This window comes from Microbulbifer sp. JSM ZJ756, from assembly GCF_044383805.1.
In the GTDB taxonomy this organism is placed as follows: domain Bacteria; phylum Pseudomonadota; class Gammaproteobacteria; order Pseudomonadales; family Cellvibrionaceae; genus Microbulbifer; species Microbulbifer zhoushanensis.
On the sequence record NZ_JBISER010000008.1, the window covers coordinates 1 to 230,686 of the forward strand.

The 230,686-nt window shown below is 60.9% G+C and carries 180 protein-coding genes, 3 tRNA genes and 1 pseudogene (1 of these 184 cut by a window edge); 76 read left to right on the forward strand and 108 right to left on the reverse strand.

From position 1 onward, the window contains the following. Window positions 1–418: 418 nt before the first annotated feature. The 18 genes from ACH6CX_RS13250 to gltX form a co-directional block, all read right to left on the reverse strand. Window positions 419–2,512, reverse strand: coding sequence for a capsular polysaccharide biosynthesis protein (locus ACH6CX_RS13250; RefSeq protein WP_396675538.1), 2,094 nt, complete (start codon window positions 2,510–2,512; stop codon window positions 419–421). After that, window positions 2,503–3,447 carry a glycosyltransferase family 1 protein gene (locus tag ACH6CX_RS13255; RefSeq protein ID WP_396675539.1) on the reverse strand — a complete coding sequence of 315 codons (945 nt, stop codon included), beginning with the start codon at window positions 3,445–3,447 and terminating at the stop codon, window positions 2,503–2,505. Before ACH6CX_RS13255 ends, ACH6CX_RS13250 begins: the two co-directional genes overlap by 10 nt. 987 nt (window positions 3,448–4,434) lie before the next feature. Then, window positions 4,435–6,168 carry an SLC13 family permease gene (locus tag ACH6CX_RS13260; RefSeq protein ID WP_396675540.1) on the reverse strand — a complete coding sequence of 578 codons (1,734 nt, stop codon included), beginning with the start codon at window positions 6,166–6,168 and terminating at the stop codon, window positions 4,435–4,437. Between the two features lie 131 nt (window positions 6,169–6,299). Next, complete coding sequence (locus ACH6CX_RS13265) at window positions 6,300–8,537, reverse strand: glycosyltransferase (RefSeq protein WP_396675541.1); 2,238 nt, start codon at window positions 8,535–8,537, stop codon at window positions 6,300–6,302. A 26-nt stretch (window positions 8,538–8,563) separates the two neighbouring features. Continuing rightward, window positions 8,564–9,661: a hypothetical protein gene (locus ACH6CX_RS13270; protein ID WP_396675542.1), complete on the reverse strand. Its 1,098-nt coding sequence runs from the start codon at window positions 9,659–9,661 to the stop codon at window positions 8,564–8,566. Next, window positions 9,658–11,748, reverse strand: a complete 2,091-nt coding sequence (locus ACH6CX_RS13275) for a glycosyltransferase (protein ID WP_396675543.1) — start codon at window positions 11,746–11,748, stop codon at window positions 9,658–9,660. Before ACH6CX_RS13275 ends, ACH6CX_RS13270 begins: the two co-directional genes overlap by 4 nt. A gap of 322 nt (window positions 11,749–12,070) precedes the next feature. Further along, window positions 12,071–13,174, reverse strand: a complete 1,104-nt coding sequence (locus ACH6CX_RS13280; RefSeq protein WP_396675544.1) for a hypothetical protein — start codon at window positions 13,172–13,174, stop codon at window positions 12,071–12,073. Window positions 13,175–13,220: 46 nt separating this feature from the next. Next, window positions 13,221–16,505 (reverse strand): glycosyltransferase, encoded by a 3,285-nt coding sequence (locus ACH6CX_RS13285; RefSeq protein ID WP_396675545.1) that lies wholly within the window; start codon window positions 16,503–16,505, stop codon window positions 13,221–13,223. 126 nt (window positions 16,506–16,631) lie between these two features. Further along, entirely contained in the window at window positions 16,632–17,774 is a 1,143-nt protein-coding gene (rfbB, locus tag ACH6CX_RS13290) for a dTDP-glucose 4,6-dehydratase (RefSeq protein ID WP_396675546.1), read from the reverse strand. Between the two features lie 69 nt (window positions 17,775–17,843). Then, window positions 17,844–18,713, reverse strand: coding sequence for a dTDP-4-dehydrorhamnose reductase (gene rfbD, locus ACH6CX_RS13295; RefSeq protein WP_396675547.1), 870 nt, complete (start codon window positions 18,711–18,713; stop codon window positions 17,844–17,846). A 168-nt stretch (window positions 18,714–18,881) separates the two neighbouring features. Beyond that, window positions 18,882–19,430, reverse strand: coding sequence for a dTDP-4-dehydrorhamnose 3,5-epimerase (gene rfbC / locus ACH6CX_RS13300; RefSeq protein ID WP_396675548.1), 549 nt, complete (start codon window positions 19,428–19,430; stop codon window positions 18,882–18,884). 90 nt (window positions 19,431–19,520) lie between these two features. Beyond that, entirely contained in the window at window positions 19,521–20,450 is a 930-nt protein-coding gene (rfbA, locus tag ACH6CX_RS13305; RefSeq protein WP_396675549.1) for a glucose-1-phosphate thymidylyltransferase RfbA, read from the reverse strand. Between the two features lie 223 nt (window positions 20,451–20,673). Continuing rightward, on the reverse strand, window positions 20,674–22,311 hold the full coding sequence (locus ACH6CX_RS13310; protein WP_396675550.1) for a polysaccharide biosynthesis/export family protein: 1,638 nt from the start codon (window positions 22,309–22,311) through the stop codon (window positions 20,674–20,676). A gap of 85 nt (window positions 22,312–22,396) precedes the next feature. After that, window positions 22,397–23,656 (reverse strand): hypothetical protein, encoded by a 1,260-nt coding sequence (locus ACH6CX_RS13315; protein ID WP_237063475.1) that lies wholly within the window; start codon window positions 23,654–23,656, stop codon window positions 22,397–22,399. A gap of 22 nt (window positions 23,657–23,678) precedes the next feature. Continuing rightward, window positions 23,679–24,395, reverse strand: a complete 717-nt coding sequence (locus tag ACH6CX_RS13320) for an ABC transporter ATP-binding protein (RefSeq protein WP_237063477.1) — start codon at window positions 24,393–24,395, stop codon at window positions 23,679–23,681. Continuing rightward, window positions 24,392–25,183, reverse strand: a complete 792-nt coding sequence (locus tag ACH6CX_RS13325; RefSeq protein WP_237063478.1) for an ABC transporter permease — start codon at window positions 25,181–25,183, stop codon at window positions 24,392–24,394. Before ACH6CX_RS13325 ends, ACH6CX_RS13320 begins: the two co-directional genes overlap by 4 nt. A gap of 1,058 nt (window positions 25,184–26,241) precedes the next feature. After that, window positions 26,242–26,317, reverse strand: a tRNA-Ala gene (locus ACH6CX_RS13330). Between the two features lie 278 nt (window positions 26,318–26,595). Beyond that, window positions 26,596–28,071: a glutamate--tRNA ligase gene (gene gltX, locus ACH6CX_RS13335; RefSeq protein ID WP_237063480.1), complete on the reverse strand. Its 1,476-nt coding sequence runs from the start codon at window positions 28,069–28,071 to the stop codon at window positions 26,596–26,598. 288 nt (window positions 28,072–28,359) lie between these two features. On the opposite strand from gltX, the gene ACH6CX_RS13340 reads away from it, so the two are divergent. The 3 genes from ACH6CX_RS13340 to ACH6CX_RS13350 are packed head-to-tail and all read left to right on the forward strand — an operon-like array spanning window position 28,360 to window position 32,369. Beyond that, window positions 28,360–28,884, forward strand: a complete 525-nt coding sequence (locus tag ACH6CX_RS13340; protein WP_237063482.1) for a hypothetical protein — start codon at window positions 28,360–28,362, stop codon at window positions 28,882–28,884. A 46-nt stretch (window positions 28,885–28,930) separates the two neighbouring features. After that, window positions 28,931–31,432, forward strand: a complete 2,502-nt coding sequence (locus ACH6CX_RS13345; RefSeq protein ID WP_396675551.1) for a TcfC E-set like domain-containing protein — start codon at window positions 28,931–28,933, stop codon at window positions 31,430–31,432. Further along, window positions 31,425–32,369: a hypothetical protein gene (locus ACH6CX_RS13350; RefSeq protein WP_396675552.1), complete on the forward strand. Its 945-nt coding sequence runs from the start codon at window positions 31,425–31,427 to the stop codon at window positions 32,367–32,369. The genes ACH6CX_RS13345 and ACH6CX_RS13350 overlap by 8 nt, the downstream gene beginning before the upstream one ends. 6 nt (window positions 32,370–32,375) lie before the next feature. Here the strand turns inward: ACH6CX_RS13350 and ACH6CX_RS13355 are convergent, their stop codons facing one another. Both ACH6CX_RS13355 and ACH6CX_RS13360 read right to left on the reverse strand, forming a co-directional pair. Beyond that, a complete protein-coding gene (locus ACH6CX_RS13355; protein ID WP_396675553.1) occupies window positions 32,376–33,101 on the reverse strand; it encodes a fimbria/pilus periplasmic chaperone in 726 nt (241 codons plus the stop codon). 50 nt (window positions 33,102–33,151) lie between these two features. Further along, on the reverse strand, window positions 33,152–33,499 hold the full coding sequence (locus ACH6CX_RS13360; RefSeq protein WP_396675554.1) for a hypothetical protein: 348 nt from the start codon (window positions 33,497–33,499) through the stop codon (window positions 33,152–33,154). Between the two features lie 239 nt (window positions 33,500–33,738). On the opposite strand from ACH6CX_RS13360, the gene ACH6CX_RS13365 reads away from it, so the two are divergent. The 5 genes from ACH6CX_RS13365 to ACH6CX_RS13385 all read left to right on the forward strand — a co-directional run bounded on the left by ACH6CX_RS13365 (window position 33,739) and on the right by ACH6CX_RS13385 (window position 38,273). After that, window positions 33,739–34,428, forward strand: coding sequence for a glycerophosphodiester phosphodiesterase family protein (locus ACH6CX_RS13365; RefSeq protein ID WP_232941216.1), 690 nt, complete (start codon window positions 33,739–33,741; stop codon window positions 34,426–34,428). Further along, window positions 34,412–35,620, forward strand: coding sequence for a glycerol-3-phosphate dehydrogenase/oxidase (locus ACH6CX_RS13370; protein ID WP_232941215.1), 1,209 nt, complete (start codon window positions 34,412–34,414; stop codon window positions 35,618–35,620). The genes ACH6CX_RS13365 and ACH6CX_RS13370 overlap by 17 nt, the downstream gene beginning before the upstream one ends. Before the next feature lie 89 nt (window positions 35,621–35,709). Next, window positions 35,710–36,687 carry a tRNA dihydrouridine(20/20a) synthase DusA gene (gene dusA / locus ACH6CX_RS13375; RefSeq protein WP_232941214.1) on the forward strand — a complete coding sequence of 326 codons (978 nt, stop codon included), beginning with the start codon at window positions 35,710–35,712 and terminating at the stop codon, window positions 36,685–36,687. 157 nt (window positions 36,688–36,844) lie between these two features. Continuing rightward, on the forward strand, window positions 36,845–37,828 hold the full coding sequence (tal, locus tag ACH6CX_RS13380) for a transaldolase (RefSeq protein ID WP_396675555.1): 984 nt from the start codon (window positions 36,845–36,847) through the stop codon (window positions 37,826–37,828). After that, window positions 37,809–38,273: a TerB family tellurite resistance protein gene (locus ACH6CX_RS13385; protein WP_232941212.1), complete on the forward strand. Its 465-nt coding sequence runs from the start codon at window positions 37,809–37,811 to the stop codon at window positions 38,271–38,273. The genes tal and ACH6CX_RS13385 overlap by 20 nt, the downstream gene beginning before the upstream one ends. Before the next feature lie 336 nt (window positions 38,274–38,609). Here ACH6CX_RS13385 and ACH6CX_RS13390 read toward each other — a convergent pair whose 3' ends face one another. The 7 genes from ACH6CX_RS13390 to hrpA all read right to left on the reverse strand — a co-directional run bounded on the left by ACH6CX_RS13390 (window position 38,610) and on the right by hrpA (window position 48,480). Beyond that, window positions 38,610–39,128 carry an STAS domain-containing protein gene (locus ACH6CX_RS13390; RefSeq protein ID WP_232941211.1) on the reverse strand — a complete coding sequence of 173 codons (519 nt, stop codon included), beginning with the start codon at window positions 39,126–39,128 and terminating at the stop codon, window positions 38,610–38,612. A gap of 220 nt (window positions 39,129–39,348) precedes the next feature. Further along, the gene (locus ACH6CX_RS13395; RefSeq protein WP_232941210.1) at window positions 39,349–40,530 is read right to left on the reverse strand and encodes a PP2C family protein-serine/threonine phosphatase; all 1,182 of its coding nucleotides are present in this window, start codon (window positions 40,528–40,530) and stop codon (window positions 39,349–39,351) included. A 36-nt stretch (window positions 40,531–40,566) separates the two neighbouring features. Beyond that, window positions 40,567–41,784: a VacJ family lipoprotein gene (locus ACH6CX_RS13400; protein WP_232941209.1), complete on the reverse strand. Its 1,218-nt coding sequence runs from the start codon at window positions 41,782–41,784 to the stop codon at window positions 40,567–40,569. A gap of 157 nt (window positions 41,785–41,941) precedes the next feature. Further along, window positions 41,942–42,745: a DUF2063 domain-containing protein gene (locus ACH6CX_RS13405; protein ID WP_232941208.1), complete on the reverse strand. Its 804-nt coding sequence runs from the start codon at window positions 42,743–42,745 to the stop codon at window positions 41,942–41,944. Then, the gene (locus ACH6CX_RS13410; RefSeq protein ID WP_396675556.1) at window positions 42,732–43,625 is read right to left on the reverse strand and encodes a DUF692 domain-containing protein; all 894 of its coding nucleotides are present in this window, start codon (window positions 43,623–43,625) and stop codon (window positions 42,732–42,734) included. Before ACH6CX_RS13410 ends, ACH6CX_RS13405 begins: the two co-directional genes overlap by 14 nt. Window positions 43,626–43,706: 81 nt before the next feature. Further along, window positions 43,707–44,042, reverse strand: a complete 336-nt coding sequence (locus ACH6CX_RS13415) for a hypothetical protein (protein WP_232941206.1) — start codon at window positions 44,040–44,042, stop codon at window positions 43,707–43,709. Window positions 44,043–44,544: 502 nt separating this feature from the next. Continuing rightward, the gene (gene hrpA, locus ACH6CX_RS13420; protein WP_396675557.1) at window positions 44,545–48,480 is read right to left on the reverse strand and encodes an ATP-dependent RNA helicase HrpA; all 3,936 of its coding nucleotides are present in this window, start codon (window positions 48,478–48,480) and stop codon (window positions 44,545–44,547) included. A gap of 395 nt (window positions 48,481–48,875) precedes the next feature. Here hrpA and ACH6CX_RS13425 point away from each other — a divergent pair, with 395 nt between their 5' ends. Next, window positions 48,876–50,351: a peptide MFS transporter gene (locus ACH6CX_RS13425; RefSeq protein WP_232941204.1), complete on the forward strand. Its 1,476-nt coding sequence runs from the start codon at window positions 48,876–48,878 to the stop codon at window positions 50,349–50,351. Window positions 50,352–50,422: 71 nt separating this feature from the next. Here ACH6CX_RS13425 and ACH6CX_RS13430 read toward each other — a convergent pair whose 3' ends face one another. The 11 genes and pseudogenes from ACH6CX_RS13430 to dnaX form a co-directional block, all read right to left on the reverse strand. After that, window positions 50,423–51,604, reverse strand: a complete 1,182-nt coding sequence (locus tag ACH6CX_RS13430; protein ID WP_232941203.1) for a VWA domain-containing protein — start codon at window positions 51,602–51,604, stop codon at window positions 50,423–50,425. 14 nt (window positions 51,605–51,618) lie between these two features. Next, window positions 51,619–52,464: a MoxR family ATPase gene (locus tag ACH6CX_RS13435; RefSeq protein ID WP_232941202.1), complete on the reverse strand. Its 846-nt coding sequence runs from the start codon at window positions 52,462–52,464 to the stop codon at window positions 51,619–51,621. Between the two features lie 132 nt (window positions 52,465–52,596). Continuing rightward, complete coding sequence (locus tag ACH6CX_RS13440; protein ID WP_232941201.1) at window positions 52,597–53,298, reverse strand: YEATS-associated helix-containing protein; 702 nt, start codon at window positions 53,296–53,298, stop codon at window positions 52,597–52,599. A 226-nt stretch (window positions 53,299–53,524) separates the two neighbouring features. Beyond that, complete coding sequence (locus ACH6CX_RS13445; protein WP_232941200.1) at window positions 53,525–53,905, reverse strand: hypothetical protein; 381 nt, start codon at window positions 53,903–53,905, stop codon at window positions 53,525–53,527. 26 nt (window positions 53,906–53,931) lie between these two features. After that, a complete protein-coding gene (locus ACH6CX_RS13450; RefSeq protein ID WP_237063502.1) occupies window positions 53,932–54,387 on the reverse strand; it encodes a YcgN family cysteine cluster protein in 456 nt (151 codons plus the stop codon). Window positions 54,388–54,390: 3 nt separating this feature from the next. Then, entirely contained in the window at window positions 54,391–54,678 is a 288-nt protein-coding gene (locus ACH6CX_RS13455) for a YcgL domain-containing protein (protein ID WP_232941198.1), read from the reverse strand. A gap of 8 nt (window positions 54,679–54,686) precedes the next feature. After that, the gene (gene rnd, locus ACH6CX_RS13460) at window positions 54,687–55,817 is read right to left on the reverse strand and encodes a ribonuclease D (protein WP_237063504.1); all 1,131 of its coding nucleotides are present in this window, start codon (window positions 55,815–55,817) and stop codon (window positions 54,687–54,689) included. 7 nt (window positions 55,818–55,824) lie between these two features. Beyond that, window positions 55,825–56,430: a recombination mediator RecR gene (recR, locus tag ACH6CX_RS13465; RefSeq protein ID WP_232941196.1), complete on the reverse strand. Its 606-nt coding sequence runs from the start codon at window positions 56,428–56,430 to the stop codon at window positions 55,825–55,827. A 15-nt stretch (window positions 56,431–56,445) separates the two neighbouring features. After that, window positions 56,446–56,790: a YbaB/EbfC family nucleoid-associated protein gene (locus ACH6CX_RS13470; RefSeq protein WP_232941195.1), complete on the reverse strand. Its 345-nt coding sequence runs from the start codon at window positions 56,788–56,790 to the stop codon at window positions 56,446–56,448. A 4-nt stretch (window positions 56,791–56,794) separates the two neighbouring features. Next, window positions 56,795–57,280, reverse strand: a complete 486-nt coding sequence (locus ACH6CX_RS13475) for a DNA polymerase III subunit gamma/tau C-terminal domain-containing protein (RefSeq protein WP_396675609.1) — start codon at window positions 57,278–57,280, stop codon at window positions 56,795–56,797. A 120-nt stretch (window positions 57,281–57,400) separates the two neighbouring features. Next, window positions 57,401–59,227: pseudogene (gene dnaX / locus ACH6CX_RS13480) on the reverse strand (DNA polymerase III subunit gamma/tau); the annotation flags it as partial. A 246-nt stretch (window positions 59,228–59,473) separates the two neighbouring features. Between dnaX and ACH6CX_RS13485 the strand changes: the two are divergent. The 8 genes from ACH6CX_RS13485 (at window position 59,474) to ACH6CX_RS13520 (ending at window position 76,872) form a co-directional block, all read left to right on the forward strand. After that, entirely contained in the window at window positions 59,474–59,998 is a 525-nt protein-coding gene (locus tag ACH6CX_RS13485) for an RNA polymerase sigma factor (protein WP_232941193.1), read from the forward strand. Window positions 59,999–60,509: 511 nt separating this feature from the next. After that, complete coding sequence (locus ACH6CX_RS13490; RefSeq protein ID WP_232941192.1) at window positions 60,510–61,559, forward strand: FecR domain-containing protein; 1,050 nt, start codon at window positions 60,510–60,512, stop codon at window positions 61,557–61,559. 135 nt (window positions 61,560–61,694) lie between these two features. Continuing rightward, window positions 61,695–64,592 carry a TonB-dependent receptor gene (locus ACH6CX_RS13495; RefSeq protein ID WP_232941191.1) on the forward strand — a complete coding sequence of 966 codons (2,898 nt, stop codon included), beginning with the start codon at window positions 61,695–61,697 and terminating at the stop codon, window positions 64,590–64,592. Between the two features lie 231 nt (window positions 64,593–64,823). Then, window positions 64,824–67,601 (forward strand): TonB-dependent siderophore receptor, encoded by a 2,778-nt coding sequence (locus tag ACH6CX_RS13500; RefSeq protein ID WP_232941190.1) that lies wholly within the window; start codon window positions 64,824–64,826, stop codon window positions 67,599–67,601. A gap of 306 nt (window positions 67,602–67,907) precedes the next feature. Beyond that, window positions 67,908–70,526 carry a TonB-dependent siderophore receptor gene (locus ACH6CX_RS13505; RefSeq protein ID WP_232941189.1) on the forward strand — a complete coding sequence of 873 codons (2,619 nt, stop codon included), beginning with the start codon at window positions 67,908–67,910 and terminating at the stop codon, window positions 70,524–70,526. An 82-nt stretch (window positions 70,527–70,608) separates the two neighbouring features. Next, a complete protein-coding gene (locus tag ACH6CX_RS13510; RefSeq protein ID WP_396675558.1) occupies window positions 70,609–71,538 on the forward strand; it encodes a class I SAM-dependent methyltransferase in 930 nt (309 codons plus the stop codon). 513 nt (window positions 71,539–72,051) lie between these two features. Continuing rightward, the gene (locus ACH6CX_RS13515; RefSeq protein ID WP_396675559.1) at window positions 72,052–74,961 is read left to right on the forward strand and encodes a TonB-dependent receptor domain-containing protein; all 2,910 of its coding nucleotides are present in this window, start codon (window positions 72,052–72,054) and stop codon (window positions 74,959–74,961) included. Window positions 74,962–75,048: 87 nt separating this feature from the next. Beyond that, a complete protein-coding gene (locus tag ACH6CX_RS13520; RefSeq protein WP_396675560.1) occupies window positions 75,049–76,872 on the forward strand; it encodes a tetratricopeptide repeat protein in 1,824 nt (607 codons plus the stop codon). Between the two features lie 53 nt (window positions 76,873–76,925). Here ACH6CX_RS13520 and ACH6CX_RS13525 read toward each other — a convergent pair whose 3' ends face one another. Continuing rightward, a complete protein-coding gene (locus tag ACH6CX_RS13525; protein ID WP_232941185.1) occupies window positions 76,926–77,651 on the reverse strand; it encodes a 2OG-Fe(II) oxygenase family protein in 726 nt (241 codons plus the stop codon). A gap of 126 nt (window positions 77,652–77,777) precedes the next feature. Here ACH6CX_RS13525 and ACH6CX_RS13530 point away from each other — a divergent pair, with 126 nt between their 5' ends. The 4 genes from ACH6CX_RS13530 to ACH6CX_RS13545 all read left to right on the forward strand — a co-directional run bounded on the left by ACH6CX_RS13530 (window position 77,778) and on the right by ACH6CX_RS13545 (window position 84,337). After that, entirely contained in the window at window positions 77,778–79,664 is a 1,887-nt protein-coding gene (locus ACH6CX_RS13530; RefSeq protein WP_396675561.1) for a tetratricopeptide repeat-containing sulfotransferase family protein, read from the forward strand. 25 nt (window positions 79,665–79,689) lie between these two features. Beyond that, the gene (locus tag ACH6CX_RS13535; RefSeq protein ID WP_396675562.1) at window positions 79,690–80,394 is read left to right on the forward strand and encodes a 2OG-Fe(II) oxygenase family protein; all 705 of its coding nucleotides are present in this window, start codon (window positions 79,690–79,692) and stop codon (window positions 80,392–80,394) included. Between the two features lie 238 nt (window positions 80,395–80,632). Then, window positions 80,633–81,217 (forward strand): MarC family protein, encoded by a 585-nt coding sequence (locus ACH6CX_RS13540; RefSeq protein WP_232941182.1) that lies wholly within the window; start codon window positions 80,633–80,635, stop codon window positions 81,215–81,217. A 504-nt stretch (window positions 81,218–81,721) separates the two neighbouring features. Next, on the forward strand, window positions 81,722–84,337 hold the full coding sequence (locus ACH6CX_RS13545; protein WP_232941181.1) for a TonB-dependent siderophore receptor: 2,616 nt from the start codon (window positions 81,722–81,724) through the stop codon (window positions 84,335–84,337). Window positions 84,338–84,535: 198 nt separating this feature from the next. Here the strand turns inward: ACH6CX_RS13545 and ACH6CX_RS13550 are convergent, their stop codons facing one another. Next, a complete protein-coding gene (locus tag ACH6CX_RS13550; RefSeq protein ID WP_396675563.1) occupies window positions 84,536–87,517 on the reverse strand; it encodes a TonB-dependent receptor domain-containing protein in 2,982 nt (993 codons plus the stop codon). 330 nt (window positions 87,518–87,847) lie between these two features. On the opposite strand from ACH6CX_RS13550, the gene ACH6CX_RS13555 reads away from it, so the two are divergent. Then, window positions 87,848–88,678, forward strand: coding sequence for a hypothetical protein (locus ACH6CX_RS13555; protein WP_396675564.1), 831 nt, complete (start codon window positions 87,848–87,850; stop codon window positions 88,676–88,678). Between the two features lie 20 nt (window positions 88,679–88,698). Here ACH6CX_RS13555 and ACH6CX_RS13560 read toward each other — a convergent pair whose 3' ends face one another. Beyond that, window positions 88,699–89,919: a CDC27 family protein gene (locus tag ACH6CX_RS13560; protein ID WP_396675565.1), complete on the reverse strand. Its 1,221-nt coding sequence runs from the start codon at window positions 89,917–89,919 to the stop codon at window positions 88,699–88,701. 420 nt (window positions 89,920–90,339) lie between these two features. Between ACH6CX_RS13560 and ACH6CX_RS13565 the strand changes: the two genes are divergently transcribed. After that, window positions 90,340–91,875, forward strand: a complete 1,536-nt coding sequence (locus ACH6CX_RS13565; RefSeq protein ID WP_232941177.1) for a peptide MFS transporter — start codon at window positions 90,340–90,342, stop codon at window positions 91,873–91,875. 349 nt (window positions 91,876–92,224) lie between these two features. Here the strand turns inward: ACH6CX_RS13565 and ACH6CX_RS13570 are convergent, their stop codons facing one another. The 6 genes from ACH6CX_RS13570 to ACH6CX_RS13595 all read right to left on the reverse strand — a co-directional run bounded on the left by ACH6CX_RS13570 (window position 92,225) and on the right by ACH6CX_RS13595 (window position 98,589). Beyond that, the gene (locus ACH6CX_RS13570) at window positions 92,225–93,049 is read right to left on the reverse strand and encodes a sulfite exporter TauE/SafE family protein (RefSeq protein WP_232941176.1); all 825 of its coding nucleotides are present in this window, start codon (window positions 93,047–93,049) and stop codon (window positions 92,225–92,227) included. A gap of 166 nt (window positions 93,050–93,215) precedes the next feature. Further along, entirely contained in the window at window positions 93,216–93,995 is a 780-nt protein-coding gene (locus ACH6CX_RS13575; RefSeq protein ID WP_232941175.1) for an MBL fold metallo-hydrolase, read from the reverse strand. 10 nt (window positions 93,996–94,005) lie between these two features. Next, window positions 94,006–95,175 carry an outer membrane protein assembly factor BamC gene (gene bamC, locus ACH6CX_RS13580; RefSeq protein WP_232941174.1) on the reverse strand — a complete coding sequence of 390 codons (1,170 nt, stop codon included), beginning with the start codon at window positions 95,173–95,175 and terminating at the stop codon, window positions 94,006–94,008. A 73-nt stretch (window positions 95,176–95,248) separates the two neighbouring features. Then, window positions 95,249–96,124 (reverse strand): 4-hydroxy-tetrahydrodipicolinate synthase, encoded by an 876-nt coding sequence (gene dapA, locus ACH6CX_RS13585; protein ID WP_232941173.1) that lies wholly within the window; start codon window positions 96,122–96,124, stop codon window positions 95,249–95,251. A 104-nt stretch (window positions 96,125–96,228) separates the two neighbouring features. Then, window positions 96,229–97,194, reverse strand: coding sequence for an LpxL/LpxP family Kdo(2)-lipid IV(A) lauroyl/palmitoleoyl acyltransferase (lpxL, locus tag ACH6CX_RS13590; protein ID WP_334078799.1), 966 nt, complete (start codon window positions 97,192–97,194; stop codon window positions 96,229–96,231). Window positions 97,195–97,284: 90 nt separating this feature from the next. Further along, a complete protein-coding gene (locus ACH6CX_RS13595; protein WP_334078800.1) occupies window positions 97,285–98,589 on the reverse strand; it encodes a polysaccharide biosynthesis C-terminal domain-containing protein in 1,305 nt (434 codons plus the stop codon). A gap of 136 nt (window positions 98,590–98,725) precedes the next feature. Between ACH6CX_RS13595 and ACH6CX_RS13600 the strand changes: the two genes are divergently transcribed. Beyond that, window positions 98,726–100,339: a CoA transferase gene (locus tag ACH6CX_RS13600; RefSeq protein WP_237063522.1), complete on the forward strand. Its 1,614-nt coding sequence runs from the start codon at window positions 98,726–98,728 to the stop codon at window positions 100,337–100,339. Between the two features lie 29 nt (window positions 100,340–100,368). Next, complete coding sequence (locus ACH6CX_RS13605; protein ID WP_396675566.1) at window positions 100,369–101,658, forward strand: carbohydrate porin; 1,290 nt, start codon at window positions 100,369–100,371, stop codon at window positions 101,656–101,658. Window positions 101,659–101,818: 160 nt separating this feature from the next. Here the strand turns inward: ACH6CX_RS13605 and ACH6CX_RS13610 are convergent, their stop codons facing one another. Continuing rightward, the gene (locus tag ACH6CX_RS13610; protein WP_232941168.1) at window positions 101,819–102,052 is read right to left on the reverse strand and encodes a DUF2789 domain-containing protein; all 234 of its coding nucleotides are present in this window, start codon (window positions 102,050–102,052) and stop codon (window positions 101,819–101,821) included. 414 nt (window positions 102,053–102,466) lie between these two features. On the opposite strand from ACH6CX_RS13610, the gene ACH6CX_RS13615 reads away from it, so the two are divergent. Beyond that, on the forward strand, window positions 102,467–105,115 hold the full coding sequence (locus ACH6CX_RS13615; RefSeq protein ID WP_232941167.1) for a TonB-dependent siderophore receptor: 2,649 nt from the start codon (window positions 102,467–102,469) through the stop codon (window positions 105,113–105,115). 113 nt (window positions 105,116–105,228) lie between these two features. Here ACH6CX_RS13615 and ACH6CX_RS13620 read toward each other — a convergent pair whose 3' ends face one another. After that, a complete protein-coding gene (locus ACH6CX_RS13620) occupies window positions 105,229–106,272 on the reverse strand; it encodes an NADP(H)-dependent aldo-keto reductase (RefSeq protein ID WP_237063526.1) in 1,044 nt (347 codons plus the stop codon). Between the two features lie 209 nt (window positions 106,273–106,481). Beyond that, window positions 106,482–107,660 carry an enoyl-ACP reductase FabV gene (gene fabV / locus ACH6CX_RS13625; protein WP_232941165.1) on the reverse strand — a complete coding sequence of 393 codons (1,179 nt, stop codon included), beginning with the start codon at window positions 107,658–107,660 and terminating at the stop codon, window positions 106,482–106,484. Between the two features lie 540 nt (window positions 107,661–108,200). Between fabV and ACH6CX_RS13630 the strand changes: the two genes are divergently transcribed. Next, a complete protein-coding gene (locus ACH6CX_RS13630; RefSeq protein ID WP_232941164.1) occupies window positions 108,201–108,614 on the forward strand; it encodes an acyl-CoA thioesterase in 414 nt (137 codons plus the stop codon). A gap of 22 nt (window positions 108,615–108,636) precedes the next feature. On the opposite strand, the gene ACH6CX_RS13635 is transcribed toward ACH6CX_RS13630, so the two are convergent. From ACH6CX_RS13635 to ACH6CX_RS13645, 3 genes are all read right to left on the reverse strand, one after another. After that, window positions 108,637–109,347, reverse strand: a complete 711-nt coding sequence (locus ACH6CX_RS13635; RefSeq protein ID WP_396675567.1) for a hypothetical protein — start codon at window positions 109,345–109,347, stop codon at window positions 108,637–108,639. Between the two features lie 146 nt (window positions 109,348–109,493). Then, window positions 109,494–110,396, reverse strand: a complete 903-nt coding sequence (locus tag ACH6CX_RS13640; RefSeq protein WP_232941160.1) for a universal stress protein — start codon at window positions 110,394–110,396, stop codon at window positions 109,494–109,496. Next, window positions 110,396–111,889, reverse strand: a complete 1,494-nt coding sequence (locus ACH6CX_RS13645; RefSeq protein WP_370636671.1) for a SulP family inorganic anion transporter — start codon at window positions 111,887–111,889, stop codon at window positions 110,396–110,398. Before ACH6CX_RS13645 ends, ACH6CX_RS13640 begins: the two co-directional genes overlap by 1 nt. A 405-nt stretch (window positions 111,890–112,294) precedes the next feature. On the opposite strand from ACH6CX_RS13645, the gene ACH6CX_RS13650 reads away from it, so the two are divergent. From ACH6CX_RS13650 to ACH6CX_RS13685, 8 genes are all read left to right on the forward strand, one after another. Continuing rightward, on the forward strand, window positions 112,295–113,575 hold the full coding sequence (locus tag ACH6CX_RS13650; RefSeq protein WP_232941158.1) for an efflux RND transporter periplasmic adaptor subunit: 1,281 nt from the start codon (window positions 112,295–112,297) through the stop codon (window positions 113,573–113,575). Between the two features lie 49 nt (window positions 113,576–113,624). Continuing rightward, the gene (locus ACH6CX_RS13655) at window positions 113,625–114,326 is read left to right on the forward strand and encodes an ABC transporter ATP-binding protein (RefSeq protein ID WP_232941156.1); all 702 of its coding nucleotides are present in this window, start codon (window positions 113,625–113,627) and stop codon (window positions 114,324–114,326) included. A 13-nt stretch (window positions 114,327–114,339) separates the two neighbouring features. Beyond that, the gene (locus tag ACH6CX_RS13660; RefSeq protein ID WP_237063528.1) at window positions 114,340–115,653 is read left to right on the forward strand and encodes an ABC transporter permease; all 1,314 of its coding nucleotides are present in this window, start codon (window positions 114,340–114,342) and stop codon (window positions 115,651–115,653) included. A 28-nt stretch (window positions 115,654–115,681) separates the two neighbouring features. Further along, entirely contained in the window at window positions 115,682–116,887 is a 1,206-nt protein-coding gene (locus ACH6CX_RS13665) for an ABC transporter permease (RefSeq protein ID WP_232941153.1), read from the forward strand. 70 nt (window positions 116,888–116,957) lie between these two features. Further along, on the forward strand, window positions 116,958–118,313 hold the full coding sequence (locus tag ACH6CX_RS13670) for a sigma-54 dependent transcriptional regulator (protein ID WP_237063530.1): 1,356 nt from the start codon (window positions 116,958–116,960) through the stop codon (window positions 118,311–118,313). Continuing rightward, entirely contained in the window at window positions 118,313–119,650 is a 1,338-nt protein-coding gene (locus tag ACH6CX_RS13675) for a PAS domain-containing sensor histidine kinase (RefSeq protein ID WP_237063532.1), read from the forward strand. The genes ACH6CX_RS13670 and ACH6CX_RS13675 overlap by 1 nt, the downstream gene beginning before the upstream one ends. A 372-nt stretch (window positions 119,651–120,022) precedes the next feature. Then, the gene (locus ACH6CX_RS13680; protein WP_334078802.1) at window positions 120,023–122,350 is read left to right on the forward strand and encodes an immune inhibitor A domain-containing protein; all 2,328 of its coding nucleotides are present in this window, start codon (window positions 120,023–120,025) and stop codon (window positions 122,348–122,350) included. Window positions 122,351–122,548: 198 nt separating this feature from the next. Continuing rightward, window positions 122,549–122,818 (forward strand): high-potential iron-sulfur protein, encoded by a 270-nt coding sequence (locus ACH6CX_RS13685; RefSeq protein ID WP_232941148.1) that lies wholly within the window; start codon window positions 122,549–122,551, stop codon window positions 122,816–122,818. A 19-nt stretch (window positions 122,819–122,837) separates the two neighbouring features. Here ACH6CX_RS13685 and ACH6CX_RS13690 read toward each other — a convergent pair whose 3' ends face one another. After that, entirely contained in the window at window positions 122,838–123,797 is a 960-nt protein-coding gene (locus ACH6CX_RS13690; protein ID WP_232941146.1) for an AraC family transcriptional regulator, read from the reverse strand. Window positions 123,798–124,200: 403 nt separating this feature from the next. On the opposite strand from ACH6CX_RS13690, the gene ACH6CX_RS13695 reads away from it, so the two are divergent. The 3 genes from ACH6CX_RS13695 to ACH6CX_RS13705 all read left to right on the forward strand — a co-directional run bounded on the left by ACH6CX_RS13695 (window position 124,201) and on the right by ACH6CX_RS13705 (window position 130,086). Beyond that, a complete protein-coding gene (locus ACH6CX_RS13695) occupies window positions 124,201–125,343 on the forward strand; it encodes an efflux RND transporter periplasmic adaptor subunit (RefSeq protein WP_334078803.1) in 1,143 nt (380 codons plus the stop codon). A 113-nt stretch (window positions 125,344–125,456) separates the two neighbouring features. Next, a complete protein-coding gene (locus ACH6CX_RS13700; protein ID WP_396675568.1) occupies window positions 125,457–128,666 on the forward strand; it encodes an efflux RND transporter permease subunit in 3,210 nt (1,069 codons plus the stop codon). Continuing rightward, window positions 128,659–130,086: an efflux transporter outer membrane subunit gene (locus ACH6CX_RS13705; RefSeq protein ID WP_237063542.1), complete on the forward strand. Its 1,428-nt coding sequence runs from the start codon at window positions 128,659–128,661 to the stop codon at window positions 130,084–130,086. Before ACH6CX_RS13700 ends, ACH6CX_RS13705 begins: the two co-directional genes overlap by 8 nt. 42 nt (window positions 130,087–130,128) lie before the next feature. On the opposite strand, the gene ACH6CX_RS13710 is transcribed toward ACH6CX_RS13705, so the two are convergent. From ACH6CX_RS13710 to ACH6CX_RS13765, 12 genes are all read right to left on the reverse strand, one after another. Beyond that, window positions 130,129–130,539, reverse strand: coding sequence for a hypothetical protein (locus ACH6CX_RS13710; RefSeq protein ID WP_232941138.1), 411 nt, complete (start codon window positions 130,537–130,539; stop codon window positions 130,129–130,131). After that, complete coding sequence (locus tag ACH6CX_RS13715; protein WP_232941134.1) at window positions 130,529–131,155, reverse strand: carbonic anhydrase; 627 nt, start codon at window positions 131,153–131,155, stop codon at window positions 130,529–130,531. The genes ACH6CX_RS13710 and ACH6CX_RS13715 overlap by 11 nt, the downstream gene beginning before the upstream one ends. Window positions 131,156–131,403: 248 nt before the next feature. After that, entirely contained in the window at window positions 131,404–131,718 is a 315-nt protein-coding gene (locus tag ACH6CX_RS13720; protein WP_232941133.1) for a hypothetical protein, read from the reverse strand. Next, window positions 131,708–131,986 (reverse strand): hypothetical protein, encoded by a 279-nt coding sequence (locus tag ACH6CX_RS13725; RefSeq protein ID WP_232941132.1) that lies wholly within the window; start codon window positions 131,984–131,986, stop codon window positions 131,708–131,710. The genes ACH6CX_RS13720 and ACH6CX_RS13725 overlap by 11 nt, the downstream gene beginning before the upstream one ends. Window positions 131,987–132,157: 171 nt before the next feature. Then, window positions 132,158–132,427: a hypothetical protein gene (locus ACH6CX_RS13730; protein WP_232941130.1), complete on the reverse strand. Its 270-nt coding sequence runs from the start codon at window positions 132,425–132,427 to the stop codon at window positions 132,158–132,160. A 298-nt stretch (window positions 132,428–132,725) separates the two neighbouring features. Further along, on the reverse strand, window positions 132,726–134,399 hold the full coding sequence (gene aceF / locus ACH6CX_RS13735; RefSeq protein WP_232941128.1) for a dihydrolipoyllysine-residue acetyltransferase: 1,674 nt from the start codon (window positions 134,397–134,399) through the stop codon (window positions 132,726–132,728). Between the two features lie 27 nt (window positions 134,400–134,426). Then, the gene (gene aceE, locus ACH6CX_RS13740; RefSeq protein WP_232941127.1) at window positions 134,427–137,096 is read right to left on the reverse strand and encodes a pyruvate dehydrogenase (acetyl-transferring), homodimeric type; all 2,670 of its coding nucleotides are present in this window, start codon (window positions 137,094–137,096) and stop codon (window positions 134,427–134,429) included. 739 nt (window positions 137,097–137,835) lie between these two features. Further along, window positions 137,836–138,417, reverse strand: a complete 582-nt coding sequence (locus tag ACH6CX_RS13745; RefSeq protein WP_232941125.1) for a class GN sortase — start codon at window positions 138,415–138,417, stop codon at window positions 137,836–137,838. Further along, window positions 138,417–140,792: a marine proteobacterial sortase target protein gene (locus ACH6CX_RS13750; RefSeq protein WP_396675569.1), complete on the reverse strand. Its 2,376-nt coding sequence runs from the start codon at window positions 140,790–140,792 to the stop codon at window positions 138,417–138,419. Before ACH6CX_RS13750 ends, ACH6CX_RS13745 begins: the two co-directional genes overlap by 1 nt. 186 nt (window positions 140,793–140,978) lie before the next feature. Further along, entirely contained in the window at window positions 140,979–142,082 is a 1,104-nt protein-coding gene (locus ACH6CX_RS13755; protein WP_232941123.1) for a phosphoribosylaminoimidazolesuccinocarboxamide synthase, read from the reverse strand. A gap of 154 nt (window positions 142,083–142,236) precedes the next feature. Then, window positions 142,237–143,349 (reverse strand): AI-2E family transporter, encoded by a 1,113-nt coding sequence (locus tag ACH6CX_RS13760; protein WP_232941122.1) that lies wholly within the window; start codon window positions 143,347–143,349, stop codon window positions 142,237–142,239. Window positions 143,350–143,358: 9 nt separating this feature from the next. After that, window positions 143,359–143,652 (reverse strand): sulfurtransferase TusA family protein, encoded by a 294-nt coding sequence (locus ACH6CX_RS13765; protein ID WP_232941120.1) that lies wholly within the window; start codon window positions 143,650–143,652, stop codon window positions 143,359–143,361. A gap of 237 nt (window positions 143,653–143,889) precedes the next feature. Here ACH6CX_RS13765 and ACH6CX_RS13770 point away from each other — a divergent pair, with 237 nt between their 5' ends. After that, entirely contained in the window at window positions 143,890–145,419 is a 1,530-nt protein-coding gene (locus ACH6CX_RS13770; RefSeq protein WP_232941119.1) for a M48 family metalloprotease, read from the forward strand. A gap of 273 nt (window positions 145,420–145,692) precedes the next feature. Here the strand turns inward: ACH6CX_RS13770 and nadA are convergent, their stop codons facing one another. The 18 genes from nadA to ACH6CX_RS13860 all read right to left on the reverse strand — a co-directional run bounded on the left by nadA (window position 145,693) and on the right by ACH6CX_RS13860 (window position 159,667). Next, the gene (gene nadA / locus ACH6CX_RS13775; protein WP_232941118.1) at window positions 145,693–146,751 is read right to left on the reverse strand and encodes a quinolinate synthase NadA; all 1,059 of its coding nucleotides are present in this window, start codon (window positions 146,749–146,751) and stop codon (window positions 145,693–145,695) included. Window positions 146,752–147,086: 335 nt separating this feature from the next. Further along, window positions 147,087–147,162: transfer RNA gene (locus ACH6CX_RS13780), tRNA-Lys, on the reverse strand. A 126-nt stretch (window positions 147,163–147,288) separates the two neighbouring features. Continuing rightward, a tRNA-Lys gene (locus tag ACH6CX_RS13785) sits at window positions 147,289–147,364 on the reverse strand. 142 nt (window positions 147,365–147,506) lie between these two features. Continuing rightward, window positions 147,507–148,187 (reverse strand): 7-cyano-7-deazaguanine synthase QueC, encoded by a 681-nt coding sequence (gene queC / locus ACH6CX_RS13790; RefSeq protein WP_232941117.1) that lies wholly within the window; start codon window positions 148,185–148,187, stop codon window positions 147,507–147,509. A gap of 52 nt (window positions 148,188–148,239) precedes the next feature. Next, entirely contained in the window at window positions 148,240–148,899 is a 660-nt protein-coding gene (gene queE / locus ACH6CX_RS13795) for a 7-carboxy-7-deazaguanine synthase QueE (protein WP_232941115.1), read from the reverse strand. A 191-nt stretch (window positions 148,900–149,090) separates the two neighbouring features. Then, window positions 149,091–149,870 carry a YbgF trimerization domain-containing protein gene (locus tag ACH6CX_RS13800; protein WP_232941113.1) on the reverse strand — a complete coding sequence of 260 codons (780 nt, stop codon included), beginning with the start codon at window positions 149,868–149,870 and terminating at the stop codon, window positions 149,091–149,093. 78 nt (window positions 149,871–149,948) lie between these two features. Next, window positions 149,949–150,431 (reverse strand): OmpA family protein, encoded by a 483-nt coding sequence (locus ACH6CX_RS13805; protein WP_232941111.1) that lies wholly within the window; start codon window positions 150,429–150,431, stop codon window positions 149,949–149,951. Window positions 150,432–150,544: 113 nt separating this feature from the next. After that, window positions 150,545–151,840: a Tol-Pal system beta propeller repeat protein TolB gene (gene tolB / locus ACH6CX_RS13810; protein WP_232941110.1), complete on the reverse strand. Its 1,296-nt coding sequence runs from the start codon at window positions 151,838–151,840 to the stop codon at window positions 150,545–150,547. Beyond that, window positions 151,837–152,619, reverse strand: coding sequence for a cell envelope integrity protein TolA (gene tolA / locus ACH6CX_RS13815; RefSeq protein WP_334078807.1), 783 nt, complete (start codon window positions 152,617–152,619; stop codon window positions 151,837–151,839). Before tolA ends, tolB begins: the two co-directional genes overlap by 4 nt. Before the next feature lie 20 nt (window positions 152,620–152,639). Beyond that, on the reverse strand, window positions 152,640–153,071 hold the full coding sequence (tolR, locus tag ACH6CX_RS13820; RefSeq protein ID WP_232941107.1) for a protein TolR: 432 nt from the start codon (window positions 153,069–153,071) through the stop codon (window positions 152,640–152,642). Window positions 153,072–153,089: 18 nt separating this feature from the next. Further along, on the reverse strand, window positions 153,090–153,779 hold the full coding sequence (tolQ, locus tag ACH6CX_RS13825) for a protein TolQ (RefSeq protein WP_232941106.1): 690 nt from the start codon (window positions 153,777–153,779) through the stop codon (window positions 153,090–153,092). A gap of 3 nt (window positions 153,780–153,782) precedes the next feature. Then, the gene (gene ybgC / locus ACH6CX_RS13830) at window positions 153,783–154,187 is read right to left on the reverse strand and encodes a tol-pal system-associated acyl-CoA thioesterase (protein WP_232941104.1); all 405 of its coding nucleotides are present in this window, start codon (window positions 154,185–154,187) and stop codon (window positions 153,783–153,785) included. Between the two features lie 41 nt (window positions 154,188–154,228). Next, entirely contained in the window at window positions 154,229–155,251 is a 1,023-nt protein-coding gene (gene ruvB, locus ACH6CX_RS13835) for a Holliday junction branch migration DNA helicase RuvB (protein ID WP_232941103.1), read from the reverse strand. A 114-nt stretch (window positions 155,252–155,365) separates the two neighbouring features. Next, window positions 155,366–155,977 (reverse strand): Holliday junction branch migration protein RuvA, encoded by a 612-nt coding sequence (gene ruvA, locus ACH6CX_RS13840; RefSeq protein ID WP_232941102.1) that lies wholly within the window; start codon window positions 155,975–155,977, stop codon window positions 155,366–155,368. Window positions 155,978–156,051: 74 nt separating this feature from the next. After that, complete coding sequence (gene ruvC, locus ACH6CX_RS13845) at window positions 156,052–156,582, reverse strand: crossover junction endodeoxyribonuclease RuvC (RefSeq protein ID WP_232941100.1); 531 nt, start codon at window positions 156,580–156,582, stop codon at window positions 156,052–156,054. Between the two features lie 111 nt (window positions 156,583–156,693). Further along, window positions 156,694–157,437, reverse strand: coding sequence for a YebC/PmpR family DNA-binding transcriptional regulator (locus ACH6CX_RS13850; RefSeq protein WP_232941098.1), 744 nt, complete (start codon window positions 157,435–157,437; stop codon window positions 156,694–156,696). A 113-nt stretch (window positions 157,438–157,550) separates the two neighbouring features. Beyond that, on the reverse strand, window positions 157,551–159,332 hold the full coding sequence (aspS, locus tag ACH6CX_RS13855) for an aspartate--tRNA ligase (protein WP_232941096.1): 1,782 nt from the start codon (window positions 159,330–159,332) through the stop codon (window positions 157,551–157,553). 74 nt (window positions 159,333–159,406) lie between these two features. Continuing rightward, window positions 159,407–159,667 carry a zinc ribbon domain-containing protein gene (locus ACH6CX_RS13860; RefSeq protein ID WP_232941095.1) on the reverse strand — a complete coding sequence of 87 codons (261 nt, stop codon included), beginning with the start codon at window positions 159,665–159,667 and terminating at the stop codon, window positions 159,407–159,409. Between the two features lie 279 nt (window positions 159,668–159,946). Here ACH6CX_RS13860 and ACH6CX_RS13865 point away from each other — a divergent pair, with 279 nt between their 5' ends. The 5 genes from ACH6CX_RS13865 to ACH6CX_RS13885 all read left to right on the forward strand — a co-directional run bounded on the left by ACH6CX_RS13865 (window position 159,947) and on the right by ACH6CX_RS13885 (window position 165,055). Continuing rightward, window positions 159,947–160,375, forward strand: coding sequence for an HU family DNA-binding protein (locus ACH6CX_RS13865; protein ID WP_232941094.1), 429 nt, complete (start codon window positions 159,947–159,949; stop codon window positions 160,373–160,375). A gap of 183 nt (window positions 160,376–160,558) precedes the next feature. Continuing rightward, on the forward strand, window positions 160,559–162,286 hold the full coding sequence (locus ACH6CX_RS13870; RefSeq protein WP_237063554.1) for a proline--tRNA ligase: 1,728 nt from the start codon (window positions 160,559–160,561) through the stop codon (window positions 162,284–162,286). A gap of 125 nt (window positions 162,287–162,411) precedes the next feature. After that, window positions 162,412–162,978, forward strand: a complete 567-nt coding sequence (locus ACH6CX_RS13875; protein WP_232941091.1) for a lytic transglycosylase domain-containing protein — start codon at window positions 162,412–162,414, stop codon at window positions 162,976–162,978. A gap of 34 nt (window positions 162,979–163,012) precedes the next feature. Next, complete coding sequence (locus ACH6CX_RS13880; RefSeq protein ID WP_232941090.1) at window positions 163,013–164,080, forward strand: helix-turn-helix transcriptional regulator; 1,068 nt, start codon at window positions 163,013–163,015, stop codon at window positions 164,078–164,080. Window positions 164,081–164,242: 162 nt separating this feature from the next. Further along, entirely contained in the window at window positions 164,243–165,055 is an 813-nt protein-coding gene (locus tag ACH6CX_RS13885) for a sterol desaturase family protein (RefSeq protein ID WP_232941089.1), read from the forward strand. An 89-nt stretch (window positions 165,056–165,144) separates the two neighbouring features. Here ACH6CX_RS13885 and ACH6CX_RS13890 read toward each other — a convergent pair whose 3' ends face one another. Beyond that, complete coding sequence (locus ACH6CX_RS13890; RefSeq protein ID WP_232941088.1) at window positions 165,145–165,546, reverse strand: DUF4345 family protein; 402 nt, start codon at window positions 165,544–165,546, stop codon at window positions 165,145–165,147. A 292-nt stretch (window positions 165,547–165,838) separates the two neighbouring features. Between ACH6CX_RS13890 and ACH6CX_RS13895 the strand changes: the two genes are divergently transcribed. Then, window positions 165,839–166,693, forward strand: coding sequence for a peptidyl-prolyl cis-trans isomerase (locus tag ACH6CX_RS13895; RefSeq protein ID WP_396675570.1), 855 nt, complete (start codon window positions 165,839–165,841; stop codon window positions 166,691–166,693). Beyond that, window positions 166,690–167,730: a HupE/UreJ family protein gene (locus tag ACH6CX_RS13900; RefSeq protein ID WP_396675571.1), complete on the forward strand. Its 1,041-nt coding sequence runs from the start codon at window positions 166,690–166,692 to the stop codon at window positions 167,728–167,730. Before ACH6CX_RS13895 ends, ACH6CX_RS13900 begins: the two co-directional genes overlap by 4 nt. 43 nt (window positions 167,731–167,773) lie before the next feature. Here ACH6CX_RS13900 and ACH6CX_RS13905 read toward each other — a convergent pair whose 3' ends face one another. The 6 genes from ACH6CX_RS13905 to ACH6CX_RS13930 form a co-directional block, all read right to left on the reverse strand. After that, window positions 167,774–168,250 carry an Lrp/AsnC family transcriptional regulator gene (locus ACH6CX_RS13905; protein ID WP_232941083.1) on the reverse strand — a complete coding sequence of 159 codons (477 nt, stop codon included), beginning with the start codon at window positions 168,248–168,250 and terminating at the stop codon, window positions 167,774–167,776. Between the two features lie 97 nt (window positions 168,251–168,347). Then, window positions 168,348–169,541, reverse strand: coding sequence for a pyridoxal phosphate-dependent aminotransferase (locus ACH6CX_RS13910; RefSeq protein WP_232941082.1), 1,194 nt, complete (start codon window positions 169,539–169,541; stop codon window positions 168,348–168,350). Window positions 169,542–169,716: 175 nt separating this feature from the next. Then, on the reverse strand, window positions 169,717–171,900 hold the full coding sequence (locus ACH6CX_RS13915; protein WP_396675572.1) for an autotransporter outer membrane beta-barrel domain-containing protein: 2,184 nt from the start codon (window positions 171,898–171,900) through the stop codon (window positions 169,717–169,719). Window positions 171,901–172,071: 171 nt separating this feature from the next. Continuing rightward, a complete protein-coding gene (gene phrB / locus ACH6CX_RS13920) occupies window positions 172,072–173,535 on the reverse strand; it encodes a deoxyribodipyrimidine photo-lyase (protein WP_232941080.1) in 1,464 nt (487 codons plus the stop codon). Further along, the gene (locus ACH6CX_RS13925; RefSeq protein ID WP_396675573.1) at window positions 173,532–174,521 is read right to left on the reverse strand and encodes a MerR family transcriptional regulator; all 990 of its coding nucleotides are present in this window, start codon (window positions 174,519–174,521) and stop codon (window positions 173,532–173,534) included. Before ACH6CX_RS13925 ends, phrB begins: the two co-directional genes overlap by 4 nt. Before the next feature lie 14 nt (window positions 174,522–174,535). Continuing rightward, a complete protein-coding gene (locus ACH6CX_RS13930; protein ID WP_232941078.1) occupies window positions 174,536–175,513 on the reverse strand; it encodes a DUF523 and DUF1722 domain-containing protein in 978 nt (325 codons plus the stop codon). A 156-nt stretch (window positions 175,514–175,669) separates the two neighbouring features. On the opposite strand from ACH6CX_RS13930, the gene ACH6CX_RS13935 reads away from it, so the two are divergent. The 3 genes from ACH6CX_RS13935 to ACH6CX_RS13945 all read left to right on the forward strand — a co-directional run bounded on the left by ACH6CX_RS13935 (window position 175,670) and on the right by ACH6CX_RS13945 (window position 180,359). Next, window positions 175,670–178,714 carry an FAD-binding and (Fe-S)-binding domain-containing protein gene (locus ACH6CX_RS13935; protein WP_232941076.1) on the forward strand — a complete coding sequence of 1,015 codons (3,045 nt, stop codon included), beginning with the start codon at window positions 175,670–175,672 and terminating at the stop codon, window positions 178,712–178,714. Window positions 178,715–178,783: 69 nt separating this feature from the next. Continuing rightward, complete coding sequence (locus ACH6CX_RS13940) at window positions 178,784–179,464, forward strand: tetratricopeptide repeat protein (RefSeq protein WP_232941071.1); 681 nt, start codon at window positions 178,784–178,786, stop codon at window positions 179,462–179,464. Window positions 179,465–179,948: 484 nt separating this feature from the next. Beyond that, window positions 179,949–180,359, forward strand: coding sequence for a 3D domain-containing protein (locus ACH6CX_RS13945; RefSeq protein ID WP_232941069.1), 411 nt, complete (start codon window positions 179,949–179,951; stop codon window positions 180,357–180,359). 136 nt (window positions 180,360–180,495) lie between these two features. On the opposite strand, the gene ACH6CX_RS13950 is transcribed toward ACH6CX_RS13945, so the two are convergent. Together ACH6CX_RS13950 and ACH6CX_RS13955 are read right to left on the reverse strand one after the other, a co-directional pair. Beyond that, a complete protein-coding gene (locus ACH6CX_RS13950) occupies window positions 180,496–181,062 on the reverse strand; it encodes a hypothetical protein (RefSeq protein ID WP_232941067.1) in 567 nt (188 codons plus the stop codon). Between the two features lie 181 nt (window positions 181,063–181,243). Next, window positions 181,244–181,498, reverse strand: a complete 255-nt coding sequence (locus ACH6CX_RS13955) for a baseplate wedge protein 53 (protein ID WP_232941062.1) — start codon at window positions 181,496–181,498, stop codon at window positions 181,244–181,246. A 240-nt stretch (window positions 181,499–181,738) separates the two neighbouring features. Between ACH6CX_RS13955 and ACH6CX_RS13960 the strand changes: the two genes are divergently transcribed. Then, window positions 181,739–182,752 carry a rhodanese-related sulfurtransferase gene (locus ACH6CX_RS13960; RefSeq protein WP_232941060.1) on the forward strand — a complete coding sequence of 338 codons (1,014 nt, stop codon included), beginning with the start codon at window positions 181,739–181,741 and terminating at the stop codon, window positions 182,750–182,752. Window positions 182,753–182,840: 88 nt separating this feature from the next. Here ACH6CX_RS13960 and apbC read toward each other — a convergent pair whose 3' ends face one another. Further along, window positions 182,841–183,995 (reverse strand): iron-sulfur cluster carrier protein ApbC, encoded by a 1,155-nt coding sequence (gene apbC, locus ACH6CX_RS13965; RefSeq protein ID WP_233006727.1) that lies wholly within the window; start codon window positions 183,993–183,995, stop codon window positions 182,841–182,843. 239 nt (window positions 183,996–184,234) lie between these two features. On the opposite strand from apbC, the gene metG reads away from it, so the two are divergent. The 4 genes from metG to ACH6CX_RS13985 all read left to right on the forward strand — a co-directional run bounded on the left by metG (window position 184,235) and on the right by ACH6CX_RS13985 (window position 188,405). Further along, window positions 184,235–186,262: a methionine--tRNA ligase gene (gene metG, locus ACH6CX_RS13970; protein ID WP_396675577.1), complete on the forward strand. Its 2,028-nt coding sequence runs from the start codon at window positions 184,235–184,237 to the stop codon at window positions 186,260–186,262. A 111-nt stretch (window positions 186,263–186,373) separates the two neighbouring features. Further along, window positions 186,374–187,309: a D-2-hydroxyacid dehydrogenase gene (locus ACH6CX_RS13975; protein ID WP_396675579.1), complete on the forward strand. Its 936-nt coding sequence runs from the start codon at window positions 186,374–186,376 to the stop codon at window positions 187,307–187,309. A 295-nt stretch (window positions 187,310–187,604) separates the two neighbouring features. Beyond that, window positions 187,605–187,853: a hypothetical protein gene (locus ACH6CX_RS13980; protein ID WP_232941053.1), complete on the forward strand. Its 249-nt coding sequence runs from the start codon at window positions 187,605–187,607 to the stop codon at window positions 187,851–187,853. A 72-nt stretch (window positions 187,854–187,925) separates the two neighbouring features. Continuing rightward, window positions 187,926–188,405: a hypothetical protein gene (locus ACH6CX_RS13985; protein WP_237063564.1), complete on the forward strand. Its 480-nt coding sequence runs from the start codon at window positions 187,926–187,928 to the stop codon at window positions 188,403–188,405. Here the strand turns inward: ACH6CX_RS13985 and ACH6CX_RS13990 are convergent. After that, complete coding sequence (locus ACH6CX_RS13990; protein ID WP_232941050.1) at window positions 188,398–188,571, reverse strand: hypothetical protein; 174 nt, start codon at window positions 188,569–188,571, stop codon at window positions 188,398–188,400. The genes ACH6CX_RS13985 and ACH6CX_RS13990 overlap by 8 nt on opposite strands. A 185-nt stretch (window positions 188,572–188,756) precedes the next feature. Next, window positions 188,757–189,860, reverse strand: a complete 1,104-nt coding sequence (locus ACH6CX_RS13995) for a hypothetical protein (RefSeq protein ID WP_237063567.1) — start codon at window positions 189,858–189,860, stop codon at window positions 188,757–188,759. A 409-nt stretch (window positions 189,861–190,269) separates the two neighbouring features. Between ACH6CX_RS13995 and ACH6CX_RS14000 the strand changes: the two genes are divergently transcribed. Next, window positions 190,270–191,154 (forward strand): NAD-dependent protein deacetylase, encoded by an 885-nt coding sequence (locus ACH6CX_RS14000; RefSeq protein WP_232941048.1) that lies wholly within the window; start codon window positions 190,270–190,272, stop codon window positions 191,152–191,154. A gap of 12 nt (window positions 191,155–191,166) precedes the next feature. Here the strand turns inward: ACH6CX_RS14000 and ACH6CX_RS14005 are convergent, their stop codons facing one another. The 6 genes from ACH6CX_RS14005 to ACH6CX_RS14030 form a co-directional block, all read right to left on the reverse strand. Further along, window positions 191,167–191,496 (reverse strand): hypothetical protein, encoded by a 330-nt coding sequence (locus tag ACH6CX_RS14005; RefSeq protein ID WP_232941047.1) that lies wholly within the window; start codon window positions 191,494–191,496, stop codon window positions 191,167–191,169. 18 nt (window positions 191,497–191,514) lie between these two features. Continuing rightward, a complete protein-coding gene (gene yghU / locus ACH6CX_RS14010; protein WP_237063569.1) occupies window positions 191,515–192,396 on the reverse strand; it encodes a glutathione-dependent disulfide-bond oxidoreductase in 882 nt (293 codons plus the stop codon). A 213-nt stretch (window positions 192,397–192,609) separates the two neighbouring features. Further along, entirely contained in the window at window positions 192,610–193,059 is a 450-nt protein-coding gene (locus ACH6CX_RS14015; protein ID WP_232941045.1) for an SgcJ/EcaC family oxidoreductase, read from the reverse strand. Between the two features lie 342 nt (window positions 193,060–193,401). Continuing rightward, a complete protein-coding gene (locus ACH6CX_RS14020; RefSeq protein WP_237063571.1) occupies window positions 193,402–194,256 on the reverse strand; it encodes a GNAT family N-acetyltransferase in 855 nt (284 codons plus the stop codon). Window positions 194,257–194,434: 178 nt separating this feature from the next. Continuing rightward, window positions 194,435–195,310 (reverse strand): glutathione-dependent disulfide-bond oxidoreductase, encoded by an 876-nt coding sequence (gene yghU, locus ACH6CX_RS14025; RefSeq protein WP_334078817.1) that lies wholly within the window; start codon window positions 195,308–195,310, stop codon window positions 194,435–194,437. Window positions 195,311–195,479: 169 nt separating this feature from the next. Next, the gene (locus ACH6CX_RS14030; RefSeq protein WP_396675583.1) at window positions 195,480–196,025 is read right to left on the reverse strand and encodes a GNAT family N-acetyltransferase; all 546 of its coding nucleotides are present in this window, start codon (window positions 196,023–196,025) and stop codon (window positions 195,480–195,482) included. A gap of 259 nt (window positions 196,026–196,284) precedes the next feature. Here ACH6CX_RS14030 and ACH6CX_RS14035 point away from each other — a divergent pair, with 259 nt between their 5' ends. Further along, window positions 196,285–197,589: a lipase family protein gene (locus ACH6CX_RS14035; protein ID WP_232941036.1), complete on the forward strand. Its 1,305-nt coding sequence runs from the start codon at window positions 196,285–196,287 to the stop codon at window positions 197,587–197,589. Between the two features lie 55 nt (window positions 197,590–197,644). Here ACH6CX_RS14035 and ACH6CX_RS14040 read toward each other — a convergent pair whose 3' ends face one another. Further along, window positions 197,645–200,530 carry a hypothetical protein gene (locus ACH6CX_RS14040; RefSeq protein ID WP_396675585.1) on the reverse strand — a complete coding sequence of 962 codons (2,886 nt, stop codon included), beginning with the start codon at window positions 200,528–200,530 and terminating at the stop codon, window positions 197,645–197,647. Between the two features lie 413 nt (window positions 200,531–200,943). On the opposite strand from ACH6CX_RS14040, the gene rsxA reads away from it, so the two are divergent. From rsxA to ACH6CX_RS14085, 9 genes are all read left to right on the forward strand, one after another. Further along, a complete protein-coding gene (gene rsxA / locus ACH6CX_RS14045) occupies window positions 200,944–201,519 on the forward strand; it encodes an electron transport complex subunit RsxA (RefSeq protein WP_232941032.1) in 576 nt (191 codons plus the stop codon). A gap of 9 nt (window positions 201,520–201,528) precedes the next feature. Continuing rightward, window positions 201,529–202,119, forward strand: a complete 591-nt coding sequence (gene rsxB, locus ACH6CX_RS14050; RefSeq protein WP_232941030.1) for an electron transport complex subunit RsxB — start codon at window positions 201,529–201,531, stop codon at window positions 202,117–202,119. Between the two features lie 68 nt (window positions 202,120–202,187). Continuing rightward, complete coding sequence (rsxC, locus tag ACH6CX_RS14055; RefSeq protein WP_334078834.1) at window positions 202,188–204,302, forward strand: electron transport complex subunit RsxC; 2,115 nt, start codon at window positions 202,188–202,190, stop codon at window positions 204,300–204,302. Next, window positions 204,302–205,357: an electron transport complex subunit RsxD gene (gene rsxD, locus ACH6CX_RS14060; protein ID WP_334078820.1), complete on the forward strand. Its 1,056-nt coding sequence runs from the start codon at window positions 204,302–204,304 to the stop codon at window positions 205,355–205,357. The genes rsxC and rsxD overlap by 1 nt, the downstream gene beginning before the upstream one ends. Continuing rightward, window positions 205,357–206,037, forward strand: coding sequence for an electron transport complex subunit RsxG (gene rsxG, locus ACH6CX_RS14065; protein ID WP_232941027.1), 681 nt, complete (start codon window positions 205,357–205,359; stop codon window positions 206,035–206,037). Before rsxD ends, rsxG begins: the two co-directional genes overlap by 1 nt. A gap of 1 nt (window position 206,038) precedes the next feature. Next, window positions 206,039–206,752 (forward strand): electron transport complex subunit E, encoded by a 714-nt coding sequence (locus tag ACH6CX_RS14070; protein WP_232941025.1) that lies wholly within the window; start codon window positions 206,039–206,041, stop codon window positions 206,750–206,752. Window positions 206,753–206,917: 165 nt separating this feature from the next. After that, window positions 206,918–207,625, forward strand: a complete 708-nt coding sequence (locus ACH6CX_RS14075; RefSeq protein WP_232941024.1) for a TetR/AcrR family transcriptional regulator — start codon at window positions 206,918–206,920, stop codon at window positions 207,623–207,625. A gap of 134 nt (window positions 207,626–207,759) precedes the next feature. After that, a complete protein-coding gene (locus ACH6CX_RS14080) occupies window positions 207,760–210,006 on the forward strand; it encodes a transporter substrate-binding domain-containing protein (RefSeq protein WP_396675589.1) in 2,247 nt (748 codons plus the stop codon). Between the two features lie 184 nt (window positions 210,007–210,190). Continuing rightward, complete coding sequence (locus tag ACH6CX_RS14085) at window positions 210,191–212,530, forward strand: transporter substrate-binding domain-containing protein (protein WP_396675591.1); 2,340 nt, start codon at window positions 210,191–210,193, stop codon at window positions 212,528–212,530. A 63-nt stretch (window positions 212,531–212,593) separates the two neighbouring features. Here ACH6CX_RS14085 and ACH6CX_RS14090 read toward each other — a convergent pair whose 3' ends face one another. Then, window positions 212,594–213,745 carry an SO2930 family diheme c-type cytochrome gene (locus tag ACH6CX_RS14090; protein WP_232941020.1) on the reverse strand — a complete coding sequence of 384 codons (1,152 nt, stop codon included), beginning with the start codon at window positions 213,743–213,745 and terminating at the stop codon, window positions 212,594–212,596. Beyond that, entirely contained in the window at window positions 213,738–215,045 is a 1,308-nt protein-coding gene (locus ACH6CX_RS14095) for a parallel beta-helix domain-containing protein (protein WP_232941019.1), read from the reverse strand. The genes ACH6CX_RS14090 and ACH6CX_RS14095 overlap by 8 nt, the downstream gene beginning before the upstream one ends. 259 nt (window positions 215,046–215,304) lie before the next feature. On the opposite strand from ACH6CX_RS14095, the gene ACH6CX_RS14100 reads away from it, so the two are divergent. After that, window positions 215,305–215,862 (forward strand): hypothetical protein, encoded by a 558-nt coding sequence (locus tag ACH6CX_RS14100; protein ID WP_232941018.1) that lies wholly within the window; start codon window positions 215,305–215,307, stop codon window positions 215,860–215,862. A gap of 66 nt (window positions 215,863–215,928) precedes the next feature. Here ACH6CX_RS14100 and ACH6CX_RS14105 read toward each other — a convergent pair whose 3' ends face one another. Both ACH6CX_RS14105 and ACH6CX_RS14110 read right to left on the reverse strand, forming a co-directional pair. Next, the gene (locus ACH6CX_RS14105) at window positions 215,929–216,525 is read right to left on the reverse strand and encodes a Yip1 family protein (RefSeq protein WP_232941017.1); all 597 of its coding nucleotides are present in this window, start codon (window positions 216,523–216,525) and stop codon (window positions 215,929–215,931) included. A gap of 496 nt (window positions 216,526–217,021) precedes the next feature. Then, window positions 217,022–218,089: a branched-chain amino acid aminotransferase gene (locus ACH6CX_RS14110; protein ID WP_396675594.1), complete on the reverse strand. Its 1,068-nt coding sequence runs from the start codon at window positions 218,087–218,089 to the stop codon at window positions 217,022–217,024. Between the two features lie 702 nt (window positions 218,090–218,791). Here ACH6CX_RS14110 and ACH6CX_RS14115 point away from each other — a divergent pair. Next, window positions 218,792–220,000, forward strand: coding sequence for an energy transducer TonB (locus tag ACH6CX_RS14115; protein ID WP_237063583.1), 1,209 nt, complete (start codon window positions 218,792–218,794; stop codon window positions 219,998–220,000). 211 nt (window positions 220,001–220,211) lie between these two features. Here the strand turns inward: ACH6CX_RS14115 and ACH6CX_RS14120 are convergent, their stop codons facing one another. Beyond that, window positions 220,212–221,096 carry a hypothetical protein gene (locus ACH6CX_RS14120; protein WP_232941014.1) on the reverse strand — a complete coding sequence of 295 codons (885 nt, stop codon included), beginning with the start codon at window positions 221,094–221,096 and terminating at the stop codon, window positions 220,212–220,214. On the opposite strand from ACH6CX_RS14120, the gene ACH6CX_RS14125 reads away from it, so the two are divergent. The 9 genes from ACH6CX_RS14125 to ACH6CX_RS14165 form a co-directional block, all read left to right on the forward strand. Further along, window positions 221,095–221,526 carry a hypothetical protein gene (locus tag ACH6CX_RS14125; RefSeq protein WP_232941013.1) on the forward strand — a complete coding sequence of 144 codons (432 nt, stop codon included), beginning with the start codon at window positions 221,095–221,097 and terminating at the stop codon, window positions 221,524–221,526. The genes ACH6CX_RS14120 and ACH6CX_RS14125 overlap by 2 nt on opposite strands. Before the next feature lie 17 nt (window positions 221,527–221,543). Continuing rightward, the gene (locus ACH6CX_RS14130; RefSeq protein ID WP_232941012.1) at window positions 221,544–222,755 is read left to right on the forward strand and encodes a hypothetical protein; all 1,212 of its coding nucleotides are present in this window, start codon (window positions 221,544–221,546) and stop codon (window positions 222,753–222,755) included. A gap of 68 nt (window positions 222,756–222,823) precedes the next feature. Then, window positions 222,824–224,398 carry a hypothetical protein gene (locus tag ACH6CX_RS14135; RefSeq protein ID WP_334078824.1) on the forward strand — a complete coding sequence of 525 codons (1,575 nt, stop codon included), beginning with the start codon at window positions 222,824–222,826 and terminating at the stop codon, window positions 224,396–224,398. A 289-nt stretch (window positions 224,399–224,687) separates the two neighbouring features. Next, window positions 224,688–226,778: an SUMF1/EgtB/PvdO family nonheme iron enzyme gene (locus ACH6CX_RS14140; RefSeq protein WP_232941010.1), complete on the forward strand. Its 2,091-nt coding sequence runs from the start codon at window positions 224,688–224,690 to the stop codon at window positions 226,776–226,778. Window positions 226,779–226,825: 47 nt separating this feature from the next. Beyond that, the gene (locus ACH6CX_RS14145) at window positions 226,826–227,059 is read left to right on the forward strand and encodes a hypothetical protein (RefSeq protein WP_232941009.1); all 234 of its coding nucleotides are present in this window, start codon (window positions 226,826–226,828) and stop codon (window positions 227,057–227,059) included. A gap of 50 nt (window positions 227,060–227,109) precedes the next feature. Beyond that, the gene (locus tag ACH6CX_RS14150; RefSeq protein WP_232941008.1) at window positions 227,110–227,904 is read left to right on the forward strand and encodes a MotA/TolQ/ExbB proton channel family protein; all 795 of its coding nucleotides are present in this window, start codon (window positions 227,110–227,112) and stop codon (window positions 227,902–227,904) included. Window positions 227,905–228,019: 115 nt separating this feature from the next. Next, a complete protein-coding gene (locus ACH6CX_RS14155) occupies window positions 228,020–229,327 on the forward strand; it encodes a hypothetical protein (protein ID WP_232941007.1) in 1,308 nt (435 codons plus the stop codon). Next, window positions 229,317–230,399, forward strand: coding sequence for a vWA domain-containing protein (locus ACH6CX_RS14160; protein WP_232941006.1), 1,083 nt, complete (start codon window positions 229,317–229,319; stop codon window positions 230,397–230,399). The genes ACH6CX_RS14155 and ACH6CX_RS14160 overlap by 11 nt, the downstream gene beginning before the upstream one ends. Continuing rightward, on the forward strand, window positions 230,396–230,686 hold the 5' portion of the coding sequence (locus tag ACH6CX_RS14165) for a vWA domain-containing protein (RefSeq protein WP_232941005.1). It continues 714 nt past the right edge of the window; the window shows 291 of its 1,005 coding nt (coding positions 1–291); it begins with the start codon at window positions 230,396–230,398; its stop codon lies beyond the right edge, outside the window. The genes ACH6CX_RS14160 and ACH6CX_RS14165 overlap by 4 nt, the downstream gene beginning before the upstream one ends.

Consider the following 230,686-nt stretch of genomic DNA (forward strand, 5'->3'; position numbering starts at 1 on the left):
CCCACCCCCGTAGGAGCGGCCCATGGCCGCGATCCCGAATCGCCAGCCCCACCAGGTCGCGGCCAGCGGCCGCTCCTACAACAAATGGAACCGGGAAATCCCGGGGCGGGTAGCGCTCACATACCGCACAGCACATACCCTGCAACAAGATTTAAACCCCACCTCCGTAGGAGCGGCCCATGGCCGCGATCCCGAATCGCCAGTCCCACCAGGTCGCGGCCATGGGCCGCTCCTACAACAAGAGGAACCTGGGAATCCCGGGCGGGTAGTGCTCACACACCGCACAGCGCACACCTCGCAACAAGGTTTAAACCCCACAACTCGTAGGAGCGGCCGCTGGCCGCGATCCCAAATCGCCAATCCCACCAGATCGCGGCCATGGGCCGCTCCTACAGACATCATGAGATATTTCTGGATGCTACCGGCGCAAGAATGCATTGCGGTAAAGGCGAAATAACCGGCGCCCGATGGCCAACGGGCCCGATGGCGCTGGTCGCTCGCGTTGTTGCTGCAACAGGCGTACTGCCGTCTCGGCATTCACCAGCTCGCCCGTGTGCGGATCGCAATACACCGGGTACAGCAGCAACACACCGGCCACCAGCTGATCAATCTCCAGGGTTCGCCCCCGCCTTGCCAGCACGGGTGCGGGATCAAACTGCCCGGCCCGCGCGTCGGCCACAGACTGGAGTTTATCCCTGGCTACCGGATCCAGAAGCAGGTCCTCACTCACCCCCCAGCCCGCATAAAATGGCAGTCCGTAAGTGACCACTTTGCGCCCGCGCAGTAGTGCTTCAAAGCCGCTCAGGGAGCAGAGGGTATGCACCTCATCCACCTGCTCCAACAATTGCGGCATGGCAGCATCGGTAATCTGCCGGTCCCACAATTCCGTTGCCGTAACGGCACCCCTGCGGGCGCCGGCCACCACATCCGGGTGGGGCTTGTAGACAATAAATGCATCGGGGTTGAGCGCACGCACAGCGCGCAGCAATTCTTCATTGGTTTTCAGCAGCGGCGAGCCACCGGCAATGGACGCATCGGTTTCCACCTGCCCCGGCACCAGCAGTACTCGCTGCCCGGGTGCCGCGCCGAGGTCCGTTAACTTCCCAGCCTGGCCCACGTTGTATTTACTGAGCCGCGCGCTTACCAGTGACTCGCGCAGGGCACAGGCGCGCGCTAGCAGGGCCCGGTCGAATTCTGTTTCCGCCAGGATTGCCTCCAGGTCACTGGCAGCCCGGGCATCGTAATAAATGCCCCGCGCATCCAGCACCAGTGACAGGGGCCGGACCAGGTCGGCCCCCAGCCCCACCGAGCGCAGGAAGCCATCTTCCATCCGCCACAGCGGCATGCCCGCATCTTTACATGCGCGCACCAATGACGGTGCCAGCCCACTGGCCCACGCCGCTACGCGAGTTTGGCTGGCCCCCTGCCGTGCCCGCACCGCCGCCGGCCGCGCAGGGGCAAACTCCAGTGTGCTGGGCCGCCCCAGGAAATCCGGCACAAAGCGCCTTTTCCACGGCGAGAAACCCAGCCCCAGCCAGCAATCCCCCAGCCGCGCCCGCTGGCGTTTCTGCTCTGCCAATAGCGCAATGGTGTCCTCGAGTTCACAGCGCTCACCGGTATAGGGGTTGATATAGCGGCTGTAACGCAGGTAGGCCGCGCAGAACACCTGCTCCAGGCTGCGCGGCACACCCCGGCGCTCGCAGTGCTGCCGGTCTTCCGTCAGCCCCCAGCCGGTATAAAAAGGCAGGCCGAAGCAGTGCACTTTTTTGCCCGCCAGCAGGGCGTCGAACCCCATCTGGCTGGTCACCACATAAACTTCGTCCACCGCGTCCAGCACCGCCCAGGGCGAAATATCCTCGGCCAGTACACGGCAACCGCATTCCCGTGCCAGTGCCAGCAGGTAACCGCGCTTCTTGCCGGCGATGACATCCGGGTGCACCTTTACGCACACCTCAGACTCCGGATGCTCGGCAATGGCCGCCTCCAGCATCTGCCGGAAACTGTCGGCACTGGCCCCGCCGAATGTCACCGCCGCATCCCCCAGGGTCTGGTCCACCACCAGTACCCGCTGGCGATCGGGCCATTGCAGTGGCATATCCGGGGCGCGGTTATACTTGGATAATCGGTAGCGGCGTAACAGCGACATACACTCGCGCGCCCGCTCGATTTCACTTTCGCTGAAGTCCGCGTCGCGAACCAGGGTTTCCAGGTCACTGGGGCGGGTGGCGTCGTAATAAATACCGCTGTGGTCCACCACCATACTGTGGGCTGGTGCCCCACTCACACCCAGCTCCAGCGAGCGCAAGAAGCCGTCTTCCAGACTGATATAGGGCAGGTCGCGGGCAGCGGCAATGCGCCGGGCCTTTTTCGCCGTGGGCTTCAGGCCCCAGCCGGCAATATGAGTGACATCCCTGCCCGGCCGCTGGAAGAAAAACCGCGCGGGTGCCTCAAGCAATGTATCCAGGTGCCGAATCCGGCAAATACCCGGTGAGCAGTAACCGACTACAGGCATGCCCGAGCCCCCTCCAGCAACCGCTGACGCAGGGCAGCATCATCCGCCAGGCGCAGGATCGCCTCCACCCAGGCCCCCTGCTCCATGGGCACCAGCAGGCCATTGTCCCCGTCGCGGACAATATCGCCGTAAATATCGCCCCGGGCATACACGCCCACCGCGCCGGCCAGGGTGATATCAAAAAACTTGGTGTGGGCGCGGGCACGGTTGAAACGGTTATCCAATAGCGGCGCCAGGCCAATGGTACGGCCCGGCCGCTGTACCAGGGCGCGATAGGTGGGCCATTTCATCGGGTGCAATACGTGGACCCGCGGCAGGCCGCGGAACAGCCGGTTGAGCGCCGCATTGCCGATCACCTCGAACACCAGCTTCTCATTGCGTTCCAATACCTCGGCAATTACGGGCCGCAACCAGCGCAGGTCGGCACCGTGGGAGGCGGAACCGTGGTAGAAAACTGTCATAACCGGGGGGGATTCAGCGGTTGCCGCCCCGGCCAACATGAGTTCCGGCGGCCGGGCCGGCAGCAGCTGCGGCTGCCAGTGGGCATATTTCGATTGCAGGTAGGGAGTGGAAACCAGCAACTTTGCGCCCTGTGACCTTAGCCAGCCTCGGTGACGCCAGGTAAGGCGCAACAGCTTGGCCTGGTAACGCAGCGGCATGCCGATAAAGGCCCGCCAGTCGAACAGGTCATCGTCCATAAACAGGTAGAGCCCGGCGATGGCGGCCCGGTGCTGCGTGACCAGTGCGCGCCAGGGCCCGGGCAGGTAGCGCACAAACACCACCGTCGCCCCCTGCAGTTCACCCGCTGTGGGCAACTGGGAAAAAGTCCGGCGCAGGGGCGTGTAGCCCTGCTCCCGCAGGAAGGGCATCACGAAATAATCGGTGGACGGGTTCTCCCCCTCTTCCACCACAAAGCAACGCTTATCCCCCGGCAAAAAGCACTTCCCCAATATTATTATTGATTCACATTCTGTAGGAGCGGCCCATGGCCGCGACATCATAGTCCGATCACAACCCATCGCGGCCGCTGGCCGCGACCCAACCGCCCCGCACTACCAGAACTCCAATCGCGGCCATGGGCCGCTCCTACAGCGAGCTTATCTCTTATCATCACCCCGTAGGGGCGCACCTTGTGTGCGCCCAGGCCCCAGAACCAAGAATGGGCGGACACAAGATCCGCCCCTACAGAACCCTGGAACCTCAACCGCTAAACGGGAATACCAGACGAACCCGGGATTCTATTCTTTCCACTCTCCCCGTAGGAGCGGCCGCTGGCCGCGACCTAACCGCCCCGCTACCAGAACTCCAGTCGCGGCCATTAGCCACTCCTGCAGCGAGCTTATCTTTATCATCACCCCGTAGGGGCGCACCTTGTGTGCGCCCAGGCCCCAGAACCGAGAATGGGCGGACACAGGATCCGCCCCTACAGAACCCTGGAACCTCAACCGCTAAACGGAAATACCAGACGAACCCGGGATTCTATTCTTTCCACTCTCCCCGTAGGAGCGGCCGCTGGCCGCGACCTAACCGCCCCGCTACCAGAACTCCAGTCGCGGCCATTAGCCACTCCTGCAGCGAGCTTATCTTTATCATCACCCCGTAGGGGCGCACCTTGTGTGCGCCCAGGCCCCAGAACCGAGAATGGGCGGATACAAGATCCGCCCCTACAGAACCCTGGAACCTCAACCGCTAAACGGGAATACCAAAAGAACCCGGGATTCTATTCTTTCCACTCTCCCCGTAGGAGCGGCCGCTGGCCGCGACCTAGCCGCCCCGCTACCAGAACTCCAGTCGCGGCCATTAGCCGCTCCTGCAGCGAGCTTATCTTTATCATCACCCCGTAGGGGCGCACCTTGTGCGCGCCCAGGCCCCAGAACCGGGAATGGGCGGACACAGGATCCGCCCCTACAACAATCAGGGACCTAACCGCTAAAGGGGAATACCAGCGGCAACAACACCAGTACCGTAACCGAATAAGCAACGGTCAACGGCAAACCCGCACGCAGGAAGTCCCGCAGGTGATACCCACCCAGGTTCTGCACCATCAGGTTGGTCTGGTAACCGAAAGGGGTCAGGAAGCTGGCACTGGCCCCATAGGCCACCGCCATCACAAACGGCATCCAACTGACGCCGAAGCTCTCCGCCAGGCTCCACGCCAGCGGGAACGCCAGCGCCGCGGCGGCGTTATTGGTCATCAGCTCGGTCAGCGCCAGGGTGAGGAAGAAAACCCCAACCAGGCCCACATAGGGCCCGGCATCCGCCACGGTCCCCCGCAGGGCCAAGGCCAGCCCATCCGCCAGTCCGCTGCCGGAAAACGCCTCCGCCAGCACCAGCGCACTGGCGATAATCAGCCAGATCTGGAACGGGAAGCGGCGCTGCAACTCGGTGGTGGAAACAATATTCAGGCTGATCATGCCCCCGAGCAAAACCACCAAACCTTTCAACAGCGAGAAATAGCCCAGCGCCGCGCCGGCCACCACGGCAGCAAAGCCAAAGCCCAGCAGCCAGCTATCGCGCCGCGACAGCTGCCGCTGCACCTTGCCACCGCTGATCACATAAAAGTTCTTGTCGATATTGCGGTGATGCTTCCAGTCGGGCCCCACCGCCAGCAGCAGTGCATCACCCGCGCGCAACTCGATTTCCCCCAGCTTGCCGGAGAGGCGCTCACCGCCGCGGCGCATCGCCACCACGGCGGCATCGAAGCGGGTCCGGAACTGGCAGCTCTTGAGGGACTCACCCAGAATACTGGAGTTGGGTGTGAGCACCACCTCGGTCAGATTCATTTTCAGCTGTTCATCTTCCAGGGCAAACACCTTGAGGCCCTGGATATCCTGCAGCCGCCCCAGGTCTTTTACATCGCCACTGAAAATCAGCTTGTCGCCGCTGCGGATGATCTCCGTAGGGGCCACCGGGCTGATCACCGTGCCACCGCGCACAATCTCCACCAGGTACAGGGTCTCCAGCTGGCGCAACTTGTTCTGCTCCACGGTATGGCCATGCAGCGGCGAATCCTCGATCACCTTGGCTTCCAGCAGGTACTCCATCACCGGCTCACTGGCCACCCTGCCTTCCGGCAGCAGGCGATTACTCAGCAGCAGCACCGCCAGGCCCACCAGGGTGGCGGCCAAACCTACTGGCAAGAAGGCAAAAAAATCCAGCCCGGGCAGGCCCCGGTCCAGCACAAAGCTGTTCACAATCAGGTTGGTGGAAGTCCCGATCAGGGTAAGCGTACCACCCAGTATGGCGGCGTAGGAAAGAGGCAGCAGCAGCTTGGCGGGCGGGTAGCGGCGCTGCGACCGCACACTGGAGGCCAGCGCTGCCACCACCGCCGTATTATTCAGGAACGCCGAACTCAGCGCCGTGACCCCGGTCAGGCGTACCAGGCTGCCCTTCAGGGAACCATTGATCAGCCCATCAGAGATGGCCCGCAGCCAGCGCGCTTTCTCCAGGCCGATGGAAGCCAGAATCAGGGCCACCAGCGTAACCAGGCCCGGGTTCACCGCCTTCTGCAGCACAGATTCCGCCGGCACCAGGCCGGTCAGGAAGCACACCGCAGCTGCCGTGGCGAACACAAGCGACGGCCGGATACGGGTAAAGATCAGGGAACTGATCACCACAAGGAAGATACCGGCAACAACGATTTGGGTCAGTGTCATAAGTTATTGCGCCGGTCTGCGATTCGGGTGGATGGCTATTGTTTAAACACTCGGCTAGTTCAAGCAATTATGCCAAATCTGTCGACATTGCCCAAAGTACTTAGCGCTATCGACTTATAGCCAACACCGCACTACTTCAGTGAGAAATCTTCATATATCAGTGTCAGGTTGGGATTGTATGCCGGATCCGAGTCCAGTGCCTGCCCCCAGCGCTTGCGCATGTACTCCGCCTCACGCTGGGCGCGGCGGCGCTTGCGGAAGGTGTCATCCGCACCCCGCGACAGGGATTCATGGTGATAAAGCTCGGCATACGGGGTCCACAGGTTGCGGTAGCCTGCTTCACGGACCTTCAGGCAAAGATCCACGTCGTTGTAGGCAACCGCAAGGTTCTCCTCATCGAGCCCACCGACCTCGTCGAATATCGACTTGCGCAACAGCAGGCATGCCCCGGTTACCGCCGACAGGTTCTGGACCACTTGCAACCGCCCCATATAACCGGGCTCGTCCCGGCGCGCATACTTGTGGCTATGCCCGGCGGTGCCGCCAATGCCAAGAATTACCCCTCCATGCTGAACCGTGTCATTGGCATAATACAGCTTGGCGCCAACGCAGCCTATCTCTGGCCTGCAGGCATGGGAAACCATCTCAGTGAGCCAGTCAGCCGAGATGACTTCAATATCATTGTTGATTAACCCAAGGATCTCCCCCCGGGCAGCCTGCGCACCAAAGTTATTGATGGCAGAGTAATTAAACGGGTAATCCCAGCGAACCACCCGGACCCGAGGATCCGCCACAACCTCCTGAAGGTAATCCAACGTCTCCCGGCAACGGCTCTGGTTGTCGAGTACCAGCACCTCGAAGTTGGGGTAATCCGTCAGCGCAAGGATCGAGTCCAAACAAAGACGCAGGAACTCAATGCCGTCCCGGGTCGGCACCAGCAGACTGACCAGGGGCGACGGCGCAGGGATGGGCAGGCGGCAGCGCACCATCGTCGCGGAGTCCATAAAATTCTGGTTAACCTGCCCGACTTCCATGCGGGCCCCTGGTAACTGTGTTTCCAGATGATCTGCCAGGGCCTCCTTCTCGGCGCGATAGCGTGCAGCCAAAGCAGCTTCCGAGAGAGGTTTCTGGTGGTAAAGCACGCGGGGCACATGCACAACCTCTTCCTGCTCAAGGCGTTCCCGGACTTCCAACAACATGCGATAAACTTCGTCACTCAATGAACGTAGTGGCATTGATCGACCAGCATCGAGAACTTGCCGGCGGAAGAGACAGACGTTACCGATATAGTTGTAGGCCAACAGCAGGTCGGGGTTCCAGCCAGGCTTGAACAGTGGTTCCTCTCGCCCACCCACACGATTCAGGGAATCGGCGTCGCTATACACCAACTTTCCATTGGGTTTCTGTTCAATCTCGTGGACGATATAGTAAAGGGCATGCTGCGCGAGGCGACCGGTATATGGCAAGGATGCGATAAAGTCGCCACGCTCCGCCTCCAGTAAATCGCCAAGCCGGGTATCGCCAGGCAAAATACTGATACGCTCTTCAGCAGCAGCAATCTGTTCCAGCTCTGGCTGCACTGCTGCCGGCACATCCACCTCCGCCGTGACCACCAGGCGCCAATGGGGGTAGGACTGCTGCCGCAGAGACTGTAATGCACGCCAGTCCAGTGCTTCGGTAGCAGGCAAGTGCAGGTGGAAAAGAAACTGAGTAGGCATGGCCAGCGTGGCGAGGTAGTCGGCAACCTCACTGGGGCGCGGCAGACTCTCGGCCTCAACCTGTGCCAGCCACGGCTGGTAGCCTGCATCGGGCCGCCGTTTGTGGAAGGTTTCCGCATAGCGCGAGAGCGCAACAGCCCGCCTGGTACGCCCCTGCTCAGCGGCCTCCCCTCGCAGGGATTCCACTACGGCCCGGCGCTCCAGCCCCCGGTAACGATGGTGCATATTCGCCAGACGCTGGCAGATACGATCCCGCGCAAAGTGTGGGGCCAGCCACGCAAGGCAACAGTGGCTGATTTTCGGCGCGGCAGCGACAGGCACCGGCTGGCCGTCAGGGGCGATGCTGACCTCCAGCATGAGCTCCCGCACCGGCTCCGGAAAGTAACAGACACGCTTGGCCACCCTGCCACGCTTTACCGGCAGGGAAACCGACAACGCCGGGTCCGTCCCCGCGCCACAATCCACGTGCAGGGTAAGGTTGGCGGCTCTACCTGTAAAATCCGCAGCGAACTCCAACATATACCAGCCGCGGCGTGGCAGGCGACCTTGCCAGGCGACCCGATAGCTTCGCTCACCACGCTCCGGGGCGCTACCACCAGAGTCTATCGGCTCCAGTATCTTGGGCACACAGCAGGTCAAGCTTCGGAACATTCCCAGGCGCATATTTCCGATCAAGTTCAAAACGTCTCGAGACCGGTGTGCAACAACCGCTCACTAATCTCTTGCGCCTTATGGTAAAGAGCCTTATCGAAACGCACCAACGGTTCAATGGCCGCCATAAGCTCGGGATTGGCGAAATCAAACCCATAATCAAACTTGTTCACGTTGACCTTGGGTGCCTCATGCCAGGGTTTAAGAATACCCGCCTTGGCGCTGAGGAAACGCATGGCGGGCTCGAAGTCTTCTGTGAGACCGACGAAATCAAACTGTTCTAGCCCCAAGCAAGCCTGGTGAAATGCGGCTTCATCATAAGCCTTAGCCGCCGGGATACTGTGAAAATACCGGCACTGGCAATTATCAAACAACGGCCTCTCCGCTGGGCGCAACGACTCCACAAACCCTGTCATTGCTTCCGAATCCGAAAATTCCAGCGCCTGCAACCGAGCCGAGATTTCCTGAACAATCTTCGGATGTCCGGATAGAAACTCTGCCCGCTCTGGCTCCGACAGGTGGCGTACCCAGTTCAGGTGCGACACCAGTTGCCGCACCGGCTCCCTGACGATTGTCGCTGTGTAGTAACGTGATCGATCAAAATCCCGCTCAAAACGCTCAAGACTGATATGCCCCGAAATAAACTGGTGCTTCCCAAGCGACACAGGATCCTCCTCCGCCTCAATATGCATGGCAGCGCTTTTATGCCCAAAGTGATCAATAAAGAATTCATTAACCGAGCTGCCCGCCGTCTTGGCGATATGCATGAAGAAAATGGGCTTGTTCACAAACGCCGGGCGGCTGGGGGTAATCGCGCCCACATTGGCATATACAGAGACCTCTGCCGGTGCTTTCAGCCTGCGGCCCAGGTTCATTGAGAATCCGCACTCTCCTGTGGGGTGAATGCCCCGCGCCCGCAGGTCTTCCCGGGGCTCCGAAGCCAATGCGTAGTAGAGCTCACCCTCGGCGTGGATCACAACCAGCGCAGGCTCATCACTGTCTGCCACTCTAGCCCAGCCGCGGACCACCGGGCCCCACTGATTGTCGATGGCACCCTCAAGTGCAGGAGCTTCGTCAGAAAGCGGCTGTAGCGCCGAACTTGCGGCGCGCCCAAAAAATTTCATACTACGGCAGCCTCGGATACTGCGAGCTCATTTTGTCCCGCCAGGGAGAAATCCTCGCGGGCATGGGTCAGGTTGGGATTATAAAAGGGATCCCGCCGGAGGAGCGCGCCCCAGCGGTCAGCCAGGCGGGCCTTCTCCTGGTCAAAACGGGCAATTTTCTCGGGGGTGTCTTCCTGCCCCCGTGTCTTGCTCTCGTGATGATACAGCTCGGCAACCGGAGTGAAGACATTGAGATATCCGGCTTCCTGAACCCGCAGGCAGAAGTCCACGTCGTTGTAGGCCACGGTATAAGCCTCATCCAACCCGCCGACCTGGTCATATACCGCCTTGCGTACAAACAGGCAGGCACCAGTAACCGCGCTCAGGTTCTGTCGCACTTTCAGCCGGTTGAAATAACCCGGGCTGCCCCGGGGTGAGCCCCGGTGTGAGTGAGCGGCATAGCCCCCCAGGCCCAGGATTACACCCGCGTGCTGAACGGTATCATCCGGATAATAAAGCAGGGCACCGATACAGCCATTTTCAGGCCGCTGAGCCAGTGAGACCAGCTCCTCAATCCAGCCAGGTGTAATTACTTCCACGTCGTTATTTACCAGACCGAGAATTTCGCCCCTGGCGTGAGCGGCACCGAAGTTGTTGATGGCGGAATAGTTGAACGGTGCATCGTAGCGCAGTACCCGAATCCGCGAATCTGCTGCGGTGATATGCTCGAACCACTCCAGAGTTTCAGATTCGACGCTGCCATTATCCAGTATCATCACCTCAAAATTGTGATAACTGGATCGTGCTAGGATTGATTCGACACAGGGGCCAACCACATCAAGGGCATCCCGGGTAGGGATCAGCAGGCTTACCAGTGGTTCTCCCTCAAGGTGGTAATCCACGCGGTAAAGGTTGTCATCCTCAGTTTCCCTTACCTCAGCTTTTATGCCTTTTCGCGCCAAGTGATCTTGCAGGGCCCGCTGGCCCGCGAGGGAGGTATACGATTTCTCCTGCGGGCCGAGAGCAGTAGAGCCCTCATGTGCCCGCCAGTGATAAAGCACCCGTGGTATATGCACGATTCTGCCTGCCTCCGTATGCTCTGTGCAGCGCAGCAGCAGATCATAGTCCTGCGCCCCTTCGACTCCTGCGCCCTCTCGGAACCCGCCGACCTGATCAAGCAATTCTCGGCGGAATACTGCAAGGTGGGTAATATAATTATGGGAGAGCAGCAGCGCCGGGTTCCAGTCCGACTTATAGTGAGGAGAAAAGCGCTTGCCCTCCATATCAATAAAGTCTTCGTCCGAATAGAAAATATCTGCCGAGGGATTGTCCTGGATTGCTGTGGCCACTTCCCAAAGGGCATGCTCCAACAGGCTGTCATCGTGGTCCAGAAGCGCAACATAATCACCCTCAGCGAGGGAAAGCGCTGAATTGCTCGCTGCGCAGATATGCCCGTTCTCTTCGCGCTTAACCCAGCGGATACGCTTATCTTGCTTCACATAATAATTCAGAGTCTGGGCGACTTGTGGATTGGTCGACGCATCGTCAGCAATACATAACTGCCAATTCGGATAAGATTGCGCCATCACGGAATCTAGGCAAGCCCTGAGTAGTCCACTAGGGCAGTTGTAAACCGGAACAACAATAGAGATTAAGGGCTTGACTGACAGCGTACTTAGCTGTCTCGCTGATCTTGACTGCAAATACAGCTCGCGCTCCCGCACCAATTGCGCCTCATATCCAGAAAGCGAACGCTGAACAAACAGCGCGTTATATTTTGCCCACAAAGCTTCCAGGCTCATCGACCGCGCTAATTGAATAGAATTGACCATGCCCGATTTTATCAATTTGCGCGACATTCTACGCACCGCAAAGCCGCGGGTTACCTTGGCCAACACGAAATGGGCGACCTCAATCTTCGCTGAAAAATCAGTGGGATCAAAACGCAAGGACCGGACTCGAGTAGGAAAGTAGCAAATCCGCTTGGTCAAGCGGCCTGACTCGACAGGAAGCGAGAAACCCTCAACTTCTCTATAGCCATGACCGTAATCTGCATAGAGCTTGGAAGGAAGAATCTTCGTATCTGCCACCACCTCAAGCTCTAGCATATACCAACCCCGAGGCAATAATGAAGATGCTGGCTCTACGCGAAACGCTGGATCACAACCTAAACACTGGTAACAACCACCACCCACGGAAATACTATTTTCCAATGGAGTTAAATTACATTGTTGCCGATGGCTTACCCAGCGACGAAACTCACCGAAAAAGTATCGGAATAATTGCATAAAATAAAGATACTAATCACAATAAAAGTTAACGCCACCCTGCACTTACTAATTGTTTCGCATGGAACACACAAGCCATGAAAAATTCGCATTAGCCTTACGCTTCAGAAGCGCCTAACAGACAAACATAAAAAATGACAAATCAAGCATTTATACAAGACTTCAACATATTTCTAATATGCGGACCATCTGGGCGAACCAAGAGCGCTAACTTTAAATAATCCATAGCTCTTTGAAGATCACCATTCCTGGCGTTACCTGCCTCAAGCTTTAATAATTTAACGAGCGGCTCCTCAATTTCTTGTAACGACTCCGGGTACTCCATAAACAAAGTCAGAACAAACCCCTCTAAAAAAGAAAAGTCACTACACTCTTTTTCTTCAGGAGCATCAAGCTCTAAAAACAATAACTCCTTACCAAGGAACTTTTTCGCGACATAAGCGTTTATACTCGAATATCGATCAATCAAATCCTGCCGCTCAGACCTTGACAAAAAAAATCGAGAAGAATCTTTGACCTCCGGGAATGAAGAAAATATAACCTTTCTTTGTTTTTCACTACAATAGTCATATAATTTCATCCCCATCCTAATTTGAGCAGGCCTGATGCTTGGATTAGGATCACGCACAGGAATCTTCAGCGCCTCCAACCCAACACCAGAATCAATAGCCGAAAGAAAATCAGAAAATATACTGCCACCTATGAAACTATCCTTCTCATATGGCCTTACACGAACGATTCCGCCCGAATTAACAACAGCCCAACCTTCCACTAGGCTCCGGTAGTCTAGAATCTTTTCTTTCTCAAGACGATGCATCAAACTATGAATATCAGATTTAACATTATAAGCCTTGACAATCTGAGCATACCAAGACTCAAGAAACTCATCCTGCCGCCTTAAATAAACAATAGGCACGACTTCAGCGTCCATGCTCTCAGAAAGCTCTAAAATCTCCTCGCGAGTCATTCCCGGAAAATACTCACTACTAATGAGATGAAATGGGCAATTCGACTCTTGAATCTCAAAATTAAGCTTCAACAGATTCTCAGTGACTTTCTGCTGCGTAGCCTCATTATCGCGCTCAAAATTACGACAGACCAAGTGATGATTATTTTTCACAAGGCCAGTCGCACAGTAATTAATTCCTGCCGCCCTCAGCGCCTCCTGGTTAAGCAAGAAGAAATCCTGCAATGCAGTAGTTCCTGTCTTCCCTGTCCCAATATGAACATAAAGTATTTTATTCATATACATTTCCCAATAAAGCCTAAAAAGCCGTTAACATATGATCAACCTATTGGCTATCAGGTCGGACACTCAGAAAAGCCCTCCGGAAACCAGAAATTTTTTGCTTGTTAGCCTTTTTCCGCTTACCGATAAGAGAAGTATCAACGCCATTCGCTACTCCCCATCGCTCATCATGTTCATTAGCTTGATCGATTAAGCGGCTAACGTCTGGACCTTGAACCATGTCATAACCAAAATACTGATAAAAAAATTCAGCTTCTTCGAATGCACGCTTCTCAACATCGCCCTCATCAAAATCGTGGGAATGATAAACAACAGACTGACAAGCATATACTTTGCTTAATCCGGCTTTGATAATCTCCCAAGCCCAGGCCTGATCTTCACCAAACTTAACCTCAGGGTATGGGATTTTGTCCCAAACAGAGCGACGCATACAGGAATTATTATCGCTGTAAAAATGCAAGAACTGCCTCCAACCCAGGTCTCCAGATTCCCACTTAACCGGATCTGTCTCTTTCGAAACACAGATAGGATGATCAAGAAAGGCCGCAAAGTGATTAGTCAGATCACGCTTGGTAAAAGGGTCCGCTTCGGGCCACGCTAAATGCTTACCAAATGCGCCAGCAGCTTCCGGGAAATGCTCTAGATGAGCAACCATGTTATACAGCCAATACTCGTCCGCTGGCAGCGCATCCTGAGTCAGAACAGTAACGTACTCGCCCTCAGTCAGACTAATGCCCAAATTCCTAGTCCGGCCATGCTGAAATTCAGAGTTGTGAATCTGGTGCAGCCGGATACCCCGCCGGCTTTTAACAAACTCAACGGTGTCATCTTTAGAGCCACTATCAATCACAAGCACCTCGTAAGGCCAAGGTGTTTTCTGGTTTTCTAAGGCCGTTATTACCCTTTTAAATACCTCTCCACCGTTCCAGGTCGGAATCACGACGGAAGCCTTTATCTGTACCTTGCCGGTATCCACCTCAGTTTTCCCTTCAAAACCGAGCGAATCCAACCTTGTCAAAATGGCCTGCTCGACATCTTTGGCTGCCTGTTCCCATGTATATGAAGAAACCCACTCCAAAGCGCGAGAGGCCTGCTCGAACATAGCGTGAGGATTTGACACGGCTTCCGCGATCTGCTCGGCCATTTGTCGTGGATTGGGAGAAACAAGAGTCACAACGTCTTCAGGGAAAATAGCCCTGGTGCTTTCTACATCAAGCTCAATTAACGGCAATCCGCAAGCCATCATCTCTTGTGGAATAAGTGAATAGTTTGTCGCTGAGAAAACAATGCCTAAATCACACTCCCTATATAGAGACGCCAGTTCACCAGGCGTTAAAACACCATGGTCAACACACTCAAATGGCGCCTCGTTAAAGGGGAGATTAGCACCAAAACAGTGCACCTCGAAATTCAAACCTTTTGTTGCCAAGGCTTCCAAAGCGAGGAATCCAAGTTCAACGGCTCTACGTGAAGTAAAATGACGCGCGTAGAAAGCGATCTTCACCTTGCCTTCAGGCAAACCTTTTCTGCCTTTTGCGTTATAGATATTTTTATCTACAGCAAGCCAGAATTCACTAGCCCATCGTCCATAGCGCTCTTCCATTAACCCTTTCAACCAAGGACTGGCACATATGCAATCTAAATCATTCGCATATGTCATCTTAGCCGCGATAGCTAGGCTTCCCTGAGGGTAGAACTCCGGCTCATGATCCTGAACAAAATAGAACCTGCGTTTAAATCCCGAAGCAGCATTTACATAAGCGACTGACCCCCAGTCTGTCGCCATGATAATGTCCCCTGTTCCAAAGTCTGTGTTCTGATCGATAAGATTCACGTCACCTTGGATAACCTGGAAATGCTTGAGAATATCATCGTACGCACTCTCAGCGGTAGAATGCATTGTCGGGTTAAATATCCAGATCGTATTTTTATGCCCGAAAAATTCCAAAAAGCGAATTGTTCGGAAAATAGTCATATGCCCACCCGCTCCAGGGGCAAAGTCTGGCATTACCCAATGAATATTCAGACAAGTCTTATCAAAAACCTGAGACGGGGGATCCAATTCTATTGGCTTTTGGTCAAGTAGAGCTCGCAAAGCTCCATCTTCTACCAGGCTCGCCGCCGCATTCACCTTCAAGCGCCCCCCGGTGGATGCAACCAATGCATTAACTACATACGCTTTGTTCCCGCCTTGCTTTCCCTCTGCAAGGAAATGCTTGAGAGGCTCGACCTCATATGCTCCCCCCAGATACTCTTCTCGATAACGTGTGCCATCAAATTTGGGAGATGGATTTTGCCCCATTTTCCACCCCTGACGAGCATAGAAAAGCAATGGACACTCATCATCAGGAATAGATTCACCGTATGTTTCAACATACCAGCTAGTGTCGAAATATGGATTTGGATTCCTTCCTTCTTGCGCACCAAAAGTGAGAAAATGCTCCCATAGGTTCAAACCTTCCCCGCGGAGATCCTCGTATTGATTCTCATACCAATCCTCTAAGAACAAACCGCTTTCCGCGATTTCCCTACACCCGGGAACCTCATGAACTTGACTTAACGTCCTCGACTCATGAACGCCATAATTTAAATAATGGGTTAAGGGGTCGACCCCGGCAGCCCTTACATCTTGATGATCCTCAAGATACTTTGCAGCGTCAAAGTCTCGCGAAGGACTGCGGGCCAATTTCCAGCCCTCTTTCACATAATGTAATAATGGAGGAAGTGCATCCATCCCACTAGGACAGTTGTTTTCGTACCACACCGGATCAAAATACGGGTTTGGACGACGCCCTTCCTTCCACCCAAACAAACAGTAATGCTCGAATGGATCAATCTCAGACCCTTTAAGGTCTGAATGAGAATTTAGATACCACTCAGCATCAAACAACCCTGTATATTCGAACTCATACTTAATCTGTTGCTCTGATAAAGCCTTCGGAAAGCTATTTCTTTTCTGCTTTAGACCATTATGTAGATAGTGCGCGAGAGGATCTTTCTTGGATTCCGGGTTTTCTTTGCAGTAGGCATCAACACAAAGCCCTAAAGAAGTAGCTGGCTTTTTTACTCGCCAAACATAATCCAGTAACGGACAAAGGCCTGAACGGTTCTTTTCTTGAATGTTCTTTTGGTACCACTCTGTATCGAAATACGGGTTTGGATTACGCCCTTCTTTCCAGCCAACTGACAAGTAGTGCTCAGCAGCACTTATCTGCGCTGGATCCAGGTCTTGATACTCCTGGAAATACCAATCCTCCAATACCAGACCAGACTCAAGAACAAGCTCCAAGTCACTGGTTTTTTTCGCCCTGGAAAACTTAAGCAACATTACTTCAAGATTCCTATATTCTTGTATTTATGCATATTCTTAAACGAAAGCCTTAGGCCACGATCTTCCACTAATACCAACTTTGAAAACCCCAAAAAACTGCTAAATCTATCCAAGCACAACAACTCAAGCTTTGGCTTCGTACTGACTTTTCACCCACTCTTTGTAGCTACCATCCATTACGGATTTCCACCATGTCTCATTCGAAAGGAACCAGATCAGCGTCTTTTCGATGCCACTTGCAAAGGATTCTCCGGGCTGGTACCCCAACTCTTCATTGGACTTCGATGGGTCGATTGCATATCGGCGATCATGGCCAGCACGATCCTTCACATACGTAATCAACTCTGCAGAGTTGCGCGACTTGGCATGGCTCGCCTGCGGGAAGCGCTGTGCTAGCTCGTGGTTTTCGGCAAAAGCTTTATCCATCAACCCACAAATCAGTTTGACGATATCGATATTTGCCCACTCGTTGATACCACCAATGTTGTAACACTCGCCCAGTTGGCCGTTTTTGATCACCAGATCGATACCACGCGCATGATCTTCCACATACAGCCAATCCCGTATCTGCTGGCCATCCCCATATATGGGCAGCGGCTTGTCCTGCAAGATGTTGGTGATGACCAGCGGAATCAGCTTCTCCGGGAAGTGATAGGGCCCGTAGTTGTTGGAACAATTACTGGTAGTGACTTTCAGCCCGTAAGTGTGGTGATACGCCCTCACCAGGTGGTCCGATGCAGCCTTGCTGGCCGAGTACGGGCTGTTGGGTGCGTAGGGTGTGGTTTCACTGAAAGCAGGGTCTTCCGGACCAAGGGTGCCGTAGACTTCGTCTGTCGAGACGTGGTGGAAGCGATGGCTCTCTTTGTTGAGGCCCTCGTCCAGCCAGATTTTCTTAGCGGCCTTCAGCAGGCTGTGTGTACCAATGATGTTGGTTTCAATAAAGGCATCCGGGCCGGTGATGGAGCGGTCTACATGGCTCTCTGCCGCAAAGTGCACCAGGGTATCGATGCGATGCTCTTTCAGGAGCATCTCTACCAGTGCGGTATCGCAGATATTACCGTGGCAGAAGAAAAAGTTTGGGTTCTCTGCTACCGGGTCCAGGTTGGCTTTGTTGCCGGCATAGGTCAGCGCATCCAGCACGACGACCTTGTCCTGGGGGTAGGTTTTCATCCAGTAGTGGACGAAGTTGGCGCCTATGAAGCCGGCTCCGCCGGTGACTAGTAAATTGCTCATTGTTCGGTTTTTCGTCTTCTCTTTCGCGGCCATGGGCCGCTCCTACAAGTTTCTCAGTTTCCGGAGCCCACGATTGACTGGGATGCCGGTGGTAGTCGGTTTCTAGTTCGCCTTGCTTTGCAGGACCTGGCGGAGGACCTGGCGCCAGTGGTGCAACTTGATACCCTTGCCGTTCACCTCTACCCGCTTTTCCAGCACGCTGTAGGGTGGACGGGAGGCGGGGGTTGGGTAGTCGGCGGTGGTGATTGGGTCGATGCTGACTTCTTTATCGGCCGGGATCAGGCCGCTGGCCTTGCCCTCTTCGTAGATGGCCACGGCGAAGTCGTACCAGCTGGCAGCGCCGGCGTCAGTGCAGTGATAGATACCCTGGGCGCAATCGTTGGCGGCCAGTGAGTAAAGGGCCCTGGCCAGGGTGCCGGTCCAGGTGGGTGTACCTATCTGGTCAGCCACCACACCCAACTGGTCCCGTTCGTTCATCAGGCGCAGCATGGTGTTGACGAAGTTGCTGCCATGGGCGGCGTACACCCAGGCGGTGCGGACAATAACGGCTTCCGGCAGGATGGCCTGCACGGCGACTTCGCCCGCAGCCTTGCTGCCGCCGTAGACGCCCAGCGGACGGATTGCGTCCTCTACCGTATAGGGGCTGGACTTGCTGCCGTCGAAAACGAAGTCGGTGGATACGTGGATCAGCCGTGCACCAAACTCCTTGCAGGCCACGGCCAGGTTTTCCGGGCCGGTGGCGTTGATGGAGTAGGCGCAGTCTACTTCTGACTCAGCTTTGTCGACAGCGGTGTAGGCGGCAGCGTTGATCACCACATCCGGGCGGTGTTCATCCAGCGCACTAAAGACGGCAGCGCGGTCGCTGATATCGAGATCTTCGCGGCCCAGAGCCACCAGCTCGACTCCTTTTGGTGCATCCTGTTGCAGCTGCTGGCCCAGCTGGCCGTTCTTGCCTGTGATTAATATCTTCATTTGGTTCTGTGCGTTCTTGTTTGTTCTTTGCGGCCTTTTGGCTCTACTTGTTTAGCCTGCGGAGCTGTCCGCCATGTGGCTCTGCTTGCCCCTGTCCTGGAACCCGTTACCGGATCAAATTCGGCAAGAGATTACTGCATGGCACAGGCGGCAATTACGCGGCCAGTGTCAGGCGAAAGTGACTGCATCTTTTAGCAAGCTGCCCTCGGCGTCTTTGGCCGACAGCTTTGGTTGTTCACCGTTCACCAGCGGCCAGCCGATCGCCAGGTCCGGATCATCCCAGCGCAGGGAGTGCTCGAACTCCGGTGCGTAATAGTCGGTGCACTTGTAGACGAACTCGGCGGATTGGCTGGTTACATAGAAACCGTGGGCAAAGCCCTCCGGCACCCACAGCTGTCGCCTGTTTTCAGCGGACAGGGTGACGCCCACCCATTGGCCAAAGGTAGGCGAGCTTTTGCGCATATCCACAGCCACATCAAACACCTCACCGGCGGTAACACGCACCAGCTTGCCCTGGGTGTTCTGGCTCTGGTAATGCAGGCCCCGCAGGATGCCCTGGCTGGACTTGCTATGGTTGTCCTGCACAAAGATTCGGTCAGCACACTCGCGGCTGAAGACGTCATGGCGGAAGGACTCAAAGAAAAACCCACGCTCGTCACCGAACACTTTCGGCTCGATAATTTTCACTTCGGGAATTTTCGTCTCGATAATTTTCATACTACTTATCCTGGAAATTGTCTGGTCATCAATAGGTCGTCCAGCGCAGAACCGCTGGGTGATATTCCCGGCAATCTGAAGCCCAGTGAATCAGCGCCCGAAGGCGTGGTCGCTCCGTGACTCGGCCAGTATCTGCATCAGGTACTCGCCGTAACCACTCTTGATCAGCGGTTGCGCCTGCTCTTCCAGCATGGCGGCATCGATAAAGCCCTTGCGGAACGCCACTTCTTCCGGGCAGGCGATTTTCAGGCCCTGGCGGCGCTCGATGGTCTGCACATAGTGGGCGGCATCCAGCAGATTGTCGTGAGTACCGGTATCCAGCCAGGCGGAGCCACGGCCCATCAGTTCCACATTCAGCAGTCCCTGCTCCAGGTAGATACGGTTGAGGTCGGTAATTTCCAGTTCGCCACGGTGACTCGGCTTGATCTCCCGCGCCAGGTCGCACACCTGGTTGTCGTAGAAGTACAGGCCGGTAACGGCATAGTTGGATTTGGGCTGCTCCGGCTTTTCCTCGATGCTGATGACCTTGCCATTGGCATCGAACTCGGCCACGCCGTAGGCGCGGGGATCCGCCACGTGGTAGCCGAATACCGTGGCGCCCTGCTGGCGGGCATCCGCATTGCGCAGTACTTCATTAAAGCGCTCTGCATAGAAGATATTGTCACCCAGCACCAGTGCACTGGGGCTGTTGCCCACGTGCTCGCGGCCGATAATAAATGCCTGCGCCAGGCCATCCGGGGAGGGCTGCACGGCGTAGGTGAGATTGACGCCCCACTGGCTGCCATCACCCAGCAGGTTCTGGAACAGTTGCTGTTCCGTAGGCGTGGTGATGATCAGGATATCCCTGATACCCGCCAGCATCAGCGTGGTGAGGGGGTAATAGATCATCGGCTTGTCATAAACCGGCATCAGCTGCTTGCTGACGCCTTTGGTGAGCGGGTACAGGCGCGTGCCCGAGCCGCCAGCCAGGATAATGCCCTTGCGGGCGGAGAGTTCCTTTTCCATTGATAGTGCTTCCATAAGTCCCCCTTTTGTTGTTCGCGGCGGCAGTCACTGGGCCGGCACGCCCAGAATCATCCTCATAATGATTCAGGGGCTGTGCCATGCTGGCCCGGGATACCACTGCTTCGCAAAATTGCGGCCATATCTGCCGCTACCTCTTTTTGCCCGGTTCTGGGCTGGTTAACCTGTTATGAGCGCTCTCCGCGATTCCAGGATTTAAAAATACTTATCGGTCCGCACGTCAGAACGACAGTACCGCGGCGGTCCCGACAGCAATACGGTACAAAATTTCCGTGACATCCTTGGTCACCTGCAGCTCGCTGGAATTGATCTTGGGCATCACCATGATCTCGTCCCCCGGCCGCAGGGCTTCACCCAGGCGGTTGTCGAACTTGCTGTCTTCGATGCGGCTGATAGTACCGTCCAGGTGCAAGATCACCAGTTCGTCCTGGTTGGCGTTGTTGGCAAAGCCGCCCGCCAGCTCGATATAGTCTTCCAGTGTGCGCCGGTCGTTGTAGACCAGCGAGGTGGGGAACACCACCTCACCCACCACGGAGATGGTGGAGGTCTTCACCGGCACCACCAGTTCGTCGCCATCTTCCAGCAGCATGTCACCGGCATTGGGGGTATTGGCCAGTACCACCTGCCCGCGCGGTTGTGCCTTGCGGGCCTGCTTGATAAAACTCTGGATCATGGCCGCATTATCTCTCTGCGCCGCCTTCTCCAGGTCGGTATTGGGCTGGCGGGTGAGCACTTCCATCTGCAGGGCATCCAGCGAGCGCTCCAGTGCCACGCGTTGCTTTTCTGCCACGCTCTCACGGTAAAGCTGGATCGAGTCCCGATCGGCATTGGCGCGGAATTGCAGTTGCGCCAGCAGTTCGTCCAGGGTTGCACCGTAGGGCATCACATAAGTGGCAGGGCCGTCGGTTTCACCAGTGACTTTCACCGAGATGGACTGGATTTCGTTATCGCGAATCAGCTCTACCCGCGCGCCGGGGTGCAGGGCGGTAGTGAGCGCCTCTTCCAGCGGCACATAGGTGGCCTGCTGCTGGTCATCGATGACCTGGGTGATGCGGGCGAAATTGGCCTGTGGATCCGGCTTGGCCACCATCAGCATTTCCGCCAGGTGTGTGCTGGGGCCGATAAACTCGATCTGCGCCGGCTGCTGCACGGCGCCCTCGATGGTCACCGCACCCTTGCGTGGTCCAACCACAATGGAATCGCCATTGCGCAACTGCAGTGGCGGCATGCTGCCTTCCACCAAAAAGTTGTACAGGTTTACCTTTTCGATCAGCTGGCCATTACGCTGCACCCTGACATCGATAAAGCTGCCGCTCTTGCGGTCGATACCACCGGCGCTGTCCAGGTAGTAGAGGATGGAATCAGAGGAATAGCCGTTGTAAAGGCCCGGGCTCTTCACATAACCGGTGACAAAAACCTTCACCGGCTGGCTGGCCTCCAGGTTGGCGTAGGCCCGCACATTGTTCTTGAATACGCGTTTCACGTGGCGCAGCACGAACTCGTTCAGTTCGCCGTTTTCCACGCCGGCCACATGCACTGGCCCCACTTCCGGGATAAAGATATTGCCCTGCGGGTCCACCGGCAGGGTGGCGCTGAAGCTGTAGGCACCCCAGAGCTGCAGGTTGATCTGGTCACCCACGGTGATGCGGTAGGACGGGTTGAAGCCGGAAAACGGCTGGTCCTTGAAGGCACCGCGGAACAGGGAGGCACCAAAAACCGGTACACCGCTCTCGGCCGGCATCTGCGCGCTCTCCCCCTCCAGCTGCTGGGTTTCCAGCTGCGCCTGGGCGGTGAATGCGGCACTCCCCAACAGTGCCAGCAGCAGGATTCCCATGCCTTGTTTCAGTGTCTGTTTCATGTTGTCCGTTTTTCTATTTCGTATTTTCAGCTTATTTGCCCGCCTGCAAGCAGGCTCCTACGGGGGGAAGACCTCCCGCGGGTTGTCAAATCCGGTGGTCGCGAATACTGGAAACCAGCATCTTGCCAATGCCGTAGAGCAATAGCAGGATCACCGCCAGGCTGGCCAGGTTATAGAATTTGCGCGGGTACTCCGCCTCTTCTGCCAGTGACGGCTTGCTCACCGTCATCAGGTGCTTGAGCCGGCCAGATGCCTCCATCCGTGCGGTTTCCAGTGCCTTGAGGGCTGCCTGGTAGGCGTCCATGGCGAATTGCAGGTCCAGCTCCAGGTTCTGGAAATGGGCGCTCAGGCTATTCAGCCGCTGCTCGCCGTCTTCCTCGGTGGCCCCCACCAGGCGCACTTTTTCCGCCTCGATCTGCTGTTCCAGTGCGCTGATTTCCGCTTGCAGGGAAACCACCTGGGAACTGCCCGGGTTCAGGTAGGTTTTGGCTGCGGTGAGCCTGGCGCGCTGCTCGGACACCTTGGCCTCCAGCCCCTGGATAATGCTGCTGATGCCCCTGGTGAGTTCTTCCGGGCTGACCACCTTGTTGCGGTTCTGGAAATCCAGAATCTCCTGCTTGGCGCTGCGCAGCTTGGTCTGGGCCAGTTCCAGTTCGGTGCGCACGAAAGCCACCTGCTTGTCCGCCAGCTGGTTGCTGAGGGCGTTGACGAAGTCCTCGGATTTTTGCGTGAGCACTTCTACCTGCTGCCGGGCAAAGTCCGGGTCGAATGCCTGGGCAGCGATGGTGATGATGCCGGTCTGCTCATCAAAGGCTACCGACACGTGTTCCCGGTAGTATTCCAGGTAGTCTTCCTGTGATGCGTCAGCAGCCAGGCGGGAGAACACATCGTGCTCGGTGCTCTTGTAGTAATCGGACAGGTTGAGCTCCTGGTCCAGGAACAGGGCCATATCCAGGGAGTGGATGTAATTCACCACCAGATGGGCATCCTGGCTTTCACTGCCTACACCCGGCACCAGGAATCCCAGCGTCGAGGACATACTGGGCTCGGAGCCATTCTCTTTAACGATCAGCTGGGTGGTACTGACATAGCGCTCGGTGACCCAGAACAGGTAGTAAGCACTGACCAACAGCAAAGGCAACAGTACGAATACCGCCAGCCCCTGCCAGCGACGCCAGCTACGGGCTACGGGTGAGGCGTCCGCCTGCGGCTCGTTGGCCGAGAAGTGCGCCATCATGCCCTTTACACTGGCCGCGGCTTTTTTCAGGCCCTGCGCTTCTCCACCCTTGCCTTCTGGCCCTGGCTGGGAGTTGTGCGCCGGCGCTACCGGTTCCTTTGTTTCCATAAGTGCTGGATGCTTCCCCAAATCAATGGCTGGTAGCCGCTGCCGGCTGCTGGTTATTCTGTTGTTTCTGCTTTGGCTTTGGCAGGCCCTGCTGGTACAGCGCAATTGCCTCCTCGACCGTGTCGAAGATTTTCAGGCCGCCCTCCCCCACGTAGATGCCTACATCGCAGTTCTTTTTCAGCTGCGGCATAGCGTGGGCGACGATAATAAAGTTTGCTGTCTTGCGCTTTTCCGCAATCACCTGCTCGCACTTGTGCTTGAAGTGGGCGTCCCCCACAGACATCACCTCATCCACCAGGTATACATCGAAGTCAACGGCAATACTCAGGCCAAACGCCAGTCGCGAGCGCATACCGGAGGAGTAGCTTTTTACCGGGGCATCAAAGTAATCGCCGATCTCGGCAAAATCCTGCACCCGCTCCAGCACCCGGCGGCGGGCTGTGCCCCAGATACCGTGGATACCGCACACAAAGGCGCAGTTCTCGCGCCCGGTCATACTGCCCTGGAAGCCACCCTGCAGCCCCATGGGCCAGGAGATGCGCTTGTCTGTCACAACCTCACCCGAATCCGGGTAATCGATCCCGCCCATCAGTTTCAGCAGTGTGGACTTGCCGGCGCCATTGCGACCGAGGATGCCGATGTTCTTGTTCTCCGGGAATACCGCGCTGACATCCCGGAACAGCACCTTGCGGCCTTGAGGCGTGCGGTATGACTTGGTGAGGTTGCGTAGCTCGATCATTGGCTGCGTACCAGGTCACGCCAGTTCGCCCGATAGACCAGCAGCCCAAACGCCAGCATGGCCACCGAACTGAACGCCAGGTACGGCAGGTTGGCGAACATGCCATGGTAGCTGGCAAACAGGCCCTCACGGGTCAGCTCGATTACGTGCAGCAGCGGGTTCCAGGACAGGTACGGGTGGTACTCCTCCGGGATCTGCTCGAGGGAGAAAAACACCCCGGACATAAAATAGAGTGGGCGAGGAACAATGGAGGCAAACTTACTCACTTCGGGGTAACGCTCACCGAGCACACACAGGGCCAGACTGAGCCCCAGGCAGAACCCCAGGAAAAGCAGGTTCACCACCACCAGCAGCAGGAAATCATTAAAAGTGGCAGAAACCCCGAACCAGGCCAGAATGCCCAGCAGCGCCACCATCGCGAACAGGTAGATACAGAACTCCAGCAGTACCCGGGTGATCACCGCATCAAACGGGCGCAGCTGGCGGTAATTGAACAGGCCCCGGTTGGATTCCACTGCAGCCAGTGATTTTTGGAAACAATGGGAAAAGAACAGGAACGGCGCGATACCGCCGAGCATAAACAGCATGGTGGGAATACCCGGGTAAAACTCCCGGCCCAGGAAGCTGAAAATAAAGGCCAGCACCATGATGTGCATGGCCGGCTCCAGCAGCACCCACGCGTAGCCCAGGCGCCACTTGCCGAAGCGGGTCTTCATCTCGCGCACCAGCAGTGCGTGGACCACGTCGCGCTGGATCTGCCAGGGACTGCGTTGAGTGATGGAGTTCATTTTTAATACAGCTTTTTTTGTTTGTTTTTGGCACCGCTCGCAGGCTATCGTGTATCCGGGATTTGACAATGCAAACCCCGGACCAGTGTCCTACTTTTAGCGGCCACCGGCCCCGCGGCATCAATAACGGACAACAATCCCGTAAATTGCAGCCACCCGGACCATTTTGTGAACTCCCTCTCTTTTCCCCGTTGCATGACCGGCTAGTATTTGCGGCCTTGCCAAATTCCGTTTTCCACAACGCGGGGATTTTAACCCCCGTACCACAACCGAATCAGCTGTAGTCTGATTACATGCGATTACAGCGCACTGCCCGGGTCACGAACCGCTTCCCCATAAGCGGCACTCCCTCACCAGGAGCTTAAGCTGCGCCACTCCTGAAAATTCTCGCAAGACGCTGCGCATTTGACGCACCAGAATCAGAACCCCTCAAAGGAAATGCGATCGCTCACAGTTTGAGCAGACCTGGCTGGGCAAAAAATGACCTATCACGCCAACTCACTGCTACAGGCGCCTTCGCAAGAATCCGAGCAAAAAACAAACAGAGCAATCGTCAGCAAATATGCGAACCAGTTCACTAATGCCGGCGAGAGTATGCCGGATTGCTTATGGCGATTCCACGAGTTTTTTGTAGGGATATTTGCTGAAAAATCATGATGTTAGGCAATCACAGAACCCTGTACGCGGTGATATGGACTGCAAGGAAATACGACCGCCAGATACATGGGCAGTTCAGCAGCGTGGAATATTTTCCCAAATTTTTTGTAAATAAATTACCAGGATATCCTTTCAAGCATGCCGGGAATACACATGCCCCCTAATCACGACTGGACGTCAGGGCGCTGCTAACACGGCCAGTAATGCACCATGGCCCTGCCTCGATTTCGCAGCGACAGCGGACAACAAAAAAAGGCCGCATCCTCCCGGATGCGGCCTTTTTTGTATTTGGTGCAGCCTAGGCTGGGCGCCCCCACGGTATCAAACCGCTTTCAGCGGTTCGACCTCTGAATTCAAGCCAAACAAAAACCCCGCACCTTTCGATGCGGGGTTTTTTTGTTTGGTGGAGCCTAGCGGGATCGAACCGCTGACCTCAACACTGCCAGTGTTGCGCTCTCCCAGCTGAGCTAAGGCCCCAAATTGGGTTGCTTTCTTGTGGGTTTCCCCTGAAAGCGAGGCGCATTTTAACAGCGGGCCGGCGCCTGTCAACAGGGAAAATAACTTTTTAATCAACCAGTTACGACCGGTGCGTCGAGATCGGTCTTTTGCGCGCCCCGGGCCGGGAGTCACTGTGCCAGCCTGGTCGTGAATCCGGGCGCACACGAGGTGCGCCCCTACTGGGGTTCCGGTATACGGGTGCGGGCGGTATTGGCCGTAGGGGCGCACCTTGTGTGCGCCCTGACCGGTACGGGCGGTTACGCCAGGCTGGCGTATTCCTTTTCCCAGCGTTTCAGCACTTTCTTGCCGGCACCGCCGAGGACATCCACGGCATGGCGCAGGCGGGCACGGCTGAGGTCCGGGCCCAGCAGGACCATGGCGTCCATGACTGAGAAGGATGCAGTGGTCCCGCTGATGGCCACGAACAGCGGCGCATTGAAGTCCTTGAGCTTGATCTCCATGGCCTGGGACAGGGCTTTCATGCTCTGAAAGATGCTGTCCTTGTCCCAGCTGCGCAGGGCCTCCAGGCGCCACAGGGCGAACTGCAGCAGCTTCTTCTGCTCGTCCAGTTCCAGCTTGTTGGCGCTGAAGCTGGCCTCGGTGAGCGGCAGCTGGCCGGCGGCCAGGAAACTGGCCAGCGGGGCGAAGTCGCCGAAGGTCTCCATGCGGCCTTTCGCGTGTGGGAGTACCTTGAGCAGGTTCTCGCGGTTGAGCAGCCAGTTTTGCAGGCGGTCTGCCAGTTGCTCGTCTTCCAGCTCGCGAATCCACAGTCCGTTGAGCCAGGACAGCTTCTCCACGTCGAACACCGGCCCACCCAGGGAGACGCGCATGATGTCGAAGTGCTCCAGCATCTCGTCCAGGCTGAACTTCTCGCTCTCGTCCGGCATGGACCAGCCCATGCGGCCCAGGTAGTTCAGCAGGGCCTCGGGCATAAAGCCGGCGCGCTGGTAATAAAGGATGGAGGTGGGGTTCTTGCGCTTCGACAGCTTGGTCTTGTCCGGGTTGCGCAGCAGCGGCAGGTGACACAGCACCGGCATGTCCCAGCCGAAGTACTCGTACAGCAGCTTGTGCTTGGGAGCGGAGTTGATCCACTCCTCGCCGCGCAGCACGTGGGTGATCTCCATCAGGTGATCGTCCACCACGTTGGCCAGGTGATAGGTGGGCATGCCATCCGACTTGAGCAGGATCTGCGCATCCACCTGGCCCCAGTCGATCTCGATGGTGCCGCGCAACAGGTCTTCCACCACGCAGGTGCCGCTCTCGGGCACGTTCATACGCACCACGTAGGGCTCGCCGGCGGCCCGGCGCTTCTCCACCTCTTCTTCCGGCAGGGCCAGGTCGCTGGGCTTCAGCGCGGTGCGGCCGGCCTCGCGCAGTTCCTCGCGCAGCTGTTCCAGCTCGTCTGCGGTGCGATAGCAATGGAAGGCGTGGCCTTTCTCGACCAGCTCGTCACAGTATTTTTTATAGACATCGCCGCGTTCGCTCTGGCGGTAGGGCCCGTGGGGGCCACCCACGTCCGGGCCCTCGTCCCAGTCCAGCCCCAGCCAGCGCAGGCTGTCGAGGATGGCCTGCTCGGATTCCGGGGTGCTGCGCTGCTGGTCGGTGTCCTCGATCCGCAGCACGAACTTGCCGCCCTGGGCGCGGGCGAAGCACTGGTTGAACAGGGCGATGTAGGCGGTACCTACATGGGGGTCGCCGGTGGGCGACGGCGCGATACGCGTTCTTACGGTCATGACAAGCCTGGTCCAGATCAATGGGAGTGTTTTTGAGGCGCGGCATTATATCGCTGTGGGGCTTCGGGTCACAGTCGGGGCGCGAAAACTGTCCCACCTGACTAATCGCGCAAAATACCGGCAGGAAGTGCAAAAAAGACCCGCAAAAAGCGTGACTAAGTTCACGAAAACCTTATTATTGGCGCGAAAACCAGAGGGTGCTACGTCCGTACCTAAAAACTGGGTAAGCGATAACAAATTAGCTTGATAACAACCCACTATCGACCTGTCTTTTATAAGGGAAATTTCATGAAGACTATTCTGCGCAGTGCCGCTGCGATCCTGGTATTTGCCGTTCCCAGTGCAGTAATGGCTGCCGGAGAGACTGACTCCAAGGATATCCTGATCAACCTAACGATCCCGGAGCGGATCGTCGTCGACCAGCTCGACAATATTGACTTGACGCCAACTGCTGGCAACGATGCTGCTGGCGAGGATGCCTTCTGTGTCGGTGGTACCGGCTTTGCCACCTACTCAATCCAGTTTGATAGCGGCAACGGCAGCACAGCTGATCAATTCCTGCTGGCTAATACTACTAATGCCAGCTTGACGGTGCCCTACTCCGTTGGGTACAGCAACGACGAGACTGCCTCTTCAGCGACTTCGACCGCCACACAGGGAGACCTGCTTCCAGGTAATGCCCGTCGCGACTTCAGATGCGGCGTAGGCTACGAAAACGCCAAACTGTTTGTCAGCGTTCTGGCCGATGACTGGCAGGATTCCGCAGGTGGCTCATACAGCGATACGCTGACCGTCCTGGTAACGGCCGAATAACGACGGCCCAGGGTGCCGGGCCACACCCGGCACCAATGCCCCTCCCATGAAGTACCTAACCGCGGCTGTCATCTTTACCGCCGCCTGCTACAGCTGTCCCACTGCAGGCACGGCCGCGTTCACCCTGGAAACGGCGCCCCCTGCCGGATTTGATGACCTCACCGAGCCCCAGCAGCTGGTGGCAGACCTCTATTTCGGGGGCCGCATGGTCGGCGCTGTCGCGGTCACGGTGACGCCAGGCCAGGTCAGCTTTGATGAGCCCGCTGCGGTGATGGCCCTGCTCCCGGAAGCGCTGCCACCGGAGCAGGTGATACCTTTGCTACAGGGAGAGCACCCTACCAACGCGCACCGAATATGCCGTCGTGGACAGGACTCCGGCTGTGGCTTCCTTGAGCCAAATGACTTTGCCCTAATCTATGACGAGGATCGCTTCCGCGTCGACCTGTTCTTCGCCCCGCACCTGCTGCCCCGCCGCACCGCAGTGGAAGACCCGTATTTACCCGAGTCCAGCAGTGATGTTTCCTACATCCACAGCCTCAGCGGTAGCTGGAGCGGCATAAGGACAGATGCCGGCCCGGATGACACCACTGCCAGCTTATTCGGCCGCTCGGTCCTGGGTTTCGGCGAGAGTGGCGTGCATGCCCAGTGGGCCACCGGCAACGAGCGTGGAGCCGAGCTTTACCAGCTCAACTGGGCACAGGATTACCGCGGCCGGGCCTGGGCAGCAGGCCTGATCCAGCCCCAACAGGGGTTCAGCAGCTTTGCTGCCGCCCCCTATCTTTACGGCCTGGAGTACCGCAGCTCCTATAACAGCCGCACCGACAACCGCCAGCAGCAGGGTGCCCCCCTGGAGGTAAATATGCCGCTGCGCGGCCGGGTGGAGGTGTACCGCGATGGCCGGCTGTTGCACAGCGAACTGCTGGAAGCCGGCAACCAGCTGCTGGATACGTCCACGCTTCCCGGCGGCGCCTACGAGATAGAGGTACGCTCTTTCGACGAGAGCGGCCGGCCACTGGCGCAGTTCACCCAGTTCTTTGCCAAGGATGCGCGCCTGCCCGCGCCCGGCGAGTGGCGCTGGAGCCTGCAACTGGGGCGCCCGGCCCAGTTGTCCGAAGACCTGATGCCCACAGCGGCGGGCGACTACCTGGTGAGCGGCGGGCTGGCCCGACGTATCCACGACAGTGCCGGGGTATTTGCCAGTGCGGCAGCCACCGAGACAGAGCAACTGCTGGAAGTGGGCGCACGCTGGGTGACTCCATTGGTCGCCATCTCCCCGAGCCTCCTGCAGACCGCCGATGGCCGGCAGGGCCACCGGCTCACCGCGCAGGTCACGACCCCGTGGTTCCGACTCAACGCAAGCGAGTCTTACCTGGAAAATGCGCAAAAGACGCGCGCTGCAGATAACTTCTCATTGCTCGGGCGAGGTTTCCGCCAGCGCAATGCCAGTGCCAGCCGGGAATTCTGGGATGGCCAGCTCACTCTGAGATACAGTTCGCGGGAATTCGGTGGTGCCTTCGTGGAACCGGACTTTGAGCTGGACACCGGGCTGGAGTCCGCCGGTGAACTCATCACCCTCGAATATCGCCGCAATATTCTCCGCAATCGCAACTGGCTGGGAGACCTGACCCTGGCACACAGTGAGGCGGACGGCCGCCCCCTCTCCACTGCGAGCCTACAATTCCGTGCGCGCGACAAACACTGGGGGCACGGGACTCGTGCGCGAAGTGAGTATAGCGAAACCGGTTTCGACAACCGCGTGGGTGTGGACAGTACCTGGAATGACCGCGACACCTGGGCTGCGGAACTGGAACAAAGACTGACCGCTGAAACCGCGGGCGGGGACCACTTCCTCGGCAGCCGTACCCGCCTTTCGGGCCACCGCGGCTACTTGGATTCGTCCCTGCAATGGACAGATTCCGCCGGCACAGAGGCATTCAATTATGTCGGGAGTTTCAGCACGAACCTGGCAGGTGATGGCGATACCATTGCCTGGGGTGGGGAGCGCCCCTACCAGAGCGCCGTGGTAGTGGATATCGACGGCAGCCCTGAAGAGGATTTTGAAATCCTGGTCAACGGTGTCCGGCGCGGCTACGCCCGTGGCGAACAGCGCTCGGTAGTGAACCTGCCCTCCTTCGATACCTATGAAGTCAGCCTGCGACCTCTGTCCGATGGATTCCACGATTACACCGAAACAAGCGAATCCCTGACCCTGTACCCGGGCAATGTTGCCCGGGCACGCTATCGCATCCAGCCACTCATCCTGGCACTGGGGCGCATTGTGCGCAACGGCCGTCCGGAGGCAAAAGCCCGGATAACCATTGGCGAATACTCTACTGTCACCGACGAGAACGGCGTGTTCCAGATGGAGATGCACGGGGACCCGCGCGCCCTGACCTTGCCGCCAGTGCGCTGGAAAGGTTGCCATGTGGCCCTGCCCGACCAGATCGCTGGCAAGCACTGGATCAACCTGGGCGAGATAGATCTCGGTAAAGCGGAATGTGAACCGGCAAGCGCCCGACTCGAACGGACGGGGGAACAGGATGCTTAAGCAGCTCTGCCAGAAGTTGTTCCTGTTGACCTCGGGTGCTTTTTTGCTACTGGCTGCCGCTGGTACCAATGCGGCCTGCGATCCCGATGCATTGCTGCAGGCGTGTGATTTTGACAGCCCTTACAGCGTGACCCTGCAGGGTGCCACTGCCGGGCAGGCGATAGGCGCAATTAGCTTTCGCGTCACCAGCAAGCGCCCCAAGAACAAAGGTACTTTCCAGGCCAGTAAATACAGTGTTATCGCCTACGCCGAGATAGGAACCGAGTTTTCACTGGTTTCCCAGTACGGTGATTCAATGCCTCTGGTGCTGACTTATAACAACTGGAACGGCAACTTCGCGGAACTGGCCCCGAGCACCAGCTCCGGTCAATTGAACGGGACCACCACATTCCAGCCCGCCTCACTCCAGCTTGCGATAAGCGATACCGCCACCGCGTTGCGTACCGGTACCTACACCGGCGGTATCCGGCTTTTATGGCAACCGGCGAATGCCTGCAAGGAGTGCGTACCCTTCACTGAAACCATCGACATTGCGGTGACCATCCCGGCCACTATTGCAATCAGCGGGCTGGACGATGTCAGCATCGATTACCCCGCCAGTAGCAACAGCCAGGCATTCTGCGTGACCACCTCTGCGGGACTGGATTTCAATATCCGCGCAGACAGTGATACCGGCTCCGGGAGTTTTATCCTCGAAGGCCTAGGTGTCGGCGACAGGATAGAATATCGCGTGGCTGCCGGCAGTGTCGGCGGCAGCCCTGTGGACCTGGTGGAGGGTATACCGAGCGCGGCGCAGTGGCCGGGGGATCCACTGGACAACTGCGGCAGCGGTGGTGAGAACATGCAGCTGGTGATTGCAGTGGACAGTAGTGCGCTGGAGAGCGCGGTGGAAACGGCTTACACAGACAAGCTGACGATTACAGTAGAGGTGCAATAGTCCCGCTCAGTCCGGGATCGGTATTTCGAGCCGCCGGCTTTCCCTGCCCCGTGCCAGCAATTTCAGCATCCCACCCGACTGCAGGGACTCATCCACGGCCAGGGCCGCCCCTGCGTATATGCGCCCCGCCATATCCAGCGGGCGGCAACTGGCTCGAGAGGGGCAATAAGTGACCTCCGAAACCTCGGTATTGATGTTGCCGCGATTGGTCAGCTGCCAGCCCTCTTCGCCTTGCTCAAGTGCCAACTGTGCCCGCCCCTCTTCCGGCTGCACAAACACCAGCGCCTGGTAAGCCACCAGGATTTTCAGCGCTGTGCGATCAGACTTGATTTCCCCCACCACCGGCTTGAAAGTCACCCGATAGACCTTTTCCCGGTCCAGGTCGCGCTCCAGCGACATAAGCCGGAAACGTTTCTGCTCCCCGGAGGCCAGCACTGCACGTGCGGGGTTCACCAGCAACTTGAACTCCTTCGGGTTCACCACCCGCACCCGTTTCTCGTCGGGCATACCCGGGTTGTCGACACGGTAGATTTCCGTCTGCAGGTAGAGGGTTTCCTGGTCCGGGTTTGAGACCACGATATCGTCGCGGGAATTGGGCTGGTCGGTGAGGTAGACAATGATCTTGTCCAGCGACATGGCACCCAGAGCGGGCTGGGCCAGCAATAGCAGGGTCAGGGTAAGAACGCGTTTCATGGCACCGATGGCAAATAAAGGGGAGCGGGTGAAGTTCATGACGCCATTCTATGCCGAACAGACGTGCCGGCAACAGCCCGCGGCCCCGACTACTCTGCGGCAACCGTGATCGCGAGAATGCCATCGTCCTGCCGGCCGGACAAGACTGAGTGCTTGCCTACGGGGGCCGGGATACAGCCCTCTTCCAGCTGCCTGTGCGCAATAGCTGATGACCAGTCGGCCCCGCTCCCCACAAGCACAGAATAATGCCGCGCCGGCACGCGACGGATGCAGACCCGAGGCCGTGGACTTTGCAGGTCCGGGGCATCAAATTCGACCGAGACCGGCAAACGCAGGGCGATGTGCACGCTGCCGGTGGCGGTTGCGTGGTCCGCCAGGGCGAGCGGGCAGGCCAATAATGACACCAACAGGGCCCGTGTCATCGCGCTGCGCGACATATTTACCTCCACCCCGGCTCAGGGGCAGCTGCACCACTGATGAAGACAGTCTAGCCAGCGCCGCACGGGGCGCCCTGATCGCCCATGCTGATACGGCTTTTTCCCGGCGCTGCAGGCTTGCAACCGCCGGTGTACGGTCTATTTTTTCAGTGGGGCCGCTCTCATGGGGCGACCGTTCGACCGATGTGGAATCCCCCTGGGGTCGACGACAATAACGCCGCTACTCAGGTCTGAAGCTCATGCTCATTGCCCACCGAGGCGACACCGTACGCCAGCAGGCCAATACCATCGCCGCTTTCGAGGCGGCCCACGGCCTCGGTGCCTGCGCGATCCACACGGAAATCCAGTTCAGCGCGAGCGGCACGCCCTGGTGCCACCATGCTCCCAACCTGCAGGTACCGGGTGGCAAGCCGGTGGCCATCGACCGGTTACGTGACGGCGACCTGCGCGGTTTCGGCCTGAATACCCTGGCCGATGTCGTGGACTGGGCCAGTCGTCACCGTCACCTGGACTGGTTTGTGGAAGTGGACCACGCGCAAATGGAGCGTATGGGGGTTGAGAACACCATAGGCCGGGTGGCGCGGCTGATCCGCCCGGAGAGCGATTCCTTTGCCCTGGTGAGTACCGATATCCGCAGCCTGCGGATGGCCCGCAACCTGGGCTGCCACCAGGTGGCATTGAAAGTGGAAAGCGTGGCGCAGAGCCTTTCTGTCGGGGTTTTGACCCTGGCACCGGATTACCTGCTGATCCAGGACAGCCAGGTGGACTGCCCGGAACTCCCCCCGGGACCCTGGCAGTGGGTGGTTTTCGAAATCAATTCTGCGGAGGAAGCCGTACGCTGGCGCCGGCGCGGGGCGCACCATATCCTGACCGGTAACCTCGCCCTGTTGATGCGCTCCCGGGAAGCCAGTGATGTCTACGGATTTTGATGTACTCGTAGTAGGGGCCGGTATCCAGGGCGCCGGCGCCGCCGAGGCCCTGGTCAATGCCGGCTACAGCGTGGCCATCCTCGAGCAGTCGGGCATTGCCGCGGCCACCTCTTCCCGTTCATCCAAGCTGATTCACGGCGGCCTGCGCTACCTGGAGACCGGGCAGCTGCGGCTGGTGCGGGAATGCCTGCGCGAACGCCAGTGGCTGCTGGACCACAAACCGCACCTGGTCCATATGGTGCCCTTCTACCTGCCGGTCTACCGGCATAGCAAACGCCCCCCGTGGCAGATTCGCCTGGGACTGACGCTATACTCCCTGCTGGCCGGCGTTACCCGCGAGTACGCACGCTTCCGCAAGGTTCCCCGCGATGAGTGGCATACATTACAGGGCCTGGACCAGGAAGACCTGCTGGCGGTCTACCGTTACTTCGATGCCCAGACGGACGACGCCGCCCTGACCCATGAAGTTATCAATTCCGCCCTGCATGGTGGCGCGCGCCTGATCTGCCCCGCCAGCCTGGTGGGGGCGGAGCTTACCGACCACGGGCTGCTGGTGGACTATGTAGCCGATGGGCAGCTCAGCACCCTGCATACCCGTGCCCTGGTGAACTGCAGCGGACCCTGGGTGGCCTCCACCAATGAACGCTGCTCACCGGCGGCGCCCCTGCCGCGACTGGATCTGGTGGCGGGTACCCATATCGAGCTGCCGATTATCCTCGGCGACAGCATCTTTTATGTGGAGGCAGAGGACGGCCGCGCCATTTTCATCATGCCCTGGCGCGGCAGAACCCTGGTAGGTACTACCGAGCGCAGTTATCACGGCGACCCCCGCGACGTCGGCCCCACCGTGGAGGAGGAGCGCTACCTGCTCCACACGCTGCAGCGTTACTTCCCGCGCACCCGCAACCTGTTACTGAGCGATATCTGCGATAGCTGGGCTGGCCTGCGGGTGCTGCCGCAAACCGAGGCCAGTCCGTTTTCGCGCACCCGTGAGGTATTGATCACCGGAAATGACAGCCGCCACCCGCGCATTCTCGCCGTGGCCGGCGGCAAGCTGACCAGCTACCGTGCCACCGCACGCAAGATCCTGCGCAAACTGCAGCCGACCCTGGATGGCGGGCCCGGTGGCGGCGGGCCACTGCGAGCAGTCAATGACCCCCTCGGCGCCTCCGAGAAGGAACGCAACCTCTGAACAGCTGCCCGGGCGACCGGTTTATGGATTGGCGTCCCCATCCCCTATAATGCGCCGTTTTACTACGCCACAAACCGACACGCTGTTTTATGTCCACAAGCTTTACCCACCGCTTCTGTACCGCGCCCCTGCTCGACTGGAGCGATCGCCACTGCCGCTATATGTGGCGGCTGCTGAGCAAGCGCGCGGTGGTGTACAGCGAAATGGTCACCACCGGGGCCATCATCCACGGCGACCAGCCCCGTCACCTGCAGTTTGACCCGGCAGAGCAGCCGGTGGCCCTGCAGCTGGGTGGCAGTGACCCGGCGGAGCTGGCCCAGTGCGCACGCATAGCCGAAGAGTGGGGCTATGACGAAATCAACCTGAACTGCGGCTGCCCCAGCGACCGGGTGCAATCCGGCCGTTTCGGCGCCTGCCTGATGGCGGAGCCGGAAGTGGTGGCCGAGGGCCTGGCAGCCATGCGTGCGGCAGTATCGGTACCGGTAACGGTCAAGCACCGCATCGGCATCGACGATATGGAGGAATACTCCGGCCTGACCCGCTTTGTAGAGGCCCAGGCGGCGGTGGGGGTCACTACCTTTATCGTCCATGCCCGCAAGGCATGGCTGAAGGGCCTGAGCCCGAAGGAGAACCGCGAGATACCGCCGCTCAAGCACGAGATGGTCTACCAGTTGAAGCGGGACTACCCGCAACTGGAGATCGTCCTCAATGGCGGTATCAACACCATCGACGAGTGCCTGGAGCACCTGCAGCATGTGGACGGTGTAATGCTGGGCCGCGCCGCCTACCAGACCCCCAACCTGCTGGCGGAGGTGGACAGCGCACTGTTCGGGGAAGCACCCGGTCCCGGTCCGGTGGAAGTGGTGCAGCAGATGCTGCCCTATATCGAGCGCGAACTCACCGCCGGCCACCGGCTCAATCATATTACCCGCCACATGCTGGGCCTGTTCCAGGGGTTGCCGGGGGCCAGGCGCTTCCGCCGCCACCTGAGCGAGAACGCCCACAAGAAAGGGGCGGGGGTGGACGTGGTGGAACAGGCCCTGTCTCTGGTCACCCAGGCCGCCTGAGTACCATCGGGCGCGGCGACGGGGGTTGCCGAGCGCACCTTTCCCTTCCATGATGGTAATCCGCTTTTTTACGTGCCGGGCGTCAATGGATACGGACACCGGGAGCAGCGGCAGCAGGAACCAGGTACAGGAATCAGGTAATTCAGGGAGCCCCGTCATGAACAAGCTCGAACAACTCAGGCAACGCAGCCAGGTGGTGGCCGATACCGGCGACATCGAGGCCATCCGCCGCTACCGTCCCCACGATGCCACCACCAACCCCTCGCTACTGTACAAGGCGGCACAACTGCCGCAGTACCAGGGCTATATCGATGAGGCCCTGCAATGGGCGGACCGCCAAACCGGCGATCGGGAAAAGCTCGCGGCGATGAAACTGGCGGTCAGCGTCGGCCGGGAGATCCTGGACCTGGTGCCCGGCGTGGTCTCCACCGAGGTGGATGCGCGCCTGTCGTTCGATACCCGCGCGTCGGTGGAATACGCACGCCGCCTGATCGCCCTGTACGAGCAGGCCGGCGTGGAACGCGAACGGGTGCTGATCAAGGTCGCCTCCACCTGGGAGGGCATTGCCGCCGCGTCGGTGCTGGAGCGCGAGGGCATCCACTGCAACCTCACCCTGCTGTTCAGTTTCGCCCAGGCGGTAGCCTGCGCCGAAGCCGGTGTCACGCTGATTTCCCCGTTTGTCGGGCGCATCCTGGACTGGCACAAGGCCAAACGCGGGCTTGAGCACATCCCCGCCGACGAGGATCCCGGGGTGGCATCAGTGCGCAGCATCTACCATTACTACAAGTCGCGGGGCTACCAGACGGTGGTGATGGGTGCCAGCTTCCGCAACACCGGGGAGATCGAGGCGCTGGCCGGCTGCGACCGGCTCACTATCAGCCCACAGCTGCTCGATGAACTGGAACAGGACAACGGCGAGTTGGCCGCCGGCCTGGAGGCCGGTACTGCGGGCGAGGCGCGCCCGGCTGAGCCACTGAACGAAGCGGAATTCCGTTTCCAGCTGAACCGTGATGCCATGGCCACCGAGAAACTGGCCGACGGTATCCGCAATTTCGTACACGACCAGGAGCAACTGGAAGCCATGCTGGCCCGGCAGGCGACCACGGGAGAGAAAAACCGGAATGCTGCGACAAATACGTAAACTCTTCGAGCAGATCGGCAGCGGCGAGGATGTCGAGGTCAACAATGACCGGGATGTGCGCATGATCAGCGCCGCACTGCTGGCCGAGGTGGCCACCGTGGACCAGAAGCTGGACGATCGCGAGCAGGCGACACTGGTGCGCCTGCTGCAGGAGCACTACCGGCTCGATGAGGCGGAGGCAACTGAGATGGTCGAGCACGCCCTGTCCCACCGCGAGCAAGCGACCTCCCTGTATGAGTTCACCCAGGTGGTAAACGACCAGTTTGATGAACGCAACAAGTACCTGCTGGTACGCCAGATGTGGGAAGTGGCGTTTTCCGACGATGTGATCGAGGCATTCGAGGAGCACCTGATCCGACGCGTGGCGGAGCTTATCTACCTGCCCCACGGGCTTTTCACCCGCGCGCGGGCCGAGGCCCGGGAAATGCGCCGCGGGGAGGCCTGACCCCGCTACAACCTACCGCCCGCCGATGCCGATGCCGGTCGCGGCCAGCGGCCGCTCCTGCGGCAATCGCCGCGGTGAAGGGGGGTGGGCCGGGCGAACACAAGGTTCGCCCCTACAACCGGTTTCCATAACCCCTCCCCTGTAAGAGCGGCCCATGGCCGCGAACGCGGTGAGTGCCGGCATGATGCTAATGGGCCAGAGCCGGGCGAACACAAAGCTCACCCCTACAACCGGTTTCCACAACCCTCGCCCCCGTAGGAGCGGCCGCTGGCCGCGAATTTGGGGATCTAAACAGTTTTTTGGGCTGGGGGGAGGCGATTAAGAAGGGGAACGGTATCAGTGCATGCGCGCCGAGGGCTTGCGCGTCGGTTCGCACTCGCGCTCCAGGGTATGCACCAGGTCGCGGAAGGTTTCCGCGTTCTGTTCATTCAGGCTCATCAGCACCCGGTGGGCTTCCAGCACTTTCTCACGCGCCGCGCATTCGTCGGGTGTATTGCACTGGAGGGGCTGGGGGTTACTGCCGTAATCGCGCTGCTCGTCGCTGACCTCGATCAGCGCATCGAATCCCATGGCATCGAGGAGGTGGCGAATGCCCGGATCGGCGCTCAGCGCCAGCGGCTTCTCGCAGCCCCGCTCCAGGGCACGGATCGCGACCTTGGCCATCAGGCCGAGGGTGGTGCTGTCGACACCCCTGGCGCCATGCAGGTCGAACACCACATCATTGAAATCATCGTGTGAGAACATCTTGTCGATGAAGGTATCGAAAGATGTGCACAGATTCAGTCGCACGTCGCCAACCAGCTTGATGACGTAAACACCCTCGTGGGCGCCGACCATAATTTGCCCGGACTGCATAGCAACCTCTGGCACGCCGGTCAGGAGACACAAAACAACTGTTCCGGCGGCGAAAGTTTATCGACAGAGCACCGGTGGCAACGCTTTTTCATCGCGCTGCAACCACAGTGCAACTTTGATGCATAAATCGAGCGGAGCTTACTCCTGCGTACAGGCACTGACAAGCTTTGGCCGCCAGCATCACGGACTTACCGGTCACAGCAGGCCGGGCTGGCAGGCTTCAGCCCTGGCGGACTGTCAGTATAGTGACGTCGTCGGGCAGTTCCTCGGACGTATCCACGTGCAGGGCCGCACACAGGGAATCCAGGTCACCCCTGCTCTCGTCTATCTTCTGCAACAGTTGTGCCTCCCGCTGCAGCAGGTCCCCCTGCAACAGCTCCAGCACGCCGTCGGAGCAGGCCACCAGCCGCCAGCTGGTCGGCAGGCTGGCATGCAGCACCTGCCAGTTGCCCTGCTCGAACAGGCCCAGGGGCCGTCCCTTACCCGGCAACCACTCTGCCCCGGAGGATGTTACCAGGGCGGGCATCGGCACCTGCCCGGCCACCGCGTAATGCAGCTGGCGTGCCCGGCTGTCCACCACCCCCACGAACATGCTGGCATGCTTGTCGAGCCGCGTGGAGAGCAACTCGCGATTGATCAGCTGGAGGATATCGATGAGATCGGAATCCAGGGATTCCAGGCTGGAAAAGAGTGGCCGCTCACGCAGCAGGTGCATGATGCTGTGCTTGATCAGGGCCGTGACCAGTGCGGATGACACCCCGTGCCCGGAGACATCCACCAGGTAAAAGGCCACAAAGCGCTCGCCGAACAGGCCGTAGTCAATGAAATCGCCACTCAGGTAGAGGGAGGGCACCAGCCGGTAGGCGGCCTCGATATTACCGGGGTACTGAAACGGGGTGCGGGGCAACAGGTGTTGCTGCAACAGCCGCCCTGCCTCCTGGTCCCGCTGCAGCACCTCCACGTGTTCGTGCAGCTCGCGATTGCGCTCCTCGAGCTGCTCCCGGTATTCGCGATTCTGTCGCTCCAGGGCCTCGGACTCAGTGATGCGGGTTACCGCATGCTGGATTACCGCCTCGTCCTCGATGGGCTTCAGGAGGTAATCACTGGCCCCGAGGCGCAGGGCCTCGACCACGTCACTGACCCCACTGTTGGAGGCGATTACCACTACTGCGGCATCGGGGGCCCGGTGCTTGATTTTGCGCAGGACTTCCAGGCCGCCCATATCCGGGAGATGCAGGTCGGTGACGACCAGGCGGTAGAGCCCGGGGGCAAACCGACTGATGCCCTCCAGGCCGGTTTCCGCCGCGTCCACCTCAAAGCCCAGGCGCGCGAGGCTGCGCCGCACGAATTCGCGCGACACCCCGTCGGACTCAATCAGTAACAGACGCTGGCGGTCAGGCATGAATCTGGGAGGTGCAGGGTCCCCCACTGGTTGGATTTAACTGTCGAAGACATCGGCTTCGGTTGCGGCATCGCCACTGCTCCCGGTGGTACCGCTCTCTGAATCAGGCGCAGGTGCGGCCGGCTGCTCGTCGGCGCCGGCATCCTCACCGCCATCACCGAAGGGATCACCGCCAAAAGGATCACTCTCACCGGTGGCAGTATCGGCGTCAGCCTCAGCACCACCGCCAAACGGGTCATCATCTCCGCCGAACGAATCAGCATCATCGCCGAAATCGTCTTCAACATCACCGTCCCGGATCAGGAAGTCACGGCGCTGCAGGTAGGCGTCGCGCAACAACACATAGCGGTCTCCCTGCAGGAGTGATTCGGTCTTCAGCAGGCTGGCACGGGTCTGGATAAGGTCGGTAAACTGGAGGCTATAGCGCGTCTGGCTGTGGTCAATGTAATTCAGGGGATCGGTATAGTAATCCACTGCCATACCCGGCACGCCTCGCACCGTCGAGGGGCCAAAGAATGGCAGCACCAGGTAAGGACCGGAAGGCACGCCCCAGACTGCCAGGGTCTGGTCGAAGTCCTCGCCGTCAGTGGGTTCCAGGCCCACATGCTCGGCGACATCGAACAGCCCGGCCACGCCAACAGTGGAGTTGATCAGGAAGCGGCCGGCACCGTTACCCGCCTCGCCCCACTTCCACTGCAGCACGCTGTTGAAGGAATTGGTGATTTCGAACAGGTTGCCGAAAAAGTTGCTGACACCATGCTGCATGAAAATAGGGGTTACCTGGCGATAGGTTACCGCCATCGGCTTCAAGACCCAGCGATCCGCGGTGTCATTGAAACGGAACACGGCCCGGTTGAATCCCTCCCACGGATCGCGCTCGCCCGGCTCCTCACCCTCTTCACTGGAGAACTCTTCCGCCGGGTCAAAGCCGTACTCATCCTCGAGGCTATAATCACCTGAGTCGCCTGTTTCCTCCGCTGCGGGACTGCTGCCCTCCCCGCCTTCGGCAAAGGGATCGGAGTCGTCCGGGTCGGCTGCCCCTGCATCGGGGGCAGGGGACTCGGCGGGAGGGGAAGCGGGTGCCGGACCTGAGGCCTCACTACCGGACTCGGCTGCCCCGCCCTGCGGCTGCTCTGCAACCGGGGCCGCGCCGCCGTTTGCGAAGGGGTCTTCCTGGGCTGCCTGCACCAGCATTGGGCTGGCTGCCAGCAATGTTGCCAGCAACCATGGTGATTTTACTGTGCGTCCAAGCAAGCCACTGCTCCTCGTTATAGGTTCACCCTGAAGTTGCGCGAATTCTACCGCCCCCCGGGAATGCGGGCCACCCTTGGCAGCATAGCACCTGCCCCCGCTACGGTTTCGGTCAAAGATAAGGCAGTATCGGGCAAGCGCCAGGGACACCCTGCCCGGGCTATCGACGGGGCTCCAGCCCCGCGATCACTCCGGCCTGCAGCAGCTGCTGCAACAGGGACTGGCCGAAATCCACCACCGCCCCGGTGTCCCCGTGGTTCATTTCCACGGCGAGGTCTTCGAGCAGTGCCCGGCCGGTTTGGTTCCCCGCCTGCGCCAATTGCAATAATCGCGCGGTTACTGCGTTGATTTCCATGAAGCCCACCTCATCTTCGCGATTGCGATAAACCAGCAGGAAAGTGGGGTTGTCCGGTGGTTCACTGGGCTGGAAGGTGGGGCCGATCATATGCACGGGAAAGCGGTAACTGAGGCTCCAGGCGACCGGGGAGACTACCGGCACCTGCGCCAGCACATCCCCCTCGAGCTCAAGCCCCGGTGGGGGCTCCGCCGGATTCACGTCCAGCGCCAGCTCGACCCACTCGTAATGCGCCAGCTCCAGCAGGAAGGGCGGGTCAGACTCCTGCGCAACGTGCTCTTCCTGCAGGTACTGCAGGAATTCCTCACTGATCTGCAGGAAGTAGGGACTCCGGGAGGCGTGCCGGTGGACGAACTCCCGCACCATCGTGTGCCACGCATCGTCACTGTAGAGGCTGCGCAGCACCGGGAACCCGCTGGCGATAAAGGATTCGATATTGTTGTAAATAAGGTCACGGTAAATGGCCATGCGGCGGTCTTCGATATCCGCCGGAGGCTCGTTGACCAACGGGTTGCGCAGATGCGCCGCGAACTGACGCTGCTCACGGGCAAAATGTGCTTCGTGCGGGCCGCGGCCAGCCCCTCCGGGGCGTTTTTCATCGCTGCGCATAAACCACCTCACCAGGCGAGCCGGCAATGCCCCGGGCGCCGGAAGCAGTTTTGGCCGCACGGGCCTGGAGTTCGCGGACATGCGCCACCTCTCCCACCAGCTCCGGCAGTGGCGGGATATTGAAGTCCCGCTCCAGCAATGTGGGGAAAACGCCAAAATGGGCGTAGGCCTGCTCCAGTAGCTCCCACACCGGGTCGATTACCGGCGCACCGTGCGTGTCTACCTTGAGATCATCCGCCTCGTTGAAATGGCCGGCCACATGCGCATAGCGGATACGCTCGGCAGGCAGCCCGCGCAGGAACTCTGCCGGGTCGTAGCTGTGATTGATGGCATTCACGTAGATATTGTTGACGTCCAGCAGCAGGTCGCAGTCGGCCTCCTCGAGGACGGCATTGAGGAATTCCAGCTCGGTCATTTCCCGGGCCGGTGCCGCGTAATAGGAGACATTCTCCATCGCGATTCGCTGTTCGAGCACATCCTGCACCCGGCGGATACGTCCGGCCACATAGTGCACGGCGTCCTCGGTAAAGGGGATCGGTAGCAGGTCGTAGAGGTGACCGTGGTCGGAGCAGTAGCTGAGGTGCTCGCTGTAGCAGCGGATACCGTGCTCGCGGATAAACTGCTTGACGGATCTCACCAGCTCCAGGTCCAGCGGGGACGGTGAGCCGATGGACAATGAGAGACCGTGAATCACAAACGGGTAACGCTCAGTGTACTCGCGGAACCAGCGGCCATAACGACCGCCAACATTTATCCAGTTCTCCGGCGCCACCTCCAGGAAATCCACCGCACTGGCAGGCATATCCTCTCCCATCATGGAGCGGCGCAACCCCAGCCCGGCACCCCGGAGGGGATATTCAACGGTCTTGGTCGTATTCATGTTCTTACTTCTGCTGTCGCCAGCAGTGAGAGTGGCAGGGGCAGGGCTATACCCCACCCCCGCCTGGGAACAATGCGGAGATTAGCCGCCGCACTTACCCTCACCACATTTACCTTCCTTTTTCTTGCCTTCTTCGCCGCACTTCCCTTCGCCGCACTTACCTTCTTTTTTCTTGCCTTCTTCGCCGCACTTACCTTCGCCGCACTTACCTTCTTTTTTCTTGCCTTCTTCGCCGCACTTACCTTCTTTGTTCTTCTCGTCACCGTGCTCACTCAGCATGGCCAGGTTGTAACCGGAAGAAAGCTCTTCAGCGGCGAACGGGTTGGCATTGCCAACGCCCGCAGAAACGTTCATGGACGCCGAGGCGATAAACGCCGCACCTACTGCGGCAGCAAGCGGCAGATTCTTCTTAGTCATAACAACTCTCCTTTTAATACCCTAACTTGTAGCAGTTTACGCCGACGGCGCTTTGCCGGCCGCCTGCCGGGATTATAACCACCAATCCCATCGGACGGTCACGCATTGAGACCAGCCGTATCCCATCAGCGTTCAACACATCCGGGTACGTTTTCCTGCGTCTCGTGGATTCAGTCGCGCCATACTGCTGTTTATTACACACGTGAGCACGCTATTTCCAGCTGCCGTGTGCGCCAGGGCAGGTTTCCCCGGCAAACGCGGTCACATCCGGGCGATCAAGCGGGGTTAGCCGGGAACGGGAGCAGGGAAGAACAGATAAAGAAAAGCCGGTCCGCGCACTGCACGCAGCGGACCGGCCACCGGAATCCCGGTTTAGCGGATGGACAGTACATGAAAAAGAACCCACGGAAGCCGCGTGCCCACGATTGAGAGCGGCCACCCTCCCTGGCGAGCACGCTCCCAGGACCCCGACGGCCGTTTCCGTCACCCCTGTATACGCCGGTCAGAGCGAGATGGATTGATCGATTTCACTCCAGAGCTTGTTCAGTCGCTTGCTGGATACCGGTAACAGTGTTTTCAGCGACTGGGCGAACAGGGAGACGCGGAATTCCTCCAGCATCCAGCGATACCGGGCCAGCTGCGGCTCCGCGGCCACGATGCGTGGCGAGTGCTTCTCGACCTGCGCCAGGAACGGTTCGGCGGCCTTGTGCCACTCCGCCTGCAGGCGCCGGTCGCGATTGGGGTCCAGCGCGGCCTTTTCCAGCCGCAGTTCGATGCCCTTGAGGTAGCGGGGATACTGGCGCAACCACTCCAGCGGGGTATCAAACAGGCAGCCGCGATAGAACAATCGCTGCAACTGCTGCTGGATATCACCCACCGCCATCGCCACCGCCAGGTTTTTCTGTTGCTTGATCTGCTTGCGCAGGGGCACCAGCTGGCCCAGCGCCTTCACCAGCAGGTCGGCAATTTCCTGCGCCACCCCCACCAACTCGCCGCTGCGCTCCAGTGCCTCCAGGAAGCCCGCCTCGGTGCGGGGCCATTCCTCGCCGGGCCAGAACAATTCACGCGCCGCTGCCATCAGGATATCGTCGGCCACCTCTTCGCGGCGTCCCAGGTCGGCCGCGCTGAGGCCCAGCTCCTTGCCGCGCAGCAGTTCCTTGCGCAGGTACTTGACCGGCTCGGGCAGGTGCAGCAGCGCCAGGCGGCAGGTGCCGGCCCGGGACAATCGCCAGGCCTCGCGGGGATTGTCGAGCAATTTCAGGGATACGCTGTCACGCTCTTCCACCAGCGCCGGGTAGGCACGCACCTTCAGGCCGCCCTGCTCCAGGGTGTGGGTCTCTGGCAGGTCGCCGAAGTCCCAGCGGATAATTCCGTCACGCTCGAAGTCATCCCCGGCGGTGGCCAGTTCGCGCTGTACCCGGTCCCTGTAGCGCGCCTGCAGGGTGGGCAGGTCACGGTCCTGGTCGATCAGCTCGCCGTCCTCATCCAGCACCTGGATGTTGAAACGGTAGAAATCCTCCAGCGACTGCTCGGCAGACTCCCAGGCCTCGGCTGGCAGTTCAATGGTCGTCTGGCGGTGTAACTCATGCGCCAGTGCCTGCCACAGGGGTGTGTCACCGGCCTGCATCCTCAACAACGCGCGATCGACGGCGGCGGGCACAGGTACAAAGTACTTGCGCCACTGCTTGGGCAGCGCCTTCACCAGCGCGATACATTTGTCCCGCAGCAGCCCCGGCACCAGCCAGCTCAGCCGCGCCGCCGGCACCTGGTGCAGGGCGCCCACCGGCACCTGCACACTGACACCGTCATCCGCGGCACCGGGCTCAAAGTGATAGCCGAGCGGGAACTCGATGCCCCCCGCACGCAGTTGATCCGGGAACTGCGCCTCTCCCACATGATCGGCGCTCTGCTGCATAAGGAGTTCGCGGGGGATAAACAGGAGTTCGGGGTCCTCTTCCTCCGCCTTCTTACGCCAGTGCTCAAAGCCGGCCAGGTTGACGATTTCCGCCGGGAGACGCTCATCGAAGAACTGGAACACCACTTCGTCGTCCACCAGGATGTCCCGGCGCCGCGACTTGGCCTCCAGGTCTCCCAGCTCCTCCAGCAATTCCAGGTAGTGACGGAAGAAGCGGCCCCGGCCACGGCGGTTTTTGTCGTAGCGCTGCTCCACCAGTGCCTGGCGGATAAAAACCTCACGCGCGGTCTGTGGGTCAAGTTTGCCGTAATGGATCCGGCGTTTTTCCACCAGCACCAGGCCGTACAGCGAAATCTTCTCGTAGGCCATCACCTGTCCGGCGCGGGTGTCGTAGTGCGGCTCAAAATAGTGGCGCTTCACCAGGTGCTCGGCTGCCGCCAGCACCCAGTCGGGCTCTATCTTGGCCACCGTATGGGCGAACAGGCGGCTGGTCTCCAGCAGTTGCCCGGACACCACCCAGCGCGGTGGTTTCTTGTACTGGCCGGAGCCCGGGAAAATATGGAAGCGCCGGTTGCGACAGCCAATGAATTCCTTGTTCTCGTCGCGCACGCCGATATTGCCCAACATCCCCGGCAGGATTGCCCGGTGCACGGCCTCGTAGGTGGCGGGCTCGCGATTCTCCTTCAGTTTCAGCTCGCGGCTGGCCACTCGCAGCTGGTGGTGGATATCCCGCCACTCGCGCATGCGCAGCCACGACAGGAAGTTCTTCTGGCACCACTTGCGCAGCTGGCTCTGGCTGAGTTCCTGCCGCTGTGCCTCGAAGCCGTCCCACAACTGTACGAAGGACAGGAAATCGGATTTCTCATGGCGCCACTGCCGGTGCTTCTCGTCTGCAGCCTGGCGTTTTTCCGCCGGCCGCTCCCGCGGGTCCTGCACCGCCAGCGCGCTGACGATCACCATCAGTTCGCGCAGGCAGCCCTGCTCGCCCGCCGCCAGCAGCATGCGGCCCAGCTGCGGGTCCAGCGGCAGGCGCGACAGTGCCCGGCCGAGCGGCTTTACCCGCCCGCGGCTGTCCACCGCCTGCAGCTCCTCCAGCAGTTTGTAGCCGTCGTTGATCAGGCGCGCATCGGGCGGGTCGACAAAGGGAAAGTTGTGGATATCGCCGATGCGCATCTGCAGCATCTGCAGGATTACCGCCGCCAGGTTGGTACGCAGGATCTCGGCATCGGTGAATTCAGGCCGCTGCTCAAAATCACGCTCTTCATACAGGCGCACACAGACACCGGCACTCACCCGGCCACAGCGGCCGGCACGCTGGTTGGCGCTGGCCTGGGAGATGGCCTCCACCGGCAGGCGCTGGATCTTGCTGCGGTAGCTGTAGCGGCTGATACGCGCCGTCCCCGGATCGATCACATAGCGGATGCCAGGCACGGTAATGGAAGTCTCTGCCACGTTGGTGGCCAGCACGATGCGGCGGCCCTTGTGCCCGTGAAAGACCCGGTTCTGCTCGGCAAGGCTCAGGCGCGCATACAGCGGCAGTACTTCCAGCTGGGGAATATGGGCATCCCGCAGCGCCCTGGCACACTCGCGGATTTCCCGTTCGCCGCTCATGAACACCAGGATATCGCCACCACGGCGACTGCTGCCCTTCTCGTCGTGCAGCAGCTCCTCCACCGCCGCAATCACCTGCTCGGACAGATCGGCGTCGCTGTCCGCTGGTGGCCGGTAATGAATCTCCACCGGATAGGTGCGACCGGACACCTCGATGATCGGTGCATCATCAAAATGTTGTGAAAACTTCTCCAGGTCGATGGTGGCGGAAGTGATGATCAGCTTCAGGTCCGGCCGTTTCGGCAGGATGGTCTTGAGGTAGCCCAGCAGGAAATCGATATTGAGGCTGCGCTCGTGGGCCTCGTCGATGATCAGGGTGTCGTACTTGTTCAGCAGCGGATCCCGCTGGATTTCCGCCAGCAGGATACCGTCGGTCATCAACTTGACGTGGGTGTGCTCGTCACTGTGATCGGTAAAGCGCACTTGGTAGCCCACCGAGTGCCCCAGCGGTTGCTGTAGCTCCTCGGCGATACGGTTGGCCACGGTGCGCGCGGCGATGCGCCGCGGCTGGGTATGGCCGATCTGTCCGTAAACGCCGCGGCCGAGTTCCAGGCAGATCTTGGGCAGCTGGGTGGTCTTGCCGGAGCCAGTCTCACCGGCCACCACCACCACCTGGTTTTCCGCAATCAACTTGGCGATCTCTTCGCGCCGCGCCACCACCGGCAGCTCTTCCGGCCAGCTGACAGTAGGCAGCTTGTCCCGCCGGGCGGCCGCCAGCGCCCGGGATGCCCCCAGATCTCTCTCCAGCTGGGCCAGCATCCGGTCCGCCGGCTTGCCCTCCCGCAGCCGCCGGCGCGCGCTGTCCAGGCCCTTGCGCAGGCGATGGCGATCGCGCCCCATGCACTCGGCGACGCGGGGCTCGAACTCTTCGCTCAGGACTTTCAGGGCGGCGGTGTCTTCGGTGTGACTCATAATCCGGGGACTGACTGCAAACGGGCGATTATACCTGCTGGGCCGTGACAGACTAAATGACCGGCGCGAGCCCACCGAAGACAAGCAGGTCCACGCACCTGCGCCAGGATACGGCGGGCGACGGTCTGAGCGGTCAGGACGACCGCGAAGACCAGCAGGTGAATGCGGCACAGGGATGTGCCGCACGCCGGCAAAGCCGGCGCGAGCCCGACGGAGACAAGCAGGTCCACGCACCTGTGCCAGGATACGGCGGGCGACGGTCTGAGCGGTCAGGACGACCGCGAAGACCAGTAGGTAAAAAATGGCGCTGAACTATACTCAAGGCAACACCGTCCCCGGATACCCAGTCCGGGCGACACCTTTTCCTATGCCCGGGACTTGCCAGAGGTACCTTCATGCAAGATCTCAAGCCAAAACCGCCCTCCTCCGCCGGGGAGATGCTCGGCCACCCCAAGGGGCTGTTCCTGCTGTTCGGCACCGAGATGTGGGAACGGCTCAGCTATTACGGCATGCGCGGTATCTTCGTCTTTTACCTGACTTCCGCTGCCGCCGCGGCGGCCTTTGGCTGGGAACAGCTGTCAGATACCGAACTGCAGTCCCAGGCCCTGAGTTACCTGGGCTGGTACGCGATGCTGGTGTACCTGACACCGATCATCGGCGGCTGGATGGCGGACAACAAATGGGGCCAGCGCCGCTGCATCATGTTTGGCGGCACGCTGATGATGCTGGGCCAGTTCGCCCTGGGTTTCCCCCATGGCTGGCTGCCGGACGGCACCGAGATCTATATGCTCTGGCTGGGCCTGGCCCTGCTGATCGTGGGCAACGGCTTCTTCAAGCCGAATATCTCCACCATGGTGGGTGACCTCTACGACGAGGGTGACCACCGGCGCGATACCGCTTTCACCATTTTCTATATGGGGATCAACCTGGGCTCGATCCTCGGCTACCTGGTAATCGGCTGGATCGGCGAGAAGGTGAATTACCAGCTGGCGTTCTTCACTGCCGGTATCGGCATGTTGCTGGGCCTGTTGCTGCAGATGTTCCAGGCAAAAAAATTCCTCGGGGATATCGGCGTAGAGCCCTCGGCCAAGCTGGGACTGAAGCAGGACACGGTCGACAAGCACAAACCACTGACGCCGGAAGAGCGCGATCGCATCAAGGTGATACTGATCCTAGGTGTATTCACGGTAATCTTCTGGGCCGGCTTCGAGCAGGCGGCGGGCTCTATGAACCTGTTCGCCAAGTACAACACCGACCTGAACGTGATGGGCTTCGAGATCCCGGCCAGCTGGCTGCAGATGGTGAACCCGCTGTTTATCATTATCCTGGCGCCGGTAATGGCCAGCCTGTGGGTGGGACTCGGGGCGCGCGAGCCCAGCTCCCCGGCCAAGTTCAGTATGGGCCTGGTGTTCCTGGGGCTGGGCTTTGTCTCCATGTGCGGCGCGGCGCTGCAGATCGGCGATTCCGAAACCATCAAGGCGAGCATCTGGTGGCTGGTATTCGCCTATATCTTCCACACCATCGGTGAGCTGAGCCTGTCACCGATCGGCCTCTCCATGGTCACCAAACTATCACCACTGCGCTACCTGTCACTGATGATGGGGCTGTGGTTCGCCTTTATTGGCGTGGCCAACAAGGGCGCCGCTGAAATCGGTAAGCTGGTGGGGGAATCGGGCCCACTGGCCACCTTCGGCGGCGTCGCCATTGCCGCGATTGCAGCGGGGATCATCCTGTTCCTGATCCGCAACCGACTGGTGGACTGGATGCACGGCGCCGAGGAGGAGCACACGAAAATTGGCCCCACCACCCAGGAAGAGATCGGCATCACCGCCGACCACGAGGGGGCGCCTCGGCGGCACTTCAAGGAATGATTTGAGGGGATTGCCGGGCCGCTCCCCTGCAGGAGCGTCCCATGGCCGCGATGGACTGTACGGGCCCGGGTTCAACGCCCCTTGACCAGGCGCCCGATAGCACGGTCCAGGCCCTCCAGGGTCATGGGAAACATGCGCCCTTCCACCAGCTGCCGGGTCATGCCGATACTGGGTGTGTATTGCCAGTATTCCTCACCCACCGGGTTAAGCCATACCAGGTTGCTCCAGGTATCCGTCACCCGCTCCATCCAGGCAGCACCGGGCTCCTCGTTCATGTGCTCGACACTGCCGTAGCGGTGGGTGATCTCATACGGCGCCATGGAGGCATCGCCGACAAAGATCACCTTATAGTCATTGCCGTAGGTGCGCAGCACCTCGAGCAGCGGTGTGGTCTCCTGGTAGCGGCGCTGGTTGTCCTTCCACACATGCTCGTAAATGAAGTTGTGGAAATAGAAATACTCCAGGTGCTTGAACTCCGAGCGACAGGCCGAGAACAGCTCCTCGCAGGATTTCACGTAGGGATCCATGGAGCCGCCCACATCAAAGAAGATCAGCACCTTGATGGCGTTGTGGCGCTCCGGCACCATCTTGATGTCCAGCAGGCCGGCATTGCGGGCCGTGGAGGAAATGGTGTCATCCAGGTCCAGCTCCTCGGCGGCGCCGGTACGGGCGAACTTGCGCAGCTTGCGCAAAGCCACCTGGATGTTGCGGGTGCCCAGGGACACGCTGTCATCCAGGTTGCGGAACTGGCGCTTCTGCCACACCTTGGCCGCCGACCGGTTGCGGCTGTTGCCGCCCACCCGGACACCCTCGGGATTATAACCACTGTTGCCAAACGGGCTGGTACCGCCGGTACCGATCCATTTGTTGCCACCACTGTGGCGCTCTTTCTGTTCCTCGAGGCGCTTCTGGAACTCTTCCAGCAGCTTTTCCAACCCACCCAGGCTCTCGATTTTTGCCTTTTCTTCCTCGCTCAGCTGCTTGAGGAACTCGGCCCGCACCCACTCTTCCGGAATCATCTGTTCCAGCAGGTCATCCAGGGTTTCCAGGTCCTGGAAATAGGCATCGAAGGCCCGGTCGAACTTGTCGAAATGCTTTTCGTCTTTCACCAGGCAGGTGCGCGCGAGGAAATAGAATTCCTCCAGGTCGGCAAACACCAGCCGCTGCTGGAGCGCTTCCAGCAGGGCCAGCAGCTCGGTGATGGACGCCGGCAGTTTATAGCGGCGCAGGTTGAGGAAAAATCCAATCAGCATGGGAAAGCGTCAACTCAGCGGTTTTCGCGGCGCGCCATAAAGGCGAGGCGCTCGAGCATATGCACATCCTGCTCGTTCTTCAGCAGTGCGCCATAAAGCGGCGGGATGGCGCTGGTGCTGTCGCGGTTCTTGAGTACTTCCTCGGGGATGTCGTCGGCCATCAATAGCTTCAGCCAGTCGATCAGCTCGGAAGTGGAGGGCTTTTTCTTCAGGCCCGGGACCTCACGCAGCTGGAAAAAGATATCCATTGCCTCTTTCACCAGCTGCTGCTTGATGTCCGGGTAATGCACATCGACGATCCGGTGCATGGTATCCCGGTCCGGGAAGCTGATGTAGTGGAAGAAGCAGCGGCGCAGGAAAGCGTCGGGCAGCTCTTTTTCATTGTTGGAAGTGATAATCACGATCGGGCGCTGTTTCGCGCGGACAGTTTCGCCGGTCTCGTAGACAAAGAACTCCATCCGATCCAGTTCCACCAGCAGGTCATTGGGAAACTCGATATCGGCCTTGTCGATTTCGTCGATCAGCAGCACCACGCGCTCGTCGGAGTCGAATGCCTCCCAAAGTTTGCCGCGCTTGATGTAGTTGGCGATGTCGTGCACCCGGTCCACCCCCAGCTGGGAGTCCCGCAACCGCGACACAGCATCGTACTCGTACAGGCCCTGCTGGGCCTTGGTGGTCGATTTGATATGCCACTGGATCAGTTTCAGGCCCAGGCTCTGCGCCACCTCCTCTGCCAGCAGGGTCTTGCCGGTACCCGGCTCGCCCTTGATCAGCAGGGGGCGCTGCAGGGTGACCGCTGCGTTCACCGCCAGTTGCAGGTCGTCGGTGGCGACGTAATTGTCGGTGCCGGTAAATTTCATGGTGACTCCCATCGCGAAAAAACAGAGATGGGCAGCATGGTAAGGGATGGCAACGGGAGATCAATGACAATTCAGCATGGATCGCTTGCCCGGACTTCGCAGTATCCGGGCGGTGGGTTCAGGAATGAACGGTCACTCGCCCACACGCTCATCGGCAACGGCCTGGGCACTGCGCCGGCGTACCACCTGGCGGCCCTTGTCGGTGATATACCAGCGGATACCCAGGTGGCTGTGGATCTTGCCCACCATCTCCAGCACCAGCAGGCTGTTCAGGGCCCGGGCAGCGGAGTTGGTCTCCATGCCCCCCTCCTGCACCATGCCGCCCAGGGAGCGGAACACGCACTCGCCGGTGTTGAGCAGTTTCAGCACATGCAGGGCGTTCTCGTCTAGCTTGCGGATCTCGTTGAAATCCAGGGTCGGCCCCTGGTCGGGGTCGCCCTCGATCTCATGCTCCAGCAGCGGCATCATCTCCAGCTGCATGGCGCGCAATTCCTGCTCGAGGTTCTCCACCCGGGCCCGAGCGATACTGGCGTCCCGCAGCTGGCGGCGCGCGGCGTTGAACACGAACATGCGTGAGGCGATGGCCGCAAGCAGGCAGTAGCCGGTAAACAGCAACAGGCGCGACGGATCCCCCTGGATCTCGATCAGCAGGTCGCTCTGGGTAAACTTGAGGAAGATGGGCACCATCAATGCGCCGCACAGGCCCATGATGAGGCAGCGCGCCAGGCCGGCCGGGTCCTCCTCGGTGAACAGCATCTGGTAGTAATTCACCAGGCCACCGAGAATACCGGAGACCAGCATGACAGCACTCAGAATTAGCAGATGATCGAGCATCCGGGTTCCTCTGCCGGGCAGGGCCGGAAACCCCTGTACTCCCGCAGGCCCGGGAGGCTGTATGGAAGGGGGTGGATTCCCGGGTACCAGGCCACATTCTTGTAGTCACCGGGCCCCGCTTCGCTGCGGGGCCAGCCCTATAGATATAGCAGCTGTCCGCCGGGCGCGGACAGCACCAAGAGGAATTACGCGCCTTTGCTCGACCGGGCGCAGCCAGGCGGTACTGTCACTGGTTGCTGTAGTAGGGATCGTCCTCAAACTCGCGGCGCTTTTCCCGGCGGTGGCGCAGGATCAACGTCACCAGCCCCCACAGGGACACCAGTGCCAGCGCTCCGCCGGTGGCGAACACCAGGTTGGCGGTCACTTCCGGGGCCGGCCCCTCCTCCTCGAACAGCAGCTGGTAGGCAAACATCGGCAGTACCGGCAGCGGCGCCGAGTCCGGCGTGCGGCCGACGGTGGGAACCAGCAGCGCGGCAGCCGCCACCAGCAGCAGGGCCCGCCGCGGCCAGGACCAGCGCCAATTGCGCATAAACCACCAGCCCGCCAGTAACAGTACCAGGGTCCCGCCTGCGTAAATCATCCAGGCAATTCGAAACTCTTCCGCCATAGTGTCCAGTTCTTGGTTATGTTGTTCTAAACGGGATCGTCACCCACCCAGGTGACGATATGTTCCTCGAAGTCATCCGGGTGCACCAGCTCCTCGCTGATTACACAGCCGCGCACCGAGATACCGGCCTCGTGCACCGATTCGGCACGGCCCGATACCAGGGGATGCCAGTCTTCCAGCGGGCGCCCCTCCGACAGGGCGCGGTAGGCACAGGTGCGCGGCAGCCAGTGGAAATCCGCCAGGTCGCTGGCGCGCAACTGGATACAGTCCGGCACCCGCTGCTTGCGATTCGGGTAGTCGCCACACTGGCAACTGTGCGTATCCAGCAGGCGGCAGGCGATGCTGGTGCTGTAAATCTCGCCGGTCTCCTCGTCCTCGAGCCGGTGCAGGCAGCAGCGCCCGCAGCCATCGCAGAGCGACTCCCACTCGCTGTCGCTCATCTGCTCGAGCGACTTGCGCTGCCAGAAGGGTTGCCCGCTCACGGCTCAGCGCTGCAACTTGCTGTTCTGCGCCGAGATCGCACGCATCTCATCATCGACCACCGGCGGCATCTGCAGGTAGAAACCGCGCTCGCGGATCTCTTCCAGCACCCGCGCCGCGTCGGCCCGCGCCAGTGGCTTTTCCGGCGTGAGCAGCAGGGTCACCACATGCTCGGGCTTGCCGAACAGCTGCAGCAGCTTTTCCGGCACCCGCGCGATCCCCTCACGCTTCTCCACGTAAAGATACATTTCCTCTTCCCGCGGGCTGCGGTAAATATCACAAACTGTCTTCACTCTGGTACTTACCCTACTTTCTCGCCACGCAGCGCCCGCAACTCCTGCAACAGGGGCTGGCCAATGACATCGCTGCGCCAACCTTCCAGGCGTCCCTCGAGAGAGGGCCTGTCAGCCTGCACCAGCGTTTCCAGTTCTTTCTTGCGCACCAGGATCTCTGCCGGCAGGTGGTACTCCTCGGCCACCTCCCGCACCCGGCGACGCAACTGCTTGAGGCATTCGCCCTCGCGCCGGTCCAGCGGGCGGGGCAATGCCGGCGGGACGTCATCACGCCCGGCCGCGCGCTCGATGACCTGCAGCAGGATATCGCCATATTCCCGCAACGTCTTGCCCTCGAGCCCCGGCTGCGCCATGGCGGCGGCATGCGCCGGCAGCTGCTCGGCCAGGTTCATGCAAATGCTCTCTTTCAGCAGGTGGTTGCGCGGCATATCCCGCAGGCGGGCCTCGCGCTCGCGCCAGGCGCAGAGATCCTGCAGGGCGGCCAGCTGCGAGCCGCGCAGGCGCCAGGCACCCTTCACGCGCTGGTAATAGAGTTCCGGCGGCTGCGGGTTGCGCGCCGCGCGGACCAGCGCCGCGCAGTCCTCCTGCAACCACTCTAGCCGCCCCTGCTCCTGCAGGCGTTTCCGCAACAGCGCGTAAACCGGCGGCAGCCAGGCAACATCCAGGGCGGCATAGTTCTTTTGCGCCTCGCTCAGGGGGCGCTGCAGCCAGTCGGAACGGGTTTCACTCTTGGGCAGCTCCACGTTCAGGAGCTCGTTGACCGTAGCGGCATAGCCCAGCCCCGCGGCCATACCGGTCATGGCCGCAGCAACCTGGGTATCGAATATCGGCTCGGGTATCGCCCCCAGTAACCGCTCGAGGGTTTCCAGGTCTTCACTGCAGGAGTGCATGATCTTCGTGACACGGCTATCCAGCACCAGCTCGCGCAGCGGTTCCAGGTCATCGATCGCCAGGTTGTCGATCAGGTAGGCATGCTCACCATCCCCCACCTGGACCAGTGCCGGCTGTGGATAGAAGGTGCGGCTGCGCATAAATTCGGTGTCGAGTGCCACGGCTTTCTGCCCGCGCCACTTTTCACACAGCTGCGCCAGCTGCGCGCTGTCATCCACCCAGACGGGTGTGGTGTCCACATTCAGCATCGGGACCTCAGTTACCGGAGAAAAACGCCGTACGGCTGTTGAAAGCGTGTGCGAGGGTGCCGCCATCGATGTATTCCAGCTCACCGCCGATAGGTACACCGTGGGCAATGCGGGTGACCGCTATTCCCCGGTCCCGTGCCCGCTCGGCAATAAACTGGGCCGTGGCCTCGCCCTCGACGGTAGGGTTGGTGGCAACGATCAGCTCCTGCACCGGCTCGCGGTCGAGCCGCTGCTCCAGCAGGTCGATGCCCAGGTCCGCCGGGCCCACGCCATCGATGGGGGAGAGGTGGCCGTGCAGGACGAAGTAGCGCCCGTGGTAGTTGCCCGCCTGCTCGATTGCGAGCACATCGGCCGGGGTCTCCACCACGCACAGCGAACTGTCATCGCGCCGGGTGCTGGCACAGAGGGCACAGCGTTCCTGCTCGGTGAGGGTACGGCACTGCGTGCAGCGCCCGACCTTCTCCACCGCCTGTTCCAGGGTCCGCGCCAACAGGCCGGCCGCATCCCGGTCACGCTCCAGCAGGTACATGGCCATGCGCTGGGCAGACTTGGGGCCGACACCGGGCAGGCAACGCAGTGCGCGGATCAGCTCTTCAATCAGGGGACTAAACATAAGTGCCGCAGGCCATCAAAAGGGGAACTTGAAGCCTTCCGGCAGGTTCATGCCAGAGGCCAGGCCACCCAGCTGCTCTTTCTGCAGTTTCTGCGCCTGCTCTTCCGCCCGGCGCACCGCGTCGTTCACGGCCGCTGCCAGCAGGTCCTCGAGCATCTCTTTGTCTTCACCCATCAGGTCGGGATCGATCTCGACCCCGGTGCAGTCGTGGCGACCGTTCATGGTGACTTTCACCATCCCGGCTCCGGCCTCGCCGACCACGCGCAGCTCGTTGAGCTGCTCCTGCATCTTCTGCATTTTCTCCTGCATGTCGGCCTGCATTTTCTGGGCCTGCTGCATCAAATCGCCCAAACCTTTCATTGTCTCACTCACTCTCTTTCAGATATTCGACCGACTCGGCCACCAGTTCGGCGCCGAGTTCTTCCTGCAGTTCCCGCACCAGCGGGTCCTGCGCCAGGGCGTCGCGGGCCGCTGCCGCGCGCGCCTCGCGAGTGGCCTGCACCAGTCGCGCAGGGGTGGTGCCATGTACCTGGCCCACCTGGATATGCACATTGACCGGCTGCTGAACAAAGTCACCGATGACATCCGCCAGGCGACGCTGGTGCACCTCGTCATACAGACTGCTGTAGGACTCATCGAGGGTAAAAGACAGTATATTGTCCTGCCGCCCCACCAGTTCCAGGTGCATGGCAATTGAATGCAGTATGCCGGTAATCCCCAGCTGCGGGTACAGCGCCGGCCAGTTACCCGGAGTCAGGGCTTCCAGGCGGGCCCGCGGCGCGGCCGGTGCGGGCTCCGGTTCCGGTGCCGCCGGCTGCGCCTCAACCCCGGCCACCGGGGTGGATTCCACCGCGGCTACCTGCTGGCGCAACTGCTCGCGCAACGCCGCGCGCTGCTCCGTCGCGCCGCCCGCCGCTGCGGCCCCTGAATCGTGGCCATCCTGGACGGGCCCACCAGGGCCGGCCTGTCCCGCCGCCGGGGCTGGCTGGGGATTTCCGGCTGGCCCGGGGGGCTCTGCCCGCTGAGGGCTCCCTACCCGCTGAGGGCTCTCCACCCGCTGAGGGCTCTCAACCGGCTGAGGGCTCTCGACCGGCTGATGATTATCCGCCCGCTGGGTACTGTTTATATTGCCTCGCTGTGGACTCCCCACACTCCCGGGCTGATGGCTCTCCATCTCCTGGGGCTGATGGCTCTCCATCTCCTGGGGCTGATGGCTCTCCGCACCCATGGGCTGATGGCTCTGCATACCCTCGGGCTGATGGCTCTCTACGCCCACAGGCTGCTGGCTCTGCATAGCCGCAGGCTGGGGACCCTGCGTGGCTACGCGCTGAGGGCTCTCTACCGGCCCGGGCTGCGGGACTTCCTCCCAGGGCGGTGTGCTGTCAGTAGCGGCGGCCGCTTCAGGTACAGGCGCGGGTGGAGTGCTCGCCGCTTGAGGGAAAGCGCCAGCCGGCTGCGGGCCGCTGCTGGCCTGCTGCGCAGGAGCAGCCGGGCTGGAAGGCTCTTCCGCCCAGGTGGGCCCTGCATGATCGGGCGCACCAGCGGGCATGGACGCTGTTCCGGGAGCCGCGGTTTCGGGTTGCGTTTGTACGGGAGAAGTGCCGGCTTCAGCCGGCGCCGGGTCCTGTTGCGGCTTTTTTACGCCGGGATCTCCCGCAGCGGGCTGGTTGCCGGCATCCGCTTCCAGCCGGGCGCTGGGAATATCCGCCACGCCCTGGGGCCGGAAAGCCAGCATCCGCAGTAGGGCCATCTCGAATCCACTGCGCGGGTCTGGCGCCAGCGGCAGGTCCCGCCGGGCAAGCAGGGCCATCTGGTAATACAGCTGTACGTTTTCAGGGGCCAGTCGCGCGGCATGCTGCTGCAGGCGCTCCCCGTCCCCCAGGGTGTTGTCCACCGACTGCGGCAGGACCTGGGCCACAGCGATACGGTGCAGGTTGTTGGCCAGTTCAGCCAGGGCGGCGCTGTAGTCAGGCGCCTGTCCGGCGAGTTCCTCTACCGCCGCGAACAGGGCCGGGGCACTCTCATCGGCCAGGGCTTCCAGCAGCTTCCATACCAGCCCGGTATCGATGCTGCCCAGCATGGCGCGGACCTCGGCCTCGGCCACCTTGCCGCCGCCAAAGGCGATTGCCTGATCGGTCAGGCTCATGGCATCGCGCATACTACCATCCGCAGCACGCCCGAGGTGCCACAGGGCCCCCTGCTCGAACGGCACCATTTCCTGCTCAAGCACGAAACGGAGGTGCTCCACCACCCGCTCGGGGCTCATGTTCTTGAGGTTAAACTGCAAACAGCGCGACAGGACAGTCACCGGCAGTTTCTGCGGATCGGTGGTAGCCAGCAGGAATTTGACGTGGGGCGGGGGCTCCTCCAGCGTCTTCAACAGGGCGTTGAATGAGCTGTTGGAAAGCATATGTACCTCGTCGATCAGGTACACCTTGTAGCGGCCCCGGGTGGGAGCGTACTGCACATTCTCCAGCAGCTCGCGGGTGTCCTCCACCTTGGTGCGCGAGGCCGCATCCACTTCAATCAGGTCGACAAAGCGGCCCTCGGCGATTTCCGTACAGGCCGCGCACTGGCCGCAGGGCTCGGAGCTGACCCCGCTTTCACAGTTCAGGCACTTGGCCAGGATGCGGGCAATGGTGGTCTTGCCCACCCCCCGGGTACCGGCGAACAGGTAGGCATGGTGCAGCCGACCGTTATCCAGGGCGTTGATCAGGGCCTGCAGCACGTGCTCCTGCCCCACCATCTCCCGGAACAACCGCGGCCGCCACTTGCGAGCCAGTACTTGATAACTCATCCGCTCTCCAGCGCTCCCGGCGCCCTGTGAATTCATTCGGTCTACGCGCCCACGGCGCGGGCCCCATTATAACGGGATCACCGCCAAGTAATAGCGTCGCCACGCCGTGGCCAACCGGATGTCCCGGGCAGGGGCAGGGATTTCCCCCGGCCCCCTCGTCGCCGGGGAGAGGCCTGTGATATAACTGTGCGCCAGCTCGCAACACAACAAAATCACAACGAGCGCAGTCAGGAATCCCACTTATCGATGAATAAAAGTCGGAAAACGCTTCTCGAAAAGCTGTTTGCCGAACACGGCCAGGCGCTGGTGCGCTTTGTGACTAGGATCGTCAGGAATACTGAGGATGCCGAGGACATTGCCCAGCACGCCTACCTGCGCCTGCAAAAGCTCAGCGACGAGAAAGAGCTGGATAACCCCCGGGCGTACCTCTACCAGATCGCCAACAACCTGGCTGTAGACCAGCTGCGCCGTGGCCGCCTGCACATGGACTATGTCAGCCAGCAGACTCCGGCCGAGGGGGAAGCACTGCCTGACGACCACGCCGATCACCAGTCCCCGGAACGGGTCCTTGCCGCCCGACAGCAACTGCAGTCCATCTACGAGGCAATGGACAGCCTGCCACTGAAATGCCGGCAGGCGTTCCTGCTGCACCGCACGCGCGGACTCTCTTATAACGAGATTGCCAGGGAAATGAATACCTCGGTGAGCAGCGTCGAAAAGTACATCCTCCAGGCACTCAAGGCCTGCCGTCGCAAAGTCACCCCACCCTGACAGCAGCCTGCACCCGGGCGACTACACTTTTCCCCGCCCCTGCAACAGTACATCCGGGAAACTGTCAGGGAACCTTCACGATCCACCGTTAACATGCGCCAGCCAGCAGATTTGCGGGGATTTGACCGGCAACAGTGGAGGGCGTTCACGAGAAAAAGTTCTCTCCACGCTGCCCCGGAGGGGCTAGCCGAGACCTGGCGCACAACGTTTGTGCGCAGTGCGCTAATTTTTTTACAAAAACTCTTGAGGGATCCCCCTGGTCGGTCGTCTCATCTCAAGAGCTGGTCATCTGAACACAAAAAACAGGCCCAGCAGCACAGAAAACGCTAATATTGAGCGCAACTGCTAACAGTTATTGCGCGAAGCAGCGCCCAGGCGCGGAAAAACGCGCCAACAGTGCACATTATCGATAGAATGCGCCGTTTTGGGGCGCCCGGCAAGGCGCCCGGCTTCAGCGACGCAAACCGCCAACAGGCATAACAGGATTTGGACTTAAACAGGTTAAACAGTGGTGAACTCAGCGGGCGGACAGATCAATCCCAGCGAAGAGCAGCTCGACCAGGCATGTGCCTGGATCGCGCGCCTGCGCTCGGACGCCGTTTCCGCGGCCGACCGGCGCGAGTTTGCCAGCTGGATCGGCGGCTCTGCGGCTAATCGCCGAGCCTTCGATGAAATGTCCGGTCTCTGGGGCGACCTTGGTGCTCTCGGCCATATGCCGATCGACCAGCTGTTTCCGGAAAGCCTGCCCACGGTATCGACCCGCCCGGCCCCGGAAGGTCGCCGCAAAGCCAGCGCGGACAACGGTGGCTGGGGATGGGCGCAGTGGCTCAGCGGTGGTGGCCTGGTCGCGGCCTGCCTGGTGGTGACCCTCTGGGTCGGCAACCAGTGGCTGGCCGAGGACGCCGTGAACCAGCAGGTGTACACCACTGTGGTTGGCGAAACCCGAACCGTAACCCTGACTGACGGCACCCGGGTGCAACTGAATACCAACTCTGAACTCCAGGTAAGCTACAGCCGCGAAGAGCGCCGCACCACCCTGTTGCGCGGCGAGGCGTTCTTCGATGTAGAGCGCCAGACCGCACGCCCGTTTACCGTGGCAGCCGGCAAGGCGAAGATCCGCGTACTGGGCACAGAATTCAATGTTGAGCGCAACCCGGACAATACCCGGGTTTCCGTCACCGGCGGGGTGGTCTCGGTGAGCGAGTCCAGCAGCGCCAGCGGCCTGCGTCCCGAGTCCGTCAAACTGGTAAAAAACCAGAAAGTCAGTGTTTCGGGCAGCGGCCTGGGCCAGGTAAGCGCAACTTCCGCCGACGAGGCCCTGGACTGGACCCGCGGCGTGCTGGTGTTTGACCGAACCCCCCTGGAAGAGGCTCTCGAGGAGCTGAATCGTTACCTGCCAATACCCGCTGCGGCCGACGCCAGCGTGCGTGAGCGCAAGCTATCCGGCACTTTCGAGCTGTCCGACCCCGATAACACCCTGAAAGCCATAGCCGCGGCCCTGGACCTCCAGGAGGATCGCAGCAATCCAGACCTGACTCTCTTGTCTCCCAAGCCTAACTAAGTTATAAAACTGCCCGGGCGGACAAATATTAAACAGCCTCCCCGCTGAGTCCCGCCGTTCACCGATAAATCCAGATAAGAAACAGCGGCATATCCGGCCAGGCCGGCCGCCGTTGGTGCGAAACGGGCAAGCAGATTGATTAGACGGCTCTGGGCCACACTGTCACTGGCGACTCTTGCAGCGCTTCCGGCGTCTGCTGGTGCTGCCTGCCCGACTTCCGGGATCCAGCTACCCGCCGGCAAGCTCTCCAGTGCCCTGATCACCCTGGGCCAGCAATGTAAGATTTCCGTGCTGGTGCACGCTTCTGCAGTAAACGGCTATACGGTGCCGAAGCAGGAGCTCCCTGCGAAAGATGGGGATTTCGTCGCGGCACTGGAGCAGCTACTGGGCGGCTCCCCCTTCGATTACCGCCGTATCGGCCCGGCGGCCGTGGCCGTGGTGGCACGGGCAGCGCCGGTCGAGCAGTCCTCCGGCGACCAGCCACCATCGCCCACGGAGGAGATTACGGTAACCGGTCGCAGCCTCACCGGCACCCACTTGCGGCACAAGCGGCTGAGCAGCTACGCCCCCATCGATATCCTTGCGCAGCCGGAGCTCGAGATCACCGGCGCACAGACGATTTCAGAACTGCTGAAATTCCTGCCGGCGGTTTCCGGCAACTCCACCAGCACCTCGGTCAGTAACGGCGGCGATGGCACCGCCAATGTAACCCTGCGCGGACTGCCCGCCAGCAACACGCTGGTGCTGATCAATGGCCGGCGGATTGTGAGCAACGGCTTTGGCGGTGAGACCGCCGACCTGAACACCATCCCCCTCTCTGCCGTGGACCGGATTGAAATCCTGAAAGATGGCGCCTCCGCTGTTTATGGCTCAGACGCCATCGCCGGCGTAGTCAATATCATCCTGCGCCGCGACTTCGAGGGCCTGTCGCTCAACACCTATTACGGCGCCGCCGAGCAGGGCGACCAGGAGACCACATCGAACCACCTGACCTGGGGCCAGGCATTCGAGAACGGCCACCTGATGTTCAGCCTCGCCCATTACCAGCAGGGCGAACTGAAAAGCCGTGATCGTATACTGTCCGCCACTGCGGACAACCGTGACCGGGGCGGCACAGACTTGCGCTCGGCAGCCTCGCCCAACGGTTTTATCGGCCTCGCTGGTGGGAATATCGTCACCACCACCAGTGATGGTGAATATCGCCAGTGGACCCAGGAAGATCGCTACGATTACAGTGAGTTCACCACCGCAGTAGTGCCATCTGAGCGCTGGTCCGCTTATACCGCAGGGGAGCTGGTCCTGCAGGACAACAGCACCCTGTTCGCCGAAATCATGGGCGTACAGACCCAGGCCGAAACGGTTTTTGCCCCGACGCCCGTTTTCACCCGCTTCGATAATGGCGACCTGGAAATCAGCGCCGACAATATTTACAACCCGTTCGGTGAGCCTCTTACCGATGTGCGCAAACGGGTACTGGAGCTGGGCCCGCGCGAGCAGGAGAACCGCACCGACACCTGGCGGGCGAACACCGGCCTCAAGGGCTCCTGGGACAGCTGGCAGTGGGAACTGGCCGTAGGGCTTCACTACACCAGGGCCGAGGAATCCCTCAGCAACCTGATTGACCCCCAGCGCCTGTCCGCCGGACTCAAGGGGGCGAGCTGCACTGACAACCAGGATTGTGTTCCGGTCAACCTCCTGGGCCCCAGCGGCAGCATCGACGGCAGCCAACTGGACTTCATCCGCGCGCAAAGCCGCGTTACCGGTGAAACCGAAATGATGTCGCTGACTTACATCACCGACGGCATCCTCGCCAGTTACAACCAGGGCGACATCCCTGCCGCCGCGGGTATAGAACTTCGCAGCGAAGCCATTGATTTCCGCTCCAGCGATGCCGGCGGGCTGTCAAAAATTGGCGGCATCGCCGCCGGTGCCGCCGAGGGCAGCCGCTTGGTGGCCGAGGCATTTACCGAAATATCGGTTCCGCTGCTGCACGAGCAACTCTGGTTTGATGCTGCCCTGCGGGTATCTGATTACAACGATTTTGGCAGCACTGCCAACCCTAAAATGGCGCTGCGCTGGAAGGCCATTCCATCCCTGATGATCCGCGGCACCTATGCCACCGGTTTTCGCGCGCCCAATCTTGTGGATATGAACCAGACCGGTTACCAGAGCCAGGAGTTCCTTTTCGATCCCTGCAGCCGGGCGGACGCAGACACCCTGCCCGGCTGTACCGGCGTGTCTGACAGTTCGCGCATCCAGTTCCTGACCGAGTTCGGCGGCAACAGTGAGCTGCAGCCTGAGACCTCCGACAACCGCACCATCGGTATCGTCTGGACACCGGAAGTCGTGGAGGGCTTCGCTGCGACACTCGACCTGTTCGACATCCGCCAGAATGATGTTATCGATACCAGCCCGCAGTACCTGATCGACCAGAACGCCAATCGGGGCCTGTTCACGAACCGGGTGCTGCGCGACGCGCAGGGGGATATCACCAAGATCATCGCCACCCGCCTCAATATCGGGGCGCGCGAGGTCCGCGGACTCGACCTGGCCCTGCGTTATGAAAAGTCCTCCGAGAAACTCGGCCAGTTGCGCTGGTCATTCAACGCCAGCCACCTGCAACGGTACCTGAACCAGGCCGCCCCCGGGGCGGAAACCGAGGACCTCACCGGGACTTTCGTGGATCCCGCCAGCGGTGGCGCCGGCTCCCTTCCAGAATGGAAAGCCAACACCGGCATCTACTGGAAACGCAAGCGCTGGGAAGGCGGCTATACCATCCATTACGTGGATGCGCTGGAGGAAACCTTTACCCGCGGTACCACTGCTGTAACGCGAAAGATCGACAGCTGGACCAGCCACGACATGCAGGTGGCCTATGCGGTGCCGCGCGGTTTCCGCGTGGCGCTGGGAATTGACAACCTTTTCGACCGCGCCCCGCCTTTTGCCGCCACCGCCTTCAACGATAATCACGACGGTCGCACCTACGACCTGAGCGGTCGTTACTGGTATACCACCCTCTCCTACAGCCTGTAATGGCACCCAACCGGGTCATCCTCAAATGATGAACCTGCGGCCTTAAATCCTGCCTGTGGCATTTTATTTATCGATCTGCCGCGCCTTCGGCGTACGAATGTTCGAAGCAAACTTTCCATGTAGAAAAAATGTTCTAGTGTTTTAGCAAGCCTCTGTTGATAGAAGTTTGCAGTTGTCATGGAGGGCACTGCCGAATTCGGCGTTTAGAACCGGTATCAGGAGAGGTATACCATGGACAGATCCCGTCTATCCCGGGCAATCAAGGGCGCAATCGCAGCCACCGCCGTATCTACAAGCTTTTTTGCCACTTTGTCGTTTGCTCAGGAAGTGGAGGAAGTTGTCGTTACCGGTACACGCATCCAGCGTGCCACCGATGCCACCAGCGCCACCCCAATCAGCGTTTTCGACGCCGCGGCACTGGAAGCATCCGGCCAGACAACGCTGGAGGATTTCCTGCAGGAAGTTCCATCAATGACCGGCGGCCAGCTGGGCTCCTCGGTCAACAACGGCAACCCCGGCCTCGCCACTGTTTCATTGCGCGGCCTGGGCTCTTCCCGGACACTAATCCTGCTGAACGGTCGGCGCCTCAGCTCATCCGGCCCCTCCACCGGCGTGGTGGACCTGAATACCATCCCCACCACTGCGATCGAACGCGTGGAAATCCTGCGGGATGGTGCGTCCACCATCTACGGTTCTGACGCCATCGCCGGCGTGGTCAACATCATCACCAAAAAGAATTTCGAGGGCGCAGAAGCGTTTTTTGATGCGGGCACCTCCCAGGAAAACGATGGCCAGGAATACCTTGCCGCCTGGACGTTTGGCGCGGCCTCGGAAGACGGCGATGGCAACGTAATGCTGAACATCCAGTACACGCGGCGCCATGATATTTTCCAGGGCGACCGCAAGTTCTCCGATTGCCCGCTGTTTGAGAGCGGCGGCTCAGTGCTTTGCGGTGGCAGCAGCTATACCGTGCCCCCCCGGTTCTTCAGTGAGAGCTTCCCCGGCGGCCCCATCCTCGATGCCAATACCGGACAGATCCGGCCCTTTAACCCGGCCGGGGACGCGTTCAACTACGCGGAAGTCAGTTACCTGATTACCCCGCAGGAAGTGGTTACCTTCTACGGTTTCGGTGACAAGGAACTGTGGGACTGGGAAAACTTCACAACGTTTGGCACCTTCGGCGAGCTCCTCTATGCGAACCGGCAATCTGACCAGCTACTGGCCCCGGAAGGCACCTTCTTCCAGCCCACGGCGCCGGCCACCAACCCCGGCAACCCAACCGGAGAGGACGCCATCATCCTCCGCCGGCTGGTGGAAACCGGCGGACGCTCTTTCAACCAGGACCTGAGCATGTGGAGGGGCGTGGTTGGTTTCGACGGCGAAATCTGCAATGAGTGGACCTGGGATATTTCCTACAACTACGCCCGCTGGGTCGACTCGCAGATCGATCGCGGCCGCTCTAACCCGGGACGCTTTACCACCCTTCTGGATCCGGCCCTCTGTGCGGCCGACGAGGACTGCGCTGCGGCGGTGGACGAAGCCGGGGTAACCGCCTGGGACCCCTTCCGGCCGGGCACCTTTACCCAACCGCTGCAGGACTACGCACTGGTGGTCAATTCGCCGGTGGAAAAAGCCACCCTCAACAGCCTGCAGGCCAACCTGGTCGGCGACTTCTATGACTGGTCGATCCCCTGGGCCAGCGAGGCCCCCGCCTGGGCCGTGGGCTATGAGCGGCGCCGGGAGCGCACCGAAGTCACCGTCGACGGCGCCGCGTCACTGGGACAGATCTACTTTGTCAGTGGTGTGGACTGGGGCGGCGCATATGACGTGGATGAATTCTACGGTGAGGTGCGCCTGCCCATTATGGACGGCCGTGACTGGGTAGACCTGCTGGCGGCCGAACTGTCGTTCCGCTACTCCGATTATGACACCATCGGCAGCGACACCACCTGGGCCGGTGTACTCGAATATGCGCCCATAGAGCAGCTCCGCTTCCGCGGCACCTATGCCGAGGGCTTCCGCGCGCCGGGCCTAGATGACCTGTTCCTCCCTCCGACGCAGTCGGCAGAAACCTATACCGACCCCTGTGTGAACTGGGGCGGCAGCAATAACGCCAACGTGCGGGCGAACTGCGCCGCCGATGGTTTGCCCCCCACTTTCGAGCTGGGCAACTCCCAGGCAACCGGTCTCTTTGGTGGTAATGAGGACCTGAAAGCGGAGGAATCTGAGAGCTGGACCCTGGGTATCGTATGGACGCCGACCTTCGTCGAGGATCTGAGTTTCTCCGTCGACTACTTCGATATCTCGGTGGACAACGCTATCGGCACGTTCAACACCAATACCATCGTCAGCAACTGCTACACCAGCCCGAACTTCAGCTCGCCCTCCTGTGACCTGATCACCGGCGCCGGTGCCGTGGGCCTGTCCTCGCTACCCACCAGCCCCCGTCGCGACCAGAGCGGCACCATTGCCGGCCAGCTGTTGAATGCCCAGAACATCTCGACCTTCGAGACCTCGGGCGTCGATTTGGGTGCTGAGTACAGCCAGGACCTGGGCCCGGGTGTCTTTACCTTTACCGGTAATGCCACCTGGCTGGACGAGTGGAAGTTCCAGGCCAGTGAGTTTGAGCCGGAGGTAGACCTGGCGGGTTACTACGGGGTTGACCCGGTCACCACCCGGATCGCAGCCTTCCCGGAATGGAAGTTGTACACCAGCTTCGGTTACGAGTATGACTGTTGGTCCACCAATGTGATCGTACGCATGGAAGGTGCGGTCGATGATATCGACCCGCGGGACGTTGACCTGGCCACCCGGGTGGACGAAACCTGGTATACCGACTTCAACTTCCGTTACTTCCGCTGGGAGAACGTGACCCTGTCCGGCGGTATCCGCAATGTCTGGAACCAGCAGCCGCCCTATGTCACCAACTACGATGACATGAACACGCTGCCGCTCAACTACGACACCGTGGGCCGCTTCTTCTATGGCCGGGTAGCATTCTCCTTCTGACATGCCCCTCCTGCCCCGCCCAAAAGGGCGGGGCAGCCTTCCTTCGCCACAACCCCCCTTACCTGTCCTAACGATATCTACGATCATAATTTGATCATTGTGTCTATTTGTTGTTCGCGACCCTACGTCCCCAAGCTGTCATTAAGCTTTTTCGGGAAAAAAATGAATTTTTTTTGAGGGGTCTGGCGTATGGATCGTCTTAATCAACGTTGGGAGAGAGGTGGCCACTTGGGGGTAGCCACTTCTACAAATCGCCTTCACAGGCAGAAGTACACATAAATCCAACGATTTAAGAGAGGATGTACAATGAAAAAGAACCTCCTGTCCGCCGCTGTGAAAGGGGCCATTGGCCTGACCGCAGCCGCAGTTATGGTTCCTGTAATGCCCGCCTTTGCCCAGAGTGGCGACGCCGCCCTGGTAGAAGAGGTTGTAGTAACTGGCTCACGCATCAAGCGCACAAATTTTGACCAGTCCGCCCAGGTTGTCAGCATGGATCGCACTGACATCGAGGCCACTGGCAGCCTGATGATTTCCGATACCCTGCGCGCAACTCCGCTGAACTCCCTGGGTTCTTTCAACGAGCGCTCCGGTAGCTCCGCACAGTCCAACGCTACCGTTGACCTGCGCGGCCTGGGTTCCCAGCGCAGCCTGGTAATGATCAACGGCCGCCGCATGCCGGGTTCCCCGAACCTGGGCGCTGCTTCCGTTAACCTGAACATGATTCCGATGACCGCCGTTGAGCGCATCGATATCCTGGCCGACGGCGCCTCCGCTGTATACGGTTCCGACGCCGTTGCCGGCGTTGTCAACATGGTAATGCGTGAAAACTTCGAAGGCCTGGAATTCACCACCCGCCGCGGTGAGCGTTCCAATGATGACGGCATCGAGGAATCCTTCGGCTTTATCTCCGGCATCACCAGCGATCGCGGTAACGTGACTTTCGCTGCCGAGTACAACCGTCGTGACCCGATCTTCGACGCCGACCGCGAGTACACCGCTGCCTGGATCCGCGACAATGGCGACGGCCGCCTGGACGCCTACCTGGATACCGATGGCTACTCCTACTACGGCAAGACCATCGAGATCTACGATCCGAACACCGAGTACTACGACATCCAGGCTGCGACCAGCTGCTCCAGCGACTCCACTTTCATGGAGACCGGTGCGGCCGCCTTCGGTGAAGCTGACGGCACCCTGTGTACCTACCCGTACGCCAACATCTCCGCCAACAAGGCCGAGCTGAGCCGCGTCAACACCTTCCTGAGCGCCAACTACGATATTTCCGAGAACGTTGAGTTCTTCTCCAATATCCTGTTCTCCAAGGTAGATTCCTTCGGCCGCTACGCGCCGCCGGCTGCCCCGTGGAACGACATGCCGGCTGACTACGCCGACGTACCGTTTGACGTCGACAGCCTGCTGGCCGACGGCTCAATCACCGAAGACTACGAAGTGAACGGTTACTACCGCTGGACCAACATCGGCCCGCGCGACAACTACGTGACCGACACCCAGTACGACTTCACTGCCGGCTTCCGTGGCGACCTGCCCAACGGCATGAGCTACGAGACCTACGCACAGAAAGGCCGCTACGAGTCCAAGGAAAATGGTAAGTACTACCTGTCTTACCCGGGCCTGGACTACGTCCTGAACAACGGCATCGACCCGTTCTCCCCGGAAGGTGCGGCCGCCATGAAGGCCACCACCTCCCAGGACAACTTCACTGCCCTGTCCAAGGTCTACGGCCACCTGCAGTTTGACGCTGGTGACTGGTTCGGCGCAGGCGAGACCATCGTCCTGAGTGGTGCCGAAGCCTACAAAATCGAGTACGCCAACCAGTACGACGCCGCCTCCGAGGCCGGCCTGGTGGGCGGTAGCTCCGGCAACTCCGCTGCCGGTGAGCGTGACGTAGCCGCGGTATTCGCCGAGGCCATCATCCCGGTTACCGACCAGATCGAGATGAACGCTGCCGTTCGTTACGATGACTACAGCGACTTCGGTTCCAATGTGGCGCCGTCACTGTCCGCCACCTACAACGTCACCGACACCCTGAGCCTGCGTGCCCGCGCCGGTAAAGGCTTCCGCGCACCGGCCCTGGACGAGCTGTACGGCCCGTCTGCCTTCTCTGCGGAAGACGCTACCGATCCGCGTAGCGGCCTGTCCCGTCAGTGGGACACCTACTACTCCACCAACGAAGAACTGGATGCGGAAACCTCCACTTCCCTGTCCTTCGGCGGCAACTGGGAGTTCGTAAGCGGCTGGAACCTGGACGTTGGCTTCTGGAACGTGGAAGTGGAAGACGTGATCATCCAGCCTTCCGCCCAGAGCATCTTCTACGCCCTGGCCTCCGGTGTAACCCTGGATCCGTCCACCGGCATCTACACCACTGGTACTGGCGCGCAGACCGAGTTCTTCTCCCAGACCACCAACGCGGGCATCCTGGATGTTACCGGTGTGGACGTGAAGGTCGACGGTGGCTTTGACACCGAATTCGGCATGATCACCCTGGGCGGCCTGGTGAGCCACCAGATCTCTTACGAGAGCGACGCCTACTACCAGGGCCCGGTACAGGACGTATCCACCTTCAACCTGTACCCGAACCTGCGCGGCCAGTTCATGCTGGGCTGGAGCATGGGTATGCACGCTGTTGACCTGACCATGGACTACATCGCGGCCCACGACGAGTTCACTGACGTGACCGACGCTGGCACCCTGGTCAAGAGCGGCGAGGACCTGGACGACTGGACTACCCTGAACCTGTCCTACCGTCTGGACACCGAGTCTCTCGGCTCCATCAAGGTTGGCGCACGTAACCTGACCAACGAAGATCCGGTACTGGATAAAGATGGCAAGTACGCGCGTGACCACTACAACCTGTATGATGGCACCGGTCGCATGGTTTACGCCGAGTACACCATGAGCTTCTAAGAAGCGACAAAATTCTTGAGGTAACTCGAGAAAAGGAAAGGGCCAACTCTGTTGGCCCTTTTTTTTGGTTAAGAGGTAATCAATGGCTGATCAATGGGATCAATTCTGGCGCCAGGGCTTTATCACCACATTTGGTGGCGCCATGGAAAGCAACTATATCGGTGAGCTGCGCCAGCTGTGGGAATCGCTGTTTGCGACCATGAAGCCGGGCAGCCAGGTACTGGATCTCGCCACAGGCAATGGAGCACTGGCATGCATCGCGGTGGAGACATTCCGGGATAGGGGCATCGATGCCCGAGTGGTCGCTGCCGACAAGGCCGTGATCCCCGCACAGATCAGCGCGCCCAGGCCGATCCTGGCCCTGCGCGAGTGCGTTTCCTTTCACAGCAATATGCCCTGCGAACAACTGGCATTCGCCGACGCCAGCTTTGACCTGGTGACCTCCCAGTACGGTATCGAATACAGCGACTGGCAGTACTCCCTGCCCGAGGTGTACCGAGTATTGAAACCTGGCATGAGTGCTCACTTCGTCTGCCATACGACAGATTCCTCACTACTAGAAAACTCCAGGCGTGAAATTGGCATCTACAAGTCTGCGCTTCAGCAGTACCAGATTTTCGACGCGGCCATGGAATTCTGTAAAAAGTTTTCGCACAGTGCCCCCAAACAAGCGGCTGACCGATCACAAGAGCTGAACCGGGTCATCAACGGGTTTCGGGAGGTCCATGGCGGTGACGAGCTCGGCAGTATTCTGATTGCTGATATTTCAAACCACCTGAGACAACTGAAAACCGCACCCGCGCAAAAGATCACCGACGAGCTTGGAGCCAGGAAAAGTGAATATAATTCAGCATTGCGACGGCTCATGGACATGGAGTCGGCGGCCCTGGCTGAAACGGATTTCGATATCATAAAAGACCTCGCCTACAACGCCGGCTTTTCCTCGTTTGAAGAACAGCAAATTTTCCAACAGGGAAAAAAGCTCGGAACCCACCTGCACCTCACCCGCTAAGGCTTCGACAGGGAGGATACAGATTGCGCCCCGACGAAAAACCGGTACCGGCGAATCCGCGGCACAAAATCTTAAATGACACAAAATAATTTATCGGCGCGAAAGACAGGAAAGGGATGATATATACCCACTTTCTGGCAGCCAAAAAAGAAGGCAACCCCGCCCCTTAACAGTCACCACTCATGCTGACGGGTGGCTGTACCCATACCGGCGCAAACCGAATAGTAATTCGGTAAAAATCAGGATGGCGTAAAAAACTTCTTTCTGTCATTTCGATTCACTCAATCCTGACACTGCAAACTCCCCCACCTGCCAGAAAATACCGGTCAATTATTTTTAACCTGTCGTTAATGCATATTTAACAGCACTTTACAGTCAATTCTCTTTGAGGCTACGTAATTCCTGCACGTCATACTCTTGTTGGGAGGGAAGCGGCCGCTTGGGGGTAGCCGCTTCTGCATCGCCATTTCTGGCAAAACACCAATAAATCCAACGATCAAGAGAGGATTTACAATGAAAAAGAACCTCCTGTCCGTCGCTGTAAAGGGAGCCATTGGCTTCACTGCAGCCGCAGTCATGGTTCCCGCGATGCCTGCCTTTGCGCAGGAAGACGCAACTGTCGTAGAAGAAGTTGTCGTCACCGGTTCGCGGATCAAGCGCTCGGATCTCGAGTCCGTAACGCCGCTGACTTCCATCGGCGCCGAGGAATTCAAGATCTCCGGTAACCTGAACGTAGAGCAGAAGCTCGCTGAACTGCCGCAGACCCTGCCCAGCTTCGGTCCCAGCTCCAACAACCCGGGTGACGGTACTGCCCGTGTCGACCTGCGCGGTCTCGGTTCCTACCGCACTGTAGTGCTGGTTAACGGTCGCCGTTATATCCCCGCCACCCAGACCGGTGTGGTCGACCTGAACACCATCCCGGGCACGCTGATCAAAAGTGTTGACGTGGTGACCGGTGGTGCTTCCGCCGTATACGGTTCTGACGCCCTGGCCGGTGTTGTTAACTTCCAGATGGTTGACGACTTTGAAGGCGTACAGATCACCTCCCTGCACGACGTCACCGCTGATGGCGATGGCGCCAAGAACAACATCGACCTGACCATGGGCGGCAACTTTGCCGACGGTCGTGGTAATGCCACCGTTTACGCTTCCTGGTCTGAGCGTGAAGCTGTTTTCCAGGGCGACCGCGACTTTACCAATGTTGCGCTTGGTGAGAGCGACACTGACGGTGACGGCTTTGCCGACACCCTGGTACCAGGCGGTTCTTCCGGCATCCCCGGAACCCTGGTATTCGATACCGGCACGACCTTTAATGCCGACGGCACTTCCCGTGGCTTCCAGGACCCGGCTGATCGCTTTAACTATGCGCCGGACAACTACCTGCAGCTGCCGCAGGAACGTTTCCTGATCTCCTCATTTGCGCACTATGATGTGAGCGACAATGTCACCGCCTACGGTGAGATGGCATTCTCACACAACGAAGTGCCGCAGGAACTGGCCCCGACCCCGGCGTTCACCACCATTTCCGTCAACCCGAACACCCCGTTCTTCGACGCTGCTTACCAGCAGACCCTGCAGCAGATGAACATCGATGCGGGCCTGGACCCCAACGATCCGGTTGACCTGTTCATCGGTCGCCGCATGGTTGAGAATGGTTCTCGCCAGTCCCTGGATACCCGCGATGCCTTCCGCATACTGGCCGGCTTCCGTGGCGACATCAACGAAGACTGGTCATTCGACACGTACTACAGCCTCAGCAACCTGGAAAACACCAACCTGCTGAACAACGACGTGGCTGCCTCCCGTTTCCGTCAGGCGCTGCTGGTGAACGATGCCGGCAATGCGTGTCAGGATACTTCCGGCGGGTGTGTACCCCTGAACATCTGGGGGCCGGGTAATATTTCCCAGGAAGCCATCGACTTCATCAACGTCGGCGCTTCCAACGTCACCAGCATCACCCAGGAAGTAATGTCCGCGAGCCTGTCAGGCACCCTGGCCACCATCCCGACTGCCGACGAGCCCGTCGCTGTTGTGTTCGGCCTGGAGCACCGTGATGATGAGTCCACTTATCGTCCGGACTCCTTCCTGTCCTCCGGTGACGTACTGGGCTTTAACGCCGGTAAGGCAACCGTTGGTGGCTACAGCGCTTCCGAGGTGTTCTCTGAAATTAACGTACCGCTGCTGGCCGGCCAGCCTGGTGTAGAGAGCCTGAACCTGTGGGGTGCATTCCGTTACTCCGATTACTCCAATATCGGTGCTGTGGATTCCTTCGCAACCGCGCTGAACTATGCTCCGATCGAGATGGTCAAGTTCCGTGCCGGCTTCCAGCAGGCTGTACGTGCGCCGAACGTATCCGAGCTGTTCCTGGGCCAGTCCAACGGCTTCCCGCCGGCTGACGACCCCTGTGCCGCAGGCAATGTGACTCCGGCAACTGACACCAGCCTGTGTAGCGCCACTGGTGCTTCTGCCGGCTCCTTCAACCAGGCCAACAGCCAGATCGAGGGTGTTTTCGGTGGTAACCCGGACCTGCAGGAAGAAACCTCTAACACCGTTACCTTCGGTGCTGTTATCCAGCCGATGGACGGCCTCGACGTCGCTATCGACTACTACGATATCGAGATCGAAGACGCCATTGACGTACTGGGCGGTGGTGTAAGCAACGTTCTGGACCTGTGCTACAACGTTGTAAAGGACATCAACTCCCCGTTCTGTCAGGCGATCAGCCGCCGCGGCGACGGTAACGTCGACGTTGTTAACGTACTGAACGAAAACATCGGTAAGATCGAAACCCGCGGTGTTGACTTCAACGTGAACTACGGCACTGACCTGGCCTTCGGTATCGACGGTGGTTCCTACCTCACCGTAGCGTTCAACAGCACCTACCTGATGGACTTTGACGTAACCCCGATCGCAGAGCTGGAAGACCGCGTAGATAACTGCGCCGGCTACTTCGGCACCATCTGCGGCTCACCGCGTCAGGACTTCAACTGGAACAGCCGCATTACCTGGTCCAGCGGCCCGCTGACCCTGTCTGCCCTGGTTCGCTACATCGGCGCAACTGACGACGACACCCTGCAGGCCATCGAGGGACCGCGCACTGTTGCCGTGACCAACGGCAACATTGACGACCTGATGGACGCAGGCTCTGCCTTCAACAACATCGCTGTTGGCGACGTCGTTACCAACCCGTTCGATGCACGCAACCAGCTGGTAGTGGAGTCCCTGGACGAGCAGTACTACCTCGACCTCACTGTCGGCTATGCATTCAACGAGAACCTGGACTTGAACCTCGGCATCAAGAATGCCCTGGACACCGAGCCCAATGCTCTCGGCGATGCCCAGGAACAGGCGAATACCTTCCCGTCGACTTACGACATGATGGGACCTCGCTACTTCCTGAGCGCCAGCTACAAGTTTGACTAAGTCAGGCTTGTAAGCTCTAGAGGTAAGGAAACGGCGGGCTTTGCCCGCCGTTTCTCTTTTACGCCCCATATGGTATTGATGTACGCCATGAAGACGATCAAAGCCAATCCCCAGACCCTCGGCCAGCTCTACCAGCTGATCAACAGCAACCAGGCCGCACGCGCCCTGCCCCTCCTGGACCAGCTGGCGATACGGAACCCGCGTGATACCAACGTCCTGCACCTGACAGCCCTGGCACATGCGGCAATGGCAGATCACCAACGGGCCATTGCGAGCTTTGAGCGAGCCCTGGAGATTGATTTTCGCCAACCTGAAGTGCACAACAACTTTGCCAACTTCCTGAAAAGTACCGGGGATATAGCGATGGCCCGGCAGCATTACCAGCATGCCACCGAATCAGCCCCGCGCTTTGAGGACGGCTGGCGCAATCTCGCTGTTCTCGAGTACGAACAGGGCAACCTCGAGGATGCCCAGCGGCTCGCCCGTAAAGCCGATGAACTGGCGCCAAAGCGACCGGCCACCCTGACACTACTGGGTAATATCGAGCGCAAACGTGAACACCACGACGCGGCACTGGGTTACTTTGACAGCGCCCTGTCAGTGAAGCCGGAACACCTGACCGCGCTATACGGCAAGGCCCAGGTCTATTCAGCACTCGAACAGGGTGAACGCGCCCTGCCGCTACTGGAAAAGGCTCTGCAGCTACAACCACGCTCCCCGGAGATTCGGTACAGCCGGGCAATGGCTCTGCTCAGCCAGAACCAATACTCCCGGGCAGAGGAAGCACTGTCCGAGCTTCTCACCGACACCCCCCTGTACCTGGATGCACACCGCACCCTGAACGAAATTTTCTGGCAACAGGGCAAGCACTCGGAATTTGGCCAGAGCTACCGAAAAATTCCCACTCAACTGCGGTCGGATATCCGCGTCGCCATGGCGCAGGTTGAGGACCTCCTGGCAGCTGGACGAGTGGAAGAAGCGGAGCAACAGCTGGAGGCCGGCTGGAAAAGCTCTGATGACCCACGCATCGTTTTCCTGCGCGGGCGCATCACCGAGGCACAGGGTAACAGCAGTGACGCCTTGCCGTTTTTCGAACGCGCTTATACGGGCTTTCCGGAAATCAGCGTCGCCAAACAGTTTTTTATTTCTCTCATACGCGCCTGCCAGTTTGAGCGGGCCGAATCAGAAATCGGCCGCTACCTGCAGCAGTCGCCCGACGATCAACTGCTATGGGCCCTGCGCGGCACCTGCTGGAAGATGCTCGGCGACGATCGTTACCGTTGGCTGACCCGGGATAATGCCTTCATCCAGCCCTTCGAAATCCCAACACCCAGGGGGTTTAGCAGCCGTACCGAGTTTCTTGCCCAACTGCGAGAAACCCTGCTAAGCATGCACAATTTGCGGGCACAACCGCTGAACCAGTCAGTGCGCGCTGGCATCCAGACACCTGGTCGCCTGCTGCACAAACACGACCCGGTGATCCAGGCTCTTCGAAACAGCCTTACCGAAGTGGTCAGTAGCTATATTGCGGGAATGCCCGCAGAGGACGACCACCCGCTAATGCGGCGCAGATCATCGCAATTCCGGTTCTCGGGCTCATGGTCAGTGCTCCTCAGGGGCAGCGGCCACCATGTCAGCCATGTGCATCCGCAGGGCTGGATCAGTTCGGCCTTTTACGTCAGCGTGCCGTCCGCTTCCGAAAATAGAGGCAGCGCCCTCCAGGGAGGGGATATTGTCTTCGGGCAGTCTCCTTACGAACTTGGTGATGCCGACATGGTTGAGGAGCGAATCACTCCGGAAGCGGGTATGCTGGTGCTCTTCCCATCTTTCACCTGGCACGGCACTGTGCCACTGCCAGCAACGGAAAAGGGGGAACGGCTTACGGCGCCCTTCGACGCTGTTCCCGCCTGAATGCAGCGGCATCCGTTGCTCCATCGCGGCCCGGCAGAGTAGCTCCATTCGTTTTATCGGGCACTGGGGCTACCGCGCCTTAGCCACCCGGTGATAGAGAAGCGGCTGCCCCCGGCAAATGGTGTCACATAGGAGACTGAATGCTTACGTGGCACCCGGAAAACGTTGATGGCATTGAAAGCCGGTACCAGGCTGTGTGCAACAGAGTCATCCTCATTGAAGATATGGAAAATCCCACCCCAGTCCGACTGCCAGTTCCTGGTCAGGTTAATCACGTAGGCCGCCACGCGATTCTTGCCCTGTACATTGTCATCATGTTCGCGGAGGAAGTGGCCCCGCTCATAGCTGGTGGCCTGGACATCGGCAAAGCTGATCGAATCATCCCCCACCAGCCGGCGCATGGAGCCCAGGAAGGCACTGCTGTTCACCAGCTCATAAATACTGTTCAGTGCGTTACCCGGTAATAAGTTTTGTGTATAGATATCGTATACGGGGATCGTCTTGTAGAAATACTGGAAACCCACCTCAGCCTGGGCCCAGACGACCTCCGAAAGCGTCTCCTTCTGCTGTGACGTCCAACCGGCGTAGTCGCGGTAACTGAGGTCCACATGCTCCCCACCCTTGTTGAAGGCCAGGTTCCATTCGGGCTGGTCGGCCAGCAGTCTGTACAGGGCTTCAGCGGATGATCCCTGTAGGAAATCCGGCACCTGTACAACACCCTCGGTGGCAAATGCAGACCGGTATGGCTCAATGTCCAGGGATGTTGAGATGTGATACATTGCTAGGCCCCGTATGAAAATAATTACCGGGATCAAAAACCAGAAAAAACCTTTCCCGGAAACGGATCTGTCCGGCGAAACAGTAGCTGAAAACGTCGTCCATTGTAGCAGAGAAGCCCTAACGGCATGAATCAACCCGACCCGTTTACCATCGCCAGCCAGGCTGTCCACAACGGTGAACCGAGCCGGGCCTGTAAGATCCTCGAGTCAGGCATCAACCACGGCCAGGTCCCGGCGGAGCGCATGGTTCAGGCACGGCAGATGTTGGCGGAACTCTATATTGAGCAGCGGCAGTTCGGCGCAGCCAGGCAACAGCTCCAGGCATTGGACAAGCTGGTCCCGGGCCACTTGCCGGGCCGGATACTGGCAGCCCATATCGCACGACTCGAGGGCCATGCCAGCGAGGCGAACCGCCTGCTAACATCGCTCGCCACCGCTGCGGAGGCCAGCCAGGCCCAGCTCAGGTTCATCGCCGCGGAATTTGTAGCCCTTGGCGCCTATCAGCAGGTGATACAAACCCTGCTGCGGGTGGAGCCGATGGATGCACAGAGCTTTTATCACCTTGGCCTGTCCCACTTCAGGCTCGGGAACATTGGCAAGGCTCTGCCAATTTACCGCCGGCTATTCGCCAGCATTCCGGACAACCCCACCATTGCCCGGGAGTTGTCCCTTGTCGCGGCTGCTTTCCGCGAGTACAGCACGGCTGTTGAGGCATTTACCCGCTATATGAAACTGATCGAGCCCGATGCCAGCGATTTTGTAAAGTTCGCAGACCTGCAATTGATGAATCACAATGTGACAGCCAGCCGTGAACTGCTCGATGAGGCAATCGCCCTGGGTGAGGACTCTGCGGACAGCCGGCTACTGGAAGCGAAGATTGCAAGACTGAGCGCAGATTATGGCGCCGCACTGGAACGGGCAAAGGCTGCCATTGAGCTGGACCCGGCCTCGGGTACTGCCTGGAGCATCATCGCCGAGCTTAGCGACAGAGCCAGTGTTGACAGTGCCCTGACCAATAGACTTTCCGGTGCCATCACCGGTACCGGAATGACGCCCCACGACCTCGAGCTGGCGCAGTTCGCACTGGCCGAGCTCCAGGCCAAAAGCGGCGATTTCGAAGCCGCCTACGGCCAGATCCAATGCGCTAATAACACCAAGGAAAAGTTATTGCGGGATACCGGCATGACCTATAGCCGGGAGTCCACCGAGGCTCTGTTAGGAATCGCCCGGCGGAGCTTTTCCGGGACACGGGTCCCGAAAGTGTCAAGCAGTCAATGCAGCCCCATTTTCATTGTTGGCATGCCGCGCTCCGGCACAACGGTCATCCACCGATTGCTTGACGCCTGCGGTGAACTACAGTGTCTTGGCGAAAGCGAGGCCCTGCCCTTCGTGTATGCACAACTGCAGCAACGGCTGGGCCAAACTCCGGAAGCGCTGGCTCCAGAGCTGGGTGAGGCGGACTGGGACCAACTGGCTTCGAATTACCTGCAACGGGCGGGTGCGGGCGACAGGGACGTGGTCGACAAGATGCCCCATAACTTCCTGTATGTGGGTATGATCCTGTCGATGTTTCCCCGCGCACGCATCGTGCAGTTACGGCGAAACCCCTTCGACGTCTGCATGTCTATCCTGGCCAAACCATTCCCGGAGGGCCACAGCTATGCCTGCAATGTCCGTGACCTTGCCCACTTTTACCATCACTCACAAAAATTAATGGACTTCTGGTCGCAGACCTTTCCGCAGCAGGTATACGACCTGGACTTTGATCGCTTCCTGGAACACCCCGAAAATTTCGCGCGAAGTCTTTTCGGGTTTCTAGGGTATGCGTGGGATAACGATTACCTTCAGGCCAGGCCAGCTTCATCCCAGGCTTTCACTTTCAGTGAGCTACAGGTCCGCAAGCCAATCAGTAAGTCCGGGACCAGCAAGTGGCAGCCATACCGGGAGGTTGCCAGTGACCTGGTGCAGGCACTGGAAGACGAGTCCGTCAATTCCAGCGGCGGAAACCAGTAACAGGTAAGAGGGGACAACTGAAAAAATGGCCTATCAGCTCAATACAAACCTGGACACCGGGCACTGGGCGGCAGAATACCGCCACGACCTGCGCTGTCGCGTGAAAGACTTACTGGCCCCTTCTGCAGCAGCTGACATTGCGCAGTCACTCACCCATCATGCCAGGTTTCGCCAGGCCCACATCGCCAACGGGGAATACCGTGAAATTTCCCGGGAGGAGTTTTCCGCACTTCCTCCAGCTGCGCGACAACAGCTGGTGCGGGAAGTGTATGACATGGCTAGCCGTGGCGTGGGCTTCTGGTATGGACGCCAGGGGCTCGACAGTAATACTGCTGCACCCCTGGACAAGCTTGTCTCCTGGCTAAACAGCGAGCCCCTACTGGAGCAGGTGCGGGAAATAACCGGCATCCAGGAACTGGCCTCCACCTCCGCACAAGCGACGTCTTTTTCTCCCGGTGATTTCCTCACCCGGCACCGGGATGACGTCACCAGCGAGGGCCGACGGGTGGCATTCGTCCTGAACCTGACTGAGCACTGGCATCCTGACTGGGGCGGCTTGCTACAGTTTTTTGAGGATAGTGGCGCCACGCGGGAGGCATGGTCACCAGAGTTCAACAGCCTGTGCCTGTTTGACGTCAAGCATGTGCACTCCGTAACCACGGTCGCACCATTCGCGCCCAGAGTGCGCCTGGCAATCAGCGGCTGGTTCCATGACCGGAAGCACAACTGAACGCCCGACTGCTACGGACCTGTGAACTTTCGGGGTTAATGCGGCGCGCCTTCAAGGAAGCCACGCCTTCGACCGCACTCTTCTGCGATCCCTGGCGGCGAAGCCCTGCAGAATGGCCAATACTTGTCTACAATGCGCCGCTTCACGAAGTGCCGCGCCTCTTCTGCCAGTCGGGTGCCGGACCATTCAATCGTGCGTAACTCACCCAACTGCACGCAACCATCGATGAAGAGATGTTATGGATACTTTTACCGCTTTCCTGACCCTGCTGTTCGTCATGGACCCCCTGGGGAATATCCCGGTGTTCCTGGCAGCGCTCAAGAACGTACCCCAGCGACGGCAGCTTTACGTGATAATGCGCGAACTCATCTTCGCTCTGATTGTACTGCTGGTATTCCTGTATGGCGGTCGGTTTATCCTCGCCTGGCTCGGTCTCTCCCAGGAGGCAATCCGTATTGCAGGCGCGATCATTCTCTTCCTGATCGCAATTCGCATGGTGTTCCCCATAGAGGGCGGCATCATGGGCGAGCGTCTCGAGGGGGAGCCCTTCTTTGTACCCCTGGCGGTCCCGCTGGTAGCCGGCCCCTCTACAATGGCAATCCTGATGCTGATGACCAACAGTGAAGGCGAACGGCTGATGGGCTGGACACTGGCATTACTCGGGGCCTGGGGTGTATCAGCAGTTATTCTGCTGGCCTCCGCACCACTGGCAAAACTCCTTGGCGGCCGGGGGTTGATTGCAGTGGAGCGGTTGATGGGCATGGTACTGGTTATGCTCGCCGTGCAGTTATTCCTCGATGGGATGAAGCAAAGCCTTGCGTGACCACTGAAAACGCAAACAAACGGCTACTTTGCCCACACATTTCCCAGGGTTGTCGGAAACGGCAACTCTGGCCCACCCGAAAGCTCACTTTTTAGTCGATTCGACAAACCGATTTCTTCCCCGAAAAAACGAATTGAACATCCTAATAAAATAATATTTCCTAGATAAAAATAACAATTGTGTAGATTTTGTAATATACACATCCCTCCGAGAAGTTTATTTTTCAACCTTTCTGGTTAACTTGCAATCAACCCGACCTTGTTCCGCCCCCTTCGCTCTTAGTCAGGTAAGTTCCATTAATCATTTTGATACATTAAAGTCAGCTCGCGCATTTAAGGCACGAACCGCGCAAGGTGCACTTCTTACCTTGTAGCGCAATAAAAGCCGCCTCCGAGCGCGGCGGCAATAACGGCAAGCAGTCCTCACTGTACGGGGTGCCGTTTTGATCAATCGCCTCATGAGGCTGAATCACTATAAATCCAACGATTCAAAAGAGGATTTACAATGAAAAAGAACCTCCTGTCCGTCGCTGTAAAGGGAGCCATCGGCTTCACTGCAGCCGCAGTAATGGTTCCCGTTATGCCCGCCTTTGCCCAGAGTGGAGACGCCACCCTGGTCGAAGAGCTTGTTGTGACTGGCTCGCGCATCAAGCGCACAAACTTTGACCAGTCCGCCCAGGTTGTCAGCATGGACCGCGCCGATATCGAAGCATCCGGCAGCCTGATGATCTCCGACACCCTGCGCGCTACCCCGCTGAACTCCCTGGGTTCTTTCAATGAGCGCTCCGGCAGCTCCGCACAGTCCAACGCTACCGTTGACCTGCGTGGCCTGGGCTCCCAGCGCAGCCTGGTCATGGTCAACGGTCGCCGCCTGCCGGGTTCCCCGAACCTGGGCGCCGCTTCCGTCAACCTGAACATGATCCCGATGACTGCCGTTGAGCGCATCGATATCCTGGCCGATGGCGCCTCCGCGGTATACGGCTCCGACGCTGTTGCCGGCGTGGTCAACCTGGTCATGCGCGAAAACTTCGAGGGCCTGGAGTTTACTGCCCGCCGCGGTGAGCGCTCCAACGACGACGGCATCGAGGAATCCTTTGGCTTCGTTTCCGGTATCACCAGTGATCGCGGTAATGTGACCTTCTCCGCCGAGTACAACCGTCGCGACCCGATCTTCGACGCCGACCGCGACTACACCGCTGCCTGGATCCGCGACAACGGCGACGGCCGCCTCGACTCCTACCTGGACACCGACGGCTATTCCTACTTCGGTAAGTCCATCGAGATCTACGACCCGAACACCGAGTACTACGACATCCAGGCCGCCAACAGCTGCGGTGGTGATGCATTCCTCGAGACCGGTGCGGGCGCGTTCAATGAGCCCGACGGCACCCTGTGCAACTACAACTACGCAGCGGTTTCCGCCAACAAGGCCGAGCTGAGCCGCGTCAATACCTTCCTGAGCGCCAGCTACGATCTTTCCGAGAACGTCGAGTTCTTCTCCAACATCCTGTTCTCCAAGGTTGACTCTTTCGGCCGTTACGCCCCGCCGGCAGCAGCCTGGAACGATATGCCCGCTGATTACAGCGATGTACCGTTCGACGTGGACTCACTGCTGGCCAACGGCGATATCACTGAAGACTACGAAATCACCGGTTACTACCGCTGGACCAACATCGGCCCGCGCGATAACTTCGTGACCGACACCCAGTACGACTTCACCGCCGGCTTCCGCGGCGACCTGCCCAACGGCATGAGCTACGAGACCTATGCCCAGAAAGGCCGCTACGAGTCCAAGGAAAGTGGTCAGTATTACCTGTCCTACCCGGGACTGGATTACGTCCTGGCCAACGATATCGACCCGTTCACCCCGGAAGGTGCCGCCGCTATGCGCGCCACTACTTCCCAGGACAACTTCACCGACCTGTCAAAGGTCTACGGCCACCTGCAGTTTGACGCTGGTGACTGGTTCGGCGCAGGCGAGACCATTGTCCTGAGTGGTGCCGAGGCATACACCATCGAATATGCCAACCAGTACGACGCCGCCTCCGAGGCCGGCCTGGTAGGCGGTAGCTCCGGCAACTCCGCCGCTGGTGAGCGCGACGTGGCCGCGGTATTCGCCGAGGCCATCATCCCGGTTACCGACCAGATCGAGATGAACGCTGCTGTTCGTTACGATGACTACAGCGATTTCGGATCCAACGTCGCGCCGTCCCTGTCCGCCACCTACATGGTGACTGATACCCTGAGCCTGCGCGCCCGCGCCGGTAAAGGCTTCCGCGCCCCGGCCCTGGATGAGCTATACGGCCCGTCTGCGTTCTCCGCGGAAGACGCTACCAATCCCGAAACCGGCCTGTCCCGTCAGTACAACACCTACTACTCCACCAGCGAAGACCTGGACGCGGAAACCTCCACCTCCCTGTCCGTGGGGGGTAACTGGGAATTCGTGGACGGCTGGAACCTGGACGTAGGTTTCTGGAACGTGGAAGTCGAAGACGTGATCATCCAGCCTTCCGCCCAGAGCATCTTCTACGCCCTGGCTTCCGGTGTTGAGCTGGATCCGTCTACCGGTATTTACACCACCGGCACTGGCGCCCAGCGCGAGTTCTTCTCCCAGACCACCAACGCGGGCATCCTGGATGTTACCGGTGTAGACATCAAGGTTGACGGTGGCTTTGACACCGAGTTCGGCCTGATCTCCCTGGGCGGCCTGGTGAGCCACCAGATGTCCTACGAGACCGACGCCTACTACCAGGGCCCGGTACAGGACATTGCAACTTTCAACCTGTACCCGGACCTGCGCGGCCAGTTTATCCTGGGCTGGAGCATGGGCATGCACGCGGTTGACCTGACCGTTGATTACGTAGCGGCTCACGACGAGTTCACCGATGTCACCGACGCCGGTACCCTGGTCAAGAGCGGCGACGACCTGGACGACTGGACTACCCTGAACCTGTCCTATCGCCTGGACACCGAGTCACTTGGCTCCGTCAAGGTTGGCGCACGCAACCTGACCAACGAAGATCCGGTACTGGACAAGGATGGCAAGTTTGCTCGCGAGCACTACAACCTGTACGACAACACCGGTCGCATGGTTTACGCCGAGTACACCGTAGCGTTCTAAGAAAGCTGCACTATTCTTGAGGTAACTCGAGAAAGGAAAGGGCCAACGTTGTTGGCCCTTTTTTTTTGCAAGCAACTTGAAAAAGCAGCGCCTTCTCTCACTGCAGAAACTTCTTCCGGACAATTAAAAAAGCCCCCTTGCCAAAGCAAGGGGGCTCAAAGTCCTAACTACCTATAGTTTTGTTTCTTAGATCAAGAGTTAGAAGTTATAGCTGACCCCGGCTGTTACATAACGTCCCAGGATGTCGTAGAGACCAATGGCAGTAAATGAGTTCACTCCTGTCGGCGGCTCTTCATCAAAGACATTACGCACAGACAGGCTGGCCCGCAGGTTGTCATTGAACTGGTACCCCACGTAGGCGTTGTTCAGCCAGTACTCAGGAACGACCGGGATATCGCGGGATTCAGCGGTATCGTCATTATCGACATTCGCCTCACCGATATACTGCGTCTGCCAGCTGGCCGTCAGGTTATCCAGGTTGTAGGCCAGGCTGAACTGCCCCTGCCAATCAGAATAACCAATCTCACCGGCATCCACTTCAAGGTCCTTACCAGTTACAGAGAACTGCTGCTCCTTGATATGGAATGCCTTCATGCTCACATCAAAGGAACCCGGAACACTCCAGTTTGCCAGGTCGAAGTTATAGGTCAGGTCAGACTGGACACCACGGAAATTGTAAAAGCCCGCATTGCGGAAGCCAGTGGTGAAACCATTGATCTGGAAATTCTCATCGCGGGTGAAGTTATCACACGCCACATTACCCTGGTCACCGTCATAACAGGCTTCCATCAATACCGTCAGGGATAGCTGTTCAATCGCATCCTCGATATCAATATTGACCCAATCCACAGTCAACTCGAGCCCCTCGGTAAAGCCCGGTGCCCATACAAAGCCCCAGGTTGATGCATCGGCGCGCTCATTCAGCAGATCCGGGTTGCCGCCAGTAAAACCTTCTTTGGTGGCATTGACAATCTCGGACTGGTAAGAGTTGGGATCGTAGGTATAACCGGCTGCCGCCGCTTCGGCTTCACAGTTCGCACGACGCTGGGCGGGATTCTCACCCTGGCCCACATAACGCTCGTCACAGGGGTCGTTAGCCGAGGAGAAAGTTTCGGACAGCGGCAGCAGCGCCTCGGTAACAGCGGGGGCACGGATCGACTCGGTTACGTTACCACGCAGAGTCAGCGCGCCGACAACCGGGATATCGAACATAATCCGGGTACCGACGCTCCAGGTGTCATCATCCCCGGCCTGGGAATGATCCACGTTCCGCCAAGCACCCTCGATTTCCATACCTTCCAGGGTGGGAATCAGGTCTGCCGGGAGAACCGGGATCAACGCTTCGGTATAGAACTCCTTGGTATCGAAGCCACCGGAAAGCGGGGACAGCGCAGCGCTCCGGCCCAGCCCCTGGCGCATGAAGTCATCGGGACGGAAAGCAGAAAACTCATCCCGCATTTCATAACCAAAGCCCATGGACAATGGACCCGCCGGGAGGTCGATCACATCACCGCTGGTATTCAGGCTGATGATCTCCTGCTCGAGATCCCCCCAGGTTACGCCCTGGGTAGTCACATAGCTGATCGCGGCCTGGTCAGTGACGGTACCCATAACATTCAACGGCACACAGTCAGAATCAGCCGAAACACAGACGATATTACCGTTGGCATCGGTGGTTACATCGATTGCCTTTTCGTAGTTCGCCTGCACCAGCTGGGTTCTGCTGGTGGTGGAAGAGGTTTCACCCTTGTTATAGGTAAAGTCCCAGGTCCAGTCCCTTCCCGCCAGGTCCAGGTCACCCTTGAGGCCCAGCACATAGCGGAACATTTCGTTCTCGCCACCGGTCCGGCCACTCTGGGAGAGATCATTCATCCCCTTGTGCAGGTAGAAGGTACCACCGGCAGGAATGCCGTTAGCCGTCAGCAGCTCACGGTCGCGGGCATTCAGGTAGGGGTTGTCAATGGACAGAGGCAAGGCTGCTGAATCACCACCGAAAATACCGGACTGGTAGAACGGCTGGGCGTTGGGGTCGCTGGATTCAGCAGTGTAGTAGTTTATTTCCGCATAGGCCTGGACCCGGTCAGTCAGGTCGTAGTGGCCCATGGTGTTAAAAAGGTTACGCTCAATCGGCGCACGAACTGAATCGTAGTTCTGCAGCAGCAGGCCATCACCACCAATAAAGTTGATGATATTACCGGATGGCTCACCGATATTGATCTGCGTCAGGTGACCATCGGCACCAAAGCCAATCGGGTTACCGTCTTCATCCGTCATGTTAAGGCCAAAGGCGAACAGGGGCAGTCCGCCGGTGGCAGTCGGGATACCCTCCTCGGTCAGAACGGCAATGGAACGGCCTTTATCGAAAATCTTGTCGACGATGCCGTCGTCAGGCCCCTCACTTTCCGGGTTCTCAAAGAAGTAGTAGTAGTCACCGGTAAAAGCACGGTCGTTCATGAGTACGGCATCAGCCTTGTTGTACTCGTAACTTGCCACCACGTTACCACGACCTTCTGCAAAGTTCTGGCCGAAGGTAATGGAGGCCTTGTGGTCACCTGCGTCATTTTCGCCCTGGGCGAAACCACTGGAGAACTCGGTCTCCACGCCTTCAAAATCGTCGCGGAGAATCACGTTAATCGTGCCCGCAATGGCATCAGAACCATAAATGGGGGCGCCGCCTACTGAGACTACGTCAACGCGTTCAATCAACGCCGTCGGCAGGGAGTTGAGATCCACCTGCAGGCCGCCGGTCGCACCAAATGCGGTGGGCGCATTGGCAGCCACCACCCGACGACCGTTTACCAGGGTGAGTGTGCGCTGGGAGCCCAGGCCATAAAAGTCAGCGAAGCTCTGGCCCACGTTATTCGGGTCTGACTCAGCCAGGCTGGTGCCGGACGGCACCATCATGGGCAGGCTGTTCAGGGCATCAGCCACATTGGTATAACCGTTGGCGTCAAAGAAATCCTTATCGAGGCTGGAAGCTGGCTGCATAGTGTCGTAACCGGCACGAGCGATACGTGAGCCCGTTACGTAAACCTCTTCAATCAGCTCGCTTTCCCCGGTTTTCTTCGCGTCAATCTCCTTATTGCTTGCATCGTCCTGGGCCATGACTGGCAGCATCATCGTAGCCGCAGTAAACCCGATGGCAGTCCTGATTGCGCTCGCGAGTATTTTCTTATGCATGGATTCAACCTTCCTGTTTCATTTTTTGTTATGCGGCCAACCTCTATTACAAGCCCCACCTTCATGGCGGGCACAGTAAAACGGCCGTTTGCATTGAGAGGACGAATGAAACAGGCTGGCCCTCAATTTTTTTATACTTGTCAGGATATTTTTTTGTCTCGAATAATAAAGTGTCATTATTTATTCATAAACGAGCGCTGACAAACCTGATATAGCCCAGAATTGGGACCCAAGAACCAGTTAGATATCCCCTCCTGCAAACCAAATTTATTTGGTTTTCATATGCAATACTTACCGCATACCCCAGCAGAACCAATCCAGGAGGCGTCAATGAAATTCACCGTTTACTCCAGACTGGCACGACTCTGCTATGGCGCAATATTCATCCTTTTAATTTTCGGTCAGTCAGCCAATGCCGAAATCATATGGAGCTGGGAAGACCAGTTCAGTAACGGAGAAAAGCGCAAGCTCCGGCAATGGGTAGCCCGGACAGTGTCCGGTATAGAGCAACATGTGACGGCCTACCCTTTTGATATTCATGTATCTTTTTATCGCCGCGACCAACAGCGCGAGCCAGTCCCCTGGGCCAACACCAGAAGACACGGTATTCAGGGAATAGACTTCCATGTTGACCCTGCGTTTTCACTGGAAGACTTCCTGGACGACTGGACAGCCCCGCACGAGCTCAGTCACCTGTTAATCCCTTACCTGGGGCGTGAACATGCCTGGTTTGCTGAGGGTTTTGCCAGTTATATGCAGTATCAGGTGATGGCAAGCATGAAGCTGATTTCCCCGGAGGAAATGCAGCAGCGCTACCAGTCCAGGATTGAGCGCGCATCGCAGGCATACCAGCGCAGTGGATTTGTTTCCGGCGAACCATTTGCCCGTGCTGCACCCAGGCTGCGCAAAGCAAGGCAATACCCGACGATGTACTGGGGAGGTGCGGTTTATTTTCTTGCCGTGGATCGGGAGCTGCAAAGCAATGGCGAATCCCTGCAGGCGATCCTGCGGGAGTACCTGGCATGCTGCCGGACCAAGGGGCACGATATGGAAGGGCTGGTCAACGAACTGGACCGGATTGCCGGGGAAGCCGTATTCAGCCGTGCGATGGACGTAATGAAAAACCGGGCCGGCTTCCCCAGGTTCGATCACCTGCTGTGAGCTGACAGCCCTGTTACTTTCTAAAAGAAAGGCAATGCGTTCTCGGGGCTGACTCTCTGCCACCAGGAATCGCGCTGTGTGGCTTCCCCTCCCCCACGAAACTCGAATTGCGCTTTACCCCCGGAAATAGCGCGCAACTTCCGCGCATAGGCCTTTTCTGCACCAGGGTTTTCCGCCAACAGGAATGCCTGGGTAAAGTGCTCCCGGGAACCGTTAACATCCCCCAGGCGCAGACTGGTCAGGGCCATGAGAAAGTGGAAACGGTGATCTTCCTCATGCTTCCAGAGGGCTCTTTTAAGCTGGTGATGCGCCTGCTCATACTCTCCCTCTTCATAAGCTGAGCGAGCCTTCTGGTAGAGATAATAGGGATTGCGCTCCCGGTGGTAGCGGGCACTACGGGCATAGGCGTCGGCCAGCTGCGTGCGCCCGCCAGCACGGTAAAGGTGTTCCAGGTTACTGATGGCCACCAGGTGCCCTGCATCCAGCACCAACGCCTGGCGATAGCTGTTCTCCGCCTCGGTCCTCTGCCCCGCGCGGCTATACAGCGCCCCCATGTTCGACCACAGGTCACCACTTCCCGGCTGCAGGTCGATTGCCTTGCGCAGGTGCAGGAAAGCGAGTTCGATGTTGCCCTGCTGCATCAGCTCAATGCCACGGTTGCTGTAATACTGGGCGAAGGCTTCGCGGTCAGTCAGGCGGCGCTGGTCGTAAACCGGGTCATAGGCCTCCAGGTTGAAATCCACGACCCGCCGACCACGCCGGCTTTCCGAAACCATGTTGATATGGCGGTAGACCACGAAGGTCTGGTCTTCCGCGCTGTCCCAGACCGGCGGCACATCCACCTCGTTGAAGTAGGCATCGGCCCCCAGCTCCCGGCTCATCGCCACCATCATCAGGGTAAAGGCGAGGCAATTACCACGCTGCTGGTGGTAGGTATCGCTTGCCGTCAGGGTGCTGTTCGCGTCGTACTGTACGGCGAACTCCTGCTGCTCGAAGGCGCGGATCAGCGCCGCCAGGCGACTGTCCGGACGCGCCCCCGGGGCGATTCCGGACAGGTAATCATGCATTTCAGGGGACAGTGCCAGCAGGTCCTGGTCTGGCAGCCGGCTCGTGCTGACCGGCCGGCCAAGGATGCTCTCTCCGGAGAGGATTCCGGTGATATTTGCAGGCGGCTCGGGCTCTGGCAGGCTGGCACAGCCCGCGAGAGTCACCAGCGCCAGGAGGATCAGTGGGGTTCTCATTGTCATTTTCCCCTGTCAAAAAGCTGTCACACAGCATTTAACACCAAATTTCCCCTGTTTGAATACCCGAATACCAAAATGGGCGGTTTCAATTGCAACGAGTCGCCTGCCTAACAGACTGCTGTTAAACTGCGATGGCTTGTTTTGGAAGTCCCCGTGACACTCGCTGTCCACGCCGCCGGCGCCACAGGATAGCCATTGGTCCCGCGGGGCTGCCGATAACCACTGCAGACTGAGGAGTACCATGCATTCACCAGTAGCTGTCGCAAACGCGACCGGTGCTGACGAGACAGTCGGCTACTACCGGCGGTCCGCATTGGCCAGCTCCCGGATCCTGCCACTCGATAACTGGCAACCGGCCCGGTTTGACACCGGCCCCGGGTCTCACGCCTAAAGCTATAACAACTGGAATTTCAGGTTATGTCGTCCAACACACACCAGAACAGCGATGGCTTTTTCGGCCATCCGAAAGGGCTCTCGACCCTGTTCTTTACCGAAATGTGGGAGCGCATGAGTTATTACGGTATGCGCGCCCTGCTCGTACTGTTCATGACCGCGAGCCTGCAGGAAGAGGGCCTTGCCTTCACCGTGGCAGCCGCAACCGCCATCTACGGCCTGTACACCGGCGCGGTTTACTTCCTGGGTCTTCCGGGAGGCTGGATCGCCGACCGCCTGCTGGGCGGACAGAGAACGGTCTGGTATGGCGGCATCATCATTATGTGTGGCCATATCGTGCTGGCCATCCCCAGCGACAGCACTTTCTTTATTGGCCTGATCCTGGTGGCCTCCGGCACCGGCCTGCTGAAGCCCAACATCAGCGCCCTGGTCGGTCACCTGTACGCCTCCGATGATGTCCGTCGCGACAGCGGCTATGCCCTCTACTACATGGGTATCAATATCGGTTCCGTGCTGGGCTACATGATCTGCGGCTACTTCGGTGAAAAAGTGGGCTGGCACTGGGGCTTCGGTGCTGCCGCTGTGGGTATGGCTGTAGGCCTGATCCAATACCGCAAGACTATCGGCAACCTGGGTGATGCGAGCCTGAAGCCTGAGCATCCCATGACTACCGAGGGTGCCAAGAAGGCCTGGAGCACCATCTGGGCGGTTGTCGCCGCGGTAGTGGTCGTCACAGCCCTGACCATGACCGGCGCCATCACCATCAACCCGGTAGCCGTGGCCCAGTACGTGGCTGTGGCCTTCACCCTGATCTTCTTCGCCTACTATGCCTACATTTACTTCGGTGGTGGCCTGAGCGAGACCGAGAAGAAGCGCATGTGGGCCCTGTTCCTGGTGTGTGTAGCCTCGGCCTGCTTCTGGTCCGGCTTTGAGCAGGCGGGCTCTTCCCTGAACCTGTTTGGCCGTGACTACACCGACCGCATGATCGGCGCCTTCGAGATCCCGGCGTCCTGGTTCCAGAACGTCAACCCGATGTTCATCATCATCCTGTCGCCCTTCTTCGCCGCCCTGTGGATCAACCTGGGCAAGCGCATGATCACACCGTCCTACGGCATGAAGTGCGCCATCGGCCTGATGATCATGGCCAGCGGCTTTATCGTTATGTTCTTTGCCGCCCAGTATGCGGCCGAGGGCCTGAAAGTGGCGCCTTACTGGCTGGTAACCACTTACTTCCTGCATACGGTCGGTGAGCTGTGCCTGAGCCCGGTAGCCCTGAGCGCCGTCAGCAAGCTGTCACCGCGCCGCTTCGCCGGCCAGATGATGGGTGTGTTCGTACTCACCTACTCTATCGGTAACATCATCGCCGGCCTGCTCGCGGGTAATTTCGACCCCAACAACGTCTCCGAACTGCCTAACCTGTACCTGCAGATCGCAGTATTCAGCATCGGCATCGGTGCCGTGATCGCACTGATCAGCCTGAAGTCCAAGAAGTGGGAGGGACACAGCGAGGTATCCCAGCCGGTCGAGCCGGCCGAGACCGCCGCCAGAACCACTTCCTGACCCGGATTCCGGGCAAGGGCGACATTTGCTCGCTCCACACTATCAAGGGCCGCTGGAAACAGCGGCCCTTTTTTATGGCCGGCCTACGACGATGCCCCCCCGGAACGGCATCCCCATCCAGTCCCAGCCCAGCCAGGCTTCGTGGTATTGGGAAGCGGGAAGCCGGTTCGGGCCCCTTTCGACAATGTAGCGGGGAGGCGGTCGAGATGCGCCAACAACGAGGAAGACTGAGATCAAGCGTGGCGAATAGGGCGCAATAAGCACAGCGGATTGCGCCGCCTGGGGCACCTTGTGGCGCGACGGTCGCGGCCAGCGGCCGCTCCTACCTAAGACTGAGGGGAGACTATCATCACCCCAGTAAAAGGGACCGGTTGAGCCAGATAAACCGCAGCCCGATCACGAACAGCAGGCCACCGAAGCAGTTCTTGAGCAGGGGCGGGGATAGCCGGTGGGCCAGCAGCGCACCGAAGCGAGCGAAAATTGCGCTGGCCATAACGATACCCAGGAAGGCCGGCCAGTAGATATAGCCGGTGCTCCAGTCCGGCAGCAGCGGGTCCGACCATCCCTGGACGGCAAAACTGATTGCACCCGCCACCGCGATAGGCAGCCCGCAGGCCGCAGAGGTAGCCACGGCGCGCTGGATCTGCACATGGCAGCGGGACAGGAACGGCACGGTGAGTGAGCCACCACCAATGCCGAAGATCGCCGACGCCCAGCCAATCACACCCCCTGCCCCACTGAGTGCCACGGCCCCCGGCAACTTCCCGCCGTCCTCCGGCAAAGGCACCGAGCGCAGGCCATCCAGCCACATTTTGCAGGCGATGGCCACGGCAAACACGCCGATCAGCATCTGCAGCCAGGCGCCCGGCAAGAGGTGAGCTGTCACACCGCCGAGCCAGGACCCCAGCAGGATGCCCGGCGCCATCAACCGGAAAACCCGCCAGTCCACCGCCCCCTTCAGGTGGTGCGTGCGGATCGAGCTGACAGAGGTGATGACGATAGTGGCCAGGGAGGTGGCCACTGCCATATGGGTAAGGATTTCCGGGGAGAGTTCCTGTGCCGTAAATACCAGCACCAGGGCCGGGACAATGATAAGTCCACCACCGACGCCGAACAGGCCCGCAATGGTGCCGGCCACCGCGCCCACGGCGAGATATACCAGGAGTGTTTCCATTACTGCTCTCCCCCTTGAATTCCTTGTCCCCCGGCTGGCGGCAGCAGCCAGTCACGGCGAGCGAATAATAGCCTTGCCCGGGTGCCTGGATCCAGGCAATGCGGGCGAGCACCAGGTTCGCCCCTACAGCCACCGGTCGTGGTTACCAGAAACGGCAACCAGGTACCTAGCGGTTGATTTCCAGCCAGTCGAAGCCCTGTTGCTGGCAGGCGAAAATACAGTTGTCGACCTGCTCCGCGGGCCCCGACAGCGCAGTCCGCGCCAGCTCGACGGTATTGTTCTTTTCACTGATATGGGCCACCACCAGGTGCTGTAGTTGCTCGTGGCCGACGCGCTGCAGGAACCCAGCCGCCTGCTGGTTGCTGAGGTGGCCGTAGGCTCCGCCGACACGCCGCTTCAGCGAGGGCGGATAGGGACCCTGGGCCAGCATCAGGGGGTCGTGGTTGGCTTCCAGCACCAGGGCATCGCAGCCACTGTAGTGCTCCTCGACATGCGGGGTGACGGTGCCCAGGTCGGTAAGCAGGCCCAGGCTGCGGCCGTCGCGGCGGAACACGAACTGTGCCGCCTCCCGGGCATCGTGTGGCACAGCCACCGGGGTGACCTGGATATCGGCCACCGCGAATGGCTTGTGCCCCTCTATCAGGTGCACCTGTGGCAGCTTGCCAATATCCCTGGCCCGCAGGGTGCCCGGCGTCAGGTAGACGGGGAGCTTGTATTTACGGGCCAGCGGTGCCACCCCGGAGAGGTGGTCGCTGTGCTCATGGGTGACGAGAATCGCCGACAGGTCTGCCGGGGACATGCCGAGCCGCGCCATGCGTCGCTCGGTTTCCTTGATGGTAAAACCACAGTCCACCAACAGGCAGTGGTCGCCACTGGCGACCAGCGTGCCGTTGCCCTTGCTGCCGCTCCCCAGGGAGGCAAAACGAAGAGACGGACCGGCTGACATAAGCCGGGCCCTAAATCAGGTTCTGGCGAATTGCCATCAACAGGTCAGACGCCCGCCCACGCTTGAGGGGCTTGCCACTGGTGTCCCGTACCCGCACTTCCACCGCATCCGGCGTGCTGCGCACGACGACGATATAGCCCGGAATATCCGCACCGGTGGCGCCGCCCAGGCCAGACATGCCGCCGAACAGGGCCGGGTCAGTGGTCGGGTCTACATTGCCCAGCACCTGCGGCAGGGTGACCTTGGACGCTGACTGCGCAAGCTTGTCCTCGTCGTCGGAAGAGCCCCAGGAGAACCAGCCGCCGTCTTCCTCCTCAGTGAGCTCGCGATCCTGATCGAAAGTCACATAGAAAATCCGGCGATCCTCATCTTCGAGATGCAGGCGGTAAGCACCGGAGTTCAGGGCATGGGCGACAGTGGCCCAGGCCCGGTCCATCGACAGGTCCAGGGACAGGAAGGGATCGCGTCGGGCCGGCTCGCGCAGCTGTACCTTGACGCTGCCGCCACCGATGGCCTGTGCCACCAGCGATGCCGCGGCACCGGAAGCCTCTGCGGCGAGAGCCGTGGACATCTCGTCGATCATCCAGCCCTCGCGCTCGGGGCTGGTGGACTGCTCCGGCCAGGCAATTTCGTTGCGCGGGTCATCCCTGGGCAGGGAGTAATGCCGTACATGGATCTCAGTGGTATCCGGCTGCACACCGGATTCCACCCGCAGGCGGTACTTGTCCTTGGTTTCCGGGCTTTCGCGGAAACTGAGCCAGGTGGTCTCCATGATCCCGGCGTTGGCATCGGAACTGGCCAGCTGCAGGCCAGAAGTACGCAAGAAGTAGTGCAGTTGGGGCCAGACCTCTTCCGGGGGCTGGGACACCAGGACCCAGCGCCGGCTACCCAGTTTCTGGATCTTGACCCGGTCCAGGCCGACATTGACCGACAGCGCCTGCGGTCGTGGCACCTCGAACTCGTCCACCTCCACATCACTGCTGCTGATCTGCGGAACCTCGTACAGTTCCTCCTGCTGCTTCGGCGCCACACCCTCGGGCATGCGCAGGGGCGGCAGGCTGTCAGCCATCTGATAGTCATCGCTGCGATCGCGGAAGTAACCGTCGTCGCCGAAAATCCCGCAACCCGAAAGCGCCACGCTGGCGATACACAGCGCAGCTCCGGCAGTCAGTCTTGTCATTATTGGTTCCTATGCATTAAAGCTTGTTACGCCGGCCGCCCGGTGGCCACCGGAGATTGTCCGGGCCCCAGGCTCAGAGTACCCCGGCACTGCGCAGGGCCTCGCGCACAGCGGCGTGGTGTTCCGGTGAGAGCGGCGTCAGGGGCAGGCGAATGCCGCTGTCGATCCGCCCCATTTCCCGCAGGGCCCATTTCACCGGGATCGGGTTCGACTCCAGGAACAGCGCCTTGTGCAGCACCTGGATGCGCTGGTCGATAGCTCGGGCCTTCTCGGCATCGCCCTGCAGCGCCGCCTCGCACACCTGGGACACCGCGGCCGGGGCCACGTTCGCAGTCACACTCACATTGCCATGACCGCCAGCCAGCATCAGGTCGAGCGCCGTGGCATCGTCCCCGGAATAGATGGCGAAATCCTCCGGCAGTATCTCCAGCAGCTCGCGGGCGCGGTCGATGTCGCCCGTGGCCTCCTTGATACCCACGATATTACTGATCGAGGCCAGCCGGCGCACGGTCTCCGGCTTCATATCCACCGCCGTGCGGCCCGGCACATTGTAGAGAATCTGCGGAATCGCCACGGCCTTGGCAATGGCCTTGTAATGCAGGACCAGGCCCTCCTGGGTGGGCTTGTTGTAGTAAGGGGTCACCAGCAGGCAGGCATCGGCACCGCACTTGGCGGCATTCTCGGTCAGCTCAATGGCCTCGGTCACCGAATTGGCGCCAGTACCGGCAATGACCGGAATACGGCCCGCCACCTGGTCCACCACGCGGCGGATGACCTCCAGGTGCTCATTGACACTCAGGGTGGCTGACTCACCGGTGGTGCCCACAGCGACGATCGCGCGGGTGCCCTGCTCGATATGCCACTCCACCAGGTTGTGCAGACTGTCCCAGTCAAGGCCACCGTCTGCATACATCGGGGTGGCCAGGGCCACCATACTGCCGGAAAACATCCTAACTCCTTAAATTCTGCCCCGTTTGCGGGGGAAGGGCACCGCAAAGAAACCGGTATGTTACTGATGGCGCCCGGCGGATGCCAGAGCCGGGCGACCGGGGATTAACGGCGGTCGCGGCGCCGCTTCTTCTTGCGCTTACGCACCCCGTCATAGATGCCGGGCTCTCCCGGCGGGCGTGTCTTGAACCGCCGGTGCACCCACATGTACTGCTCCGGCAACTCGCGCATACGCGCTTCCACGAACTGATTGACCAATGTCGCGTCCCGCAGTTCGTCCCCGGAGGGAATTTCTGCGATCGGCGAATACACTTTGACCGCGTAGCCGGCGCCATTATCCAGCCGCCGGACAATATAGGGCACTACCTGGGCCCGTCCCACCCGCGCAAAGCGCGAAGTGCCCGTGACAGTGGCGGCCGGCTGGCCGAACAGCGGGGCAAACACGCCCTGCTTGATGCCGTAATCCTGGTCCGGTGCATACCAGACTGCCCTTCCGCGCTTCAGTGCCCGCAGCATGCCGCGCACATCCTTGCGCTGGAACACCTCGGAATCCGCACCATGGCGCTCGCGCCCCTTGCGCTGCATATAGTCGTACACCGGGTTCTTGTGCGGCCGGTACATGCCATCCACCGGGTGGCACAGGGACATGAACTGGGCACCGATCTCCAGGGTGGTGAAGTGCATGGCCAGCATCACCACACCCTGCCCCCGCTGCGCGGGTCCCTGCAGGTGCTCCAGCCCCTCGATGGTAAAACGCCGGCGCAGCCAGTCGCTGCTGCGGAACCAGGCCATGCCGGTTTCCATCAGCGCGATACCGTTGGACTCAAAGTTGCGCCTCAGCAGGGAAGCCCGTTCTTCAGCCGACAATTCCGGGAAACACAATGCCAGGTTGCGCTCGGCAATCAGGCGCCGGCTGGGCGCGAGTCGCAGCATCGCGCGGCCCAGCACGCGGCCGCAGGCCAGCTGCCAGCGATAGGGCAGCTGCGCCACCAGGAACCAGAGTCCGAACAGCAGCCAGGTAGGCCAGTAACGCGGGTGCAACAGGGCCGCGCGAAAATGCGGTTTTTCCATGGGTCAGGGAGTGTACTCGCCGCCAGGTGGTAGAAAGCGGCGCATTATAGCGGATAACCGGCGACTGTTGCGCCGCCGGGTGCCGGGAATTCACCCGGATTGCGGGGGCTGCTCCTGGTGCCGCCTGGCGCGCAGCTGGCGCAGGGCATACAGGGCGAGAAAGCCGTACATGCCCATCATCGAAACCATATAGGCGATAGCGGCACCGCTGGCCTCCAGCCCCGGGACCAGTATCACCAGCAACAGCAACTGGATTACCGCACAGGCAGTGAGGGCCGCGAAGGTAATGCGGTGGTGGCGCTGGTACTTGAGGTAGGTCGGGGCCACCCCCAGCCAGACCGTGGCGGCAGTACTCAGCGCCAGCAGGCGGAAGGCGGCCCTTCCCTCCTCCACGAACTGCGGGCGGAACAGGCGCAACAGGTCATCGGTAAACAGGAAGGCGCCCAGCAGGAATACCACCAGCACCGGCACCAGCCACAGCAGCCGCTGGCGCCGGTAGCGGTCGACCCCGGTGTAATCGCCCCGCTCCATCAGGACTGAGAGTTCCCGCGCGTAAACCCGGTTGGTGGCCACTGCCAGCACCGCCGCCACGCCGGCCATCGACATGGCCGCGGCGTATGCCCCCGTTGCCGCGGCAGAGGGCTGCAGCCAGTCCAGCAGTATCACCGCCATATGCGCCACCGCCCCCATGGCCAGGCGATAGAGCCAGAAGGGCATGGCCGCAGCGCGCCACCCGGGCCGCGGCACACCCCGGGCCAGGGCCCGGCGCGGCCCGGACCAGGCACGCTGCACCCGGGCCACCACAGCCAGCAGTGCCACCAGCCATCCCACGCCCCAGCAGGCAATGCCCACCGCGCCGCTCAGGGGCAGCCGGAGCAAAATTGCACCGCCGAGGGCCAGCAGCGCCACCGCCGGGGGCAAGAGCAGGGTCAGGAAGGCCGCCCGCGCACAATCGCCGGTGGCGCTCAGTACCGCGCCCAGGAAACAGACCAGCACCCCCAGCGGCACCCCCGCGCAGGCCAGGTAAACCGCATACAGGGTGCCCGGCGGGAATTCGCGCACATACCGCGCCCAGAGCGCCCCGGCGAGGCCCACCACCAGCGCACCGACGAGAACCCGCCTAAGCGCAAAGACAACGTAATCCGCCGCCAGCTGCCAGTCACCCCGATCGAACTTACCGGGCAGCAATCGCAATGCATACTTGTCCAGCCCCTGCGCGGCAATGGCCACCATCAACAGGAACAGGGCCGCCGCCACCACATAGGCTTCGAAGTCCGCGACAGACAGGTTGCGTGCCATCGCAACGGACAGCGCGAAAATCACCAGCTGGCCGGTTACGCCCACCGTTACCAGCCGTCCAACTTCGGAATAATGTTGGCGCGCGGAACTTTGCAAATCCGAATCCATTCATGACGTGGAACTTAGGGCGACATAATCACGCTGGGGTTCAGGAAAACCGGAATATTTGTGCCAGATTTTAGCCTGAAGGCCGCTCGGCCCGATGCTTCATAATTCTAGAGGAAGGGTTGTCATGCCTGTCAGTCGCAGGGACTTTCTTCGCACCGGAGGCGCCGCCCTACTCTTCCCGGCACTCGGCAGCATGTTCCCGGAACAGGGCCTGGCCGCATCCATCAGGAGAGCCCAGGGCCCGGGCAGCTCCCCATTTGATATCGACGAGGCATTCTCCCGCTTTATGCAGGAACTGGGTCGCAGTCCTGCTGACGGCGGCGGCGAGGTGACCTTTACCGGCCGCGACCCGATTCTGCGCAGCCATTTCCGTATCGGCACCTGTATGGCCCTGCCGGCCATGGCCGCGGCAGTGGGGGCCGCAGCCATCTGGAAACAACGCACCGGTGAGGGCCAGGACCTGAAAGTGGACCTGCGGGAATCCATCTACAACATCAACCCCATCATGACGCTGGTGATGCGCCAGCGCCAGAAGAATGGTGACCTGGCTGCCGATGACCCGGTTGCCAATGGTTTTTCCTTCGTGCCGACCGTGAACGGGCTCTGGTACCAGGCGCCTCTTGGCCCCGGCAACCCGATGTCATTTGTGCCGTTCGAGACCCGAGACGGTCGCTTTATGAATATCACCGGCGTCTACCCGCACCTCTACCATCGCGCCCTCAATCTGCTCGGGGCAGAACCAAACCGGAAGTCTATTGCCGGGGCTGTAAAGCGGCGCGACGGGGAGGAGCTGGAGCAGGCCCTGGCAGACGGCGGCGCGGTAGGTGCAATGCACCGCACTACCGGGGAGTGGCTTGCGCATCCCGAGGGCAAATACCTGGCCGGGCGGCCTCTGATCGAAATTGTTAAGGTCGGTGACTCGGAACCGGAACCTTTCCGTGAAAACCCGGCACAACCCCTCTCCGGCGTCCGCTGCCTGTCTCTCACCCACGTGATCGCGGGGACCTGTGCCGCCCGCACACTGGCCGAACAGGGGGCAGAGGTATTGCATATTGCCCGCGATCAATCTTTCGAGCATGAAATACTGATTACCGACGTTAACGTCGGCATGCGCTCTGCCTGGCTCGACCTGCGGAACCGGGAACAGAACGCAACCTTGACGGGGCTGGTCCCCGGTGCCGATGTCTTTATCGAGGGATTCCGCGGGCGCTCCATCGCCAACCTGGGTTTCAGCGTCGAGAAAGTGGCGGAGAAGCGCCCGGGCATCATCTACCTGTCGCTGCGCGGGTACAGCTGGGACGGCCCCTGGAAAGATAGGGCCGCTTTCGACATGGAGGCGGTGACCGTCACCGGCTACACCATGGCCGAAGGGGGCGGGAAAGCGCCACAGTTCCCCCCTACCCTGGTGCTGAACGATTATATCGCGGGCTACCTGGGCGCCGCCGGTGTCACCGAAGCGCTGCGACGCCGCGCCGAATCCGGTGGCAGTTACCACGTGCGCGTCAGCCTGTCCCGGGCCGCCATGTGGTACCAGAGCCTGGGCATGTTCCCGGACAAGGAATTCGATGCCAGCGCGCCGGAGCACCGTATGCAGGCACCGGAAACGTTAACCGCTGCCTCGTCTTACGGCGAGGTATACCGGCTCGCGCCGCAGGTGAAGTTTTCAAAAACACCGGGGCGGTGGCGCGAGCCGCTGGTGAGCGTCCGCGGCAGCGACCTGCCCCGGTGGCAGGAATGACAGTGCCTGCTCCGGCCCGCCGAATTGCCTTGTGGATATGGCTGCTGCCGGCCTTTGCCAGTGCCCAGGGCACTCCCCCGCCGCCAGGTCCCGACACCAGCTATTACCAGGACAGCACCACCGGTACCTATACAGAGGAGGTGCCAGATCTCCTCGACGGGACCCTGTCAGCCGGCGGTGACCTGGAGGAGATCGATCGCCCCAGGGGCGGGCGTTTTCGCTTTCCCAGCGGCCTGCAGAACTGGCTGCAGCGCAAGGAACGCTGGCGCGAGGAATACGGGTTTTCCATTGGTGGCTCCTACCAGGTCCTGGGACAGCGCTACTCGGACAGCCTGGTTGATGAAGAGAACTCCGTCGGCCAGAAATTCACCCTGAACCTGGGCCTGGAGCTGGCCAACCGGGGCCAGCCGAATTCACTGGAATTCGATATGGCCATCGAGGACCGACGCCCCCTGGAAATGGAACTGCCGCCGTTGCAGGCGGGTATTGCCGCCGGTTCGATTGTCCCCACCGCCGCCACCTGGGGCGAATTCGACCTGGGCATTACCCAGGCATACCTGCGCCAGGACCTCGCCGACAACCGTTTCCAGTGGACTGTTGGAAAGGTGTTTGCACCGAACTACATCAATGCCTACCCGTTCTTTGATGACAACCGGCAGTTCCTCAGCCAGACGTTTTCTACCAGCCCCACTATTGCATCGCCTTTGCGGGGGTTCGGTGCGGTTGCCGCCGCCTACCCCTATGGCTATGACAACCTGTACTTCCTGGGCGGGGTTTACACAGCCCGCAGTGATGACACCGGTTTTACCGCCGGTGATTTCTTCAGTGAGAATGAGCGCTTTTACCATATCCAGGTTGGCCGCAGTGCACTGGCCGGTAGCGGCACCCCTATCCAGGCCCGCGGGCCCATGGATACCGACAACCTCAGCATTGACTTCTGGTACCGCAATTCCCTGGAGGACGGCAGCCCCCGCGCCTATGGAATGGCGTTCAACTGGAACATGCTGATTAATGGGAACCTGATGCCATTTCTGCGCGGTGGCTGGTCAAACGGCTGGTTTGTCGATCGCAACCTGACCGCCGGCGTGGGCTGGCGGCCCTGTGCCGAATATTCAGACCTGTTCGGCATCGGTGTGGGCTGGGCGCGCCCTGACAATGAATTCCTCGACAGCCAGACCACTGCCGAGGTTTTTTACCGTTATCATGTGACACCTCAGTTTGCGATCACGCCCAATGCCCAGGTAATTTTCGATCCCTCCCTGAACCCGGCTGAAGACAGCCTGTGGACAATGGGCCTGCGATTCAGGATCGCCTTCTGAGGTCTATGCCCGTGCCTGAAAAATTCACGGCAACAACGGTTGCGGAAAAGAGTGATTCACGGGCGTACTGCCCGGCGACACTAATGGCCGGCAATGCGTCGCCCGGGCAGGGGCGGCAGGCCCAGCGGATGCCACTGAATCATGCCCGGGCCTTTCTTCGTCAGTGACGCAGCAGCGTATCCAGCTCGTCCACCACTTCACACCAGTCGGAATCGTCCTCAATCGCCTGCTCCAGGAAACGGCGCTGGTTGTCAGACCAGAACGGCGCCCTGGCGAGTTTTTCATCCCCGGAAAGATGATGGCGCGCCAGGAATTCATCGATAGCCGCATCCTCGGACGCGAGTCCCAACTGTGCGAACAGGTCATTGAGGTTGTGATGAGTCGAAGTATCCATTGTTGCTCCGTCGTTGTTGCTCCGTCTGTTGAAGTTCGCGGGCGCCAAAGAAAACGCCACTAGCGATCCCAGCATCGGGAAGTTCCCTGAGTATAGTGCCGTCAGGCCCGCGAAGCCCGGCGCAGCACGGTGTAACTACTGGTCATCTCCGCGCCGGGCACCGGCAGGCTGACACAGTGTGCCATCAAAACTGGTACTCACGTTGACTTGGGTACGGACAGTTTATTTTTCAATGCTTTTTGAATTACCGCCCCATTGATTGCGCCAGTCTTGACCCAGCTCACAAATTTGGTCGCCCACTGGTCTCACTTTGACGCTCGGCATCTCCCCGACAGGGGAGTAGACTGATAGTCTCGAAGCGCTGTAATAATAAAAATAGTTTTCTCAATAAAAATGCATAAAGAGGACAGACCTATGGAAAGGTACCAATTCAAGAAAACCCCAATCGCACTCTGCCTGTCGGCACTTGTGTTCAGCGCACCGACACTGGCGCAATCGAACCCGACCAGCGGCGACGCCGATATCGCTGAGCGGGAAATGGAGCTGGTGGAGGTCACCGGCTCCCATATCAAGCGGGCGCAACTGGACGGGCCATCCCCCGTAGCCAGCCTCAATGCCGAGGATATTGCCGCCACCGGTGTCACCGACCTGATCGGCCTTTTTAGCAAGCTGCCCATCTCTGGCCAGGGGACCTTCTCTACCCAGGCCAACAGCAGTGACGATACCGCCAACGGAGGCTCCAGTGTCTCACTGCGTGGGCTGGGTGCCGACTCCACCCTGATCCTCGTTAACGGCCGCCGGGTATCGGTGAGCCCGTTTGCCAAGAATATCGATACCGCGTTTGTGGATATCAACAATATTCCGCTTGCCGCCATCGAGCGCGTCGATGTGCTCAAGGACGGTGCCTCGGCCACTTATGGCTCCGATGCTATCGCCGGCGTAATCAATATTATCCTGCGCGATGATTTCGACGGTGTGGAACTGTCCGGCAAGGTGGGGGGAACCTCCGCCGGCGGCGGCAGTGAGAGCAACCTGAGCATGGTATGGGGTAACGTCACCGAGAACAGCAGCCACACCTTTATCGTGGATTATTTCAACCGTGAGGAAACCCTCTACGCCGACCGGGATTACTCCCGCTCCGCCAACCAGTCGGCGCTGCGCCCGAACGACCCTTTCGCCACGGACTTCCGCAGTTCCTCGGGCATTCCCGGCACCATCGAGCTGGCCTCTGACCCCACGGTGCGCGTGCCGGACACCTTCGGAAACGACGTCTGCGCCCCCGAGGATATCGACGCGGCCAACAACCTGTGCCGTTACGATTACGCGCCGTTTATGAGCATGATCCCTTCCACCGAACGCGTGAGCTTCAATTACCTGGGCCGCTATGATATCTCCGATAGTGTCGAGGCCTTTGCAGAAATCAATGGCCAGAACTCGAAGACCACCGTACAGGGTGCAGGCAGCCCGAGCTTTGAGGAGCTGTTCATGGCGGGGGACAACCCCAACCATCCCTTTGCCGATATGCCCACCAGCCAGTTCTACCAGCAGGACCTGACCATGCGCCGGCGCACGGTGGATATCGGCAATCGCCTCAAGGAGGTTGAATCGGATTACTTCCGCAGTGTTGTCGGGCTGGAGGGAGACCTGGGAGACTGGACCTGGGAGGCGGCCTACAGCTATATCAAGAGTGACGCCGTGGAGCGCGGCGTGGACGGCTACCCGAATGCGCGCCGAACCCAGGAAGCCATCGACAGCGGCCTGTGGGATCCATTTGAGCCCTCCTCCAACTCCGCCGAGGCGCTCGCCTATATCGAGACCACCACTACCCGGGTAGGTAAATCCACCACCCGCTCATATGACGGCCAGGTGTCCGGTCCCATCCTCGCCATGCCCAGCGGCGACCTGATGCTGGCACTGGGGGCCGAGCACCGCCAGGACTCCATCAGTGACAACCCGGATGACCAGTTCCTGCGCGGCGACATCTTCGGTACCGAGGCCACCCAGGCCAACGGCAGCCGGGACAACACCGCTGTTTTCGCCGAACTGGCAGTGCCGGTACTGGATACGCTCGAAGTGCAGGTGGCAGCGCGCCACGAGGACTACAGTGACTTTGGCACCACTACCGATCCCAAGGTCTCCTTCCTGTGGTCGCCAATGGACACCATGTCCTTCCGCGGCTCCTGGGGCACCGCCTTCCGTGCACCGTCGCTGTCACAGCTGGGGCTGGGCCGTACCGATGAGTCCCCCAACCTGGTGGATAGCAGCCGCTGTGAGGCGGTGGGCAATATCAACAAGGCCTGTGAACCGCAGGAATATACCGCGGTATTTTCCGGCAACCCGGACCTGGGCCCGGAAGAGTCGGAGAGCTATAACCTGGGCATGATCGTCAACCTGGACGAAAAGCTGGTAATGACCCTGGATTACTACAACTACGATATCGAGAACATCATCGATTCCGATACCCAATATGTCTTCAGCAATTTCGGTAATGATCCCGGCGTGGTAGTGCGCCGCCCCACCGGCATACCCGGGGATCCCGGCGAGGTGGTGAACATCAATGATTCTTTCCAGAATCTCGGTGACCTGACCACCAACGGTATCGACCTGGACCTGCGCTATAACCTGGACACAGACTACGGCAGCTTCGGCTTCTCCTATGTCCTGAACTATATGCTGGAATACGAGGAACTGCGTCCGGCTGCCGATGGCGGCACCCGCATCAACCGTGAGGCGGGCGACTACGAGCTGCCGGAAATGCGCTGGACCACAGCAGTGGACTGGAGCCGCGACACCATGTCAGCCCGTGTTGCAGTAAACTTTATCGACAGCTTCGCCCAGGATGCGTCGGTTCAGCAGCCCGGGATGGGGGACGTGGACTCCATGACCACCGTGGATACCACCGTGAACTATTTCGGCTTTGACAGCATTACCGTGACCCTGGGCGTCACCAACCTTCTGGATGAGGAACCGCCCATGGACTATTCGGACTTTATGGGCTTCACGCCCAGCGTACACAGTGGCCAGGGGCGCTTTGCCTACCTCTCGTCCACCTATACCTTCTAGACCGGAACCTGGCCCGGCCTGAATACCGGGCAAAAGAAAAATCCCGCCCTGCCCTGAGGCAGTGGCGGGATTTTTTTGTTGGCTTCACCCCGTGGAAACCGGACAGAACTGTATCAGGGTGCGGGATTTGGGTTGTCGGCGTGGACCGCCTCTATCTGTTCCAGCAGGTCCTCAGCGAGCACCAGTTCTGCACTCTCGATATCGCTTCGCAGCTGCGCCATGGTGGTTGCGCCGATAATATTCGAGGTAACAAACGGCTGCCGGTTAACAAATGCCAGCGCCATCTGTGCCGGGTCCAGCCCCGCTTCCTGCGCCAGCGCCACATATTTTTCCGTCGCTGCCACGGCGCGGGGCCCGGTATAGCGCTGGAAGCGCTCGAACAGCGTCAGTCGTGCGCCGTCCGGCTTGCGGCCACCAAGATACTTGCCGGACAGGGCGCCGAAAGCCAGCGGTGAATAGGCCAGCAGCCCGCACTTTTCACGGATCGCCATCTCCGCGCAACCCACCTCAAAGGTACGGTTGAGCAGGTTGTAGGGGTTCTGGATACTGGCGATGCGGGGTTTGCCCGCTGCAGCGGACAACTTCAGGTACTCCATCATTCCCCATGGGGTCTCGTTGGAAATTCCGATATGGCGCACCTTGCCGGCCTTTACCAGTTCTTCCAGGGTATCCAGGGTCTCCGCAATTGCAATGCCGTCGTCATTGCCGTGCTCGTAGCCCAGGCGCCCAAAAAAGTTCGCCTGGCGCTCGGGCCAGTGCACCTGGTACAGGTCGATATAGTCGGTGCGCAGGCGCCGCAGGGACTCGTCACAGGCGGCGAGCACCTGCTCGCGACTGAGGCGCGGCCCGCCACGCACATGCCCCACGCCGGAGTTCGACGCGCCGCGCCCGGTGACCTTACTCGCCAGGACAAAGCTGTCGCGGTTGCCGCGCGCCGCGATCCAGCTGCCGATATATTCCTCCGTGCGCCCGCAGGTTTCGGCGCGCGGCGGCACCGGGTACATCTCGGCGCAGTCGATAAAATTCACCCCGTTGGCGAGTGCGTAGTCCAGCTGTCCGTGGGCCTCGGCTTCGGTATTCTGCTCACCAAATGTCATGGTACCCAGGCAGATTTCACTGACCTGGATATCGGTGGTGCCGAGCTGGCGGTATTCCATGGGAGTGCTCCTGCAGTTTCTCCAAAGGAGTAATTATGCAGGTTCGGGGAGGGTAAATGTAGGAGCGGCCCATGGCCGCGATTACAGCCAGGGAAAAGCGGTAGCGTTAATTGCGGCCAGAGCCAGGATCAGGGAATTGTCCTGATGCTCCAGCGCCGCCTGGGACCAGGGCGAACACAAGGTTCGCCCCTACAGGCCGGGAGGGGGGATTATTTGAAATCCGCTTCCACAACCGGGCTGGTCTCGGAATCGTAATCGACACCCTTGACGCCGAAGCCGAACAGTTTCAGGAAGTCCGCCTGGTAGCCTTTATAGTCGGTCAGGTCGAACAGGTTCTCTTCGGTAACCTCGGGCCACAGCTCCTCGATGCGGGCCTGGGTCTCCGGGCGCAGCTCCTTGTCATCCATGCGATAGCGGTTGTCGCTGTCGAGGCGCGGGCTGTCGCTGTACAGCCCCTCGGTGTACAGGCGGTAAAGCTGCTCGATACAGCCTTCATGGGTCCCCTCTTCCTTCATCACCTGGTAGACCAGCGAGATGTAGAGCGGCATCACCGGGATTGCGGAGCTGGACTGGGTCACCAGGGCCTTGAGCACCGCCACGTGGGCGTCGGCCTGCCCCTTGCCACTGATCTCTTTGGCCGCGCGATCCAGGTCTTCCTTGGCCTTGCCGATGGTGGCGTGGCCGTAGATCGGCCAGGTGAGCTTTTCGCCGATATAGGTGTAGGCCACGGTCTTGCAATCGTCGGCCAGTACGCCTGCGTCCCCCAGGGCCTGCAGCCACAGTTCCCAGTCCTCGCCGCCCATGACCTTGACCGTCGCATCGATCTCTTCCTGGTTGGCGGGTTCCAGGGTGATGTCGGAAATTTCCAGCTTGTCGGTATTCAGGTTGCGGGCGGTGTAGGACTTACCCACCGGCTTCAGTACCGAGGAGTGCAGCTCACCGGTTTTCGGGTCCTTGCGGCGCGGCGAGGCCAGGCTGTAGATCACCAGGTCGACCTTGCCCATGTCCGCCTTGATCATGTCAATCGCCTGGGCCTTTACTTCATCGGAGAAGGCGTCGCCATTGATGCTTTTGGCATACAGCCCCGCCTTGTGGGCCTCTTCCTCGAAGGCGGCGGAGTTGTAGTAGCCGGCAGAGGCGGTGCGCTTTTCGGTCGGCGGTTTCTCGAAGAACACGCCCAGGGTGCCGGCCTTGCAGCCGAATGCGGCGGTGATGCGCGAGGCCAGGCCGTAGCCGGTGGAGGCGCCCACCACCAGCACGTTTTTGGGACCACCCTCGATGGCTGGCTGTGACTTGATATAGTCGATCTGTTCACGCACGTTGGCGGCACAGCCCTGCGGGTGGGCGTTGGTGCAAATAAAGCCACGTACTTTGGGCTGGATAATCATGCCTGAGTCTCTCCCTTCAGCTCTGGGATGCGGGGGCGGCGGGCCCTGTGGCTGCCGCACGCCGGTTATTCTGTTCCGGTAGTTACCGGTCGGGCGCTACGACGCCCGGGTCACGGAGGCGAGTCATTCTATCGGCCTTGCGGTCCCAGTCCATAGCAACCAGCTCTGCCACCGCAACAACCTGTCCAGAATATCCCGATAGCAGGCCAAACTGGCCAAGCCGTCCACCTCCTGTGGCAGCGGCGTCCCGGCGCCTCGCTGCCCTTCCCACACCCCAGGCCCCTGCCGGCTCATGGTGCAACCGTCCGGCCGGCTGCCACCAGGGGATGCATCGGGCCGCGCCAGCTGTCACCCGGTTCCCCGGCAGCGTCGCTACTGCTGTCATCTGCCATTGGCACACTCTGTGCACCATCCGGGGTAAATGGTCCGTGGCCCCTGCACTGGCACCACCGTCACCGACCAGGATTTCACGGGCCCCATCGCCCTACACCAGGCGCAGTGGGACCCACTGGCAGCACCGAGAGGTAAAGAGAGGTAATCATGAAATACTATTCCCGCCACTTCGTAAAACCCGGAGATCTCAATCCCGCACAGCGCCTGTTTGGCGGCCAGCTGCTGGCCTGGATCGACGAGGAAGCGGCCATTTTTGCCGGCTGCCAGATGGGCACCCCGATGGTGGTTACCAAGCTGATGTCGGAAATCAATTTTGTCAGCTCGGCATCCTGTGGCGACGTGGTGGAATTCGGCTTTGAGGTGGTAGGCATCGGCCGCACTTCGCTGACCATCCACTGCGAGGTGCGCAGGAAACAGGACCGGGAACTGATCCTTCAGGTGGACCGTATCGTCTTCGTCGCACTGGACGCCGAGGGCAGGCCCACCCCGCACCGGAAAGCCGGCATGACCGTGGAGCAGGCCCGGCAGGCCACGGAGCGCGAGCAGCGGCTGGCGAGCTGACCAGGCCCGGGGCCCGTGCCGGTCAGCGCGCGGGTCCCCCCACGGGCTTGCCCTGCCGTACCCCGTCGCCCGGGTACAGGGTACCAAACAGCAGGTCCCCGATCGGATAAGTGATATTGAAGTTGTACTGCCCCATCAGGCGCGGGTCGTGGTGCCAGGTATGCAGGCGACGCAGCCGCGCCATTCCCGGCAGGCGCCCGATCCACGCATCTTCACGGGTGTGGTAGGCGAAGTGCAGTAACTCGTAATTCAGGAAGTAGGCCAACACCGTCGCCGCATACAGCCAGCCCACATTGGCGCCTCCCAGCCACGCCACCAGGATGCCCGATGGCACCACCGTCACCAGCAGGAAAAACACCACCAGCACCGGCGGAAAGAGTACCGCATGGAAATCGCGGCTGCCGTCGAAGGCCATGGCGTCACTGTGGAAGAAGCGGTGATGGCGCAGCGTGTGGCGGCGGTAGACGCCGGACAACAGTTTCCGGCGCCAGCCCCGGGGCGGGTGGTGCATGGGTCCCCGATGGCCCCAGTATTCCATCAGGTTCACATACACAAACGTCAGGGGCACTGCCAGCCAGGCATACCAGGCCGGAGCCCGCAGCTGCAGCAGGCACAGGATACAGACGGCCACCGTGGCACAAACGGTAAATGCCAGGTGCAGCCAGCCGCTGTAGAGGCGGCCGATATGGCGTTGTCGATAGCGGTGGCGAAAGGAGCGAACCCTGGCCGGCACGGGGGGGGTTGCTGGCCCTGATCGGTGGGGGGAATAAAACTGGCTCATGGCGACCCTCGGCTCCATTTTGCATGCCGGCCCGGGCAACGGCACCGGGCGGGCGGGGTCTGCGCATCAACTACAGCGCGGCGGGTAATGTCAGGTAATCAGCGAAGCAACAATACCGGCTGCCGGGTTTTGAGCAGCATCTTCGCCGTGACGCTGCCCATCAACAGGTCGCGCAGGCGATTGTGGCTGAACGCGCCCATCACGGTCAGGTCGATGTCGTTTTCCTGCTGGTAGGCGGTCAGGGCCTCGACAATGTTCCCCTTCAGGTTACTGGCGGTTACTGCCAGGCCCGCAGCGTCCAGCTGTGCACTGGCTTCGGCCAGCAACGCCTCCGCTTTTTCGGGCTCGCCCACGAACACCAGGTGGCAGGATACACCACGGAACACCGGGCTCTCGGCGACCATCTGCAGCGCCTTGCCGGCAGCCTCGCTACCGTCGTAGGCCAGCATGATGCGCTGTGGCTCGGCGAACTCCCGGTTGACCACCAGGATCGGCCGGTGCAGGGAACGCACCACGTTTTCGAGCTGCGAACCCAGCCCCTGCTCGGAATCGCCATGCTCCTCACCGCGGATGCCGAGGACCAGCACCCGGATGGACTCTTCCAGCTCGATCAGTGATTCCGCCAGGCTGTCGTGGCGCTGGCAGGTTTCCACCTGCTGCACGCCGGCCATGGCGGCGCGCTCACGCGCCGCCTGCAGCATCAGCTTGCCCTGCTGGACCATCAGGCGTGCGCGCTGCTGCTCCAGCGCGGTGAGTTCTTCCAGCAGCTCCTCCTGGCTCCCCAGGCCAATACTGCCGGTCAGGTCAGCCACTGCCGGCACATTGCCGCGCTCGATATTGTGCAGGAGCTTCAGTGGCGCCCCGGTGCGCGACGCAATCCAGGCAGCGTAATCGCACACGGCACTGGTATGGCGGGAACCATCGATGCAGGACAGCACCACCGGCTCGCGCTTCTTTCCGTTAACCTGTTTTTCGTTATTGTTTTCTGGACTCTCGGTCATCAGTGTCCTCCCAGGACCCTCTCGATTTCTTCCGGCTTGTCGTGCACACCAAAGCGGTCGACGATAGTCTCACTGGCTGCATTCAGTCCCACCAGCTCTACCAGGGAGCCCTCCCGGCGGAACTTCACCACGGTCTTGTCCAGTGCGTATACCGCCGAAACATCCCAGAAATGCGCCCGGCTCAGGTCAATGACCACCTTGTCCACCACCTCCCTGAAGTCAAAGGCAGCGACAAACTTGTCAGCAGAGTTGAAGAATACCTGTCCTACCACGCGGTACGTGCGGGTGGAGGACTCTTCATCCAGCTCTGAGGCCACGTACATGAAGTGGCCGACCTTGTTGGCAAAAAACAGGGATGCCAGCAGTACACCGACAAATACACCATATGCCAGGTTGTGCGTCCACACTACCACAATCACGGTCGCCAGCATGACCAGGTTGGTGGAAAGGGGGTGCTCCTTCAGGTTGCGGATGGAGTCCCAGTTAAAGGTACCGATGGACACCATGATCATCACCGCCACCAGTGCCGCCATGGGAATCACCGCCACCAGGTCACTCAGGAACACCACCAGGGTCAGCAGGCCGACACCCGCCACCAGTGTAGACAGCCGCCCGCGACCACCGGATTTCACGTTGATCACCGACTGGCCGATCATCGCGCAACCGGCCATGCCACCCATCATGCCGGTGGCGATATTGGCGACACCCTGGCCCTTGCACTCCCGGTTCTTGTCACTGGGCGTGTCGGTCAGGTCATCCACAATGGTGGCGGTCATCAGGGACTCAAGCAGGCCTACCACTGCCAGCGCGGCGGAATACGGGAAGATGATCTGCAGGGTCTCGAAATTGAGCGGTACTTCCGGCCACAGGAACACCGGCAGCGTATCCGGCAGGTCACCCATGTCACCCACGGTACGGATATCGAGGCCCATATACACCGCCACCGCCGTGAGGGTGAGAATACAGACCAGTGGCGACGGCACCACCTTGCCAATTACCGGGATACGCGGGAACAGGTAAATGATACCCAGGCCAGCCGCGGTCATCGCATACACGTGCCAGGTGACATTGGTCAGCTCCGGCAACTGCGCCATAAAGATAAGGATCGCCAGCGCATTCACGAACCCCGTCACCACGGCCCTGGAGACAAAACTCATCAGGCTGCCCAGTTTCAGGTAGCCGGCGATGATCTGCAGCACCCCGGTCAGCAACGTGGCCGCCAGCAGGTATTGCAGCCCGTGCTCTTTCACCAGGGTCACCATCAGCAGCGCCATGGCACCGGTGGCTGCCGAGATCATCCCCGGGCGTCCGCCCACAAACGCAATCACCACGGCAATACAGAAGGAGGCGTAGAGCCCCACGCGCGGGTCCACCCCGGCGATGATGGAGAAAGCAATGGCCTCGGGGATCAGGGCGAGGGCCACCACCAGGCCCGCGAGTACATCGCGGCGGATATTGCCGAACCAGTCGGCCTTGGTCGAGGAGAGCAGCATAGCAGTCGGGTTCCAGGGCGGAATCGGGTAATCAGTCGGGTTAAAAACTGGTCAAAAAAAGGCCGCGCACTCTACCACGGGCCAGATTCCACATAAAGGCGCGGCGCCCCACGGCACACCTGTCCGGGCCACTCTCCGGCCGGACAGCGGACACTTGCAGCGGACACCTGGCGCCCCGACGACCCACCAGGAAAATCAAAATAATCCTTTCATTTCAATAAGTTACAAAAATGTTCAGACATGGCACAGCCCTTGCTCTAATGGCTTGTGACAGTCATCTGCACCAGCGGATACCGATAACACCGACTGCATCCACAACGGGAATTCATTGCGTCAAAGGCCTGCAGGCACCGGCGCCAACTGACAAAAACCTAGCAAGCAGCGATAAAGGACCAGAACAGAACAATGATAAGAGATACCTCGGGACAGGATATCCAGCTGGACGCCGCCCCCCTCTGGAAACAACCCAAGGCCCTGAAGGCCGCCGGCATCACCCTGCTGGCCATGGCCCTGGTGGGCTGGGGAATCAAGTCCTGGCACGACACCGGCAGCGTGGACGGCATCGTGTCCCTGTCACAGGTCAACGTGGCAGAGGTTCAGCGCGGGGACCTGGTCCGGGACCTTGTGGTCCAGGGTAAGGTGGTGGCCGCCAACAGCCCTACCCTGTTCAGCCCGGCCCAGGGCATCGTCAGGTTTACGGTCAAGGCCGGCGATATCGTCGAGGAGGGCCAGCTACTGGCCCAGGTGGACAGCCCCGAGCTTTCCAACCAGCTGGCCCAGGAGGAGGCCCTGCTGAACAAGCTGACCGTTGAGCTTGAGCGGCAGAAGATCCAGGCCAAGCGCCAACGCCTGGAGAACCAGCAGAAGGCAGACCTGGCAAGTGTCAACCTCGCGGCAGCCAAGCGCGAGGTACGCCGCGCAGAACTCTCCATCGAGAAGCAGATCATCTCCCGCCTCGACTTTGAAAAAGCCATGGACGACCTGGCCCGCGCCGAGCTGGAGTACAAACAGGCGGTACAGAATAGCGGGCTGGAGAAAGAGGCACTGGCCTTTGAGACCCGCACCCTGGAGCTGCAGGTATCGCAGCAGAAGCTGAAGGTCGAAGAGCTCAAGCGCCGCGTCGGAGACCTGCGGATCACCTCACCGGTCGCCGGCACCGTCGGCAGCCTGGCCGTGGCACAGCGCAGTGCCATTCCCCCCAACGCCCCGCTGATGACCGTGGTGGACCTGCGCAGCTTCGAGCTGGAGGCCGCCGTGCCGGAAAACTATGCCGATGACCTGGGCCTGTCCATGTCCGTGGCCATCAACCTGGGCGGCCGCGAAGTGCCCGGTGAAATCACCGCAATCTCCCCGGAAGTCATTAACAACCAGGTGGTAGCCCGGGTGCGCTTTACTGACGGCCAGCCGGAAAAGCTGCGCCAGAACCTGCGCCTCACTGCGCGGATCCTGCTGGAAAACCGCAATGACGTGATCCTGGTCAAGCGCGGTGCCTTCCTCGACCAGACCGGTGGGCGTTACGCATGGAAACTCACCGATGACAACCAGGCCGTTCGGGTTCCGATCCAGATCGGCGCCCTGGGCCTGAACCAGGTGGAGATCATCTCGGGACTGCAGGAAGGTGACCAGATCATCACCTCCGCCACGGAAGAGCTCGACAATGCACAGCTGGTAGCACTGAAACAGTAAACACAGAATTTTTTGACAATCGATAAATAATGACAAAGGGAATCCCACGATGCTCAAGATGCACAACATCCGCAAAAGCTATCGCACCGATACCATCGAGACCCACGCCCTGCGCGACTTCAGCCTCGAGGTCAACGAGGGGGAGTTTGTCTCGGTAACCGGCCCCAGCGGCTCCGGCAAGACCACCTTCCTGAACATCGCCGGCATGCTGGAAACCCCCACCGGGGGCGAGTACCTGCTGGACGGGGATAATGTCAGTCACCTGAACGATCGCCAGCGCTCACGCCTGCGCAATGAAAAAATCGGCTTTATCTTCCAGGGCTTCAACCTGATTCCCGACCTGAACCTTTTTGACAATATTGATGTGCCGCTGCGCTATCGCGGATTCGACGGCAAGGAACGCCGCCGCCGTATTGAAAAAGTGCTGGAACAGGTAGGCCTGTCCGCCCGCGCCAAACACCTGCCGTCCCAACTCTCCGGCGGCCAGCAGCAGCGTGTGGCCATTGCCCGCGCCCTGGCCGGTGAGCCGCGCTTCCTGCTCGCGGACGAACCTACCGGCAACCTGGATTCCCTGATGGCCCGCCAGGTGATGGAGCTGCTGGAATTTATCAACGAGTGGGGCACCACCATCGTGATGGTGACCCACGACCCGGACCTTGCCCGCCGCGCCCACCGCAACATCCAGATTGTCGATGGCCAGGTTTCCGACCTGCAACGGGCCATGGTACCGGCAGCCGCGGACATCGCATAAGGGGATTGCAGCCATGATCGGATACTACATTTCCCTCGCCGTTCGCAGCCTGCGACGCACTCCTATCCTGAGTGCGCTGATGGTAGCTGCCATTGCCGTCGGTGTAGGCGCAGCCATGACCACACTGACTCTCAACTACATGATGTCCCGCAATGCGCTGGCAGAAAAAAACGATGTTCTCTACGCAGTGCAGCTGGACAGCTGGAGCAGTACCGACACCGTAGAAAATCCCAGCGAAATGCCCTGGCAGGTCACCTACCAGGACGCCGTCGCCCTGCTCCGCTCCGACATCCCCAGCAAACAGGTTGCCATGCATCGCTGGGGTGGCCCCATCACGCTGGAGAATTCAAAAATTCGGCCGTTTATCGCCGATGCCAGGGTTACAAGCCGGGACTTTTTCAGCCTCTTTGATGTGCAGTTTATTTACGGCGGCACCTGGAACAGCGAAGCGGATAAAAACCACACCCAGCAGATCGTGCTGTCCGAGGAAACCAATAACAAGTTGTTCGGCGGTGAAAACAGCGTGGGCCGCAGCGTAAATTTCAACGGTACCCCCTTTACAGTCGTGGGTGTAACCGAGCACTGGCAACCCAGCCCCAAAGTGCACGACCTGAACAACGGCCACTTCAATGACTCAGCCGAGGCGTTTCTGCCATTTGGGCTGCATCGCCAGTTCGAGATCTACCCCTGGGGCAACACCAATGGCTGGAAATCCGAGGAAATCAACAGTTACGAGGACCGACTCAACAGCGACATGGTCTGGATCCAGTACTGGGTACAGCTGGACACCGCGGAGGATGTAGAGCGTTACGGGGATTTCCTCACCGGTTATATCCGCGAGCAAAAAGAGCAGGGGCGCTTCCCCCGGCCACTGAAATACGGCCTCAGTAGCCCTTCCGAGTGGCTGGAGTTGAATGAGGTGGTCGATGGCGATGACCGCATGCTCAGCTGGCTGTCACTGGCCTTCCTGCTGGTGTGCCTGGTGAACGCGGTGGCACTTCTGCTGGCCAAGTTCCTGCGCAAGGCGCCCGAAGCTGGTGTGCGCCGTGCGCTGGGTGCAAGCCGCAAGGCCGTATTCAGCCAGCACCTGGTGGAGAGCGGCTGTGTCGGCCTGGCCGGTGGGCTGGTGGGCATCCTGCTGACCCTGGCCGGCCTGGGCCTGATACGCCAGCTGCAGATGGGCTATATGGACCGTGTCGCGTCGATGGACTGGGCTATGATGCTCGCTGCCATCGGCCTGGCCATCCTGTCCAGCCTGCTGGCGGGCCTGTATCCGGCGTGGCGTATCAGCCGTACCAACCCGTCGATCTACCTGAAGACCCAGTGAAGCCCGCAAGCGCAAAAAGGAAAGAACCATGCTGGAACTGAGACCCATTTTATCGGCGCTGTGGCGCCACAAGATCTCCGCCCTGCTGATTGCCCTGCAGCTGGGCCTGACCCTGGCCATTGTCAGCAATGCGCTGGTGGTGATCGACGAGCGCACCGAGCGTATCTCCCGCCCGACCGGCCTGGCCGTTGAAGACATCAACAAGTTTCACTTTATGGCCATCCCGGAAGACTACGACATGTTCGAGGCGTTCCGGCTCGACCTGGACATGATCCGCGCACTGCCAGGAGTAGCCAGTGCCACCATCAGCAACCATGTCCCCCTGTCCGGCAGTGGCTCCGCAAGCGGTTTCTATACCGAGCCCAACAAGGAGACCGGGGGCACCAGTGCCAACTACTACACCGTGGACGAGCACTTTATCGATGCCATGGGTATGAAACTGGTTGCCGGCCGCGGTTTCTCACCGGAAGAGGTCAAGCAGCTGGGCGCCAGCAGTAGCGAGCGTCCCAAGGTTGCGGTGGTCACGCAGAAATTTGCCGACGACGTATTTCCGGAGGGCAATGCCCTCGGCAAGGCGTTCTTCCTTGGCGGTGAAGACCATCCCATCGAGATCGTCGGTATCGTGGAACGCAACCTGGGTCCCTGGCCGAACTCGTCCCTCGCCGGCCGCGGTGTCTTCTACCCCGCAATCCTGGATCAGTGGTTCTACTATATCGTGCGGGCCGAGCCGGGCCAGCGGGACGCGGTACTCAAATTGGTGGAGGAGAAACTGGCCGAACGCGACCCCAACCGGGTAATCAATTCGGGCACCATGGAAGAAGACAAGGACGAGTACTATGCCGGTGATAATACAATGGTCAAGGTCCTGACCAGTGTTATTATCCTGCTGACGTTTATCGTGGCCTTGGGGATCGTTGGCCTCACGGTTTTCTGGATAACCCAGCGGCAGAAACAGATCGGCGTACGCCGCGCCCTGGGCGCAACCCGCAGTGCCATCAGTCGCTACTTCCTGCTGGAAAACCTGATCATTGCAGTCGCCGGTATCCTGCTGGGGGCGGCGGCGGCACAGGTCTTCAACGGGTTCCTGGCCCGGGAATTCAACCAGCCGGCGCTGCCGCCGATGGTGACACTCGCCTGTGCCCTGTTACTACTGGGTGTCAGCCTGGGAGCGGCCCTGGTACCGGCCCTGCGGGCCGCCAATATCTCACCGGCAACCGCCACTCGCAGTGTGTAAACTGCGGTAAACTATCCTCCCCGGAACGGGCGCTCGCGCCCGTTTTCCATTTGCGGATACGACTGAAAACATGGATAAAGTTCTCGTTATCGATGACAACCCGGGCATCATCTCCGCCCTGGAGCTGTTGCTGTCACTGCACAATATCGAGACCGCCAGCGCGGTTACCCCGCAGGCGGGCCTGCAGCTGTTACGTGAACACGGGGATATCAGCCTGGTGATCCAGGACATGAACTTTACCGCGGACACTACCTCCGGTGAGGAGGGGCGGGAGCTTTTCTTTGCCATTCGCGAGATCGCACCCGACCTGCCGGTGATCCTGCTGACGGCCTGGACCCAGCTGGAGATGGCCGTGGAGCTGGTCAAGGCCGGGGCCGCCGATTATCTCGGCAAACCCTGGGACGACAACAAGCTGGTGGCCACGGTCAAGAACCTGCTGGAGCTGAACGAGCTGCAGCAACAACAACAGCGTGCCAGCCAGCGAGCTCTCAGGGCTCGCGCCCAGCTCGAACAGGATTACGACCTGCAGGGTATCGTGTATCGCAGCGATGCCATGCAAAAGCTGCTGGAGATGGCCGCCCAGGTCGCAGCCGCCGACATCCCGGTGCTGATCACCGGTCCCAACGGCGCCGGCAAGGAGAAAATCGCCGATATTCTGCAGGCCAACTCCTCCCTGCGCGACGGCCCCTACATCAAGGTCAATGTGGGCGCCCTGCCCGAGGAACTGATGGAAGCCGAATTGTTCGGGGCAGAGGCCGGCGCCTACACCGGTGCCGGCAACAAGGTGCGGCAGGGCCGCTTCGAGGCCGCAGACGGCGGCACGCTATTTCTGGATGAAATCGGTGAACTCTCCGCCAGTGGCCAGGTAAAACTGCTGCGAGTACTGCAGACCGGCGAATTCCAGCGCCTGGGTAGCAGCCAGACCCGCCGGGTAAACGTGCGGGTAATCAGCGCCACCAACAGTGACCTGCCACAGCAGATCGCGACCGGCAATTTCCGCCAGGATCTCTTTTACCGCCTGAATGTTATTGAGCTGAAGCTGCCTCCCCTGCGCGAGCGGCCGGAAGACATACTGCCGCTCGCGCGCCGCTTCCTGCAGGAGGCCCCCGGCAATGCCAGGCAATTATCGGCCCCGGCGCAGCAGGCACTGGTTCGTTACGACTGGCCAGGCAATGTACGTGAACTGCAGAACACCATGCAGCGCGCCGCAGTCCTCACCCGCGGAGACAGTGTCGAGGTGGAAACCCTCAACCTGCCCGAGCCCGATACTGCCAGTCGCGTGGACCTGGGTTTCGAACCCAGCCGCGAACTGCTCGAGCAGACCCTCGCCAGCTGCAATGGTGTCATTGCCCAGGCTGCGCGGGAGCTGGGCCTGAGCCGCCAGGCGCTCTACCGGCGGCTCGATAAATATGGGATTCCCTACTGATGGCGCTGAGAATTTCGCTGGAGGGACGGATAGTTGCCAGCTGCCTGCTGGCAGTACTCGTCGCCACGACCGTTCCCTTTGTATTGTTGAGTGCCTTTGAACTCGACCCCGGGCTCGCCTGGGCTGGCGGCCTGCTTCTGGGAGTGGTCGCCGTAATTGCACTGGTGCGGCTGGTGACCGGCCCCCTGGAGCGCGACCTGGTAGCGCTTGAGGGAGGACTATTGAATTTTCGCGACGGGGATTTTTCCATATCCCTCGCCCTCAAGCGCAACGACCAGCTGGGCCAGATCGCAAGACTCTACAACGATGTAAGTGAAATCCTGCGGCGGGAACGTACCCATATCTACCAGCGCGAACTGCTGCTGGATACAGTGATCCAGAGCTCGCCCCACACGCTGCTGCTGGTGGACCAGACCGGTCGTATCATTTACGCCAACACCAGTGCCCGCCACCTGCTTCACTCTGGCAGGCCGATCAATGGCATGAAACTGGCCGACCTGTTGCAGGAGTGCCCTGCAGAGCTGGCGACAGCCATCGAGAGCGGTGAGGATGGCCTGTATAGTTACAGCGATGACGAGGGCGGTCACTCCCAGCATGTCAGCAACAGCGTGTTTGTCCTGAATGCGCAGAAACACCGACTGGTATTGATTCGCGAGATGACGCGGGAACTCACCCGCGCCGAGGTGCAGGTGTGGAAAAAAGTCATTCGCCTGATCAGTCACGAGCTGAACAACTCCCTCGCACCCATTTCCTCCATGGCACACAGCGGCAAGCTACTGGCCACCCAGGAGGGTCAGACAGAAAAGCTTGTTCGGGTGTTCGATACCATTGCGGAACGTTGCCAGCACCTGACCGAATTCACCCAGGGCTATGCGCGCTTCGCAAAACTTCCTGCCCCGAGCCGGGAAGAGGTGAACTGGCAACAGCTCATGGAAAGAGTGGAACCCCTGCAACCATTTTTACTCTGCGGCACGCTGCCCAGCCGGCCGGGGTATTTCGACCCGGTACAGATGGAGCAGGCCCTGCTCAACCTCCTGAAAAACGCAGGCGATGCCGGCAGCCCGCCAGGGGAAACGGAAATTGAGGTGCGCACGGATCGCCAGGGGCAGAGGATCACCGTTCGTGATCGAGGCACAGGCATGGGAGACAAAGTACTGCAGCAGGCACTGCTGCCTTTCTATTCCACCAAGCCCGGCGGCATGGGCCTGGGCCTGGCCCTGTGTCGCGAGATTGTCGAAGCGCACGATGGCACTATTCAGCTGCATAACCGCACCGGCGGTGGCCTGCAGGTAAACCTTTTCCTGCCCTGGCCAGATAATATCGACGCACCTTACTAGAATTTAATTTTACGTCGGTACTAACGTTCATAAAAAATGCGGCAACAAGTAATTTTGTACCTAGTAAGGTTCATCACCCCCACCCTGGGCTTGATAACACTGCATGGTTAGTACTTTTTACCAAGATAGAAAGCCGGTGCTCTTTCCCCGCACCATCCCGCCTTACCATTTATCTGACGATTACCCCAACCTGGTCACGATTTTTATTGCGTCCTTTCGCATCCCGTTCGTCATAAACTCCAGCGGTCAAAAGAATTGACCGCCGGGGCCATGGATGGCTCACGGATTTCGCCCTGCGCAATGCATGCAGTCAGCTTCCGATGAGGTTTTCCCGCCCGAATTCCCAATAGCACTAAAGATAATGAGGAATTTATGTCCAAAACCCACCAGCTATTTTCTGCCGGGGCCCTGGCCCTTGGGCTGATTGCCACCGCCCAGGCCGCTGACCGGCCGGCCCACGGTGGCCCCCTGGATCTCGCCATCGCCAATGAATCCAAATTGATTGAGATGCTGAAAAAATCCGGGCGAATCGATGCGAATGCGAACCTGCCCCAAGCCGAACAGGCCTTGCGGGAATACCTCAGGGAACGTGCCCAACAGGCCACCGAGCAGCGTGGCGCTGGCCTCGCCGGCAATAACTCCAGTGTACTCGCGAACCACAGCGAACACAGCTTCGCGCAAGCACTGCAGAACGGCAACGGCAACAAGCTCGGCCGCGCAAAACAGAAAAAACCGTCCCCGCTGCGCCCGGATGCCTATCATGGCGAGGCCAACAACGCCCGCGTGCTGGCCATCCTGATGGAATTCCCGGACTTCCCCCACAACAGCATCCAGCCCGGGGAGTCAGACATGTACTACCCGGATTACACTCCGGACCACTATGCGGGCCTGCTCTTCTCAGAAAGCGGTTTCACCGGGCCCGCCGGCGAAAACCTCCTCTCGATGCAACAGTTCTACTGGCAGCAATCCGGCAACAGCTACAGCGTTGAGGGCTCAGTCGCCGGCTGGTACATGGCCAGCCAGCCCGCCGCGTTTTACGGCAACAATGCTGACGGCGATGCCAGGGCCCTCGTACGCGAGGCTCTGCTGGCGGCGGCGGCAGACCCGACCGTTAACCTGTCGGAATTTGACAACGAGGATCGCTACGACCTCGACGGCGATGGTAATTACTGGGAGGCCGACGGCCTTGTCGACCATGTAATGATCTTCCACTCTTCCGTTGGCGAGGAAGCCGGCGGCGGCCAGCTGGGCGAGGACGCCATCTGGGCCCACCGCTGGACGCTGGGAGCGGCCCCCTTCCCGATCCCCGGCACCAGTGCCACGGTGGATTACTGGGGCGAGGACATGCCGATGGCGGCTTACGACTACACCATCCAGCCGGCCGATGCCGCGGCCGGGGTGGTGAGCCATGAGTATGGCCACGACCTGGGACTGCCGGATGAGTACGATACCCAGTACACAGGCCGCGGTGAGCCGGTGTCCTCCTGGTCTGTGATGTCGAATGGCAGCTGGGCCGGCGTCATTCCCGGCTCCGAGCCTACGGGCTTCTCCGCCTGGTCGAAGGAGTTCCTGCAAAATAGCATGGGGGGCAACTGGCTGCACGGTGCCACCATCGATCTCGCCGACATCCCCGCTGAGGGCGTGCAGGCACTGCTGGATGAGGCGGTCAGCAAGGGCAGCAACAACGATGCCGTCCGCATCGACCTGCCACAGAAAAAGAAGATTATTACTACTCCCACGAGCGGTGAATATGCCTACTTCAGTGGCAGCGGTAACGGACTGTCCAACTATATGCTGGTACCGCTCGACCTGAGCAACGCCAGCAGTGCCAGTCTCGCCTTCAAGGCATGGTACGACATCGAGAAGGACTGGGATTACGCCTATGTTTCAGTGTTCGATGGCAGCACCGAAATCCCTGTCCCACTGGCGGGTAATATCACCACTGACAGCAGCCCCTACGGACAGAACCCGGGCCACGGTATCACCGGCGCCTCCGGCGGCTGGGTCGATGCCGAGTTTGACCTGAGTGCGTATGCCGGCAAGCAGGTATATCTGCTGCTGAATTACTGGACAGACGGCTACGTCGCCAACCCGGGCTTCTTCGCTGATGACATCCGGGTTAGCGCTGATGACACGACACTGTTGCTCGACGATGCCGAGTCCACCGGCGCCTTCAACCTGGCCGGCTTTACCCGCGACCCGGGCTACAGCCTGCACGACCACTACTACCTGCTCGAGTGGCGCACGCACCGAGGTGTGGACCAGGGCCTGAAGCACGTGAATGTGGCCGGGGAACTGCTGGAGTTCAACGAGGGACTGCTGATCTGGTATGCGGATACCAGCTACGCGGACAACTGGGTCGGGATCCATCCGGGCAATGGCTTCCTCGGTGTAGTGGACGCAGACCAGCACGTGAATACCTGGAATGACCGCCAGGTGGCCTCGACCCGTTACCAGGTACACGATGCCGCATTCAGTATCGACAAGGCCGCAAAAGAAACCCTGGATCTGCTGTCGGGCTACAACCTGCTGCTGCGGGATAACTTCACCGCGCGTAATCCACTGTTTGACGACAGCAAGGATTACAGCAACAGCCCCATCCCCGATGCGGGTCGCGCGATCAGCACCTATGGGCTCAAGGTCCGCGTCACCTCCCAGAGTGACGACAAGTCCGTGGGCCAGGTTTTACTGTACCGGTAAAGCTTCGCAGAAGCCCTTCCGGGGCGGCACGACCTGTGCCGCCCCACCTTTCCCCTTGAAGAAAAATAAACGCGAGCGATTTGCAATTGCACCGAGTTTCGCAACCAGTGCACGCTGATTACTTGTTACCCCCAACATGAACTAACCTAAAACCGGAACTCCACTTTTACGTCGTCTTTCCGAAGAGGTTATTCGATCATGAGTAATGAAAAGCGGGATATCTCGCGCCGGAAATTCCTCAAGCTCTCGGGCTGCGCCGCCATCCTGCTGCCGGCGGCAATCATCGCCACCGACCGCACCGTTGCCCAGGGCAAGGCGAGCAAAGAAGCGGTGAAATACCAGGATAGTCCCAAGGACGGCCAGAAGTGCAAGGACTGCCAGTTCTGGACCGATCCCAACGCTTGCCAGGTAGTAGAAGGCGAAATCAGCCCCGAAGGCTGGTGCAACCTCTACGTCAAGAAGCAGTAGGCGGGCGCGATCCCGGCCCTCAGGCCGGGATCGGTGTCTCACCCCGGAGCTTGTTCACATCGGCCCGCGGCGGTGCACCAAACATGCGGCTGTATTCGCGGCTGAAGTGTGACGGGCTCTCGTACCCCACCCGGTAGCTGGCCGAGGCGGCTTCCAGCCCCTCCGCCAGCATCAGGCGACGCGCCTCATGCAGGCGGAGCTTCTTCTGGAACTGCAATGGTGACATACGGGTCACCTGCTTGAAGCTGTGGTACAGGGAGGACTCGCTCATATTCGCATGATCCGCGAGCTCGCGGATCCGCAGCGGCTCGGCATAGCGCTCCTGCAATATCCCGATCACCCGCGAGACCCGGCTCGACTGGCTGTCTGCCACCGAGAGCTTGCGCAGGTGCGGGCCCATCTCGCTCATCAGCACACGATACAGCAGTTCCCGGCGCGCCAGTGGCGCGAGGATCGGTGCATCCTCCGGTGATTCCGCGAGGGCCACCAGGCGGCCGAGGGCGTCGAGAATACCCCGATTCATGGTCACAGCCCGCATACCGCAGGAGCTCTCCTCACACTGAAAGCCCGGTTCCAGGGCAGGAGCACGTTCACCGAGTTCAAGCACCAGGTCACTCACTTCATTGGGATCCACATTCAGCCTGATACCGAGGTGAGGGGACTCGGGTGAATCGACTATGGCCTTGCCAGTTACCGGAATATGTACCGAGCAGGCGACAAAATTGAGCGGTCCATACTTGATCTCGCGGTCGCCGAACTGGACCGACTTGCTGCCCTGCACAACAAAGCACATGCTCGGCTCATAAACCGATGAGGTAAAAGAGTGGTCAGTATCGGCACGGAACATGGCCAGGCCATCGAGGGAGGCCTCCAGCATGCCTTCTGTGGGCATCAGCCGCAGCATAGTGGACGCCAGCTGCCTGCGCGCCGGCTCAATGCCCGCGTCGATGACATTCGACTGCGGAAACTGTTTTTGCATGGCTCCCATTGATACTCCTCCGCGGACGACGACAGCCCGTAATTTCAGGGACGCCCAGTATACGTAGTTTTGAGCAACCGGCTTAGAACAATGCAGAATTAGGCAAGCACGAAACAGGAATAAGCAACGGTGTCGTTAATCCTGCAGAAAAAAGGCTGAAAAATTCCTTATTACAGTGCGACTCTGGGTATCACATACCCACGAAGCCCGATGCAACCCAGTAGTTTTACAATATCCCGAAAACAGAATCAGGCAATCACCGGCCAGTAACCGGATACCGCCGCAAAGCCACCCTCCCCTAAGGTTCACAGCCTCCGGAAGTGCCCCCATGCACGGGAAAGCCCCGACCAGCCATGGGAACAAATTCCCCTACTGACCATGACTTCGAGGATGGAAACCCGATATGACCAAGCTCCTGAAACTTGCTTCCGCGCTCCTGCCGGCGGTGGTACTTGCCGCCTGCGGTACAGGTGAACCTGGCGGCCAGCAGGCGCCGCCCCCGGCCGTGGAAGTGGCCGAGGTACTCGAGGAAACCACCACCATCTGGGGCGACTTCACCGGCCGCGTGGCAGCGCCGCAAACTGTGGAGCTCCGCCCCCGGGTCAGCGGCTATATCGAAGAGGTTGCATTTACCGAGGGCGACCTGGTGCTGAAAGGTGACCTGCTGTTCCGGATCGATCCGCGCCCCTATCGCGCCCGGGTTCGCGCTGCCGAGGCGCAGCTGGCACGTGCCAGCAGCGAGCTGGAACTGGCTGACAGCCAGGCCGGGCGTGCCTCACAGCTGCTACAGAGCCGCGCCATCTCGCGGGAGGAGCACGACCGGCGCAAGTCAGCCGCGGCATCCGCCCGGGCCGCCGTCAATGCTGCCCGCGCCGAACTGGAAAATGCAAAGCTTGACCTGGAATACACCAGGGTCACCGCACCGATCAGCGGCCGTGTGAGCCGTGCTTTCATCACCCGCGGAAACCTGGCCAGCGCCGACCAGAGCCTGCTCACCACGCTGGTATCCGTGGATCCGATGTACGTTTATTTCGAGGGCAACCAGGAGGCCCTCGATAGCAACCTGGCCCTGGCCCGGCCCGGGAATGAAACACCCGTGCGCATCGCACTGGGGCACTCCGGGGATTTTTCCCTCAGCGGTAAGCTCAACTTTGTCGACAACCGCCTCAACAGTAATACGGGCACTGTGCAGTTCCGCGCGCAGGTAGCCAATCCAGACGGCGCACTGCGACCCGGGCAATTTGCCCGGGTGCAGATGCCAGTGGAAAAGGTCCGGCGGGCCATCCTGGTCAATCGTAAGGCCGTGATGACTGACCAGGACCGACGCTACGTTTACGTGATTGGCGAGGACAACACTGTCGCACGCCGCGATGTGGAGCTGGGACCGCAGCAGGGAGAGCTGGTATTGATCCGCGACGGACTGAAGGATCGCGAGCAAGTGGTGATCAATGGACTGCAGAAAATATTCGCGCCGGGTATGCCGGTAGAGCCGCAACTGGTCGCCATGCGCAGCCAGTCGGCGGAACAGCAGGTCGCCCTGCACTGACCGGATGAGCCACCGGCGCAGAGCCTGCCGGTGGCATTCCCATCATTCCCACAAGGTGCCAGCTTGTCGGCGGGAATGCCGTATTGACACCCGATGAGCCCGAGAGAGACCGCATGAATTTTTCCCGTTTTTTTGTCGATCGACCGATTTTCGCCTCGGTGCTGTCGATCATTATTTTTGTTGTCGGCCTGATCAGTATCCCGATCCTGCCGGTTACCGAATACCCGGAAGTGGTACCGCCCAGCGTGCAGGTAACAGCCCGCTACCCGGGCGCCAACCCCAAAACCATTTCCGAGACTGTCGCCACGCCGCTGGAGGAAGCCATCAACGGCGTGGAGAACATGATTTACATGAAGTCAGTAGCCAGCAGTGACGGCAGCCTGACTCTCAACGTGACCTTCTCGCTGGGCACCGATCCGGACCAGGCCCAGGTGCAGGTGCAGAATCGCGTATCCCAGGCCCTGCCCAGGCTGCCGGAGGATGTGCGTCGCCAGGGCGTCACCACGCAGAAGCAATCGCCCAACCTGATGATGGCGGTGCACCTGATCTCACCGGACAACAGCCTGGATGCCACCTATATCCGCAACTATGCGGTGCTCAACATCCGCGACGAGCTCGCCCGTATCCCGGGTGTCGGCCAGGCCGGGGTATTCGGCTCTGGTGACTACGCCATGCGTATCTGGGTGGACCCACAGAAAGCCGCGTCCGTCGGCGTCACTGCAGCGGATATCGTCGCTGCAGTGCGGGAGCAGAACGTGCAGGTATCCGCAGGCCAGCTCGGTGCCCCGCCCATGCCCATGGATTCCGACTTCCTCATCTCCATCAATGCGCAGGGCCGGCTCGAGAGCGCTGCGGAATTCGGCAATGTAGTGCTGAAGACCGGCGACGATGGCCAGATGACGCTGTTAAGCGACGTCGCGCGTATCGAGCTGGCGTCTTCCCAGGACTCCCTGCGCGCATTGCTCAACGGCCAGCAGGCGGTGGCCATTCCCATTTTCCAGGCGCCAGGCTCCAACTCGCTGGAAGTTTCCAGCGCCGTGCGCGCGACCATGACCGAGCTGGATGACCGCTTCCCGGAAGGACTTGAATGGGAGGTCGCCTACGATCCCACCGTGTTCGTCAGCACTTCGATCCAGGCGGTTATCCAGACCTTGCTGGAGGCCGTGTTGCTGGTGGTGCTGGTGGTGATCCTGTTCCTGCAGACCTGGCGTGCGTCACTGATTCCCCTGCTGGCAGTGCCGGTTTCCATTGTCGGCACCTTTGCCATGCTGCTGATGCTCGGCTTTACCATCAACACCCTGACCCTGTTTGCCATGGTGCTGGCTATCGGCATCGTGGTGGATGATGCGATTGTGGTGGTGGAAAACGTCGAGCGGAATATCGAGGAGGGACTCAAACCGCTTGCGGCAGCACACCAGGCCATGCGTGAAGTCAGTGGTCCCATTGTTGCCATCAGCCTGGTGCTGTGTGCCGTATTTGTGCCGATGGCATTCCTGGACGGCATTACCGGCCAGTTCTACCGGCAGTTTGCCGTAACCATCGCCATTGCCACGATTATTTCCGCAATCAACTCACTGACCCTGTCGCCGGCGCTGGCGGCAGCGCTGCTCAAACCCCACGGCGTCACGCCCGATGCCCCGGCGCGCCTGATCGAAAGGTTGTTCGCCTGGATCTTCCGCCCGTTCAACCGTTTCTTCCAGCGCAGCTCGGAGGGTTACGAACGGGTCGTCGGCCGTAGCCTGAAGCGTCGCGGTGTGGTTTTCTCCGTGTACGCGCTGCTGCTGGCGGGTACTGTCTTTATGTTCAACCAGGTCCCAGGCGGTTTTATTCCCACCCAGGACAAGACCTACCTGGTGGGCAGCATCCGCCTGCCGGAGGGTGCTTCACTGGACCGCACCGAGGACGTTGCGCGCCGGGTAAGCGAGATTGCGCTGGATACCGAGGGGGTTTCCCACGCGGCCGCTTTTGTGGGATTCAATGCATTGCAGAACACCAATACCCCAAACGTGGGTACCGTGTTCGTGTTGTTCGACGATTTTGCCATACGCGATCGCAGCGCGCCGGAGATTGCCGCGGAGCTGAACGGCAAGCTGGCACAGATCAAGGAAGGCTTCGCCGTTTCCTTTATGCCGCCGCCGATCTTCGGGCTGGGTGCGGGATCCGGCTACTCACTCTATGTCCAGGACCGTGCCGGTGCCGGTTACGGTGAACTACAGGTGGCAACCAACCAGCTGGCCGGCGCACTGAGCCAGGCACCGGGGCTGAGCTACCCGTTCAGCTCCTACCAGGCCAACGTCCCGCAAATGGATGCAGAAGTGGATCGCCTGCAGGCCAAGGCGCAGGGGGTCCGGCTGGACGACCTGTTCGGCACCCTGCAGCTGTACTTCGGTTCGATGTACATCAATGACTTCAACCTGTTCGGCCGCACTTACCAGGTACTGGCCCAGGCGGATGCCCCCTTCCGCGATGAGGCCGGGGACCTGGACCACCTTTACACGCGCAACCGCGACGGGGAGATGGTGCCCCTCAGCACCATGGTCGAGCTGAAGGAGAGCTACGGTCCCGATCCGGTGATCCGCTACAACGGCTACCCGGCTGCAGACCTGATGGGCCAGTCCGACCCGACCCAGCTTTCTTCAGGAGAGGCACTGACCGCAGTGGAACAGATCGCGGCCGGGGTATTGCCGCCGGGCATGCAGGTCGAATGGACCGACCTGAGCTTCCAGCAGGTCAACCAGGGCAACGCCGCCATGGTGGTGTTCCCGCTCGCCGTGCTGCTGGTATTCCTGGTGCTGGCGGCACTTTACGAGAGCTGGATCATGCCGCTGGCTGTGATCCTGATCGTGCCCATGTGCCTGCTTGCCGCATTGTTCGGTGTATGGCTCACCGGTGGTGACAACAATATCTTTGTCCAGGTGGGGCTGGTGGTGTTGATGGGGCTGGCCTGCAAGAACGCCATCCTGATTGTGGAATTTGCCCGCGAGCTGGAGCAGCAGGGCCGCGATACCGTCAGCGCCGCACTGGAAGCCTGCCGCCTGCGGTTGCGCCCGATCATCATGACTTCCGTGGCCTTTATTGCAGGTGTCGTCCCCCTGGTACTGGCCGGTGGCGCCGGTGCCGAGGTGCGCAACGCCATGGGAATCACCGTATTTACCGGCATGATTGGCGTGACCCTGTTCGGCCTGTTCCTCACACCGGTTTTCTATGTGGCTCTGCGCCGGCTCAGTGACCGTGGCGGCAACGGCACGCCACCCCCCAGCAAAAGGGACGCCCCCCTGCCCCAACGTACCCGGGAGCAGGCACAGGAGGAAACCCATGCGTAAATCCGGTCTTGCGGTCAGCGGCCTGATTGCCACCGGCTTTATCGCCGGCTGTGCGGTTGGGCCTGATTATCGTGCCCCGGTCCCCGATGTCGGCGAGACTTTTGCAGCCGGGCAGGGCCGGCAATCATTTAACGCGAGCCAGGAGCAACAATTCTGGCGCGGCTTCGGTGACCCGATGCTGGCAGACCTGGTACGCCAGGGCCTGGATGCCAACCAGGATATCCAGGCAGCGGTCTCGCGCTACCAGCGGGCGGCCGCCCTGCTGCGACTGGCCCGGCGAGAACAGTTGCCGGGAGTGACCGCGGCTGCGTCGGCGGGCGAATCGCAACCCGCGCTGGCAGAAGCCCCGGGAGGACTCCGCAGCGAACGCTATGAAGCCGGTATCGCGCTCGACTGGGAGCTGGACCTGTTCGGCCGGCTCGAGCGAGCCAGCGAGGCCCGCCGCGCCCGGCTGCAGGCAGCCGAAGCCGACCTGGGCGCATTGCAGGTGAGCTTGATCAGCCAGCTGGCTGCCAGTTATTTCGAGCTGCGCGGCCTGCAACAGCAGTTACTGGTAGCCCAGGGGAACGTGGACAACCTGCGTGACTCGCTCGATATTGTCGAGGCGCGGCTGGCGGCAGGTCAGGGTACCGAGCTCGACCGGACCCGTGCACAGGCACAACTGGCACAGACCCGTGCCACCATCCCCGAACTGCAGGGCGCAATCCGCATACGTATGCACCGCATCGCCGTGCTGAGTGGCCAGCAGCCCGACGCGCTCGTTGAAAAGCTGCAACCGGCTGCGGACCTGCCGCGGTCACAACCCGCTATCCCCGCCGGAAGCCCCTCCGACCTGCTGCGCCGGCGCCCGGACGTGCGCGCGGCAGAGCGACGCCTGGCGGCGGCCACTGCCGGCGTGGGTATCGTCACCGCCGACCTGTTCCCCCGCTTTACCCTCGGCGCCCTGCTGGGCTCGGTCGCCGGCGACACGGGTGAACTGTTCTCGGGCCCGGCGGAATCCCGCAACGTCGCCCTCGGTATCGACTGGACGTTCCTGAATACCGGCCGGGTACGCGCCCGCATCGATGCTGCCGGCGCGGACGCCCAGGCAGCGCTGGCCGATTACCGCCAGGCCGTGCTCAACGCCCTGGAGGAAACGGAGAACAGCCTGGTGCAGCATCGGCGCAACCGGGAACGCACGGTGCAGTTGCGTGAAGCCCGGTCGGCGGCACAAAAGGCGGAACAACTGGCCCGGAAACGCTACGAGGAGGGCTTCAACAGTTACTTTGAAGTCCTCGACGCCCAGCGCCAGGCCAATACGGCACGCGACGCGGAAGTCCGCGGACGCACAGAGGAAGTGATATCGATGGTCAACGTGTACCGGGCCCTGGCGGGGGCGCCGGCGCCCGCGGCACACTACGCGCAAGGGCGGGGACAATAACTGGCAGGAAAACGCCCGGGCACAAGCGGGGCCGGCTATACGTCAGCCCCGCCCCTCCCGATCGGGTTTTGCGCGGGGAAATACCAGCACGTACAGGCGGGTAATTGCCGAAAGCGGGATACAGGTTACGATGATCAACAGACTGAGAACCAGGCGCATCAGGTCACTGCCCTCGCGCATTTCCTGCCGGTCTTTCAGGTAAGCGAAGTAACAGTGGCGAGGACCGTCGATGGGCAGGAAAGTGAAATCGATGACCCTTTCCAGCAACCGCCAGTAGGGCCACAACGGCCGCTTGTGGTGGCTGGCGAAATAGCCGACCCGGGCAGAGATGGTCGCATCGGGGTTACCGCCGGCAATCGCGTTGCCGAGCTGGTCGATCGCTACCAGTACCCCACCGATCCAGCTCGGGTTTCGTGACCGCGGTTCTTCCGGACCGGGGACATCAGGTGCCACTGGCCGGCATTCCCTCGAAGAACTCAACGCAGCCGGTTTCCAGTGAATATTCGGCGCCTACAATCAGCAGCCCATCCTGCTCCACCAGGCGCTCCAGGATCGCAGAACCGTGGCGCAACTGGTTCGCCGAGGCACGAATATTGGCGCGCACCGCCCGTGCGGCAAGCTCATCGGGCGCAACATGACTCTCCAGTAACGGCTCCACCGCCGGGCGGATACGATCGACAATGGAATACAGGTTGGGCGAGCGGGTTTCACTGGGCTGGTGCAGCTGGTCGATGGTCGCCGCCACCGCACCGCAGTTGGAGTGCCCCAGCACGACTACCAGGCGCGTGCCGAAGGCTTCCGCCGCGAATTCAATACTGCCGACCTGCGACGGTGCAACCACATTCCCGGCGACCCTGATAACGAAAAGGTCCCCCAGCCCCTGGTCGAAGACCAGCTCGGCCGGCACGCGCGAGTCCGAACACCCGAGGACAATGGTATGGGGCGCCTGACCTTCCAGCAGTTCATTGCGGCGGCCTTCGTCTACCTCCAGTGAACTCTGCGGGGCACCCTCGACATAACGCCGGTTCCCTTCCTGCAGGCGACGCAGGGCCTCATGGGCGGATAACATTTTGCACCTCCAAGCGAAATGGTCTGCTTTGGAGATAGCATATCGGACTGAGGCCCCAAAACGCCCTGCCAGACGTCACGGTTTCCACTATCACCGGGCAATTGACAAATTTACCCCGGCGAAACAATCTCTCGCCCACGACCCGGCGGGGGTCCAATAAACCGGCAGCCCCCGAAATAGCACGGGCAAGAAGATTCAATCGCTCCAGCCTCCAGTACCAGTTATACCGCGCGAACGACTCAAAGTACCTATTTGGACTGGTATAGATGCGCGTGGTAAGAGGGCTCCAGCACGAATGGGGAATAGGGACCCGCGCACCAGTCGCCGGTATCCAGCTGGTAACAGTGCGGGGCAGCCTCCAGGCACTGGCCCAGCGGCCCCACCAGCGGATCACTGGCCAGGCAATAGCGCGGGAACGCGGGCATCTCCTCTACCGGCACCGAGCGGTAACCATAAACCTGCGGTGTACCGCGCAGGTCACCCCAGAAACCGTCGAAACTGGTACCGGCACAACCCGGAAGCACCAGGCTGAGCGCGACGATACCGGGAATTTTATTTCTCATAGACAATGCACCGTTTGCCACCGGAAATATCGAAACACTGTGCCGTTGGCGGACAGATGGACCCCTGGGCCAGCTCTTCGGCATCACCGGGGCATGAACCATAGTTGCTGCGTGGCTCGGCATTGGTCGGTGCCGGCGCACGATACTCGGCCGCACGGGGAACCGGCTGGCTATAGGGATAGACAACGTCGTCACGGGGGTCGGTACTACCACAACCGCCCAGTAGCGCAGCAGCAAATACGGATACAGCTAGCGTTCTAACCTGCATGAACCTGAACCTCCAACATTGCAGCAGGACCACTGACGGGCAACGACGCCTGCACAGTCCCGCTGTGATTTTCCTGAACATCGTCCATGCATGTATTTCGCGGCTGTCCCGAGCCGGCTTCCGGGCAATTGCGTCCCGCCAGGCAAAAAGTTGCCAAGTATATCCCTGCGCTCAGTAAACCCGCATTATCGGGAAAAACCAACAGGGCGACCCTACTTTCCGCAGCTCCGACTCGGTCGAGCACTGCCGGCTGCTGGCGGGAGGCAGGTAAGTATTGGGCATGTAGTGCCCCACCTCGACGAAATTTGCACTGGGCCGGACATCGTCCGGGTTGAAGTAAAAGGGGTCATCGCGATCACCGGATTCGACCGGAACAAAGATACAACCCTGCAGGGCCGCTGCCAGTGTCACAGACAGAGCGTACATCCCTATGCGCTTCATTTCCGAATACCTCTGATTTTCGAACGGCGCTTTCCGCTGTTACACCCTCAGTTTAGCTGGCGTATGTTTGGGCTCGCGCCACAGGGGGCAAGATTTGCGCGGGATTCAACGTAAGGAGGTATACAACGCTGGCAGTCGACGCAAGTTACGGACAATGGCCAACAGGTTGAACGTGCAGGAGAGGGAAGGAATGGAGAGGAGAGAAAATAGAAAGCAGGGACAAAGGCAACCGGCACGACATGTGCCGGTTGCCCGAGGCCGGTTGCCCGGCCTCGGGTAGTAGTGGAAAACGACGCCGTTACAGCAGCAGGCGCCGCACGTCCGCGAGGACGCTGACCATATAGGTGAGGAAGCGACCGGCGTCACCGCCGTTTACCGCACGGTGGTCATACGACAGCGCCACTGGCAGCATCTTGCGCGGGACAAACTCCGAGCCATTCCAGACCGGTTTCACACTCAGCTTGGAAACACCCAGGATCCCCACTTCCGGAGAGTTGACGATCGGGGTGAAACCACTGCCACCAATTGCGCCCAGGCTGGAAATCGTGAAGCAGGCGCCCTGCATATCCTTCGGCTTGAGCTTGCCGTCGCGTGCCGCAGCGGCCATGGCACTGGCCTCTTCCGCCAGCTCATACAGTCCCTTTTTGTCCACATCGCGGATGACCGGCACCATCAGGCCTTTCGGCGTATCAACAGCCATACCGATATGCACATAGTCCTTGCGCACAATATGTTCGCCATCATTATGCAGCGACACGTTGAAACTCGGCTCGGCACGCAACGCGGCTGCCGCCGCTTTCAGGAGGAACGGCACCGGCGTGAGCTTCACCCCGCGCTTTTCGGCCTCCGCCTTCATGGACTTGCGGAAGTCCTCCAGCTCGGTGATATCGGCATCGTCGAACTGCGTTACGTGCGGCACATTGAGCCAGTTACGGGACATGTTCGCCGCAGTGAGCTTGTGGATCTTGCTCATCGGCTCGGTGGTAACCGGGCCAAACTGGGAGAAGTCGATCTCCGGCATCTTGGCCACGCCCAGGCCACCGCCAACACCCACGGCACCGCTCTCGGCCTTTTTCACCTGCTCCTTGATATAGGCATTCAGGTCATCCTTGGTAACACGGTTGCGGGGTCCGCTCGGTTTTACCTTGGTCAGGGTAACACCCAGCTCGCGCGCCAGCTTGCGCACCGCCGGACCGGCGTACACTTCCGCCGAAACAGTCAGGTCCCGGTGCAGGGCGTGGTCTTTCTGCGGTGCTGCAGGCGGCTCGGAGGTAGCACCAGATTCTTCCGCCGGCGCAGCAGGGGCGGACTCTTTGGCCGGGGCTTTCTTCTCCACCTTCTTTTCAGGCTTGGCGCCGGACGGCGCGCCGCCGGAAACCACCTTCATCACACCCAGCTTATCGCCGGTAGAAACCTTGTCGCCTTCCTTGACGTCGATGGAGACTACGGTGCCGGCGAAGGGAGCCGGCACGTCCATGGAGGCCTTGTCACCCTCCACCACGATCAGGGAATCGCCCTCTTCCACCTCGTCACCGGCCTGGGCTGTGATTTCAATCACGTCCACGGCATCGGCGCCACCAAGGTCTGGAACCGTGACGGTTTCTTCCTTCTCTTCTCCGGCCCCTGCTGACGCTTCACCGGGCTCTTCACCGGCTTCCTCATCCGCTTCGGAGGGCGATTCTTCGGTGGCTTCTTCAGACGGTTCCGCGTCCTCCTCGCCACTCTCGCCTTCGGCCTCGGTTTCCATTTCACCGATCACATCGCCCTCGGAGACCTTGTCGCCCTCGGACACAGAGATGCTGGTGATCTTGCCGGCGTAGGGCGCCGGCACATCCATGGAGGCCTTGTCGCCCTCCACCACAATCAGTGAATCCTCTTCCGCAACGGTGTCCCCCACTGCTACGGAAATTTCAATCACGTCTACCTGATCGGCACCGCCGAGATCAGGCACTTTAATGACTTGTTTTGCCATGTTTCTGCCTTCCTTATCCAGCGAGCCTTAGACGAGACGCGGGTTTACTTTTTCCGCGTCGACATTCAGTTTCTTGATCGCATCAGCAACCTCACTGGCCTCAATCACACCCTGCTTGGCGAGCGCCGTCAGCGCGGCGATGGTCACATAGTTACGGTCGACTTCGAAGAAGCGGCGCAGCTGCTCGCGGCTATCACTGCGACCAAAGCCGTCTGTGCCCAGGGCAACCATGTCGCCGTCGATAAACTCGCGCAGGGGCTCGACGTAGGCGCGGATGTAGTCGGTGGAAATGACCACCGGCGTCTTGTTGCCTTCGAACTGCTCACTGACCCACGCTTTGCGCGGTTCCTCGGTCGGGTGCAGCATGTTCCAGCGCGCCACATCCTGTCCCTCACGGGCCGCTTCAGTGGCAGAAGTCAGGTTCCATACGTCAGACGTAACGCCAAACTGGTCGGCGAGGATATCGGCCGCGGCCAACACCTCACGCAGGATAGAACCAGCACCCACCAGCTGTACGTGCTTCTTGGCCGCCTTGCCTTTGCCGGCCTTGCGGGAATTGCCTTCCAGCTTGTAGATACCGCGGATGATGCCTTCCTCGACATCCTGCGGCATTTCCGGCTGCAGGTAGTTTTCGTTCTCGATGGTGACGTAGTAGAAGAGGTTCTTCTGCTCTTCATACATCTCTTTCAGGCCATGGCGCAGGATCACAGCCAGGTCGTAACCGTAGGCCGGGTCATAGCTCTTGCAATTCGGGATGGTGGCGGACAGCACGTGGCTGTGGCCGTCCTGGTGCTGCAGGCCCTCACCGTTCAGGGTGGTGCGGCCGGCGGTGGCGCCGATCAGGAAGCCGCGCGCCTGCATATCGCCGGCAGCCCAGGCCAGGTCGCCGATACGCTGGAAACCGAACATCGAGTAGTAGATGTAGAAGGGCACCATCGGCACGCCGTGGTTGCTGTAGGCAGTGGCCAGGGCCATCCACGCGGACATGGCACCGGCCTCGTTGATGCCCTCTTCCAGCACCTGGCCCTTCTTGTCTTCCTTGTAATACATGATCTGGCCATGGTCCACCGGGGTGTATTTCTGCCCCTGGGAGGAGTAGATACCCAGCTGCCGGAACAGGCCCTCCATACCGAAGGTACGCGCCTCGTCCGGCACGATGGGAGCCACGTTCTGCCCCATCTTCTTGTCTTTCACCAGCGCCGACAGCGCGCGCACGAACGCCATGGTGGTGGAAATCTCGCGATCCCCGGAGCCCTTGGTCAGCGCGCTGAAGACATCCAGTTCAGGAATTTCCAGCTTCGCCACCTCAGTACTACGAGACGGAACCGGCCCACCCAGCGACTTGCGACGCTCGGCCATATACTTCATTTCCGGACTGTCCGGAGACGGACGGTAGTACGGAACTTCCTCGATTTCCTTGTCGGTGATCGGGATCGCGAAGCGGTCGCGGAAGCGCTTGAGCGCCTCGGTGTCCATCTTCTTGACGTTGTGGGTATCCATCGCCGCTTCACCGGCGGCACCCAGGCCATAGCCCTTCACGGTCTGCGCCAGGATCACGGTGGGCTTGCCCTTGCTGGCCATGGCTTCCGCGTAGGCTGCGTAGACCTTGTAGGGGTCATGGCCACCGCGGTTCAGCTTCATGATCTCGTCGTCGGAGAGATCCTTGACCATCTCCAGCAGCTCGGGGTACTTGCCGAAGAAGTGCTCGCGAGTGTAAGCACCGCCGTTGGCCTTGAAGTTCTGCATTTCGCCGTCGACGGTCTCGTCCATGACTTTCTGCAGCAGGCCCTTGTCGTCTTTCTCCAGCAGCGGATCCCACAGGCGGCCCCACAGCACCTTGATTACATTCCAGCCGGCACCGCGGAAGACACCCTCGAGTTCCTGCACGATCTTGCCGTTACCGCGCACCGGGCCGTCAAGGCGCTGCAGGTTACAGTTGACCACGAACACCAGGTTTTCCAGGTTCTCGCGGCCGGCCATGGAAATGGCGCCCAGGGTTTCCGGCTCATCGCACTCGCCATCGCCCAGGAATGCCCAGACCTTGCGATCACCGCGCGGCGACAGGCCGCGCGCGGACAGGTAACGCATGATGTGCGCCTGGTAGATTGCCTGGATCGGGCCCAGGCCCATGGAGACGGTGGGGAACTGCCAGTACTCAGGCATCAGCCACGGATGCGGGTAGGAGGACAGGCCGTTGCCGTTCACTTCGCGACGGAAATTGTCCAGCTGCTCCTCGTCGAAGCGGCCTTCCAGGTAAGAACGGGCATAGATACCCGGGGCACTGTGGCCCTGGAAGAAAATCAGGTCGCCGCGTTCCTCGCCCTCATTACCGCGGAAGAAGTAATTGAAGCCGACGTCATACAATGTGGCGGCAGAGGAGAAGCTCGCGATATGGCCGCCCAGGCTGTCGCTGTTGGAGTTGGCGCGAACCACCATCGCCAGCGCGTTCCAGCGGATCAGCGAGCGGATCCGGCGCTCCATGAACAGGTCGCCCGGCATACGCTTCTCGGCGCTGGGCGGGATGGTGTTGCGGTACGGCGTGGTGATGGCCGCCGGCAGTTTCACCCCCACATCGGTGGCGCGATCGGAGAGCTGCTTCAGGATGAACGCTGCGCGCTCCTTGCCGCTGTAGCGGATTACCGCCTGCAGCGCATCCAGCCATTCCTGCGTTTCCTGGTTGTCGTTTTCTTCGTGCATCAAGTGCTCCTCGGCGATTTATGCGACGTCGAGTCGGTATCTGTTCTTTCTCAGGTAATTTCCTGGCAATCAGGCGCAATCGGGCAAAGTACCTTGCGGGAAGAAAATTGCTTCCTTTTTTCAGCAATTGCGCCAATTCACCGCCAACGCTGGCGGAAATGCAGAGTCTTGGGAGTCTCTAAACAAGTCCATGATCTCTCTGGCTTTCAGGCATGTTCGCAATCAGGGCGCGGTCACGATGGCGGGCTGGTTGCCCGTCAAGGGACTGCAACGCCGGGTGCGTGCATGCCTGAATGCCCCAAAGGGCGGTCCCTGAAGAATACACCTGCTGCGTTGCAGCGCTTGTAAAGGACCCTGCCATTCACTGCGCACTGCGCCTTGCATCTGCATCCTTCAGGGACCGCAGAGAGGTTATGAACTTGTGCAGAGCTTCCCCAGTATTATCCACTTCTGCAGCGGCAATCGAGGATGATCCTGCGCCAGCCTGCCGGCAAACATGTCTTTTTTCGATTGTGAAGCGGCTCCCCGGGCGGCGGCTTTCTGTGGCCAGCCGGTCAATCGGGAGCCGGAGCGCGGGGGATTGTAGTATTACTACAAGAATTTTTCCAGATAGGACATTTAGTAACAATTAAAACCAATTTCTAAAACAATTCTGCTCTAAATTGGCGCATTAGCGGAGGATATTGCGGCAAAAAAGCGGAAATCAATTACAAAATGCAGTCCAAACTTGTCATTTGAGTCACACCTCCGGCGCCCTGCCGGCGCCGAGATATTCCGCATAGACCACGAAACGCAGCGGCCCGCCGGCGGCCAGCGCATTGAACGGGTAACAGGTTACCAGCAACAGGCCGGGGCCCGCGAAAACCGGCATCAGCTCCCGCCGACTGTCCACCACCCGGGTTTCAGTAACCCGGTAGCGGTGCCAGCGTCCGTGCCGGCCCTGCAGGGACACCCCGGTGCCGGCCCGCAGCGACTGCAGGGACCGGAAATGGGTATCCCGGTGCGCCGCTATGACCGTGGTGCGCCCGGGATCGCCCGGCTCCCCGGAGCCCTCCACCAGCCCGGGACCGAAAGCCAGTGCCTGGCCGCTGCTTCCCGCCATTACCGGCAGGGCACGCGCCTCGCCCAGGCGCAGGCGCGCCACCGGCCAGGTATCCGCCCAGGGCCAGGGCCGGACGGGCTCACCCTGCCGCAGCTGCTCCTCCCAGGCATCGTCGATCAGGTGGTGGGCCAGCCGGGCCTTGGCCAGCAGCCAGGCGGCGTCCCCCAGCTGCCAGGCACCGGCAAGCAGTAACGACATCACCAGCAGGGCCCGCAGCATCAGCCGGCCCTCACCAACTGCCGCTCCAGTGACAGCCGCGCGCGCCGCGGGTCGGGCAGGCGCCGGCGCAACCAGCGCCGCAACCACCGGCCAGTCGCGGCGCGCGAACGCCGCCAGGTACTGCTCCGCGGCCGGCCCCCCCATCCCAGGCCGGCGCCCAGGCCGAGCAGACCCAGTGCCGTCAGCAGCTGGGCATAGACCCCGGTAGCCGTGGGTGGATAGCTCTGGCGCTGCAGCACCTGCCCGCGCGCCACGGCATTGGGCACTGGGCTCTCGGCCAGCTCCTCACCTTCCGGGCGCACGGGCGCCTCCTCGACCGCGACGAAACTGGTGTAAGGACTGACCAACTGGAACGCCAGCGCCAGCTCTAGGATTTCACTGCGCAGCGTCTTCCCTGCAGCGCTGCTTTTCCCCACGGCGCGCTGTCGGTCCCGCAGCGCCTCGATCCGGCTGCGCGCCCAGAGGCTGCCCAGCCCTTCCGCATCCCTGCCGGGGGTAAGCGCCAACTCACGATGGAACTGCCGGCCCGCGAGGCGGCCGCTCACCATCAGCTTGCCCCGCAGGGCCGATCCCCGCACCCGGGCCACCAGCCGCAGCGGCTCGCCCCGGTACAGGTCGGGCATCTTCTTGGGATAGGCATCCACGTGCAGGCCTTGCGGCCAGGTAACCTGCAGGTCGGTAACCAGCGGATTCTCCAACTTGGCGAACAGCGACTGCATCCGTGCGCTGACCTCACCGATATCCCCGATGGTGATCGACGCCCCCCGGCCAATCTGCGCCGCCTTGCGCATGAAATAACTGTTGGGGGCCGAGCCGATACCGACGGTAAACAGGCGGGCATCCCCCAGCGATTGGCGCACCAGCTCGACCAGGGCAGCCTCATTGCCCACCGCGCCGTCGGTAATAAAAACCACCTGCCGCACGAGGGTCTCGTCCCCGGGCAGCTGCTGGCCGAACGCCTTGCGCAGGGCCGGCGCCATTTCCGTGCCGCCACGTGCCTGCAATGCTTCCACCTGTGACCGCGCCAGGCGCAGGTTATCGGTAGTGGCAGCTACCGGCCGGGGGAACACCGGGCGGGTGATGCTGTTGAATTCGATGATATTGAAGCGGTCCCCGGGCTGCAGGCGGGACAGCGCCAGCAACAGGCTATCGCGCGCCTGGCGAATGGAAGAGCCACCCATGGAGCCGGAAGTATCGATTACGTAAACCACTTCCCGGGGCAGCCGACGGGTTTTACCGGACAGGTCCGGCGGCAACAACAGCAATTGCAGGTAAGTGCCCGCACGGTCCGCGCCGCCCTCGCCGACCGCACCTTCCTCCGGCGCGCCGGCGTCATCCGCGACCACACCGGTAAAAAGTGCGGCCCGGGGCAGGGCCGACTGGCGCGGGCGCCAGCGCAACACAAAATCCCGGTCCATCACCGCATCCCCGCCGCGCAGCGATACGGAATAGGCGCCACCGCCAACCTGCTTAAAATCGATATCGTGGTAGGGGCCGTGGATATCCGCCAGGGGCAGGCCAGCCTCCAGATCCATCTCGATGGCGATTCGATGACTGCCGCTGTCCGTCAGTTCTGCCGCCGGCTGCATAAATGGGCTGATCTTGTGCGCATCCGGCACCTGGTCGGTGGGCAGCGCCCAGCCATTGCCATCCAGCTGCAACTCCTTCACTGCCTCGTCCGGGGCATCGGCCCGGCCCGGAATATAACGCGGCGTCAGGGTCGTGGGCAGCCGCAGGCTGAAGCTGCCACTGTCGAAACCCACCGGCATCAGGAACCGCACGCTCACACGGACTTTTTCCCCGGGAGCAATATTGGCCACCCGGTTGGTAAACAGGTTCGGGCGCTGCTGCTCCAGCAGCGCCGCCCGCTTTCCCGCCGCCCGGGCCTCCCGGTAGATTCGCTCCGCCTGCTGGCGCTCCCTGACCCTGCCCACAATCCGGCGCTCGCCCACACGGATTTCCAGTCCGTTGACAGCTGCCTGCGGTGGCAGCGGGAAAACATAAACCGCCTCCTGCCAGCGGCCTGTGGCGTTCTCGAACACCTGTTCCAGCTCCACCTCCGCCAGCAGGCCGCGCACCCGCAACTCTGCGCGGCTGTTCAGGTGCAGTGCGGGCTGGTATCTACCCTGCCCGCTGGCCTTGAACAGCAGGTCGCCACTGCCGGCCTGCTCCAGGGACACCTCCCGGGTGACTGTGTCCCCGGGCACATTCGCCCGACTCCCGGCTGCGCCCACCACCACCGCCAGGGCGGTAACCAGTAACAGCAGCCAGCGGCCACGCCGGTCACTGCGGTAGCGGCGCCGGTAATACTCCTCTGTGGGCAACACCACCAGTTCGCGCGGTATCCGCTGTCCGGAAAAAATTGTCCTGTCCACGGCCATCCCTCCATTTCATTTTCTCTATGGAGGTCATTACAACGGGGCAACCGGGCAATCAGGGGGCCGCCATATGGCGGAGAGGGGGAGAATTATGGCGAATTGTGGCAGGCGGCAAGTTACGTGATTCCCGCCATAAAAAAACCGGCGCAAGCGCCGGTTTTTTACTGCCAGGATCCTTTCGGCTCAGTCGACCAGGCCGTACTGGTCGCGGAGGATATCGATCAGCTCCGCCCGCGGATTGTCGGACAGCTCCAGCTTCTTGCCGATGATTTTCTCGGCAATTCCCACGTAGGTGGCAGACACATCCATCAGCATGGACTCCGGCAGCTCGTTGTCACGAGCCAGCGCCTGGCGCTCGTCCATGCGCTCCTTGTTCAGCAGGATATCCGGGTCCGGGAAGTAATCCAGCAGGGCCTGGCGGAAGCCCTCCTTGGAGTTCTCGACGATCTTGCCCTGGCGATACTGCTCACCGTCCCAGATGCGCGAGGAATCGGGCGTGCCCACCTCGTCCATGTAGATCAGTTTTTCCTTGCCGTCGGCATCGGTCACGTAACCGAACTCGAACTTGGTGTCGACAAAGATCTGGTCGAGCTTGGCCAGCTCGGCAGAGATCATGTCAAAGCCTTCTTTCAGCAGTTTCTCGTAGAGGTCGATATCCTCTTCGCTGCGGAAATTGAATGCCTCGACATTGTCCTCGATATTCTTGCGGGTGATGTTCACATCGTCCGCTTCCGGTACCCCCGGAATGCCCTTGAGCACGCCCTTGGTGGACGGGGTGATCAACAGCTCCGGCAGTTTCTGGTCCTTCTGCAGGCCATCCGGAATTTCGATACCACAGAACTCACGCTCGCCCTTGGCGTAGGCACGCCACATGGAACCGGTGATGTACTGCCGGGCGATGGCCTCGATCATGACCGGGCGCGCCTTTTGCACGATCCACACCAGCGGATGCGGGATATCCAGGATATGGCTGTCTGCCAGGCCGTTCTCGCGGAACAACCGGAACCAGTGGTTGGAAATCGCGTTCAGCGCCGCACCCTTGCCCGGCACACCGCGCATGCCACCCTCTCCTTTCCAGATGCAGTCGAAGGCGGAGATACGGTCGGAGATCACCATGACCGCCAGCGGAGCATCCGGGGCTACCGGGTAGCCTTTCTCCTCGATCAGGCGGCGGCTGTCCTCTTCAGTCAGCCAGTAAACCGAGCGGACCTTGCCGCTGTGGATGGGTTTGTCGGTGCGGATCGGCAGATCATCATTGACCGCCAGTACTTTATCAGCAAGGCTCATGGATCTTTCCTATTACCTGTGCGGGTGGGCAAAAATAAAGCGCGGGATTCTAACAAAAGTCCGCGCCGCGCACAGCTCCCCTGTGCGCGGGACCTTCTTCCTGATTTGAATGATAGAGAGCGAACCGGCCCGTAACTCCCTGCTAAACATAGGGTTAATTCGTAGTGTCGGCAGTCTCTTCCTCTTCAGCCTCTTCCCTCGCCTGCCACTCGGCCTGGTGTTCCGAAGTGGGCCAGGCATTCATAATCGCCTTGGCCAGGGTCGCGAGCGGGATGGCAAAGAAAACACCCCAGAAACCCCAGATACCACCGAATACCAGCACCGCCATGATAATGGCCACCGGGTGCAGGTTGACCGCCTCGGAAAAAAGCAGGGGCACCAGCACGTTGCCATCCAGTAACTGGATAATGCCGTAAGCCAGCATGAGGTAGAGGAACTCGCTACTGAGCCCCCACTGGAACAGGCCGATCGCCGCCACCGGGATGGTGACCACTGCGGCACCGATGTATGGGATCAGTACACTCAGGCCCACGGCCACTGCCAGCAACAGCGCATAGTTGACCCCCAGGATCAGGAAGGCGATATAGCTGACCACGGCAACAATACCGATCTCGATCACCTTGCCGCGGACATAGTTGGCCACCTGCTCATTCATCTCGTACCAGATCTGGCGCAACATCGGCCGGCGGCTGGGCAGGAATGAGGCGCACCAGTTGACCAGCCGATCGGAGTCCTTGAGGAAAAAGAACACCAGGATCGGCACCACCACCGCGTAGATCAGGATACCGGCAAGAATCGGCAGGTTGGCGATGGAGAAGGTCAGCAGGGTCTGGCCAAGGGTGCCCAGCTCACTGCCAAGCGTATTGAAGACCTCCTGGATCTGCGCTGCAGATACCAGGGTGGGAAAACGCTCCGGCAACAGCAGCAATAGCTGCTGTCCCTGCTCCACCATATTGGGCAGCTCGGCAAACAGGCGCACCAGCTGGCGCCAGATAATCGGCAGGACGATAAACCCCAGCGCCGCGATGATTCCCACCAGCACCGTACAGGCGGTAGTCACCGCCGCCCAGTGGGGTGCGCCCCACGACTTGAGACGCTGCACCATGCCCTGCATCAGGAAAGCGATGATCAGCGCCGCCAGCACCGGTGCCAGCACCTGGCCCAGGGTCGCCAGCAGGACCAGGGCGCCCAGGAGCAGCAAAACCAGCAGGACCACTTCCTCCTGGCTGAAATAGCGGTTTACCCAATTGCGTACGATGGTCAGCATAGAATCTCTTCAGTCAGCGTTCGGCTCCCCGTGGCCCAGCGCACCGGCCCGCAGCCAGTAATGGAACTCCCCATGCCCGCGCTCGGCTTTCAGGAGAGGGCGACCGCTCAGCTCGGCAAAACTGTGGAAATCGCGCCAGGAGCCGGGATCTGTCGCCAGCACGCACAACAGCGTGCCCGCCGGCTGCTCCCGCAGGGCCCGGCGCATGGCCAGCAAGGGCTGCGGACACGGCAGACCGCGGGCATCCACGGTCACTGCCGGCTCGCCCTGCAGGGCATTGTCCCGCGCGCGGTCTGTGCTCATCTGCTCTCTGGCCACCAATTTCAGCGGGGCGCAGTATAACGCGGTTTAGCTGCCGAAATCCGTGCGCGATCACCCCCGCCGGACGCTGGACCCTGCAGTCTGTGAATAACCCATCGGTCATTTATAGTGGAAACGAGAACCATTCGTCGTCTGACTGGTCAAAACCTCGACAGTTCAACCAAGTTACGTATAGAGTTGGACCAGTATGAGGCGCAATCAAGCGGGCAGTATTCATCCATGACCGAGTTCTCCCTCCCCCAGTATCGATCCCGACCGCCATGCCAACACCGGGCCAGGCCGCGCTCGCTGTGGCAGCGCCTGTGCGCCCTGGCGGCACCGCTGGGCCTGGGTCTCGTGCTGGGTAGCGCGCCGCTGGCCGCCACCGCACAGGACGACCAGATCCGCCTGCCCCAGCTGGGCGATGCCAGCAGCGGGGTGGTATCACGGGGGCGGGAGAAGGAGCTCGGGCAAATGTGGCTGCGCATGTTCCGCAGCCAGGTCCGCACCTCCAATGACGCACTCCTGCAGCAGTATGTGGAAAATACGCTGCAGGGCCTGGCAGAGCATGCCCCCCTGGAAGACAAGTCGCTGGACGTGGTAGTAGTCAGAAACGAGACCATGAATGCCTTTGCGGTTCCGGGCGGCGTGGTCGGCGTGCATACCGGCCTGTTCCTGTTCGCAGAAAACGAAGACCAGTTCGCCTCGGTGCTGGCGCACGAGCTTGCCCACCTGAGCCAGCGCCACTATGCCCGTACACTCGAGGCCAAGCGCAACAGTACCCTGCCCACCCTCGCCGGAATGCTGGGCGCGCTGGTACTCGCAGCCACCGCCGGTGGCGATGCCGGCCTGGCCGCCATGACCGCCACCCAGGCGGCCGCACTGGACAGCCAGCTGCGCTTCTCACGCCAGAATGAACAGGAAGCGGACCGTGTGGGCATCGAGACCCTGGCCAAGGCGGGTATGGACCCCGAAGCGGCCGGGGAAATGTTCGAGCAGATGCTCAAGGCCACCCGTTACTACCGCCGCCCACCCGAATTCCTGCTCACCCACCCGGTCACGGAAAAGCGGATCGCCGACGCCAAGTTGCGCGCCAGTCGCATGCCGGATGTGCGCAGCGGTGACAGCCGCGAATACCACCTGATGCGCGCCCGCATCCGCGTGGCCGCCGAGCCCACACCGCAACAGGCGGTGAAGCGCTTCCAGGCGGAACTGCGCGGTATCAACGACAACGAGGACGCCGCACGCTACGGCCTGGCACTGGCCCAGACTGCCGCAGGCAAGCCGGACAACGCCCTCGAGACCCTGCAACCGCTGCTGGACCGGGAGCCGGACAAGGCGGCGTTCGTTCTCGCCCGGGCCGATATCGATATGGCCCGCCAGGCCTACGATAGTGCCACCCGCCGACTGGAGAGCGCCCTGCGGCGCAACCCCGGTGACCACGCCCTGACCATGGGCCTGGCCAACGCACACTTCAAGGCCGGCAACTACCTGGCGGCCGAGCGGATCCTCGAGAAGCACAGCCGCACCCGCAAGAAGGACCCGTCAGTCTGGTACCTGCTGGCGGAAACCCACGGCCTTGCCGGGGATATCGTCGGCGTGCACGAGGCGCGCGCCGAGTACTACATCCTCAATGGCGTTTTCGACAAGGCACTGCAGCACCTCCGCCACGGCATGCGCCTGGCCAAGAACAACTACCAGACCCACGCGATCCTGGAGCAGCGCTTCAAGGATGTGGTGGGCATGCAGCAGAAAGCCAAGGAACTCTAGGGCCCGCCTCTCTCCGCTGCTTCGGCAGGGCGCGCGGCGCAGATAGACCTTCCGGGCGCACACAAGGTGCGCCCCTGTCAGACTTGTTTTATCGCCCCACCCGGCCCCAGATCCCGTAGGGGCGCACCTTGTGTGCGCCCCGCATTGTATCCGCGCATCTTCATCCCCTGCGCTGATGTGGCACAGGCAGGCACCTATCGGAGTCCATCGATTACAGGGGGCACAGGCCGGGGCCAGATAAGGCACGGGATTGCCCCGTGCCAGGAGACGGGCTCAGTCGAGGGGTTTGCGGAAATCCAGCATGCGCTGCAGGGGTTTCATCGCGCGCTTGCCCAGCTCGGGATCCACCAGGATCTCGTTATCGCCACGCTCCAGCACCCCGCACAGGTTTTCCAGCGAATTCATCGCCATCCACGGGCAATTGGCGCAGCTGCGGCAGGTGGCGCCAGCACCCGCAGTGGGAGCCACGATCAGCTCCTTGCCCGGGCACTCTTTCTGCATCTTGTAGAAAATGCCCTGGTCGGTGGCGACGATAAAACGCTTCTCGGGGCGGGTCCTGGCCGCGTTGATGATCTGTGAGGTGGAGCCCACCACATCTGCCAGCTCCACCACTGCCGCGGGTGATTCCGGGTGCACCAGCACTACCGCGTCGGGGTACAGTGCTTTCAGGTCGGCCACACCCTTGGCCTTGAACTCCTCGTGCACGATACAGGAGCCATTCCACAACAGGACATCGGCACCGGTCTCGCGCTGGACGTAACTGCCCAGGTGCTTGTCCGGGGCCCACAGGATCTTCTCGCCCTGCTCGTCCAGGTGCTCGACCACATCCAGGGCGATACTGGAAGTCACCACCCAGTCCGCGCGGGCCTTCACGGCAGCGGAGGTATTGGCATAGACCACCACGGTCCGGTCGGGGTGGGCATCACAGAATGCGGAGAATTCTTCTGGCGGGCAGCCCAGGTCGAGCGAGCAGGTGGCCTCCAGGGTCGGCATCAGCACCCGCTTGTTGGGCGTGAGGATCTTGGCCGTTTCCCCCATGAACTTTACCCCGGCGACGATCAGCGTATCCGCCTGGTGCTCGGCGCCGAACCGGGCCATTTCCAGTGAATCGGAGACACAGCCACCGGTCTCTTCCGCCAGGGCCTGGATCAGCGGATCAGTGTAGTAATGCGCCACCAGCACGGCATTCTGCTCCTTCAGCAGGCGCTTGATGCGCTCGCGCCACAACTCCAGCTCCTCCTCGCTGTACTGGTGCACAGCCGGTTCGGCCAGGTGCGCCTGCACCACGGAACGGGAATCGATAGTCTGGGTGGAGAGGGGTTTCTGACTCATAGACACCTTCGAGCGGCGATAAACCGCGCATTATAGCGGTCCGCGACCGGGCCTTCCGACCGCGCAAGTCCATTTTAACGTATCCTGCGCCGCGTCCAGCCCGGCCGGGGCAAGGGGGGGCAGATACACAAAGGGCCGCCGTGCGGCAGCCCCCTGTCAAGATGGTGGGTCGTGCTGGATTAACCGTTGCGGCCTCAAAGGCCTTAACGGCCCGCCTTGCGGGCTTCGTCGCTGCGCTCCTCGTTGCTGGCGCCCCTTCGCGCGCGCCAGTCGAACCGGAGTTCTCATCCAGCAGAACCAACAACGCGGCACCCCGTCGGGGTGCCGCTTTTGTATGGTGGGTCGTGCTGGATTCGAACCAGCGACCAATTGGTTAAAAGCCAACTGCTCTACCAACTGAGCTAACGACCCCGAAAGTGGTGCGTATCTTACTGATCTGTTGCAAAAAAACAAATCTTTATCGCCGCGCCGGCTGCCGTGGATGGCGTGCTCGAAGGGCAATAAAAAAGGGCCGCCTGTCGGCGGCCCTTCGCAATATGGTGGGTCGTGCTGGATTCGAACCAGCGACCAATTGGTTAAAAGCCAACTGCTCTACCAACTGAGCTAACGACCCTTAATTTCCCTTACCGAGCGATGCCTCGATGTGAGGAGCTGCGTATCTTACTGATCTATTTCCGAAACACAAGACCCGACAGAAAAAAATTGTAGGGAATTGAACAGCTTACGCGCTCCACGCCACCAGTGGGGATCAGCGCTCAGTGGCTCGCGTAGACTGTCGGGTCGTCCAGGCCCGCCTCCGCAAACCCGGCGGCCCGCAGGCGACAGCTGTCACACTTGCCACAGGCACCGCCATCAGGCTGCGCCTGGTAGCAGGATACAGTCAAACTGTAGTCAACCCCCAGCCCGGTTCCGACCCGGACGATATCTGCCTTGGTCATTTGCATCAGGGGCGCGTGGATGTGCAGCCTGTGACCCTCGACACCGGCCCGGGTCGCCAGGTTGGCCATTTTCTCGAAGGCCTCGATATATTCAGGCCGGCAATCGGGATAGCCCGAGTAATCCACCGCATTGACGCCGACAAAGATATCCTGCGCCCCCAGGACCTCCGCCCAGCCCAGGGCGATCGACAGGAACACGGTATTACGGGCCGGCACATAGGTCACGGGAATACCGCCGGTCTCTTCCTCCGGCACATCGATCCCCTCATCGGTCAGCGCGGAACCACCGATCGTCCTCAGGTCCAGGGCCACCACCTTGTGTTCACGGGCACCCAGGTCGGCGGCCACACGCTGCGCCGCCTGCAGCTCGGCCTGGTGGCGCTGGCCATAGTCAAAGCCCAGCGCATAACATTCGTAGCCCTCTTCGCGGGCCATGGCCAGCACTGTGGCAGAATCCAGGCCGCCGGATAGCAAGACCACCGCTTTCTTTGCTGTCATCTCTTCCTCTCTTCCACGCGGGAGTCCCGGCACACTGGCCCCCGCCTACAACTCAGACGCCCGGGATATCGCCCCACAGGATCTTGTGCAGCTGTACCTGCATGCGCACCGGCAGGCCGTCCTCCAGGATCCATTCCGCCAACTGCCGCGCCGGCAACTGCTCGTAGCTCGGGGAGAAAAGCACTTCTCCCACCCGCTCCGGCAAACGGTACTGGTCCAGGGTAAATTTTGCCCAGTCGTAATCCGTCCGGTCACAGATGACAAACTTGACCTGGTCATTGCCGGTGAGGACATCGATATTGGCCATGCGGTTTCGATGCTGCTCTCCGGAAGCGGGTGTCTTGAGGTCCACCACCCGCGATACTCGCGAGTCCACGTCCTCTACCGGCATCGCACCGCTGGTTTCCAGCGAGACCCGGTAGCCGGCATCACACAGTGCAGTCAGCAGGGGCAGGCAGTTGGGCTGCGCCAGGGGTTCACCACCGGTGACACACACATGCCGCGCCGGATGGTCCTGAACCCGCTGCAGGATCTCTGCCAGGCTCATGCGCTCACCGCCATAAAAGGCGTATTCCGAATCACAGTAGGTACAGCGCAGCGGACAGCCGGTTAACCGCACGAATACGGTCGGCAACCCCGCGTCACGGGCCTCGCCCTGCAGGGAGTAAAAGATCTCACTGATCCGCAGTGACTCGTTGGAAAGATCAGTCATACACTCTCGTCTTTCGACCAGCCGGCCACCCGCGGGCTGCCAGCAACCGGCAGGCTGTCATTTACCCACCCCTGAAATAAGAAACGCCCGGGCGGCGAACCGTCCGGGCGCGGAATCATAGAACTTTTGTGGTCAAAAAACCAGCGACCACAACCCCCGGGCCCGGCCTTGCAGGCGGCCCGGAAGAGCTATCAGAGATTTTCTTGCAGGTACTTCTTCGCCAGCTTGGCAGCACGGGCATCGCTGGCAGCAACCTGCTCAAGCAACTCCCTGGCCTGCTGGTCATCACCCAACTGGTGGTACACCGTACCCAGCTTGTAACGGCCATCCCATACCTTGTTGGACTCGGGGTAGCCATCCAGCAGCGCGGTAAACCATTCCCGCGCCTTCTCCAGGTTACCCTGGACCAACGCGATTTCACCCAGCCAGTAGTTGGCATTGGGGGCGTACTTGCCGTTGGGGTAATCCTCCAGCAGCTTCTCGAATTCGACACTGGCGGCGTCGAACTTACCCTCACGGGCGAGACCGAAACTGGACTGGTAGCGCTCCCGCTCATCGTCACTGGCGGCCGGACTACCGGTATCCGCCGGGCGGCTGGCATCACCACCGGACTTAGCGTCATCGCCTGCTGCCGGAGGCTGCTCCGCCGGCGCGGCGCCAGACAGGCGTGCAATGCGCCGATCCAGGTCCATATAGTCCTCGGTGCGCTGCTGCTTGAGACGCTTTACCTCGTGGCGCAACTCCTCCACAGCGCCGCGCAGCTCGGAGACTTCCTGCTGCAATACCTGCATCTGGTAGTAGGCATCGGCCTGCGGATTACCCTGGGCGCGGGGACGAGCGGAAACCGGCGCGCGCGCGGTACGCGCGTCTGCGTAGGTGGAATCCTGCTCATAGGCGGGCGCCGCGTTGCCGCTGTCATTACCCAGCTCGACAATCGGCGCCTGCGAAAATACGGGCGAAGCCGCAACCATAGTGGCTGCGGCTAGCGCGACTCTCCCAAGCAAAGGCTTGGGAGAAAATCGAATCGATAAGTTCATCGCTACAGGCAATTACTTAACGATTACAACGCGACGGTTCATGGCACGGGCGCTCTCGCTGGAGCCAGCCTGAGCCGGACGCTCTTCACCGTAGCTGATCACTTCCAGGCTGGCAGCGTCTACGCCCTGCAGCACCAGGAAGTCACGAACGGCGTTGGCACGACGCTCACCCAGTGCCAGGTTGTACTCGCGGGTACCCAGCTCGTCGGCGTGGCCTTCCAGGCGTACTGCCTGGGCGCTGCCACGCAGGCGGTCCGCGTGGGCAATCAGCAGCTCGCGGGTCTCCGGCTTCAGCAGGGACTCGTCAAAGTCGAAGTAGACAACGTTGTCCAGGGGCACGGCAGTTTCCGGCTCCGGCGCGGTGTCGACAACCGGCTCGGTGGGCTGTTCTACCATCTGCTGCTGGGCAGTGTCGTCGGTGTCGGTGCTGGAACAACCAGCCATGACAGCCAGTACACACGCCAGGCCAAGACCAGTTTTTACTGATTTAAACATAAGCAACTCCGCTTTTAAGTGTTATCGAGAAATCCACAAGGTTCAGATTTTGTCTATTTTTTACAACTGCGACCGATACGCCAGTCACAAACAGCGTATCGGGCAGGTCCCAATCAGTCGAAATAGGGCGACCAGGCCGGTTCACGTACATCCCCGCTACGAGAGGGCAGCCTGTACTTCACCCCGGCATCCAGCGAAACCGCAGCCAGAATACCTTTGTCCCCACGCTTGGTGGCGTACATCAGCATGGCACCATTGGGCGCGATGCTGGGGGACTCGTCCAGACGCGTTTCCGTGAGGACCCGCATCCTGCCGGAGACGATATCCATCGTGGCAATAGTGAACACCCCCCTGCTCCGATGGACCATCACCAGCGTTTTACCGTCGGGAGAGACCCGCGGCCTCGCGTTGTAGTCGCCATCGAAGGTTAAGCGGTCTACTTGACCGGTGGCAAGAGTCAATTGGTAAATTTGTGGCTTACCTCCCCTATCAGAGGTGAAAACCAGCGATTTACCGTCCGGCATCCAGTTCGGCTCGGTGTCAATGGAGAAGTGCCGGGTCATGCGGGTGAACTTGCCACTGCGCAGATCCAGTACGTATATCTCCGGGTTGCCGTCCTTGGATAGCACCATTGCCAGCTTGCTCCCGTCCGGCGACCAGGTGGGCGAGCTGTTGATCCCCTTGAAGTTGGTCAACTGCTGGCGCGCACCGGTACGCAGGTTCTCACGGAAAATCGCCGGCCGCCCGGTTTCGAACGATACATAGGCCACTTCCTGGCCATCCGGTGACCACATCGGCGACATCACCGGCTCACTGAAGCGACGAATCACTTTCGGGCGCGCGCCGTCGATATCCGACCTGACCAGCGAATAGCTGGGCCGGCCACCGCGCCGTTCCTCCTGCACGTAGATCATCTCTGTAGAGAAGGCGCCCCGGATACCGGTGATCGCCTCATAGATCTCGTCTGCCGCGCGATGGGCAATATCCCGCAGCTGGCGACTGCCGCCGCTGACCTGCTTGGTGAACATAGTCTGTTGGCCGAAGATGTTCACCAGGTCGAAGGTCAGCAGGTAGCCGCTTGCCTGGGGCTCTATACGACCGGTAACGACGTATTCAGTTCCCAGGATTCGCCAATCCCTGAAAATAACTTCGTCCGGGGCCTTGGGGAAAGACAGCATGTCTTCCTTGGGGACCGGGGCGAACAGGCCGCTGCGGCGCAGGTCGGCTGAAATGATGTCGGAAACATCCTCCGACAGCACCCCGGTACCGGAGAAACTGAAGGGAGCCACGGCGATGGGTGTGGGATCGTCGATGCCGCTGGTGATATCCACCACCAGCTGTGCCCTGGCGCTCAGGCTGAGCGAGGCGACGACGAGTACGGCGACGAGCTTGAATAGGTTCTTTATCATTGGCGCAGATCTTCGACTCGGAAATTCAACAGGGTTGTTCGTACCTCGCGCTCAAAGACCGTCGGCTCCTCCCGGGCCAGCTCTGCCACTTCCGGGAAAGTCTCGACCCGGCGAATGGCGGTGAGCACTGAGCGGTCCAGCGCGGCATTACCACTACCTTCTACAATGTTCGCCGCGACGACGCGGCCGGTGGGGACAAAGTTGATCTTGACCACCGTCAGCATGCCGTTGCGGGCACTGGGCGGACGACTCCAGACGGACTCGATCCGCTGCTGGATCGCCTGCGCCACGGACATCACCGCCTGGGCGTCCTCGCGCGCGTCCAGTAACTCCTCTTCTTCTTCGAGCGCCTCCTCGAACGCGCTCTTGCGCTCCTGCTCGAGCCGCTCCTTGCGCTCACGCTCCTTGCGCTCTTTTTCCTTGCGGGCCTTTTCCTCAGCGGCCTTGCGCTTCTTCTCGGCCTCGGCCTTGCGTTTTTTCTCGGCCTCCTGCTTCTTCTTGCGCTCCAGGGCGGCCCGGCGCTCGCGCTCGGCCTCCGCCTCGCGCTGGCGCTGCAGCTCCTGCTGGCGGCGCTTTTCGCGCATATCCACCTTGGGCGGGGCCTTCTTCTGCTTGACCGTCGCCTCTACGGTAACCAGTTTGGCCTGCACGAACTTGGGCATCTGCCGCTTCTGGGGCTCGCTCGAGGCCTCCCAGCCCAGCGTCAGCACGGCAATCAGCAGGCCGTGGAACGCCAGGCTGGCGACCACCGGCAAGATATAGGAGCTGGCGTTATTCATAATGCTCGCTCACGCCACCCCTACTCTGCCGGAGGCTCGGTAACCAGGCCCACGCTCGGCGCACCGGCGGCCTGCAGCTGGGTCATGGCGCCGACAATCAGGCCATACTTGGCATCGGTATCTCCCCAGACCAGTACCGGCGTCTTGGGCTTTTGACGCAAAACCTTGCCGACAGTTTCCCGGATCTCGTCCATCGGCTTGGCAACTTTCTCGTCGTCGCCCAGGTTGAGGTAATAGGTACCATCGGCGCGCACGGAAACAATCAGGGGCTCATCATCGGTATCGTCGATCGGCGCCGAGGGCGCGTCGGGCAGGTCAACCTTGACGCCCTGCATCAGCAGTGGCGCCGTGACCATAAAGACGATCAGCAGCACCAGCATCACGTCGATATAGGGTACGACGTTGATTTCAGACACCAGTTTGCGCTTGCCGCCCTTGCGAAAAACACTCATGACAATCGTCCGGTCGCGTTAGCTGGAGTGCACTTTGCGGTGCAGGATCGAGGAGAACTCTTCGGCGAAAGTCTCATAGCTGGACAGCAGCCATTCCGCCTTGGCAGAGTAGCGGTTGTAGGCCATCACCGCGGGGATGGCGGCAAACAGCCCCATGGCGGTGGCCACCAGCGCCTCACTGATACCCGGCGCCACCGTGGCGATGGTGGCCTGGTGCATGGTGGCCAGGCCGCGGAAAGAGTTCATGATGCCCCACACGGTACCGAACAGGCCGATATAGGGGCTTACGGAACCCACCGATGCCAGGAATGGCAGGTTCATCTCCACTTTCTCCTGCTCACGGGACATAGCCACGCGCATGGCCCGCTCGGTGCCCTCCATGACGGCCTCGGGGCTGCTGCGGCCCTGCTGACGCAGGCGGGTGAATTCGGTGAAACCGGCACGGAACAGGGACTCGACGCCGTCGACTTTGCCCTTCTCGGCACGCACATTGCCCTCGCGGAACAGCTGGTTCAGGTCGGCCCCGGACCAGAAGCGGCGCTCGAAGTTGGTCAGCCCTTTCTTGGCGCGGGTCAGGTAGAGGCCGCGCTGGATGATCATCACCCAGGAAATCACCGAGGCCAGCAGCAGTAGCAACATCACCAACTGCACCAGCAGACTGGCGTTCTGTATCAGCCCCCACAGGGAAAGTTGTTCACCGGCGTTCATGTCTTAGTTCACTGCCTTCAATGCTTTATAGATAGATTCGGGAAGCGCGCAGGGTCTGCGGCTGTCATCTGCGACACAGGCGACTTTGACCACGCCCTCGCAGATAATTTCATCGTCGCGCCAGATTTTTTGTTCAAATGTCACTGCCGCGCGCCCAAGTTTGCCAATCGCCGCCGTTGCCCGCAATGCGTCGTCCAGCCGCGCCGAGCGCCGGTACTGGATTTCCGCCGAATGCACCACCAGCAGGAGCCCCTGCTGCGGCATGGCGGGCTTATCATAACCGAGCGAACGCACGAATTCTGTGCGCGCGCGCTCCATATACTTCAGATAATTGACGTAATACACGATTCCACCCGCGTCGGTGTCCTCGATATAGACACGCAGGGGGATACTGAAAACTTCTGCCACGTGGGTCCTTATTATCTCTGCTGGCGGCCCGCGGCCGCCGGTCAGCCCATCCGGTCCGGTTTGGGTATGCCGAAATGCTCGTAGGCCAGGGCCGTGACCATCCGGCCGCGCGGGGTGCGGGTGAGATACCCCTGCTGGATCAGGTACGGCTCCAGCACATCCTCGATGGTATCACGCTCCTCGCTGACAGCCGCGGCGAGACTGTCGACACCCACCGGGCCACCGTCGAACTTCTCCATCATGGTGAGCAGCACGCGCCGGTCCAGCTGGTCAAAACCGCGCACATCCACGTTGAGCATATTCAGCGCCCGGTCGGCAATATCCGCATCCACCACACCATCGCCCTTCACCTCGGCAAAATCCCGCACCCGCCGCAGCAGGCGATTGGCAATCCGCGGGGTGCCGCGGGCGCGCCGCGCCACCTCTAGCGCCCCGCCCTCGTCCATCTCCACGCCCATCAGGCGGGCAGAGCGGCTGACAATGCGGGTGAGGTCCTCGACGCTGTAGAACTCCAGCCGCTGCACAATGCCGAAACGGTCGCGCAGCGGCGAGGTCAGCAGGCCCGCACGGGTGGTCGCGCCGACCAGGGTAAATGGAGGCAGGTCCAGCTTGATGGAGCGCGCGGCCGGCCCCTCACCGATCATGATATCGAGCTGGTAGTCCTCCATAGCCGGGTATAGCACCTCCTCCACGTGCGGGCTGAGGCGGTGGATTTCATCGATAAAGAGGACGTCACCCGGCTCCAGATTGGTCATTAGTGCTGCCAGGTCGCCGGCCTTCTCCAGCACCGGTCCCGAGGTGGTCTTGATGGCGACACCCATTTCCGTGGCGATGATATTGGCCAGCGTGGTCTTGCCCAGCCCCGGCGGGCCGAACACCAGCGTGTGGTCCAGGGCATCGCCGCGCAGGCGGGCAGCCTGGATAAAGATCTCCATCTGCTCGCGCACCACCGGCTGGCCCACATAATCGGCGAGACTCTTGGGCCGCACGGCGCGATCGTGCTGATCTTCCTGGCCGGAGGGGCCAATGGGCTCGGGCGCAATCAGTCGGTCAGCTTCGATCATGGCTTCCTCCGCCAGCATAATCACAACCGCAAGGGCGAACCTCGTGCTCGCCCAATTCCGGACGGGCGGCCACGATGCCCGCCCCTACGACACCATTAGCTGGCCAGACACCGTTCATGCCGGCACCATGCTCTTGAGGGCCAGACGAATCAGGGTGGCACTGTCTGCATCGGGCTGCTCCTTCGTCGCCCGCGCCACCATCTTCGTGGCCTCGGTGGGCTTGTAACCCAGTGCCGCCAGGGCGCTTTCCGCCTCCCCGGCATGGTCGACTTTCGGCTCCGCCGCAGTGGCCATCAGCGGGATATCGTTGCTGTCACCGAACTGCGGCGCGAGTTTGTCGCGCAGCTCGATGATCAGGCGCTCGGCGGTTTTCTTGCCCACCCCGGGCACCTTCACCAGCGCCGCCACGTTATCCTCCGACACGCAGCGCGACAGCGCAGCGCCGTCGAGGCCGGACAGGATCGCCAGCGCCATCTTGGGGCCGACGCCATTGACCTTGATCAGGGTACGGAACAGTGCGCGGTCCGCCTCACGGATAAAGCCGTACAGCTGCTGCGCAGTCTCGGACACGGCCAGGTGGGTATGCAGCACCACCGGCTGCCCTGCCGGCGGCAGTTCAAAAATGGTGGTCATCGGGGCCAGCACTTCATAGCCCACCCCCTGCACATCCACCAGCAGGTGCGGCGGCTGTACTGCGGCGAGGCTGCCGCTCAGTCTTCCGATCATCGTTATCCGGTTCTCTGTGTGGTTTTACTTCTTTATATATGTTCCCGTGCAACCTTCCCGGCTGCCACCGCCCGCTAGGAAACCGTGAGACGACCGCGTCGGAAGCGGCCCCGGCCACTGCCCGCGGTATGCACCAGGGTCTGCATGGTGTGCATATGGCACAGCGCCACGGCCAGGGCATCGGCGGCGTCCTCCTGCGGCGCGGCCGGCAGGGATAACAGGGTCTTCACCATATGCTGCACCTGCAGCTTGTCCGCCGCGCCACTGCCGACGATGGCCTGCTTGACCTTGCGCGCCTCGTATTCCGCCACCGGCAGGTCGGCGTGGGTGGCCGCCACGATGGCGGCGCCGCGGGCCTGGCCCAGCTTCAGCGCGGAGCCTGCGCTCTTGGACATGAATACGTTCTCGATCGCCATCTGCGCCGGCTGGTATTGGCCGGCGATCTGACTCACGGCATCGAAGATCAGCTTGAGGCGCTCGGGCAGCTCCGCGTCGGGCAGGCGGATCACACCACTGGCCACATAGCGGGCCTTGCCGCGCTCCACGTCGATCAGGCCGTATCCGGTCTTGCGCGAGCCGGGATCGATCCCCAGGATTCGGGTCAAAGGGCGCCTTCCTGTATGTTTATATAGTAATGGCGAAAGGTAAGAAGTGTCCCAAGGCGGGCGGGAGGCGTCAAGGGAGGCAGGGCGGGCCGGGCGGCCCACCCTCCCGGGTCAGCCGAGCTCGGCCATGACCTCTTCGGGGATATCGGCATTGGTATAGACGTTCTGCACGTCATCCAGGTCTTCCAGCATATCCACCAGTGCCAGCACCTTTTCCGCACCATCCTTTTCCAGCGGGATGGTGGTGGACGGGATCATGGCTATTTCGGCACCGTCCGGCTTGAAGCCCGCCTCAGTCAGTGCGTCTTTTACCGGCATGTAGTCCTGGAACTCGGTGGTGAGTTCGATACTGCCGTCATCGTTGGTCTCGATGTCCTCGGCCCCGGCCTCCAGGGCCGCCTCCATCAGGGCATCCTCATCGGTGCCGGGCTCGTAATACATCTGGCCCTTGCGGGTGAAGAGATAGGCTACCGAACCATCGGTTCCCAGGTTACCGCCGCGCTTGGTAAAGGCATGGCGAACTTCGGCAACGGTGCGGTTGCGGTTATCGGTCAGGCACTCCACCAGGACCGCAACACCGCCGACACCGTAGCCCTCGTAGGTCACCGCCTCGTAGTTATCACCCTCGGCATTGCCCGCGCCGCGCGCAATCGCCTTGTCGATGGTGTCCTTTTTCATGTTGGCACCCAGCGCCTTGTCGACAGCAGCGCGCAGGGCCGGGTTGTCATCCGGGTTGGGACCGCTCTTCGCAGCGACGGTCAGCTCGCGAATGATCTTGGTGAAAACTTTGCCGCGCTTGGCATCCTGGGCCGCCTTGCGGTGCTTGATATTGGCCCATTTACTGTGTCCAGCCATTACTCTCTCCGGTAATTCTCCGTCGTGGCTTTTGCAAACCTGTCGTCACCCCGGTGCCAGCCGGGACCCGGATGGCACTGGTTGCCGGCCAGCGCCGGCAGGGGACGCAACTGTTAACTGACCTGCTCTTCCTTCTTCTGGCGCAGGCGGATATTCAGCTCGCGCAGCTGCCGCGAATCCACGGTGCCCGGGGCATCGGTCATGACACAGGCCGCGCTCTGGGTTTTCGGGAAGGCGATCACATCGCGGATTGAGTCGCTGTCGGTCATCAGCATCACCAGGCGATCGAGGCCGAAGGCCAGGCCACCGTGGGGCGGCGCGCCGTACTTGAGCGCGTCGAGCAGGAAGCCGAACTTCTCGCGCTGCTCGCGCTCGTCGATCCCCAGCGTACGGAACACCGCCTGCTGCATGTCCTGGTTGTGGATGCGGATCGAGCCACCACCCAGCTCGGTGCCGTTCAGGACCATGTCGTAGGCCCGCGACAGCGCTTCCAGCGGGTTCTTTTCCAGCTCTTCCGGTGAACAGGAGGGAGCGGTAAACGGGTGGTGCAGCGAGGTCAGGCTGCCGTCGTCCTCCTCCTCGAACATGGGGAAGTCCACTACCCAGAGCGGTGCCCACTCGGCGGTGTACAGGTCCAGGTCCTCGCCCAGCTTGCAGCGCAGGGCGCCCAGTGCCTCGGAGACGATCTTGGCCTTGTCGGCACCAAAGAAAATCAGGTCGCCGTTTTCGGCCTGCATGCGCTCCAGGATCGCCGCGCGGGTCTCGATGGGCAGGAACTTGGTAATCGGTGACTGGAGGCCGCCCTCGAGGTCATCCTTGTCGTTGACCTTGATGTAGGCCAGGCCCTTGGCCCCGTAAATACCCACAAACTTGCCGTAATCATCGATCTGCTTACGGGTCAGCTTGTCGTTGCCGCCCGGAACCTTCAGCGCCGCCACGCGACCCTTGGGGTCATTGGCCGGGCCGGAGAAGACCTTGAACTCCACCTCGGTCATCAGGTCCTTGATCTCCACCATCTCCAGCGGGATACGCAGGTCCGGCTTGTCGGAACCGAAGCGCAGCATGGCCTCGTAATAGCTCATGCGCGGGAAGTCACCCAGCTCGACACCTTTCAGTTCGCTGAACAGGCTGCGCACCATGGCCTCGGTAATCGCCATGATGGCGTCTTCGTCGAGGAAGGCGGTCTCGATATCGATCTGGGTAAATTCCGGCTGGCGATCCGCCCGCAGGTCTTCATCGCGGAAACACTTCGCAATCTGGTAATAGCGATCGAAGCCGGACACCATCAGCAGCTGCTTGAACAGCTGCGGCGACTGCGGCAGGGCGAAGAACTTGCCGTCGTGGGTGCGGCTCGGCACCAGGTAGTCACGAGCCCCCTCCGGCGTCGCGCGGGTCAGGATCGGGGTCTCGATATCCAGGAAGCCCTCGCCATCGAGGTAATTGCGGATGGCCGTGGTCAGCCTGGAGCGGAAGCGCAGGTTGTGCTGCATCTCGCGGCGACGCAGGTCCAGGTAGCGGTACTTGAGACGCACGTCTTCACCGACATCGGTGTGCTCGTCGAGCTGGAACGGGACAGTTTCCGCCGTATTGAGGATCTCCAGGGCAGTGCCGTAGACCTCGATCTCGCCGGTGGCCATATTCGGGTTAACCGCCTCGGGCGCACGGGCGCGAACACGTCCGGTAACCTTGAGGACGTACTCACTGCGCACCCGGTCGGCCAGCTCGAAGTACTCCGCCGCGTCCGGGTCAAACACCACCTGCGCGATACCGTCGCGGTCGCGCAGGTCGATGAAGATCACACCGCCGTGATCGCGGCGGCGGTCCACCCAGCCGCACAGGGTAACTTCGCGGTCGATGTCCGCAGAACGAAGGGCGCCACAGTAGTCGCTGCGCATGAATACAATTCCCGTTGTCGATAGTGATTGGCTGGGCGGCAGGTGCCGCCCGATTGGCTCCGGCCAGGCCCCGGTCAGCTGGCCTTGGCCTTGTCCCCGGCGGGCTTGTCCGCCCTGGGCTTGGCCGCATCCCCGGCCAGGTTCTTCTTGTTCCCGGTCTTGAAGTCGGTCTCGTACCAGCCGCCGCCCTTGAGACGGAAGCCGGCGGCCGAGATCTTCTTGCGAAGCTCGGCCTGTTTGCACTCGGGGCAGTCGGTCAGGGGCGCATCACTGATACGCTGCAGGGCCTCCATCTGGTGACCGCAGGCACTGCACTGATATTCATAGATCGGCATGGATTCAGTACCCGATACATTAAGGGGCGCAGATTATACATGACGCCCCGCGAGGGAAGAAGCAGGCAGAGGCCGCTCCACCGCAGCCGCCCCCGCAGGGTGCAATGCCCACCAAAATGAGCACGGCGCAGCAGTCCGGGGGCCAAAATCGTGAAAAAAAGCACTATTTTTCCCGCTCAACCCCGTGCGCGTGAAAAAAAACTATATATACTTCGGGGCAGTACCACGCTGTACGAACACATTTTTATCGGAAAAACACAACTCAAAAGGAAGCTACTCATGGCCGCACGCAAAGCATCAGCCAAGAAAGCACCCGCTAAGAAGACCGCAGCGAAGAAAACCGCGGCTAAGAAGGCTCCGGCCAAGAAAGCCGCCCCGAAGGCCAAGAAGGTTACTGCGATCAAGGAAAAGTACACCAAGACCCAGATCCTGAACCAGATCTCCGAGAACACCGAGCTGACCCGCAAGCAGGTCCAGTCTGTACTGGACGAGTTGTCCGACATCATCGAGGGTCACATCAAGAAGCGCGCGGTGGGTGAATTCGCCCTGCCCGGCCTGATGAAGATCACCACCGTGAAGAAGCCGGCCAAGAAGGCCCGCAAGGGTATCAACCCGTTCACAGGCGAAGAGACCGTATTCAAGGCCAAGCCCGCCAGCACTACCGTCAAGGTACGCCCGCTGAAGAAGCTGAAGGAAATGGCCGAGTAAGAATACCCGCCGATTCCGGACGCCAGACCCCGCCCCCGGCGGGGTTTTCTGTCTGGGGCCCCGGCCCGGCAGGGAAAACTGCCCCCGCGCGCCCCTACCATCCCCAGCCCGCCCCGGCGTAAAATACCCGCCCAGAAAGCCAGACCCAATTACCAGTAAAACCAACCGGACAAGACTCGATTTATGCGCGCATCCCGCTACCTGATCGCCACCCAGAAAGAAACCCCGAATGACGCTGTGGTCATCAGCCACCAGCTGATGCTGCGCGCGGGCATGATCCGTCGCCTGTCCTCGGGACTGTATACCTGGCTGCCCACCGGACTGCGCGTGCTGCGCAAGGTGGAGCGTATTGTGCGCGAGGAAATGGACCGCGCCGGCGCCCTGGAGGTGCTGATGCCAGTGGTCCAGCCGGCCGAACTGTGGGAGGAATCCGGTCGCTGGCAACAGTACGGGCCGGAACTGCTGCGGGTCGAGGACCGCCATCACAACCCCTTCTGCCTGGGTCCCACCCACGAGGAAGTGATCACCGACCTGATCCGCAACGAGATCAGCAGCTACAAGCAGCTGCCGGCCAACTTCTACCAGGTACAGACCAAGTTCCGCGACGAAATCCGCCCGCGCTTCGGCGTGATGCGGGCGCGCGAGTTCACCATGAAGGATGCCTACTCCTTCCACCTGGGTGCCGACTCGCTGCAGGAGACCTACGACATCATGCACGGCGCCTACTGCCGCATCTTTGATCGCATCGGCCTGGACTACCGCCCGGTACTGGCGGACACCGGCGCCATCGGCGGCTCCAGCTCGCATGAGTTCCACGTACTGGCCGAGAGCGGAGAAGACGACATTGCCTTCGCCACCGACAGTCGCTACGCCGCCAACGTGGAGCTGGCCGAAGCCGTGGCCCCGGCTGGCGAGCGCCCGGCACCCGCGGCCGACATGGCCGAGGTACACACCCCGGGCCAGAAAACCATCGACGCGGTGAGCCAGTTCCTGGGTAGCGAGCCGTCCCAATCGGTCAAGACCCTGATCGTACTGGGGGAGGCAGAAGAGGGCGAAACCGCCCCCCTGGTGGCCCTGGTACTGCGCGGCGACCACGAACTGAACGAGCTCAAGGCGGAAAAGCTGGCCGGAGTCGCCAGCCCGCTGCAATTCGCGCCCGAGGAGCGCATCAGCGCCGAGCTGGGCTGCGGTATCGGCTCACTGGGACCGGTGGGCCTGGGAATCGAGGTTATCGTGGACCGCACCGCCGCGCACCTGGCCGACTTCACCTGCGGCGCCAACCGCGACGATTACCACCTGACCGGCGTCAACTGGGAACGGGATGTGCAGCTGGCGCGGGTCGAGGACCTGCGCAACGTGGTGGCCGGCGATGCCAGCCCTGATGGTAAGGGCACCCTGGAAATCAAGCGTGGTATCGAGGTTGGCCACATCTTCCAGCTGGGCGACAAGTACAGCCGTGCAATGAACGCCACCGTGCTGGATGAGAACGGCAAGGAGCAGACCATGGCCATGGGCTGTTACGGTATCGGCGTTTCGCGCATCGTCGCTGCCGCCATCGAGCAGAACCACGATGATGCCGGCATCATCTGGCCGGAGGCCATCGCACCCTTCCAGCTGGCCATCGTGCCCATCAACATGCACAAGAGCGAGCTGGTACGGGAGAAGTGCGACCACCTCTACGAGACCCTGCGCGAGGCCGGCGTCGATGTACTGCTGATGGACGAACCCAAGGCGCGCCTGGGGGCCATGCTGGCCGACGTCGAACTGATGGGCATTCCGCACCGCATTGTGGTGGGTGACCGCGGCCTGGAGAAAGGCGTAGTGGAATACAAGGGCCGCCGCGACGCGGAGAGCCAGGACTTCGCCGAGTCCCAGCTGGTCGAAGTCCTGCTGGAAAAACTGGGCGGTTAACCGCTCTACGATAGGGGTCGGGAGCCGGCTGGCTCCCGATCGCGCGACCCCACAACCGGCCCCGGCCGTGTCACCATGAACTACCCCCTGCCCTTTCCCCGCACCTTCTCGTAAAATCGGTTGCCATGATAAGAACAAGCCTTATTGCACTGCTGCTCATGCTGTTTACCGCCGGCGCCAATGCCCAGGTGCGCATCCCCGAGCTGGCGCCGGAGGAGCGTGCAGCGCTGCGCAATGCCATCGGGCAGGCCGACAGCTTTGCCGACCGCTTTGACGCGGAGGTATGGCTGATGGCCAAGTCCCAGCCGCTGGCGCGCTACATCAAGGACCCGGATGAACGTATGCACGTGCTCAAGGCGATCCACCGGGAAGCCACCCTGGCCGGGCTCAGCCCCGAGATCGTCCTGGCGGTGATCCAGATCGAGAGCGCCTTCAACCCCTACGCGGTGTCCCGCGTGGGTGCCCAGGGCATGATGCAGGTGATGCCGTTCTGGAAGAACGAAATCGGCAGCCCCACGGACAACCTGATCGATATGGACACCAACCTGCGCTACGGCTGTACCATCCTCAAGCACTATATCGGCAAGGCCAGGGGCAACCTGGCCAACGCCCTGGCCTACTACAACGGCAGTTACGGCCGACACACCTACAGCAGCAAGGTACTGGACGCCTGGGCGGAGCGCTGGCGCTGATGGCAGTCTGCGGCACGGGTACAGGGGACAGGCAGTGAGTACCGCGTTCATCTTCTTCACCGGCGCCGCCTGCAGCCTGCTGCTACTGGCCGCCGCCAAGCTGGCAACCCATTACCGGGGACTCGACGCCGCACGCTGGCTGCTGCTGGTGATCACCGGCGTATTTTTCTACCTGCTGCGCCACGCCCTTCCCGAAGCACCGCCGCCACTGGATTTCCTGGTGGTATTCCCGTCGATCCTGGTACCCGGTGCTTTCTGGCTGTTCGCCCACACCCTCTGCCACGACTGTGACCCTTTCCCGCGCTGGGGCTGGGCGCTCATCGGCCTCGACGTGGTGATCAACAGCCTGTCCAGTAGCAGCCTGCTCCGCGACAACTGGCAGGCGCTGGATAATGCCACCTATATCCTTGCCCAGCCGCTCAAGCTGGGGCTGCTGTCCGCCGGGGTGATTACGCTGCTGCGCCACTACCAGTCGGACCTGGTGGAAGCCCGCCGCAACCTGCGGCTGGTCCTGATGATCGCTGTCGGCGGCTATATGCTGCTGGTTGTCATGGCCGAATTCCTGTTCACCTACCGGCCCGCCCCCGCCGGCATCCCGGCCCTGCATGCAGTGCTGGCCAGCCTGCTGTCGCTGTCAGCATGCCTCTGGCTGCTGGCCCCGGCCCCCGGTGCACTGGCGGAATCCCTGCCCAGGGACAATGAGGAAGCGGTTACCACCGAGGCCACGCCCCGCCCCCCGTCGCCCATGGATGACAGCCAGCGGCAACTGGCAGGAAAGCTCGAGGCCCACATGCAGGCCGGCGGCTACCGCCGCACCGGCCTCACCATCCGCGAACTGGCGGAGGAACTGGGGGCCCGCGAACATATCCTGCGCGCCCTGATCAACCGCCACCTGGGCTACCGCAACTTCAACGAATTCCTGAACCAGTACCGTATCGACGAGGCCAGCACCCGGCTGGCGGATCCGGGGCAGGCCCACCTGCCGGTGCTGACCATCGCGCTGGATATTGGCTATCGCTCCCTGAGCCCCTTCAATGCCGCTTTCAAGCGCCGCCACCAGCAGACACCCACCGAGTACCGACGCGAAAGGCTGCCCGCCTGAATCGGCATAATTCCGGAATCCGTCAGCTGTTTTTTCGTTTTCCGTAAGCGTCCACCCGCACTTTCCGCCAGACTCTTCCCTGATTCACTGTGGGGGCGGACCTTGTGTCCGGCCCTGCGGCCACCATAAAAAACATCGGAAGAAGAATAAGCAGGTGAACCTATGGAAGTGGCGTTTCTCGCGGAGATGGCCCAGGCATGGCTGTCGCATTTCAGGACTGACCTGTTTCGCTACCTGATGGCTGCTACCGCAGTGAGCCTGTCCGTCAGCTGGCTGTTCCGGGGCTGGATGGAGCGCCGGCGGATCCAGAAGCGCCGTGCCCGCTGGCGGGATATCCGCCGGGAAGTCAGCTTCTCCATGCTGACCCTGGGGATTTTTGCCACCGTGGGTATCATCACCAGCGTGCTGCGCGACTGGGGACTGGTGAAGCTCTACTGGGAGTGGGGGGACTATCCATTGTGGTGGGCTGTCCTGAGCCTGCCGGTGGTCATCCTGGTCCACGATGCCTACTTCTACTGGACCCACCGGGCCATGCATCATCCCCGCCTGTTCCGGCACTTCCATCGGGTACACCACCTGTCCCGCACCCCCACGCCATGGGCGGCCTACAGTTTTTCGGTGGGCGAGGGTGTGCTGATGGCGGTCTTCTCCCCCCTGATCCTGACCCTGATGCCCCTGCATGTGCTGGTGTGGCTGGCGTTTATTTTCGTAATGATCTTTCGCAACGCGATGCTGCACGCCGGCTGCGAATTCCATCCGCGCAGCTGGGTCGATGGCCCGCTGGACTTTATGACCACCACTACGCATCACGACCTGCATCACCAGAAATTCCAGGGCAACTACGGCTTCTACTTCACCTGGTGGGACCGCTGGATGGGCACCGAGTTTAAGAACTACAAGGACGAGTTCCGCCGTGCCGCTGCCGGGAATAACGGCGATGACGACGGGAGAGAAGATTTGCAGGTGACCGCCTGACACCGGATTGCGGCTGATCGGCAATGAAGTCCGCAAGCTCGCGTGGCCCGGCACCCGTTACAGGGCGTCCGGTGCCACGCATTTTTGTTTCAGGAAGCCTGGGGGCGCTTGTCACGCCCGTGAAGGTAACAGGCAACGCCCCACAGTATTAGCAGCACCTCGGTGGCAAAGAACAACCCATTGCGCCAGTCAAAACCACTGTGGGCCAGCATGCCCACCAGGCGCCCGCCACCAAACCCGGCATAGGCCATTGCCAGCAGGAGGAATGCGGTGGGTCGATGGCGCCGGAACACCAGGGCCAACGCGATCGCTGCGGCGATCGCCAGCATCAGCCCGCCAAATGTGGCCAGGAACTCCGGCATGGCCGAGGGTGCCAGCAACGCAAAGTCGATCGTCTTGGCAAAAGCCGCTGGATTGGCAAAGGCCATCACACCGATGATCGCGAACACCAACGCATTCAGAATCAGGTAAATCGTTCCGCTGTTTCTCACTGCCTGCCTCCTTTACAAGCGGTTCGCCCATAAGACCCTTGAAGTCTGGCCCCACACTCCCCGACGGGCCAGCTTTCCGCCCCTGTCGATGAAATTTGCGTACCGGATGCGGTTTTACCTGCCAGGCGGCCACGACCGGAAGCACTCCGGACTACTATCCGATCGAGCGTCATTGCAATCGCCGTGGGGGAGCCGTGGCAGGCGCCCCGCATCTCCTCCCCCCGACTGGCATGACCCCGGCTCTAACAGCCCCGGGAACTACAGGCCCAACAATAATGGAAAGGACGTCAGTATGCGTAATTCGTACTTGCGTGAACCGCTGGTGCACTTTGCCCTGATCGGGGCGCTGCTGTTCGGCATCAACGCTGTATTTACGGATAGAGATGAAAGTTTGGATGAAATCGTCGTAAGCCGCGACCGTATCGATCATCTCGCCGCCGTGTTCGAGCGGCGCTGGCAGCGCCCGCCCTCTGAGCAGGAACTACATGACCTCGTGGAAAACTTTATCCGCGAGGAAGTGCTTTACCGCGAGGCAATGAACCTGGGCCTGGACAGGGATGACACGGTCATCAGGCGGCGCCTGCGCATGAAGATGGAGTTCCTGGCCCGGGACCTGGTCGATGCCGTCGATCCCGGCGAAAAAACCCTGCGGGATTTCCACGCCGCCAATGCCGAACAATACCGGAGGCCGGCACGCATGAGTTTCCGGCAGGTCTATTTCGACCGCGCGGCCCACGACAACCCGGAATCGGCTGTCGAGACCGCCCGGGCACTGCTCGGGGAAGGGGTACCGGAGGCGGAGCTGGGTGACAGCAGCCTGCTGCAGGCCCACTACCGTGACGAGAGTAGCGAGCGGCTGGAGCGGGTTTTCGGCGGGGGATTTGCCGCGAAGCTGCTCGACCTGCCCCGGGGGCAGTGGAGCGGTCCGGTGGAGTCAGCGTACGGGCTCCACCTGGTTTTTATCGAGGCCCGCCAGCCCCGGCGGGTGGCAGGTTTTGACGAGGTGCGTGCAGAGGTTCTGCGCGACTGGCAGCGCAGCGAAAAGCAACAGGTACTCGAAGCGCAGTACGAAAATTATCGCACGGCCTACAGGGTGCGTATCGACGATTTCCCGGGGCGCGAAACTGACGGGGTGGCCATGCAATGAATCGCCTGTCGCTGCTCCAGATTACAATGATCTTTGCCCTCCTGGCCCTGCTGCTGTCATTCCAGGCCAGCTCCCACGAACTGCGCCCGGCCTACCTGCAGGTCCGGCAGACCGCGGAAGAGTCCTTCAGGGTAACCTGGCGGGTACCGGCCCGCGGCGACCTGCGGCTGGCCATCAACGCGCGCTTCGACGACAGCGTGGTGCCCACCGGCACACCGCGCGCCAGCTTCGCCAATGGCTTCTACACCGAGTCCTGGGATATCCGCCACCCGGAAAAACTGGCCGGTGCACAGGTATCCATTGATGGGCTGAGCCAGACCATGACCGACGCACTGGTGCGCATCCAGTGGCAGGACGGGCGCGAACAGGTGGCGCGCCTGTTACCGGACAAAACCGGAATGGTGGTGGATACCAGGGCCAGTGGCGCCCAGGTTGCCGCGACCTATTTCGTGCTGGGTGTGGAGCATATCCTGCTGGGTATCGACCACCTGCTGTTTGTGCTGGCACTGGTGCTGCTGGTCAGTGGCTGGCGGCAACTGGTGATCACCATCACAGCTTTCACCCTTGCCCACAGCCTGACCCTGGCCGCCGCAGTGCTCGGCTGGGTCGCCGTGCCGCAGGCGCCGGTGGAGGCGATCATTGCCCTCAGCATCGTGTTTGTCGCCAGCGAGATTCTGCAGAAACAGCGCGGCCGCTCGACCATCGCGATCCAGCAACCCTGGCTGGTGGCTTTTGCCTTCGGGCTGCTACACGGGCTGGGATTCGCCGGGGCGCTGGCGGAAATTGGCGTACCCGGGCACGCGATCCCGCTGTCGCTGGCAGTGTTCAATATCGGCGTGGAGGCGGGGCAACTGGCCTTTATTGGCGCGCTGGCCGCGTTGTACTGGCTGGGCCGGCGGTTGCCATCGGTGCAACTGTGGGAGGCCCGGACCAGTGCGCCCGCCAGCGCACTGGTGGCGACCCCGGTTTCCTATGTGGTGGGCGGCCTGGCAGCCTGGTGGCTGGTGGATCGCACCCTGGCAATGATGCTGGTCTGAACCGGGGCGGGGGCCGGCCATCGCCGGCCCGGAAAGGGACAGATCAGTCCTGGAACAACAGTTCCAGGGGGTAACCCTTGAACGGCTTGGTCTTCTCGATCACCAGGTGCGAGGTCATGCGCGAAATGGCCGCATCCTCGTTGGCCAGCAACTGCTCGGACACCCGGTTGAAGTCCGCCGCGTCCGGGCAGATAAAGCGCAGCATGTAATCGAACTCTCCCGACATCTTCACGCAGGAAACGATCTGCGGGATATCGTTGATGGCGCGCCGGAAGCTCTCGCTGGTGCGGGCATCCTGGCGTTTCAGGGCCACATTGACGTAGAACTCTGCGTGGCGGACCTTGTCCAGGTTGACCTCCGCGAGGAACTCGCGGATGTAGCGCTCACTGGTGAGCCGCTTGACCCGCGCCAGGCAGGCGCTCTCGGACAGGCCGATCTCTTCACTCAGGTTCAGGTTGCTGATACGCGCGTTGGTCTGCAGTGCCTGCAGGATTTTCAGGTTATGCCGGTCGATTTTCACGGTGTTGTTGATCTTCTACCACGGAGGGGCCAAGGATACCGGCATTCGTGCCGGGCCGAAACATCGGGTCGGGCGGGCCACTGGCCCGCCGCCTCAATCAACCCGCCTGGCGGTTACCACTGGTGACGAAGCGCTCGATACGGTCCAGCGCGCGGCGCAGGTCCCCGTCATCGGCGGCCAGGGTCAGGCGCACGTGGTTCACCGCACTGGCGCCGAACGGCGCACCCGGCAGGACCGACACGTGCTCCGCGTCCAGCAGCGCCTCGGCAAAGGCCTCGCCGGATTCCGCCACCTTCGACACATCCACCATCACGAACATGCCGGCGTCCGGCGTGGCACAGCTGAGCCCCGGGATCCCGGCAATCCGCTCGACAATCAGGTCACGGCGCTGCTGGTAGGCATCGCGCATCTGGCTGACGAAATAGGAGTCGAACTCCAGCGCAAAGGCCGCCGCCTCCTGGATAAACTGGGGGCAACCGAAGATGGTGGCGCCGGCGAACTGGGCCAGCCGCTCGGTCAGCTCGCCCCTGGCCACCGCCCAGCCCAGGCGCCAGCCACTCATGGCGTGGGACTTGCTCAGGCCGTCAATCACTACCACGTTGTCCAGCTCCTCGGCGGCGGTGCGCAGGGAGGTATGACGGCGGGCAAAGGTGATCATCGAGTACATCTCGTCGCTGATCAGCCAGATATCGCGCTCGCGGCAGTAGGCGGCCAGCTCGCGCAGCTGCTCCGGGGTGGCCATGGCGCCGGTGGGATTCACCGGGGTATTGATCATCACCACGCGGATGTCGTCGGTGATCGCCGCCTTGATCGCCTCCACGTCAAAGGCGAAGTTGTCCTCCGCCGGGCAGGCGACTTTCTGCATCTCCAGGCCCAGTGCGTTGCAGATGGGCACATAGCCGATATACATCGGCTCCGGGATCAGCACTTTCTCGCCGGGGTTCAGCAGGCAGGCGAGCACGGCGTAAATGGCGTTGGTACCACCGGGGAACACCACTACATCGTCCGGGCTGCACGGGTGCGGCGACACCTTGCTCTCGATCGCGGCGATGGCACTTCGCAGCATCGGCTCGCCGGCATCGGGGGAATAGTGGGTACGGCCGACACCCAGGCGCGCGCGGGTGTAATCGAGGATCGGCTCCGGGGTATCGAAGTTGGGGTCGCCCACACACAGGAATATCACGTCCTCGCCTTTGTCGGCCAGTTCGTGGGCCCGGTCACTGACCGCCCAGACATTGGCATCCGCCTGGTTGAGTCGCTCGCTGGCGTTACTGAAATGTGGCTTGTACATCGTTCCTGTCCGGTTGTTATCGATACTTCTACGTTAACAACCGGGCGGGTAATCGATGGCGCTAAAGCGCGGTGCTTTTCGCATTCCCGCGCCATTTTGGGCGCCTTTGCCGCAGAAAATTCGGTGACCGTACTCCGTTCCTGGTCAAGCGGATGCCCACCCTCTGACTGCAGCCTCAGAAGCGGTAATTGATGTTCAGGCCACCGATCTCATCCTCCGGGCGCAGCATGATATTGCCGCTCACCTGCAGTTTTTCGGTGACATTCAGCCCCACCATGGCACCGGCGCCGTTCTGGAAGAAACCGCGCCCGTCGCTGTCATAGGCCCTCAGGTACGCACTGTTGCCACGAATCGACTTGAGACCGACGCGGACATCGGCGGTATCGTCACCGTCATTGCCTTCCACCCAGACTTCCCCGAACCAGCGCCATTCGGCATTTTCCGGCGCGTTGTAGAAAAAGCCAGCACGGTAGCGCAGGTATTCCCGGTCCTGGCCCTTCACCTTGAGCCCGATCGGGTCGAGGGTCTCGCCGGTGACACTGCTGACATAGCGGAGATCTGGATCGGTGCGCTCGCGGAAGCGGTCGACCTCTACCTCGGTCCACTCCACCGATACGAACGGGCCCAGCTGGCAGGGCAGTGCCGGAGCGGTATCGTAACCGCCGCGCAGGAACACACCGGAGGCATCACCCTCGGTGCCCGCCTGGACCCGGGTCCGGAACGCCTGGCCCAGGTGGATACGGCGATCCACTTCGTCATAATCGATATCACTGTAGGTAAAGCCACCATCAACAAACCAGCGCTCGTCGTTCCAGCGGGCAAACCAGCTGAAATTCAGGTTGTCCGCCTCCAGCCACAGGTTGTCCGGCGTGTACTCGGTGCTGCCATAGGAAAGCGACAGGGACCACTCGAAATTCTCGGCGGCATTGAAGCTGAAGCCAAACAGGCCATTCCAGGCGCTGTCGTCGTAATACTGGGCCGGTCCGCCGCCCAGCTCGGTCCGCTGCCACGCACCGCCGAAGAAAATGGTGGTGGTGGGCTCGCGGAAACGCTGGGCCACCAGGTGATGGTCGATATTGGTCTGGTGCGTGCGGTAATTCTGGTAACCCAGGTCGGGCAGTAAGCCGAAGCCCACCGGTGCGCTCAGTACCGAATAATAATAATCACCGAGCACTTCCTGCGCTGCCAGGGTCGGGTGCACGCCATCGTTGAAATACAGGCGGTCCGCATTGGGCGCACTGCCGTTTTCACTGAACACCGGGTCCGGGTTGGCACAGGCACCCGCCATATAACAGGTGGCAGCCTGGTCGATATCGGCAAAGCCAAACAATCCCGGCCTGTCCAGTGCCAGCGCGGCAAGCCCAGCAGAATCGAGGATCAGCACATTGGCCCCCAGCAGCACCAACTGCGAACGCAGCGCCTCGTTATACAGCGACGTGCCGATATTGGCAGTACTCACCGCACCCGGGCCGATATCATTCATCAGCGGCGTATTACCCACCCGCGGTACGTTCGATACCACCACATAGTCCGCTCCCGCCGTGCTCAGCTCGGCGACCGCGAAAGTGAGAAACCCGGCCGCCCGCTCCATACTTTCCGGGCTGATGGTTCCGGCCAGGGTGCCGGCAATGATGTCGTTGCCACCCCCGTTCAGGTAATAGAGCGCATGGGAATCGATACTGTTGCGCTGCAGGAACCCCTGCCCACTGGCGTTGGGGACACCGGTCAGCCCGATACCATTGCCGGGATCGTTTACCAGCGCCTGTAGTGCCACCGGGTCACCAAACGCGGCCACGGCGGCTGCCACCTCCGCCGGAGGCAGGTAGGGGCTCTCACCGGCGGCAGGATCGCAGATGCCGTCGGGGCCGCAGCGGGTGGAATCCGGCAGGATGGTAGTCAGGCTGTTGTGGTCGGCGACGGTGGTATCGGGAAACAGCTCGAGAAAGCGCTGCGGACCCACCACGTCGAGCAACACATCGGCGGCCCGGTTACCGCCCACTGCCCAGTTATTACCGTTGGCCAGCAGAGATTGCGAGATCTGTGCCACCTGCTCTGCCGGCGTGCCCGGGGCCGGCGCACAGGGAATGGCGCCACCGAAATCCGGCCCCAGGCCGAAACAGGAGGGCGTCAGCATGGGGAGGCCGAAGCGCTGGGCGGTAAAGCTGATGGCCGGCTGGCGCGGAGTTTCCCCACCCGGGTCGGGGCTGGTAAATATGCCGGCATTGCCGCTGTCGGACAGGCTGTCACCGAAGACATAAAAATTACTGTAGAGGTCCTCGGTGACATTCTCGTCGGCAAAGCTGGCCGATGCTGCTGCCAGTGCCACGGCCAGGCTGATGGATTTCGCGGTGAATCCCATGTCGCACTCCTTTGCTTGTACGCGGGCTTACATGTGCCGCACGCCTTTGCGCTGTTATGTTGGCGGTGGTCGCGATGGGCCAAGTATAGACACGCCTCGCCACAATCCCGGGACGGCGCGATCAATTCCTGTTAATCCACGGCAGTTTGCCGGCCGTTCGCCGCCGGTGGTTCATTTCAGGTCTGCAAAGGCCTCGATCGCCCGCTTGCGGGTTTCCTTTACATCGCAGATCGGCGGCGGGTAGTCCGACATACGTGGCGGGCAATGGATTTCATCGCCGCGCACACTCTGCAATTCCGGCACAAAACGGCGGATAAAGTCCCCGTCCCGATCAAATTTCTTTGACTGGCTATATGGATTGAACACACGGAAGTAAGGAGCGGCGTCGGTACCCGTGGAGGCCGCCCACTGCCAGCCCCCGTTATTCGAGGCAAAATCCGCATCCACCAGCTTGTTCATGAAATAGCGCTCGCCCCAGCGCCAGTCGATCAGCAGGTTCTTGGTCAGGAAGGACGCCACCACCATGCGCAGGCGATTGTGCATCCAGCCGGTCTGCTCCAGCTGGCGCATGGCCGCATCCACAATCGGCACACCGGTCTTGCCGAGGGTCCAGCGGCGGAACGACACTTCATCCCCGGACCACTCGACTCCCTCGGTCTCGGGCTTGAACGGCTTGTGCTTGCACAGGCGGGGATGGGCCGCCACCAGGTGGGTGTAGAACTCGCGCCAGATCAACTCCCCCAGCCAGCAGGCGATGCCATCGCTGCCGCCGCTCCAGCGATCCCTGTTGCACTCCAGCGCCATGTGCGCACACTGGCGCACCGAGATGGCACCACTGTTCAGGTAAGGGGACAGTCGCGACGTGGCGTCAATCGCGGGGAAATCCCGCTCGTCCTCATAGCCGTCAATGATCTCACTGAACGACTTCAGGCGGCGCATCGCCGCCTTCTCCCCCGGTTGCCAGCCCTTTACGGTACCGCGTTTATCCACTTCCAGCGGGTATCCCTCCAGGGACCCGGGAATCGTCTGCACCAGGTTGTTACTGCCCTCCACTTCGAGCCAGGCGGGCCAGTCCACATCCGCACTGCGCTTGCGGGGCGCCGGCAGGGGCTGGTAGCTGTCGCCGCCGAACTGGCTGATAAACGCCCGCTTGAACGGCGTGAAGACCTTGTAGGCCTCGCCGCTGCCAGTGGTTACCGAGCCCGGCGGCACCAGGGTGCGGTCGGTGCAGTATTCCACTGGCACATTAATTTTCTTCAGTGCCTCCCGCACTGCATTGTCACGCCGCTGCTCGTTGAGCGGGTACTCTGCATTGGCGAACAGGGCATCGGCACCCAGTTTTTCCACTACCTGGGACAATGCCGCCGGCACCTGCCCAAACTCCCGCAACTCGAGGAAGTACAGCGGTATATTGCGCTGGGCCAGGCCCTCCTGCACTTCCCGCAGGCAGGCCATGCGAAACGAAACCAGTGGATCGCCCTCATCCTGGCCCTGCCAGGTTTTCGGGCAGGCGATAAAAATCGCCGCAACTTCGCTGCAACTCCCGGCCGCGCGATGCAGGGCGGTATTGTCGTGCACGCGGAGATCGTTGCGCAGCCACACCAGGCCGCGTTCGAAGGCTGCCTTGCCACTCATGACAGGTCCTCCCGGAGTTCTTCGATAGCCTGCGCGCCGCTGGCGGGCAACAGGCGCCCCCTGCCCGCCTCCGCCAGCCGCACGAGGTCGCGCTTCTGTAATTCGACGATCCCGCCGGCAAACCATACCGGCGCGCGCATGTTGCGCAGGGCGCGCTCCGCGCCACTGCCAAACGCCGCCATGGGCAGGGCGTTATGGCTGAAACAGATCACGCCCCGCGCCTGTAACTTCTCCACGGCGTAAGGCAATTCCGGCATCTCGTCTACCGGCCCCAGGTGTAATATGTCGATGCCCGCCGCCAGCAGGCCGGCCCCGAACAGGGCGGCAAAAGCCTGCTGCTCGGCACCGGGAAAACTCACCAGTAACAGCCGCCCGCTCCCCGCCTGGCCGGACAGGTTGCGCTGGCCGCTGCGCAGCATCAACGCAAGCTGCCCGTTCAATTGCTCCCAGAAATAAGACCGCAGCACGCTGCTGCCGAACCGGGTACGGCGGCTCAGGTCGCGGTGCAGTGGCGCCAGCCAGCAATCCAGTAAAAGTGCCGGAGGATAAGCCGACAGCAGCTGCTCCAGGTGCTGCTGCAGGGCGGCGGGCTGGAACCGCAATGCCACATCGATAGTTTCCTGCACCGAACGCGCCCAGGTATCCCCCTGTTCGCCAGCGGTTCGCTCGCCGTCATCGCCCCGCTCCAGTAATGGCCGCACCTTGCCGATGGGAACACCGCGTGCCAGCCACGCCTGGATTTCCCGCACCCGCTGCACGTCCGCCTCGCTGTATAACCTGTGGCCCTTGCCGGTGCGCGCGGGTACCAGCAGGCCGTAGCGCCGCTCCCAGGCGCGCAGGGTGACCGGGTTGACCCCGGTGCGCTGGGCGATATCGCGGATCGGTAGCATCGCGTGCTGGCCGGCCGGTGCGCCGGATTCAGTCCCGGGGACTTCTGTTTTATTGGCGTCAGTCACACTCATCGGCTTGGTACCGCTCTCGGTCATTGGGGCCCGGGCCCTCAGTGAAAATCACACAGGCCCATCTCGGCCGGTTCGGTCGCCAGCAGCAGCTGGCTGTGGATAAAGTGGTGCGGGCTGCGCGGCAGGTAGTGGCGCAGCAGGGTCAGCACCGCCGACACCGGCTTCAGGCCCAGCCGGTAATCCTCGATCAACTGGGTCAGCTCGGCCTTCTCTTCCCTGCTGAGGAATTCCTTCAGGTGCCCCTGCACGTGCATCAGGGCGTTGGTGCGGTCCTTGCGGGTAGCCATGTGGGCGAGGATTTCCATCAATCGGCCGCGCACCTCGAAGGCAAAGGTTTCGGCGTCATGGGACCTGGCGTCGGCGATGAAGCGTCCCAGCTCGCGGGTCTTCACCTGGTGGTGGGCGAGCAGCAGGTATTTGTAGGCGGTATAGAACTCGATGATCCGGGCGGGCCGCGGGTCTTCCTCCACATAGCGGAACCAGGCGTCATAGGCGAACACCCGGGTCAGGAAGTTCTCGCGTATCTCGCTGTTGTTGAGGCGCCCGGTCTCCTCCATCGGCAGGTGCGGGAAGTGCTCGCGTATTCGCGCGGCAAACATCCCCACGCCGTCACTATCGTGCCCGTGGCCGTTGGGCAGGTAGCGGCGCACCCCTTTCAGGCCACAGCTGGGTGAGTTCTGCATAAAGATATAGCCGCGCACCCGCTGCAGCTCCGGCGCCACACTGTCCGCATAGTCCCGCAGGGGCTGTGTCACATCCAGGTCCGGGTCCACTACCCCGATAACGCGGACTTCGGCATCCGGCGCGGGATCGCTCTTGACCAGGCGGATGGGGTCCCGCGGCACCCCCAGCCCAATGGCCACCTCGGGACACAGGGGCACATAGTCGAAACAGTGCCCCAGCAACTGGGTGCAGACTCGGCTGTGCTTGTGCCCGGCGTTATACCGCACCGGGTCACCCATCACGCACTGGCTGATGCCAACGGGAATCTTCTGGGTCAGCAGCTGGATATTCATATCTACCTATACACTTTTTAAATGTGTACAAGGTTTATAGCGTGAAAACCCAGCCTGTACAACAATATTTTTTGTACAACAGGGTCCGGCAGACGCTTGCGCTGTCAGGTGTCACAGCTACAATGCCAGACCCTGCCGAGAGCCACGGATGAAGTGATGATCCCAGCACTGCGCGAAATCGACGAGGTACAGTCGCTCTACCTGCAATTCCTGCAAGCACTGGCGGAGGCCGGCTTCCGCGGCGATTCCAGCCCCAGTTATGCCAGCCGCACGGTACTGGCCACCGATAACTCCATTTACCAGGTGCTGCCACAGGCAGTGGTGTATCCCCGCGACACCCACGACCTGCAATTGCTGGCCCGGCTGGCGGACCGCGAAGAGTTCCACCAGGTGGTGCTGTCACCCCGTGGCGGCGGTACCGGTACCAATGGCCAGTCACTCACTGACGGCATCGTGGTGGATATTTCGCGGCATATGAACCGCATCCTGGAGATCAACCCGGACGAGGGCTGGGTGCGGGTGCAGGCCGGCGTGGTCAAGGACCAGCTCAACGCCGCCCTGGCCCCCCACGGCCTGTTCTTTGCCCCGGAACTCTCCACCAGCAACCGCGCCACTATCGGCGGCATGATCAATACCGACGCATCCGGCCAGGGCTCCTGCGTGTACGGCAAGACCCGCGACCATGTGCTGGAACTGTCGACCGTTTTGATGGGCGGCGAGTTGCTGCACTCCGCGCCGGTGGACAGCGACGGGCTGGGACAGCTGCGCGAGCGGGACGACCGCATCGGGACGGTGCACCGCACCTGCGACGATATCGCCCGGGACAAGGCCGCGCTGATCGAGGAAAAGTTTCCCCGGCTCAACCGCTGCCTTACCGGCTATGACCTGGCCCACCTGCGCGACGGTGACAGCGGCGACTTCAATATCAACAGCGTCCTCTGTGGTTCCGAGGGCACCCTGGGCTTTATCGCCGAGGCAAAGCTCAATGTCCTGCCAATCCCCCGCTGTGTGGCACTGGTCAACCTCAAGTACGACAACTTCCAGGACGCCCTGCGCGATGCCGGCGACCTGATGGGCGCCGGCCCCACCTCGATCGAGACCGTGGACAGCAAGGTACTGCAGCTGGCGATGGAGGATATTGTCTGGCACAGCGTCAGCGAGTTTTTCCCCAGCGATGATCGCCCGGTGCAGGGCATCAACCTGGTGGAGTACACCGCCGACTCGGAAGAGGAACTGGAGCGGGCCCTGGCGCGCTTTACCGCCCAGGTAGACAACGCCATCGGTGAGACCGGCAAGAGTTTTGGCTACTCCATTGCCCGCGGACACAGCGAGGTCAACCGGATCTGGGCCATGCGCAAGCGGGCCGTGGGCCTGCTGGGCAATGTCAGCGGGGAAAAACGGCCCATCCCGTTTGTGGAGGACACCTGCGTGCCGCCGGAACACCTGGCGGACTTTATCGCCGAGTTCCGCGCCGTGCTGGATGAGGCCGGCCTGGATTACGGCATGTTCGGCCACGTGGATGCCGGGGTACTGCACGTGCGCCCGGCCATCGATATGAAAGACCCGCAGCAGGCCGCGCAGATCCGCCCCATCACCGACCGGGTGGTGGCACTGACGCAGAAGTACCACGGCCTGCTGTGGGGCGAGCACGGCAAGGGGGTGCGCTCCGAATACGCACCGGAGTTCTTCGGTGAACTCTACGGCGAACTGCAACATATCAAGGCCGCGTTCGACCCCCGCAACCAGCTCAACCCGGGCAAGATTGCCACCCCCAGCCGCGCGTCAGGCCTGCTGAAAATCGATGCGGTGCAAACCCGCGGCGAGCGCGACCGGCAGATCCCGGTGCAGGTATGGGAGGGCTACAGCGAGGGCGTCCACTGCAACGGCAATGGGGCCTGCTTCAACTGGGACCCGGACTCCGCCATGTGCCCGTCTTACAAGGCCACCCGCGAGCGTATTCACTCCCCCAAGGGCCGCGCATCGCTGATGCGGGAATGGCTGCGGCTGCTCAGTGCACGGGATGTGGATGCGGTGGAAGCGGCGCAGAAATTCCGCGAACAGTCCTTTTTTGTCGGGCTGCCGGGGCGGATCAAGAACAGCCTGGCCAGGGCCCGGGGAGAGTATGACTTCAACCACGAGGTCAACGAGGCCATGCAGGGATGCCTGGGGTGCAAATCCTGCGTGGGCCAGTGTCCGATCAAGGTGGATGTGCCGGAGTTCCGCTCCAAGTTCCTGGAGCTCTATTACAGCCGCTACCTGCGGCCGCTGAAAGACTATTTTGTCGGCAGCCTTGAGTTCGTGATGCCGCACCTGGCCCGGGTACCGGGACTGTACAACCGGCCGCTGCAACTGGCACCCGTGCGCTGGCTGCTGGAACGGGGCCTGGGCCTGTCCGACAGCCCCGCGCTGTCCCGCAAGGGCCTGGAGAAATCCATGGCGGAACTGGGCGTGCCCTACGCCAGCCGCGCCACCCTGGAGGCGCTGGGGCCGGCCCAGCGCAAGCGCGCCGTGATCATTGTGCAAGACGCCTTCACCAGCTACTTCGACGCCGATATGGTGGCCGATGCGCTGCGGCTGCTGCGCCAGCTGGATTTCTTCCCGCTGGTGGCGCCGTTCAGGGCCAATGGCAAGCCCATGCATGTACATGGTTTCCTGCGCCAGTTCCGCCGGGTGGCGGTGGCCAACAGCGAGATGCTCGAAGAACTGGCGGATAGCGGCGTGCCGCTGGTGGGTGTGGACCCGTCCATGACCCTGACCTACCGCGCCGAATACCGCAAACTGCTGGGGGATCGTGCGCCGCAGGTAAAGTTGCTGCAGGAGTGGATGGCGAGCCAGCGCGAACACCTGGAGCAGCAGCGCTCCCGCCTCCGCCCTGCCACTTTCCAGCTGCTGCCCCACTGCAGCGAGCAGACCAATGCAGCCGCTTCACTGCAGGACTGGAAGGATGTATTTGCTGCACTGGGCCTGCAGCTGGAGAGCGAAAGCCTGGGCTGCTGTGGGATGGCCGGTACCTATGGCCACGAAACCGCCCACAAGGAGACTTCGCGGGTAATTTTCCAGCAGTCCTGGGCGCCGCGCCTGACCGGCGAGACCGGCCAGCTGCTGGCCAGTGGCTATTCCTGCCGCTGCCAGGCCAAGCGCTTTGCGGGAGTAAGCCTGCGCCACCCACTGCAGGGACTGCTGGCACAATTACAAAATTAAGCGTTTACTAGGGGGGAGATGAGCCCGGGAATCGGGCCCAGTTACTCCAAGAACCGGGAAGCGACCGCGATGTATCGACTGCTGACACCCCTGTTGCTGGCCGGCCTGTTGGCAGGCAATGCCCTGGCGGAGGCCACCCCGCCGGTCACCAGCCTGGTGGAATCCGCCGAGGCCCGGGCGCTGGAAGGGGACTTCGACGCCGCCCTGCCGCTGTATGAGCGCGCCATTGCAGGCCTGGGCGATGAACCGGCCCGGCAGCACGCGTTGCGCTATCGCTACGGCATCGTGCTCAATGCCCTGGGGGCACGGGAGGATCCCGATACCTTTTATCCACTGGCGCGGGCCCAGTTCTCCGCCGTACTCGACTACCTTGGTGAGGGCGGCGAGCTGGAGCATTCGGCGGCCCGCGTCAGCTCTGCCCTGGCGCACACCCTCCACCAGCAGGCCCCCTATGCCCGCAGCCCCCTGCACCAGTCGCAGATGCTGCGCCGGGCCTACCTCCTGTACAACGACGCGGCTTCGGGCCTGGCCCGGGAACAGGAGTGGCACAATCTGGCCATTACCTACTTCAACCTGGGCCAGGTATGCGAATGGCAGGGCAACCTGGAGGAAGCCATCGAGTGGCTGGAAAAGGCCGTGGCGCTGGACGCACGCCACGGATTCCCGGACCTGGAAGAGGACCGCGCCTACCTCTATGCCCTGCGTGAACAGGTCAATCCCCCGGCCCGGGCCAGCGCAACCGCCCTGTGACCAGGCGGCCAGCACCCATCAACACCCCACCGCCCCGCCAATCCGACGGTTTTCGGCCGCTTCGGACCAGCGGTCACAAATAATTTACTGCAGAATTTTCTCCGGCGGATTCCCGATTAGGAGGAGTGTTTCGTTCGGTTTTTAACCACACCCGAAGATGACATCGCTGTCACCGCGCCGACAAAGCACTGCAACCATGTGCTAGTACAAACTATTTTTTTCAGTCACATATTCACCAGAAATTCATTTGAAAGAATGAAGTTCTCAAAAAACATGATTTCTGGAATTAATGCATCAATGGCAGCGCTGACATTGATACCGGCGGACGCTGTTTAAAAAATGCACAGAAGGATTTGATTAACCGGACCCAACCCGTAATATAGCCACCACTGATTAATTATTAATCAGTTATTTCCAAACTAACTTGGAAATGTCACTGGGCCCCCGGGCCGGTGACCAACTGATTCCTGGAGGTAACGGGAAAATGCTGAAACAGACTCTGCGCAATTTTGTATTTCTTATGACCGCCGTCCTTGCGGCCTCTGTGAGCCTGAATGCATCTGCCGCCGTTAAGAAAGAAAAAACCATGGTTGTAGACGCCACCGCTTACAACTCGGTGCCCGGCCAGACGGACGACGATCCCTGGGTAGCGGCGTGGAACAACCGCCTGCGTCCCGGCCAGAAAGTGATCGCAGTGTCCCGTGACCTCGAGAAGCATGGACTGACCAACGGCGCCAAGGTGAAGATCGAGGGCCTGCCCGGCACCTATACCGTGCGCGACCGGATGAACAAGCGCTTCAAGAACCGTATCGATGTGTGGATGGAGAAAGACATCAAGAAAGCCCGCAAGTGGGGCAAGAAAAAGCTGAAGATCGTGTATCAACCGGTCAAGTAAGCCAACAATTCACACTAACTAACAACAGTAACTGACCGCGGCTATCACCGCGGCCTCAAACGCCCCGCCCCGCGGGGCTTTTTTTTGCCTGCGAAAAAATAGCCGGCACTTCAACCCGGAACCCGGAACCCGGATTTCAGGGTTCGGTTTCCGCGTCGATTCCCGGAAGCTCTCGGCATTTTTCGTGGCTGGTATGGAAGCGACCCGGCTGGCGATCCCGGTTATAGCGGAATCGTGGGCCATCCTCACGGAACACAATCAGGTACTCCTCCTTTTTCCACTGACCACCTGTGCGGAACTCGGTCAGCCAGAGCAGTGCCTGCTCGCCCTCGTAGCAGCGACCGTAAAAAAGCCGGGTTCTCTCCACCAGTTCCTTACTGAGGTAATCGCGGTACTGACCCGGGTAAGTAAAGCGGTCACTGGAAATCGATACCTCTGTTTCACGGTTGTCGCCGTGGCCCTCTCCCGGCCTGCCGCGGGGTACCCGCTGGATATAGATTGAGGTGTTTTCATCGCAGTCGATACAGCTGCGTCCCGCAATCACCGCATAACCATCGAGCTCGGCTACCAGCCGGGCCTCCGCCAGGTGAGTCTCAAGCAGGCGGTCACCGGGCAGGCGCACGTCCACTGCATACACTGACCCGCAAGCCAGGGACAACAGGAGGGGGGAAAGCAATACAAGCAGGGGTTTTATTGCGGACATCGACAGGGGCACCGCTCTCAGTCACCGGGTGGGTCACCGGAAGCATTCTTTCCGTAGAGCTTCGCGGTGCCCCGTGATTGGGTAGTGCGCTGTCACACTGTCGCGAATCCCTGCCAATTAAAACGATAGCAGGGAATTCGGGAAGTGGTGGTTGGGGAGCGGGCGGGAGGAAAGGCTGGTTTCAGCTCTCCTGTTCTTCCACCGGTCCGACAAAGGTGGCTATACCCTCCTCGCGCAGGGCATCCAGGGCCTCCTCGAGGGCCTCACGCTCCGTTTCGAAGGCATCCTCCCAGACGGTGGAATTGTCATTCTCGTCGACAATTTCCAGCAACCAGCCACCCTCGCCATCCTCGTAAATATCGATATGGACGTTCAGCCCATCCTCGCTGTAGGCCTGGCTCAGCTCGGATTCGCGGGGTTCAAATTCATCTTCCATGGGGTGCCTCACTTCGGGCCGGTCACTGGGGTCGCAGCACTGTGACAAGATGCGGCCGGCCGGTCAATCAAAATCTGTCGCGGGATCGCGAGCCAGGGCTGCGAAACTGCCCATTAAATGTACGACAAACGTCCCGGTGTGCGTTAAAATGCGCGGCGATTTTTAGCCCCGCCCTGGCCAGGTCCAGGCCGGGAATGTTTTGCCCCGGATTTACGCTCCGGCCCGCAACGAGGAAAACCCATGTCCCACCAGTACGTAGTCTGTGCGCTCTACAAGTTCGTCACCCTGGACGACTTCGAATCCCTCCGCGAGCCCCTCCTTGAAGTCATGCTGGAACACCGCGTGCGCGGCACCCTGCTGCTCGCCCGGGAGGGCATCAATGGCACTGTCGCCGGCTCCCGCGAGGCCATCGACACCCTGCTCGCCTACCTGAAAAGCGACCCGCGGCTGGCGGAACTGGATTACAAGGAGTCCTACACCGATTCCGCCCCCTTCCGGCGCAGCAAGGTGAAGCTCAAGCGCGAGATTGTCACCATGGGCGTCGAGGGTATCGACCCGCGCCAGACCGTGGGCACCTATGTAAAGCCGGCAGACTGGAATGCGCTGATCAGCGACCCCGAGGTGGTGCTGATCGATACCCGCAACGACTACGAGTACCAGGTGGGCACCTTCGAGAAGGCGGTCAACCCCAATACCGAAAGCTTCCGGGAATTCCCCCAGTATGTGAAAGACAACCTGGACCCACAGAAGCACAAGAAAGTGGCCATGTTCTGCACCGGCGGTATCCGCTGTGAGAAGTCCACTGCGTACCTGAAGGAGCAGGGTTTCGAGGAGGTGTACCACCTGCAGGGGGGCATCCTGAAGTACCTGGAGGAAGTCCCCAAGGAAGAAACCAAGTGGCATGGCGAGTGCTTCGTCTTCGATGACCGCGTGACCGTGAACCACGACCTCGAGCGCGGCGAGTACCAGCAGTGCAATGCCTGCCGCATGCCGGTCACAGAAGAGGAAATGCAGTCACCGCAGTTCGAGCAGGGCGTCAGCTGCCCGCACTGTTTTGACAAGGTCTCGGACGCCGATCGCGCGCGTTTCCGCGAACGGGAGAAGCAAATCCAGCTGGCCAAACAGCGCGGCGAGGAGCATATCGGCCACGATGCCCGCGAGACCACCGCCGAGCGCCGCCGCCGCAAGCAGGCATTGCGCCGGCAGCAGGCGGAGCAGGCAAAGCAGGAAGAACTGCGCAGCCAGCGCGCCTGAGCGGGAAGCTCCCAGGTTCCGCCGGGACAAAAAAGGCCGGCCCGGTGCATCCGGGCCGGCCTTTTTGGTTAACCACCCCGCAGGATCGTCAGTCGATTTCTATCTCCGGCATTCCTTCCCCCTCGCCACTGCGCAACCACAGCTCCGCTCCCGCACGCCGGGCGATCTCGCGGTAGTGGCGCGCCACCTCGCCGTCCGGCTCCGCCACCACACTGGGCCGGCCGCTGTCGGTGCCCTCGCGGATCGACATGGCCAGTGGCAGCTTGCCCAGCAGGCCGGTGTCGTAGTCGGCCGCGATGCGCTCGCCGCCACCGGCACCGAATACCGGTTCGGTATGGCCGCAGTTGGAGCAGGTGTGCAGTGACATGTTCTCGACTATCCCGAGCACCGGCACATCGACCTTGCGGAACATCTCCACCCCCTTGATGGCATCCTTGAGGGCCAGGTCCTGGGGCGTGGTAACGATCACCGCGCCCGCCAGGGTGGCTTTCTGGGCCAGGGTCAGCTGGATGTCGCCGGTGCCCGGGGGCATATCGACCACCAGGTAGTCGAGTTCCTCATCCCCCTGGCACCAGAGGGTCTGGGTCAGGATCTGGTTGAGGGCACCGCTGGCCATGGGTCCGCGCCAGACGGCCGGGGTATCCTCGGTCAGGAGGTAGCCGATAGACATGGTCTTGAGGCCCAGGGCCTCCACCGGCAGGAAGAACTTCTGTTCCCGCACTTCCGGCCGGGCGTCCTCGGTGCCCAGCATGGTAGGCAGGCTGGGGCCGTAGATATCGGCATCCAGCAGGCCCACGCTGGCGCCTTCTGCCACCAGTGCCAGCGCCAGGTTGACGGCAGTGGTGGACTTGCCCACCCCGCCCTTGCCGGAGGCCACGGCGATAATGTTCTTCACACCACGCATGTGCACGGGCACCTCCCCGGCATCGGTGGTGGGGATATCGGTGAACAGCTCGAACTGCAGCCCCGCGTCCCCCAGCGGCCCGCCACGCAGCGAGGGCATACAGGCCTCCCGGATCCGCTCACGCCACTCGCCTTCCTGGCTGGAGCAGGGGTATCCCAGGGTAATGCCCACAAAGACGGTACCGTCCTCGTAGCCCACCTCGATATCCGCCTCCAGCTCATCCAGTATCCGCCCGGTGCCCGGATCATGCAGGCTGCCCAGGCACTCCGCCAGCCGCTCCAGCTCTGCCTGTACATCGGCCGGCAGGTCTTCGTGTTCGTGGTCGTGTTCGCTCACCATCATCCCTCTTTCCGGTGGGTATCGTTCGGTGCGTGCATTGTGTCCGATGGGTCCGCCCAATTCTAGCCGCCCCGGGGGCAGCAGGCCCCGCCGCCCTCCCAGCAAGGCCGCAGATCTGCTATATTCGCCGGTCTTTTTACCGTGGCCGCAACCCTGTGGCCGGAATCCGCCGATTTCACCAGGGAATCGGCGCGAATCAGCGAACCAGCGAACCAGCGAACCAGCAGATGGAAGAACCGATGTCCGACAAGCGCAACATCCTTGTTACCAGCGCCCTGCCCTACGCCAATGGCTCCCTGCACCTGGGCCATATCCTGGAATACATCCAGACCGACATCTGGGCGCGTTTCCAGCGCGCGCGTGGCCACGACTGCCTGTACATGTGCGCCGACGATGCCCACGGCACCGCCATCATGCTGAAAGCCGAGCAACTGGGCCTGACCCCGGAACAGCACATCGCCAATATGCAGGCGGAGCACGAGAGGGATTTCGCCGACTTCCTGATCGGCGTGGACAACTACCATTCCACCCACTCGGACGAGAACCGCGAGCTGTCAGCGATGATCTACAAGCGGCTGCGCGACAACGGCCATATCGCTACCCGCACCATTACCCAGGCGTTCGACCCGGAAAAAAACCTGTTCCTGGCCGACCGCTACATCAAGGGCACCTGCCCGCGCTGCAAGACGCCGGACCAGTATGGTGACAACTGCGAGGCCTGTGGTGCCACCTACAGCCCCACCGAACTGATCGACCCGGTATCCGCCATTTCAGGCGCAACGCCGGTGGAGAAGGAGTCCGAGCACTTCTTCTTCACCCTGCCGGAGTTCACCGACTTCCTGAAGCAGTGGACCCGCTCCGGCACCCTGCAGGACGAGGTGGCCAACAAACTGTCCGAGTGGCTCGATGAAGGCCTGCAGCAATGGGATATCTCCCGCGACGCACCCTACTTCGGCTTCGAGATCCCCGACGCCCCCGGCAAGTATTTTTATGTCTGGCTCGACGCCCCCATCGGCTACATGGCCAGCCTGAAAAACTATTGCGACACAAAGGGCCTGGACTGGCAGGACTACTGGAAAAAAGACAGCGATGCCGAGGTGTACCATTTTATCGGCAAGGATATCGTCAATTTCCACGCGCTGTTCTGGCCCTCCATGCTCGACTCCGCCGATTTCCGCACCCCGACCAAGGTCTGCGTACACGGTTTCCTGACCGTAAACGGCAAGAAGATGTCCAAGTCCCGCGGCACCTTTATCAATGCGCGCAATTACCTGGACCACCTGCACCCGGAATACCTGCGGTACTACTTTGCCGCCAAGCTGACTGGCGGTGTCGACGACCTGGACCTGAACCTGGAAGACTTTATTGCCCGGGTGAATTCCGACCTGGTGGGCAAGGTGGTCAACATTGCCTCGCGCACCGCCAAGTTTGTGAGCAAGTCCGGCGGCGTGCTGGCCGACCAGCTGGCGGACGAGGCGCTCTGGAACCAGTTTGTGGAGGCGGCGCCCCGTATCGCCGAATTTTACGAAAGCCGCGAATACGCCCGCGCCATGCGCGAGATCATGGCGCTGGCGGATGCCGCCAATGCCTGGATTGCCGACAAGGCGCCCTGGTCACTGGCGAAAGAGGAAGGCAGGGAAGCCGAGGTACTGGCCATCTGCTCCCAGGGCGTCAACATGTTCCGCGCACTGATCACCTGGCTGGCGCCGGTGCTGCCGGAAACCGCGAAAAAGGCCGAGGCTTTCCTGGGCGCGGAGCTGGACTGGCACGCCGCCACCACACCGCTGTCCGGTCATACCATCAACAAGTTCAAGCCGCTGATGCAGCGGATCGAGCAGAAGCAGGTGGATGCGGTACTGGAAGCGGCGAAGGAGTCCCTGGCCCAGCTACAGGCGGAAACAAAACCGCTCAGCGGCCCGCTGGCGGACGATCCCATCGCCGACGAGATCCAGTTCGATGACTTCGCCAAAGTGGACCTGCGCATTGCCCTGATTGCCAATGCCGAGCATGTGGAAGGCGCGGGCAAACTGCTCAAGCTGACCCTGGACCTGGGCGGCGAGACCCGGCAGGTGTTCGCCGGCATCAAGAGCGCCTACAAGCCCGAGGACCTGGTGGGCAAGCACACCGTGATGGTAGCCAACCTGGCCCCGCGCAAGATGCGCTTCGGTGTGAGCGAGGGCATGGTGCTGGCCGCCGGGCCCGGCGGCAAGGACCTGTGGATCCTCGAGCCCCACGCGGGCGCCCAGCCGGGCATGCGTGTGATGTAAACCCTGTAGGAGCGGCCGCTGGCCGCGATCCGGGTTGAGATTATATTTCGCCCTCGATCGTGGCCAGCGGCCGCTCCTACGAAAACTCTTCAACTTACAGGGATGGCCAGAATGCGCGGCGTCTTCCTCGACACCCTCACCATGAAACTCGAAGAGCTGGACACCTCCGGCCTGGAAGCGAGCCTCGAGCACTGGGACCTGTATGAATCCACCGCCCCCGAACAGGTAGCGGATCGCATCGCCGGCGCCGACGTGGTCATCACCAACAAGGTGGTACTGGATCGCGAGCTGATCGAAAACGCCGCCCGCCTGAAACTGATCTGTGTCTGTGCCACCGGCACCAACAATATCGACCACGAAGCTGCGGAAGAACGGGGCATCCCGGTGCGCAATGTGGCCGGCTATGCCCAGGCATCAGTACCACAGCATGCCCTGGCCTTGATCCTGGCCCTCGCCACTCGCTGGCATCAATACCACAGTGACGTTGTGGCCGGGCACTGGAGTGAATCCCCCGTGTTCACCATGCTGGATTACCCGGTGATGGAACTGGCCGGCAAGAAACTGGGCATCATCGGCTACGGTGACCTCGGCCGGAAAACCGCCGAACTGGGTCGCGCGCTGGGTATGGAAATCCTGGTGGCCGAGTCCTTTACCGGCGAAAAGAAGGCCGGACGCACTCCTCTCGGGCAACTGCTGGCGGAGGCCGATGTCATCAGCCTGCACTGCCCGCTGACAGACGAGACCGACAAACTGGTCGACAGGGAATTCCTTGCCGCCATGAGGGCCGGCGCCCTGCTGGTAAACACCGCCCGCGGCGGGCTGGTGGACGAAGCGGCGCTGGCAGAAGCCCTTGAGAACGGCCATCTCGGCGGCGCAGCACTGGATGTGCTGAGCGTGGAACCACCACCGGCCGATCACCCGCTGCTGGCGGGCGATATCCCCAACCTCATCATCACTCCGCACAGCGCCTGGATCAGCCGCGAGAGCCGCCAGCGGCTGCTGGATGGTGTGGTAGCCAACATTGAGGAATGGCGCCGATCCGCCTGAGTCACCACCCGGGCGGCACGCGCCCGGCGATCACTTCCCGCTGACCATCGCCTGCCGCACAGGCGGCGTGGCCCACTGCGACCAGGGGCCTGCACACAGTCACCTCACTCAGTGCCAGGTTCCGGCATCCGGTTACCGGACCGCCTTCCCGCTGCCGTGCGTCCCGGAGGGCCGGTGCAGTAACAGCGCTGCAAAGCTGTGGATTAGCGGTCAGCCTAATTCGCGGTCCCGCATACCAATTTCCGATGGCGACTCTACGATTCATAGACAGAACCCTGACGTGAGGAAATTTCTTATGGCTACTGCAAAAGCCCCCAACAGTTCCAGCCAGGAAAAACTGAGGCAGGCCTACCACCTTGCCGGTGAGGCAGCTTCTGACCAGGCTGCACACCTGCGTGAACGCGCACGCTCCTCGGTCGAGAACAGCAAGCGCCGCGCCACCGACCTGGAGCAGCGCTTCGAGTCCTCAATCAGGAAGCATCCGGTGGCCAGCGTGGGTTGTGCATTCGCCGTCGGCTGGGTTATTGCAAAACTACTGAAGTGATACCGCGCGAGCCCCGCTCGCCCGTTCACTCTTTCCAGGCAACTGATACAAGGTTCCGGGAACCCGATACTGATGCAGAAAGATCAAGATCCAGCACCGGACAACAGAGATTCCGAACCGGCCGCGCAGGAACGCGGCCGGACTTCTTTTGATTCATCACAGGAGAAGCCGGAGCCCCGGGAGCCCAGCCCACTGGCACAGGTTGAAGCAACAATGACACTGGTGTCCGCGTGGCTCAACAATCTGCAGACACTGTTCAGGCTGGAACTTGACCGTACGATAGAGGCCGGTCGGCGCATGCTGGCCATACAGCTCGTACTGCTGCCACTGGGCATCGCCTTCCTACTGAGTCTCTGTGCCGGCGTCGGCCTACTTGCCTATTACTTCTCACAGTCGGTGTATATCGGCTTCACCGCTTTTGTGCTGGCCCAGCTGGTACTGCTCACGGCAATGATGCTGTACATGAAAAAACTCCGCGGCCTGCTCGGCTTCAGCGAGACGCGCAAGCAGGCCCGGGAGGCTATGGACAATGTCCTTGAAACACTTAAATAACCGCGTTGCGGAATGCTGCCGGGAAATGGATCGCCAGCGTGACGCCATTGTATCCCTGGTTGACGCCCAAAAAGGCGCTATTGACCAACGGGCCAGACGCATTCCCTTGCCACTGGCAATGGGCGCGGCAGCTGTAGCGGGCTTTATTGCCCAGCGGTTCTTTCATTCCCCCACCTCCAACCAGCTTCTGCGGCTTTACCTGACCTGGCGGGCCTTTTAGGCGCAGCCTGGCCTGGTACTGCAGGCCAGCGGACGCCGGATAGCAGCCAGGGGAACAACCGCCGCACCCCCGGGACAATAAAAAAGGGGCCGGATAACGGCCCCTTGCAGCTGCCTGGACAGGTGAGAATCTCAATCATCCATTGCCAGCACAGCCTGCTTCATTTCTTTCACGTAACGGTCAACCAGTTGATAGTCCCGATCGGTGCCCCACTCCCGTGAAGCTGCCTTTTCGTAGGCATCCCTGGCTGCGACATAGTTACCGTTTACCCGCTCCTTGAAACCGATATTTGTGTAAGTTGACTTCATATTCTCCTTGTGACCGTCTTCTTTGGGGAACTCCGTCGAGCGCATCTTTTCCAGGTAGGATTTTTTGGTGATCCGGTCGGCAAGATATTGTACATCCGCGGTCAGCAACTCCGCCCACAGCGAACTATTGGCGTCCTGCCAGCTGCCAGACTCCACCAGTGACACCAGCTGTGCCAGGAGTTCACCGGCTTCCTCATCCCGGTCAAGCTCTTTAAGTGCTTTATACCTCGTCAGGCTGAGGCTGACGAAGCGAGGGGATTCCTTGCCGCCGAAATCGATCTTTCCCTGCTCGGCCAGGAATTCCTCAAATTTCCTCTCACGGAACAGGCGGATCATATCCTCGGTATCCGTCACCGCCACCGAGGCATCGACCTCCTCAATCCTCACCTCGCCGACCTCGACCATTCCCTTGCCCGCAATACCGACACCATAGGCAATATAATCAGCCTCATCCGGGATTTGCAGGACCATTTTTTTGGCCTTCCAGTCACTGCTTCCACGGATTGGTGAATAAAACGTGCTATCCCAGGTGAGGTACTTCGCCTGGTCATCCTGCTGATCGACGGCCCCAAAATAAATGGCTACCGATTCCTCGACACCTGTCGGCTTGTAATCAACCACAAGCATGATGCGCTTGTCATGATAGGGGGCCGCTTCAATCTTTTTCTTCATCAGTCCAACGTCGCCGGGTGTAGCATCCCCGGACCGAATGATGATCTTTTCCTCGTCGACCTTTCCGGTTATTTCGAACACGTCAGCGACAGACGCATCGTAAAACCAGTCACCAATTATTTCCTCACCGGTGAACGGCTCCATGGGCTCGAAAAGGCTGTCGGGGAAGGATTTTTCATCGTTTTTTTCCCCGGCGAACACTGCAGTGCTTGCGATAAGCGCAAGGGAAAAACCCATTTTCCTGATCATAGTCATCACAACTCCCTGTAATTTGATAAGTGTGAGCACTTCTCGATACCCGATGCTACAGGGCATAAATAGGCCAAACCACCCGCGGGAAACCTGATGTAAGGTCCTGTAATAAATGACGCCTGGACCTCTTTTTTTATGCCAAAACGTTATACAAATAATTTCGAGTATTGTGAAATCTCGCAGGGTGCCGGCTTTCCAGCCCGGGGAGCGACATCCTCGGGAGCAGCCAGGCCCGGTTCGAGGGGGGCACCCGGCAGCGGCGGCCCGCCGCCAGCTCACGGGCTTGCCCGGCGCACCAATTCAAAAGCGCTCCTCTCTACTATCCGCATGTTGGCAGAATTGTCTTTCTATCCTTCCCGCTGCGGGGCCATTCAATTAGAGTTAACTGAGGAAGTTTTTACCCAGATATAAAATGACTACGACCAAGCAGACAGTGCCCCCAGATCCGCGGCCAGTAACGCCCATCCCTCCGATCGAGGTTGAAGAAGCCGGCCGTAAACTGGCAGCTTTTATCCGTCGCAACCCGCGCCTGCTGGTCCTTACCGGTGCCGGCGTCAGCACGGATTCCGGCATTCCCGACTACCGCGATGAAGACGGCGCCTGGAAGCGCAAGCAGCCGGTGCAGCACCAGGATTTCATGCGCAGTTTCGAGACCCGCCAGCGCTACTGGGGCCGCAGCCTGATCGGCTGGCCGGTCATCCGGCAGTCGCAGCCAAATCCCGCCCACCGGCACCTGGCGGAGCTGGAGCTGCGGAACTGCAGTGAGCTACTGGTTACGCAGAATGTGGACCGGCTGCACCAGCGGGCGGGTAGCCGGAATGTAATCGACCTGCACGGGCGGGCCGACCAGATCATCTGCATGGACTGCGGCTACCGCTGTGACCGGCAGCTGGTGCACGATCGCTGCTTTGCGCTCAATCCGGGATTCCACCAGTACCAGGCCAACACCGCGCCGGATGGCGATGCGGACCTGGAGGTGGATTTCAGTGGCTTTCGCATTGCCGACTGCCCGGACTGCGGTGGCATCCTCAAGCCGGACGTGGTGTTTTTTGGGGATAATGTGCCGCGTAACCGGGTCCGGTCTGCACTGGATGCCCTGCAGGCCAGCGACGGGTTGCTGGTGGTGGGCTCGTCACTGATGGTGTATTCCGGGTTCCGCTTCTGCCGCTATGCGCGGGAGTGGAACAAGCCCATCGCCTCCCTGAACCTGGGCCGCACCCGGGCAGACGATATCATCGACCTCAAACTCAGTGCGCGTATCGGCGAAACCCTGGATGCCACGCTGGCACAGCTCTGAAAACCGGCACTGTCATTGCACAGGGTTGTCCAGCTTCCCGCCCGCGTCAGCGCCATCAGCGGTGTCCTCGCGGCATTCCCAGCCCCAGCTGCGATGGCGGTCGGCAAATTCCCGCGCCCGGGACTCGCAATAGCCGGCGCGGTGCTGCGCGCTCCACAGGGACTGCACCTGACCCGCCTTGGTGTAACGCACCTCACAGGGCACCTTGCGTGGCGGATCGGCAAAAACCACATCGATCCGGCGCTCACGATCCCCGAGTACACAGGTAAAATCCTGCGCCAGGCTGCCGCTGGAAACTGACAACGCGATAAGAAAAGCCGCTAGCACGCCTGCCCTGAACATCTGCAACCTCCCGAGCCGTCACTCGTCGCCGTTACCATCACCGATCTTGTCCTGGGTCCGGTTTTCGAAATCGCTTGCATCATGCCGCTCGTGCAGCTGTTCCTCCGGCTCGCCCCAGGTGCGGTTAACCATACGTCCTCGCTGCACCGCGGGCCGCCGGGCAATTTCATCGGTCCAGCGGAGCACATTGCGATAGGTGTGCGCCTGCAGGAATTCCGCGGCATCGTATACCCTGCCCTTCACCAGCGCGCCATACCAGGGCCAGATCGCCATGTCGGCAATGGTGTATTCACTTCCGGCGATATACGGGTGTTCCGCCAGCTGGCGGTCGAGCACATCCAGCTGGCGTTTCACTTCCATCGTGTAGCGGTTGATCGGGTATTCGTAGGGCTCGGGCGCGTAGGCATAGAAGTGCCCGAAGCCCCCCCCCAGCAGCGGGCCGGCACCCATCTGCCAGAACAGCCAGTTCAGGGCCTCGGTGCGCTGCGCCGGGGTATGCGGCAGGAAGGCACTGAATTTTTCCGCCAGGTAGAGCAGGATGGATCCGCTCTCGAATACCCGGATCGGTGGATGCATGCTCTGGTCAAGCAGGGCCGGTATCTTGGAGTTGGGATTTACGTCGACAAAACCACTGCTGAACTGGTCGCCCTCGGTTATATCGATCAGGAAGGCATCGTATTCCGCCCCATCAAAGCCCAGCGCCAGCAGTTCCTCCAGCATGATAGTGACCTTGACTCCATTGGGTGTGGCCAGCGAGTACAGCTGCAGGGGATGCTCGCCCCGGGGCAGGGCTTTCTCGTGGGTGGGACCGGCGACGGGACGGTTGATATTGGCAAACTTGCCGCCGCTGTCCTGATCCCATTTCCAGACCTTCGGCGGGGTGTAGGTATCGTCGGCCATCTGTGCGACTCCCGCCGGAGCCTGTCGGGAAAAAGCGCCACAGGGACTGCGAAACAGGACCACCCCAATCTTATTATGATCGGCAGCTGGCCCCGGATTCACGGCTTATGCCGTGCGGCGATAAGACAGGCCCGGCACTTGGTTAACAGGGCTGCATTCTGCAGGAAGGATAGTGTGCAGATCCCGAATCGCGACCGCAGCCGTCAGTCGCCCTTAACTGCCTGCTCCCGGCTGTGGCAGGCTACTGTTCCAGATGTCCCGGTGCATTTTCCAGTCTTTCCCGACCTTCTTCCAGGTTACCAGGTACTTACCACTGTCCAGGGTCTGGCCGTCTGGCCCGATCACCGTCGCATTGCCAATCTCTACTGCCGTGCCCCCGAGGCTTTCCACCTCGACGGTCTGCAGCTTTATCTGGATGCCGGCATCCATCATGCCCTGGAATACTTTACGGACGGCGTCGCGACCACTCAGCATCCCGCTATTGGGCGGCAACAGCTGGGTGTCCGTGGTATAGATGGCTGCCAGCTCTTCGGCATCGCCCTGTTCAAGGGCATGCATCCATTTTGCGTTGGCGGCCTCAATGCCGGCACGGACAGTGCCATTATCGTTTTCTTCAGGTGCTTCGCAGCCGACGGCAACGAATGCCAGAAAAATTACAAACAAGGGGACTCTGGGAAATTTCATTAATCATGCCTCCTGGCAATACTCTCTTATTGCAACGATTTGCAGCGTTTTACGCTGGCTGATACTGCCGTGTGCAAGAGGATGGTCGGGACACAAGGCCCCTGACTGCGGGGCATAGTTCTTATCGTTTTATGATTTATGTCAGCGGGGTAAGTACGCAACGTAGGCCCACGCACCCGCAGAAACTTAATAATTTTGATTAACTGATAACATCACAGGTGCCGCGGGTATTGCAATGCCGCACTGCCAGCAAAGACCACTAAAGTGGGGCTCACGCGGCATTGACGTCGGAAATGGCGCCGGCCAGCCAGCCCGGGCGGTCTATCCCAGTTCAAAGGAGGTTATTCCGAAAACCCGCTCCAGGGGCAACTGCGGCGGTGGCCCGGAGTACATACGGGCAGTCTCAAACACCATCTCCATCCTGTGACGCTCTACCAGTTTCTGCGCCTGGGGGTTCACCTCGGGAATATCCAGGTAGACGGGGCGCCCGGTGGGCACACTGGCCGTCAGGGCCAAAAAAAGGCGTTCGGCCAGGTCCGCGTCGTCGGCGAATAACGGGCCTATCTTGTAGCCCTCGCGACAGGTCCGCATCACGCCGTATCCGTGTAATTCGTCATTTTCCACCGCTCCCAGTGCCACCGAGTCCGGCTGGGAGATCCAGGCATGCAGGAAATGCTCACGCGGGGCGGGGAATAACTGGTGGTCATAGGTGGCGACCTCCGCGAACGGGACCCAGGAGAGAGGCACCACGGCGTGAGTATCCTGCGCTCCAGCGGTCCCCTGTCCGGTCAGGCCCAGGTAGCGCATATTGCGGTGGGCCAGGCCAAACCCGGCCTGGCGATAGTTTTCCTGCTGGGCCACCACGCCGTCCAGGCCCATGGTACGACCCGCAAGGTAGTCCATCCCGGCCGCAGCCAGGCGCTCGCCGTAGCCGCAGCCGCGGCGCGCCGGATCAACGATATACAGCCCGAGAAAACCGAAGTCCTCGCCATAGCGCACCGCTGAGATGCAGCCCACCGGCTTGTCGTCCTCAAGGCCGATAAAGAAGCCGCGCGGGTCGGCCGCATAAAAACAGGCAGCGTCATGTAGCCCCGGGTTCCAGCCCTCCCGCTGGGCCCAGTCCAGTGCGAGGCAGAGTTCTGACGGGTGCATATTGCGGATTGTAAAGTCGCTCACAAGCCCCTCTCCAGCCAGTTCAATGTCCGGTTACTTGTGTCCTAACTGTAGTCTCGCCGGCGGGAGAATAAAGCGGCCATCGAGGCCGGGGCAGAATTGGGACCAGGAAAAAGCGGTAGGAGCTTGCCCTGGCAAAGGCGGCGGGCCGGGGTGGCCGCGCCGCCGGTTGGGGCAGGAGTCAGGCCTCTTCTTCGGCCAGCTTGTCCTGGGTGCGGGTGGCAAAATCAGCGGCATCGTGCCGTTCCCGCAATTGCCCACTGGGTTCGCCCCAGGTGCGGTTGACCATCTTGCCCCGCTGCACTGCCGGGCGCTCGCCAATCTCATCTACCCAGCGATTTACGTTGCTATAGGTGTGCGCCTCGAGGAACTCAGCAGCGTCGTAGGCCTCGTTGCGCACCACCGCTGCAAACCACGGCCAGATGGCCATATCGGCAATGGTGTAGCCACTACCGGCCACATAGCGGTGATCGGCCAGGCGCCGGTCGAGCACATCCAACTGCCGCTTCACTTCCATGGTGTAGCGATTGATCGGGTACTCATACTTTTCCGGCGCATACGCGTAGAAGTGCCCGAAGCCGCCGCCCAACAGCGGGGCGGTGCCCATCTGCCAGAACAACCAGTTGAGGGTCTCCGTGCGTCCCGCCGTGTCCGCGGGCAGGAAAGCATCGAACTTCTCCGCCAGGTAGAGAAGGATAGAGCCGGACTCGAATACCCGGATTGCCGGGTCGCTGCTGTGATCCACCAGGGCGGGGATCTTGGAGTTCGGGTTGATGTCCACGAAGCCGCTGCCGAACTGGTCGCCCTCAAGGATATTGACCAGGTGGGCGTCGTACTCGGCCCCCTCGAAACCCGCGGCCAGCAGTTCCTCCAGCATCACGGTTACCTTGACGCCGTTTGGTGTCGCAAGTGAATAGAGCTGCAGGGGATGCTCACCCACCGGCAACTCGCGCTCGTGCGTGGGGCCGGCCACGGGGCGATTGATATTGGCAAACCTGCCCCCGCTACCGGCATCCCATTTCCAGACTCTGGGCGGGGTGTAGGTGGTGTCGGACATACTCTTTACTCCTGTGAATGGATTGCGGACGGATTCGACAGTCCGGTTAGCCGCCTCGCCGGTTGTCGAAAGCTGGCCGGGATATCTACGGTGCGGGTCGGCAAACAGACCTTCAAGGGCCAACGGCAAGCGGGCAACCGAAATGACGCTTCTTTACGGAAACCCGCAATCAACCAGCAGGATCTGGCAACCCATGCGAAGGCTGCGGGCTCTCGATTCCAGCGATATCCAGTAACCGCTGCCAGTATCCCACATCGACCCACTGGCCGAATTTCCTGCCCACCTGCTCGAAGTGGGCCACCTTTTTCATACCAAAGTGCTCATGCAGGGACACACTGGCCGGATTGGGCAGCGTGATGCCAGCGATTACACAATGTACCGGGAGAATCTCCAGCCTCCTGAACAGGGCATCGTAGAGGCGCCTGCCCCAGCCACAGGACAGCTCGGTGTGCGCAACATAAACGGTAATCTCCACCGAGTGGCGGTAGGCGGAACGGGCTCTCCAGCCGGTGGCATAGGCGTAGCCAACCAAATCATCACTGTCGTTCTCGGCCACCAGCCAGGGGAGGTCCTGTGCGGCGGTGCCGGCGAACCGCTCCCGCATCGCCTGCTCCGAAACTGGCTTCTCTTCGAATGTGGCAAAGCTACTGGAGATGTAGTGGTTATAGATATCTGCAATTGGCCGGGCATCGGCATTATCGACGTTTCGGATCATGGATTGCTGTCCCTGTAAGCGGCAGGCCATTCAATAATTTTTTCCAGCTTGGCAAGTATGCATGCCTAAAAGAATTCAACAACTTACCCTGCTTTCCTGAAGGGCTGGATAATGTTCTGTGGCGATAACCAGCCAGGCGGCACTTTAACCACGACGTAAACCGGTTAAACTCAGCTAACCTGCTGGCCACTGCCACAATAATACGTGCTGCCACTGCAGCCCCCGTGCCGGGAGCAGATGATAATCAAGGAGAATAGCCGTGGATTACTTCGAGGGAATGAAACGCCTGCCGGGCCTGCCCATGGGCCGCGCCGCCTACAGCGATCGCATGGCCTATATCGGTGCCGAGCTGTCCAGGCTGGTCTACGAGCCTTTTACACCCGATGCTGACCTGACTGGCCTGCTGCACAAGCTGGGCAAATGCAGCAATGATACCGAGCGCCGGGAAGTCCTGGCCGCCTGGAGCAGCCACCTGCACAGCAATAGCTGTGGGCTCGAACCGGATATCCGCCATATTCTGCAGGACAACAACTTTGAGCCGATCAATTTTTATGATGTGTCAGAGACCCAGGCACTGCTGGCACAAATGGATGGCGGCGGAGGCCATAAAGTACTGGTGCTGTGCTTCCGCGGCACAGAATTGAATGCCTGGGACATCATCACCGACCTGCGTTTCCCACTGATGCCGGCCGGCAACCAGGGGCGGGTTCATACCGGTTTCAAGCGGGCTTTCGAGAATGTCCGCGCCCAGATTGAAAATGACCTGCTGAAAAGAGCGCAGTTGCCCCTGTACATTTTCGGCCACAGCCTCGGCGGCGCGCTGGCGCTTATCTGCACCAGGGAGCTGAACCCGGACGGTGACGGTGCCACCTATGTCTACGGCTGCCCCCGCACCGGTGACCAGCCTTACTTTCGCCGGGTGAAAACCCCCATCTACCGACTCGAGATGGGCGGCGACCCTGTGCCGATGGTTCCGTTCGGTTACGGGTTTGGTGCTGTGCTCGCCCTGCTGCGCCTTATCCCACTGAACGGTACCTTGCACCTGGCCCGCTGGCTGCGCCAGAAGGTGCTGGGCTATTACCACACGGGATTCCGGGTGTTTATCAAGCATGCGCCCAACGATCCCGATGAGAACAATTTCGGTTTCCGCAAAATGCGTGTGGATTTCTCGGCGAATATCTTCTGGCGCATGCAGAGTATCTGGCGCGCCTGGCTCAGCACCCTGCCCGACGTAAAGGGTGTGGCCGGTTTCCACTCCATCCGGCTTTACAGCGATATGCTGCAGGCCCATATGCTGCGCCGCAACCTCAACCTGCTGCGGTCCGCAGCCGTGCCCACAAGTTCACCGGAAACCGTGCCGGTGGAGGAAGCCACCCGGGAAACCGCCGCCCCGGTAGATTCTGGCCCGGCGGACAGCGCCCGGAAAAAGACCACCGCAGGCAAGGCACCGGCGAAGAAGGCCACAACCACGCGTAAACGCAGGACTGCAACCTCCGGCAAGTCGCCGGCACCGCGCAAGCAACCGGCGCGAAGTAAGGAGACTGAAAGCGAGACCGAGGACTGAGCCGGAACTACCGCTTAATCACCGGCAATTCCGCTCCCAGCCAATCGGGCAATGTTCAGCTATAGAGCCGCAGGGACTGTGGCTCTCCCTCCAGTTCCATCACAATCGCGAGGGGTGGATCGCCATCCATTCCCGCAGCCCGCGCCAGCAGGCCGACAAATGCCATGGTCTGTTTTGACATACTGTCGGCAGGGTGGAACAGGAAATGCTGTTTTACCCGCAACCAGCGGTGCAGGCAGAACGCCAGCAGGCGGTTGTCCCGGTCAAGCCCCGTCCCGTCCCCGATGCCATTACCAGCGTGGTAGTGCTGGTGCAGTTTGCGCAGTATCAATGCCCAGCTCTTGGCAAACAGATGCATGCGGCGGGCATCCCGCAGGCCACGGGAGTCCAGGCTCCGCACCTGGGGGTTTTCCAGGCAATTGGCAAACGGCGCGGCAAAGAAATCATCGCGGCCCGACAGGGGCCGGTCCTCACTCCGCGGGCCGGCATTGAATTCAGTGAAGAGGCCGATGGCCCCCTCATAACGGCGATAGCGTCGGTGCAATTGCCGCACTGCCCGGCAGGCAATTGCCTGGCGGTTTTCACTGATCACGTCAAAGTCCCGCAGCGCCTGTAATACATCAGATAGCAGCTGGGTATCAGAGGTATTTCCCGGATCCGCATAGTTCAGCAGGGATTCCAGCGCCTCTCCCTCCAGCGCAAGCCGGGCCTCAATCCGTGCATTGATAAACCCGCTACCCGCACGTTCCTGCCACTGGCAGTAGCCCTGTACGGCAAGCCGGCCCGCTTCCGGCGACAGCAGGCCGCCCGTTACCAGGGTATCGACAAACATTTCCAGCTCATCGAGCTGCAGTCGCTCATCACGCTGGGTGACGGTGAGATTAAGGGGCAGGCTTCGCTGCCCACCGCGACGTATATTGAGCAGGGACAGGAAGCCCGCTGATTGCTGTTCACGGATACCGTCCAGTGCCCGCTGCACTTCCAGCCGCGACTGGATGGCAACATTACCCGCCAGGTCCTGCTCCACCTGCACACGACTGTCGACGATCGACAGGCTACCGAGGGACAACCCCAGCAACGCCATCTCACTGCCGCGGGTTTCCCGGCGCTCCAGCAGGTCGCTGGCACTGCCGGCAACCAGTTCCAGGCCCGGCAGGGACTCCGCAGTCCCGTCCACCAGCGCGGCCAGCGCCTCCAGGTCACCAGAGAGCAGCCGGCGATAGAGCTCGGAACCGGCTGCAGAGCCCGGTTCCAGGCGCAGCTCGATTTCCGCTTCCTGCCGGCGCAATCGCTGTTCCCGCCCGAGGACTGTTAATTCGATCCTGCGCCGTGCCACGGCCTCGATCTTCGCGGCCAGTGCGCGAATACGCGCGTCGATTTTCTCCAGTGCCGCGCGGACACCGGCCAGTGCCGCGTCCAGCTGACCGGAGGCGGACTCTACTGCGCTGGCGACACTGCCGCCCAGTCCGGCCAGCTCATCCACCAGGGCCCCGGCGGCATCCGCCGCCTGCTCCTCAACCGTTTCCGCCAGCTTGCCCTGCAGCGAATCCAGCAATCCATGAACCTCGTCGGCAATACGCCCGCGCAAATGCGGGGGTACCCCGGCAGGCAGGGCCTCGATAACGGCGGCCGCCCCCTCGCGGGCCAGCGCCGGTTCCGTGGCGCGACTGAAAACCCCCGGGCCACTGTCCAGCCAGCGCACCAGTTGCTCCGCCACCGATTGCCGCAGGCTATCCTGGTCCGTTTCGGCACCGCCGGCCAGGCGCAACAGGGTCTGCAGGTCCGGGTCCGTCGTCACGTTGGCCACCACAGCATCCAGCAGCTCGCGGTACTCTGTCTGCAGCAGGTCGCCCGGCTTCAGGTACGCACCAAAGCGCTGGTAGAGCGACTCGTAGTCGCGAAGACAGGGCTCTACCAGGCGCTCACGTACCTGGTCCACCAGCCCGGAAATATCCAGTTGGATACCCAGCCCGGCACTGCCACTCCTTTCACTGCCGCGGATGCGCCGGATCCGCAGCGCCAGTCGCCCACCTTCCGGCCAGGCGGTAAGTTGCAATTCCCGCTCTGCCCGGTAACTGGCAGACAGAGTCAGGCCCGCATCCGCCACAACCGCCCCGGTGGCCGACAGCAGGCTGTACTCCAGCTCCAGCCCGGCGTCCAGGCGGCCGGCGGACTGCCAGTGCAGTGCGGCCAGGTCGTCGGCGGCGGCAATTGCTTCTATATCGAAGGGGGATGGCAGCTGCCGCAGGCAGGTGGCGGCGGCGGCAGCGAAGCGCGCGCCCGCGGGCACATGGAACCAGTAATCGAGCCGGCCATGGGCTTCACCGTCGGCATGGGCCACGATGCCGCCCGACGGACCGCCACCCGACACATCACCGCCCAACTGCCCCCGAGCGTGCAACTGGCCCGCCAGGCCGATCCGCAGTGGTTCCAGGCCGGCGCCCGCGCCGACAGCAGCTACCGGCATGAATTCCGGCCGGTCGCAGGCCTCGAGCTCGAGTTGCGCCCCGCCCTCTCCACCCACGGCCAGTGTTGGGCTGCCGGCCGGCAACGCGGCTTCTGTGGCGGCAGAGCTATCCAACAGCTGCAGTTGCACCAGGCCCGGATCATCACCTGCGCTATCGGCAAAACTGTCCACCCGCCGCAATAGCCGGCGCAGCGGTGCCGGCACACTGTCGGCATAGGCGCCCCGCAGGCTGGCAGCCAGCTGCGCCAGGGGCGCCGGATCGATATCCAGCTGTTCCAGCCGCGGGCGCTGGGAGTCCAGCTCATCCTCCAGGGTAAACAGGTAATCCAGGGGGGAGCTGGCGGCAGTGCCGCTCTGCAGGTCCGGCCAGTGGCGTTGCAGGCCATCCAGGGCCAACAGCAACTCCACCTCTTTATCCAGGCCAAGACTTTCGAGTACTTCACCGGCGGGGGACCGGCGCGAGAGGAAATCCATGGGGTGCTCCTTGCAGGTTATTGTTATACAGAGTGAGAATAAGCCAGTGGTGGAGACAAAAGCCAGCAGCCGCGGGGCCTGTCGACAAGCCCGTGTTGAACCCCCCATAGGACTCACCCATAATACCGCCCCTGCGCGGTATGCCACCGCACCCCTCTCCCCCGGCCCTCGTCGCGACGCGGCCCCGTGCGCGGGAGTGGGGTAAACCAGTGCGAGTGGCCCAGGCGGAACGTCATGTAACAGTTCGCTTCGCCAGAACGCCCAGCTCTGCGTTGAGAAAGCCTGAAATAGAACCACTATTCCTGCGCTTCCTCGCCTTGACCTGGACGCTTTGGCTATGCTCCTTTGTTACCGAACTTTCCGATTGGACCACCGGGCTTCGACAACCAGCACCAGGCCAATCCCGGAGAACCATGACCGAATTTGCTGTCATCCTGCTGAGCACCATTCTGGTCAACAACTACGTGTTGGTGCAGTTTCTCGGCCTGTGTCCTTTTATGGGCGTCTCCAACAAGCTGGAGACCGCCGTAGGCATGGCGGGCGCCACCACCTTTGTGCTTACGCTGGCGTCCATCTGCTCCTACCTGGTCAATACCTACCTGCTGGAGCCGTTTGATATCGGCTACCTGCGTACCATCTCCTTTATCCTGGTTATCGCGGTGGTGGTGCAGTTCGCGCGCATGTTTATCGAGAAAACCAGCCCGCTGATGCACCGGGTGCTGGGGGTCTTCCTGCCCCTGATCACCACCAACTGCGCAGTGCTCGGCGTGGCACTGCAGAACACCATGAAAGCGCACAACTTCGTGCAATCCACCCTTTATGGCTTCGGTGCCGCGGTGGGCTTCTCGCTGGTACTGATCCTATTTTCCGCCATGCGCGAACGCCTGTTCGCGGCGGACGTCCCCACCCCGTTCCGCGGTGCTGCCATTGGCATGATCACCGCCGGGCTTATGTCGCTGGCCTTTATGGGCTTCAGCGGCCTGGTATAGGGGGGCAGCATGCTGGACTGGTTACCCGAAATTTCCACTCCCCTGCTCGTGCTTGGCGGCATGTCGCTGGTATTCGGCGCCCTGCTGGGCTTCGCCGCCGTGCGCTTCCGGGTCGAGGGCGACCCGCTGGTGGAGCAGGTGGACGCCCTGTTGCCACAGACCCAGTGTGGCCAGTGCGGCTACCCTGGCTGCCGGCCCTATGCCGAGGCCATCGTCCACGGCGACAGCATCAACAAGTGCCCGCCGGGTGGCCAGGGCACCATCAACGAACTGGCCAACCTGCTGGATGTGGAGCCCCTGCCCCTGGACGCCGAGCACGGCGTTGAGGACGTCAAGAAAGTGGCGTTTATCCGCGAAGCGGAGTGCATCGGTTGCACCAAGTGCATCCAGGCCTGTCCGGTAGATGCCATTGTCGGCGCGGCCAAGTACATGCACACCGTTATCGAGGATGAGTGCACCGGCTGCGACCTGTGCGTCGAGCCGTGCCCTGTGGATTGTATCGATATGGTGCCGGTGGAAACCCCGTTGCAGGACTGGCACCCGCCCAAGCCGGCTGATGGTGTGGAGCTGATTGCCAGCGACAGGAGGGATGTGGCGTGAGCCCAGAGCAGTTGAAGTCATCACGCGAATCCGCCGACGAACGTCGCGCCGCCCGCGAGGCACGCCTGATCGCGCGCGAGGAAAAGCGCGCGCTGGAACCAAACGACTTTCCCGGCGGCATCCACCCGCCGGAGAACAAGCACCAGTCCACCGGCGAGCCCATCGGCACGATTCCGCTGGCAGAAAAGCTGGTGGTCCCACTGATCCAGCATACCGGCGCCGCCGCCATCCCCCTGGTGAAACTGGGCGACAGGGTACTGAAGGGCCAGCTGATCGCCGAGGCCGACGGACTGATCAGCGGCAATATCCACGCCCCCAGCTCCGGCACCGTAGAGGCCATCGAGCCCGGCCCCATGCCGCACCCATCCGGGATGACGGTGGATACGATTACCATCCGCACCGATGGCGAGGACCGCTGGTGCGAGCTGCATCCCTGCGAGGATTTCCGCAAGCTGGCACCGGTGGAACTGCTGGAGAAAATTCGCGACTGCGGCGTTGCCGGCCTCGGAGGTGCGGGCTTTCCCACCGCGGTAAAGCTGGATCCCCACGGCGGCACCGGGATCGACACCCTGATCATCAACGGCACCGAGTGCGAGCCCTACATTACCGCCGATGACATGCAGATGCGCGAACGCGCCGGGGAGATCATCGCCGGCGTGGAGATGATGGCGTATATCCTCGACGAGCCGGACCAGGTCCTGATCGGCATCGAGGACAACAAGCCCGAGGCAATCGAGGCCATGCGCGCGGCTGCCGAGGGCACCCGTTTCGATATCGTCGTCTATCCCACCAAGTATCCCTCCGGTGGCGAGAAGCAGCTGATCCAGATACTTACCGGCCGCGAGGTCCCCAACCGGGGCCTGCCGGCCAACGTGGGGGTCATCTGCCAGAACACCGGAACTGCCAGGGCCGTCTACCGCGCGGTGCGCTTCGGCGAACCCATGGTCAGTCGTGTCACGACGGTGGTGGGCGAAGCCCTGGAGCGCAGCCGCAATATCGAGGTGCCGCTGGGCACCCCCATCCGCCATATTCTCAAGCACCACGGTGTGCACCGCGGCCTGATGCAGCGGATCATCCACGGCGGCCCCATGATGGGCTTCACCATCGAGGACGACAGCACGCCGGTGATCAAGACCACCACCTGCCTGCTGGTACCCACCGACAGTGAATTGCCGCCCCCCCCTCCGGCCCAGGCCTGCATTCGCTGCGGCTTCTGTGCCGAGGCCTGCCCGGCCTCTCTGCTGCCACAGCAGCTGTACTGGTACGCGCGCGCGGACGATCGCGAAAAACTGCAGGCATATAACCTGTTCGACTGCATCGAGTGCGGCGCCTGTTCCTATGTCTGCCCCAGCACGATACCGCTGGTGCAGTATTACCGCGCCGCCAAGGGCGATATCCGCATCGCCGAAGAGGAAAAGGAAAAGTCCGATCGCGCCCGCGAGCGCTTCGAGTTCCGCAAACTGCGACTGGAAAAAGCCGAGAGGGAAAAGGAAGCCAAGCGCAAGGCCCGCCGGGAAGCCGCAGAACTGGCGCGCAAGCAGCGCGAGCAGGAAGCGGCATCCAGCGGGGACAAGGCCGCCGACGAGGAGGCCGATGTGGTGGCCGCGGCGCTGGCCCGGGTGAAGGCGAAACAATCGTCGCCGGAGCAACAGCTGGCCCGGGCCAGGCGCTCACTGACCAGTGCCGAAAGCCGTGTCGAGCGCATGCAGAAAAAGCTCGACGCCGCCGACGAGGGCCAGCGCGACCAGCTGGCGGCGCAGCTGAAGGAAGCACAGCTCAAGTTGCAGGAAGCCCGGCGCAAGTTTGCCGAAGCCCAGGCCAAGTCCAGCCCCTCGGCGGCCACCGACGCTGCAGAGGCGCAGGCCGGCAGCGCCGCGGCGGGGACAAAGGGCAGCGGTGACAGCAACAAGGATGCGTCCCCGGGAGAAAGGTCCAGGGCACAGGAAGCAATTGAAAAGGCCAGGGCAGCCGCCGCGGCGCGGGCCAACATGGATCCGGCAGAGAAGCTTGCCGCAGAGGTCGAGGCCCTGAAGGCCCGCGTGGCCAAAGCCGAGGCGCGATTACAGAAGGCGCGGGAAGAAGACGACCAGAACGTCGATGCCTTTGCTACCGCACTGGAGAAACTACAGGACAAACTGGACCAGAAAATGCGCCAACAACAGGAACAGGGCGGGGATCAATAATGTCACTGATGCGCATGTCCTCACCCCATGCCCGCTCCGGTGACCGTACCGCCGGTGTGATGCTGCAGGTCGCCGCAGCCACCATCCCCGGCGTGCTGGCCCTGGTGCTGTATTTCGGTATCGGCGTACTGATTAATATCGCCCTGTGCACCGTCACGGCTCTCGCGTGCGAGGCGGCGATCATGAAACTGCGCAATCGCCCGGTGGCCTTTTACCTCAAGGATTACACCGCGTTTGTCACCGCGCTGCTGCTGGGCATTGCCCTGCCACCCTACTGCGCCTGGTGGCTGCCGGTGGTGGGCAGTGCCGTAGCGATCGTGCTATCGAAACAACTCTATGGCGGCATGGGCTACAACCCGTTTAACCCGGCAATGGTGGGTTATGTGGTGCTGCTGATCAGCTTCCCGCTGGCGATGACCCGCTGGGTGGCGCCGGGTGAGCTGATTCAGGGCACCCCCGGTCTCGGCGAGGCCTTTTCACTGGTGTTCGGCAATTACAATGTCGACGGCTTCACCCGTGCGACCCCACTGGAAATCGTGCGGCTGAACGACTCGATCCTTCTCGAGCAGCTCTACCAGATGGAGCCCATGCTGAACCTGGGCACGGTGGCCGGTCTTGGCTGGGAAACCGTCAACCTGGGATTCCTGCTCGGGGGCCTGTTCCTGCTTTACCGCGGCGTGATTAACTGGCACGCCCCGGTGGCGATGCTGGCCACCCTGACCCTGCTGTCGCTGCTGTTCTATGACAGCGGCAGCTCGCTGAGCGAGGGCTCCCCCGCGCTGCACCTGTTCTCTGGTGCCACCATGCTGGGCGCTTTCTTCATCATCACCGACCCCGTGAGCGGCGCCACCAGCAACAAGGGCCGGCTGGTGTTCGGCGCGGGCGTGGGCCTGATAACCTTTATCATCCGGGCCTGGGGCAGTTACCCCGACGCCGTGGCATTTGCCGTGCTACTGATGAACTTTGCCGCGCCCACCATCGACAACTACACGCTGCCACGCACCTACGGCCACAAGGCTCCACGCAAGGCCACCGAAGGCGAGGAGGAGCAGTAATGCTGAAACGCTCCATGGCCAGCAATGCGGTTATCCTGGCACTGTTCGCCCTGGTGACCGCGGGCACCCTGGCAATAACCCAGATCACCACCCGCGAGCCCATCGAGCGGGCCATTCGCGAAGCCTCGGCCAAGGCACTGCTGGAAATCATCCCGCTGGACCGTCACAGCAACGACATGCTGGTGGACACCTATCCCATCCCGCGCCAGTACTGGTCGCGCCTGGGCCTGAAGGACGGTGGCGATATCAACCTGGCGCGCGAGGAAGGCCGTATCAGTGCAGTCATTATTCCCACAGTCGCGCCGGATGGTTACGGCGGCCCCATCAACCTGCTGGTGGGCGTCAACCGGGACGGTACTGTTGCAGGGGTACGGGTAACCAGCCACAGCGAAACCCCGGGCCTGGGCGACAAGATCGAGGTCAAGAAAAGCGACTGGATCCTGGGCTTCAATGGCAAGTCGCTGGGTAACCCACCGCGGGGCCAGTGGAAGGTACAGAAGGACGGCGGAGCCTTCGACCAGTTCTCCGGCGCCACCATCACCCCGCGGGCCGTGGTGACACAGGTGCGCGAGGTGCTGGATTTCGTCGCCGAACACCGCAAGGAAATTTTCTCCGCGCCCGTTTCCGAGCGTGCGGTGGAAGTTGAGCAGCCCACCGAGTCCGGCCAGGAGGAGCAGTAAGATGGCAACACCCGGCTATAGCGAGATCAGCCGCAACGGCCTGTGGAACAATAACCCGGCCCTGGTACAACTGCTGGGCCTGTGCCCGCTGCTGGCGGTTACCGGTACGGTGGTCAATGCGATCGGCCTGGGCCTGGCCACCATCGGTGTACTGACCTGCTCCAACCTGGCAGTGTCCATCGTGCGCCGGCAGATGCCGGAGACCGTGCGGCTGCCAGTGTCGGTGATGATCATTGCCACCTTTGTGACCTGTGCTGAACTGCTGATGAAGGCGTTCACTTATGAGCTCTACCTGGTGCTGGGCATTTTTATCCCGCTGATTGTCACCAACTGCGCAATTCTCGGCCGCGCCGATGCTTTCGCCAGCAAGAACCCGGTCCTGCCGTCGGTGGTGGACGGCTTCATGATGGGGCTGGGCTTTATGGCGGTGCTGATTGCGATTGGGGCCATCCGCGAAATACTGGGCCAGGGTACCCTGTTCGCGGACATGGACCTGTTACTGGGACCGGTCGCCAGGGACTGGGCCATCCCGGTACTGGGCAGTGACTACCCGGGCTTCCTGGTGGCGGTACTGCCGCCGGGCGCTTTCCTGGTGGCCGGGCTGCTGATCGCGGCGAAGAATGCCATCGACGCGGGCATCGAGCGCCGCCGCAGCCAGCAGGTAAGGATCGTCCCCGGAGCCAAACGGGTGCGCGTTACCGGCAAGATTTCCTGAGATGCACCAGCAGCGAGCATCGGCCACATGGGGTGTAAGACACTGTAAGCTGGTTGGCACCACATTCGTCCAAATGGCGCTAGTCACGGGGCCCAATTTGGCTAGAATGGTACGCCCGATCAGGGGAATGATCGGATATGTACACAATAAAAAGGGATTACAGCCATGACAATGGACAGTGGAAAGTCTGAACTCGTATATCACGGCCGCCGCGCCCAGCGCGCCGACAGCCGCCAGCGTCGCAAGGCGATTCTGGAAGCGACCCTGCGCCTGATCGTCAAAGAGGGCATCCGCGGTATTCGCCACCGCGCCGTTGCCCGCGAGGCCTCCGTGCCGCTCGCCGCCACCACCTACTACTTCAAAGACCTCAATGACCTGATCAGCGACGCCTTTACCTATTTCGTGGAACAGGGGCTGGAGCACACGCGCCAGCTGCAGGAAGACAGCTTCGCCGCCGCCCGGGCCCTGTCGGAAGAGGAGCGCGCCTCTGCTGGCGGGCGAAAACTGCTGACCCAACAGCTCACCCGCTTTATCCTCACCCACGTGCGCTCCCAGGCCAGCCAGCGCGACTTCCGCCTGATCGAGCTGGCATTCCGCAACGAGGCCCTGCGCAATGAGCAGCTGACACGGGCCATCCGCATGGCCAACCAGGCCAACCAGGCACTGATCGAGGAGTTCTTCCAGCTGCTCGACGTTGCCGACTCCGAGGCCGCAGCCCAGATCACCATGGGCACTATCCTCAACCTGGAATACCAGATCCTCTGCGGCGCGGTGGATATCGAGTCGCCACTGCTCGAGCGCACCGTCACCATGATGATCAAGGGACTGATCCCGGCCATGGCCACCGCCAGCCAGCCGGTCGCCCTCGACTGAGCACCCCGCGGCCACCTGACCAGCCAGTTTCCTGAAGGCGCCCCGCCCCGGCGGGGCCGCTCACCTGACTTCCCCCCACCACCGTCGCAGCCGGCTAGGCTCAAGGTAACACTCTGTAAACGTGCCATTTAGCCATGACACCCAGCTGGCGCTTACTGATCGCAATAGCCATCGCCCTGCTGCTGAACAGCGGCTGTGAGCGCAGCGGCCAGGACACTGACCAGCCTCCCGGGTCCGGCAGCGGCCCCGCGGCGCCTGTGCCCGGCAATCTCGATACCATCCCCATCGACCTGTACGACAACTACACCGAGACCGGCGACCTGGCCGCGATTGAGAAGCGCGGCCAGCTCCGCCTGCTGGTGGATCCCAGTCGTTCCGCCGCGCTGCACCGGGAGGCGACGCAACAGGATGTGGAAATCGAGCAGGCCCGCCTGATGGCACGTCGACTGGGCCTGGAACTGGTGATTCTCGAGGTGCCACAGTTCAGTGACCTGATCCCCATGCTCAATGCCGGCAAGGGTGACCTGATCGCCAACAACCTGCTGGTCACCGATGCCCGACAAGAGCAAGTCGACTTTTCCAGCCCCACCGCCGAGACCGAGGTCGTCCTGGTGTCGGCAACAGACACGGCGGATGTTGATGGGCAGAGTAGCCTCAGGGGCAAAGTCCTGGTCGTCACCGCCGGCACCGAATTCGAGCGCCAGGCGCAGGATTTCGCGCAACAGCACCCCCGGGTGGAAGTACAGGTACGCGATGACAATTACATCGACCTGCTGGTGGAGGTGGCCAGCGGCGACGCGGACTTCACCATTGTCGACCGCCAGGCGCTGGGCCTGGTGCAACAGTTTCGCGATAACCTGAAAGCCAATCGTGTATTTCCCGGCCAGCGCCAGCTTGCCTGGGCCATTCGCAAGGACTCCCCGCGACTGCTGGAGGCCATCAATGAGCAGGTGCGGCTGGTGCGCCTGACCCGGCCCGGCGAGCGCTCTGTCGGTGACCTGGAGGCGATCCGGGAGCGCGGGGTGATCCGTGCCGTCACCCGCAACCACCCGGGCACTTACTTTATGTGGAAAGGGCAGATCCTGGGTTTTGAATTCAGCCTGCTGGAGAACTTCGCCAAAACGCTCGGCGTGCGGCTGGATATTACCGTGGCCGAGAACCACGAGGATTTTGTGCGCCTGCTCCGTAATGGCGATGTGGATATCTCGGCCAGCCTGCTTGCCATCACCAGGCGCCGGCAAGCGGAGGGCATGGCATTTTCCGACCCCTACCTGACAAGCCCCACCGGTATCGCTGCCCGCAGCGGCGCAAAGCTGGCCGCAGTCAAGGACCTCGCCGGTCAGACGGTGTGTGTGCGCCGGGCCAGCAGCCAGTACCAGGTGGCAGAAGAGCTCAAGCAGCAGGTGCCGGACATGAAAGTCGAGGAGGTCCCTGGTGAGCTGGATATCCAGCAGGTCATCGACAAGGTGGTCGACCGGGAATGCGACCTGGCTATCGCGGATGAAATCTCCGTACGGCTCGAGCAGGCCTGGCGGGAGGATATCGTATTCGCCCTGCGGCTGCCGCGGGAAGAAAACCGCTACGCCTGGATGGTGCGGGAGTCCAACCCCCAGTTACTTCGGGCCATTAACGAGTTTTTCGCCGAGCCCAGCACCGATGACAGGATCCCGGAACTCTATGAGCGCTACTTCAATTCCCCCAAGCGCACGCGGGTAGAGATCGAGGAACTCAATCGCAGCGGCCAGATATCCCCTTTTGACGATATTGTGCGCCGCTACGCGGAGCAGTTCGACTTCGACTGGCGACTGATCGTTGCGCAGATGTACCAGGAAAGCAATTTCGACCCCGACGCCAGGTCCTGGGTGGGTGCCAGGGGGTTGATGCAGGTGATGCCGAATACCGGCAAGCAGGTGGGCGTGACCGACCTTTTCACCCCTGAAAACAGTATCCGGGCCGGCACCAGGTATATGCGCTGGCTCCATGACAAGTTTGACGACAAGGGCATCAACCAGGAGAACCAGGTCTGGTTCACCCTCGCCTCCTACAACGCCGGCCTGGGTCATGTCTACGACGCCCAGGACCTGGCCGAGCAGAAAGGCTGGGATCGCAGGGTCTGGTTCGACAGTGTGGAAAACGCCATGTTGCTGTTGTCGGAAGAAAAATATTTCAAACAAGCCCGTTACGGTTATGCCCGGGGACAGGAGCCGGTGGATTACGTGCGCAAGATCGAGGCGCGCTTTCGCTCATTCGTCGCCCTCCTTGAGGCACAGGAGCGCCGCAATAAACAGGGCACCCGGTTAAACCCACGGACATACCTCTTCACCAGCCGGGTCCGCTATCGCGCCAACAATGCCCCGGCGCTGCCCCTGACTAGACTGTAATCAACGAAGCAAGCATCGACCGGTATAAAACTTAATGCGGTTCACTCTTCCCTGGTTCTCGTTCAGTGTTCTTTTCATAACATTCCTGCTCGCCGTTGGCTGTGGAGGCGACCGCGAGCACTCTCAGCCCGGTGAAGCCACAGAACCGGCTACCGGACAGGAGTCCGCGGAAAGTGGGAGCGAGTTGGCGACAGCAGACGAAGCGGAAGGGGGAACGGCGCCACCAGTAGAGGAGTCACCAGAGCCTGCAGAAAACGCTGTATCTGGCGAGAGTGAAAAAAAAGCCGGCAAAAAGGGGAAAGTCGCAGGCCTGTGGGACCGCTTTGCAAAGCGGGTGGCCGGCAAGGGCGACCTGCGGCCGGAAGCCGCCTGGTCACCCGAGACTACCGGCGAATACCCCATCGGCGCCTATGACAACTACATAGAGACCGGGGACCTGGATGCCATCAGGAAGCGCGGCAAGCTGCGTATCCTTGTTGATATCACCAATACCGACTCCCTCCACCGGGCGGCCACACCACAAGACATTGAGATCGAGCGAGCCAAGCGAAAGGCGGAAATACTGGGCCTGGAGCCGGTTGTGCTTTACGCGGAAAGCTTCGACCAGCTGATACCCATGCTGATAGAGGGCAAGGGGGACATTATCGCCAACAACATGGTTCCAACCTCCGAGCGTCGCGAGCTGATTGATTTCAGCATTCCAATAGCGTCCACCCATGACACCCTGGTCTCCCGGACCGATATGCCTGATATCAAGGCAGGTGAGTCACTAAAAGGCAAAACCCTACAGGTAACCAGGGGCACAGTATTTGAGCAGCGGGCCCGGGAACTGGCAAAGAAGCATCCCGGTCTCAAGGTTGAAGTTGTCGACACCAACTACGTCGAACTGGCCCTGGAGGTGTCCATGGGGCATATCGATTTCACCATTATCGACGAATTGATATTTGGCCTGGTAAGCCAGTTCCGTGACAACCTCAAGAAAAATATTGTCTTCGAGCGGGAAGACCAGCTGTCAGCGGGCATCCGCAAGAACTCTCCGCAGCTTAAAAAGTTTATCAACGATGCCATCCGTAATATCAAACTGACCACCCCCGACCAGCGCTTTGTCGGTGACCTGGACCAGATCAGGGAGCGCGGTGTACTGCGGGCTGTCACCCGCAACCATCCCGGCACCTACTTTATGTGGAAAGGCCGGGTGATGGGTTATGAATACGAGATGCTGCAGAGATTTGCCAAGGATCTCGACGTGCGCCTCGAGATTATCGTGGCGCCGAAGCACAGTGACCTGCTGGATTACCTGAAAGAAGGTAAAGCCGATCTAACAGCCAGCCTGCTGACTGCTACCGATGCACGCCGGCAGAGCGGGGTTGATTTTGGCCCCGCCTATATGGAAGAGAAAGTCAGTGTCGTCGGCCGGTCAGGGGAAACCATCGAGGATATTAGTGAACTGGAGGGGCGCACTATCCATGTTCTGGAATCCAGCAGCCAGTATGAAGTCCTGGTGGAAATCCTGGACCAGTACCCGGACATCGAGGTGGAGCTGGTCCCGGAGGAGCTCACCATCCCCCAGATTCTCGACCGGGTTGCCGAGGGCGATTACGACCTCACAATTGCTGATGATATAACGGTGCGCCTGGAACACCACTGGCGCGACGATGTGGACAACCTGATCGACTTGCGCGTGGAGGATAATGTTTACGCCTGGGCGGTACGGGAGAGCAACCCGCAATTGCTGGAGACGATACACCAGTTCTTTAACGATGAAGAAATTACCAAGCTGCGAAAAACCCTGTTTCACAAGTACTTCGACGAGCCCAAGCGCACCCGTGACGAAATCAAGGGGCTGAGCGAGAAGGGCGAAATCTCCCCGTTCGACAATATCGTCAAGAGGTACGCCAAGGAGTATGACTTTGACTGGCGCCTGGTGGTCGCACAGATGTTCCAGGAAAGTAGTTTCAACCCCGGGGCCAAGTCCTGGGTAGGCGCGCGCGGCCTGATGCAGGTGATGCCGGATACCGGCAAGCAGGTAGGCGAGACCAAACTGTTCGATCCGGAAACCAGTGTGCGTGCGGGCCTGAAATACCTGCAGTGGCTGTACCGCAAGTTCGAGGGCAAGGGTATCAGTCCCGAGAACAAGATGTGGTTTACCCTGGCCTCCTATAACGCCGGCCTGGGCCATGTCTATGATGCCCAGGACCTGGCTGAGGAAAAAGGCTGGGAGCGCAAGGAGTGGTTCAACAACGTCGAGAAAGCCATGCTGCTCCTCTCGCAGGAGAAGTATTACAAGAAGGCGCGATATGGCTATGCCCGGGGCCGGGAACCCTATGATTATGTGCGCAAGATTGCCGCCCGATTCCGGACCTATGCCGCCCTGCTGGAGGCATTCGAGCGGCAGCAGCAGGTGGGGGCCCTTAGCTGCACTGCTCTCCCACTCTGGCTAACCACGCACCTGGGCGGGCTGGCACATATCGCCGAATGTCGCGAGCCGAAAGGCGAAGGCGTGGCACAGGTTCCCGCCCAGTAAAAAAGCCGGCGGAATGACCGCCGGCTTCATTGTTGGCACCCGACATGGGTCCGGCAGGGGTTGTCAGCTGCAGCTGCCCCCCATCGAGGCCACCCACTCCCGCAGCAATGCCGTACCTTCCTCGTGCTCCAGGCTTCGACCCAGTTCCGGCATCATGGCACCGGGGTTGGTGGTCTCCACCCGGAAGTTGAGGATGGATTCCTCCGGCTCACCCGGGACGATGGCAAACCGGCGGTTGCCACTGCCGGTGCCCGCCGCCACCGGTGGTTTGCACAGGCCCAGCTTGCGCCGGTCGGACTCCTGGTGATCCAGCATCAGCCCCGATGTATCGGCGGCGCCCGCCGGGTTGTGGCAGTGGCCACAGTTGATATCCAGGTAGGAACGGGCGCGTGCCTCGAGCGGCTCGCTGCTATCCGTGAAATCCACGTTGCGCGGTACCGCGGTAATCTCCGGCAAACCACTAAGGTAACCCACCTGCTGCCAGTGCAGCAGCTGGTTGCGCGCGCCGTCCGCGTAGGCGTAGTCCTTGTTCAGGTGACGCGCGCGCGGCCCCAGCGGCATGATGGCCTTGTCGGTATGGTTGTCCGCATGGCAGCCGGCACACTGGTTCGCATCCGGCACCACATAAGTAAAACCCGCATCCTCGATTTCCCCGCTTACCAGCTGCAGGCGACTGGCGTCTCCGGCTATTTCCAGCACCGCTTCGGTCTGCTCTGCGTTCCATACGTAGGGCAGCGCCTGCCAGCCGTCCGCGCGCTTTACCAGCAGGCGGGTTTCCATCAGCCGCACATTGTCCAGGTTCAGGGCCTCACCGGTCCGGCCGGCGACGTAATCACGGCTGTAGTCATCGGTGCGCAGCACAGCGTCCTGGATGCCGCTGGTATCCCGTGGGTAGTAAAAGGTCTTGCTCAGAACCGTCCCCACCGGGTATTCGAAACGCTCGTCCGCGTACTCCGCCGAGCTGCCCGGGGGCATCCAGACCGTACGCAATTTGTGGGCATAGTCGGTGAAGAGCGCAGTATTCAGGTCATAGGGAAGCACGCCATCGTTCGGCAGTAACTCACCGTCGATGGCTTCCACAATATGCCAGTCACTGAGCTTGTCCGGAACTGCATCGCGCTCGAAAACCGCCACCGGCTCTCTCGGTGCTTCACAGCCGCCCAGGGCGGCTGCAAAAATCGGGGCCAGCACCGCGCCCCACAACAGCTTACGCATCTTCCGCCTCTAGTTTTGCCATATCGGTTTTTTCCGGCTCGGCCTGGTCAAATTCCAGGACCACCTGGGGCAGCTTCTGCAGGGCACACTTGTGCGGCGCAATATCAGTGGAGATATTTTTAAAGTCGTTGGAGGCATCGATATTGATAATGCCGGCATCACCGTTGTCAATGCATAGCTTCAGGGATTCCGGCAATGTGCCATCCACCAGCTTGTCACTGTTCACCACGCCATCCCAGAGGATATCCGGCAGGCTGCCACCCAGGCCGAACTTGGCCAGCTTCAGGGCCTTCAGCTCGATGTGGTCAGGCGAGGTGCCACCACCGGTAAACTGGTTGTCATAAATAAAGATACCCTCGGGATAGGGATCAAACGCTTCCTGGGTGGATTTATCGGAGTAGTAACCGGCTGTGTAATAGCTGCTGACGATAATATTCGCCGTATCGTTATCCGCGATCTCGTTGTTGAAGATCTCCACATTGTCATTGGAGTTGATCACGATACCGGATCCGGCCGGCACTGCCGCTACCGGGGTGCCCTCGTGGCCGAAGTTTCCGGTATTGTTCTCAAACACACGGTTGTCGTAGACACGGGTGCTGTGTCCCGGCTGCGGCAGGTTGGGCATGTTGAACACCAGGATGCCGCCGGTATTGTTGGTGGCGATATTGTCGTAGACATCGGCACCGATGGTGTTTTCAATTTCGATTCCGGCAACATTGAACTCGGCGCGGTTGTTACGCACGATCACATTGCGCGACTGGCCCACATAGATTCCAGCGTCCGATGCACCAATAGCCACATTGCCCTCGAGCAGGGTATTTTCAGTCTGCACCGGGTAAATACCATAGGCACCGTTTTCCGTCGCGGGGCCATTGGTCCACTCCACCCGGACATTGCGGATAACGATATTCTCACCCTCATTGACCTTCAGTGCGTCACCGATGGTGTCCTCGATCGCCAGGTCCTCGATGGTGAAATCACTGGCATTCACCAGCAGGCCCTCGGCGCCCTGGATCTGGTCCTTGAAGGAAAGGACGGTTTTCTCCATACCGGCGCCACGGATGGTCACGCCATCCACATTCAGGGACAGGCTGCGATTCAGGGCGAAGTTCCCGGCCGGAAGCTCGATCACATCCCCCGGCTTGGCTGAGATCAGTTGTTTCAGTAATTGCTTCTGGAAGTCCGCGCTCGCTGACGCCGCGGCTGTTTCCGGGTTATTCCCGGCGGGATTCTTGTCCTGGGAACAGGCAGCAGCCAGCACTGCGGCCAGCGCCAGCCCCATGTAGGCAGTGGTCTTCATGTGAATTTCCTTTTATTCAGGTTCTTCTGTTATTCGAGTTATCTGCATGCCGGGCCCGCGCTCCTGCCTGGCCCCAGCCCGGCCACACTGCAATTGGTACACATGTACCAACTAACAACCGCAGTAACTGGCGGGGCTACAAACAGGCCAATCCTAGCCCATTCGCGGACATCACGGCAATAAGGTCCGGGCCCTGACCTTGCCGCCCAATCAAGGGCTGTGTATCGTCTGCACAGTCACTCGGAAAGAGCCGGCCACCATGAAACTGCGACTACTTTCAGGCGCACCACCAGATCCCGGTCCCGTGAGCCCTGTGGGGCACAGCCCTTTCCCCATTCGCCTGACCCTGCTTCTCACGCTGCTCTGCACCCAGGCCCATGCCAGCGGCACACTGCAACTGAAGCTGCTGACCGAAACCGGGGATGCGTTCGAGGTTGAGCAGGAAGTTACCGGCAAGGAGCAGGAGTTTGCTTCGGGAATTCTGGATCGGGAAGCCCCCGTACGGGAATACCAGGCAATCAAGTGCGATGGCCCCTGGGGGGCAGTCAGGTACCGCATGGCCCTGCCCAGCGGCCCCGGCTACCAACTGGAGCTGGGGCGGGACACGATCCTGTTGCGGATCGTGGAGCACGGGGTGGTCAGCGAGAACCGCAATATCGAGGCTATGAAAATCCACTGCCGGGATACAGAACCCCGCGCGGTGATCAAGTCCCTCGTTGAAATCCAGCTGGACCGCTACAGCGCCGAAGCCCGGGAACTGCTGCTGCCCAACGGCTACCGTATCGAGTACAGCTATCTGCCGGACGCAGTCGAGTAACCAAAAACGGCGCCCTGGGGCGCCGTTTTCTTTTTCTCCCCCGACTTGGAGCCGGGCCAGTCCCACTCAGTGGAATACCGGCGCGGAAACGAAACTCCAGAACAGCACCGTCCCCACCATCACTACCACCGCCATCACCAGCGATACGGTAACCACCGCGCTGGCAAACAGGAAGCCGCGCTCTTCAGATAACCCCAGGACAATCGGGAGACCGGTATAGAGCAGGTACACGGCATAGGCAACCGCGAGCATCGCAATCAGGATATCCAGCCACAGCACGGGGTAAAAACCTGCCAGGCCGGCAATGAAGATGGGAGTGGCAGTAAACCCGGCAATGACCATCCCTTTCATGGGGTAGGTGTCAGCACCGTAGGTTTTGGCCATCCAGTGAATGAAGTAACCGACGCCGATCACTCCCAGTACCATGGCCAGGTAGAAGGCGCCTACCAGTGACAGGGCGCTCTGGCTGGTGACCCGCACCGGCTCGCCACCGCCCACACTCCAGCCGATCTCGGTGGTGCCGTAAAACCAGGCCAGGGCCGGCAACAGCGCCAGGACAATGGCATAGGGAATATGCCGGCGCAGGCCTTTCTCAGACAGGCTCCCGATTTGCTGCCACTGTTGCCGGGGGTGTACCAGCATTCCGAACATGTAGCTCAACATCCCGTTTCTCCTCACTCAACGTAAGGAACTGTCCGTCAAGGCGCTACTGCTTCAGTACTGCTTTTACTTCCTCTGATCTATGCGTGTTTAAGGCATATTGCGCCGCCCCGCCAGCGGTCCCCGGGGGACCGCTTCGCGGGACACAAGACGGCCGGGGATGACCGATCTCAATTTGCTCTGGATACGTCTTGTCAAAGTGAGGAATACCACCAGCGGTCATTCCCTAAGTTCCAGCTTGTTTTTATTCTCACGTCCAGTTGTATCACTACCGGCATACAAGTCAACGGCTGTGCTGGATTAAGCGCAATCGGCTGTGATGACGTTTCTTCAGGAAACAGCCCCGGACAACTGTGCTACCGATCAACCCGGCCCCGTCGGTAGTGGAATGTGGCAGGGGGCCGACAGGGAAACTGGCGCAGGAAGGAGAAGCCCCGGAGCTTCCACCACCGGGGCCATGCCATGGGGGGCGGACTGTCAGCGGTGACAGCCGCGTGCTTCAGACTTCAACCGGGGACACCGGCTGCATCCAGCCAAAGCGGTCATCCGCCCTGCCCTCCTGGATATCCAGCAAAGCCTGGCGCAGGTGCTCGGACACAGGCCCCGGTACCTGCGCCAGTTCATACTGCTGGTCACCGTCGCCGAAGACGCTGATGGGGCTGATAATGGCTGCAGTGCCACAGGCGAAGGCCTCACTGCAGGTACCGGACCTGACCAGCGCCAGCAGGTCGTCGATATCGATGTCGCGCTCGTGCACGGTGTAGCCCTGGGATCGCGCCAGGTCAATCAGGGAGTCCCGGGTAACACCCTCGAGAATCGAGCCATTGAGCTTCGGTGTGTGCAGCTCTCCCTCCATGACGGCAAAGAAGTTCATGCCTGACAGCTCGTCCACCGTATGGCGGTTGCCCGGGTTGAGCCACAGGGACTGGTCGTACCCGCGGGCTTTCAGCCGCGAGATACTCAGTAGCGATGCGGCGTAATTGCCCCCGACCTTGGCATCGCCGGTGCCACCCACGGCAGCGCGGGAATCCTCCCGCTCAACCCACAGGCGCATATGCCCGGCATGATAGGCCGCCGAGGGACTGGCAATCACATAAAATTCATAGGAGGTGCTCGCCGACACGCTCAGGTCGGGCTGCGTACCGATCAGGAAGGGGCGCAGGTACAGCGACTCGCCGCTATTGGCCGGCACCAGGTTCGCGCAGTAGGCGGCAACAGTACGGACACCATCCATGAAAAGGGCCTCCGGTACCGGCGGCATGCACAGTCGTTCCGCTGAGTGCGCCATCCGCTCAGCATTGCGCCCGGGGCGGAAGAGGCTCACCCCGCCGTTGCCGGTGCGATAGGCTTTCATCCCTTCAAAACAGGACTGGGCGTAGTGCAGCACCTTGGCCGCCGGATCCAGCGCCAGCGGCGCATAGGGCACCAGCTCACCGCTGCTCCAGCACCCGTCCTGGCAGACGGCACGAAACATTACCGGCGCCATCACCGTGCCAAACCCGAGCCGCTCGGGCATTTCAAACCCCCGCAGACTGCTGGCCACTGCCGGGTCAATATAAATGCTCACTGGGAGACCTCCTGTATCAATGCTGTGCCGATTATGGCCCCTGCCGAGATTGAATCCAAACCCTCTTTGCTGCCAACAAGCAACCTGCGCAAAACTTTGAGCGTTAACGGTCATTTAATAGGAGAGCTGTCTTCCGGAAAGGATCGACCATCGCAAGCTGACCACGCTGAGAACCGCGGTCACTTCGCTGCAGAAGTGACGCCGGTATCAACTTGAAATTGTGGCGCACAGCAAATCCCATACGACGACGACTGAACCGGCCCGGTGCTACTGTGCGTAATAGCCTGTAAAAGGACTCGGCAGTTTCTTCTACCATCCTCACCGGGTGATTTGAGACGCTTGACTATACTCATCAGTACGCCCCGGTGACACCGGCCAACAGGTGGCAGGGGCCTTGCGCGAACAGCGCTGTGGTTTACTGCACCGCCAAAAAATCGCGCCGACCGGAACTGAAAACCTCCGGGCACAGTCAGGAACTGAGAATCGAACCACACTTCAGGGAGAGAAATTCCGCCGGCATGTACCGCGCGGAAATCGTGCCCGACCAATCGCGAGCCCCGGCTTGCGGCCGGGTGAGGCAAAACATGGAATAGAAGTGGTTCAACCGTGACACAGACAGATTTCAGCAGTTCGTTTGCTACCGGCTTGATGTTTACAGCCACAGCTCTGCTGTGCAGCAACGCGTGGGCGGAAGTTGAGCCCGTGCCGGAGGATACCGGCGCCCCACCGCCCGCTTTTATCGAGGCGGCTTCCCAGCCACTTGAGGCCGAGCCTACCCGCCGGCAATTGCGCCCTTCCGAGGCTGCGCGGCGTTATCGCCAGCGCATCGAGGAAATGGAGGCTGAATACGGAGCCTACGGCACTGGCATCGATGAACAGCTGGTTGGCCTGGCAACCGCCCTGCAAAATTCCGGTGCCCACGAGGAGGCAATCAAGGAGTTTCGCCGGGCAATGCTGATCAACCGTGTCAACGAGGGTCTCTATTCTCTGAACCAGATACCGATGATCGAGCGCATGATCGACAGCCAGATTGCGCTCAACCAGTGGGACGAGGCGAACGACAACCAGGAGTATCTCTACTGGTTACACGAGCAGAATTACGGCAACAGCGACCCGCGCATGTTGCCCGTTATAGAGCGCCTGAGCAGCTGGCACCTGCGGGCCTACGTCGAGGAAAAAGGCGAAACCCTGTTCGAGCACCTGATCAGTGCCACCAACCTCTACCAGTTGGCTGTCGATATCATCACGCAAAACTTTGGTGCCAATGACCTGCGCCTGGTCGAGGCGTTGCGTGGCCTGAAGGCCACCAATTACTACCTCGCCACTTATGCCGGGGAACCGCAGCAGGCTGTGGTGGTGAACACCAATTTCGCCGGCGGGGGGTTCGACAACAATCATCGCCAGGCGCAGCTTGATCATTTTCGCATGAACAGCTTCAGCACCGGCAAGAAAGCGATCGCGCGGATTGTCGATGTCTACCAGAAAAACCCCCAATCCCCCCCCGCCGCCTCGGCCAAGGCCAAGGTAGAGCTGGGAGACTGGTACATGATGTTCAACAAATGGCATTCGGCCAGGGAAACCTATGGTGAGGCTTATCATGCGCTCTGGGACAACGGCGCCACCAACCGGGAGATAGACGATATCTTCGGGCGCCCGGCCGCCCTGCCCGACCTGCCGATGCTGGACGAGGACCGCGGCGGCCTGGCCCAGTCTTATGTCACCGTTTCCTACGATGTCACCGCCTACGGCAAGGCGCGCAATATAGAGATCCTGAACTCCAGCGCGGATGACAGCGTCGTTATTCGCTCCCGGGTGCGCAATGTTCTCAAACGCGCCAAATTCCGTCCCCGGTTCGAAAATGGAGAACCAGTGGATACTGTGGGCATCGTGCAGCGGTTTGTCTTTGACTAACCTGCAAAAAGCTTTACACGACGGCCAGGTTAATTCAGGCAGAGAGTCCCGCCCCGGGAACACAGACAACCAAACCCGGGGCGTCGCCAGGGGTCCAATGCAGCAGACCATCGCGACAGGCGGGCAGTAAAGGAAAAATCAACGACAAAAACCAGAGTTCCGGGTGTGGAATTACACCGGAGCCGCAATGGAAAGCTGGATGACCCGGCTTTCACCGCACAGATCGCTCGAGTCCGAAAGGCGCCGATCGGCGTACCAGGAGAGAGAAAATGACACTACGGAAAGCGGTATTTTCACAGCAGAGCAAACCCCCTGGCTGGCACACCCTCGCCTCGATTGTGGTGCTGAGTGCGGTTATTGCCGGCTGCAAGAGCCAGCAGACCCAGCAGCAACCCCCGGCACAGCCCTCACAGTCGCAATCCCAGTCCCAACCGTCATCCAGCAGCTCATCATCGCAGTCGTCAAGCAGCTCATCGAGCCGCTCCCAGAGCCAGTCGAGCCCGCAGACAGCCAGCAACATGCCCCAGAGCAGCCCGCCGAGCAGTCGTAGCAGCTCCTCCTCTATGCCCAGTAGCAGCTCTGCCCAGCCCAACACTTCGATGCCAAGCATCGAGTCGGGTGAGCGGTCCAGCCAGCAGGCCAGTACCGCCTCTGATTCGGGCAGCGAGGAAGCCCGGCGACGCAGTTCCGCCGGGGACAGCATGCCAGATCCGACCGCGCGACGGGACTCACCCTCCAGCCCGGTATACAGCGAATCCGAAGCGCAACCGGAAGAACGGCGCATGCCCCCCGATCCCTCAAGTAACAGCGAGGGCCAGCCCCCTGAGGAAATCGATTTTTCCGAAGAGGAACAGAGCGCATCGTCGTCCAGCAGCAGTTCATCATCCTCCAGCTCTTCCAGTAGCAGTGCCGCGAGCGCCAGCAGCTCTGCGAGCGAAGCATCGGCGAGCAACCAGTCCAGCAGCGCATCGTCCAGCAGCCCCAGTGCCTCGGCAAGTGCCGGAAGCCCGTCCAGCGGTAGCAGTGCACCGAACGAGGCACCCGCCACCGCAGCCGAGCGGGTATCGGAACTGGAGGGAGAGTTCGACTCCACCATGGCGAGCTATGACGGCATGATCCTGCGCGAGCGGGATTACGTGCGCAATCGCCCTGCCTCCGAGGACGAGAGTGAGGAGTCCATGGACGAACCACCGCCCGGTGAGTCCCTCGAGGACCTGATCGAGTCCGCAGAGGCCGAAATACCCGCTCCCCCCGGGGGCGGTGGTGCCGGCAGCGAGGAAGGTAGTGGTCCGGAGCAGAACAACTCCAGTGGACAGGCTACCGGCCCCGGCATGCCCACCGCCGGTCGCAAAGGGGAATATGACCACAGCGGCAGCGGCAGCGTGGTACCTGCCGATATCCCCGAAGGGGATGACGACGACGTGGTGGCCCGCCAGATTCGTGAGGCCGCCACGCGCGAAAAGGATCCCGAGCTGCGCGAGCGGCTTTGGGAAGAATACCGGAAATATAAAAACGCGAAGAAGTAACAGCGGAGGGAATTACCATGCATTTGCCCAGACTGTTGTCCGCCACACCTGTTATCGGCCGTGGCCTGCTGCTTGGCAGCCTGTTGCTACTGGGTGCCTGTGCCACCACCGAGGTGCGCACTACCGCGTTTACCCCGCTGACAGTGGAGGACGCCACCATTCCTGAGGATCGCCTGCTGGATGTGGGTGTAGTGCAGTTTGACCCCGGCCTCGCCACGGCGGAAGTGGACGAAGAGGAACTGGTGTTCCCCGAATTGCGCCAGGCGGAATCCCGCTACATTGCCGTGACCCTGGCAGAGTCACTCCAGCAGAGCCAGGGCTGGGGCCCGGTGCGGGTAATCCCCAGCACGCGCACCAATATCGATGTAACCGTGCAGGGACGGATAGTCCAGTCAGATGGCGAAACGCTTACAGTGGAAGTGTGGGTTACCGACTCGCGTGGCCAACAGTGGTTCACCAGGGAATATTCCGAGCGCGCCTCGCAGTATGCCTACGACCGTAAGCACCCCACCAGTGGCGATGCATTCCAGGGCATTTATAACCAGATCGCCAACGACATGCTCAAATACCGCCAGGGCCTGTCTGATGAATATATCGCGGAACTTCGCACGATTTCCGAAATGCGCTTCGCCCGCAGCTTTTCACCTGACGCCTTTTCCCGCTACCTGGCCCAGAATGAGGACGGAATTTACGAACTGAAGGCACTGCCGGCGCAGGACGATCCAATGCTCCAGCGGGTAAGACGTATCCGCGAGCGTGATTATCTGTTTGTTGACACCCTGCAGGGTTACTACGGCACTTTCGTCAAATCCATGGAAACCCCCTACCAGGAGTGGCGCTCCCTCAGCTTTGAGGAAGTGCAGCAGATGCGTGAACTCAAACGCAAGGCGCGCAACCACACAATCATGGGTGCGGCTGCGATTATCGGCGGCATTGCCGCCGCCGGCGCCGGCGGTGGTGCCGCGCGACAGGCGGGCCACGTTGCCGTTGCCGGCGGGGGCTACCTGGTGAAAAGCGGGTTCGACCGCCGCAGCGAAGCGAAAATGCATATCGAGGCATTGCAGGAACTGGGCGACTCCATGCAGGCAGAGGTAGAGCCGCAGATTGTGGAGCTGGAAGACCGTACCGTCACCCTCTCCGGCAGCGTGGAAAACCAGTACCGCCAGTGGCGTGAAATCCTCAAGGAGATTTACGAGGCGGAAACCGGCGCCCTGGAAACCAATATCTGATAACGGCGCGCCCGCATGTACCGAGCATGGCGGGCGCCGGAAAATAATCCCAGCTATGCGGAATGACTATGCAACACCGCGACCAGTCCCCGGAAGATAACGGCTATATCGAACCCGCTGATTTTCGCTTCGGCGCTGACTCCCCGCAGCCGGATGACGGGGCTGCCACCCGTGAAGTACCGCAGGGTGAAAATCCCCCCCGCCGCGGCAACCTGCCCGCCATCCTGGTGGGCTCGGCACTGGTGATAGGCGTTATCGGGGTCTTCTGGATCCTGCCGCAAACCGTGGAAAGGCCGGAAGTCAAAATCGCTGCAGGCCAGGGCCCTGCCTCCGCCAAAGACAGTGCGATGCAACGGCCCGCGAAAGTCCAGGCATCCCCCTATACCGACGCCGAAATCGCGCGCCAGCGCCGTCGTGTCCAGGAGATCCTCCAGGAAATCTTCGTTTTACAGGAAGAATTGCAGGAACGCCGGGTCGAAATCTGGGCGCCCGAGGATTTTTCCGCAGCACGCGGCCTGGCCGAGGAAGCGGATGCGATATATCGCCAGCGCCAGTTCAAGCAGGCGCTCGATCAGTATGAGCAGGCCCTGGCTGCGATGCAGTCGATCCGGGACAGTGTACCTGAGCGTATCGAACAGCACCTCGCCGAGGGTAATGACGCACTGAATCGCGGTGATGCCGAGGCCGCCCACAGCGCCTTTGACCTGGTGCTGACCATTTCCGAAGAGCATCCGCGAGGCACACGCGGCAAGGCCCGGGCGGAAAAACTGCCCGAGGTCTGGGAAGAGGTGACCCGGGGCCGCGACGCATTTGCCGCCAACGACCTGGACACTGCAAAAGCGGCCCTGCAGCAGGCCCTGGCGCTCGACAGCGAGACCCGGCCCGCGCAGGAGTTACTGCCGGAAGTGGTCGCGGCAATTACCGAGCGCGACTATAGCGAGGCCATGTCGGCTGGCTATGCCGCCATCGCCGCAAACGACTACGCCACTGCCAGGTCAGCTTTCGAGCGGGCACAAAAGCTCAAACCGGAAGCCCGCGACCCGGCGGTGGGCCTGCAGCAGGCTGCCAACGGGCTCGAGCAAACACGCGTCGAGCGGCTGTTCAGCCAGGCACACCAGCAGGAAGCATCCGAGCAGTGGCACGCGGCCGTAGAGAGCTACAGTGCACTGTTGAAAACAGATAGCAGCCTGGTGTCCGCAATCACCGGCAAAGCCCGCGCCCAGGCACGCGCTACGCTTGACGACCAGTTACAGGAGTTACTGGAGGACCCGCTGTCCCTGGGTGGCAGTAAACGCAATACACACGCCCGCAGAGTACTCGCGGATGCACGCCAGATAGATGCAGACGGACCACGACTGCAGTCGCAGATCGAGGAACTGGAAACTGCCCTGACCCAGGCGCTGATCCCCGTACCGGTGCGATTCCAGTCGGACAGCAGCACACGGGTATCGATATACCGGGTAGGCACCCTGGGCAACTTTACCGAGCGCCAGATCACGCTGAAACCCGGCCGCTACACGGCGGTGGGCCGGCGGGATGGCTATCGCGATGTCCGCCGAGAATTTACCGTCGAGCCCGGCGCCGAAACACCGACAGTTGTCATCCAGTGCGCAGAAAAAATAAACGGTGCCAATAATAGCTGAGACAGCTACCAACGGCTGAACCGCCCCTCGCTCTGCCGATCCAATACGTTACGGCTCCGGCTTGAACAAGCCGGACAGGATCGCCTGCCGGGTGCTGGCGATAAAAGGAATATCGCGACAAACAGTGGCACGAGGGACATGGCGCAAGCGCGGGCAAGCTAAGCTTTATGTCACCGGAGAAAACAGGCAGCGAGAAGCGCGGGAATCGACCAATTCCCCTCGGTGCACGGGCAACGGCCGCTGCCCAATTGCGATAAAGCGATAATTACGCAGTAACAGGGATTCACTAATGACAGCGAAGGAAGCGGTACCCGTTCGCGATAACGATCGCGCAGATGAAGACTTCTCAATCATCCAGCCCGCCGGGTTTACCCCGGTGGCAGAGGAGGCTGGCAGCCGCAAACTGTTGTTTTCCCCTCGGGCCCTGATCGTTGCCTTTGCCCTGCTGCTGGGAATGCTGGTACTGGTCTACCTGCTGGTGGCGCGCTCATTGATTTTTGAAACCCAGCCCGCCGATGCCAATGTCAGTGTCAGCGGGCTTGCCCTGCCCCTGGGCGATGGTCACCTGGTACTGCCGGGCACCTATCGCTACGAAATTACCGCCACCGGGTACCTGCCCCAGAGTGGCTCAGTAGACGTCAGTAGTGACCAGAACAGCCGCCGCGCAATCAAGCTCGAGCGCCTGCCCGGCCACCTGCAGGTAGTCACCGATCCCCCCGTGCCGGTGCGAATCCTGGTCAACGGAGAGGAAGTGGCGAGCGAGGAGGGCCTGGCCAGGAATATCCCGGCAGGCACCAAGCGCATCACCATCGAGACCGAGCGCTACCTGCCCTTTACCCGTGAAATCGATATCGAGGGCCTGGACAATACCCAGCAGCTGCAGGCCCGCCTGCGCCCCGCATGGGCCGATGTGCAGATCAGCAGCCACCCGCCCGGCGCCACGGTAACAGTCGAGGGCGAGGTAATCGGGACTACGCCCCTCACGGCGCAGCTGATCCAGGGGGACCGCATAGTCGAGATATCCCTCCCCGACCACAAGACCGCGGAAGTCCCCGTGGCTGTCACCGCCGGTGTCGACCAGGCCCTGGCTCCGGTGGAACTGGCCGCAGCCGATGGCCTGCTGCGCCTTGCCAGCAGCCCGTCCGGTGCCAGCGTAACCGTCAATGGGGAGTTTCGAGGGCAGACACCGCTGGAGCTGGACCTGGCGCCCGACAGCGTGCACCAGATCCGCTTCTTCAAGGATGGCTTCGGCTCGGTGGAGCGGCGCGTGGAAATCGCGTCTGGCAGTGAGCGGGAAATCAAGGTGGATTTGTCCGCGGTGTTCGGACGGGTCAAAGTCACCAGCAGCCCGGAAAACGCGCGAGTCTTTATCGACGGTGAGCTGGCCGGCAATACCGGCGAGATTTTCACCCTGCCCGCCCGCAGCCACAGCATCCTGGTGCGCAAGGAAGGCTATGAGGATTACCAGACGAGCGTCACGCCCAGTGCCAAACTGGAACAGACAGTTCGCGCCGTGCTACTCACCCAGGAACAGGCACGCTGGAGCAATATCCCCGCCGAGATAACCCACGGTGCCGGCGGCCGCATGCTACTGATGCGTCCCAACGCAGAATTCACCATGGGCTCTTCACGCCGTGAACAGGGCCGCCGCGCCAATGAGGTTATGCGCAAGATTGCCCTGACGCGCCCCTTTTACCTCGGTGCCACCGAGGTCACCAATCGCCAGTTCCGGCGCTTCAAGCGTATGCACAGTTCCAGCCATGTGAACGGGGTCAGCCTGGACAACGACAACCTGCCGGTGGTGAATGTCAGCTGGAGCGATGCCGCCCTGTTCTGCAACTGGCTCAGCCAGCGGGACGGGCTGAAACAGGTTTACCGCACCGAGGGCAGTCGTGTCACAGGTTTCGATGCCAGTGCCAATGGCTATCGCCTGCCTACAGAGGCCGAGTGGGCCTGGGCCGCCCGCTTCCGCAACGGTGGCATGCTGAAGTTCCCCTGGGGTAATGAATTACCGGTAGGAAAGAACTCCGGCAACTTTGCCGACAACAATGCGGCACAGCTCGTACCCGCAGTGCTCCGCTCCTATACCGACCGTTACGCTGCCACCGCACCTGTTGCCAGCTATAGCGCCAACCCGCACGGGCTGTATGACCTGGGCGGCAACGTATCCGAATGGATTCATGACCTGTACACCATCGGCACCGGGCTCTCCATGCGGCGGGAAGAAAACCCCGTGGGCCCCCAGGATGGTGATTATCACGTAATCCGCGGCTCCAGCTGGCGCCACGCTGGACTCACCGAATTGCGCCTTTCATTCCGGGATTATGGCGCAGAACCGCGCAGTGACGTGGGCTTCCGCGTAGCCCGCTGGATTGACTGACGATACCCCTGGAGCTGGCAATCGGTGCTGGCAAACGGAGAGAAGCAATGAAAAGTTTATGCCTGGTCCTGACTCTTGCCCTGTTGCCACTGGCAGCGCTCGCCCAGCAACAGGAAACACAGGGTGAAGAGGAGAAAGAGGAGGTAAGCCAGGAGCAGGATGCCGGCAATGTGCAGGCGCGGGCTCCTGAGAGTAACGACAACGAAGGTGGCGTCGACAATTACGAGGCATCGGAAGAAATTTCCGAGGACCTGTCAGTCTCCTACCCGATTGATATCTGAGAAACCATCAAACTGCCGGGAAAAGGTTGCGGAGCAGAGCGAGAACCATTATGAAATTCAAATCCTCCGATTTTATATTCCAGCTGTTTGCGCTGCTGGGCGCAATCATCCTGGTGCACGCTATTTACGTATCGGTGATCCGTCCCAATGCGGATGCCCTTATTGAGGAACAGCTCGCACGGGAAGCCGCCGGTGAAACCTACATCCAGCAGCGGTCGCTTTATATCGTCATGCGCGACTATGAACAGGAAGCCTGCTTTGTACTGATGCTATGGGCCATGGCCATCATGGGACTCAAGGCACAACGCAGCATGCGCGAGCGCAAACTGCTTGACCGCGCCCTCCTCAACGTACGTGAGGGCACCCCGATCCTGCCCGAGGATGCGCGGGACCTGTCGCGACCGATCCAGGCCCTGCCCGAGGAAGAACGCAACTACCTGTTGCCGCGCGCCCTGCTCACAGCCTTGCAGCGATTCAGTTCCACCAGGAATGTGGCCGCCGTCTCCAACTCGGTAAAGGAGGTCTGCGATACCGAGGGCGACCGGCTCGACTCCGAGCTGGCCATGGTGCGTTATATCACCTGGGCCATCCCCTCGATTGGCTTTATCGGTACGGTCCGCGGTATCGGTGAAGCACTATCCCAGGCACACCGGGCCGTGGAGGGAGACATTGCCGGCGTCACCGTCAGCCTGGGCGTGGCTTTCAACTCCACCTTCATCGCCCTGGTGATCAGTATCGTGATCATGTTCTTCACCCACCAGCTGCAATTGATGCAGGAGCGACTGGTACTGGATACCCAGAATTACTGTGACAACAACCTGCTGCGATTCCTCAAGGTCAGCTGACCTGGAAACACGGCCAAAGATGCATGCACAAAACTGTGGCGAGTGACCGCCGATAACAGGTAAGCCGCCTGCCACCGCCCCACCGGGACGGGGCACGGGAAGAAGGAGCTAGCCAATGGCGCAACAAGGCGTACTGGAAATCAACGACTGCGGCCTGCGGGTCTTCAGTGGCACCGACGAAATACTCGACAGCCCTGGCGTGGCAGTGGTGGACAGCCACAAGATTCTGCTGGGCACCGCGGCACTGATGCGTGCCCGCAGCAACCCGACGCGGGTCAACACCCAATTCTGGCGCCGGCTGAGCCTTGAGTCACTCAACTCCGACAACGCTCGCTGCCGCCACCACGCGGACCTGGCCTACAGTCAGCTGCAGGACATGGCGGAACACTGCGACATGCCCGACGAGTTGATTCTCGCTGTACCGGGCAATTTCACCCGTGAACAACTGGCCCTGCTACTCGGTATTGTCAATGAGAGTCCGGTCAACGCCGTGGGCCTGGTGGATGCGGCCACTGCCTGTGTCGGCAACTGCGCACCCCGCGGGGTACACCTGCACGTTGAATTACAGCGTCACCAGACACTGGTAAGCCGCGTGGCCGTACATGAACAGGCCCAGCTCGACCATGTCGAAACTGTCAGCGACGCGGGCCTGCAACACTTCCAGGATTCCTGGGCAAGGGTATTTACCGATGCCTTTGTCATGCAATGCCGTTTCGACCCACAGCACTCCGCCGAGGCGGAGCAGCAACTGTACGACCTGATGCCGCAATGGGTCGGCCGCGCCATGCGCCAGGGTGAAGTCATGGCGGAACTCGAGGATCGCACGGCCAAAGTCAGCCTGCGCCAGCTGCAGGATGCCAGCACACCGATCCTGTCCCGCATCCGTGCACTGCTCGACAACCTCGCCGACCCCTCCAGCGTGGTATTCGTATCGCACCGCTGGGCCGATGTACCCGCCGGCGCGCAACTGGCAGAGCGAATCCACCTCCTGCCACACAACAGCATTGCGCAGGCGGTGGAAAAGCGCTGGCATGAAGTACACAGCGAGACCGCTGCACTGCGCCTTGTCACCGCCATGTCCGCGGCACCCGCCAACGAAGTCGCCGTACAGGTCAATGCCGCCGCCGAGGCGGCTGCCACCCACCTGCTGTTCGGGCACCGTGCCCTGGCGGCGCAGCAACCACTTTTTGTCAGCTGGCAGGAAGGCGCACTCAAAATCACGCCCACCCCACCCGAACACCCCGCTGCCACTATCACCAACCACGCCGGTCGCCTGGCACTGCGAGTCGACGCCGGCGCGCAGTTGATGCTGAATGGTGAGGAGATCGCGGCGCCGGTAAACCTCACGGCCGGTGACAGGATCGGCGCGGCAGATTTTGACGAAGTCATTACCGCAATCAGTGTGGAGCAATATGGCGCGTAAGAATCGGCGGTTTACCACTTTCAGCCTGTCGTTCCTCGACATCATGTCCTGTGGATTCGGTGCTGTGGCATTGATCTTCCTGATCATTAAACACGGTTCCGATCACGATATCGAGGTGAAAAACCAGGATCTCTCGGCCGAGGTTGAGCTGCTGAAGGAGGAAGTCCAGTTCGGGCGTGAACACCTGGTGCTCGCCCGCAACACACTCGATGCCACCAGCGATGAACTGGCCGACGCGCAGGGCCTGGCGCGCCGTATTATCGAACAGATCGAGGAAGTAAAGGGCAATATCGCCGAAATCGACAGCAACACCGAAGAAGACGACATCAAGCGTCTGCAGGACAAGCTCAAGAAGCTTCAGGACGCCAAGAAACAACTCGAGGCGGAAAACAAGAAGCTTGGCGACAATGTGCGCAAGTTCGTCGGCGATGGCGATCGACAGTACCTCACAGGCCTGCGCCTGGGTGGCAATCGCATCCTGATCCTGCTGGATTCCTCGGCCAGTATGCTGGGGGACGAACTGATCAAGGTGATCCGCACCCGCAACATGTCATCCCGCACCAAGCGTGAAGCGGGAAAATGGCGCCGTGCGATCAATACCGTGTCGTGGCTCACCGCGCAGTTCCCCCAGGACAGCCAGTACCAGATCTACACTTTCAACACCGGGTTCCAGGCCGCTATTGCCGGTACCGAGGACCGCTGGCTGAACGTTGACGACCGCGACCAGCTTGACGACGCCTTCAAGGCCCTGGATGAAGTGGTGCCCGATGGCGGCACCAGCCTTGAGCGGGTGTTTAATGCAGTCAGCGCCATGTCCCCGCTGCCGGATAATATTATCCTGATTACCGACGGGCTCCCCACCCAGGGCATGAAGAGACCACGACGCAATGTCGTCACCGGCAAGGAGCGCCGCAAACTATTTGACCGGGCGGTAAAAGCCCTCCCCGGGGGCATCCCGGTGAATGTAATCCTGGCGCCGATGGACGGCGATCCGTTTGCCGCCAGTGAATTCTGGAAGTTGGCCATGGAGACCGATGGCTCCTTCCTGGCACCGTCGAGGGACTGGCCATGAGACGCAACCGCCTGAAGCGCCAGCAGGAAGAGTTCAGCATTTCCTTCCTGGATGTCATCTGCTGCGGGTTCGGCGCCATTGTACTGTTGTTAATGATCGCCAAGACCGTCGAGCCCATTGTTCTGGAAGAGGCAGAGCTCGACCTGGATGGCCAGGTCAGGCAATTGCAGGAGCAGCTGGCACAAATCCGCGGCGAAACCACGGTGCTCAACCGGGACCTGAATGCCAAGCGCGAGCAACTGGATATCGAGCGTGAGAAAATTGCCAACCTGCGCGGCCGCCTGTCG

Bases quoted from the DNA above. Each gene is read 5' to 3' on its own strand.
- ACH6CX_RS13250 (WP_396675538.1), bottom strand. From the start codon at position 2,512: ATGCCTGTAGTCGGTTACTGCTCACCGGGTATTTGCCGGATTCGGCAC.
- ACH6CX_RS13260 (WP_396675540.1), bottom strand. From the start codon at position 6,168: ATGACACTGACCCAAATCGTTGTTGCCGGTATCTTCCTTGTGGTGATC.
- ACH6CX_RS13265 (WP_396675541.1), bottom strand. From the start codon at position 8,537: ATGTTCCGAAGCTTGACCTGCTGTGTGCCCAAGATACTGGAGCCGATA.
- ACH6CX_RS13270 (WP_396675542.1), bottom strand. From the start codon at position 9,661: ATGAAATTTTTTGGGCGCGCCGCAAGTTCGGCGCTACAGCCGCTTTCT.
- ACH6CX_RS13275 (WP_396675543.1), bottom strand. From the start codon at position 11,748: ATGCTAGAGCTTGAGGTGGTGGCAGATACGAAGATTCTTCCTTCCAAG.
- ACH6CX_RS13280 (WP_396675544.1), bottom strand. From the start codon at position 13,174: ATGAATAAAATACTTTATGTTCATATTGGGACAGGGAAGACAGGAACT.
- ACH6CX_RS13285 (WP_396675545.1), bottom strand. From the start codon at position 16,505: ATGTTGCTTAAGTTTTCCAGGGCGAAAAAAACCAGTGACTTGGAGCTT.
- rfbB (WP_396675546.1), bottom strand. From the start codon at position 17,774: ATGGCCGCGAAAGAGAAGACGAAAAACCGAACAATGAGCAATTTACTA.
- rfbD (WP_396675547.1), bottom strand. From the start codon at position 18,713: ATGAAGATATTAATCACAGGCAAGAACGGCCAGCTGGGCCAGCAGCTG.
- rfbC (WP_396675548.1), bottom strand. From the start codon at position 19,430: ATGAAAATTATCGAGACGAAAATTCCCGAAGTGAAAATTATCGAGCCG.
- rfbA (WP_396675549.1), bottom strand. From the start codon at position 20,450: ATGGAAGCACTATCAATGGAAAAGGAACTCTCCGCCCGCAAGGGCATT.
- ACH6CX_RS13310 (WP_396675550.1), bottom strand. From the start codon at position 22,311: ATGAAACAGACACTGAAACAAGGCATGGGAATCCTGCTGCTGGCACTG.
- ACH6CX_RS13315 (WP_237063475.1), bottom strand. From the start codon at position 23,656: ATGGAAACAAAGGAACCGGTAGCGCCGGCGCACAACTCCCAGCCAGGG.
- ACH6CX_RS13320 (WP_237063477.1), bottom strand. From the start codon at position 24,395: ATGATCGAGCTACGCAACCTCACCAAGTCATACCGCACGCCTCAAGGC.
- ACH6CX_RS13325 (WP_237063478.1), bottom strand. From the start codon at position 25,183: ATGAACTCCATCACTCAACGCAGTCCCTGGCAGATCCAGCGCGACGTG.
- gltX (WP_237063480.1), bottom strand. From the start codon at position 28,071: ATGACCGTAAGAACGCGTATCGCGCCGTCGCCCACCGGCGACCCCCAT.
- ACH6CX_RS13340 (WP_237063482.1), top strand. From the start codon at position 28,360: ATGAAGACTATTCTGCGCAGTGCCGCTGCGATCCTGGTATTTGCCGTT.
- ACH6CX_RS13345 (WP_396675551.1), top strand. From the start codon at position 28,931: ATGAAGTACCTAACCGCGGCTGTCATCTTTACCGCCGCCTGCTACAGC.
- ACH6CX_RS13350 (WP_396675552.1), top strand. From the start codon at position 31,425: ATGCTTAAGCAGCTCTGCCAGAAGTTGTTCCTGTTGACCTCGGGTGCT.
- ACH6CX_RS13355 (WP_396675553.1), bottom strand. From the start codon at position 33,101: ATGAACTTCACCCGCTCCCCTTTATTTGCCATCGGTGCCATGAAACGC.
- ACH6CX_RS13360 (WP_396675554.1), bottom strand. From the start codon at position 33,499: ATGTCGCGCAGCGCGATGACACGGGCCCTGTTGGTGTCATTATTGGCC.
- ACH6CX_RS13365 (WP_232941216.1), top strand. From the start codon at position 33,739: ATGCTCATTGCCCACCGAGGCGACACCGTACGCCAGCAGGCCAATACC.
- ACH6CX_RS13370 (WP_232941215.1), top strand. From the start codon at position 34,412: ATGTCTACGGATTTTGATGTACTCGTAGTAGGGGCCGGTATCCAGGGC.
- dusA (WP_232941214.1), top strand. From the start codon at position 35,710: ATGTCCACAAGCTTTACCCACCGCTTCTGTACCGCGCCCCTGCTCGAC.
- tal (WP_396675555.1), top strand. From the start codon at position 36,845: ATGAACAAGCTCGAACAACTCAGGCAACGCAGCCAGGTGGTGGCCGAT.
- ACH6CX_RS13385 (WP_232941212.1), top strand. From the start codon at position 37,809: ATGCTGCGACAAATACGTAAACTCTTCGAGCAGATCGGCAGCGGCGAG.
- ACH6CX_RS13390 (WP_232941211.1), bottom strand. From the start codon at position 39,128: ATGCAGTCCGGGCAAATTATGGTCGGCGCCCACGAGGGTGTTTACGTC.
- ACH6CX_RS13395 (WP_232941210.1), bottom strand. From the start codon at position 40,530: ATGCCTGACCGCCAGCGTCTGTTACTGATTGAGTCCGACGGGGTGTCG.
- ACH6CX_RS13405 (WP_232941208.1), bottom strand. From the start codon at position 42,745: ATGCGCAGCGATGAAAAACGCCCCGGAGGGGCTGGCCGCGGCCCGCAC.
- ACH6CX_RS13410 (WP_396675556.1), bottom strand. From the start codon at position 43,625: ATGAATACGACCAAGACCGTTGAATATCCCCTCCGGGGTGCCGGGCTG.
- ACH6CX_RS13415 (WP_232941206.1), bottom strand. From the start codon at position 44,042: ATGACTAAGAAGAATCTGCCGCTTGCTGCCGCAGTAGGTGCGGCGTTT.
- hrpA (WP_396675557.1), bottom strand. From the start codon at position 48,480: ATGAGTCACACCGAAGACACCGCCGCCCTGAAAGTCCTGAGCGAAGAG.
- ACH6CX_RS13425 (WP_232941204.1), top strand. From the start codon at position 48,876: ATGCAAGATCTCAAGCCAAAACCGCCCTCCTCCGCCGGGGAGATGCTC.
- ACH6CX_RS13430 (WP_232941203.1), bottom strand. From the start codon at position 51,604: ATGCTGATTGGATTTTTCCTCAACCTGCGCCGCTATAAACTGCCGGCG.
- ACH6CX_RS13435 (WP_232941202.1), bottom strand. From the start codon at position 52,464: ATGAAATTTACCGGCACCGACAATTACGTCGCCACCGACGACCTGCAA.
- ACH6CX_RS13440 (WP_232941201.1), bottom strand. From the start codon at position 53,298: ATGCTCGATCATCTGCTAATTCTGAGTGCTGTCATGCTGGTCTCCGGT.
- ACH6CX_RS13445 (WP_232941200.1), bottom strand. From the start codon at position 53,905: ATGGCGGAAGAGTTTCGAATTGCCTGGATGATTTACGCAGGCGGGACC.
- rnd (WP_237063504.1), bottom strand. From the start codon at position 55,817: ATGCTGAATGTGGACACCACACCCGTCTGGGTGGATGACAGCGCGCAG.
- recR (WP_232941196.1), bottom strand. From the start codon at position 56,430: ATGTTTAGTCCCCTGATTGAAGAGCTGATCCGCGCACTGCGTTGCCTG.
- ACH6CX_RS13470 (WP_232941195.1), bottom strand. From the start codon at position 56,790: ATGAAAGGTTTGGGCGATTTGATGCAGCAGGCCCAGAAAATGCAGGCC.
- ACH6CX_RS13485 (WP_232941193.1), top strand. From the start codon at position 59,474: ATGAATAAAAGTCGGAAAACGCTTCTCGAAAAGCTGTTTGCCGAACAC.
- ACH6CX_RS13500 (WP_232941190.1), top strand. From the start codon at position 64,824: ATGGACAGATCCCGTCTATCCCGGGCAATCAAGGGCGCAATCGCAGCC.
- ACH6CX_RS13505 (WP_232941189.1), top strand. From the start codon at position 67,908: ATGAAAAAGAACCTCCTGTCCGCCGCTGTGAAAGGGGCCATTGGCCTG.
- ACH6CX_RS13510 (WP_396675558.1), top strand. From the start codon at position 70,609: ATGGCTGATCAATGGGATCAATTCTGGCGCCAGGGCTTTATCACCACA.
- ACH6CX_RS13515 (WP_396675559.1), top strand. From the start codon at position 72,052: ATGAAAAAGAACCTCCTGTCCGTCGCTGTAAAGGGAGCCATTGGCTTC.
- ACH6CX_RS13520 (WP_396675560.1), top strand. From the start codon at position 75,049: ATGAAGACGATCAAAGCCAATCCCCAGACCCTCGGCCAGCTCTACCAG.
- ACH6CX_RS13525 (WP_232941185.1), bottom strand. From the start codon at position 77,651: ATGTATCACATCTCAACATCCCTGGACATTGAGCCATACCGGTCTGCA.
- ACH6CX_RS13530 (WP_396675561.1), top strand. From the start codon at position 77,778: ATGAATCAACCCGACCCGTTTACCATCGCCAGCCAGGCTGTCCACAAC.
- ACH6CX_RS13535 (WP_396675562.1), top strand. From the start codon at position 79,690: ATGGCCTATCAGCTCAATACAAACCTGGACACCGGGCACTGGGCGGCA.
- ACH6CX_RS13540 (WP_232941182.1), top strand. From the start codon at position 80,633: ATGGATACTTTTACCGCTTTCCTGACCCTGCTGTTCGTCATGGACCCC.
- ACH6CX_RS13545 (WP_232941181.1), top strand. From the start codon at position 81,722: ATGAAAAAGAACCTCCTGTCCGTCGCTGTAAAGGGAGCCATCGGCTTC.
- ACH6CX_RS13550 (WP_396675563.1), bottom strand. From the start codon at position 87,517: ATGCATAAGAAAATACTCGCGAGCGCAATCAGGACTGCCATCGGGTTT.
- ACH6CX_RS13555 (WP_396675564.1), top strand. From the start codon at position 87,848: ATGAAATTCACCGTTTACTCCAGACTGGCACGACTCTGCTATGGCGCA.
- ACH6CX_RS13560 (WP_396675565.1), bottom strand. From the start codon at position 89,919: ATGAGAACCCCACTGATCCTCCTGGCGCTGGTGACTCTCGCGGGCTGT.
- ACH6CX_RS13565 (WP_232941177.1), top strand. From the start codon at position 90,340: ATGTCGTCCAACACACACCAGAACAGCGATGGCTTTTTCGGCCATCCG.
- ACH6CX_RS13570 (WP_232941176.1), bottom strand. From the start codon at position 93,049: ATGGAAACACTCCTGGTATATCTCGCCGTGGGCGCGGTGGCCGGCACC.
- ACH6CX_RS13575 (WP_232941175.1), bottom strand. From the start codon at position 93,995: ATGTCAGCCGGTCCGTCTCTTCGTTTTGCCTCCCTGGGGAGCGGCAGC.
- bamC (WP_232941174.1), bottom strand. From the start codon at position 95,175: ATGACAAGACTGACTGCCGGAGCTGCGCTGTGTATCGCCAGCGTGGCG.
- dapA (WP_232941173.1), bottom strand. From the start codon at position 96,124: ATGTTTTCCGGCAGTATGGTGGCCCTGGCCACCCCGATGTATGCAGAC.
- lpxL (WP_334078799.1), bottom strand. From the start codon at position 97,194: ATGGAAAAACCGCATTTTCGCGCGGCCCTGTTGCACCCGCGTTACTGG.
- ACH6CX_RS13600 (WP_237063522.1), top strand. From the start codon at position 98,726: ATGCCTGTCAGTCGCAGGGACTTTCTTCGCACCGGAGGCGCCGCCCTA.
- ACH6CX_RS13610 (WP_232941168.1), bottom strand. From the start codon at position 102,052: ATGGATACTTCGACTCATCACAACCTCAATGACCTGTTCGCACAGTTG.
- ACH6CX_RS13615 (WP_232941167.1), top strand. From the start codon at position 102,467: ATGGAAAGGTACCAATTCAAGAAAACCCCAATCGCACTCTGCCTGTCG.
- ACH6CX_RS13620 (WP_237063526.1), bottom strand. From the start codon at position 106,272: ATGGAATACCGCCAGCTCGGCACCACCGATATCCAGGTCAGTGAAATC.
- fabV (WP_232941165.1), bottom strand. From the start codon at position 107,660: ATGATTATCCAGCCCAAAGTACGTGGCTTTATTTGCACCAACGCCCAC.
- ACH6CX_RS13630 (WP_232941164.1), top strand. From the start codon at position 108,201: ATGAAATACTATTCCCGCCACTTCGTAAAACCCGGAGATCTCAATCCC.
- ACH6CX_RS13640 (WP_232941160.1), bottom strand. From the start codon at position 110,396: ATGACCGAGAGTCCAGAAAACAATAACGAAAAACAGGTTAACGGAAAG.
- ACH6CX_RS13645 (WP_370636671.1), bottom strand. From the start codon at position 111,889: ATGCTGCTCTCCTCGACCAAGGCCGACTGGTTCGGCAATATCCGCCGC.
- ACH6CX_RS13650 (WP_232941158.1), top strand. From the start codon at position 112,295: ATGATAAGAGATACCTCGGGACAGGATATCCAGCTGGACGCCGCCCCC.
- ACH6CX_RS13655 (WP_232941156.1), top strand. From the start codon at position 113,625: ATGCTCAAGATGCACAACATCCGCAAAAGCTATCGCACCGATACCATC.
- ACH6CX_RS13660 (WP_237063528.1), top strand. From the start codon at position 114,340: ATGATCGGATACTACATTTCCCTCGCCGTTCGCAGCCTGCGACGCACT.
- ACH6CX_RS13665 (WP_232941153.1), top strand. From the start codon at position 115,682: ATGCTGGAACTGAGACCCATTTTATCGGCGCTGTGGCGCCACAAGATC.
- ACH6CX_RS13670 (WP_237063530.1), top strand. From the start codon at position 116,958: ATGGATAAAGTTCTCGTTATCGATGACAACCCGGGCATCATCTCCGCC.
- ACH6CX_RS13675 (WP_237063532.1), top strand. From the start codon at position 118,313: ATGGCGCTGAGAATTTCGCTGGAGGGACGGATAGTTGCCAGCTGCCTG.
- ACH6CX_RS13680 (WP_334078802.1), top strand. From the start codon at position 120,023: ATGTCCAAAACCCACCAGCTATTTTCTGCCGGGGCCCTGGCCCTTGGG.
- ACH6CX_RS13685 (WP_232941148.1), top strand. From the start codon at position 122,549: ATGAGTAATGAAAAGCGGGATATCTCGCGCCGGAAATTCCTCAAGCTC.
- ACH6CX_RS13690 (WP_232941146.1), bottom strand. From the start codon at position 123,797: ATGCAAAAACAGTTTCCGCAGTCGAATGTCATCGACGCGGGCATTGAG.
- ACH6CX_RS13695 (WP_334078803.1), top strand. From the start codon at position 124,201: ATGACCAAGCTCCTGAAACTTGCTTCCGCGCTCCTGCCGGCGGTGGTA.
- ACH6CX_RS13700 (WP_396675568.1), top strand. From the start codon at position 125,457: ATGAATTTTTCCCGTTTTTTTGTCGATCGACCGATTTTCGCCTCGGTG.
- ACH6CX_RS13705 (WP_237063542.1), top strand. From the start codon at position 128,659: ATGCGTAAATCCGGTCTTGCGGTCAGCGGCCTGATTGCCACCGGCTTT.
- ACH6CX_RS13715 (WP_232941134.1), bottom strand. From the start codon at position 131,155: ATGTTATCCGCCCATGAGGCCCTGCGTCGCCTGCAGGAAGGGAACCGG.
- ACH6CX_RS13720 (WP_232941133.1), bottom strand. From the start codon at position 131,718: ATGAGAAATAAAATTCCCGGTATCGTCGCGCTCAGCCTGGTGCTTCCG.
- ACH6CX_RS13725 (WP_232941132.1), bottom strand. From the start codon at position 131,986: ATGCAGGTTAGAACGCTAGCTGTATCCGTATTTGCTGCTGCGCTACTG.
- ACH6CX_RS13730 (WP_232941130.1), bottom strand. From the start codon at position 132,427: ATGAAGCGCATAGGGATGTACGCTCTGTCTGTGACACTGGCAGCGGCC.
- aceF (WP_232941128.1), bottom strand. From the start codon at position 134,399: ATGGCAAAACAAGTCATTAAAGTGCCTGATCTCGGCGGTGCCGATCAG.
- aceE (WP_232941127.1), bottom strand. From the start codon at position 137,096: ATGCACGAAGAAAACGACAACCAGGAAACGCAGGAATGGCTGGATGCG.
- ACH6CX_RS13745 (WP_232941125.1), bottom strand. From the start codon at position 138,417: ATGCTGCGGGCCCTGCTGGTGATGTCGTTACTGCTTGCCGGTGCCTGG.
- ACH6CX_RS13755 (WP_232941123.1), bottom strand. From the start codon at position 142,082: ATGAGCCTTGCTGATAAAGTACTGGCGGTCAATGATGATCTGCCGATC.
- ACH6CX_RS13760 (WP_232941122.1), bottom strand. From the start codon at position 143,349: ATGCTGACCATCGTACGCAATTGGGTAAACCGCTATTTCAGCCAGGAG.
- ACH6CX_RS13765 (WP_232941120.1), bottom strand. From the start codon at position 143,652: ATGAGCACAGACCGCGCGCGGGACAATGCCCTGCAGGGCGAGCCGGCA.
- ACH6CX_RS13770 (WP_232941119.1), top strand. From the start codon at position 143,890: ATGACCGAGTTCTCCCTCCCCCAGTATCGATCCCGACCGCCATGCCAA.
- nadA (WP_232941118.1), bottom strand. From the start codon at position 146,751: ATGAGTCAGAAACCCCTCTCCACCCAGACTATCGATTCCCGTTCCGTG.
- queC (WP_232941117.1), bottom strand. From the start codon at position 148,187: ATGACAGCAAAGAAAGCGGTGGTCTTGCTATCCGGCGGCCTGGATTCT.
- queE (WP_232941115.1), bottom strand. From the start codon at position 148,899: ATGACTGATCTTTCCAACGAGTCACTGCGGATCAGTGAGATCTTTTAC.
- ACH6CX_RS13800 (WP_232941113.1), bottom strand. From the start codon at position 149,870: ATGGTTGCGGCTTCGCCCGTATTTTCGCAGGCGCCGATTGTCGAGCTG.
- ACH6CX_RS13805 (WP_232941111.1), bottom strand. From the start codon at position 150,431: ATGTTTAAATCAGTAAAAACTGGTCTTGGCCTGGCGTGTGTACTGGCT.
- tolB (WP_232941110.1), bottom strand. From the start codon at position 151,840: ATGATAAAGAACCTATTCAAGCTCGTCGCCGTACTCGTCGTCGCCTCG.
- tolA (WP_334078807.1), bottom strand. From the start codon at position 152,619: ATGAATAACGCCAGCTCCTATATCTTGCCGGTGGTCGCCAGCCTGGCG.
- tolR (WP_232941107.1), bottom strand. From the start codon at position 153,071: ATGAGTGTTTTTCGCAAGGGCGGCAAGCGCAAACTGGTGTCTGAAATC.
- tolQ (WP_232941106.1), bottom strand. From the start codon at position 153,779: ATGAACGCCGGTGAACAACTTTCCCTGTGGGGGCTGATACAGAACGCC.
- ruvB (WP_232941103.1), bottom strand. From the start codon at position 155,251: ATGATCGAAGCTGACCGACTGATTGCGCCCGAGCCCATTGGCCCCTCC.
- ruvA (WP_232941102.1), bottom strand. From the start codon at position 155,977: ATGATCGGAAGACTGAGCGGCAGCCTCGCCGCAGTACAGCCGCCGCAC.
- ACH6CX_RS13850 (WP_232941098.1), bottom strand. From the start codon at position 157,437: ATGGCTGGACACAGTAAATGGGCCAATATCAAGCACCGCAAGGCGGCC.
- aspS (WP_232941096.1), bottom strand. From the start codon at position 159,332: ATGCGCAGCGACTACTGTGGCGCCCTTCGTTCTGCGGACATCGACCGC.
- ACH6CX_RS13860 (WP_232941095.1), bottom strand. From the start codon at position 159,667: ATGCCGATCTATGAATATCAGTGCAGTGCCTGCGGTCACCAGATGGAG.
- ACH6CX_RS13865 (WP_232941094.1), top strand. From the start codon at position 159,947: ATGGCCGCACGCAAAGCATCAGCCAAGAAAGCACCCGCTAAGAAGACC.
- ACH6CX_RS13870 (WP_237063554.1), top strand. From the start codon at position 160,559: ATGCGCGCATCCCGCTACCTGATCGCCACCCAGAAAGAAACCCCGAAT.
- ACH6CX_RS13875 (WP_232941091.1), top strand. From the start codon at position 162,412: ATGATAAGAACAAGCCTTATTGCACTGCTGCTCATGCTGTTTACCGCC.
- ACH6CX_RS13885 (WP_232941089.1), top strand. From the start codon at position 164,243: ATGGAAGTGGCGTTTCTCGCGGAGATGGCCCAGGCATGGCTGTCGCAT.
- ACH6CX_RS13895 (WP_396675570.1), top strand. From the start codon at position 165,839: ATGCGTAATTCGTACTTGCGTGAACCGCTGGTGCACTTTGCCCTGATC.
- ACH6CX_RS13900 (WP_396675571.1), top strand. From the start codon at position 166,690: ATGAATCGCCTGTCGCTGCTCCAGATTACAATGATCTTTGCCCTCCTG.
- ACH6CX_RS13910 (WP_232941082.1), bottom strand. From the start codon at position 169,541: ATGTACAAGCCACATTTCAGTAACGCCAGCGAGCGACTCAACCAGGCG.
- ACH6CX_RS13915 (WP_396675572.1), bottom strand. From the start codon at position 171,900: ATGGGATTCACCGCGAAATCCATCAGCCTGGCCGTGGCACTGGCAGCA.
- phrB (WP_232941080.1), bottom strand. From the start codon at position 173,535: ATGAGTGGCAAGGCAGCCTTCGAACGCGGCCTGGTGTGGCTGCGCAAC.
- ACH6CX_RS13925 (WP_396675573.1), bottom strand. From the start codon at position 174,521: ATGACCGAGAGCGGTACCAAGCCGATGAGTGTGACTGACGCCAATAAA.
- ACH6CX_RS13930 (WP_232941078.1), bottom strand. From the start codon at position 175,513: ATGAATATCCAGCTGCTGACCCAGAAGATTCCCGTTGGCATCAGCCAG.
- ACH6CX_RS13935 (WP_232941076.1), top strand. From the start codon at position 175,670: ATGATCCCAGCACTGCGCGAAATCGACGAGGTACAGTCGCTCTACCTG.
- ACH6CX_RS13940 (WP_232941071.1), top strand. From the start codon at position 178,784: ATGTATCGACTGCTGACACCCCTGTTGCTGGCCGGCCTGTTGGCAGGC.
- ACH6CX_RS13945 (WP_232941069.1), top strand. From the start codon at position 179,949: ATGCTGAAACAGACTCTGCGCAATTTTGTATTTCTTATGACCGCCGTC.
- ACH6CX_RS13950 (WP_232941067.1), bottom strand. From the start codon at position 181,062: ATGTCCGCAATAAAACCCCTGCTTGTATTGCTTTCCCCCCTCCTGTTG.
- ACH6CX_RS13955 (WP_232941062.1), bottom strand. From the start codon at position 181,498: ATGGAAGATGAATTTGAACCCCGCGAATCCGAGCTGAGCCAGGCCTAC.
- ACH6CX_RS13960 (WP_232941060.1), top strand. From the start codon at position 181,739: ATGTCCCACCAGTACGTAGTCTGTGCGCTCTACAAGTTCGTCACCCTG.
- apbC (WP_233006727.1), bottom strand. From the start codon at position 183,995: ATGGTGAGCGAACACGACCACGAACACGAAGACCTGCCGGCCGATGTA.
- metG (WP_396675577.1), top strand. From the start codon at position 184,235: ATGTCCGACAAGCGCAACATCCTTGTTACCAGCGCCCTGCCCTACGCC.
- ACH6CX_RS13975 (WP_396675579.1), top strand. From the start codon at position 186,374: ATGCGCGGCGTCTTCCTCGACACCCTCACCATGAAACTCGAAGAGCTG.
- ACH6CX_RS13980 (WP_232941053.1), top strand. From the start codon at position 187,605: ATGGCTACTGCAAAAGCCCCCAACAGTTCCAGCCAGGAAAAACTGAGG.
- ACH6CX_RS13985 (WP_237063564.1), top strand. From the start codon at position 187,926: ATGCAGAAAGATCAAGATCCAGCACCGGACAACAGAGATTCCGAACCG.
- ACH6CX_RS13990 (WP_232941050.1), bottom strand. From the start codon at position 188,571: ATGAAAGAACCGCTGGGCAATAAAGCCCGCTACAGCTGCCGCGCCCAT.
- ACH6CX_RS13995 (WP_237063567.1), bottom strand. From the start codon at position 189,860: ATGACTATGATCAGGAAAATGGGTTTTTCCCTTGCGCTTATCGCAAGC.
- ACH6CX_RS14000 (WP_232941048.1), top strand. From the start codon at position 190,270: ATGACTACGACCAAGCAGACAGTGCCCCCAGATCCGCGGCCAGTAACG.
- ACH6CX_RS14005 (WP_232941047.1), bottom strand. From the start codon at position 191,496: ATGTTCAGGGCAGGCGTGCTAGCGGCTTTTCTTATCGCGTTGTCAGTT.
- yghU (WP_237063569.1), bottom strand. From the start codon at position 192,396: ATGGCCGACGATACCTACACCCCGCCGAAGGTCTGGAAATGGGATCAG.
- yghU (WP_334078817.1), bottom strand. From the start codon at position 195,310: ATGTCCGACACCACCTACACCCCGCCCAGAGTCTGGAAATGGGATGCC.
- ACH6CX_RS14030 (WP_396675583.1), bottom strand. From the start codon at position 196,025: ATGATCCGAAACGTCGATAATGCCGATGCCCGGCCAATTGCAGATATC.
- ACH6CX_RS14040 (WP_396675585.1), bottom strand. From the start codon at position 200,530: ATGGATTTCCTCTCGCGCCGGTCCCCCGCCGGTGAAGTACTCGAAAGT.
- rsxA (WP_232941032.1), top strand. From the start codon at position 200,944: ATGACCGAATTTGCTGTCATCCTGCTGAGCACCATTCTGGTCAACAAC.
- rsxB (WP_232941030.1), top strand. From the start codon at position 201,529: ATGCTGGACTGGTTACCCGAAATTTCCACTCCCCTGCTCGTGCTTGGC.
- rsxD (WP_334078820.1), top strand. From the start codon at position 204,302: ATGTCACTGATGCGCATGTCCTCACCCCATGCCCGCTCCGGTGACCGT.
- rsxG (WP_232941027.1), top strand. From the start codon at position 205,357: ATGCTGAAACGCTCCATGGCCAGCAATGCGGTTATCCTGGCACTGTTC.
- ACH6CX_RS14070 (WP_232941025.1), top strand. From the start codon at position 206,039: ATGGCAACACCCGGCTATAGCGAGATCAGCCGCAACGGCCTGTGGAAC.
- ACH6CX_RS14075 (WP_232941024.1), top strand. From the start codon at position 206,918: ATGACAATGGACAGTGGAAAGTCTGAACTCGTATATCACGGCCGCCGC.
- ACH6CX_RS14080 (WP_396675589.1), top strand. From the start codon at position 207,760: ATGACACCCAGCTGGCGCTTACTGATCGCAATAGCCATCGCCCTGCTG.
- ACH6CX_RS14090 (WP_232941020.1), bottom strand. From the start codon at position 213,745: ATGCGTAAGCTGTTGTGGGGCGCGGTGCTGGCCCCGATTTTTGCAGCC.
- ACH6CX_RS14095 (WP_232941019.1), bottom strand. From the start codon at position 215,045: ATGAAGACCACTGCCTACATGGGGCTGGCGCTGGCCGCAGTGCTGGCT.
- ACH6CX_RS14100 (WP_232941018.1), top strand. From the start codon at position 215,305: ATGAAACTGCGACTACTTTCAGGCGCACCACCAGATCCCGGTCCCGTG.
- ACH6CX_RS14105 (WP_232941017.1), bottom strand. From the start codon at position 216,525: ATGTTGAGCTACATGTTCGGAATGCTGGTACACCCCCGGCAACAGTGG.
- ACH6CX_RS14125 (WP_232941013.1), top strand. From the start codon at position 221,095: ATGGCGAGCTATGACGGCATGATCCTGCGCGAGCGGGATTACGTGCGC.
- ACH6CX_RS14120 (WP_232941014.1), bottom strand. From the start codon at position 221,096: ATGGTGGAGTCGAACTCTCCCTCCAGTTCCGATACCCGCTCGGCTGCG.
- ACH6CX_RS14130 (WP_232941012.1), top strand. From the start codon at position 221,544: ATGCATTTGCCCAGACTGTTGTCCGCCACACCTGTTATCGGCCGTGGC.
- ACH6CX_RS14135 (WP_334078824.1), top strand. From the start codon at position 222,824: ATGCAACACCGCGACCAGTCCCCGGAAGATAACGGCTATATCGAACCC.
- ACH6CX_RS14140 (WP_232941010.1), top strand. From the start codon at position 224,688: ATGACAGCGAAGGAAGCGGTACCCGTTCGCGATAACGATCGCGCAGAT.
- ACH6CX_RS14145 (WP_232941009.1), top strand. From the start codon at position 226,826: ATGAAAAGTTTATGCCTGGTCCTGACTCTTGCCCTGTTGCCACTGGCA.
- ACH6CX_RS14150 (WP_232941008.1), top strand. From the start codon at position 227,110: ATGAAATTCAAATCCTCCGATTTTATATTCCAGCTGTTTGCGCTGCTG.
- ACH6CX_RS14155 (WP_232941007.1), top strand. From the start codon at position 228,020: ATGGCGCAACAAGGCGTACTGGAAATCAACGACTGCGGCCTGCGGGTC.
- ACH6CX_RS14160 (WP_232941006.1), top strand. From the start codon at position 229,317: ATGGCGCGTAAGAATCGGCGGTTTACCACTTTCAGCCTGTCGTTCCTC.